This window comes from Mycolicibacter virginiensis (assembly GCF_022374935.2).
Classification (GTDB): Bacteria; Actinomycetota; Actinomycetes; order Mycobacteriales; family Mycobacteriaceae; genus Mycobacterium; species Mycobacterium virginiense.
On record NZ_CP092430.2, the window covers coordinates 4,794,513 to 4,980,142 of the forward strand.

Annotated in this window: 152 protein-coding genes and 1 riboswitch (1 of these 153 only partly in view); of the genes, 75 read left to right on the forward strand and 77 right to left on the reverse strand. The window is 67.2% G+C overall.

Features of this window, described 5'->3' with window-relative positions:
• Window positions 1–345, reverse strand: partial view of a TetR/AcrR family transcriptional regulator gene (locus MJO54_RS22805; protein ID WP_240175445.1) — the 5' portion only. 264 nt of this gene lie to the left of the window's left edge; only the first 345 of its 609 coding nucleotides appear in the window; its start codon is at window positions 343–345; its stop codon lies off the left edge, out of view.
• An 87-nt stretch (window positions 346–432) separates the two neighbouring features.
• Between MJO54_RS22805 and MJO54_RS22810 the strand changes: the two genes are divergently transcribed.
• From MJO54_RS22810 to MJO54_RS22830, 5 genes are read left to right on the forward strand one after another with little or no spacing between them, the layout of a single operon-like run.
• A complete protein-coding gene (locus MJO54_RS22810) occupies window positions 433–966 on the forward strand; it encodes a DUF4242 domain-containing protein (RefSeq protein ID WP_065152915.1) in 534 nt (177 codons plus the stop codon).
• On the forward strand, window positions 963–2,009 hold the full coding sequence (locus MJO54_RS22815) for an acyl-CoA dehydrogenase family protein (protein WP_192830535.1): 1,047 nt from the start codon (window positions 963–965) through the stop codon (window positions 2,007–2,009). The genes MJO54_RS22810 and MJO54_RS22815 overlap by 4 nt, the downstream gene beginning before the upstream one ends.
• On the forward strand, window positions 1,985–2,725 hold the full coding sequence (locus tag MJO54_RS22820; protein WP_065152914.1) for an ABC transporter ATP-binding protein: 741 nt from the start codon (window positions 1,985–1,987) through the stop codon (window positions 2,723–2,725). The genes MJO54_RS22815 and MJO54_RS22820 overlap by 25 nt, the downstream gene beginning before the upstream one ends.
• Window positions 2,722–3,891: an ABC transporter substrate-binding protein gene (locus MJO54_RS22825; protein WP_240175446.1), complete on the forward strand. Its 1,170-nt coding sequence runs from the start codon at window positions 2,722–2,724 to the stop codon at window positions 3,889–3,891. Before MJO54_RS22820 ends, MJO54_RS22825 begins: the two co-directional genes overlap by 4 nt.
• Complete coding sequence (locus MJO54_RS22830; RefSeq protein WP_240175447.1) at window positions 3,888–4,709, forward strand: ABC transporter permease; 822 nt, start codon at window positions 3,888–3,890, stop codon at window positions 4,707–4,709. Before MJO54_RS22825 ends, MJO54_RS22830 begins: the two co-directional genes overlap by 4 nt.
• A gap of 16 nt (window positions 4,710–4,725) precedes the next feature.
• Here the strand turns inward: MJO54_RS22830 and MJO54_RS22835 are convergent, their stop codons facing one another.
• Both MJO54_RS22835 and gltB read right to left on the reverse strand, forming a co-directional pair.
• Window positions 4,726–6,177, reverse strand: a complete 1,452-nt coding sequence (locus MJO54_RS22835; protein ID WP_240175448.1) for a glutamate synthase subunit beta — start codon at window positions 6,175–6,177, stop codon at window positions 4,726–4,728.
• On the reverse strand, window positions 6,170–10,774 hold the full coding sequence (gene gltB, locus MJO54_RS22840; protein ID WP_046282884.1) for a glutamate synthase large subunit: 4,605 nt from the start codon (window positions 10,772–10,774) through the stop codon (window positions 6,170–6,172). The genes MJO54_RS22835 and gltB overlap by 8 nt, the downstream gene beginning before the upstream one ends.
• 273 nt (window positions 10,775–11,047) lie before the next feature.
• On the opposite strand from gltB, the gene glnA reads away from it, so the two are divergent.
• Entirely contained in the window at window positions 11,048–12,472 is a 1,425-nt protein-coding gene (glnA, locus tag MJO54_RS22845) for a type I glutamate--ammonia ligase (protein ID WP_046282848.1), read from the forward strand.
• A gap of 122 nt (window positions 12,473–12,594) precedes the next feature.
• Window positions 12,595–13,632 (forward strand): MinD/ParA family ATP-binding protein, encoded by a 1,038-nt coding sequence (locus MJO54_RS22850; RefSeq protein WP_174549762.1) that lies wholly within the window; start codon window positions 12,595–12,597, stop codon window positions 13,630–13,632.
• Here MJO54_RS22850 and MJO54_RS22855 read toward each other — a convergent pair.
• Both MJO54_RS22855 and MJO54_RS22860 read right to left on the reverse strand, forming a co-directional pair.
• Window positions 13,620–14,075 (reverse strand): MaoC family dehydratase, encoded by a 456-nt coding sequence (locus MJO54_RS22855; RefSeq protein WP_240175449.1) that lies wholly within the window; start codon window positions 14,073–14,075, stop codon window positions 13,620–13,622. The two genes, MJO54_RS22850 and MJO54_RS22855, sit on opposite strands and share 13 nt — an antisense overlap.
• 18 nt (window positions 14,076–14,093) lie before the next feature.
• Entirely contained in the window at window positions 14,094–15,317 is a 1,224-nt protein-coding gene (locus tag MJO54_RS22860; protein ID WP_240175450.1) for a CoA transferase, read from the reverse strand.
• Window positions 15,318–15,518: 201 nt separating this feature from the next.
• On the opposite strand from MJO54_RS22860, the gene MJO54_RS22865 reads away from it, so the two are divergent.
• A complete protein-coding gene (locus tag MJO54_RS22865; RefSeq protein WP_046282852.1) occupies window positions 15,519–16,511 on the forward strand; it encodes an esterase family protein in 993 nt (330 codons plus the stop codon).
• Window positions 16,512–16,621: 110 nt separating this feature from the next.
• Here the strand turns inward: MJO54_RS22865 and MJO54_RS22870 are convergent, their stop codons facing one another.
• Entirely contained in the window at window positions 16,622–17,299 is a 678-nt protein-coding gene (locus MJO54_RS22870) for a YoaK family protein (protein ID WP_046282853.1), read from the reverse strand.
• A 15-nt stretch (window positions 17,300–17,314) separates the two neighbouring features.
• On the reverse strand, window positions 17,315–18,361 hold the full coding sequence (locus MJO54_RS22875) for a S1C family serine protease (RefSeq protein ID WP_046282854.1): 1,047 nt from the start codon (window positions 18,359–18,361) through the stop codon (window positions 17,315–17,317).
• Window positions 18,362–18,579: 218 nt separating this feature from the next.
• On the opposite strand from MJO54_RS22875, the gene MJO54_RS22880 reads away from it, so the two are divergent.
• Genes MJO54_RS22880 through MJO54_RS22890 form a run of 3 tightly spaced genes read left to right on the forward strand, consistent with a single transcriptional unit; the run spans window position 18,580 to window position 21,992 of the window.
• The gene (locus tag MJO54_RS22880; RefSeq protein ID WP_046282855.1) at window positions 18,580–20,685 is read left to right on the forward strand and encodes an elongation factor G-like protein EF-G2; all 2,106 of its coding nucleotides are present in this window, start codon (window positions 18,580–18,582) and stop codon (window positions 20,683–20,685) included.
• A gap of 20 nt (window positions 20,686–20,705) precedes the next feature.
• The gene (locus MJO54_RS22885; RefSeq protein WP_046282856.1) at window positions 20,706–21,188 is read left to right on the forward strand and encodes a hypothetical protein; all 483 of its coding nucleotides are present in this window, start codon (window positions 20,706–20,708) and stop codon (window positions 21,186–21,188) included.
• Window positions 21,189–21,227: 39 nt separating this feature from the next.
• Complete coding sequence (locus MJO54_RS22890; RefSeq protein ID WP_046282885.1) at window positions 21,228–21,992, forward strand: L,D-transpeptidase; 765 nt, start codon at window positions 21,228–21,230, stop codon at window positions 21,990–21,992.
• Window positions 21,993–22,076: 84 nt separating this feature from the next.
• Here the strand turns inward: MJO54_RS22890 and MJO54_RS22895 are convergent, their stop codons facing one another.
• From MJO54_RS22895 to MJO54_RS22910, 4 genes are all read right to left on the reverse strand, one after another.
• A complete protein-coding gene (locus tag MJO54_RS22895; protein WP_165797925.1) occupies window positions 22,077–22,253 on the reverse strand; it encodes a hypothetical protein in 177 nt (58 codons plus the stop codon).
• 355 nt (window positions 22,254–22,608) lie between these two features.
• Window positions 22,609–26,124 (reverse strand): carboxylic acid reductase, encoded by a 3,516-nt coding sequence (gene car / locus MJO54_RS22900; RefSeq protein ID WP_240175451.1) that lies wholly within the window; start codon window positions 26,122–26,124, stop codon window positions 22,609–22,611.
• 154 nt (window positions 26,125–26,278) lie between these two features.
• Window positions 26,279–28,363, reverse strand: coding sequence for an SGNH/GDSL hydrolase family protein (locus tag MJO54_RS22905; protein ID WP_109403053.1), 2,085 nt, complete (start codon window positions 28,361–28,363; stop codon window positions 26,279–26,281).
• Window positions 28,364–28,509: 146 nt separating this feature from the next.
• Entirely contained in the window at window positions 28,510–29,310 is an 801-nt protein-coding gene (locus MJO54_RS22910; protein ID WP_046282858.1) for a rhomboid family intramembrane serine protease, read from the reverse strand.
• 65 nt (window positions 29,311–29,375) lie between these two features.
• On the opposite strand from MJO54_RS22910, the gene MJO54_RS22915 reads away from it, so the two are divergent.
• Window positions 29,376–30,017 (forward strand): class I SAM-dependent methyltransferase, encoded by a 642-nt coding sequence (locus MJO54_RS22915; protein ID WP_046282859.1) that lies wholly within the window; start codon window positions 29,376–29,378, stop codon window positions 30,015–30,017.
• 53 nt (window positions 30,018–30,070) lie between these two features.
• The gene (locus MJO54_RS22920) at window positions 30,071–30,520 is read left to right on the forward strand and encodes an Rv1352/Rv1906c domain-containing protein (RefSeq protein ID WP_046282860.1); all 450 of its coding nucleotides are present in this window, start codon (window positions 30,071–30,073) and stop codon (window positions 30,518–30,520) included.
• A 182-nt stretch (window positions 30,521–30,702) separates the two neighbouring features.
• Here the strand turns inward: MJO54_RS22920 and MJO54_RS22925 are convergent, their stop codons facing one another.
• Complete coding sequence (locus tag MJO54_RS22925; protein WP_233428708.1) at window positions 30,703–31,320, reverse strand: TetR/AcrR family transcriptional regulator; 618 nt, start codon at window positions 31,318–31,320, stop codon at window positions 30,703–30,705.
• A gap of 123 nt (window positions 31,321–31,443) precedes the next feature.
• On the opposite strand from MJO54_RS22925, the gene MJO54_RS22930 reads away from it, so the two are divergent.
• From MJO54_RS22930 to MJO54_RS22950, 5 genes are all read left to right on the forward strand, one after another.
• The gene (locus MJO54_RS22930; RefSeq protein ID WP_233428707.1) at window positions 31,444–31,890 is read left to right on the forward strand and encodes an MmpS family transport accessory protein; all 447 of its coding nucleotides are present in this window, start codon (window positions 31,444–31,446) and stop codon (window positions 31,888–31,890) included.
• On the forward strand, window positions 31,887–34,844 hold the full coding sequence (locus MJO54_RS22935; protein ID WP_064888711.1) for an MMPL/RND family transporter: 2,958 nt from the start codon (window positions 31,887–31,889) through the stop codon (window positions 34,842–34,844). The genes MJO54_RS22930 and MJO54_RS22935 overlap by 4 nt, the downstream gene beginning before the upstream one ends.
• A gap of 85 nt (window positions 34,845–34,929) precedes the next feature.
• The gene (locus tag MJO54_RS22940) at window positions 34,930–36,279 is read left to right on the forward strand and encodes an FAD-dependent monooxygenase family protein (protein ID WP_105295489.1); all 1,350 of its coding nucleotides are present in this window, start codon (window positions 34,930–34,932) and stop codon (window positions 36,277–36,279) included.
• Window positions 36,276–36,725: an SgcJ/EcaC family oxidoreductase gene (locus MJO54_RS22945; RefSeq protein WP_064888709.1), complete on the forward strand. Its 450-nt coding sequence runs from the start codon at window positions 36,276–36,278 to the stop codon at window positions 36,723–36,725. The genes MJO54_RS22940 and MJO54_RS22945 overlap by 4 nt, the downstream gene beginning before the upstream one ends.
• Complete coding sequence (locus tag MJO54_RS22950; protein ID WP_240175452.1) at window positions 36,718–37,389, forward strand: maleylpyruvate isomerase family mycothiol-dependent enzyme; 672 nt, start codon at window positions 36,718–36,720, stop codon at window positions 37,387–37,389. The genes MJO54_RS22945 and MJO54_RS22950 overlap by 8 nt, the downstream gene beginning before the upstream one ends.
• Window position 37,390: 1 nt before the next feature.
• Here the strand turns inward: MJO54_RS22950 and MJO54_RS22955 are convergent, their stop codons facing one another.
• Both MJO54_RS22955 and MJO54_RS22960 read right to left on the reverse strand, forming a co-directional pair.
• A complete protein-coding gene (locus MJO54_RS22955; RefSeq protein ID WP_046282887.1) occupies window positions 37,391–38,008 on the reverse strand; it encodes a hypothetical protein in 618 nt (205 codons plus the stop codon).
• 76 nt (window positions 38,009–38,084) lie between these two features.
• Window positions 38,085–38,711 carry a hypothetical protein gene (locus MJO54_RS22960; RefSeq protein WP_046282866.1) on the reverse strand — a complete coding sequence of 209 codons (627 nt, stop codon included), beginning with the start codon at window positions 38,709–38,711 and terminating at the stop codon, window positions 38,085–38,087.
• A 67-nt stretch (window positions 38,712–38,778) separates the two neighbouring features.
• On the opposite strand from MJO54_RS22960, the gene MJO54_RS22965 reads away from it, so the two are divergent.
• Window positions 38,779–40,827 (forward strand): MMPL family transporter, encoded by a 2,049-nt coding sequence (locus tag MJO54_RS22965; protein WP_046282867.1) that lies wholly within the window; start codon window positions 38,779–38,781, stop codon window positions 40,825–40,827.
• Between the two features lie 3 nt (window positions 40,828–40,830).
• On the opposite strand, the gene MJO54_RS22970 is transcribed toward MJO54_RS22965, so the two are convergent.
• Window positions 40,831–42,288, reverse strand: coding sequence for an aldehyde dehydrogenase family protein (locus tag MJO54_RS22970; protein ID WP_046282868.1), 1,458 nt, complete (start codon window positions 42,286–42,288; stop codon window positions 40,831–40,833).
• 141 nt (window positions 42,289–42,429) lie between these two features.
• On the opposite strand from MJO54_RS22970, the gene MJO54_RS22975 reads away from it, so the two are divergent.
• Entirely contained in the window at window positions 42,430–43,050 is a 621-nt protein-coding gene (locus MJO54_RS22975; protein WP_046282869.1) for a TetR/AcrR family transcriptional regulator, read from the forward strand.
• On the opposite strand, the gene MJO54_RS22980 is transcribed toward MJO54_RS22975, so the two are convergent.
• From MJO54_RS22980 to MJO54_RS22990, 3 genes are read right to left on the reverse strand one after another with little or no spacing between them, the layout of a single operon-like run.
• Entirely contained in the window at window positions 43,019–43,963 is a 945-nt protein-coding gene (locus tag MJO54_RS22980) for an oxidoreductase (protein ID WP_046282870.1), read from the reverse strand. The two genes, MJO54_RS22975 and MJO54_RS22980, sit on opposite strands and share 32 nt — an antisense overlap.
• Window positions 43,964–44,467: an SRPBCC family protein gene (locus MJO54_RS22985; protein ID WP_046282871.1), complete on the reverse strand. Its 504-nt coding sequence runs from the start codon at window positions 44,465–44,467 to the stop codon at window positions 43,964–43,966.
• A 36-nt stretch (window positions 44,468–44,503) separates the two neighbouring features.
• Window positions 44,504–46,267, reverse strand: coding sequence for an N-acyl-D-amino-acid deacylase family protein (locus tag MJO54_RS22990; protein WP_046282872.1), 1,764 nt, complete (start codon window positions 46,265–46,267; stop codon window positions 44,504–44,506).
• An 81-nt stretch (window positions 46,268–46,348) separates the two neighbouring features.
• On the opposite strand from MJO54_RS22990, the gene MJO54_RS22995 reads away from it, so the two are divergent.
• Entirely contained in the window at window positions 46,349–46,951 is a 603-nt protein-coding gene (locus MJO54_RS22995) for a TetR/AcrR family transcriptional regulator (protein WP_240175453.1), read from the forward strand.
• Entirely contained in the window at window positions 46,938–48,077 is a 1,140-nt protein-coding gene (locus MJO54_RS23000) for an epoxide hydrolase family protein (RefSeq protein ID WP_046282874.1), read from the forward strand. Before MJO54_RS22995 ends, MJO54_RS23000 begins: the two co-directional genes overlap by 14 nt.
• Before the next feature lie 4 nt (window positions 48,078–48,081).
• Here the strand turns inward: MJO54_RS23000 and MJO54_RS23005 are convergent, their stop codons facing one another.
• A complete protein-coding gene (locus MJO54_RS23005) occupies window positions 48,082–49,254 on the reverse strand; it encodes an aromatic ring-hydroxylating oxygenase subunit alpha (RefSeq protein ID WP_082108050.1) in 1,173 nt (390 codons plus the stop codon).
• 92 nt (window positions 49,255–49,346) lie between these two features.
• Between MJO54_RS23005 and MJO54_RS23010 the strand changes: the two genes are divergently transcribed.
• Window positions 49,347–49,943 carry a TetR/AcrR family transcriptional regulator gene (locus tag MJO54_RS23010; RefSeq protein WP_046282875.1) on the forward strand — a complete coding sequence of 199 codons (597 nt, stop codon included), beginning with the start codon at window positions 49,347–49,349 and terminating at the stop codon, window positions 49,941–49,943.
• Here the strand turns inward: MJO54_RS23010 and MJO54_RS23015 are convergent.
• Genes MJO54_RS23015 through MJO54_RS23025 form a run of 3 tightly spaced genes read right to left on the reverse strand, consistent with a single transcriptional unit; the run spans window position 49,930 to window position 53,662 of the window.
• A complete protein-coding gene (locus MJO54_RS23015; protein WP_240175454.1) occupies window positions 49,930–52,764 on the reverse strand; it encodes an MMPL/RND family transporter in 2,835 nt (944 codons plus the stop codon). The genes MJO54_RS23010 and MJO54_RS23015 overlap by 14 nt on opposite strands.
• A complete protein-coding gene (locus tag MJO54_RS23020; protein WP_240175455.1) occupies window positions 52,761–53,204 on the reverse strand; it encodes an MmpS family transport accessory protein in 444 nt (147 codons plus the stop codon). The genes MJO54_RS23015 and MJO54_RS23020 overlap by 4 nt, the downstream gene beginning before the upstream one ends.
• Window positions 53,201–53,662 (reverse strand): hypothetical protein, encoded by a 462-nt coding sequence (locus tag MJO54_RS23025; RefSeq protein ID WP_240175456.1) that lies wholly within the window; start codon window positions 53,660–53,662, stop codon window positions 53,201–53,203. The genes MJO54_RS23020 and MJO54_RS23025 overlap by 4 nt, the downstream gene beginning before the upstream one ends.
• Window positions 53,663–53,809: 147 nt before the next feature.
• On the opposite strand from MJO54_RS23025, the gene MJO54_RS23030 reads away from it, so the two are divergent.
• The 10 genes from MJO54_RS23030 (at window position 53,810) to MJO54_RS23075 (ending at window position 66,267) form a co-directional block, all read left to right on the forward strand.
• Window positions 53,810–54,382, forward strand: a complete 573-nt coding sequence (locus MJO54_RS23030; protein WP_082957297.1) for a TetR/AcrR family transcriptional regulator — start codon at window positions 53,810–53,812, stop codon at window positions 54,380–54,382.
• Between the two features lie 116 nt (window positions 54,383–54,498).
• Entirely contained in the window at window positions 54,499–55,968 is a 1,470-nt protein-coding gene (locus MJO54_RS23035) for a cytochrome ubiquinol oxidase subunit I (RefSeq protein WP_125078285.1), read from the forward strand.
• 20 nt (window positions 55,969–55,988) lie between these two features.
• Window positions 55,989–57,029: a cytochrome d ubiquinol oxidase subunit II gene (gene cydB / locus MJO54_RS23040; protein WP_105295483.1), complete on the forward strand. Its 1,041-nt coding sequence runs from the start codon at window positions 55,989–55,991 to the stop codon at window positions 57,027–57,029.
• Window positions 57,030–57,085: 56 nt separating this feature from the next.
• Entirely contained in the window at window positions 57,086–58,699 is a 1,614-nt protein-coding gene (gene cydD / locus MJO54_RS23045) for a thiol reductant ABC exporter subunit CydD (RefSeq protein WP_105295482.1), read from the forward strand.
• Window positions 58,686–60,392: a thiol reductant ABC exporter subunit CydC gene (gene cydC, locus MJO54_RS23050; RefSeq protein ID WP_240175457.1), complete on the forward strand. Its 1,707-nt coding sequence runs from the start codon at window positions 58,686–58,688 to the stop codon at window positions 60,390–60,392. The genes cydD and cydC overlap by 14 nt, the downstream gene beginning before the upstream one ends.
• 108 nt (window positions 60,393–60,500) lie before the next feature.
• Window positions 60,501–61,529 carry a fused (3R)-hydroxyacyl-ACP dehydratase subunits HadA/HadB gene (locus tag MJO54_RS23055; RefSeq protein WP_046284579.1) on the forward strand — a complete coding sequence of 343 codons (1,029 nt, stop codon included), beginning with the start codon at window positions 60,501–60,503 and terminating at the stop codon, window positions 61,527–61,529.
• A 476-nt stretch (window positions 61,530–62,005) separates the two neighbouring features.
• A complete protein-coding gene (locus tag MJO54_RS23060; protein WP_065152897.1) occupies window positions 62,006–63,274 on the forward strand; it encodes a PPE family protein in 1,269 nt (422 codons plus the stop codon).
• A 68-nt stretch (window positions 63,275–63,342) separates the two neighbouring features.
• On the forward strand, window positions 63,343–64,662 hold the full coding sequence (locus tag MJO54_RS23065) for a PPE family protein (RefSeq protein WP_240175458.1): 1,320 nt from the start codon (window positions 63,343–63,345) through the stop codon (window positions 64,660–64,662).
• Window positions 64,663–64,714: 52 nt separating this feature from the next.
• Window positions 64,715–65,890: a sodium-dependent bicarbonate transport family permease gene (locus tag MJO54_RS23070; RefSeq protein WP_046284582.1), complete on the forward strand. Its 1,176-nt coding sequence runs from the start codon at window positions 64,715–64,717 to the stop codon at window positions 65,888–65,890.
• Window positions 65,891–65,946: 56 nt separating this feature from the next.
• Window positions 65,947–66,267: a DUF732 domain-containing protein gene (locus MJO54_RS23075; RefSeq protein WP_065152895.1), complete on the forward strand. Its 321-nt coding sequence runs from the start codon at window positions 65,947–65,949 to the stop codon at window positions 66,265–66,267.
• Between the two features lie 6 nt (window positions 66,268–66,273).
• On the opposite strand, the gene MJO54_RS23080 is transcribed toward MJO54_RS23075, so the two are convergent.
• Together MJO54_RS23080 and MJO54_RS23085 are read right to left on the reverse strand one after the other, a co-directional pair.
• Complete coding sequence (locus MJO54_RS23080) at window positions 66,274–67,398, reverse strand: acyl-CoA dehydrogenase family protein (RefSeq protein WP_065152894.1); 1,125 nt, start codon at window positions 67,396–67,398, stop codon at window positions 66,274–66,276.
• Window positions 67,398–68,630 (reverse strand): acyl-CoA dehydrogenase family protein, encoded by a 1,233-nt coding sequence (locus MJO54_RS23085; protein ID WP_240175459.1) that lies wholly within the window; start codon window positions 68,628–68,630, stop codon window positions 67,398–67,400. Before MJO54_RS23085 ends, MJO54_RS23080 begins: the two co-directional genes overlap by 1 nt.
• A gap of 151 nt (window positions 68,631–68,781) precedes the next feature.
• On the opposite strand from MJO54_RS23085, the gene MJO54_RS23090 reads away from it, so the two are divergent.
• Window positions 68,782–71,040: a molybdopterin-containing oxidoreductase family protein gene (locus MJO54_RS23090; RefSeq protein WP_434085424.1), complete on the forward strand. Its 2,259-nt coding sequence runs from the start codon at window positions 68,782–68,784 to the stop codon at window positions 71,038–71,040.
• A 7-nt stretch (window positions 71,041–71,047) separates the two neighbouring features.
• Here MJO54_RS23090 and MJO54_RS23095 read toward each other — a convergent pair whose 3' ends face one another.
• Both MJO54_RS23095 and MJO54_RS23100 read right to left on the reverse strand, forming a co-directional pair.
• Window positions 71,048–71,542, reverse strand: a complete 495-nt coding sequence (locus MJO54_RS23095; RefSeq protein ID WP_240175460.1) for a nuclear transport factor 2 family protein — start codon at window positions 71,540–71,542, stop codon at window positions 71,048–71,050.
• Window positions 71,539–72,405: an LLM class F420-dependent oxidoreductase gene (locus MJO54_RS23100; protein WP_240175461.1), complete on the reverse strand. Its 867-nt coding sequence runs from the start codon at window positions 72,403–72,405 to the stop codon at window positions 71,539–71,541. Before MJO54_RS23100 ends, MJO54_RS23095 begins: the two co-directional genes overlap by 4 nt.
• Before the next feature lie 121 nt (window positions 72,406–72,526).
• On the opposite strand from MJO54_RS23100, the gene MJO54_RS23105 reads away from it, so the two are divergent.
• Window positions 72,527–73,348, forward strand: a complete 822-nt coding sequence (locus MJO54_RS23105) for an SDR family NAD(P)-dependent oxidoreductase (RefSeq protein WP_240175462.1) — start codon at window positions 72,527–72,529, stop codon at window positions 73,346–73,348.
• Complete coding sequence (locus MJO54_RS23110) at window positions 73,348–73,965, forward strand: TetR/AcrR family transcriptional regulator (RefSeq protein ID WP_240175463.1); 618 nt, start codon at window positions 73,348–73,350, stop codon at window positions 73,963–73,965. The genes MJO54_RS23105 and MJO54_RS23110 overlap by 1 nt, the downstream gene beginning before the upstream one ends.
• On the opposite strand, the gene MJO54_RS23115 is transcribed toward MJO54_RS23110, so the two are convergent.
• Genes MJO54_RS23115 through MJO54_RS23135 form a run of 5 tightly spaced genes read right to left on the reverse strand, consistent with a single transcriptional unit; the run spans window position 73,915 to window position 78,212 of the window.
• A complete protein-coding gene (locus MJO54_RS23115) occupies window positions 73,915–74,646 on the reverse strand; it encodes a hypothetical protein (RefSeq protein WP_174549761.1) in 732 nt (243 codons plus the stop codon). The two genes, MJO54_RS23110 and MJO54_RS23115, sit on opposite strands and share 51 nt — an antisense overlap.
• On the reverse strand, window positions 74,643–75,443 hold the full coding sequence (locus MJO54_RS23120; RefSeq protein WP_434085425.1) for a DUF1906 domain-containing protein: 801 nt from the start codon (window positions 75,441–75,443) through the stop codon (window positions 74,643–74,645). Before MJO54_RS23120 ends, MJO54_RS23115 begins: the two co-directional genes overlap by 4 nt.
• Window positions 75,444–75,471: 28 nt before the next feature.
• Window positions 75,472–76,392, reverse strand: coding sequence for an LLM class F420-dependent oxidoreductase (locus MJO54_RS23125; protein WP_240175464.1), 921 nt, complete (start codon window positions 76,390–76,392; stop codon window positions 75,472–75,474).
• Window positions 76,393–76,416: 24 nt separating this feature from the next.
• Window positions 76,417–77,238, reverse strand: a complete 822-nt coding sequence (locus MJO54_RS23130; RefSeq protein WP_240175465.1) for an SDR family NAD(P)-dependent oxidoreductase — start codon at window positions 77,236–77,238, stop codon at window positions 76,417–76,419.
• Window positions 77,238–78,212, reverse strand: coding sequence for an acyl-CoA thioesterase (locus tag MJO54_RS23135; protein WP_240175466.1), 975 nt, complete (start codon window positions 78,210–78,212; stop codon window positions 77,238–77,240). The genes MJO54_RS23130 and MJO54_RS23135 overlap by 1 nt, the downstream gene beginning before the upstream one ends.
• Before the next feature lie 470 nt (window positions 78,213–78,682).
• Window positions 78,683–78,855: riboswitch (M-box (ykoK) riboswitch) on the forward strand.
• A gap of 288 nt (window positions 78,856–79,143) precedes the next feature.
• On the opposite strand from MJO54_RS23135, the gene MJO54_RS23140 reads away from it, so the two are divergent.
• The 3 genes from MJO54_RS23140 (at window position 79,144) to MJO54_RS23150 (ending at window position 81,604) form a co-directional block, all read left to right on the forward strand.
• Window positions 79,144–79,443 carry a PE family protein gene (locus MJO54_RS23140; protein ID WP_046284595.1) on the forward strand — a complete coding sequence of 100 codons (300 nt, stop codon included), beginning with the start codon at window positions 79,144–79,146 and terminating at the stop codon, window positions 79,441–79,443.
• A 14-nt stretch (window positions 79,444–79,457) separates the two neighbouring features.
• A complete protein-coding gene (locus MJO54_RS23145; protein ID WP_046284596.1) occupies window positions 79,458–80,666 on the forward strand; it encodes a PPE family protein in 1,209 nt (402 codons plus the stop codon).
• 143 nt (window positions 80,667–80,809) lie between these two features.
• Entirely contained in the window at window positions 80,810–81,604 is a 795-nt protein-coding gene (locus MJO54_RS23150; protein ID WP_240175467.1) for a DUF1906 domain-containing protein, read from the forward strand.
• Window positions 81,605–81,857: 253 nt separating this feature from the next.
• Here the strand turns inward: MJO54_RS23150 and MJO54_RS23155 are convergent, their stop codons facing one another.
• The 3 genes from MJO54_RS23155 to MJO54_RS23165 all read right to left on the reverse strand — a co-directional run bounded on the left by MJO54_RS23155 (window position 81,858) and on the right by MJO54_RS23165 (window position 97,910).
• Window positions 81,858–89,192, reverse strand: coding sequence for a beta-ketoacyl synthase N-terminal-like domain-containing protein (locus tag MJO54_RS23155; RefSeq protein ID WP_240175468.1), 7,335 nt, complete (start codon window positions 89,190–89,192; stop codon window positions 81,858–81,860).
• A gap of 21 nt (window positions 89,193–89,213) precedes the next feature.
• Window positions 89,214–96,005, reverse strand: a complete 6,792-nt coding sequence (locus MJO54_RS23160; RefSeq protein WP_240175469.1) for a type I polyketide synthase — start codon at window positions 96,003–96,005, stop codon at window positions 89,214–89,216.
• Window positions 96,006–96,263: 258 nt separating this feature from the next.
• Window positions 96,264–97,910, reverse strand: a complete 1,647-nt coding sequence (locus MJO54_RS23165; RefSeq protein ID WP_234821634.1) for a PfaD family polyunsaturated fatty acid/polyketide biosynthesis protein — start codon at window positions 97,908–97,910, stop codon at window positions 96,264–96,266.
• A 198-nt stretch (window positions 97,911–98,108) separates the two neighbouring features.
• Here MJO54_RS23165 and MJO54_RS23170 point away from each other — a divergent pair, with 198 nt between their 5' ends.
• Window positions 98,109–99,608 (forward strand): bifunctional phosphatase PAP2/diacylglycerol kinase family protein, encoded by a 1,500-nt coding sequence (locus MJO54_RS23170; protein ID WP_105295828.1) that lies wholly within the window; start codon window positions 98,109–98,111, stop codon window positions 99,606–99,608.
• 12 nt (window positions 99,609–99,620) lie between these two features.
• Here the strand turns inward: MJO54_RS23170 and MJO54_RS23175 are convergent, their stop codons facing one another.
• From MJO54_RS23175 to MJO54_RS23205, 7 genes are all read right to left on the reverse strand, one after another.
• Window positions 99,621–101,000 carry an acyl-CoA dehydrogenase family protein gene (locus tag MJO54_RS23175; protein WP_046286299.1) on the reverse strand — a complete coding sequence of 460 codons (1,380 nt, stop codon included), beginning with the start codon at window positions 100,998–101,000 and terminating at the stop codon, window positions 99,621–99,623.
• Window positions 101,001–101,086: 86 nt separating this feature from the next.
• Entirely contained in the window at window positions 101,087–101,248 is a 162-nt protein-coding gene (locus MJO54_RS23180; protein WP_233428634.1) for a hypothetical protein, read from the reverse strand.
• A 79-nt stretch (window positions 101,249–101,327) separates the two neighbouring features.
• A complete protein-coding gene (locus tag MJO54_RS23185; protein WP_046286300.1) occupies window positions 101,328–101,750 on the reverse strand; it encodes a type II toxin-antitoxin system VapC family toxin in 423 nt (140 codons plus the stop codon).
• The gene (locus MJO54_RS23190; protein WP_046286301.1) at window positions 101,734–101,979 is read right to left on the reverse strand and encodes an AbrB/MazE/SpoVT family DNA-binding domain-containing protein; all 246 of its coding nucleotides are present in this window, start codon (window positions 101,977–101,979) and stop codon (window positions 101,734–101,736) included. Before MJO54_RS23190 ends, MJO54_RS23185 begins: the two co-directional genes overlap by 17 nt.
• A gap of 97 nt (window positions 101,980–102,076) precedes the next feature.
• Window positions 102,077–102,562 (reverse strand): SRPBCC family protein, encoded by a 486-nt coding sequence (locus MJO54_RS23195; protein WP_046286302.1) that lies wholly within the window; start codon window positions 102,560–102,562, stop codon window positions 102,077–102,079.
• Window positions 102,563–102,573: 11 nt separating this feature from the next.
• Window positions 102,574–102,906, reverse strand: coding sequence for an ArsR/SmtB family transcription factor (locus MJO54_RS23200; RefSeq protein ID WP_036458234.1), 333 nt, complete (start codon window positions 102,904–102,906; stop codon window positions 102,574–102,576).
• Window positions 102,907–102,970: 64 nt separating this feature from the next.
• The gene (locus MJO54_RS23205; RefSeq protein ID WP_240175470.1) at window positions 102,971–103,954 is read right to left on the reverse strand and encodes a PE-PPE domain-containing protein; all 984 of its coding nucleotides are present in this window, start codon (window positions 103,952–103,954) and stop codon (window positions 102,971–102,973) included.
• A gap of 289 nt (window positions 103,955–104,243) precedes the next feature.
• Between MJO54_RS23205 and MJO54_RS23210 the strand changes: the two genes are divergently transcribed.
• Genes MJO54_RS23210 through MJO54_RS23225 form a run of 4 tightly spaced genes read left to right on the forward strand, consistent with a single transcriptional unit; the run spans window position 104,244 to window position 108,925 of the window.
• Window positions 104,244–105,242: a PE-PPE domain-containing protein gene (locus MJO54_RS23210; protein WP_240175471.1), complete on the forward strand. Its 999-nt coding sequence runs from the start codon at window positions 104,244–104,246 to the stop codon at window positions 105,240–105,242.
• 44 nt (window positions 105,243–105,286) lie between these two features.
• Window positions 105,287–106,285, forward strand: a complete 999-nt coding sequence (locus MJO54_RS23215) for a PE-PPE domain-containing protein (protein WP_240175472.1) — start codon at window positions 105,287–105,289, stop codon at window positions 106,283–106,285.
• 47 nt (window positions 106,286–106,332) lie between these two features.
• Window positions 106,333–107,850, forward strand: a complete 1,518-nt coding sequence (locus MJO54_RS23220; RefSeq protein ID WP_240175473.1) for a serine hydrolase domain-containing protein — start codon at window positions 106,333–106,335, stop codon at window positions 107,848–107,850.
• Window positions 107,851–107,908: 58 nt separating this feature from the next.
• Entirely contained in the window at window positions 107,909–108,925 is a 1,017-nt protein-coding gene (locus MJO54_RS23225) for a CobW family GTP-binding protein (RefSeq protein ID WP_046285270.1), read from the forward strand.
• 25 nt (window positions 108,926–108,950) lie between these two features.
• On the opposite strand, the gene MJO54_RS23230 is transcribed toward MJO54_RS23225, so the two are convergent.
• The 3 genes from MJO54_RS23230 to MJO54_RS23240 form a co-directional block, all read right to left on the reverse strand.
• Window positions 108,951–109,841, reverse strand: coding sequence for an alpha/beta fold hydrolase (locus tag MJO54_RS23230; RefSeq protein WP_240176022.1), 891 nt, complete (start codon window positions 109,839–109,841; stop codon window positions 108,951–108,953).
• A gap of 142 nt (window positions 109,842–109,983) precedes the next feature.
• Window positions 109,984–110,373 carry a type II toxin-antitoxin system VapC family toxin gene (locus tag MJO54_RS23235; RefSeq protein WP_046285271.1) on the reverse strand — a complete coding sequence of 130 codons (390 nt, stop codon included), beginning with the start codon at window positions 110,371–110,373 and terminating at the stop codon, window positions 109,984–109,986.
• Window positions 110,370–110,603, reverse strand: a complete 234-nt coding sequence (locus MJO54_RS23240) for a type II toxin-antitoxin system Phd/YefM family antitoxin (RefSeq protein ID WP_046285285.1) — start codon at window positions 110,601–110,603, stop codon at window positions 110,370–110,372. Before MJO54_RS23240 ends, MJO54_RS23235 begins: the two co-directional genes overlap by 4 nt.
• Before the next feature lie 441 nt (window positions 110,604–111,044).
• Between MJO54_RS23240 and MJO54_RS23245 the strand changes: the two genes are divergently transcribed.
• Complete coding sequence (locus MJO54_RS23245; RefSeq protein ID WP_046285272.1) at window positions 111,045–111,413, forward strand: hypothetical protein; 369 nt, start codon at window positions 111,045–111,047, stop codon at window positions 111,411–111,413.
• 115 nt (window positions 111,414–111,528) lie between these two features.
• Here MJO54_RS23245 and dnaB read toward each other — a convergent pair whose 3' ends face one another.
• The 5 genes from dnaB to rpsF form a co-directional block, all read right to left on the reverse strand.
• Window positions 111,529–112,905 carry a replicative DNA helicase gene (gene dnaB / locus MJO54_RS23250; protein ID WP_240175474.1) on the reverse strand — a complete coding sequence of 459 codons (1,377 nt, stop codon included), beginning with the start codon at window positions 112,903–112,905 and terminating at the stop codon, window positions 111,529–111,531.
• 486 nt (window positions 112,906–113,391) lie between these two features.
• Window positions 113,392–113,850, reverse strand: coding sequence for a 50S ribosomal protein L9 (gene rplI, locus MJO54_RS23255; RefSeq protein WP_064888812.1), 459 nt, complete (start codon window positions 113,848–113,850; stop codon window positions 113,392–113,394).
• Window positions 113,851–113,882: 32 nt separating this feature from the next.
• Window positions 113,883–114,137, reverse strand: coding sequence for a 30S ribosomal protein S18 (gene rpsR / locus MJO54_RS23260; RefSeq protein ID WP_046285275.1), 255 nt, complete (start codon window positions 114,135–114,137; stop codon window positions 113,883–113,885).
• Window positions 114,138–114,170: 33 nt separating this feature from the next.
• A complete protein-coding gene (locus tag MJO54_RS23265; protein ID WP_046285276.1) occupies window positions 114,171–114,680 on the reverse strand; it encodes a single-stranded DNA-binding protein in 510 nt (169 codons plus the stop codon).
• A gap of 77 nt (window positions 114,681–114,757) precedes the next feature.
• The gene (gene rpsF, locus MJO54_RS23270) at window positions 114,758–115,048 is read right to left on the reverse strand and encodes a 30S ribosomal protein S6 (RefSeq protein WP_024442721.1); all 291 of its coding nucleotides are present in this window, start codon (window positions 115,046–115,048) and stop codon (window positions 114,758–114,760) included.
• Between the two features lie 180 nt (window positions 115,049–115,228).
• Here rpsF and MJO54_RS23275 point away from each other — a divergent pair, with 180 nt between their 5' ends.
• Window positions 115,229–115,882 (forward strand): sensor domain-containing protein, encoded by a 654-nt coding sequence (locus MJO54_RS23275; protein WP_165604520.1) that lies wholly within the window; start codon window positions 115,229–115,231, stop codon window positions 115,880–115,882.
• 6 nt (window positions 115,883–115,888) lie between these two features.
• Here MJO54_RS23275 and MJO54_RS23280 read toward each other — a convergent pair whose 3' ends face one another.
• Both MJO54_RS23280 and MJO54_RS23285 read right to left on the reverse strand, forming a co-directional pair.
• Entirely contained in the window at window positions 115,889–116,686 is a 798-nt protein-coding gene (locus MJO54_RS23280) for a sensor domain-containing protein (RefSeq protein ID WP_165797892.1), read from the reverse strand.
• A gap of 33 nt (window positions 116,687–116,719) precedes the next feature.
• Entirely contained in the window at window positions 116,720–117,445 is a 726-nt protein-coding gene (locus MJO54_RS23285) for a sensor domain-containing protein (protein ID WP_046285279.1), read from the reverse strand.
• 218 nt (window positions 117,446–117,663) lie between these two features.
• Here MJO54_RS23285 and MJO54_RS23290 point away from each other — a divergent pair, with 218 nt between their 5' ends.
• From MJO54_RS23290 to MJO54_RS23300, 3 genes are read left to right on the forward strand one after another with little or no spacing between them, the layout of a single operon-like run.
• A complete protein-coding gene (locus MJO54_RS23290) occupies window positions 117,664–119,403 on the forward strand; it encodes an AMP-binding protein (protein ID WP_240175475.1) in 1,740 nt (579 codons plus the stop codon).
• A 34-nt stretch (window positions 119,404–119,437) separates the two neighbouring features.
• Window positions 119,438–120,115, forward strand: coding sequence for a GAP family protein (locus tag MJO54_RS23295; RefSeq protein ID WP_046285281.1), 678 nt, complete (start codon window positions 119,438–119,440; stop codon window positions 120,113–120,115).
• Between the two features lie 52 nt (window positions 120,116–120,167).
• Window positions 120,168–121,265, forward strand: coding sequence for a PE-PPE domain-containing protein (locus MJO54_RS23300; protein ID WP_064888809.1), 1,098 nt, complete (start codon window positions 120,168–120,170; stop codon window positions 121,263–121,265).
• Window positions 121,266–121,274: 9 nt separating this feature from the next.
• Here the strand turns inward: MJO54_RS23300 and MJO54_RS23305 are convergent, their stop codons facing one another.
• From MJO54_RS23305 to MJO54_RS23340, 8 genes are all read right to left on the reverse strand, one after another.
• On the reverse strand, window positions 121,275–124,292 hold the full coding sequence (locus tag MJO54_RS23305; protein ID WP_259602754.1) for an MMPL/RND family transporter: 3,018 nt from the start codon (window positions 124,290–124,292) through the stop codon (window positions 121,275–121,277).
• 84 nt (window positions 124,293–124,376) lie between these two features.
• Window positions 124,377–125,792, reverse strand: a complete 1,416-nt coding sequence (locus MJO54_RS23310; RefSeq protein ID WP_046285287.1) for a condensation domain-containing protein — start codon at window positions 125,790–125,792, stop codon at window positions 124,377–124,379.
• A gap of 69 nt (window positions 125,793–125,861) precedes the next feature.
• On the reverse strand, window positions 125,862–132,194 hold the full coding sequence (gene pks2 / locus MJO54_RS23315) for a sulfolipid-1 biosynthesis phthioceranic/hydroxyphthioceranic acid synthase (protein ID WP_240175476.1): 6,333 nt from the start codon (window positions 132,192–132,194) through the stop codon (window positions 125,862–125,864).
• A 92-nt stretch (window positions 132,195–132,286) separates the two neighbouring features.
• Window positions 132,287–133,585, reverse strand: coding sequence for an MFS transporter (locus MJO54_RS23320; protein ID WP_239652165.1), 1,299 nt, complete (start codon window positions 133,583–133,585; stop codon window positions 132,287–132,289).
• A gap of 97 nt (window positions 133,586–133,682) precedes the next feature.
• Entirely contained in the window at window positions 133,683–135,284 is a 1,602-nt protein-coding gene (locus tag MJO54_RS23325) for a glycosyltransferase family 87 protein (RefSeq protein WP_064888814.1), read from the reverse strand.
• Between the two features lie 23 nt (window positions 135,285–135,307).
• On the reverse strand, window positions 135,308–137,722 hold the full coding sequence (locus MJO54_RS23330; protein ID WP_105295010.1) for a transglycosylase domain-containing protein: 2,415 nt from the start codon (window positions 137,720–137,722) through the stop codon (window positions 135,308–135,310).
• Between the two features lie 191 nt (window positions 137,723–137,913).
• Window positions 137,914–140,466, reverse strand: a complete 2,553-nt coding sequence (locus tag MJO54_RS23335) for a transglycosylase domain-containing protein (RefSeq protein ID WP_434085426.1) — start codon at window positions 140,464–140,466, stop codon at window positions 137,914–137,916.
• On the reverse strand, window positions 140,384–140,809 hold the full coding sequence (locus MJO54_RS23340) for a DUF5318 family protein (protein ID WP_046286212.1): 426 nt from the start codon (window positions 140,807–140,809) through the stop codon (window positions 140,384–140,386). The genes MJO54_RS23335 and MJO54_RS23340 overlap by 83 nt, the downstream gene beginning before the upstream one ends.
• 112 nt (window positions 140,810–140,921) lie before the next feature.
• Between MJO54_RS23340 and MJO54_RS23345 the strand changes: the two genes are divergently transcribed.
• The 9 genes from MJO54_RS23345 to MJO54_RS23385 all read left to right on the forward strand — a co-directional run bounded on the left by MJO54_RS23345 (window position 140,922) and on the right by MJO54_RS23385 (window position 149,232).
• Window positions 140,922–141,773 (forward strand): DUF1707 SHOCT-like domain-containing protein, encoded by an 852-nt coding sequence (locus tag MJO54_RS23345; RefSeq protein ID WP_082108404.1) that lies wholly within the window; start codon window positions 140,922–140,924, stop codon window positions 141,771–141,773.
• 240 nt (window positions 141,774–142,013) lie between these two features.
• The gene (locus tag MJO54_RS23350) at window positions 142,014–142,553 is read left to right on the forward strand and encodes a PadR family transcriptional regulator (RefSeq protein WP_046286214.1); all 540 of its coding nucleotides are present in this window, start codon (window positions 142,014–142,016) and stop codon (window positions 142,551–142,553) included.
• 79 nt (window positions 142,554–142,632) lie between these two features.
• Window positions 142,633–143,724 (forward strand): inositol-3-phosphate synthase, encoded by a 1,092-nt coding sequence (locus tag MJO54_RS23355; RefSeq protein WP_064888380.1) that lies wholly within the window; start codon window positions 142,633–142,635, stop codon window positions 143,722–143,724.
• Between the two features lie 20 nt (window positions 143,725–143,744).
• On the forward strand, window positions 143,745–144,629 hold the full coding sequence (locus MJO54_RS23360; protein WP_046285183.1) for an Rv0045c family esterase: 885 nt from the start codon (window positions 143,745–143,747) through the stop codon (window positions 144,627–144,629).
• A gap of 63 nt (window positions 144,630–144,692) precedes the next feature.
• On the forward strand, window positions 144,693–145,490 hold the full coding sequence (locus tag MJO54_RS23365; protein ID WP_240175477.1) for an LLM class F420-dependent oxidoreductase: 798 nt from the start codon (window positions 144,693–144,695) through the stop codon (window positions 145,488–145,490).
• The gene (locus MJO54_RS23370) at window positions 145,472–147,253 is read left to right on the forward strand and encodes an ABC transporter substrate-binding protein/permease (RefSeq protein ID WP_240175478.1); all 1,782 of its coding nucleotides are present in this window, start codon (window positions 145,472–145,474) and stop codon (window positions 147,251–147,253) included. The genes MJO54_RS23365 and MJO54_RS23370 overlap by 19 nt, the downstream gene beginning before the upstream one ends.
• On the forward strand, window positions 147,250–147,996 hold the full coding sequence (locus MJO54_RS23375; protein WP_109519698.1) for an amino acid ABC transporter ATP-binding protein: 747 nt from the start codon (window positions 147,250–147,252) through the stop codon (window positions 147,994–147,996). Before MJO54_RS23370 ends, MJO54_RS23375 begins: the two co-directional genes overlap by 4 nt.
• A 58-nt stretch (window positions 147,997–148,054) precedes the next feature.
• Complete coding sequence (locus MJO54_RS23380; protein ID WP_240175479.1) at window positions 148,055–148,567, forward strand: MarR family winged helix-turn-helix transcriptional regulator; 513 nt, start codon at window positions 148,055–148,057, stop codon at window positions 148,565–148,567.
• A complete protein-coding gene (locus tag MJO54_RS23385; protein ID WP_240175480.1) occupies window positions 148,567–149,232 on the forward strand; it encodes an SDR family oxidoreductase in 666 nt (221 codons plus the stop codon). Before MJO54_RS23380 ends, MJO54_RS23385 begins: the two co-directional genes overlap by 1 nt.
• Window position 149,233: 1 nt before the next feature.
• Here MJO54_RS23385 and MJO54_RS23390 read toward each other — a convergent pair whose 3' ends face one another.
• The 3 genes from MJO54_RS23390 to MJO54_RS23400 all read right to left on the reverse strand — a co-directional run bounded on the left by MJO54_RS23390 (window position 149,234) and on the right by MJO54_RS23400 (window position 151,833).
• The gene (locus MJO54_RS23390; RefSeq protein ID WP_240175481.1) at window positions 149,234–150,370 is read right to left on the reverse strand and encodes an adenylate/guanylate cyclase domain-containing protein; all 1,137 of its coding nucleotides are present in this window, start codon (window positions 150,368–150,370) and stop codon (window positions 149,234–149,236) included.
• Between the two features lie 107 nt (window positions 150,371–150,477).
• Window positions 150,478–151,149 (reverse strand): sensor domain-containing protein, encoded by a 672-nt coding sequence (locus MJO54_RS23395; protein ID WP_046285189.1) that lies wholly within the window; start codon window positions 151,147–151,149, stop codon window positions 150,478–150,480.
• A gap of 42 nt (window positions 151,150–151,191) precedes the next feature.
• On the reverse strand, window positions 151,192–151,833 hold the full coding sequence (locus MJO54_RS23400; RefSeq protein ID WP_046285190.1) for a sensor domain-containing protein: 642 nt from the start codon (window positions 151,831–151,833) through the stop codon (window positions 151,192–151,194).
• Between the two features lie 176 nt (window positions 151,834–152,009).
• Between MJO54_RS23400 and MJO54_RS23405 the strand changes: the two genes are divergently transcribed.
• Genes MJO54_RS23405 through MJO54_RS23425 form a run of 5 tightly spaced genes read left to right on the forward strand, consistent with a single transcriptional unit; the run spans window position 152,010 to window position 155,491 of the window.
• Window positions 152,010–152,732: a sensor domain-containing protein gene (locus tag MJO54_RS23405; RefSeq protein ID WP_046285191.1), complete on the forward strand. Its 723-nt coding sequence runs from the start codon at window positions 152,010–152,012 to the stop codon at window positions 152,730–152,732.
• Entirely contained in the window at window positions 152,729–153,544 is an 816-nt protein-coding gene (locus MJO54_RS23410) for a sensor domain-containing protein (protein WP_065152024.1), read from the forward strand. The genes MJO54_RS23405 and MJO54_RS23410 overlap by 4 nt, the downstream gene beginning before the upstream one ends.
• Window positions 153,545–153,570: 26 nt before the next feature.
• On the forward strand, window positions 153,571–154,260 hold the full coding sequence (locus MJO54_RS23415) for a sensor domain-containing protein (protein WP_240175482.1): 690 nt from the start codon (window positions 153,571–153,573) through the stop codon (window positions 154,258–154,260).
• Window positions 154,261–154,283: 23 nt separating this feature from the next.
• Window positions 154,284–154,901 (forward strand): hypothetical protein, encoded by a 618-nt coding sequence (locus MJO54_RS23420; protein ID WP_240175483.1) that lies wholly within the window; start codon window positions 154,284–154,286, stop codon window positions 154,899–154,901.
• Window positions 154,898–155,491 (forward strand): hypothetical protein, encoded by a 594-nt coding sequence (locus MJO54_RS23425; protein ID WP_065152023.1) that lies wholly within the window; start codon window positions 154,898–154,900, stop codon window positions 155,489–155,491. Before MJO54_RS23420 ends, MJO54_RS23425 begins: the two co-directional genes overlap by 4 nt.
• A 251-nt stretch (window positions 155,492–155,742) precedes the next feature.
• Here MJO54_RS23425 and MJO54_RS23430 read toward each other — a convergent pair whose 3' ends face one another.
• Together MJO54_RS23430 and leuS are read right to left on the reverse strand one after the other, a co-directional pair.
• On the reverse strand, window positions 155,743–157,230 hold the full coding sequence (locus MJO54_RS23430; RefSeq protein WP_239652142.1) for a hypothetical protein: 1,488 nt from the start codon (window positions 157,228–157,230) through the stop codon (window positions 155,743–155,745).
• 26 nt (window positions 157,231–157,256) lie between these two features.
• Window positions 157,257–160,151 (reverse strand): leucine--tRNA ligase, encoded by a 2,895-nt coding sequence (leuS, locus tag MJO54_RS23435; protein ID WP_046285196.1) that lies wholly within the window; start codon window positions 160,149–160,151, stop codon window positions 157,257–157,259.
• 183 nt (window positions 160,152–160,334) lie between these two features.
• On the opposite strand from leuS, the gene MJO54_RS23440 reads away from it, so the two are divergent.
• On the forward strand, window positions 160,335–161,273 hold the full coding sequence (locus tag MJO54_RS23440; protein WP_082108322.1) for an LpqN/LpqT family lipoprotein: 939 nt from the start codon (window positions 160,335–160,337) through the stop codon (window positions 161,271–161,273).
• Between the two features lie 24 nt (window positions 161,274–161,297).
• On the forward strand, window positions 161,298–161,747 hold the full coding sequence (locus MJO54_RS23445; protein WP_046285197.1) for a hypothetical protein: 450 nt from the start codon (window positions 161,298–161,300) through the stop codon (window positions 161,745–161,747).
• 28 nt (window positions 161,748–161,775) lie between these two features.
• Here MJO54_RS23445 and MJO54_RS23450 read toward each other — a convergent pair whose 3' ends face one another.
• Window positions 161,776–162,381: a YqgE/AlgH family protein gene (locus MJO54_RS23450; protein ID WP_046285198.1), complete on the reverse strand. Its 606-nt coding sequence runs from the start codon at window positions 162,379–162,381 to the stop codon at window positions 161,776–161,778.
• A gap of 123 nt (window positions 162,382–162,504) precedes the next feature.
• Here MJO54_RS23450 and MJO54_RS23455 point away from each other — a divergent pair, with 123 nt between their 5' ends.
• Both MJO54_RS23455 and MJO54_RS23460 read left to right on the forward strand, forming a co-directional pair.
• Window positions 162,505–163,812 (forward strand): MFS transporter, encoded by a 1,308-nt coding sequence (locus MJO54_RS23455; RefSeq protein ID WP_046285199.1) that lies wholly within the window; start codon window positions 162,505–162,507, stop codon window positions 163,810–163,812.
• Window positions 163,799–164,572: a TIGR03084 family metal-binding protein gene (locus MJO54_RS23460; RefSeq protein WP_046285200.1), complete on the forward strand. Its 774-nt coding sequence runs from the start codon at window positions 163,799–163,801 to the stop codon at window positions 164,570–164,572. Before MJO54_RS23455 ends, MJO54_RS23460 begins: the two co-directional genes overlap by 14 nt.
• A gap of 56 nt (window positions 164,573–164,628) precedes the next feature.
• Here the strand turns inward: MJO54_RS23460 and MJO54_RS23465 are convergent, their stop codons facing one another.
• The 3 genes from MJO54_RS23465 to MJO54_RS23475 all read right to left on the reverse strand — a co-directional run bounded on the left by MJO54_RS23465 (window position 164,629) and on the right by MJO54_RS23475 (window position 167,597).
• Window positions 164,629–165,498 (reverse strand): PE-PPE domain-containing protein, encoded by an 870-nt coding sequence (locus MJO54_RS23465; protein WP_046285201.1) that lies wholly within the window; start codon window positions 165,496–165,498, stop codon window positions 164,629–164,631.
• A 100-nt stretch (window positions 165,499–165,598) separates the two neighbouring features.
• Window positions 165,599–166,129 carry a hypothetical protein gene (locus MJO54_RS23470; protein ID WP_046285202.1) on the reverse strand — a complete coding sequence of 177 codons (531 nt, stop codon included), beginning with the start codon at window positions 166,127–166,129 and terminating at the stop codon, window positions 165,599–165,601.
• A gap of 25 nt (window positions 166,130–166,154) precedes the next feature.
• Window positions 166,155–167,597 (reverse strand): CCA tRNA nucleotidyltransferase, encoded by a 1,443-nt coding sequence (locus MJO54_RS23475; protein WP_064888370.1) that lies wholly within the window; start codon window positions 167,595–167,597, stop codon window positions 166,155–166,157.
• A 316-nt stretch (window positions 167,598–167,913) separates the two neighbouring features.
• Here MJO54_RS23475 and MJO54_RS23480 point away from each other — a divergent pair, with 316 nt between their 5' ends.
• The 8 genes from MJO54_RS23480 (at window position 167,914) to MJO54_RS23515 (ending at window position 178,506) form a co-directional block, all read left to right on the forward strand.
• Window positions 167,914–168,678, forward strand: coding sequence for an NUDIX hydrolase (locus tag MJO54_RS23480; RefSeq protein WP_046283912.1), 765 nt, complete (start codon window positions 167,914–167,916; stop codon window positions 168,676–168,678).
• A gap of 77 nt (window positions 168,679–168,755) precedes the next feature.
• Window positions 168,756–171,032 (forward strand): hypothetical protein, encoded by a 2,277-nt coding sequence (locus MJO54_RS23485; RefSeq protein ID WP_240176024.1) that lies wholly within the window; start codon window positions 168,756–168,758, stop codon window positions 171,030–171,032.
• Window positions 171,029–174,409, forward strand: coding sequence for a murein biosynthesis integral membrane protein MurJ (gene murJ, locus MJO54_RS23490; protein ID WP_234821571.1), 3,381 nt, complete (start codon window positions 171,029–171,031; stop codon window positions 174,407–174,409). The genes MJO54_RS23485 and murJ overlap by 4 nt, the downstream gene beginning before the upstream one ends.
• A 105-nt stretch (window positions 174,410–174,514) precedes the next feature.
• Entirely contained in the window at window positions 174,515–175,138 is a 624-nt protein-coding gene (sigM, locus tag MJO54_RS23495; RefSeq protein WP_046283915.1) for an RNA polymerase sigma factor SigM, read from the forward strand.
• Between the two features lie 28 nt (window positions 175,139–175,166).
• On the forward strand, window positions 175,167–175,676 hold the full coding sequence (locus MJO54_RS23500; protein WP_205843443.1) for an RsmA family anti-sigma factor: 510 nt from the start codon (window positions 175,167–175,169) through the stop codon (window positions 175,674–175,676).
• A 99-nt stretch (window positions 175,677–175,775) separates the two neighbouring features.
• On the forward strand, window positions 175,776–176,777 hold the full coding sequence (gene trxB, locus MJO54_RS23505; protein ID WP_105295353.1) for a thioredoxin-disulfide reductase: 1,002 nt from the start codon (window positions 175,776–175,778) through the stop codon (window positions 176,775–176,777).
• Window positions 176,774–177,118 (forward strand): thioredoxin, encoded by a 345-nt coding sequence (gene trxA, locus MJO54_RS23510; RefSeq protein ID WP_046283917.1) that lies wholly within the window; start codon window positions 176,774–176,776, stop codon window positions 177,116–177,118. The genes trxB and trxA overlap by 4 nt, the downstream gene beginning before the upstream one ends.
• A gap of 167 nt (window positions 177,119–177,285) precedes the next feature.
• On the forward strand, window positions 177,286–178,506 hold the full coding sequence (locus MJO54_RS23515) for an N-acetylmuramoyl-L-alanine amidase (protein WP_046283918.1): 1,221 nt from the start codon (window positions 177,286–177,288) through the stop codon (window positions 178,504–178,506).
• A gap of 123 nt (window positions 178,507–178,629) precedes the next feature.
• Here the strand turns inward: MJO54_RS23515 and MJO54_RS23520 are convergent, their stop codons facing one another.
• From MJO54_RS23520 to rpmH, 9 genes are all read right to left on the reverse strand, one after another.
• Window positions 178,630–179,421 (reverse strand): Dyp-type peroxidase, encoded by a 792-nt coding sequence (locus MJO54_RS23520; RefSeq protein ID WP_064888365.1) that lies wholly within the window; start codon window positions 179,419–179,421, stop codon window positions 178,630–178,632.
• A 223-nt stretch (window positions 179,422–179,644) separates the two neighbouring features.
• Entirely contained in the window at window positions 179,645–180,643 is a 999-nt protein-coding gene (locus MJO54_RS23525) for a ParB/RepB/Spo0J family partition protein (protein WP_046283920.1), read from the reverse strand.
• Between the two features lie 43 nt (window positions 180,644–180,686).
• Window positions 180,687–181,685 carry a ParA family protein gene (locus tag MJO54_RS23530; RefSeq protein WP_234821570.1) on the reverse strand — a complete coding sequence of 333 codons (999 nt, stop codon included), beginning with the start codon at window positions 181,683–181,685 and terminating at the stop codon, window positions 180,687–180,689.
• The gene (rsmG, locus tag MJO54_RS23535) at window positions 181,682–182,416 is read right to left on the reverse strand and encodes a 16S rRNA (guanine(527)-N(7))-methyltransferase RsmG (RefSeq protein ID WP_064888364.1); all 735 of its coding nucleotides are present in this window, start codon (window positions 182,414–182,416) and stop codon (window positions 181,682–181,684) included. The genes MJO54_RS23530 and rsmG overlap by 4 nt, the downstream gene beginning before the upstream one ends.
• A 70-nt stretch (window positions 182,417–182,486) precedes the next feature.
• Window positions 182,487–183,020: a Jag family protein gene (locus MJO54_RS23540; protein ID WP_174549728.1), complete on the reverse strand. Its 534-nt coding sequence runs from the start codon at window positions 183,018–183,020 to the stop codon at window positions 182,487–182,489.
• Between the two features lie 72 nt (window positions 183,021–183,092).
• A complete protein-coding gene (gene yidC / locus MJO54_RS23545; RefSeq protein WP_046283944.1) occupies window positions 183,093–184,133 on the reverse strand; it encodes a membrane protein insertase YidC in 1,041 nt (346 codons plus the stop codon).
• Between the two features lie 43 nt (window positions 184,134–184,176).
• Complete coding sequence (gene yidD, locus MJO54_RS23550) at window positions 184,177–184,491, reverse strand: membrane protein insertion efficiency factor YidD (protein WP_046283924.1); 315 nt, start codon at window positions 184,489–184,491, stop codon at window positions 184,177–184,179.
• Complete coding sequence (rnpA, locus tag MJO54_RS23555; RefSeq protein WP_105295352.1) at window positions 184,491–184,889, reverse strand: ribonuclease P protein component; 399 nt, start codon at window positions 184,887–184,889, stop codon at window positions 184,491–184,493. The genes yidD and rnpA overlap by 1 nt, the downstream gene beginning before the upstream one ends.
• 17 nt (window positions 184,890–184,906) lie before the next feature.
• Entirely contained in the window at window positions 184,907–185,050 is a 144-nt protein-coding gene (rpmH, locus tag MJO54_RS23560) for a 50S ribosomal protein L34 (protein WP_046283926.1), read from the reverse strand.
• Between the last annotated feature and the right edge of the window lie 580 nt (window positions 185,051–185,630).

Consider the following 185,630-nt stretch of genomic DNA (forward strand, 5'->3'; position numbering starts at 1 on the left):
TCCGCGGTAGCGGCGCTTCTTGGCGGCCGCCGCGGCGAGGTCGAAGAACAGCAGGATCTGCTCGACGGGATCGTCGAGTCGCGCCGCGGCCCCGTGGTATCGCTTGCGATCAGCCTGATCCAAAGCGGTCAGGTAGGCCAGCACGAGCGCTTCCTTCGAGCCGTAGAGGCTGTAGAGACTCGCCTTCGCAACCCCGGCTTCGGCCAGGATCCGGTCAATACCCACTTCTCGAATGTCCTGTGCTGCAAAGAGTTCCGTTGCCGTTTCCAGCAGCCGTTGGGCGGGCGGCGCGCCACGCCTGGCGTGCGAGGCATGCTCGCGGCCCGGTCCGGTCGTGCGCGTCATGGCAGCAGATTAACCCAGCCGCCTCGATAGACAGGGTTGTCTATCGCTGGCACCGTCGTAGCCATCCGAAGGCGAAAGGCAAACCCAATGACTCTGTACCTCTACGAGATCGCTCCGCTGCGCCTCGACCGCTCCGACGCCGACCGCGCGATCAAGGAACTTGACGCTGTCATCCACCGCGAGGGTGGTGAACTGATCGAGGCCCAGGTGGCCGGTGAGGCACACCGGATCTTCGCGATCGCGGAATTCGGCTCCTGTCAGGCACCTTCGGTGGACGCGGCAACGTTGTCGGTGGCCGAGGCCAGCGGCCCGCACTCGGTACGACTGGTCGGCGCTGAGCTCGCTCAACTCAAGGCCGCCCGCCCCGCCGCCGGCTACCTCGTCGAATGGGACCTACCCGCCGATCTGGACATGGAGACCTACCTGGCTCGTAAGAAGGCCAAGTCCCCGAAGTACGCCGATGTCCCCGAAGTGACCTTCTTGCGCACCTACGTGCGCGAAGACATGGACAAGTGCCTGTGCTTCTACGACGCCCCCGACGAGACCGCGGTCCGCCGGGCTCGGGAAGCCGTCACCACCCCGATCGACCGGCTGCATCGCCTGGAAGGCGAGCAGCGGTGAGCGCTCCGGTGCACCTTGTGCACACCGCGCTGGCCGACCTCACCGCGATCGTCGCGGATCGCGCCGAGGCGCTCGACACCGGTCGCCTCGACGTGCGCGACGACCTGGCGCGGTTCGGGTCGGCGGGACTGTTCGAGGCCGCGCTACGCGACGACGGTCTGCCGGAATTGGTTTCGGTGATCGAACACACCGCGGCGGCCAGCCTGGCGGTCGGATTCTCGCTGTGGGCGCACACCATGGCGGTGACCTATCTGGCCCACGCGCCGGCACCGGCACGTAAGGAACGCTTGGCGGCACTGAGCAGCGGCACCCGCGCGGGCGTGACGGCAATGGCGGCCGGACTCAAGCAGGTCGCCGGCCTGGGCCCGGTTCCACTGGTCGCCGACAGCTCCGGTGACCACCTGCGGATCACCGGACCGATTCACTGGGCGTCCAACGTCTTCGACGATTCCTTGATCGTGTTGCCGGCCCGCCGCCCCGATGGCACAACCCTGGTAGCGGTGATCGATGCGAATCTGCCGGGTATCACCGTCAACCCCGCTCCCGACCTGATGGCCCTGGGGGCCACCGCCTCGACGTCTCTGCGCCTCAACGAGGTCACGGTCTCGCCAGAGCAGATCCTCACTGAGGACCTGGCGTCCTTCGTCAGCACCATTCGACCGACTTTTCTGTTGCTGCAGACCGCTTTCTGTGTCGGCGTGGCCGCTGCCGCGCGCGAGGGCGCCGAGCAAGCTACCGGCCCGCTGGCCGAACAGTTCGGTACCGAGCGCACCGAGCTCGGCCAGCAGCTTCACCGGCTGCGCGACAAGCTGTTCGCTTTGGCCCGTGACCCGCAGGCGGCCGGTCTCGCCGAGATCATTCGGCTACGCCTGGACGCCGCAACGACCGCGGTAGACGCTACCCGGCTGGAATCGACGTTGGCCGGCGGCGCCGGCTACGCCACCCGCAGCGCAGCCAACCGACGCTTTCGGGAGGCGGCTTTTCTCCCTATCCAATCTCCATCGGAAGGACAACTGCGGTGGGAACTGAGTCGGTACGTATAACCGAGGGCAGCAAGCGGTTTGGGTCCGTCGCCGTCTTGCGTGACATCAACCTCGCGGTCGGCGACGGTGAATTCGTCGCGGTCCTGGGCAGCAGTGGCAGCGGCAAGTCGACGCTGCTGCGCGTGCTGGCCGGGCTGGAGTCCCTGGATGGCGGTATCGTCACCTGGAATTCTGACGGCAACCGGCCACGCACCGGCGTGGTGTTCCAGCGTCCGTTGCTGATGCCCTGGCTCAGCGTCGCCGAGAATGTCGCCTACGCGCGACGGTTCGCCGCCCACCGGGCAGACTTCGACCAGGCGCGCGCCGCTAATTTGATGACCCGATTCGGTGTCGACCAGCTGGGGGATCGTTATCCCGATCAGCTGTCCGGAGGTCAGGCCCAACGCGTCGCCATTCTGCGAGCAGTGGCCACCAACCCGCGGCTGTTGCTGCTCGACGAACCGTTCAGCGCACTGGACCCGACCACCCGCACCGACCTACAGGGCTGGCTGGCGCAGTTGGCGGTCGAGCTGGGAGTGACCGTTGTCCTGGTGACGCACGACGTCGACGAGGCGTTGCGGCTGGCCGAGCGAGTCGTGCTCCTCGGCGCGGATGGGCGCCTGCGCAACCAGTGGGCGGTCGGCGCCACCACGCCCGACGGTCTCGCCGACCTGCGCCGGGACATCTTGGCGCACTACGACGCCGACCGCATCGGCGTCGCCGGAGTGCGGTCGTGACCACGCTGACCCGACGCGGTTTGCTGATCGGAGCCGCGGCAGCTGCGGCGGCCGGCGGCGTCTTCGGGATCGGTGACCTGGCCCGCAGCGCCACGGTCAGCCGCGCAGCCGATACCGGTGGCCCACTGCGGATCGGTTACCTACCGATCACTGACGCTGCGCCGCTGTTGCTGGCGCACAGCGCCGCGCTGTATCCGGCGGGGCTGGTCAGTTCGGCCAAACCGGTGCTGTTCCGCAGTTGGGCATCGCTGGGCGAGGCCTTCGTCACGGGCAAGGTCGATGTGGTGCATCTGCTGATGCCGATGGCCGTCCAGCTGCGCTACGCCTTGGGCGGTGGCGTCCGGGTATTGGGCTGGAATCACACCAACGGTTCGGCGCTGACCGTGGCGCCGCACATCAAGGACCTGGCCGATCTGGCCGGTACCCAAGTGGCGATCCCGTTCTGGTGGTCCATTCACAACATCGTGCTGCAGCAGTTGCTGCGCGCTCACGGCCTGCGACCGGTGGTGCGGCGCAGCGCTTCTCGCGCCGCGCGCACGGTGGAGCTGATCGTGATGAGCCCGTCGGACATGGTGCCGGCACTGGCGAACCGCTCGATCGGCGGCTACGTGGTCGCGGACCCGTTCAACGCGGTCGCCCAGATCAAAAAGATCGGCCGCATCCACACCTTCCTCGGCGATGTGTGGCGTGACCACGCCTGCTGTGTGCTCCTTACCCGCGACGACGTGATCGCCCAGCGGCCCAACGCCATCCAACAGGTGACCGACGCCGTGGTCGGCGCACAGCTGCTGCTGAACACCGATCGAATCAAGGCAGCTAAGGCCCTTGGCGGGGGCCACTACCTGCCCCAACCGGTGCCGGCGGTGCAACTGGCGCTGACCTATCCCGATCCCCCGTATCCGCTTGCGCATCCGGACTGGCAGCCGCAACGGCTGGGCTTCACCCCGTTTCCCTTTGCCGGCTTCACGCACCGCCTCGTGGAAGCCATGGGCGAGACGGTCATCGACGGCGATCGCCGCTTCCTGGACCGACTGGATCCCGCCCGGGTGCACGCGGACCTGGTCGACGACCAGTTTGTGCGGTCCGCCCTGGCGCAACACGGCGGGCCCGCAGCGTTCGGCTTGGCCGCATCACTGACCCGAGAAGAACAGGTACATGCCTCATGACGACCATCGCAGTGCAGCCCAATGACCAGCCGCCGCCCGGCGCCGATGCCGGCGCCCGGTCTGCGTGGTGGACGCGGGTCTGGCCCCCGGCCGTCAGCGTCGGCGTGGCCATCGCGCTGTGGTGGGCGGCGACTTCGCTGCTCTGCGCGCCGCAGTCGCTGCTGCGCCAAACGGCGCCGCAGCATGTCGTTGCGGCGCTGGTGGACCTGATCGGTCGGGGCGTGCTGGTGTCTGACACCGCCGTGAGCCTCTACCGTCTGCTGATCGGCCTGCTGATCGCTGCGCTGGTCGGCATCCCGGCCGGCCTGCTCATCGGCTTGAACCGCACCGCGGAGCGGGCGGCCGGACCGGTGGTGGCGTTCCTGCGGATGATCTCTCCGCTGTCGTGGACCCCCATCATCGTGGCGGTGTTCGGCATCGGCAGCCAGCCGGTGATCTTCCTGATCGCCGCCGCAGCGGTCTGGCCGGTTCTGCTCGGCACCGTCGCCGGAGTGCATGCGATCGATCCGGGCTATCTGCATGTCGCGCGGTCGTTGCACGCCAGCCGGTTCGAGCAGTTGACCGCCGTAGTGCTGCCCGCGGTCCGAGTGCCGGTGCAGAACGGTCTGCGCCTGGCGCTGGGCATCGCCTGGGTGGTGCTGGTGCCCGCCGAAATGCTGGGCGTGCGATCGGGTCTGGGGTATCAGATCCTCAACGCCCGCGACCAGCTCGCCTACGACCAGGTGGTCGCGGTGATCGCGGTGATCGGCGTCCTCGGCTACCTGCTCGACCTGGCAGCCCGCATCCTTCTCGCGCCGCGTCGTAGCGCTGCTAGCTGAATGCGGGCTGCTCGGCTCAGCGAAGCGGCGCTGCGGTCGCGGTGATCGGCGAGGGCAACGCGGTGCGGCCCATCAGGTACCGGTCCACGCTCGCCGCGGCACCGCGCCCCTCGGCGATTGCCCACACGATGAGGGATTGACCGCGGCCCATGTCGCCGGCGACATAGACACCCGGCACCGCGGTGGCGTAGTCCGCATCACGCGCCACACTGCCGCGTTCGGTGAACTCCACACCGAGATCGGCCAGCAGCGGCGAACGCTCCGGCCCGACGAATCCCATTGCGAGCAGCACCAGGTCGGCTTCGAGCTCGAAGTCAGTGCCGTCGACCTTCTCGAAACCGCCGTTGCGGCGGCGCACCTCGTGGGCCCGCAGCCCGGTCACCCGACCGTCACGACCGGTGAATTCCTCGGTGTTGACCGAGAACACCCGGTCACCGCCCTCTTCGTGCGCAGACGTGGTCCGCATGATCAACGGGTAGGTCGGCCACGGGGTGGACGGATCACGGATCTCCGGCGGACGCGGCATGATCTCGAACTGGTGCACGCAGGTCCCGCCCTGGCGGTGCACGGTGCCCAGACAGTCGGCGCCGGTGTCACCCCCGCCGATGATGACCACCTTCTTGCCGTGCGCGGTGATCGGCGGCTCGGCCAGGTCACCGGCCTGCACCCGGTTCGCCCACGGCAGGTACTCCATCGCCTGATGAATGCCGTCGAGCTCCCGGCCCGGGATCGGCAGGTCGCGCCACGCGGTGGCGCCACCGGCCAGCACAACAGCGTCGAAGTCTTCGCGCAGCTGCTCGACGGTCAGATCCACCCCGACATTCACGCCCGTCTTGAACGTCGTTCCCTCGCCGACCATCTGCTCCAGCCGCCGGTCCAGAATTCGCTTTTCCATCTTGAATTCCGGTATGCCGTAACGCAGCAGCCCACCGATTCGGTCATCGCGCTCGAAGACCGTCACCGCGTGTCCGCCCCGAGTGAGTTGCTGGGCGGCGGCCAGTCCGGCCGGCCCTGAGCCAACCACCGCGACCGACTTCCCGGTGCGGACCGACGGCGGGATCGGTTGCGCCCAGCCCTCGGCGAAGCCGCGTTCGACGATCTCGTACTCGACCTGCTTGATGGTCACCGGCGGCTGGTTGATGCCCAGCACACAGGCCGGTTCACATGGCGCGGGGCAGAGCCGGCCGGTGAAGTCCGGGAAGTTGTTCGTGGCGTGCAGCCTGTCGAACGCCTCACGCCAGCGCCCGGTACGTACCAAGTCGTTCCATTCCGGGATGAGGTTGCCCAGCGGACAGCCGTGGTGGCAGAACGGGATACCGCAGTCCATGCAGCGTCCCGCCTGCTGGCGCAGGGTGTCTTCGGCAAAATCCTGATACACCTCGTTCCAGTCGCTCACCCGCTCGGCGACCGGGCGGCGCAACGGCAGGATGCGCTGGGTGTTGGTGATGAATCCTCTCGGGTCAGCCATGAGCCGCCGCCATAATTGCCTCCTCAGGGTCTGTGCCACTGGCTTTTGCCTCAGCGACCGCGGCGAGCACCCGCCGGTAGTCGCGCGGCATCACTTTGACGAAGTCCCTTCCGCGGTTGGCCCAATCGGCCAGGATCGCGCGGGCGGGCACCGAATCGGTGGCGGCGGCATGTGCCGCCAGCACGTCACGCAGCCAAGCCACATCGTCGGCGTCGAAATCGTCGAATGTGTCGAGGTCCACCATCTCGGTGTTCAGCCGGTCACCCAGCTGCCGGTCCGGGTCGTAGACGTAGGCCACGCCCCCGGACATGCCGGCGGCGAAGTTGCGCCCGGTCGGGCCCAGCACGACCACTTTGCCCCCGGTCATGTACTCACAGCCGTGGTCGCCAACTCCCTCGACCACTGCTACCGCACCGGAGTTGCGGACCGCGAACCGTTCTCCCACCACCCCGCGCAGGAACACCTCGCCGGACGTGGCGCCGAACAGAATCACGTTGCCGCCGATGATGTTTTCCTCGGCGACGTAGCCGTCGGGCGCATCCAGCGGGGGACGGACCACGATCCGGCCACCGGACAGCCCCTTGGCGACGTAGTCGTTGGCGTCACCAAAGACCCGCAGGTTGATCCCCGGCGGCAGAAAGGCACCGAAGCTGTTGCCGGCCGACCCGGTGAAGGTGATGTCGATGGTTCCGTCCGGCAGCCCTTGGGCACCATAAGCTTTGGTGACCTCATAGCCGAGCATGGTGCCGACGGTCCGGTTCACGTTGGATATCGCACTGGTGAACTTGACCGGGGTGCCCGCATCGAGAGCCTCGCGGCTCATGACGATCAGCTGCTGGTCCAAGGCTTTGTCCAGACCGTGATCTTGACCGGAGGTGCAGTACAGATCCTGGTTCATGAACGCTGACTCCGGTTCATGCAAGACCGGCGTGAGGTCGAGCTTGTGGGCCTTCCAGTGGGCGCGGGCCAGCGTGGTGTCCAGCGCATTCACCTGCCCGACTGCCTCGTTGATGGTGCGGAATCCCAAGGCCGCAAGGTACTCGCGCACCTCTTCGGCGATGAACCAGAAGAAGTTCTCGACGAACTCCGGTTGTCCGCTGAACCGTTCACGCAACTGTGGGTTCTGAGTAGCCACGCCCACCGGGCAGGTGTCCAGGTGACAGACCCGCATCATGATGCAGCCCGACACCACCAACGGCGCGGTGGCGAAGCCGAATTCCTCGGCCCCCAGCAGCGCCGCCATCACCACGTCGCGCCCGGTCTTGAGCTGGCCGTCCACCTGCACCACGATCCGGTCCCGAAGTCCGTTGAGCAGCAAGGTCTGCTGGGTCTCGGCCAATCCGAGTTCCCACGGCGCTCCGGCGTGCTTGAGTGAGGTCAGCGGCGCCGCCCCGGTGCCGCCGTCATGGCCGGAGATCAGCACCACGTCGGCGTGTGCCTTGGACACTCCGGCCGCCACCGTTCCGACACCGTTCTCGGCGACCAGCTTCACATGAATGCGAGCCTCCGGGTTGGCGTTCTTCAGGTCGTGGATCAGCTGTTTCAGGTCCTCGATGGAGTAGATGTCGTGGTGCGGAGGCGGAGAGATCAGCCCGACACCCGGGGTGGCATGCCGAACCTCGGCGATCCAGGGGTACACCTTGTTGCCCGGCAGCTGACCACCCTCTCCGGGCTTGGCCCCCTGCGCGATCTTGATCTGCAGGTCGGTGCAGTTGACCAGGTATTCGCTCGTCACGCCGAAACGCGCCGAGGCGACCTGCTTGATCGCGCTGCGCCGCCAGGCGCCGTCGGCGTCGGGCAGGAAGCGGCCGGAATGCTCGCCGCCCTCACCGCAGTTGGAGCGGCCGCCGATCCGGTTCATGGCGATCGCCAGGGTCTCGTGCGCCTCGGCGGAGATCGAACCGTAGCTCATCGCGCCGGTCGCGAACCGTTTGACGATCTCGGTGGCCGGTTCCACCTCGTCAAGAGGAACCGGTGGCCGTTCCCCGGCCTTGAACCGCAACAGCCCGCGCAGTGTGGCCAGGCGTTCACTCTGGTCGTCGACCAGCTTCGTGTACTCCTTGAAGACCGCGTACTGGCCCGTTCGAGTGGAGTGCTGCAGTTTGAACACCGTCTCCGGGTTGAACAGGTGATGTTCGCCCTCGCGGCGCCACTGGTACTCCCCGCCCACCGGCAGTTCGCGGTGCGCCCGCTCTTCTGGGCGGTCCAGGTAGGCCAGCGCGTGGCGGGCGGCGACATCAGCGGCGATGTCGTCGAGGGTGATACCACCGATCGGGCAGTACAGGCCGGTGAAGTACTCGTCGAGAACGTCCTGCGCGATACCTATCGGCTGGAACAGCTGCGCCCCGGTGTAGGACGCCCGCGTCGAGATCCCCATCTTGGACATGACTTTCAGCACGCCCTTGCCGGCGGCCTTGGCATAGTTGGCCAACGCCTTGTCGCGATCGAGGCCTTCGATCAGGCCACGGTCGAGCATGTCCTCGACGGACTCGAACGCCAGGTACGGGTTGACCGCAGCGGCGCCAAAGCCGATCAGCGCCGCCATGTGGTGCACTTCGCGGGCATCGCCGGACTCCACCACCAGGCCCACCTTGGTGCGGGTCCGCTCCGCGACCAGGTGGTGATGCACCGCCGCGGTGGCCAGCAGCGACGGAATGGGCGCCATCGTCTCGTCGGACTCCCGGTCGGAGATCACCAGGAAGCTGGCACCCTCGGCGATCGCCTCCGAGGCCCGTGCGCACACCTGCTTGAGCGCCGCACGCAACCCGGCACCGCCTGCCGCAGGCGGATACAGGCAGCTGATGACGGCCGTGGACAGGCCGTGCGGGCCCCGGGAACCGATCCGCTGGTCCGGGCTCAACTTCAGCAGCTTCGCGAGCTCGGCGTTGCTCAGAATCGGCTGGGGCAGCACGATCTGCCGCCAGGTGGGTTCGTCGGTGTTGAGCAGGTCGCCTTCCGGTCCGAGCGCACCTTGCAGGCTGGTGATCACCTCTTCGCGGATAGCGTCCAACGGCGGGTTGGTGACCTGGGCGAACAACTGCTGAAAGTAGTCGAACAGCAGCCGGGGCCGCGCCGAGAGCACCGCCACCGGGGTGTCGGTGCCCATGGATCCGATCGGCTCAGCACCGGAGCGCGCCATGGGCGCGAGCACCAGGTTGAGCTCCTCGTAGGTGTAGCCGAACATATGCTGCCGCAACAGAACCCGGTGGTGTTCCATCCGGGGCGCATCGCCCGGGGGCAGCTCGCCGATGCCGATCAGGCACTCATCGATCCACTGCTGGTACGGCCGTTCGCCGGCCAGCGTCGACTTGATCTCGCGATCGGAGATGATCCGCCCGGCGGCGGTGTCCACCAGGAACATCTTGCCCGGCTGCAGCCGCTGTCGGTGCACCACCGTGGCGGGGTCCAGGTCGAGAACACCGGCCTCGGACGCCATCACCACCAGCCCGTCTTCGGTGACCCATATACGCGACGGCCGCAGGCCGTTGCGGTCCAACACCGCGCCCACCACGGTGCCGTCGGTGAAGGTCATCGAGGCCGGGCCATCCCAGGGCTCCATGAGCGAGTCGTGGTACTCATAAAAAGCTCGGGTGGGCCCATCCATGCTTTCGTGCCGTTCCCAGGCCTCCGGGATCATCATCAGCACCGCGTGCGGCAGGCTGCGGCCGCCCAGATGCAGCAGTTCGAGCACCTCGTCGAACCGGGCGGTGTCGGAGGCGCCCGGCGTGCAGATCGGGAACAGTTTGTCCGCGCTACGGTGGCCACCTTCGGCACCGAAGACGTCGGTGCGGATCAGCGCCTCCCGGGCGCGCATCCAGTTCTCGTTGCCGGTGACCGTGTTGATCTCGCCGTTGTGAGCGATACGCCGGAACGGGTGAGCCAGCGGCCATGACGGAAAAGTATTGGTGGAGAACCGAGAATGCACCAGGCCCAGTGCGCTCTGCATCCGCTCGTCGGCCAGGTCGGGGTAAAACGCCTTGAGCTGCGGCGTCGTCAACATACCCTTGTACACCATGGTCCGGCTGGAAAGACTTGGGAAATAGACGGATTCCCGCCCCGGCCCATCCTGGCCAGGCCCCTTGCTGCCCAGCTCATGTTCAGCACGCTTGCGCACCACATAGGCCCGGCGCTCCAGAGCCATGCCGGAGGCCCCGCCGATGAAGAGCTGCCGGAAGGTCGGCATCGCATCTCGCGCCAACGCGCCCAACGACGAATCGTCGATCGGCACCTCACGCCAGCCGAGCACCTGGAGGCCCTCGGCCTCGACGATCTTCTCCAAGCCGACACAAGCGGCCGCTGACTCTTTGGCCGACTGCGGCAGGAATGCGATCCCGGTGGCGTAGCTGCCCTCGGGCGGAAGATCGAAATCGGTTACGGCACGTAGGAAAAGGTCGGGAATCTGGATCAGGATCCCAGCGCCGTCACCGCTGTTCGGTTCGGCTCCGGCGGCGCCACGGTGCTCCAGGTTGAGCAGCGCGGTGATCGACTTGTCGACGATGTCGCGACTGCGCCGGCCATGTATATCGACCACCATGGCCACCCCACACGCGTCATGTTCGAACGCGGGGTTGTAGAGCCCCACCCGACTGGGTGCCATCGCCACCTGAGTCACCTGACCCTTCGCACGTTCTTGCCCGGTGCCCGATATGGACAAGCGGTCAAGGGGGTTGGTCCGTGCGACGTTGAACGGCGTTCCTGCCTGAAAACACTCACAGGCAACGCCACGATATACCCCGACCTAGCAAACGTGCTAGTTCGCTGGACAGCAAGCTTGCGGTGAGGTTTGTGTTACGCCAACGCAATAACTGGATGATGTCCAGGAAATGTGCGCTGCCTATCGTTTGGCTGTCTGCACGCGAAGGAGACCAATATGGCCGCCGACATTTTCAAGCTCGTCGCCGACGAGTCGGTTGAGTACGTCGACATTCGATTCTGCGACCTGCCGGGGGTTATGCAGCATTTTTCGATCCCGGCCGCTGCGCTCGATGAAAGCGTATTCGAGGATGGGCTCGCCTTCGACGGTTCGTCGATCCGCGGCTTCCAGTCCATCCACGAGTCGGACATGCTGCTGCTGCCCGACCCGGAAACCGCCCGCATCGATCCGTTCCGGGCCGCAAAGACGCTGAACCTCAACTTTTTCGTCCACGACCCGTTCACCCGCGAGCCCTACTCGCGCGATCCGCGCAACATCGCCCGCAAAGCCGAGAGCTATCTCACCAGCACCGGCATCGCCGACACCGCTTACTTCGGCGCCGAGGCCGAGTTCTACATCTTCGACTCCGTGAGCTTCGACTCACAGATCAACGGCTCTTTCCACAAAGTGGATTCGGTCGCCGGCTGGTGGAACACCGGGCGGACAACCGAAGCCGACGGCAGCCCCAACCTGGGATACAAGGTTCGCCCCAAGGGGGGCTATTTCCCGGTCGCGCCGACCGATCAATACGTCGATCTGCGCGATGCAATGGCGACCAACCTCACAAACGCCGGTTTCACTGTCGAACGCGGCCACCACGAGGTCGGTACCGGCGGGCAAACGGAGATCAACTACAAGTTCAACACTCTGCTGCACGCCGCCGACGATTTGATGTTGTTCAAATACATCATCAAGAACACCGCCTGGGCGCATGGCAAGACGGTGACGTTCATGCCCAAGCCGCTTTTCGGAGACAACGGTTCAGGTATGCACGTACACCAGTCGGTGTGGCAGGACGGCGAGCCGCTGTTCTACGACGAGATCGGCTATGCCGGACTGTCCGACACCGCCCGCCATTACATCGGCGGCATCTTGCACCACGCACCGTCGCTGCTGGCGTTCACCAACCCCACCATCAACTCCTATAAGCGACTGGTGCCGGGTTACGAGGCGCCGATCAACCTGGTCTACAGCCAGCGCAACCGTTCGGCCTGCGTGCGTATCCCGATCACCGGCACCAACCCCAAGGCCAAGCGGCTGGAGTTCCGCTGCCCGGATTCGTCCGGCAACCCCTACCTGGCGTTCTCGGCCATGTTGATGGCCGGCATCGACGGCATCAAGAACAAGATCGAGCCTGCTGCCCCGGTCGACAAGGACCTCTACGACCTGCCGGCCGACGAGGCGGCATCGATCTCGCAGGCCCCCACCACGCTGGCCGAGGTAATGGACAACCTTGAGGCCGACCATGAGTACCTCACCGAAGGTGGGGTATTCACCCCGGACGTGATCCAGACCTGGATCAACTACAAGCGGGACAACGAGATCACCCCCGTCAACCTGCGTCCGCACCCCTACGAGTTCGCCCTCTATTACGACTGCTGACCGGTGAGCCAGCCCGACTCGCGCTTCTCGGGCTGGCTCACGGTGGTTGGGCGCCTTCGCGACTAAGCTGCGGTGTTGTTGGGCCACCTGGCCGTGCCGCCGCCGTATGCCTCGAGGAGCCGATGAACGCAGACGACGACTTTCTGCGGCAGCGGGTGCCGCCACAGCAGCAACAGCCGAGGCCCTGGACGCCGCCTCCCCAGCAGCAACCGCCGCAGCCCCCGCCGCCGGCCCCTATGCCGCGGCCCCAGCCGGCCCGTGGCTGGCGCCGCGCGGTCTTCTCCGCGACGCTGGGTTTGGTCAACTTGGGCCCGTCACCGGCCGAGCGGGAAGAGATGGCCTACCAGGTGGCCATCCGATCCCTGCCCAACGGCAGCTACAAGGTCGGCGTACTCGGCAAGGGCGGCGTCGGCAAGACGACGGTGGCGGCCAGCGTCGGGTCGGTGTTCGCCGCACTGCGCCGGGCCGACCACGTGGTGGCCGTGGACGCTGACACCGCATTCGGCCGGCTCGGCAGCCGCATCGACCCGCGCGCCACCAGCTCCTATTGGGATCTGGCCGCCGATCAGAGCGTGCAGTCGTTCGCCGACATCAGCAGCCGGGTCGGCGCCAACGCGGCGGGGCTCTACGTTCTGGTGGGCGAGCCCGCCGCGGGAAGCCGCCGGATCCTTGATGCCGCGTTGTACCGGGAGGCCGCGCTGCGCCTGGACCGGCACTTCACCATCTCGATCATCGACTGTGGTTCGACAATGGATTCGCCGGTGACCCAGGAGGCGCTGCGTGACCTGGACGCGCTGATCGTGGTCTCTTCGCCGTGGGCGGACGGTGCCGGCGCGGCCGCCAAGACCATGGAATGGCTGGCCGACCGCGGCCAGGGTGGGTTGCTGCAGCGCACCGTGGTGGTGCTCAACGACTCCGACGGCCACGCCGACCGGCGCACCCGCTCGGCATTGACGGCGCAGTTCCTGCAGCACGGCCAGGCGGTGGTTGAGGTGCCCTTCGACCCGCACCTGCGCCCGGGTGGAGTGATCGACGTGATGAGCGAGATGGCACCGGCAACCCGTCGCCGATTCCTGCAGATCGCCGCGATCGTCTCGCACTACTTCGCGTCCCGACCGCGGGGCCGGGACGCGAAGCCGGGCCGTCCTCAGAGCACGTAGCGCACGACACTCTCGGCGACACAGGCCGGCTTGGCGCTACCGTCGATGGACACCGTGGTCGAGAAGGTCACCTGGTGGGCACCACCGCCCACATCGGCGACCTCGACCAGCGAGGTCTCGGCCCGGATCTTGGAGCCGACCGGCACCGGCGCCGGGAAACGCACCTTGTTCAGTCCGTAGTTGATCGCCAACTTGACCCCGTCAAGGCGGCTGATCTGCGCCATCAACTGCGGCAGCATGGCCAGGGTCATGTATCCGTGAGCGATCGTGGTGCCGAAGGGCCCGCTAGCCGCACGTTCGGGATCGACGTGAATCCATTGATGGTCACCCGTCGCGTCGGCGAACAGGTTGACGGCGTCCTGGGTGATAGTCACCCAGTCACTGTGCCCGATCACCTGGCCCTGGCATGCGGCAAGTTCATCGATTGATCGATAAGTACGCACGTGCTTGACGCTCCTTTACTAATCCGTTGCCACCGCACCGCTTTGGCGCAGCCGGTTGATTTCGTCGGTGCTCATACCCAACCTGGAAGCCAGCACCTGCTCGGTGTCGGCACCCAGCCCAGGTGCCGCGACGGCGGGCGGGTGGACGCCGTCGATCGACGCTGGCAGCCCGGCCGCCAAGTACTCCCCTACCCGGGGCTGATGCAGCGTCGCGAACATCGGGTTGTCGCGTAGGCGCTCATCGGCAGCCACCTCGGCAAAGCTGCGGTACCGGTCCCATAGCAGCGACGTCCCTGCCAGGGCGGCTTCGATCTGCTCGGCCGGCCGCTCAGCAAACCAGCCACTGAACAGTCCGGTCAGCAGGTCGCGGTGACGATAGCGCTGTCCTTCGTCACCGAAGTCGATGTCGCGCGCTTGAGACAGTGCCGCAAGGACTTTCGTCGATCCGGTCAGCTCGGCAAGGTCGCGGAAGTGCCGATCGGTCAGCGTGACGACCATGAACGCCGCCCCGTCACCGCTGGCGAAGCTCTGCCCGTACTGCCCATAGACCGCATTGCCGATGCGTTCCCGCCGGTCCCCGTTCACCATGGCCTCGGTGAGGAAACCCAGGGCGCTGGCGGTGCCCAGCGCCACGTCCTCCAGTGCCAGCCGGATCCGGCAGCCCTCGCCGGTGTGGTCGCGGCGGTGCAGCGCGGCCGACACCGCCAGCGCGGCGTGCAGCCCGCAGGCGATATCCCAGGCCGGCAGCACGTGGTTGATCGGGGCGGCGTGATCGCTGGGCCCGGTAACCAGCGGAAAGCCGACGCCGGCATTGATGGTGTAGTCCACAGCGGTGGAGCCGTCGGCACGTCCGAGCACCTCGAGGTGGATCAGGTCGGGACGCTGGTCCACCAGCGTTTCGTAGGAAAGCCATTGCCGGCCAGCCATATTCGTAATCAGCACGCCACTGTCGGCGATCAGTTGCTGCACCACACGCTGTCCCTCGGGCGCGCGCAGATCGGCGACCACGGAGCGCTTACCCTTGTTGAGTCCCGTCCAGTAGATCGAGGTGCCGTCGTCGGTGACGGGCCAGCGCCGGTAGTCGGCCGCACCGCCGACCGGGTCGATGCGCACCACATCGCAGCCCAGTTGTGCCAGCGTCATTCCGGCGAGGGGGACGGCGACGAAGCTGGCGATCTCGATGACGCGCACCCCGGCCAACGGAGCCCCAGCGGCTCCCAAGTCACGAGCACTGGCCTGCATGACCTGCCCTTCGTCGATGATTACGTCGACTATATGCCTACCAAAACACCCATCCGGTGAGGTGGCGAGTCCGCGCTGAATCTCAATCGTTGCCGAACCGCGATATGAAAACCCGTGGCGGCGAACAGGACACAGCGCCGCCCCGTGTTTGACTCCGTTCAGAAGGGCTAGACCGCACGACATTGGGATGGGACAAGAGCTATGAAGAGCGTTGAGAAGTTGCGTAACGCGGCCAGTCGGCTACCGCGCCGACTGACGGTCGCGGCGGTGGGGGCCGCGCTGCTGAGCGGCCTCGTCGGGGCTGTCGGTGGTGCGGGTGACGCGTCAGCGTTCTCCCGCCCGGGCCTGCCGGTGGAGTACCTGCAGGTGCCGTCGGCGGCGATGGGCCGGGAGATCAAGGTGCAGTTCCAGCCCGGCGGCACCCACGCCGTCTACCTGCTGGACGGCCTACGCGCCCAGGACGACTTCAACGGCTGGGACATCAACACCCCGGCGTTCGAGGAGTACTACCAGTCCGGGTTGTCGGTGATCATGCCGGTGGGAGGGCAGTCCAGCTTCTACTCGGACTGGTACCAGCCGGCGTGCGGCAAGTCCGGCTGCCAGACCTACAAGTGGGAGACCTTCCTGAGCCGGGAGCTGCCGTCCTGGCTGCAGGCCAACAAGAGCGTGTCACCGTTCGGTAACGCCGTCGTCGGCCTTTCGATGGCGGGTAGCTCGTCGCTGACGCTGGCGGCTTACTACCCGCAGCAGTTCCCCTACGCGGCAGCGCTTTCCGGCTTCCTGAACCCGTCCGAAGGTTGGTGGCCGACCTTGATCGGGATGGCCATGAGTGACGCCGGCGGCTACAACGCCTCCAACATGTGGGGTCCGTCGTCCGACCCGGCGTGGAAGCGCAACGACCCGATGGTGCAGATCCCGCGGCTGGTGGCCAACCGCACCCGGATCTGGATCTACTGCGGCAACGGCACGCCCAGCGAGCTCGGCGGCGACAACCTGCCGGCCAAGTTCCTGGAGGGCATGACACTGAGCACCAACAAGACGTTCCAGCAGAACTACACCGCAGCCGGCGGCAACAACGGGGTCTTCAACTTCCCGGCCGACGGCACGCATGACTGGCCGTACTGGAACCAGCAGCTGGTCGCGATGAAGGCCGACATCCAGCGCGCTCTGGGCGTGGGCATCGACCCGACCTGATCGACCCCCCAACACGTCGGCGGCAGTGCAATCCAGCACTGCCGCCGACGTGTTTGCAGGGAAAGACAGGTTGGTGGGAAAACCGGTGTGCGCCTAAAGCGGGCGAGCTGTCAGCGCCACAATCCGCGGCGGTCGACATAGCGATGGCTGTACCAGGTGGCCATCAGGCAGATGGCGGTGGCGGTGGCCAGCATCCAGGTACCGCCGACGAACAGGCTGATCACACCACCGACAGCCGCCCCCGAGATGTATCCGGTCAGCAGCATGAAATTGAAGAACCAGTCATGAATGGATCCGCCGCTGATGTGGCGTTCGATGCCTTGTCCCAGCTTCACCACCGTGCCGGTCACGTAGCTCAGTGGAATCGACACTTCTCCGTCGCGGACGAACGTGGTGTTCAGCGCGCCCACCCCGAACGCGACGAGCAGAATCGGCAGCAGCGGCACCGGCAGCGCGGGCCCGCCCTCGATCCAGTCGGTCACGGTCGCGGCCAGCAGCGACACCGCGGTCAGCCGCAACGCGCCGTGTGGCCGGCTGCGCCACACGTGGCGATGGCACAGCGAGGCGATCACGACTCCGGAGATGAAAGACACCAGCAGGGCTGCGGCCGAAATCGACATCCACTGGCTGTCGGTGAACAAGCCCAGCGCCGCACGACCGGCGTTGCCGGTCATGAAGGTGACGAAGTAGCCCTCGGAATGTGTGTAGGCCGTGGCAGCCAGCACACCGGCCAGCCCAGCAAGTACCCACGACAGTCTGGCTTCACTGCCATAGCGTTTATCTAGCACGCGCGCCTAAGTGCGTCAGCCGACCGGACCCGGAACCAGGGTCACGGTGGCACTGTGTTCGCCGCCGCCCGGGTTACGCCACGTCAGCGTGACGGTGTCGCCCGGGTGGCGCTGGTCAAGTACGTCGGTCAGGTCGGTGGCCGAGTTCACCGGTCGGCCGTTGACCGAGGTGATGATGTCGTCCCGGGCGATACCACTGCCCGCGGCCGGGGTGCCGTCGAGCACCTGGGCGACCCGCGCGCCGCCGTTGCTGTCGACCACGCCGACACCCATGAACGCCGTCTCACCGATGTGCACGGTGTTCGACGAGATGCCGGAGCGGATCTGGCCGGCGATGGCCATCGCCTGGTCGATCGGGATCGCATAGCCTTCTCCGCCGGGCTGGGCGAATTTGTAATTGTCCGACGCCGCGGTGTTCATTCCGATCACCTGGCCGGCGGCGTTCACCATCGGACCGCCCGAGTCACCGGGACGGATCGCGGTGTCGGCCTTGATCATGTTGGTCAGAGTCTCCGTGCTGCCGGTCAGCTCGTCGGCCGCGGAGACGGTCTGGTTCAGCCCGATGACGCGCCCGGGCACCGCACTCGGCGTGCCGCCGTGGCCGCCGGCATTGCCCATCGCGACTACCGGGTCGCCGATGGCGACCCGCGAGGAATTGCCGATGTTGGCAGCGGGCAGCCCGTCGGCGCCGCGCAACTGCAACACCGCAACGTCATGGCTGCGGTCGAAGCCGAGCACGTCGACCTCGTAGGTCTGGCCGTTGGCGACCGAAACCGCCGTGAGCCCGGTGGCGCCGGCGATCACGTGGTTGTTGGTCAGGACCACGCCGCTGGGGTCCAACACGATGCCGGTGCCGGCACCGACTGCGCTCTGGTAGCCCATCTGGGCGTCAATGTTGACCACTGCCGGACTGACCTGGGCAACCATCGCCGATGGGTCAAGCGGAGGAGCGGGCAGGCTGGGCGACGCCTGAGCCGGCACCGCCACCAACCCGGCGGTGGCGACCGCCGTGGTCATCACGCTGAGCAGCCACCACCGGCCGGGGCGATGCGCTCTGCTCATACGTCATACCTCCTGCAGTCAGGGCACGGCCCAGGCGCCTTCGACCCGGCACGTCCCGGGACGTCGCAGACGCTGGACTCGCGAAACAAGAATGCCCAGCTTACCGGAGCCGCGAGTCCGCCTGGCAAACGCTGTACGCCAGCAGCGCAACCGTCGCCGGGAGCAACCCTTGTGCTCAGCGCCCGTTGAGGGAAGGCTGAACTCCGGAGGAGGCTGCTATGGCAGACAAGACCGGGACTTCGCGGGGCGCTGCAGCCCCAATCGCGGCCACGCCGGCCGCCATCCGCAATGTTGTTCTGGTCGGTCCACCCGGCTCCGGAAAGACCACTCTGGTCGAGGCGATGTTGGTGGCCGCCGGGGTGTTGCCTCGAGCGGGTTGCATCGCCGACGGCAGCACGGTCTGCGACTACGACGACGCGGAGCTCCGTCAGCAGCGTTCGGTCGGAGTCGCGTGCGCCTCGCTGGCGCACAACGATGTCAAGGTCAACCTGATCGACACTCCGGGCTACGCCGACTTCGTGGGAGAACTGCGCGCCGGACTGCGGGCCGCCGACTGCGCACTGTTCGTGATCGCGGCCAACGAAGACGTCGACGACGCGACGGCCGCGCTGTGGCAGGAATGCAGCCGGGTCGCTATGCCACGCGCGGTCGTCGTCACGAAGCTGGACCACGCACGGGCCGACTTTCCGGCCCGCTTGGCCGCCTCCCAGGAGGCGTTCGGCGATACCGTGCTGCCGCTGTATCTACCCGCGCCGGCCGAGGGCGCCGGCTTAATCGATCTGTTGGCGGCGGAACCGCTTGAGCCCGACGCCGAGCCGCAGCGTGGCGCGCTGATCGAGGCGATCATCGAGGAATCCGAGGACGAGTCGCTGCTGGACCGCTACCTGGGCGGCGAGCAGGTCGAACCCGAGGTCCTCGCCGCCGATCTGGAGCGGGCGGTGGCACGCGGCTCGTTCTTCCCAGTGATCCCGGCATGCAGCCTCACCGGCATCGGCGTTCCCGAACTGCTTGAGGTCATCGCGACTGGCTTTCCCGCGCCGCCGGAGCATCTGCTTCCGGAGGTGTTCAACCCGAACGGAGTGGCGCGCACCGGGCTCAGTTGCGACCCGGACGGGCCGCTGCTGGCCGAAGTCGTCCGCACGACGTCGGACCCCTACCTGGGCCGAGTCAGCCTGGTGCGGGTGTTCTCCGGAACCATCAAGCCCGACAGCGGAATCCACGTCAGCGGTCATTGCGCGGGTTTCTTCGGCGATGAGACCGGTCGCTGCGACCACGACGAAGACGATCGGATCGGGTCCCTGGCGTTTCCGCTCGGCAGACAACAGCGCCCGGCCACGGTCGTGATGGCCGGGGACATCTGCACCATCGGCCGACTCAGCCACGCCGAGACCGGAGACACCTTGTCAGGCAAGGACGAACCTCTGGTGTGCAAACCGTGGTCGATGCCGGATCCGCTACTGCCCGTGGCGGTTATTCCGCACGCCAAGACCGACGAGGACAAGCTTGCGGTCGGGCTGGCCCGGCTGGCCGCCGAAGACCCCAGCCTGCGCATCGAGCGGAACCCGGAGACCCATCAGACCGTGCTGTGGTGCATGGGTGAAGCTCACTCGGGGATCGTGCTTGACGCACTGGCCCACCGCTATGCGGTATCGGTGGACACCGTCGGGCTGCGGGTGGCGCTGCGAGAGACGTTCGCCACCAAGGCCAAAGGCCACGGCCGTCATGTCAAGCAGTCCGGCGGACACGGCCAATACGCGATCTGCGACATCGAAGTGGAGCCGGTGCCGCAGGGAGCCGGCTTCGAGTTCGTCGACCGCGTGGTCGGCGGGGCCGTGCCCCGCCAGTTCATTCCCAGCGTGGAGAAGGGTGTTCGCGCCCAGATGGAGCGTGGGCTGACCGGCGACGCCGGCGGCGGTTATCCGGTGGTCGACATCCGGGTAACCCTGACCGACGGCAAGGCGCACAGCGTCGACTCCTCCGACTTTGCCTTCCAGATGGCAGGCGCAGCCGCACTTCGTGATGCCGCGACCAATGGGGCGGTGCAACTGCTCGAGCCCATCGACGATGTCACCGTGCTGATACCCGACGAACTGGTCGGCGCGGTGATGGGCGACCTGTCCGCCCGCCGCGCCCGGGTGCTGGGCACCGATAAAGTCGGCGCCGACCGCACCTGCGTGAAGGCCGAAGTGCCGCAGACCGAGCTCATCCGGTACGCGGTCGACCTGCGATCGTTGACCCACGGCGCGGGTTCGTTCACCCGCGGCTTCGCCCGCTACGAGCCGCTGTCGGAGTCGGCGGCCGCACACGCCGCCAGCACCGCCTGATCGCCGCAGAGAGGACGAACATGTCGACAATCGCCGGGCTGCCCGCGCACGTCCTGCTGCTGCACGTGGTGGTCTCGCTGGTCCCGCTGACCGCGGTCCTGCTGATCGTGTGTGCGGTATGGCCGGCGGCCCGACGGCGATTGGTCTGGCTGGTCGTGACGTTTTCCGCCGTCACGTTGCTCGTGACGCCGCTCACGGTCACCGCGGGCGAGTGGCTGGCCGACACCGGCAAGTTCGCCCCGTCGCCCAAGCTGGACGCGCACATGGCCGCCGGCGAGTACGGCCTCTATATGGCGTTGGGCCTTGCGGTCGCCGCGGCATTGCTGGCCGGTTTGCACGTGGCGCTGTCGCGCGGTAGCAACGTCGGTTCGCTGCAGCGGCTGGGAATCGTCACCGTGGTGATCGCACTGGCCGGCGGGTCGATGTTCGCGATCCACACCATCGGCTCGACCGGGACCGAGGCGGCCTGGGGAGACCTGCTCACCGCGTCAGAGGACGGCTAAACCTGCGCTGATGGCGTTGCTGTTGGCACAATGGACGGCATGCGCAACGTGAGGCGGGGAATTGTGGCGATTGCCGGGTCGGTGACCCTGGCTCTCGGGTCTATAGGGGCGTCGGCCGGAATCAGCGAAGCGGCGCAGAGCTCGCCGGCACGGGGCCTGGCGGTCGCGGCGATCGAGCCGCCCGCCGGCTCGGTCGTGGGGGTGGCCTACCCGGTGATCGTGACCTTCAACGGGCCGGTCGCAGACCGGGCCGCCGCCGAACGTGGCATCCACATCAACTCCACGGGCAACAATGCCGGTCATTTCGAGTGGACAAGCAGCGATGTCGTGCAGTGGGTCCCGGACGGCTACTGGTCACCGCACAGCAAGATCAGCGTCGACGCCCACGGGATGTCAACGGGCTTCGAGACCGGCGACGCGGTCGTGGGACTCGCCGACATCTCCGACCACACCTTTACCGTCAGCGTCAACGGTGAGATCCAGCGGATCATGGCCGCGTCCATGGGTAAACCCAAGCGCCCCACGCCAATCGGCTCCTTCACCGCGTTGTCGAAAGAGCGCACCATCAAGTTCGATTCGCGCACGATCGGCATCCCGCTCAATGACCCGGAGGGCTACCTGCTCAACGGCGAGTACGCCGTTCGGGTCACCTGGAGCGGTGTCTACGTGCACTCCGCCCCTTGGTCAGTGGGCTCGCAGGGCTATTCGAACGTCAGCCACGGCTGCATCAACCTGAGCCCCGACGACGCCGCGTGGTACTTCAACTCGGTGCATCTGGGCGACCCAATCATCGTGCAGGCCTAGGACTTAAGACCTAAGGCGATCGTAGGCGCGGCGATTGCTCGCCGCGCCTACGATCGCTTTGGCCTTGGCCTGGGACGCACCGCGTCAGCAGGCGCCGAGCACCGCTGTGGGCATGTGCGCCACGTAGCGCTGAGCGCGCTGGTCACGACGCAGTTCGCGACGAGCCGCCAGTCGGTTGCGCAGCAGGCTCACCATGCGGTTGCCCGCCTGGTGGTCCGTCGCGCCGTCGAGAGCCAGAACACTGATGGTGATGAAAGCCATGATTTTTCTCCTGCCGGGAAACTCACCGGCCGACACAACCCGTACGGGTCGGCGGAACTCGTGGTTCAGGCCTTGGAAAATGCTTCGGAAATTACTTCCGCGGTGGCGCCGGAACCGGTGAGGAACAGATCGATCGTGGAACACGGATACGGATGCGGACCGTCACTAGAACTCACTTCGCCCTCACCTCCTTCCGGCCGGGACACACGGGCATGTCGTGGCAATTTCCACCATGGTGGCATCGAAATACGGGACCGTCAAACGCAAACGGGGTCCGGGCGCGCCGGCCGCCGATCTGGCGGCGACCAACACCGTCCCGAAACCCGTTCGCAGAAGGCGCTATTCAGCGCTTCATTCAGAGCAGCCCGAGCAGTTGCAGATCGGTGACGTACTTGACGATCACCGCCGGGGTGACGTGCGGGATGTCGGGATGTTCGGGGTCAGGCCCGATCCCGGCCGATTGCACCGCAGCCCGGAACCTGTCCGTCGGTGCGATCGACCCGCAGATCGGCGGCTGCGGCTTCTGGTAGTTGTGCAGCAACGGCAGCAGCGACGCCTGGCGCTGGTTTTCCGGCAGCGCCCGCAGCGTGGTCTCGAACCGCTGCAACCAGTCGCCGTAGTCGGCGATCCGCCGGATCGGGTAACCGGCCTCGATCAGCCAGTCAACGAACTCGTCCATCCCCAGACCGTCGTCGTACGGGTTCATCACGTGGTAGGTGGTGTACCCGCCGGTCGCGAAGGACCCCAGCGTGGTGGACGCCTCGGCGATGAACTCCACCGGCAGTCCGTCGTAGTGCGCGCGTTGGCGCTGACCGTCGGCGCCGAGTTCGTAGAACGAACCGGGCGCCACGCCGGTCGCAACCAGGCTGAACATCATCCGGGTGAACATGTCGGGCAGGTTCAGCTGGCCGGCGTAACTGGTGTCGGCCAGGATCATGTCGCAGCGGAAAACCGCGACCGGCAGGCCGCACAGGTCGTTGGCCTCACGCAACAGCACCTCGCCGGCCCACTTGCTGGTGCCGTAGCCGTTGGCATAGCCGTCGTTGATCGCCCGGACCGCACTCATCACCCGGACATCAGCGTCCTCGGTGAACTTGCCCAGCGGAATCTGGTCGCCCACACCAATTGTGGAGAAGTAGGTGAACGGCTTGATCTTGCTGGTGAGCGCGACCCGGATCAACTCGGCGGTACCGAGCGCGTTCGGGCCGAACAGCTCGCTGTAGGGCAACACGTGGTTGACCAGCGCCGCCGGGTCGACGATCACGTCGACGGTGTCCGCCAGACGCTGCCAAACGTCTTGGTTCAGCCCAAGATTCGCCTCGCCCTTGTCGCCGGCGATCACCTCGAGGTGCTTGGCGGCCAGTTCGCGGTAGTGGGCCAACAGTTGCGCGTCTCCACTGTCGAAGACATTGTCCAGCCGTCGGCGCGCATCCTCGTCGGACTTCGCCCGCACCAGGCAGATCAGTTTTCCGTCCACCGGGGCCAGCCGTTGCAGCCATTCCAGCGCCAGGTAGCGCCCCAGGAAGCCGGTCGCGCCGGTCAGCAGCACGGTACGGACCTGCTCGGAGGGGCCGGGCAGCTCTCGCGCCGCAGCCAGGGTCGCCTCGTCGAGGAACTTGTCCAGCGTCAGGTCTGCCGCAGCCACCTCGACCGCGTCGCGGCCGTGCACCGAGGCGAACGTCGGTCGTTTGGACCCGTTGCGCTCGGCGGTGATGTAGTCGGCGATCGCCGCCAGATCGTTTGCCGGGCTGACGATCACACCCACCGGCACGTCGACGTCGAAGATGTCCCGCAGCAGGTTGCCGAACGTCAGCGCCGACAAGGAGTCCCCGCCCAGGTCGGTGAAGTGGGACTCTGGGGCCAGGTCGCCGGCCGAGGCCCCCAGCAGCGCCGCGGCGGCGCGACTGACGGTCTCCAGCGCCGGGCGCTGCGCTCCGTGTTGACGCAGTTCGCTCAACTCACTGGCCTGGCCCTCGGCCAGCTCGGCGTAGCGCCGCTCGAGGCGATCGCCGTAGTGCGCCTTCAGCTTCGGCCAGGCCAGCTTGCGGATGCCGGTCAGCAGTCCGTTCTCCAGCGTGAACGGCTCGGTCTCGACGATGAAGTCACGCGGAACTTCGTACGACTGCAGGTCGGCGTCTTTGGCCACTTGCTGCAGCGACTCAGTGATACCGGCCTTGAGGGCGGCTTCGGATTCGAAGCGCGCCTGAGCTTCCGGGGTCGGGACCACCACGGCCAGCAGGTAGGGCTGAGCGCTGTTGCCGTAGACGTAGATCTGGCGCACCAGCGGGCTGTTGCCGAACACCGCTTCCAGCTTGGCCAGGGTGACGAACTCGCCCTGGGCCAGCTTGAGCACGTTGTTGCGCCGGTCGACGTAGACCAGGTGGTCCGGCGCGATCTCGGCCACCACGTCGCCGGTCCGGTAGTAGCCGTCAGCGTCGAACACCTCGGCGGTCACCTCGGGGCGCTTGTAGTAGCCGGGGAACAGGTTCTCGGTCTTGAGCAGCAGTTCGCCGCGCGGATGGGGGGTGTCGGTGCCGAAGTAGCCCAGGTCCGGCACATCGACCAGCTTGTAGTCGATAACCGGCGGCCGCTGCACTTCGCCGTCGAAGAGCACCATGCCTGCTTCGGTGGACCCGTAGCCGTTGAGCACGTGCTGCTCGGTGAGCTGATCGACCCAAGATCGCAGCTCATCGGAGATCGGCGCCGAGCCGGTCATCGCGAACACGCACCGGCCGCCGAGCAACTCGGCGCGCATCTGAGCCAAGACCTGCGCTTCGGCGGCAGCCCGGTCTCCGCTCACACCGTCGACTTCGCTGCGGAAGTGCTGGTAGAGCATCTCCCAGATCCGGGGCACGAAGTTCAGTTCGGTCGGACGAACCAGGGCGAGGTCTTCGAGGAAGGTGGACAGGTCACTGCGTGCGCTGAAGTAGGCGGTACCCCCGTTGCCGAGGGTGCCGTACAAGATGCCGCGGCCCATGATGTGGCTCATCGGCATGAAGTTCAGCGTGATCGAGACGGCGGTCGGGCCGAACCAGTTCTTGGTCGACCGCACCCACATCCGGGCCACGTTGCTCTCCGGGTACATCGCACCCTTGGGGGCGCCGGTGCTGCCCGAGGTGTAGACCAGCAGTGCCAGCGGGTTGGCGTCGTCGCCCGAGTCGGTCTGGGCCGGCAGTGACAGCGCGCGACCGCGGGCCAGCAGGTCGGCGAGCGGCTCGACAACCACCTCGACGCCGGCCAGTTGCGCCCGAGCATCGGCAAGCGCCTCGCGGTGGTCGTCGACCTGCTCGTGGTAGTCGAAGACCACCAGGCGGGTGGGGGCCGGGCCGGTCCGCACCAACTCGACGGCATCGGTGAGCGAGTCGACACTGGCAGCGATGACCCGGGGCTCGGTCTCGGTCACGATCGGCACCAACGTGCTGATCGCCGCTGAGGTCTGCAGTGGCACTGAAACAGCGCCGATCTGGCCCAGCGCCACGTCGATGACGGTGTAGTCGACGCTGGTGAACCCGAGCACCGCAACCCGGTCGCCGGGTCGCACCGCGCCGGCGGACAGCGCGGCGGCCGCGGCGCGGACTCGCTCCCCCAGCTCGGCGTAGGTGATGGTCTCGTAGTGCGGCAGCAGCGCGGCGGCGGTGCGGCCGGTGGCCGGATCGGTGACGTACTCGACAGCGCGGTGGCCAAGCGCCGGGCGCTCGGCGTAGCCGTCGAAGACGGTCTGGGCGATCTGCGCAAGCCGCGACTGCCCTTCGATAGCGGCGGCGACGGCCGGGTCGGGGCGGGCGGCGGCGAACTGCGGGTCGGTGGCGACCAGGTCGGTGATGCGGCGGGCGAGTTGCTCCTCGTCTGCGGTGGTGGAAACAGTGGACATATTGAAACCTCTAATGGATATCTCGCGAAAGGGATTTTCTGGGCCTTCAAGGGCGCGGTCTGCGCCGATGGAAACTACGTTAGCAAAACTAACTTAATTTAGGATCCCTCAACGGGTGTGACGTTGCACTCACGAAGGTGTTTGCCCGCCAGGGTCAGCTCAGGGATTCCTCCAGCCACGGGAGCAGCCACCTCACCCCTTCGGGCGTCAGGTGAATGCCATCACTGCGGACCTTGATGCCGTCGACTTTGGCGGTATAGGTGCCGGCCGGCCCCAGTTTCTTGTTCAGGTCCATGACCGTGACGGCACCCCGCCCGGCGATCTCCCGGCGCAACAGGGTGTTCCAGCGGTCCACGCGCTCCGGATTGTCCTCAGGCCACAGACTGCCGTCGGGCCGCTCGCCGTAACGGCTATAGGGCACGGTCGTCACCACGACCCGACTGCCGGCGGACTCCAGCACGTCGAGCGCCCGGCGCAGCTCGGCGGTCAGGTAAGCGTCGAAGGTCGGATCGCCGATGTGCGACCACTGGCCTTCGTTAACCCGGTCCACGGTCTCCCAGCGGCCGACGAACAACAGCACAACGTCGGGCTGGTCGGCCTTGACCTGCCGAGTCCAGCGGGCCGGCCACCCGTCGCACTCCTTGCCCTGATCGATGACCTTGCCGGCCCAGCGGTACGGGCCGGCTCGCACGATGCTGCAGCCGACGACGGTGTGATCGATGAAGTCGTAGCCGGGGGTTTCCGGCAGGTAGTGCATCAGGGTCCAGCCGATCGAATCACCGAACACCGACACGGTGCGCGGCCGATTCGGGTCGCGCCGCACGGGCTGCGGGCGTGGCTTCTTGGAATCCGACAGCCGCGACGGAGGCTGCGGGGGTGAGGGGGATACCGCGGCGGCCGCGGCCACATCCGGGGTCACCCCGTTCTCGGCGGTGGGCCGCTCAACGACCGGGACCACCAGCACGGTGACCGCGACGGCGGTGCCGCTGACGGCCGCACCCAGCGGCAGCAACGGAACTCGCGCCGGGCGCCATCGGCGGATCGGTTCTTCGATGGCCCACCACGACACCGCCGCCAGCAATAGGGTGGCGGCGCAGCGCACCCCGAACAACGCCCACCCGGACCAGCCGGTGCGCTCACCGTTGAGGACCAGGAAGACCGGCCAATGCCACAGGTACACGCCGTAGGAGATCGTTCCCAGCCACACCAGCGGCGACCAGGCCAACGACCTGGCGATCAGGCCGCTCTGGTGCAGAGCGACCGGGGCGATCACCGCGATCGCGGCGACGGCCACCAGGGTGAGCAGGCCGCCGCGGAACTCTGCGGCCGTGCCGGTGGCGCGGTGGGCCGTCATCGCCAGCACGGCCAGCCCGGCCAGCGGCAGCAGCCGAGCGACCCACAGGGCGCGGCGAGTTCGCACCACCGACCAGCCGGCGGTCAGCGCCGGCCAATCCCCCACCAGCAGGGCCGCGGCCGCGGCACCGATCAGTAGGGCCTGCGCACGCGTGTCGGTGCCGAAATAGACGCGATCGCGGGTGGCGTCCGAAGCCAGCATCTCCGCGGCCGTCGCCGACGCTGCCGCCCCCGCGCTGGCCAACAGGAAGACCGTCAGCCGCACCCCGCCGACGGTGGCCCACCCGCCGCGACGCCGGGCGCGGGCACCTAACAGCAACGCGATCGCGATCAGCAGCAGCGGCCACAGAAAGTAGTACTGCTCCTCGACGCCCAGCGACCAGGTGTGCTGCAGCGGCGACGGGGTTCCGGCCTCGGTGAAGTAGTCCGTGTGCTCAGCGACGAAGCGCCAGTTGGCCACCCAGAAGAAGGCGGCAATGGCATCCTCGCGCAGGCCGACCACCGCCTCCGACGGCAGCAGTTCGTGGGCGATCGCGACGGTCAGCACCATGAGCACCAGGGCCGGCAGCAGTCGGCGGATGCGCCGGATCCAGAACCCGGTGAGGTCGATGCGGCCGGTGCGGCCCAGCTCGTCGATGAGCAGCGAGGTGATCAGGAACCCGCTGAGCACGAAGAAGAGGTCGACGCCGATGAATCCGCCGGACAGTCCGGGGATGCCGCCGTGGTCGGCCAACACCAACGCGACGGCTATCGCGCGCAGCCCGTCCAGGCCGTGAATGCCTGGGCGTCGTCGCTCCCGCCGAATCCGGTCGGCGGCGCGTGCGGTGGTCAACCGGGCGGCACGCGGGGCCGGCGCAACCCAGCGGGATTTACCCGAAGTGCGCATCGAAGTGGCCTGGCGAGTCCGGTTCCCGGCCGGTCGACTCATGTCATCTTGGTCGCCGTTGGCGCCGATTGGTCGATCCTCTCGCTGGTGGACCACCGAAAGCTTAGGGGGCGAGCGGGCATCTCAGCCGGATGACACGCTCGCGATCAGTAGACCAATTCGGCAGTGCGCCACCAGATCAGCGCGATGAACAGTGCCAACAGCGCGAGACTGGCCACCGCCTGAATCCGGGTCCGGCTCGCCTGCGGCGGATACACGTAGGCGAACGCGACCAGCACCCCGGTGATCAGACCGCCGACGTGTCCCTGCCAGCTGATGTGCGGAATGGTGAAGGTGAAGATCAGGTTGACCACGATCACCACGCCCACCGCGCGGACGTCCATCCGCAGGCGGCGTCCGATGACCAGCGTGGCGCCGAACAAGCCGAAGATAGCGCCCGAAGCGCCGGCGGTCGCGGTGGTGATCGGCGCCAACAGATAGACGGCAACCGAGCCGCCCAGCGCGCTGAGCAGGTACAGCGCGCTGTATCGCACCCGCCCCAACAGACCCTCGAGCTCGGGTCCCACCACGTACAGCGCCCACATGTTGAGCAGCAGGTGCATCGGGCCGTAATGCAAGAACGCCGACGTCAGCAGCCGGTAGATCTGCCCATTGGCCACCGCCGGTGTCCAGAGCACCAGCTCGGACTCGATCTCTCGCGACGCCATCTGCGCGATGAAGGCCAGCACACTCAGCGCGATCAGCCCGTAGGTGACCACCGGTGTTCCCGCGGCGGCGCGGACCAGCGGCCGCGCCGCCCGGCGCACCGGCGTTCCGCCCGCCTGCGCGCACTCCACGCAGTGCTGGCCGACGGCGGCGCCCCGCATGCAGTCGCCGCAGATGTAGCGGTCACACCGGGTGCAGCGCAGCGCAGTGGCCCGGTCGGGGTGCCGGTAGCAGACGTCCATGGCTATACCCTGTCAGAACCCTCTCAGGGCGCTTGTGCCCGAGTGCTGCCGGTAGATTTCAGACCATGTCGTCTCAAGCTCCGCGCCAAGCGTTCAATGACGTCGTCACCCGGTTTTGGAGCTTCGCCGCTCCGGCCTATGACGCCCGCTTCCTGCAACGTTGGGTCTATCGTCCGGCCCAGGACGAGCTGATCGCCGCACTGCGGTCGCACAAGCCGGCCCGGGTTGCCGACATCGCCTGCGGCACCGGCATCCTGGCCGACCGCATCGAACGCGAACTGTCCCCGGCAGCGGTTTACGGGGTGGACATGTCCGACGGCATGCTCAACGAGGCGCGGGAACGCTCGTCGCGCGTGCAGTGGCTGACCGGGCCCGCCGAGCAGCTGCCGTTTGAAGACGGCGCACTCGATGCGGTGGTCACCAGCTCGGCGTTTCACTTCTTCAACCAGCCGGCCGCGCTGCGCGAGTTCTACCGGGTGTTGGCTCCGGGCGGGATGGCGGCGGTCACGGCGATGAGCCCCCGCCTGTCCGACCCGCTCAAGGCGCTGACCGGCGTCCGGTGGAACCCAGCGCGCCAGCCGACGCCCAATGAGATGCGCACGCTGTTTACCGACGCCGGTTTCACCGTTCCCGATCAGCACCGCGTGGCGCGTCCGGCCTGGACACTGGTCGTGTCGGATCTGATCACGGTCGGCGTCAAACCGTAAACGCCAGGCGACGACCCGTCCCCTGCGATTCCTTCCCGGTACCTTCGTTAGGTATGAGATCGATGAAGCTGGCCGGGACGACGGCGATCGCGCTGGCAACCTGGTGCACTGCGGCCGGGATCGCCGGGGCTGATCCGACTCCTCCTCCCCCGCCCGCGCCCAAGCAGGTGATCGACGGCGATGGCACCTTCGCGGTCGGCAAGGACATCGTGCCGGGCACCTATCGCTCCGACGGCCCGCGTGACGGCGAGGCCTGCTACTGGCGCCGCATCGGCGGCGAAAAGACCCTCGACAGCGCGATGACCAAGAAGCCACAGGTCGTTCTGATCGAGCCGAGCGACACCGCGTTCCGGACCGACCGCTGCCAGACCTGGCAGCTGACCGAATGCCCACCCACCTGCGCACCGGTACCGCAGCAATCGGTGGGTCTGCCCGATGTGTTGAAAGGCTTCGTGCCGCAGGCTCGGCCGCCGGCCCCGGCCCCTGCTCCCAGCGGCGGCTAGCGTTCGAGCCGCCGGCGCCCACCCGCGAGTGTGAATCTGACGACGTGACACGCCGTGGACGCGTCGCCGAAATCCCGCTCGGACAGGCGCGTAGGCCGCTTGAGCTGAGCATTCAATGAAAGTTGCCTGTAAGTCACGCGGCATATCACCGCCGCCACGTACAGGTCCCGATGGCCGTCAGCTCAGACGGGTTCCGCCTCAGCGAGCAATAACGTTGCGCCGTCAACCAGTGTTCCGATTACCTCGTCGGTGCTGAAGTCACTGAGCCACAGATTCGGGGCGTCGGTGCGATGCAGCATCGCGACGCCGTGCAACGCCACCGACAACGCCGCGGCAATCCGGTCGGAATCGGGATCCGAGTCCGAATCCGGGACCTCCCCGCGGCAGGCGAGCAATCCTCTGGTCACCACAGCGAGTGCGCGCCGGGCCGCCGGCGGAGCGTGACCGTCCTGGGTCATCAGCGCGTAGCGCAACGGATGGCGCTGCGCGAACGACACATACACCCGACAGCCGATGAGCAGGCGTTCTCGCGGGTCAGTGGCCCGTTGGACGTGCTCGGCGATCTCGTCGGAGACCTGCACCCAGCTCGATTCAGCGACCGCTTCGAGCACCCGGTCCAGGTCGTCGAAGTGCGCATACACCGAGGGTGCGGCGATGCCGGCCTCCCGGGCGATACCGCGCAGCGAAACCTCGGCTTCGCTGTCTGCACCGTCGATGACCCGGACAGCGGCAGCCAGGATCTCGTCGCGCAGCAGCGCGCCGTGACCTCGCAAATTGCGCCGACGAGGGGGAGTGGGCACGCGGTGATCCTAACGGTTTGTTAGTTGTCCTCACTTGCGTTCTGCATAACATCTTCCGCGCAAGTGTGAGCTGGCACCGTTTAACTTTACACTCGTTTCTTTACGCCCGTAAGGTTAACCGGCATGAGCGCAATGAAAAGCCTGCGTGGTCCGCTCGAGCGACTGTGGATCGTGCTGGTGATCGTCCCGGTCGCCGCGATCGGCGGGCTGGTCATCTACCGGTTCCACGGCGTGTTCGGCGCGGACGGGGCGGCGGTTGCCGGCGGCACCGGTGGCGAAATCGTCTCCACCGTGCCGAAATATGTCACCTACGAGCTCTACGGACCCGAGTCGACGTCGGGCATGGTCAGCTATGTCGACGAGCGCGCCCAGTCCCAGGAAGCCCAGTTCCACTCGCTGCCCTGGTCACTGACACTGACCACCACGCAACCGAGCGTGTTCGCCAACGTCATGGCCCAGGGCGACAGTTACGAACTGAGCTGCCGGATCACCGTCAACGGCGAACTGCGTGACGAGCACCGGGCCGATGGCCACAGCGCCGCGACATTCTGCGTGGTGAAAGCGGCATGAGCGGCCACCACAGCCCGACCGTCACCGGAGCACCGCGGTTCCCGCGGCTGATCCGAGCACTCTCCATCCCGATCATCCTGTTCTGGCTTGCCGCGGCTGCCGCGACCAATCTGCTGGTACCGCAACTGGAGGTCGTCGGCGCCCGCAACGCCGTCTCACTCTCCCCGCAAGACGCCCCGTCGGTGATCGCGATGAAGCACATCGGCGAGAAGTTCGGCGAGTTCACCAGCGACAGCGTGCTGATGATCGTGCTGGAGAGCGATGCCGAACTGGGAGAAGACGCCCATCGCTACTACGACCAGCTGGTGACGACCCTGCAGGCCGACACCGCCCACGTCGAACACGTGCAGGACTTCTGGGGGGACCGGGTCACCTCGGCGGGCTCGCAGAGTGAGGACGGCCGGGCCGCCTACGTGCAGGTGCATCTGGCGGGCAACCAGGGCTCGGCGCAGGGCGTGGCATCGGTGGACGCGGTGCGCGAGATCGTCGAGGACTCCGACCCACCGGCCGGACTGCGCTCGTACGTGACGGGCCAGGCGGCCCTGGTCGCCGACACCAACGAGGCCGGCGATGCCTCGATGGTGAAGATGACCGGTATCACCATGGCCGTCATTGCGCTGATGCTGCTGGTGGTCTACCGCTCCATCGCCACCACGCTGATCGGGCTGCTGGTGGTCGTCACCGAGATGAGCGTGGCCCGCGGGCTGATCGCGGTGCTGAGCAACTCCCACGTCTTCGCGATCTCGACATTCGTGGTCAGCATCCTCACCGCATTGGCCATCGCAGCCGGAACCGACTACTGGATCTTTTTGATCGGGCGCTACCACGAGGCACGCAATGCCGGCGAGGAGCGCGAAACCGCCCAGAACACAACGCTGTCCAGCGTCAGCCACGTCATCCTGGGCTCCGGCCTGACCATCGCCGGGGCGATGCTGTGCCTGCACTTCACCCGGCTGAACTACTTCAACACCCTGGCGGTGCCGTGCGCCCTAGGCATGTTCACCATCCTGGCGATGGGGTTGACCTTCGCCCCGGCGGTCCTTGCGGTCAGCAGCCGCTTCGGGCTGCTGGACCCCAAACAGGTCACCAAGACCGGCGGGTGGCGCAAGGTGGGCACCGCTGTGGCGCGCTGGCCGCTGCCGATTCTGGCTGCCGCCAGTGCCGTTGCGGCCGTGGGCGTCCTGGTGCTGCCCGGCTACAAGACCAGCTATGACAACCGGCACTACATCCCCGCCAGCGTGCCGTCCAACATCGGCTACGCCGCCGCCGAGAAGCATTTCAGCTCCGCGCGGATGAACCCCGACATGCTGATGGTCGAGTCCGATCACGACATGCGCAATCCCCGCGACATGCTGGTGCTGGACCGAATCGCGCGCAACATCTTCCGGGTGCCGGGCATCGAACGGGTGCAAAGCATCACGCGTCCGCTGGGCCCGCCCATGGAACACGGATCGGTGCCGTTTCAGATCAGCGCCCAGGGCGTGACTATGCGGGAGAACCTGCAGTTCTTGCACGCCCGCCTCGACGACACCCAGACCATGGCCGACCAGCTCTCGTCGATGATCACGGTGATGGACCGGCTGCACGGCCTGACCGTGCAACTCTCCGATGCCACGCACGGCACCGACGAGGCAACCCACGATATGCAGGGCACGATGGAGGAAGTCCGGGACAGGATCGCCGACTTCGACGACGAGGTCCGGCCGCTGCGCAACTATTTCTATTGGGAGCCGCACTGTTTCAACATCGGTGTGTGCAACGCGTTCCGCTCGATGTTCGACGCCACCGACGGCTTCGACAAGCTGGCGGAGAACACCGCGTCATTGGCCGGTCAGTTGGACCGCGTCGATGAGATCACGCCGGCGATCGCCGATCAGATCCCGCCGATGATCGCCATCACCACCAACATGCGCGACCTGATGCTGACCATGCACAGCAGCTTCAGTCAGGTGGTGACCCAGCTGGAGCAGATGACCGACACCGCTGCAGTGATGGGCCAGGTGTTCGACGACGCCCGCAACGACGACATGTTCTACCTGCCGCCGGAGGCGTTCGACAGTCCCGACTTTCAGCGCGGGATGGAGCTGATGATGTCGCCGGATGGCCAGGCCGCCCGCATCCTGATCACCCACGACACCGACCCGGCGACCGTCGACGGGATCTCGCACGTGGGCGCCGAGCTGCAGGCCGCCAAAGAAGCCGTCAAAGGAACGCCGCTGGCCAAGGCGAAGTTCTATCTGGGCGGCACCGCCGCCACCTACGCCGACATCCAGACCGGGGCGCACTACGACCTGCTGATCGCGGCGATCGCGGCCATCGTGTTGATCTTCGTGGTGATGCTGCTGATCACCCGGGCCCTGGTGGCTTCGATCGTGATCGTGGGCACCGTGGTGCTGTCACTGGCCTCCTCGTTCGGACTGTCGGTGTTGTTGTGGCAGTACGTATTCGGCATCGAGCTGCAGTGGCTGGTGATCGCGATGTCGGTGATCGTGCTGCTGGCGGTGGGGTCGGACTACAACCTGCTGGTGGTCTCGCGGATGAAGGAGGAGCTCTACAGCGGTACTGCGACGGGTCTGCGCACCGGACTGATCCGGGCGATGGGCGCCACCGGCAAGGTGGTGACAGCGGCCGGGATGGTGTTCGCCTTCACCATGATCGCGATGCTCGCCAGCGACCTGCGGTCGGTCGGACAGATCGGCACCACCATCGGGCTGGGTCTGCTGTTCGACACGTTCATCGTCCGCAGCCTGATCACCCCGTCGATCGCGGCGCTGCTGGGCCGGTGGTTCTGGTGGCCGATCAACGTGCACCGGCGCCCGGGCCCGATCCCCGCTGAGCCGCCGGCCCCCGCCGAGCGTGAAGCTGCGCTCACGCTGGGCGCCGAACGTGAAGGCAACGTCACGGTCGCGCCGGCACCGCCCGCCCTAACGCCACCACCCGTCCCAGCCGGCTAAGAATCTTACTGTTACGCCAAGATGCTCTTATTTTTCTTAATTTGCCTGTATCGTGGGTCCCTTGCGTCACGGAGAGGGGCTTGCGATGGTCAGTTCGGGAACGTCGGCGGTGGTGCTGGGAGCCGGGATAGCCGGGTTGCTGGCCGCCCGAGTGGCATCGGAGTCCTACGACTCAGTCACGATCGTGGACCGCGATCGGCTCCCAGATCACCCGGCCCAGCGCAAGGGAGTCCCGCAGGGACGGCACCTGCACAGCTTCCTCACCCGCGGCACGGGCATCCTCGGCGAACTGTTTCCGGGGATTCTCGACGAGCTCGCCACGGCCGGCGCAGTGGTGATCGACAACGGAGATCTGTCGGGGCGCTACGCCCGCATCGGCCGCCACGAGCTCAACCGCACGGGCACGCTCGCCGATCCCCAAGCCTTGGCGATCTACAGCGCAAGCCGGCCGTTCATGGAGTTCCACGTCCGGCGGCGCGTCGACAAGCTCACCAATGTCGCGTTCCTCGACGGCCACGACGCGATCGAGCCGGTGCACGTGCACGGGGTCGTCCGCGGTGTGCGGGTCACGAATCGGGACAACAAGCTCACCCAGGTTCTGCCTGCCGACCTCGTCATCGACGCAACGGGGCGGGCCTCGCGTACCGCCGACTTCCTGGCCGGCCAGGGCTTCGGCTGCGTGCCAGACCACCGCCTGCGGCCCGCTTGGGCCTACTCCAGCCAGCTACTTCGCATCCCACCGGGCAGGCTCGACGACCAGATGGTCTTCGTGAACCAGGGGCGCGCCTATCCCGGCCTGCTGCTGGTGGCCTACGAGCACGACACGTGGATGCTGTCGATCGCCCGCCACGGTGACTATGGCTCTCCCCCACGGAATTTCACTGCCATGCAGGTCGCAGCCAGGCAGCTGCTTCCGGCATCGATCATGACTGGGCTGCGCGACGCCACACCGGTGGGCGACATCGCCGTCTCCCACGACACCGGTGCGCTGTGGCGCCGCTACCACCAGATGACGCGCTTCCCCGACGGGTTGGTGGTGATCGGCGACGGACTCTGCCGACTCAATCCACTGCACGGACAAGGCATGACGGTCGCGGCGCTGCAAGCGCTGGCACTGCGTGACTGTCTCCGAGATGGCGGGCCGGACCTGTCGCAGCGCTTTTTCCGCGCGGCGGCCGACCAGATCGCGCCGATCTGGGCAGCCAACGCGAACCAGGATCGTCCCGCTGCCGACGACCGCCCGCACCCGATCCGCCGCCGACTGGGCGGGTGGTTCACCGAAGCGGTGGGCACCGCCGTGTCTCGCGACATCGCTGTCACCGAGCGCGTCCTGCGGGTACGCAACCTGGTGGATTCCCCCTCGCGGTTGCGCGATCCGGTGCTGCTGGCCCGCATCCTGCTGGCCAACCTGCGGGGCCCGGGGTTCGTGTCGTGAATGATGACGAAGCCGCGATCCGGGAGTTGTTCGCCCGACAGGTCGCCGGCTGGAATGCCGGCGATCCCGCGGCCTATGCGTCGGTCTTCACCTCCGACGCGGACTACGTCACTTTCCTGGGCGACCGCTACCAAGGCCGGGAGGCCATTGCCGCGTCGTATGCCCCGCTGTTCGCCAAACTGCTGCGCGGGACACGGCTGGAACTCCAGGCTTCCACTCTGCGGTTCGTGACACCGGACGTCGCGCTGGTCCACTCCCGCGCCGCAGTGGCCAAGAGTGCGCGGCGCCGCAACCGTGGTGTGCGGATCAACACCAGCGTTGCGGTACGAACAGACACCGGCTGGCTGTTGACCTCATCGCAGAACACCACCCACCGACGCCTGGCCCAAAGACTTATGCGCACACTGGTTTCCCGACATCACAACACAGGAGGCTCCCTTGCTTGATGCCATCTACCGGGCCGCACGCGCCAGGATCAGCACCCTGGCTGCCGGCCTCACCGAGGACCAGCTGAACCTCGCGGTTCCGGCGACACCGGGATGGTCGGTGCACGATGTGTTGGCCCACCTCACCGGTGGTGCGGCAGATGTCTTGGCGCAGCGACTCGATGGCGCGCCGGGCGAGTACTGGACCGCACGACACGTCGCCGAACGTCGCGACCGCCCGGTCGGCGAACTGCTCGACGAGTGGGAGCGCGCCTCACCGGCGGCCGAGGCGAGTCTGCCGGAGCGGTTCGCCGGGCCCAACCTGGCCGCCGACGTGATCTGCCACGAGGGGGATCTGCGCGAGGCGCTGGGTCTGCCGCGGATCGACCGCGAGCACTGGCAGCCGTTTCTGGACGTCCTTGGCCGGCTGCCCGGCCGGCTACTGCCCGACACCGACACCCTGGTGATCAGCGACGAGCTGGGGCAGGAATGGCGTTGCGGTTCAGGTGAATCCGTCACAGTCTTGCGAGCTGATGGTTACGAGCTGATGCGGGGCCTGTTCAGCAGACGCTCCCGCAGCCAGATAGCCGGATGGGACTGGTCCCCCGAGCCGTCTACACAGCTGGTCGACAGCTTCGGCGTCTTCGGCCACCGCGACGACGATCAACCGATCCCGGTCTGCTGATTCACGCGCCGCAGGCGGTCAACCGCGGCGGGGAGAACGACACCGACCCGACCCCGCCGACGATCATGCCGTTCTCGGCCAGCGTCATCGCGGTCACGTACGAGCAGGTTTGAATCTCGGTCAGCCCGTTGAGATACACCACGTCAAAGGTGTACGCGAAGTTGCGAACCAGCTGTCCAGCCGCCCACGGGTGGTCGACGACGAAGCCCAGTGATGACCCGGACCGTGCACCCAGTACCCGCGGGCCCCTCTCCCCGATGTGCGGCTTGATCGAGAAGGGCACCCCGTCACGCTTGGTGCCGTCCAGGCCGATGCTATTGATTCGGTAACCGGTGGCAGCTGGGGGCACGAGCGGCCCCGGCCGGATATTGGTGCTGAACAAGATGGAGTAGTTGGTGCCTCCGACCACGGCGGTGGTGCTGAAACTGGTCGAGGTGAACTCTTCGGGCAGCTGCACGACGCAGTTCTCGATCACCTCGTTCGGATCGGCGCAGTCCTGCGAGCCGGGTGGCACCGCCAGCGCACGCGGCGCAGCGAGTGCAACACCAAGCGCCGGAACCGACCAGAGCGCGCCACGCATGAAGATGCGCCGCGTAATCGTCGTCGACGAGTCGGTCATGGCATCAACAGTACCGACCGAAGCCACTTTCGTTGTTCGGTCGATGATGCGATGCCCCGGTCGCCGTCTGCTGAACTCACCCGCCGCAGGAGGCCAACCGCGGCGGGGAGAAGGCCACCGATCCGACCCCGCCGGTGACGGCTCCGTTGTTGGCGAGTTGCATCGTCGTCACGTAGGTACAGGTTTGAATCTCGGTGGACAAATTCAGGTAGACCACGTTGTAGGTGTAGGCGAAGGTGCGGACCAACTGCTTGGCATCCCAGGGCACATCCAGCTCGAAACCGAGCGATGAGTCGATCGTCCGGATCCAAATTGCCCGCACACCGGTCTCCCCGATCGACGGCACCACCGTGAAGGCGGAACCGTCGGGTTTGGTGCCGGCGATGCTGAGGCTGTCGATGCGGTAGCCGGTGGTTTCCGCAGGTACCGGCGGCCCGGGCTGAATCCTGGTGGTGAACTGGATTGCGTAGCTGGTTCCGCCGCCGATCGCCCTGGTGGTGGAGAAGCTGGTCCAGCTGAATTCCTCCGGCAGCTCCGCAGCGCAGTCGTCGATCACCTCGTTTGGATCTCCGCACCCGGGTGAGCCGGCCGGCGCCGCAAGCGCCCGCGGTCCGGCCAGCGCGGCGCCGAAGACCGGCACCGACCAGGCGGCACCGCGCAAGAAGATGCGGCGCGAGATCGCTGTCCTCACACTGCCGGTCACGAGCCTCACAGTAGGCGATCAGAGCGCATTGGTTGTTCGGCCGATGATTCGGTGCCATGCTCGCCGGATGGTGTGGGAGCGCTTGTCCACAGCCGTCACCGGCCGCCGTTCCTGGCTCGTTGCTCTCGTCCCGATCCTGATCGCCGTCGCACTGATGGCGCTCAGCAACGACAATACGGCGGCGACCCAATCACCCGAGACGCTGCCGGCCGGCGCCGAATCCGCCCGCGCCGCCGCGGCGCAGACCACCTTCGCCGGCGGGGAACAGGCGACCGCACTGCTGGTCGCCACCCGCGACGATGGTGCGCCACTGACGCCGGCCGACATCACCGCGGTGAATGCGGCCCGCGATCGCATGACGCAGCTGCCCCAGGTGCTCACCGGCCCAGTGCCACCGGCCATGCTGTCCACCGATCGCCAAGCGGCCCTGGCCACGGTGCCCTTGGCTACCGACTTGTCCGGTTTCGGCCTCACCGATGCGGTCAAAGCCCTGCGAGCGGCGGCCGCCGACGGCTTGCCACCGACGCTGTCGACCCACGTCACCGGCGGCCCGGCGTTCGGCGCCGACATCGCCGATGCCTTCACCGGCGCCAACGTCACCCTGTTGGTGGTCACCGCGCTGGTGGTGGCACTGCTGTTGATCGTCACCTACCGGTCTCCGGTGTTGTGGCTGGTACCGCTGATGGTGATCGCGTTCGCCGATCGGGTGGCCACCGTGGTGGGCTCTGATGTCGCACCCGCCGCGGGCGTGACCTTTGACGGCTCCACCGCAGGCATTACCAGTGTCTTGGTCTTCGGGGCCGGCACCAACTATGCGCTACTGCTGATTTCGCGCTACCGCGAAGAACTGCGCATCGAGCCCGCGCATCGCATCGCACTGCGCCGTGCGGTGGCCGCCGCCGCCCCGGCGATCCTGGCCAGCAATGCCACCGTGGTGCTGGCCCTGCTGACGTTGATCTTGGCGGTCACCCCGAGCACCCGCAGTCTCGGGATCTGCGCCGGCTGCGGACTGGTCGTGGCCGCCGTATTCGTGCTGTTGGTCTTGCCTCCGCTGCTGGCCTTGGTCGGCCGGAAGGTGTTCTGGCCGTTCATTCCCCGGGCTACAGGCAATGCGGTGATCCAGGTGGGCCCGTGGCACCGCGTCGCCGAGGCCGTCTCACGCCGCCCGGCCGTGGTGTGCACGGCGGCGATCGCCGTCCTGGCGCTGTCGGCTAGTGGCCTGCTGGGCGCCGGGATCGGGTTGTCGCAGACCGAGCAGTTCCGGTTACAGGCCGACTCGGTGACCGGATTCGACACGCTGGCAGCACACTTTCCGGACGGCGAGGCGAGTCCGACCATCGTGATCGGCCCCACCGCCCGGGCGCAGCAACTCAAACAGGCGATCAGCGCCGTCCCCGGCGTCGTCTCCGTGGTCCAGACGGGTGCCTCCGAAACCGGACGAACCATGTGGTCGGTGGTGCTCGACGCCGCACCGGCAACCGATGCCGCTTTCAATACCATTGCCGGAGTGCGCGATTCGGTCGGTGCGATAGACGCACGCGCACTGGTGGGTGGCGCCGACGCACAGGCCCTCGATGTGCGCGACGCAGCCGTGCGCGACCGTGCGGTGCTGATCCCGCTGATCCTCTTGGTGGTGCTCACCGTGCTGTTCGTGCTGCTTCGGGCGGTGTTGGCCCCACCGGTCCTGGTGGCGGCGACGGTGCTCAGCGCGGTCGCCGCGCTCGGCCTGGGTTGCTGGGCCAGCCTGCACCTGTTCGGATTTCCGGCGCTGGACAACAGCACTCCCCTGTTCGCGTTCCTGTTTTTGGTAGCGCTGGGCGTGGACTACACCATCTTCCTGGTGACCCGCGCCCGCGAAGAGACGCCCGCACACGGCACCCGCGACGGCATGGTGCGCGCGGTGTCAGCCACCGGCGGCGTCATCACCAGTGCCGGCATCGTGCTGGCAGCGGTGTTCTGCGTGCTCGGAGTGCTGCCACTGATCGTGCTGACTCAGCTGGGCATCATCGTCGGCTTGGGAATCCTGTTGGACACGTTCGTGGTTCGTACCCTGGTGATTCCAGCACTGTTCGCGCTGATCGGCGATCGGGTCTGGTGGCCCAATCAGCCACGCTGACTTCTACAGTGCCGCCCAGATCGACTTGGTCTTGAGGTAGCCGTCGATGCCCTCGTAGCCGAACTCGTGGCCCATACCGGACTGCTTGTAACCGCCGAACGGGACGTTGTGGTCGAAGACCAGCTGGCAGTTCAACGTCACCGTGCCGGCCTGCAGGCGCTTGCCCAGGTTGTGTGCGCGCGCCAGGTTGGTGGTCCACGCCGTGGCCGCCAGGCCGTAGCTGGTGTCGTTGGCCATCGCCACCGCTTCGTCGTCGTCGTCGAACGGCAAGATGGTGACGACCGGCCCGAAGATCTCTTCCCGATACAGCCGGCTGGTGGCCGGGTCGACGTTGGTCAGCACGGTCGGCTTCACGAAGTAGCCCTTACGATCCACCCGGTAACCACCGGACACCACCTCGACGCCGTCCTTGCGTCCCTGGTCGATGTAGCCCATGACGCGCTCAAGCTGTTTGGCACTGACCAGCGGGCTGATCATGGCGCCCTCGTCCTTGGGACCACCGAGCACCAAGTTCTCGCCGATCATCGCGATACCCGCGACCACTCGCTCATAGACGCTGCGCTGCACGAAGATCCGGGATCCGCAGACACAGCCCTGACCGGAGTGCACGAAGATACCCATCGCGGCCATCATGATCGCCATGTCCAGGTCGGCGTCCTCGTAGATCAGCACCGGGGACTTCCCGCCCAGCTCCAGCGTCACCTTCTTCAGGTTGTCCGCGGAATTGCGCATGATCTCCTTGCCGACATCGGTCGAGCCGGTGAAGGCGACCTTCTCCACATCGGGGTGCGCGGTGATCGCCGCACCCGCGGTGGCGCCGTAGCCGATGACGAAGTTGGTGACACCCTCGGGAACCCCGGCCTGCGCGATCAGCCGTTCCAGCAGCACCGCCGACAGCGGCGTCTCCTCGGCCGGCTTGACGACGCTGCTGCAGCCGGCCGCCAGCGCCGGGGCGACCTTGGCGCAGGCGTTGAACAACGGGCCGTTCCACGGATAGATCAGGCCCACCACGCCGTAGGGCTCCTTCACGGTGTAGGCGTGCATGTTGGCGTAGGTGCTGTTGACGCCGCCCTCCATCTGCACCTGGTAGCTGCTGCCGTTGAGCTTGGTACACCAGCCTGCGTAGTACCGGTAGAACTCCGCACAGGTGGACACGATCATCTCGGCCTGCGCCGGCGGCATGCCGGCGTCCAGGGACTCCAGCTCGGCGAACTCCGCAGCGTGCTCATCGATCAGGTCCGCAAGCCGCCACAGCACCTTGGCGCGCTGGCGAGCCGGAAGATCAGTCCACGCACCGGATTGGTAGGTCGCCTTGGCGCGGGCGACGGCTTCGTTGACCGCTTGGGGACCGGCGTCGCGGAACTCGGTGATCTGCTCTTCGGTGGCCGGGTCGATGACCGGGATGACTTCACCGGTACCGGGCCGCTTCGCAAGATCATCGATTACCGACTGCACGGTCATTGGCGGGTCCTTTGGTTGCGACGGCAGATGCTGTGCACCTGCTTAGCATTGCGGACACGGCGTGGTCAACAGCGGGCACGGAGCGACCGCGGTTACGGTTCCGGCTATGAATCGGCGTCGAACCCGGGCACGGAGGTTCTGATGCGCACCCGCGGTTGGGGCGGGAATGTGCCCGCCAGCGACGAGGAGGCGGTGGCGCGGATTCTGCAGGCCACCCGCCAGACCATCGACGAACGCGGCGAGCAGACCAGCATCGCCGACGTCGCGCGGACGCTGGGCGTCACGCGGCAGACGGTCTACCGCTATTTCCCCAGCACCGAGGAGCTGCTGGCGGCGACCGCGGCCGACGGTGCCGGCACCTTTCTGGACCAGCTGGCTGACGCCCTGGCCGGAATGACCGATCCTGGCGAAGCGGTCGCCGAGGGCGTGGCACTGACCCTGGAGCGCCTCCCCCACGACCCCTACGTCGGTCTCTTGCTGCGCTCCCAACAAGCCAGCGCCTTTGCCGTGACCGTCACCACCGATACCGGCCGAAGTTTCGGGCACTCCCTGCTCGACCGTCTCGACGTCGACTGGACCGTCTTCGACGAGCAGGGCATCGACGACATCATCGAGATGGTGCTGCGCACGTTGCAGTCGTTCATCCTGGCGCCGCTGCCCGCACCGGGCGACGAACTACGGCGCCTGCTGCGCCGGTGGATCGCACCTGCGGTGAGCGCGGCGCGCCGCGCTACGCCGGATCGCGCGTCAGCGAATAGGTGACGCCGGTCAGTGCTTCGGCGACCGTCCACAGCCGCCGCTGCGCATCGGCGTCACCGGCTCGGCCGGCAGCGCGTACCAACACCGGTGGGCCGATCTGCTCGAAACGCCCACCCGGGCCGTAGAACTGACCGCCCGTGGCGGCCGGGTCGGTCGCTGCCCGCAACATCGGCAGGGCGCCCTCGGCAGGCCCCTGGGTGAACCAACCCGTCACATAGCGAGACCGGCTGTTGAACACCCAGCGCACCGCCCTGGACTGCTCGCGCAGGATCGAGGTACGGGTGCCACCGGGGTGTGCCGCCAACGCGATCGCCGGGCTGGCAGCCGATTCCAGCCGCCGCTGCAGTTCGTAGGTGGCCATCAGTTGGGCAAGCTTGGACTGGGTGTAAGCCCTCGACGGAGTGAACGACGTGGTCAACTGCAGATCGTCGAACGCGATCCGGCCACTGCGGTGGGTCTTGCTGCTCACCGCGATGATCCGTCCCGCCGCGGAGGCGAGCACGCGATCCAACAGCAGGCCCGTCAACGCAAACGGCCCAAGGAAGTTCGTGCCGAAGTCACCCTCGAAGCCGTCGACCGTCAGCTGCCGGGTTTGGTGCATGACACCGGCGTTGTTGACCAGGATGTCGATGATCGGGTGGCCGGCCCGCAACTCGTCCGCGCATGCCCGTACCGACGCCAGGTCACTGACGTCCAGATGGACGACGTCGAGGCGGGCGCCCGGAGCGGATCGGAGAATGTCTTGCCGGGCCGCGGCAGCCGCTTCGGTGTTACGGCAAGCCAGCACGACCGTGGCACCGAGGATCGCCAGTCCCCGCGCGACTTCGAGGCCGACCCCGGTGTTCGCACCGGTGACGACGGCTACCCGGCCGGCCTGCGGAGCACCCTGCTGCAGTGACCATCCGGTTGCGCTCATCTAGCCGCGGCTCGCCGTCGCGAAACGCTGGTCGGTGTAGCGGCGCAGGTTGGCCAGGAAGCGGCGAAAACCCAGGTTCATCAGCGGGCCGCTGATCGGCGAGAACCACGCTGCCGGGCCGGTCAACCGATTGGCCAGGGTCCAGGTGAGCCGGCACCCCTGCGGGGTGGGCTCGATGATGTAGTCCTCGACGAACACAGCCAGCGCCGAGGTCGAGCTCGCATTGAAGCGAAAGGCCATGTGCCGTCCGGGTTCCCAGGCCAGGAACTCCTCGTCCCCGACAATGCCACCCCGCATGTCGACCACGCGGGTGGTGCCGACTCCGTGCGGTTCGGGGCTGGTCCAGGTCACGTTGGTGATGACACTGGCCCAGTGCGGCCAAGCTTCGGCGTCGGCCAGCACCTCCCAGATCTCATCGGGCGTCACGGCCAGGTCAACGCTGTTGCTGAACCGCTGCGGCGCCCGCTCGAGGAAGTCGAGGCCGACCTGCTCACACGGATGCATCCGAGACAACTGCTGATTCCTTTCGGTGATAGCCGACTAGCGCGCTCCGCGCACCAGACGCCCGGGCCGTGCACCGGTGTCGACGCCGTTGCGCCGGGTGACGGTACCGCTGACGATCGTCGCAACATACCCGCTCGCCCCCTGCAGCAGGCGGTGTCCGCCGGCCGGCAGGTCATAGGCCATCCGGGCCGGGTGCAGCCTCAGCGCGTCCATGTCGATCACGTTGATGTCGGCTTTCTTGCCGACCTCGATGACGCCGCGATCGCCCAGGCCGAACAGTTGCGCGGTGTCGCGGCACTGTTTGCGCACCAGGTACTCCAGGGGCAGTTTGTCGCCGCGATGCCGGTCCCGGGCCCAGTGGGTGAGCAGGTAGGTGGGATAGGAGGCGTCGCAGATCATTCCGCAGTGCGCTCCACCGTCGGACAGGCCCAGCACGCCGGCGGGGTGGGTGAGCATCTCACGGATCGCGTCGTGGTTGCCGTCGGCGTAGTTGAAGAACGGCAGCATCAGCATCGCGCCGGCGTCGGCCTGCAACATCAGGTCATAGAGCGTTGCCAACGGATCGTCGCCGCGCGCCGCGGCGATCGCCGCCACCGAGCGCTCCGGGGTCGGCTCGTAGTCCGGCGGGTCACCCAGGTCGTAGATACGGTGCAGTGAGTGTTGCACCAACGCGAACATGGCGTCGAACTGCACCGCGGGGTCCACCGGCAGGTCGTCTTCGGACAGGATCGCCGCCTTGACCGCCGGTTCGGCGAGCCGCTGCGCGAGTTCGGCACGGCTGCATTCGGCCTTCAGCCGCCGGTAGGTCGGCCGGTGGGTGAAGGCGTGATGCCCGGGAAAGCCGAGCAGCATGCCGAACGGGCGGGCGGCGATCTGCGGGTACAGCGCGCTGCCCGCTTGGTGGGCAGCCGCGGAGATGTCCAACTGCTCGCGCCACAGATTGGGGTCGGCGTCTACCTGGATCAGCGCGAACGACACCGGACGGTCGATCTCGGCACCGAGGCGCTGCATCCATTCCAGCTCCTTCTTCGGCGCGACGATGTCCTCGCCGGCCGCGCCCTGCGGGGCCAGTTCGAAGACCGCCTGCCCGCCGGCCGCCATGGCCCGACCCAGGCCGAACAGTTCGTCTTCGGCGGCGAACGTCCCCGGTACCGGCTCGCCGTCCATGGCCCGGTGTGCCAGGGTGCGCGACGTCGAGAAGCCCAGCGCCCCGGCCTCGACGGCTTCCCGGACCAGGCGGCTCATGGCCGCGATGTCGTCCGCGGTGGCCGGTTCGTTGCGGGCGCCGCGGTCTCCCATGGCGTAGGCGCGAATCGCGCCGTGCGCGACCTGGCTGCCGACGTCGACGGCGAAGCCCTGCCCGTCGAGCCGGTCGAGGTACTCGGGGTAGCTCTCCCACCCCCAGGTGATGCCTTCGGTCAGGGCGGTGCCGGGGATGTCTTCGACACCCTCCATGAGTTTGATCAGCCACTCCTCGCGGCCCGGCCGGACCGGGGCGAAGCCCACCCCGCAGTTGCCGGTCACCACCGTCGTCACGCCGTGACCGCTGGACGGCTCCAGCAGGTTGTCCCAGCTGACCTGCCCGTCGTAGTGGGTGTGGATATCGACGAACCCCGGCGCGACGACACGGCCGGTGGCGTCGATGTTCTCGGCCGCCTCGCCCGTCAGTCCCGGATCATCGGTTCCGGTGCGGCGCTGCACCGCCACGATGCGTCCGTCCCGGACGCCGACATCGGCGAGGTAGCGCTGTTCTCCCGTCCCGTCCACGACGGTCCCACCGGTGATCGTGAGGTCGTACACAGCCGTCTCCTTCAATAGTGGTGTCGGGCGCACCCAAGAACGGTGTTGATCAATTTGTACACATCTCGATAATGTGTGCAAGTGCCCGGTGAGACGTCGTCGAAACCGCTCCCCACGCCGCTGCTCCTGGCCGCCACCGAGACCCTGCGCCATCTCGGCCCCCGGCGCTTCAGCCTGACCGCGGTTGCCGAAACGGCGGGCGTGTCACGCGGCACCGTGCACAACGCCTTTGGCACCCGCGATGACGCCATCGCCGCCGCACTCGACCATCTGTCCGCGGCATTCATCGCGACCATGGCCGCCGAGGTCAACGAGCTCGACACCCTGGCCGAGCAGGTTGCGGCCGCGGCGGTGCTGATCTCGGCGCATCGCCGCAGATCGGCGGCCGAGCCGCGCACGATCAATCAGAGCGTGCTGGTCCTGCTGCTCGAGCACGGCGGCGACGACCTGATGCAGCGCTCGGTGGCACTCTGGATGCCACTGGTGCGTGCCGCGCAGCGCCGCGGTGAAGTCGACAACACTCTCGACGCCGGCCGCGCCGGGGAATGGATCGTGCGGATGCTGTTCAGCTTCGAGCTGCTGCCGCCGATGCGGGTGAATCTGGACAATGCCCGCGCCGTGCGCCGCTTCGTCAGCGACCACATCATCGACGGACTAACCGGAGGCCACCGTGACTCACCCTGAACCGTTGCCACTACGCGTCCCCGAAGCCGAACTCGATGATCTGCGCCGCCGGCTCGCCAACACCCGCTGGCCGGCGGAGATCGAGGGCGCCGCCTGGGATTACGGCACCGACCAAAGCTTCCTGCGCTCTGTGGTGGAGCACTGGCTGCACGCATACGACTGGCGACGCGTCGAGTCCGAGGTCAACGCGCTCGGGTCGTTCGTCACCGAGGCCGCCGGGCAGCGTGTGCACTTCCTGCACATCCGGTCATCCGAGCCCGACGCCATCCCCCTGCTGATCACCCACGGCTGGCCCGGCTCGATTGTGGAGTTCCTGGATGCAGTGCCGCTGCTACGGAAGCGATTCCACGTCGTGGTCATCTCGATGCCCGGCTACGGGTTCTCCGGGCCCACCCGTCGGACCGGTGTCGACGTTGCGGCCGTGGCAGCCGCAGCAGACGACGTCATGGGGCAGCTGGGCTATCACCGTTATGTCGCCCAAGGCGGCGACTGGGGCGCGCTGGTCACCCGCCACCTCGGCGAGCACTACGCGGGCCGCGTCGCGGCCATTCACACCAACATGTGCTTCGCGCCGCCCGATCACGACAACTCCGAACTGATGGCCGCGGTGACACCGGCAGAGCAGGCGGCGATCATCGACTCGGTACAGCGCACCGCCGACGGCACCGCATACCTGAACCAGCAGGCCACCCGCCCCCATTCGCTGGGCTTTGGCCTCGACGACTCACCGGTGGGCCTGGCCGGCTGGATTCTGGAGAAGTTCCACGCCTGGTGCGACATTCGCGAGGGCATGCCGATCAGCACCGATCGGCTCATCGACAACCTGATGTTCTATTGGCTGACGGTGACCGCGACGTCGTCGGCTCGGCTGTACTGCGAGTCGGCCCGCGCCGGCAACGGCGCGCTCAGCTCGTGGCAGGGGCGCGTCGCCGTGCCGACCGGCTACGCGGTTTACCCCTATGAGCTACTGCAGACGCCGCGGGCGTGGGCCGCCAACCGCTACAACCTCGTTCACTACAGCGTCGCCGACCGCGGGGGGCACTTCGCCGCCTTCGAGCAGCCCGCGATCTTCGCCGCCGACCTGGTGGCATTCGCCGACGTGCTGGCACAGCAGGCGGTGTTCTAGTTCGTCAGCTCAGCGCGATACCCAGTTCGTCGGCGAACGTCCGGATCATGTGCTGGACGCCGATTTCGTTGCGGCCGATGATCATATGGTCGTGCTGGCCGTGGCGGACCCCCTCGCCACATTGCGGCAGCATGGTGAAGTCCTCATCGCGCACCGCCGCGTGGACGGCGGCGAAGATCGTGTCGTAACCGGAGCGGGTGGCGTCGTCGACGGCCGGAACCCGGGCCAGCCAGCTGTGCCGGACCGTGCAGCGGGTCGGGGATCCGGCGGGCAGGATGTCGATGACCTCCACGCCGACGGAGCTGTTCGCCAAGATGATGTTCGGGTAGATCCAATAGATCAGCCCCATGTTGTCGCGCACATCCCACGAAGCGTTCGCGTCGCTTTCCAGGTTCGTGATCCAGTTGAACGGGAAGCCCATTCGATGGTGCCTGCCGAAGCGGTCGTGGATCGACGTGTTCGCCAGGGCGTTCTGACCGATGAGGCTCTCACCGTGCACGAACGGGAAGTGGTAGCTCTCAGCGAACGCCTCCAAGGCGCCCTTCCACGACACCTCGGACTCGAATTCGCGGTAGTCGTGGTAGCCGAAGGAGGTGTAGTTCAACGCTTCCAGGTCGGGGCCGACGTCGCCGAGGTGCGCCTCGACATCGATGTCGGCACCGACCGTCAGCACGGCCCAGATGAATCCGTGGCTCTCGGTGTTGGGCAGTTCGACCAGCCCATAGTCGTCCTTGGCCATTCCGGTGAAGCCGGTGCTGCCTGGGACGCTCAGCAGCTTCCCGTCGTTGCGGTAGGTCCATGCGTGATACGGGCAGGTGAAGCGTGCCGCACTGCCTTCCCCGCAGGCCGGCTTCGCGCCGCGGTGGCGACAGTAGTTGAGGAAGACGTGGCTGCGGCCGTCCTTGTCCCGTGTGACCAGGAGCGAATCTCCCAGCACCGACCGCACGACGTAGTCGTTGGGCTCCGACACCTGCACGCTCGGGACAATCGCCAGCGGGGTGCGGCGAAGGATCTGGGACTCCTCGATCTCGGTGACCTTCGCGTCCCGGTAGTAGTGCAGCGGTACCCGCAGCACGTCGTCCGCCATCTCGGTGGTCTTGTCGAGCACCAACCGCAGTGCCCGCCGAGTGAGTTCGGTGTCCAGCGCACCGGTGCGCTCTTGCGGAGGGATCGTCACCAGAAGCCCCTTTCGGCGTCGTTATTCCAGACCATACACATGACACATATGTATGGTCCATTAAGACGCCGAGCAAGCGGTAACGTTCGCTCATGCGCACCCACGGCTGGTCGGGCGCAAAACCGGCCGACGATGACGAGGCCGTCGCCCGCCTCCTCGATGCCGCCCGGCGGCGAATCGATCAGTCCGGGATGAACTTCGGGATCTCCGATGTGGCCAAGGACGTCGGCGTCACCCGCCAGACGGTGTATCGCTATTTCCCCAGTACCGAGGCGCTGCTGATCGCGACCGCAGTCACTGAGGTCGACCCCTTCCTCGATGGCCTGGCCGACCACGTCCGCGGTATCCACAATCCAGCCGAGGCCGTCGTGGAGGGCATCGCGCACACCTTGGAACTGCTGCCCGACGAGCGCTACATGAGCCTGCTGCTGACGCCCGGCAAAGCCAGCGCGTTCTCCGCCGGAGTCACCTCGGATGCGGCGTGTGCGTTCGGGCGCTCGATCGTCGAACGATTCGACGTCGACTGGGCCGCCGCGGGTTTCACCAGCGACGACCTGGATCAGCTGGTGGAGTTCATGCTGCGCGTGCTGCAGTCGCTGGTCATCGACCCCGGCCGCCCACCACGCCGCGGCGCCCAGCTGCGGGCCTTCTTGCGACGCTGGGTGGCTCCGGCGATCACACCGACGTAGTCACCCGCGGCCGCTGCCGCAGTGGCCGCTTCCGCACGATCGTCGGCCACCAGAACCACGGCCCGTATATCCGCACCAGTGACGGCACGATGAACGACCGCACGATCAGCGTGTCGAGCAGCAGACCGATACACACCGTCGATCCCAGCTGTCCGATGGTCCGCAGATCGCTGGCGAGCATCGCCAGCATGGTGAACGCGAATACCAGGCCCGCCGATGTCACCACGCCACCAGTGCTGCCCAGCGCCCGGATCAGGCCGGTGTTGAGTCCGGCACCGAGTTCCTCTTTGAGCCGGGCGATCAGCAGCAGGTTGTAGTCCGAGCCGACCGCCACCAGGATGATGAACGTCAGCGGCAGAATCAGCCAATGCAGATGCAGCCCGATCAGATGCTGCCAGATCAATACCGACAGTCCGAACGCTCCGGCATAAGAGAACGCGACGGTTCCGGGAATCACCAACGCCGCCACCAGGCTTCGAGTGATCACCAGCATGATCAGGAAGATCAAGACGAAGGCGGCGATCGCGGCGATCAGCAGATCCGACCGTGAGTACTGCTGAATGTCTTTGTTGTTCGAGCCCGAGCCACCGATATAGATCTTCGCGCCGGCCAGCGAGGTCTCCTTCAAGGCGACCTTGATCGCCTCGGGGAACCGCTCCACGTGCTCGACGCCCTCGGGACCCATCGCGTTTCCTTCGTGGGTGACGATGAACCGAGCGGCCTTGCCGTCCGGGGACATCATCAGCTGCATCCCGGTTTTGACGTCCGCGTTGTCGAACGCCGGGCGGGGCATGTAGAAGAAGTCGTCGCTTCCGGAGGCGTCGAAGTCGTTGCCGACATTGATCATGTCGCCGTACGTTTGATCGGTGTTGTCCGCCTGAATGCTCGTGGGGCCGTAAGTGTTCACGATCAGAGCCTGCAACGCGATCTGGTCGTCGGCCATCTTGTTCAGTTGCGCGACCATCTGCGGCAGCAGCGTATCGACGACCTCCAGATGCGATACCGCGTCTTTGATGTTCGCCGCCAGTTTGTCGACGCTGTCCATCATGTCCCACAGTGACCGAAACGCCCAGCAGACCGGGATATCGAAACAGTGTGGTTCCCAATAGAAATAGCTTCGGATGGGCCTCATGAAGTCATCGAGGTTGGAGATCTGCTCGTCCATCTGCTCGGTGACGGCCTGCATCTCCTCCATGGTGAGCACTGTGGAATGCAGTTCGTCGGCCAGTTTCTGCGTCAACGCGATCGTGCTCTGCAGCACCACCACCGAATGCGCCATGATCTGCGCCTGCCGTTCGGTGTTGGCGTTCTGCTCCCGGGTGAACGGCAGTTGCTGGCCATTCCCGCTGCCCTGGGTGGTGAACAGGTAGGGCAGCGACGCGTGCTCCAGTGCGCGCCCCATGGGCCGGGTGATGCTCTGCACCATCGCGACGCCGGGAAGCCGGATGAGCGCCTTGGCCACCCGGTCCAAGGAGATGAAGTCCGCCGAGTTGCGCATGTCGTGATCCGACTCGATCATCAGCATCTCGGAGAATAGTTTGCTTTGCGGGAAATGCCGGTCGGCGGCCGCGAACCCGATGTTGGCCGCCGAGTCGTGCGGCTGGTAGCTGCGGTCGTCGAAGCTGACCACATAGGTCGGCACGAAGATCGCCCCCGCAGCCACCGCGGCGACGCTGGCCGTCAGGATGGGCTTGGGCCACCGGACCACGCTGGTGGCGATTCGGCGGTACAGCCGTGCCTTGACCTGCTGGCGAGGATCGAACAGCCCGATCAGGCTGCCCACACTCAGAATCGCCGGTCCGAGCGTCAACGCGCCGGTGACCGTCAGCACCATGCTGAGCGCCACCGCGGGCCCCATCGTGTTGAAGTAGTTCAAGCGGGCGAAACTCAGGCAGAACGCCGCGCCGGCGATCGTGAGCCCGGAACCCAGGATCACGTGCGACACCCCGCGATACGCCGTGTAGAACGCGTCTTCACGGCTCTCGCCGTTCAGCCGCGCCTCGTGGTAGCGGCCCATCAAGAAGATGCCGTAATCGGTTCCCGCGCCCAGGGTCAGGGCAACGACCAAGTTCACCGCGAACGACGACAGCTGGATGTAGCCGAAGTGGCCGAGGGTCGCGATGACCCCCTTGGCCGCCAGCATCAGGATCAGCACGCCGAACAGCGGCACCAGCATGGTGATGTAGGACCGGTAGACCAGCAGCAGCATGAAGATGATGAGGAAGATCGTCGCGATCGTGATGTTGTTCAGGCTCGAATTCGCGATCGCGACGGTGTCGGCGGCCAGCGGTGCCGCACCGCTGACGTAGACGGTCAGCCCCGGCGGCGGGTCGGAGGCGGCGACCGTGTGCCGCACTGCGGCCACGGAGTCGTTGGCTTGCAACTGCCCGATGTCGCCGGCCAGCCGCAGCAGCACGTAGGCGGCCTTGCCGTCGACGCTCTGGGCCCCGGCCGCGGTGATCGGCTTCCCCCAGGTGTCCATCACGTACTGGACGTGTTCGGTGTCGGCCTGCAGCGTGCGCACCAGAGCGTCGTAGTAGCGGTGGTCCTGCTCCCCCAGTAGACGATCGGCTTCCAGCACCAGCATCGTCATGCTCGTCGAGTCGGACTCCTGGAACTTCTCCCCGATCGCCAGCATCGCGGCCTGGGATGGGGCATAGCTGGGGACCATCGGGCCGGCGAGTTCCTCGGCGACCCTCTCCACCTGCGGCACAAAGGTATTGGTCACCACCGCCAACAATGCCCAGAACACGATGATCGGAATGGACAGCATGCGGACCAGCCGGGCCACCAGTGGGCGGGCCGCGCGATGCTGGCTCATGCGGACTTCACCCGGCAACTGATGTCGGCGTTGGGGTGGGCATTGGTGCGCTCGTCGCGAATCACGTCGTCGACCAGGATCCGGCAACCGACATAGTCGCCGCGCACCTGCGCCGAGATACTGCCGGACACCACCGTGAGCATCGTCGTCTCCTCATGAGTCCACGGCAGGGTGCCCAGCTCGACCGTGTGCGGGTGCCCGTCGATGTCGACGTAGGACAGCAAGGCGCCCGCGCCGACGGAGCCGAACACCTCGTAGGTGAGCTTCTTCGGGTTGAACTTCTCTGCCGCCTGGGGCGGATTGACGGTCAGCACCGGCCCCGGTGCCGACATCTGGTGAACCTTCCACATGCCCAGCACGCCTAAGCCGAGCGCGATGACCGCGACCAACGGCATCCAGGTGCGTGCCAGCAGTGACCGCCGCGGTGCACGGGAGCTCATTCGTCCGCCTCGTCCGGCAGCGCCGGGAGCCGCTTCTTCAGCTTCGCCGTCCGCAGCAGCTGGGCGGTCACATTGAATGCGCCGAGCATCGGAATGAGCCCCAGGAAGGTCCGCTCCGACGGAGTGGCACCGTGTAGCTGCTCCAGGCTGCCGAGGACGTAGAAGCATCCGAGCGAGAAGATCGTGGCGGGAATGCAGAAGGCCAGCGGGCTTCGCTGATCGTCGATCGTGCGGGTGGCGAACTCCAGCTCCTGCGGTGCCAGCGCCTCGCCCTTGCGGACCTTGGCCAGTACGGATTTTCGGGCGCCGATTCCTTCGCTGATCGGAAGGGGCGGCCGGTTGCGCAATCGCCGGATGTAGCGAAACGTCCCGGTCGCGAAGACCAGTAACGCCACGAAAGCGACCACCGCAAGGTCACCGAAGAGGTGCCAATTAGTGCCGAACATGGTCCAGCTCATGGCAACGCCCGCCCCCGATCTGTAGCGCGCACGCAGTGCGCGGCTGCACTCCCGGATGGACAGCTCCACCCGAACGCGGACACTATACGTCCCCTAATGAGACGTCAACGTCCGATATATGGACGCGCGACAAGATATCATCCGGTCATGGACGCCGATGACCGGACGCTGACCGGGTCGCAAGCACGCACACGGGCGGCGATCCTCGAGGCGACGGCGTCGGTGCTCGCCCGCGACCGCACCGCCACGTTGCCCGAGATCGCTGCGGCCGCCCAGGTCGCTCGCTCGACCCTGCACCGCTATTTCGCCGACCGGGAGCGGCTGATCTACGAAACCACTCTGGATTCGGTCCGCATCATCAGCGACATCCTCGCGACGGCAGCGACAGCAGAGGGCCCGGCCGTCGAGGCGATGCGGCGGGTGATCACCACCCTGGTACCCGAAGGCGATCGGATCGTGTTCCTGTTCGCTGACCCCGCGGTACTGCGCGATATCCCCGCCGAGCATCTGCCGAACTCCGCGCCGATCCTTGAACTCATCGCGCGCGGCCAAGAAGAAGGCGTCTTCGACCCCGGCCTCAGCACGGAATGGATCCGGATCGCGTTGTTCGGGATGATGGTCAAAGCCTGCAGCGACGCAGCACACGGCCTCATCTCCCGCCACAGCATCGTCCCGACACTCACGCGAATCTTCGAGCGCGGCGTGACCGCCCCGTTTTAGCAACTCAAGTCACGTCGCGGTGGCATCGTTATCCGCATAACAACGACCTGTTGCCAGCCCGCCAGAGCTACTACGCTCTGTCGTAGTAGTTGCCCTGCAGCTCCGGGAGATCGCCCATGGATGTTGTCGACGTATCGCGGTGGCAGTTCGGGATCACCACCGTCTATCACTTCATATTTGTGCCGCTGACCATCGGTTTGGCCCCGCTGGTCGCGGTCATGCAGACGGTGTGGGTGCTCACCGACAACGTGGCCTGGTATCGGCTGACGAAGTTCTTCGGCAAGCTGTTCTTGATCAACTTCGCCCTGGGAGTTGCCACCGGGATCGTGCAGGAATTCCAGTTCGGAATGAACTGGAGCGAATACTCACGGTTCGTCGGCGACGTGTTCGGTGCACCGCTGGCGATGGAAGGACTGGCCGCCTTCTTCTTCGAGTCCACCTTCATCGGCCTGTGGATCTTCGGCTGGAGCCGACTGCCGCGGGTGGTGCACCTGCTGTGTATCTGGGTGGTCGCGATCGCCACCAACGTGTCGGCGTTCTTCATCATCGCCGCCAACTCGTTCATGCAGCACCCGGTCGGCGCTCACTTCAATCCGGAGACCAAGCGTGCCGAATTGGACAGCATCATGGCGCTGTTCACCAACAACACCGCCCAGGCCGCGCTGTCGCACGCGGTCGCCGGCGCATTCTTGACGGCCGGGACGTTCGTCGCCGCGGTAAGCGCCTGGTGGATGGTCCGGTCCCGTGCCGGCGGCGCCCCGCAGGGCGCCGACAGTGACGCGGCAACCATGTACCGGCCGGCGACCATTCTTGGATGTTGGGTCGCGCTGGTCGCCGCGGTTGGGCTGTTCTTCACCGGCGACATCCAAGGCAAGCTGATGTTCGTCCAGCAACCGATGAAGATGGCGTCAGCGGAATCGTTGTGCGACACCGCCACCGACCCCAGCTTCTCGGTTCTGACCGTCGGGCGGCAGAACAACTGCGACCATCTGACCCGGGTGATCGAAGTGCCCTATGTCTTGCCGTTCCTGGCCGAGGGCCGATTCAACGGCGTTCGGCTCGACGGGGTCCGCGACATCCAGCAGCACTTCGAGCAGAAGTTCGGCCCCGGCGACTACCGGCCAAACCTGTTCGTCACGTACTGGTCGTTCCGCGCGATGATCGGGCTCCTGCTGTTGCCGGTGCTGTTCGCGATGGTCGCGTTGTGGCTGACGCGCCGCGGGCAGATCCCCCAGCAACGCTGGTTCTCCTGGTTGGCGCTGCTGACCATCCCTACCCCGTTCCTGGCCAACAGTGCCGGCTGGGTCTTCACCGAAATGGGCCGTCAGCCTTGGGTTGTCGCCCCCAACCCGACCGGGGACCCGAATGTGCGACTGACCGTCGCCCAAGGTGTGTCGGGGAACAGCGTGGGTGTGGTGGTCACCTCGCTGGTGATGTTCACCCTGGTTTATGCGCTGCTCGCGGTGATCTGGTTCTGGTTGATCAGACGCTATGTGGCCGAGGGACCACTGGAGCACGACGCCGAACCCGCGCCGCCGGCACCGCCCGCCGAGAACGAAGTGGCGCCACTGTCGTTCGCCTACTGACGTAGAAGGGGGTCGTCGCGATGGACCTACAACAGGTGTGGTTCGTACTGGTCGCGGTGCTGTTTCTCGGATTCTTCGTCTTGGAGGGCTTCGACTTCGGGGTGGGGATGCTGATGGCGCCGTTCGGGCGGGTGAGCACCCAGGACCCCGAAGCCCACCGTCGGACCGCGCTGAACACCATCGGCCCGGTCTGGGACGGCAACGAGGTCTGGTTGATCACCGCCGGCGGTGCGATGTTCGCCGCGTTCCCGGGCTGGTATGCCACGGTGTTCTCGACGCTGTACCTGCCGCTGCTGGCAATCCTGTTCGGCATGATCGTGCGCGCCGTCGCGATCGAGTGGCGCGGCAAGGTCGATGACCCGAAGTGGCGCGCCTGGGCCGACCTCGGGATCGCCGCCGGTTCCTGGCTGCCGGCGATTCTGTGGGGCGTGGCGTTCGCGGTCCTGGTCCGTGGCCTGCCGGTGGACGCCGATCACCATGTCCGCCTGGCCTTCAGCGACGTGATCAACGCCTACACCCTGCTGGGGGGTCTGGCCACCGGCGGACTGTTCCTGTTTTATGGCGCGGTCTTCACCGCGTTGAAAACGGCCGGGACGATCCGAGACGATGCGCACCGCTTCGCGACCAGGCTGGCGCTGCCGGTGACCGCGCTGGTCGGCGGCTTCGGGTTGTGGACACAACTCGCCTACGGCACCGGCTGGACGTGGCTGGTGCTGGGCGTCGCGGTGGTCGCGCAGCTGGCCGCGGTGACGCTGGTGTGGCGCCGGGTGTCCGACGGCTGGGCTTTCGCCTGTAGCGCGGTGGTCGTCGCAGCGGTGGTCATCTTGTTGTTCGGCGCCCTGTACCCGGCGCTGCTGCCCTCCACGCTGGATCCGCAGTGGAGCCTGACGATCTACAACGCGTCGTCGACGCCGTACACGTTGAAGATCATGACCTGGGCCGCGGTGATCTTCGCTCCGCTGGCGATGGTGTACCAGGGTTGGACGTATTGGGTGTTCCGGCAACGGATCTCAGCGGATCAGATTCCGCCGTCCATCGGGTTGGCGAGGCAGCAGTCCTGAGTACCCGGGCCTCTCGGGCGCCGCTGGACCCGCGGCTCTGGCTGGCATCGACGGCGGTGCGCCGCTTCCTGCTGGCTATGGTGGGCTGCGGAGTGGTTATTTCGGCCTGTGCAATCGGGTCCGCAATCGTGTTGGCCGACATCGTGTCTGGAGTGATCACCGAACCGTCGACTCGAAGCGTCGCGCATTGGTCACCGCTGCTGGCCACACTTGCGCTGTTGTGGACGGTGCGCACCCTGGCGCATTGGTTGCAGGCTCGCCTTGGCCAGCGCGGAGCCAGCGCGGTGATCGCCGACCTGAGCGGGCAGGTGCTGGCCGCTGTCACCGCACGCTCCCCTCGCCGGCTGGCTGCCGAACGAGACGCCGCCGCAACGGTGGTCACCCGGGGATTGGACGGCCTGCGACCCTATTTCACCGCTTACCTGCCCGCATTGTTGCTGGCGGCGATTCTGACCCCGGTGACCGTGCTGGTGATCGCCCTCTACGACCGACGCGCGGCGGTGCTCGTCATGATCACGCTGCCGCTGATCCCAGTGTTCATGGTGTTGATCGGCCTGGCCACCGCGGATCGCTCGGCGGCGGCGTTGGCAGCCATGACGACATTGCAGGCACGGCTGCTGGATCTGATCGCCGGCATCCCGACCCTGCGCGCCCTCGGGCGGGCGGCCGGGCCGGAGCGGCGCATCGCCGAACTGTCCGACGCGCAGCGGCGGTCGACGATGGCCACCCTGCGGATCGCGTTCCTGTCGGCACTGGTGCTCGAACTGCTGGCCACGCTGAGCGTGGCGGTGGTGGCCGTCAGCATCGGTCTGCGACTGGTGTTCGGCGAGATGAGCCTGACTGCCGGCCTGACGGTGTTGCTGCTGGTTCCCGACGTGTATTGGCCCCTGCGCCGGATCGGGGTGGAGTTTCACGCCGCCGAGGATGGGCGTGCCGCCGTCGAGAGGGCCTTTGCGCTGATCGGCGAATCACCTCGCCCGGCGCCGGGTAGCCGCACGGTATCCGCACGTGGCGCGCGGATTCTCCTCGATTCGCTCTGCGTGGCCGGCCGAGACGGCGATGCGCCGGCCGGCCTGACCGCGCTGATCGAACCCGGCCAAGTCACGGTGCTGACCGGAGCCAACGGGGCCGGCAAAAGCACCGCGCTCACCGCTGTCGCCGGCCTCACCGAACCCAACTCTGGGCGCATCACGGTGGCCGGTGTCGACATCGCCGACCTGGACCTGTCGGCGTGGTGGGCCCAATTGTTTTGGCTGCCACAGCGGCCGGCGCTGATCCCGGGCACGGTGGCGCAGAACCTGGCGTTGTTCGGCGAACTTGCCGACGCCGACGGGGCTTGCGCGGCAGCCGGATTCGACGAGGTGATTGCGGGACTTCCCGACGGGCTGCACACCGTGTTGGGTCGCGGCGGTGTCGGTTTGTCATTGGGGCAGCGGCAGCGGCTGGGGTTGGCGCGAGCGCTGGGGTCCACGGCCCCGGTGCTGTTGCTCGACGAGCCGACGGCCCACCTAGATGCCGCAACCGAGCAACGGGTCCTGGCCGCGCTGGTGCGACGCGCTCGCGGTGGCGCAACCGTAGTGGTGGTGGGCCACCGCGCGCCGGTGCTGGCGATCGGCGATCGAGTCATAACCGTGCACAGTGAGGGGGTCGTCGACCATGCGCCGGCCTGATCCGCTGTGGGAAGCCCTCGAGCTACTGCGGCCGCGCCTGCCCCGGCTGCTGTTGGCCGGCCTGCTCGGGACATTGTCGCTGTGCAGCGCGCTCGCGTTGGCCGCGATCTCCGCCTGGCTGATCACTCGGGCCTGGCAGATGCCGCCGGTACTGGACCTGTCGATCGCCGTGGTGGCGGTACGCACGTTTGCGATCTCGCGCGGCGTGCTGCACTACTGCGAGCGGCTGGTAAGCCACGACGCAGCGCTGCGGGCCGCAGGCAGTGCCCGCGGCGGACTCTACCGGCGACTGGCCCACGGACCGGTGCAGGCCGCAGTGCGGTTGCCCAGTGGTGAGTTGGTGGCGCGGGTGGGCGCCGATGTCGACGAACTGGCCGACGTCCTGGTACGTGCGCTGCTGCCGATCGCGGTCGCCATGGTGCTGGGCGTGGTCGCCACCGCGGTGATCGCGGCGATCTCGCCGGTGGCAGCGGCGGTCCTGGCCGCCTGCCTGCTGGTCGCCGGTGCGGTGGCGCCGTGGCTGGCCGCGCGGGCCGCCGCGGCCCAGGAACACACGGCCCGCGACCACCTCGCCGAGCGTGACGTCGCGGCGATGGAGGCGCTCGACCACGCCCCCGAGCTGCGAATCGCCGGGCTGCTGCCCGCCGTCATCGGTGAGTCCCAACACCGGCAGCGGGCGTGGGCCACGGCCCTGGACGGGGCCGCCAAACCGGCCGCGATCGCCGCCGCGCTGCCTACCGCCGCGATCGGGGTCAGTGTGCTGGGCGCGGTGGTGACAGGGATCGGGCTCGCCGATGCCGTGGCGCCCACCACCCTGGCCGTGCTCATGCTGTTGCCGCTGTCCGCGTTTGAGGCGACCACCGCCCTGCCCGGGGCCGCCGTCGCGTGGACCCGCGCACGGATCGCGGCACGGCGGCTGCTCGACCTGGCACCGGCAGCCCCCGTGGCTGCGAACACGCCGACGGTCCACCCGGCGGATTCAACCCGTACGCCGGCACTGCACGCCGAGGGGCGTTCCGGATATCGAGAAGATCAGTGCGTCCAGGTGCAGCTTGATCTGGCTCCCGGAGACCGGCTGGCGATCACCGGTCCCAGCGGGGCCGGCAAGACCACGCTGCTGATGACCCTGGCCGGTCTGCTGGCACCGCTGGCCGGTCGCGTTTCCCTAGACGGGACCGCACTGCAGGAGCTATCCGAAGCCGACCTGCGATTGGCGATCAGCTTTTTTGCCGAGGACGCGCATATCTTCGCGACCACAGTTCGCGACAACCTGCTGGTGGCTCGGGGCGATTGCGGCGACGACGAACTGTCCGCCACCTTGGGCCGGGTGGGACTCGGGCCCTGGCTGGCCCGCCTGCCCGACGGTCTGGCAACCGTGCTGGCCGGCGGCGCCGAGGCAGTGTCGGCAGGTCAGCGGCGGCGCCTGTTGCTGGCTCGGGCCCTGCTCTCGCCAGCCCGGATCGTGCTCCTCGACGAACCCACCGAGCACCTGCACGCCGCCGACGCGGACGAACTCCTGCGCGACGTCTTGGCCGTGCCCGGGCTGTTCGGAGCCGACCGGACCGTTGTGGTGGCCACCCACCACCTGCCGAATGACGGCGCAGCGCCCGGCTTCGCCGCGCTTGCGATCCCCGCTGACCCGCTGGCGGAGACCCGCAGCGCCCGGCTTCGCCGCGCTTGCGATCCCCGCTGACCCGATGGCGGAGACCCGCAGCGCCCGGCTTCGCCGCGCTTGCGATCCCCGCTAGGGTGCATTAGTCGGCTTTCCGCAAACCCGCCGATAGAACGGTTGAGTCAACTCATGACCACAGCAGAGACGTCGGCGCTGGAATCGCGGGTCGGCCACTACTACCAGATGGACGGCACTTACCTGGTGGGCCGGGAGAAGGTTCGCGAGTACGCGCGCGCCGTGCAGGACTATCACCCCGCACACTGGGACGTCGCCGCCGCTGCGGAAATGGGCTACTCGGGTCTGGTGGCGCCATTGACGTTCACCTCGACTCCGGGCATGGCGTGCAACCGACGCATGTTCGAATCCGTCGTCGTGGGCTACGACACCTACATGCAGACCGAAGAGGTCTTCGAGCAGCACCGCCCGATCGTCGACGGCGACGAACTGACCATCGACGTAGAGCTGACCTCGGTGCGCCGGATCGCCGGCCGCGACCTGATCACCGTCACCAACACCTTCACCGACACGGCGGGCGAAGTGGTGCACACCCTGCACACCACCGTCGTCGGCGTCACCGCCGAGGACATCGGCCCGGAGGTCAAGACGGCGGTGCAGCGCGCGATGATGCACGACGTCAACATCCTTGACGTCGGCGAATCGGCCGCCCGCTACGAAAAGACGGTGCGGCCCGCCGGCGAAATCCGGATCTCCGAGGGTGGCCTGACCCGCACCCCAGCGACACCGTCCTTCGACGACGTGAAGGTCGGCGACGCACTGCCGGTGCATCACACCCGGCTGTCCCGGGGCGACCTGGTGAACTATGCCGGCGTGGCCGGCGACGCCAACCCCATCCACTGGGACGAGGAGATCGCCAAGCTGGCCGGCCTCCCCGATGTGATTGCGCACGGCATGCTCACCATGGGTCTGGGCGCGGGCTTCGCCTCCTCCTGGACCGGTGACCCGGGCGCCGTCACCCGCTACGCCGTTCGACTCTCCGCGCCCGCGATCGTGTCCGCCAAGGAAGGCGCCGACATCGAATTCAGTGGCCGGATCAAGTCGCTGGACGCGGCGACGCGCAGCGGTATCATCTTGGTCGCCGCGAAATCCGAAAACCGGAAGATCTTCGGCCTCGCGACCATGAACGTCCGCTTCCGCTGACCTCAGCCTCAGTACGAGAACCTTCAAGTCTGACAGGCCGCCTGCAGCACAGCGACAGGGAAGATCCAGTTCGCTGACAGCTAGTTTCCAGTAAACACTGCGTACTATCAGTCCGACTGAGATGACGCTTGTGAAGAGAATTCCGCCCGAACGTAGAGGCGTAGACCGGACTCGACAAACCGGCTGATGACGCAGCCGGATAACTCGAACCGGCTGCGATTTCTCTTGTTTGGAATTAACGGCATTAGGGCCGTCAAAAAGCTTGATGTAAGCGGGGAATCGCTGCAGCTAGCTTGATGACAGCTGCCTCACAACAGTTTTCAAAGATGTACTGGTACCACTATCAACTGAAGAAGTCGCACGCTGTTTACATCGCGGGAACCTTGAATAGACAACGGCCGTCTAGGGTTTGGGTTTCGACGGCGAGTTTCGAGCGTCGGCGATCAGAAAACGCGTGACGTAAGGAGTCACCCGAGATGGATTTTGCTGCATTGCCACCGGAGATCAACTCCGGCCGGATGTACGCGGGTGCGGGCTCCGGCCCCCTGCTGGCGGCCGCTTCGGCTTGGGACGCACTCGCGGCGGAATTGGGTTCTGCGGCTTCGTCCTACGAGTCGGTCGTGTCGAGCCTTACCGGAGAATGGTCCGGTCCGTCGTCCACTTCGATGGCCGCCGCGGCCGAACCCTACGTGACGTGGATGAGCACGACCGCCGCACAAGCCGAGCTCTCTGCCAACCAGGCTCGCGCCGCCGCGGCAGCCTACGAGGCGGCCTTCGCGGCCACCGTGCCACCGCCCGTGGTCGCGGCAAACCGGACGCAGCTGGCAACCCTGATCGCGACGAACTTCCTCGGGCAGAACACGCCGGCGATCGCGGCCACCGAAATTCACTACGCGGAGATGTGGGCGCAGGACGCCGGGGCGATGTACGGCTACGCCGGATCAGCAGCGGCCGCAACGCAGCTCGCCCCGTTCAACCAGCCCCCGGAGACCACAAACCCGACCGGCACGGCCAATCAAGCGGCGGCATTGGCTGAAGCCACCGGAAACTCGGCTACTTCCAACATCTCGCAGCAGGTCTCCCAGCTACTCAATGCGATGCCCCAGGCGCTGCAGTCGTTGGCCTCCAACCCGGTTGGGACCGCGGCGGCGACAACATCGGGTTCAATGCTGGACAACTGGAACTTGATCTTCTCCACACTGACCGGGCCCACGACCCCGCTCGGCTGGTCGACAATCCCCGGTGGCTATTGGCTGGCGTTCGGACAGCTGTACTCGTGGATCATGAACGGAATGGCTGCGCAGTCCTTCTTCGCCGGACCGAAAGCCATTACCGGAGCTCTGCTGCCGCTGGCGCCGTTGGCGCACTCGGCGCTACCGATGGCAAGTCTGAGCAGTGCAACCGGCGCGCTGGGCAACGCGGCATCGGTAGGCAAGCTCTCGGTGCCGGCCTCTTGGGCCGTTGCGGCACCCGCGACCAAACTGGTCAGCATGGCTTCGTCACTGCCTGCGACCCTCGAGGCCGCCCCGATGGCGGCGGTCGCCGGTCAAGACGCCATGTTCGGTGAGATGGCACTGTCCAGTCTGTTGGGCCGCGGCATCGGCGGCACCGCAACCCAAACCGTGGGTGCGGCGACCCGATCCCTGCGTAACAGCGGCGGGTCCGATGCCTTCGGCCCCATTCCGCCCGGTGAAGCCGATCCCGCGGCGGCCACCATCATCGTGATCCCGGCATTGGATGAGTGATCCAGCGATGACGAAACGTGGCCTCCCCCAGCTGACTCAGTCGCACTCGACCAGATAAGGGTGTCGAAATGTACTTCTCTTTGCTCCCGCCAGAAATCAACTCGGCCAACATGTACGCCGGTCCCGGATCCGGGCCGCTCATCGCCGCCGCCACGGCGTGGGGGCGTCTTGCCAGCGAATTAGGCACCGCCGCATCCGAATACAACGCGGTGCTCGCCTCGCTCACCGGTGAATCGTGGACCGGTCCGTCGGCAACGGCGATGACGGCCGCCGCCGAGCCCTTCACCGCCTGGATGTCGACCACCGCGGCCACCGCCGCTCAGGCGGCCGCCCAGGCACAGGCCGCGGCCACCGCCTACGAAGCGGCGCACGCGGCGGTCGTTCCGCCGGAGGTCGTTACGGCCAACCGCACCCAGAACCAGATGCTGTACGCCACGAATTTCCTCGGCCAGAATCTCGCGGCCATCGCGGCCAACGAAGCCCAGTACCTGGAGATGTGGGCGCAAGACGCCGCCGCCATGCAGACTTACGCCGCATCGGCTACCGCGGCCACCAAGATCACCGCGTTCACCGAGCCACCGCAGACCACCACCGGGACCGCCGAAGCGACGTCGGCGGCCAACGCCGGGTCGGCGGCAGCTACCTCGGGCAGCAACTCGATCCTGGATTTCCTGGGCGATTTAGCGACCCAGTACAACACCTTCGTCAACAACCTGCTCACCCAGCTAACCGGCAATCCGAGTGCTCCGGCCAACTTCGCGTCGGTGTTCGCGGCCCTCAAGGGTCCGGCGGGGCTGACCACGCCGTTCAACGACATTTCGTTGCTGACCAACTTCCCCATCCAGAATGCCCTCAAGTTCGGAACCCCGGTGGGCCGGGTTTTCGAAGGCTTGCCGCTCAGCGGCCTCGGCGCCGGGCTGCGGGTGGGCGGCATGGCCGGCCTGACCTCATCAGTGTCGGCCACCATGTCGGAGGCGAACCTGGTAGGAAACCTGTCCGTCCCGCCGAGCTGGGCCTCGGCCAGCCCAGCGATCCGGCTGGCGGCCACCGGTGCCCCCACCGCGGCGCTGGCCGCCGCCCCCGCGTCGGGGATGGCCGGCGGTCTGCTCAACCAGGCGGCGCTGGGCAGCATGGCGGGCGGCGCCCTGGGAAGTGCCACCCCACGCACCGTGCCCAGTGGTCGGATCCGGATTCAGGGTGGCAAGGCGAAGACTCCGGTCAAGCTCGACGCGGTGATCGCCAAGCTGCAGAGCCAGCCCGAGGCGGTCCAACACTGGAATGTCGACCAGGCCGGACTCGACGAACTGCTTGAGGAGCTGTCCCGCAAGCCCGGCGTTCACGCCGTGCATCTCAAGGGCGCCAAGAAGGCCGCAACCCCCCTCAGCTGACGCCCACCAGTGGCGCCAAAACCTTTCCCCGCCTTCCCTGAAAGAGAGAGTCATGCTTCTCGAGTTCTGGCAGAACTTCACGCACAACCTGTTCAAGCCACTGCTGTTGTTCTTCTACTTCGGCTTTCTTCTCGCACTGGCCAAGGTGCCGTTCGAGTTTCCGAACGCGGTGTATCAGGGCCTGACCATGTATCTGCTGCTGGCCATCGGTTGGCACGGGGGCGAGGAACTCGCCGGCATCGATCTCTCCCAGGTCGGCGGAATCCTGGGATTCATGCTTACCGGCTTCGTGCTGAACTTCGTGATCGGCACGATCGCCTACCTGTTGCTGAAGTACCTGACGAAGATGCGCGAAGTCGACCGGGCAACCGTCGCCGGCTACTACGGCTCCGATTCGGCCGGAACCTTCGCCACCTGTATGGGCGTGCTGGCCACCATCGGCATGGCCTTCGACGCCTACATGCCCGTGATGCTGGCCATCATGGAGATCCCCGGCTGCTTGGTAGCGCTGTTCCTGGTCGCCCGGTTGCGCCACCGGGGTATGGATGCCGCTGGCAATATGCCCCACGAGCCGGGGTACACGGTGCCGGCCGGTTCGGTCCCGGCAGCCGTGGGCGCCACGCAGGCCGGTGACCCAACCGGCGGCCTGGCCATCGAGATGAGCCCCGAGCGTCTGGTGGACACCGGAGCAACCTCGAACGGGCGCCTGATCAGCCGGGAGCTGGTGCGAGAGGTCTTCCTGAACCCGGGCATCTGCCTGCTGCTCGGCGGTATCGCGATCGGTTTCATCAGTGGCCTGCAGGGCTCGAAGGTCACCGGCGTCGACGACCCCGTCTTCGTCACCGCGTTCCAGGGTGTGCTGTGCCTCTTCCTGCTCGAGATGGGGCTGACCGCGGCGCGCAAGCTGAAGGACCTGAAGTCCGCCGGCCGTGGTTTCATCCTCTTCGGTCTGCTGGCTCCCAACCTCTTTGCAACGCTGGGCCTGTTTGTCGCACACACCTACTCGCAGCTGACCGGCGTCCACTTCCAGCTGGGCACCTACGTTCTGTTCGCCGTGCTGTGCGGCGCGGCGTCGTACATCGCGGTGCCGGCTATCCAGCGACTGGCGATCCCGGAAGCCAGTCCCAGCCTGCCGTTGGCCGCATCGCTGGGGCTGACTTTCGCCTACAACGTCACGATCGGCATCCCGCTCTACATCGAGATCGCCCGTCTCATCACCTCGCAGTAGGAGGATTGCGCAGATGCAAGCTCCCAGCCAGCCGAGTGAAGAGTAGGAGGAAAGACATGCGTAGCGTGTTATCGGTATTGGGCATTGCCGCCGTCATCGGATGTGCCGCACCGGCATACGCGGATCCCGATGCCGGCGATGGCGGCGGCGACGCCGCCTTCCTAACTGCCTTAAGGGCAGCGGGGCTCACCTTCGCCAGCAACGATCAGGCCATTGTGGCCGGCCATGCCGTCTGCAGTATGGCTAACAACGGTGAGACGGGGTTGCAGGTCGTCAAACAACTCACGGCCGACAACCCCGGGCTACCCATGGACGCCGCCGCGCAGTTCGCGGCTGTCTCCGCCAATGCGTACTGCCCGCAGCACCTGCGGAAGTAGTTTGGCCTACGCCTTCGTTAGCTCTGCGTAGCGGGCGATGTGGGAGTCGGTGGTTCCGAACTCGTATTGAATTGCGGTGAGTCGCTTGAAGTAGTGGCCGATCGCCAACTCTTCGGTCATGCCCATCCCGCCGTGCAATTGCACCGCCTCCTGGCCGACGAATCGGGCTGCCCGGCCGATGGTGGCCTTGCCGGCCGACACCGCGCGGGCACGGGTGGCCTCGTCGGCCTCGAGGTTGAGGATCGCCAGGTAGACCGCCGCGGCCGACTGCTCAACCTCCATGAACATGTCGACCATCCGGTGCTGCAGAGCCTGGAAGCTGCCGATGGGCTGCCCGAACTGCTGACGCTGCTTGCAGTATTCGACGGTGTCCGCCAAGACTTTCCGCATGCAGCCGACGGCCTCGGAGCAGATCGCCGCAGCGCCCTCGTCTCGGGCCTGCGCCAATGACGGCCACGCCCCGCCGCGCTCACCCAGTAGGGCGTCGGCGCCGAGTCGCAGATCGGTGAAGGTGACGTCAGCCGCGCTCCGGTCATCAATGGTGCGATACGAATGCAGGGTGATTCCCGCAGCGTCAGCCTCGGTGAGGAACAACGAGATTCCGTCTTCACCCTCGATGCGGGCGGTGACCAGCAGGTGCGTGGCCAGAGGTGCCGCGACGACCATGATCTTCGAGCCGTTCAGCACCCAGCCGTCCCCATCGGGGCGCGCCAGGGTCTCCGCATCCTGCCACCGCTCGGCCGAACCCGGTTCCGCGGCAGCCAATGCGGCAACCGCGGTACCGGCCACGAGTTCCTTGAGCACGCCGGCTGCCACCGGGCTGCCGGAACGGCGCAGCAGACCTCCGGCAACGACGACGGTGTCGACAAACGGTTCGATCACCAGCGCATGCCCGAGCGCCTCGGTGATGACCATGAGTTCGACTGCGCCGCCGCCTATTCCGTCGAATTCTTCGGGAAGCGTGGCGCCCAGAATGCCCAGTTCGCCGGCGAAGGCACGCCAGATCTCGGGCTGCCAACCGGCGCCAGTCTTGGCTGCGGCGCGGCTCGTCTCGAGGTCGTAGCGCGCAGCGAGGAACTTGGTGATGCCGTCACGCAGCATCTGCTGCTCATTGTTCACGTTGAAGTCCATTAGAGCCCCAATGCCGCTTTGGCCAGAATATTCCGCTGAATTTCGTTGCTACCGGCGTAGATCGAGCCGGCCCGGTCGTTGAAGTAGCGCAGTGGAGCTACCGCCTGCCACGGTTCGCCAGAGGCATATCCGTCGGCGGGCGGCTGGTAGTCGGCGATCGGTCCCCCAGGCGCGGTGACATGCGGCTGATAGATGCGTCCGCGAGGGCCGGCCGCCTCCAACGCCAGGGCGGTCAGCTCCTGGCTCAGCTCGGTGCCCAAGATCTTGAGCATCGACGACGAGGCACCGGGGTTGCGTCCCTCGGCGACGGCGGTGAGCACCTGGTATTCCAGGATCTCCAATACCTCGGCGCGAATCCGTGCGTCCGCCAGCTTGCGCATGAAGGCGTCGTCGTCGGCGAGCTTGCCACCGCCCGGTCCCGGCTGGTTCTTGGCCGCCGTGGCGATCTCCTCGGCCACCACCTGCAGGCCCGGCGCCACCGCGCCGCCCCCGCGCTCGAATTCGAGCAGATACTTCGCGACTGTCCAACCGCTGTCGATCTCGCCGATGACGTTGGCCTTGGGGACCCGCACCTCGTCGAAGAACACCTGATTCTGGATCTCTTCGCCGGAGGTCATCACCAGCGGCCGGATCTCGATACCGGGCGAGGTCATGTCGATCAGCACGAACGTGATGCCTTGCTGCTTCTTGGCGGTCCGGGAGGTGCGCACCAGGGCGAACATCCAGTTCGCCTCGCCGGCGTGGGTGGTCCAGATCTTGCTGCCGGTGCAGACCAAGTCGTCGCCGTCGGCCGTGGCGGCCATCGACAAGGCGGCCAAGTCCGATCCGGCCTCCGGCTCGGAGTACCCCTGACAGAAGAACACCTCACCGGTGAGAATCCGGGGCAAGAAGTAGTCCTTCTGTGCGTCGGTTCCGTACCGGACGATCGCGTGCGCGACCATCCGGATTCCCATCGGCGACAACGACGGTGCGCCGGCAAGCGTCGACTCGCGACTGGAGATGTAGTGCTGAGTCAGGCTCCAATCACAGCCGCCGTGCTCCACCGGCCATGCCGGCGCCGCCCAACCCCGCTCGTGCAGAATCGCCTGCCACGCCATGCTGGCCTCGTGATCGGCGTAGACACTGGTCATCAGCCGACCCGCGCGACGCAGCTCCGGGGTCAGCTTCTGGTCGAGAAAATCCCGCACCTCTGCTTGAAAAGCCCGGTCTTCCTCCGACCACCGCAGATCCATTAATCTCCCCTGCCGTACCGGCGGATAGACGCTTTTCCGCGAAGTCTAGCGCGCAGGTTGTTAGCGCCAATTCCGGCCGCGTTAGGCGATCAAGCGGTCTGCTCATTTCCGTTCGAAGGACGCCCGATCCGAGGTCGGGGATCATGGCGGAGTGACCAAGTCGCGGTCGGAGTTCCCGTCGGAGTCGCAGGCGCCGACGCCGTCGGCTTCGAAGACGGTGCACACCTTCTGTCGGTATTGCATGTCATCGTGCGGACTGGAAGTGACAGTCCAGGACAACCGAGTCCGCAAGATCTCGGCCGACAAGCTCAACCCCCATAGTTGGAACGACTTCTGCGCCAAGGGCCGTACCGCCAATCAACTGGTCGAACATCCGCGCCGGATCGTGCGGCCGATGCGGCGGGTCGGTGAGTCCTATGTCGAAGAGGATTGGGACGTGGCGATCCGAGACATCGCGTCGCGGATGAATGCGCTGATCAACGCCGGTGGCCCGGATTCGATCGGGACCTACTACGGCAACCCGTCGGGGCACTCGTCATCGAACGTGATGTTCATGAATGCCTGGATGGACGCCATCGGCACCAACAGTCGCTTCGCTGTGGGCTCCGTCGACCAGAACGCACTGCACGTCGTGGCCGAGGCGATGTACGGATCGGCACTGATGGTTCCGGTCTCCGACATCGACAACTGCGACTACTTCGTGCTGGTCGGCACCAATCCCGCGGTGAGCGGCTGGAACTGGCTGGAGACGGCGCCTGGTGGTTGGCGCCGCGCGCTGACCCGCCAGCAGAACGGGGCCACCATCGTGGTGGTCGACCCCGTGTGTACCGAATCCGCGGAGAAGGCCGACGTCCACCTGGCGGTGCGGTCGGGCCAGGACTGGGCGTTGCTGCTGGCGATGGTGAAGGTGATCCTCGACGAGGGCCGCCAGCACCGGGGCGACTGCGCGGAGCTGGCAACCGGCGTCCCGGAGTTGGAGCGGCTGGTCGCCGAGGCGGATCTCGACGATCTGTCGGGCCGGTGCGGCATCGACCGGGACCTGATCGAGCGCGTCGCACGGGATTTCGCTGCGGCCGACGGCGCAATGGTGGTGACGCGCACCGGGGTCTCCCAGCACGCGACGGGAACCGTGGGCGAGTGGCTCGGCCACATACTCAACGTGATCACCGGCCGGATGGACCGCCCGGGTGGTCGCCGCTTCGAGCCGGGTTACTTCGACGCGCTGAAACTGGCCGCGTTGGCCAAAACCAAGCCGCACGTCAGCCGGGTGGCCGGACGCGAAATGGTGGCCGGGGCACACGCGCTGGCGGAGCTTCCCGACGAGATCACCACTGTGGGCCACGGTCAGGTCAGGGCCATGCTGATCAACTGCGGCAACCCGGTGGTATCCGGCCCGGATGGGGCCAAACTGGACAAGGCCCTCGCGCAGCTCGACCTGTTGGTGGTGATCGATCTGGTGCAACGCGAAAGTCACCGTCACGCCCATTGGCTGCTGCCCGCCAGGCACTGGCTCGAACGTGACGACCTGCTGGCGTTCACCAGCAACATGCACGACGAACCGTTCGTCCAGTACGGCGCCAAGGTCGTCGAACCCCCACCGGAGGCCCGGCAGGAATGGGAGATCTTCGTCGACCTCGCGCTCGCCATGCGCAGACCCCTCTTCGGCGTCAAGGGCTTCAACACGTTCGTCCGGACAACCCGGCGGGTCGCGGCACTGACCCGCCGCCCGGCCCTGGCGTTCGGCCCGCACTGGCTCGACCGTCTGTTCATTCGCATGTCGCGAAAGATCAATGGCCGCAGACTAACCTGGCGCGAGATGATGGCGCATCCACACGGGATGGTGTTGGGACCGCCGGAGTTTGGTCATTTCAAGTCCGCGCTGCGTACCGATGACAAGCGGGTTCACGCGGCCCCGCCGGAGTTTCTGGCACGTACTCGGGAACTGCTGTCCGCCCCGGCCCCGGCCGCGCCGGAGGACTATCCGTTCCAGCTTGGCAATCGGCGGAACCGGCATTCGATGAACTCCTGGCTCAATGAGCTGCCTGGGCTACACCGCTCGGGTAAGCGCAACGATGTGCTGATCAACACCCACGACGCCGCGGATCTCGGCATTGTCGAAGGCGATCTGGTGCGAGTGTTCTCGCCGACCGGCGAGGTTGTCCTGGCCGCATCTGTTTCGGCGCGGCCACGGCGCGGAATGGTGATCATCGACCACGGTTGGGGTTCAAGGATATTCGACCCCCGCGGCGGCGGGCAGCCCGAGTCGTTCGGCGTCAACCGCAATCTGCTGGTTGACGGCCAATCCCTGGACCCGCTGTCCCAGACATCGCCACTGAGTTCGAGCTACGTCGGCGTGCAGCGACTCGAAGCCCTGAGCTCCGGTCGCGCGAAGCCCTCACCCGACCGTTGAACCGCGCCTACCGGATTCGCCCGGCAATGCCATCTATCAGCAACGCCCGGGTCTCCTCGTCGCCGTCGAGCATCCGGGTGATCCGCCTGACTATCTGCCACTGGCTGGGCGAGCCGGCCACCCGCGTGAGGTGAAAGTAGTTGGCACCGCTGCGCGCCACGCGAAACTGGTTGCCCTGTTTGACCAGCAGCGTCGACTCACACACGGCGACCGCCTCGTCACCGTTCACGGTGACCACCGCCGGGCCCAGAAAATGCGTACATCCCCGAGCGATCAGATCCTGGTGACCACGAGAGCGCACCATCGCCGCAATCTCCTCGCGGCCGTTCATCAGCCAGTTCTCGACGTCGTAGATGCCCTCGTCGTGCCACAACGCGGCGGTGGATTCGGGGTCGCCGGCGTCCACCAGCGGGCCGTAGGACGCGATCATCCGCTCGATGGCACGCTCGTCCTCGATCTGCTGTAGGCGCCGCTCCAATTCGGCCAGCCGTTGCTCGATCATCGCCCCTCCCGGCGCGACAGGTCGGAAAGCTCGGCCAGTGCGATCAGTTGGTCATGGAAGTGCGCCGCAGAGCGCGCCGCGATCACGCAGCTGACGTCGGTGGCACCGATGTCAGCGAGCCTGCTGATCCGATCGAGAGTCTGCTGCGGGGCGTCGATCGGGTCCAGCGGCGGCGTCGACAAGACGACTGTGAAGCTGTCCGGAAGATCCACGGAGCCAAGATATTTCGTCACCTCTTCACTGGTGAGCCCGAACGGTGTCCAACCGTCGCCCAGGTCCACCGCCCTCCTAAGGGAGCGACGGGTGCGTCCCCCCACCCAGATCGGCACCCGCTGCTGCACCGCGCACGGCTGCACGATCATCGAGTCGAATCGGTAGAAGTCGCCGTGATAGGCGGGGTGGGTGGTCGACAGCGACGCCCGCAGCGCCTTCATCGCATCGTCAGCGCGGGCACCGCGGTCGTCCCACGCGCAGCCGAGCAGGTCGAACTCCTCACGCAGCGATCCGACCCCGACGCCCAGGGTCAGCCGACCACCGCTGAGCCGGTCGAGGGTCCCGTAGCGTTTGGCGAGCTCCAGCGGATGGTGATAGCCCAGCACCACAACCGATGTGACCAATCGAATCGCATGGGTGCGGGCGGCGAGAAACGCCAGTGTGGCCAACGGATCCCAATAGGTCGTCCCACGACCGGCCGCGGCCTCGGCGGGAACCGCGACATGCTCCGAGCAGGTGAGGTAGGCGAATCCGAGTTCATCGGCGGTCGAGGCGATCTGGCCGATGTCCTCGACACTGCCCTCGGCCTCCCAACTCGACGCCGTACCCGGGACCTGGATGACGATCGGCGTCGCCAAGCCAAGCCGCATCAGCGAGACCGAATCCGGGGACCGTTGTACGGCAAGGGCTCTACGCCTTTCGTTGCGTCGCGAGAGTGAGGTAGCCTCGTCAGAGTGAAACTAGAATGAATTTTAGTTATGGAGGCAGCTCTTGTCTAGCGGTGATCGACCCGAGTGGGCGCAGCAGTACGGCCCCTGGGCTGTGGTCGCCGGCGGCTCGGAAGGCGTCGGCGCCGAGTTCGCGGTCCAGCTGGCCGAAGCCGGTATCAACCTGGTCCTGATCGCGCGCAAGCCAGACCCGCTGCGTGAGACCGCCGACCGGTGCAGGACACGCGGCGTGCGCGTCCGTGAACTGACGGTCGACCTGACTGCCGCAGATGCGGTCCCCCGGATCGACGAGGCGACGTCGGACCTCGAAGTCGGGTTGCTGATCTACAACGCGGGAGCCAACACGCACAGCGCGGAGTTCCTCGACGGCGACCCGGCTGCCTTCGAGCGAGTGCTCGACCTCAACGTACGGACGCCGCTGGCGCTGGTCCACCATTTCGGGAGGCCGATGCGCGATCGGCGGCGCGGCGGTCTGCTGCTGGTCGGGTCGCTGACCGGGTATCTCGGTTCGGCGCGGCAGACCGTTTACGGAGGCACGAAGGCGTTCACCCGGATCTACGCCGAGGGCCTCTGGCTGGAGTTGCGCGACTACAACGTGCACGTCTTGGAGCTGGTGCTCGGCGTGACCAGGACGCCTGCCATGGCACGGGCGGGCCTCAACTTCGACGTACCGGGGCTGCGAGTATCCGATCCGGCCGAGGTCGCCCGCGAAGGCCTCGACCAGCTGTCCCGGGGACCGGTGCACGTCATCTCGGCCCACGCCGACAGTCCTGCCCTGCACGCCACCGCAGATCGTGCCGAAGCCGTGCTCGCCTCACATCGGCTGATGCAGAAGCTGCTCTCAGGCGGCCCCCCGAGCCGCTGATGCCCCGCCCGCCGGTTGAGCGCGACGCCGCCACCCCCAGCACGCCCGCACAACGGCAACGCTGCGAACGCATCCTTGCCACCGCGGCCCGACTCGGCGCCCGCGACGGGCTGGAGGCCGTCCGGATGCAGGATGTGGCCGACCAATCGGCGGTATCGATCGCGACCCTCTACCGCTACTACCCCACCAAGCATCACTTGTTCAGCGCCCTGTTGTTGCACTACACCCAGACCGCCGGTCCGGCGCACCCGCCGACGGGCTGTCCGGCAGCCGACGTCACCGATCTCATGGTCGGCATCTGCCGTTCGATGCTCGCGCGACCTCGGCTGGCTCGCGCCATGATCACCTCGGTCAATGCCCGGCGGTCCGAGTCGACGGCAACCGGGGACTTCGACCTGCGAACCAACATCCTGTCCGTCGCCGGCATCGCCCGGCCCGCACCGCGAGACATCCAGTTGGCGCTACTGGTGGAACAGTGCGCCTACGGCATCTTGTCCTGGGCGGTGATGGGTGAGACGACGCCCGCCCAGGCCGAACGCGACATGCGGCGGGCCTGCGAGCTGCTGCTAGCGCCCTGGCGAGGTGCTACGCACGGCCGACCCACGACGCTGCGCTGACGCCGTGCCCGGGGGTGGGCTATCGCTGGAGCGAGGCATCGCCAGCGCCGTCCCCAGGATCCAGGCGAACAAGAACGCCGGCATTGCGGTGATCGAGTAGCTCTCCAGCGACAGCGGGCCACTGCGGAAGACGAACGTCAGGAGCAGCACCGGATGGACCACCGCGGCAGCAAGTGCCAGGTGACCCGCGTACGCCGGCAACGTCCGGCGGGCATAGACCGCGATCACGAACGCGCCCAGCGCCACCACCAGGGGCATCCCCGACATGGCCAGCAACCCGAACGTCAGGTCGTAGAGCAGTGACGCCGCGTCGGCACTGCGGCGCCGGTACAGCAGGAGGTCAAAGGCAGTGAACCCGCTGAGCAGCAGGGTCAGGCATCCGATGAAGCCCGCGGCGAAGCAGGTCGGCAGGATCGATTTCATCGGAACGCGATCCCGCATGTACGCCCACACCGCGGCACCGAAGACGAACCAGAGCGTGACACCGACGGTGTTGAGCGCCATTGTCACGACCAGGCGGTCGTGGTGGGCTGCCGCCCACCGCGCCACGTCAATCGACTGCGTCCGGGTCCCCGGGAAAGACCAGATCGGGTAAGCCAGCAATGTGGTCGCGGGCAGGACGACGCCCAGGATGCCGGACCACCGGGCCACACGTGGCGCGTCCCAGGATGTGCCGATCACGAAAGTTCCCCCTGTTGTCGGGCGAGGTCCCACTGACCGAAGTCCGCGGCAAGAACGTCGTTGACGTCCACATGCACGTCGTCGATGACGAAACCCGGCTCGGTCGCGGTGACGATTTCTCGTTGGAAGAGTACGGCTGCCGGTTCGCGGTCTCCGCGCGACCATGCGCGGGTCTGCCATGCCCACCGGTGACCCGGGCTGGTCGACCTTCCGATCACACCGTCGTTGATCGCCCAGGTGCACTGGCGGGCGCCGCCGTAGATTCCGGTGCGGTCAACGCCCAGTACGGAGTTGATCCCGCGAAACCATTGGACCGCGACGTTCTTCCAGGTTGTGGCGTCGATGTCCTCGTCGACACTGAAGTAGATCGGCGCTGACGGCGGTCCCCCGGCCGCGATATGCAGCCGCAGCGCAGTCTGCGCATCGGCCACGCCGCCGTCGTAGCCCCGGGTGAAGTCCGACGGCGACTGCGTCCAACCCGGTTTGCCGAACTGGTAGCAGCTGGCGACCTGCAGACCGGCGGCGCGTAGCCCGTCGGCATAGTCGCGGGTGACGGGCTTGAAGTCGAAGGTGGCACCCGGCCGGAGCTCGGAGACGTAGACCAACGCTCCGTCGAATCCGGCGGCCTTGATCTGGTCCGGCGAGACCAACCGGTGGGCGAAATCGATGACCTGCAGCCCGTTCGCACCAGCCCGCGGTGCGCCGGCCGTCGCCCCGAGAACGCCGGGCAGGGCCAGCGCCGGGCCGAGTACCGCGGCATACCTCAGCACGTCGCGCCGCGAAGCGGAACGCGTCACAACTGGCAAGGGTACCGGCCGCACGTTCCTACAACGTGCTGATCACCGATTCGCCGAAGTGGCCCAGGGCCTCCACCGTGTGGCTGAGGCTGTCGCCCGGAACGGCGACCTGTACCCAGGTCACGCCGGCTTCGGCGAGCCGGCCCAGGCCGTCGAGGTAGGCGCCGGGCTCGAAGTCGTCGTAGCCGGGACGGCCGCCTAGGAGGTTCGAGAAGCAGATGTCGATGGCGGCCCAGTCACGGCCGGCCTCGTCGCAGCGCCGTTTCAGGTCGTCGATGCCCGCTGCCAGGACTTCGACCGAATTCATCTCGGCGGTGCGGGCGGTGCTGGCCAGGCCGGGCGACGCCGGGAACGGTGCCCAGCCATCACCCCGCTCCGCGACCCGCTTACGTGCTCTGCCCGTGTTTCCACCGATCCAGATCGGCGGATGGGGGCTGCTGACCGGTCGCGGATGGGCGGTGATTCCGCGAGCACGAAAATGCCGGCCTTCGAAGGAGACGTCGTCACCGGTCCAGATGGCGCGGATGACGTCCAGGCTCTCCTCGACCAGTGCGGCGCGCTCATCGAAGTCCACCCCCAAAGCGGCAAATTCACCCTTGAGGTAGCCCACACCGACGGCCAAGGTGAACCTTCCCCCCGACAACAGATCCAGCGTCGCGCCCGATTTCGCCACCACAAACGGGTTGCGGTAGGGCAAGACAACGACGTTCGGTATGAACCGGATCTTTTCGGTGTGCGCCGCGGCGAATCCCATCGCCACGAAGGGATCGAGACTGTCGTGGCCGCCGGCGTCGAGCCAACGCTGAGTAGGTGCCGGGTGGTCCGTGAAACCCATGGCGCCAAACCCGGCGGCTTCTGCGGCCTGCGCGACGGTGGTCACCGCTTGCGCCGAGACCAGCTCTGGATCGCATGGATGGGTGATGATCGGGTAGGTGAACGCGAACCGCATACGGTTCTCCTTCGCGTGGAGTTGCTAAGTGGTTGTCGGCCGTGACGGACCGAGGATGTAATCGCCACTGTCGGGATGGTGATACCAGCCGCCCGCAGCGTGCGTTCCGCCGTCGACGTGCAACGTCTGCCCTGTCACGTAGGAACCCAGGTCGCTGGCCAGAAAGACTGCAGCACCTGCCATTTCGTCGACATGCCCGGTCCGTCCCATCGGGATCATCTGGTTGGCGTTGGCCAGCATCTCGGCCGAGCCGACTCGTTCGATACCTTCGGTGAGCGTGAGGTCCGGGGCCAGGCAGTTGACCCGGATGCGGTGCAGCGCCAACTCCAGAGCCGCCGTTTTGGTCAGGTTGATGACGCCTGCTTTCGCCGCCGCGTAGGCCGCGTAGCCAGGTGCGGCACGGGAGCCCTCGATGCTGGCGACATTGATGATGCTGCCGGCCGCGCTGTGACGGACCAGTGCCTGCGCGACGCGCTGCGTGCAGAGCAGGACGTGGGTGAGGTTGGAACGGATCAGGGTGTCCCACCCCTTGGGTGCGGTGTCCAGCAACGGGGAAGCGAACACTCCCCCGGCATTGTTGACCAACACCGTCGGCAGGCCCACCGTGGCAAGGGTTTCCGCCAGTGCGGCATCGACCTGATCGGGGTCGCGGACATCAATTATGCATGCGTGACCACCGACCAGCTTCGCGGTCGCTCGGGCCGCTTCGGTGTCGCGTTCCCAGATCACCACCCTGGCGCCGAATTCCGCGAAGCCCTCGGCGATGCCTCGGCCGATCCCCGAACCACCTCCGGTGATGACAGCTACCCGTCCATCGAGGCTCGCCGCCACCCTGCGCAAGACCACTACTGTCCCTCGGGTTTCTGTGGCACTGGCAGCTCGGCTATCGGCCGGACGAGGACTTCTTGCGCGGTGCTGGCCACATGCCTCCCTGCGGCATCCACCATGGTGCCGTGCACCAGGGCACGATGTCCGGCCGTGGCGACGGTCTGCTGGGTGTAGAGATGCCATCGCTCGAAGTGGACTGGGCGGTGTAGCCACACGCTGTGGTCCAGGGTCAGGCCGGTGTGCGTGGCATGATCGACCGGCTGCGGGTGGGCACGAAACGCGGTGTCCACCAGGAGGTAGTCGCTGGCGTAGGCAAGGAGCACCGCGTGCAGTTGCGGGTCGCCGTCGATTCCGCGCGGCAACCGCATCCAGTGGGCACGCGGACCCGGCGCTTGCGCACCGCCGAGGAATACCGGGGCTTCGGCGGTGCGGACTTCCAGCGGTGGGGGCCGTTCTATCCAGGTGTTCCCTTGCCCTGCCAGATAGGGCGGGGCGTGTTGCACCCAGTGCTGTAGCAGCGGAAGAGCCGCCGGTTCGGGTCCAGGCAGCGGCACGGGGGCGGCATCTATGCCGTCCGGGCTGGTGTCGAAGGACACCGTCGCCACCACGAGGGTGCGGCCGCCCTGCTGGATGGTGACCTGCCGCGCCGACATGGTGCGACCGTCGCGGGTGCGGTCGACCGCGATCTCCAGCGGTACACCTGAGTCGCCGGGCCGCAGAAACGATGCGTGGATGGAGTGGGCGGAGAGCTCGGGGACCGTGGCCGCGGCTGCTGTCATCGCCTGGGCAATCAGCTGGCCGCCGAAGATCCGGCCGAACCGGCCGGCCTCGTTTCCCGCCCGGTATCGGTCATCGCCGAGTGGGCGCAGCGTCAACACCTGCTGCAGCCGGTCCAGCGCGTCGAGCGTGGCGCGTTCCAGTTGGCTTCCGGACCCGAGCAAGGGGCCGCCGTAGTCGGGGTGAGCGGAGACTTCGGACGCCGACGTCTGCACAAGTTCCTCCTCACCCGCCGTGGCCCGTCCGCGGCGGACTGCCGACACGGGTAGCCGGTGATGTGACTGCTAGCCCATTTAAGTAAATCTGAGCGACATCGGTCAAGGGTCGAACCCGAACCGTGCTCAGGCGACCACGCGCACTCAGATCGACCGAGGGCACTTTCGAAGGTAGCAGGAGCTCTATCCGGATCGGTCTACCGAATCGCCTTGCTACGAGGCATTCCGGAGTTCGGGTCGAGTACTTGGCGTCGGGATGCATTGGTAATTCTGGCCGTTCACCCTGTCACCGCTTTGACATTCTCAGCAAGAGCACATCGACCGCTGCTGGGCAAACTTTTCGCACCAACGAAACATGTGGAACGCCAGTATCATTCGCGATGCTCGTTACATTTTGGGCAACTCATCTGGCAGCGCAGAGGTTCTCATTCGAGTTGACTATCCCCCACGGTGATGCCACCATGGCCGCGAACGCACCTCGCTAGGTGAGGCGTCTGTACGGATACAGGCCACTGACCTCAAACGTCGAGAGACGCCCAGGGTCAGGACAGCTCTTCCCGGCTTAAGGGTTGAGCCCAAGTGGCTTTCGGCATACGACTGGATACGCCGTGCAGTGCCAAAACTCTGTCGAGAGGGGTGCCGTCCGGCCGACTCTGCGCTGGTTCGGTAGTCCCGCTGTGCCCACTGCAACGGCATCCCCGTGTGCCCTGGCCGTGAGGAGGTGAGAGCGACATTGAGTACGAGCGATAGTCCCTATCCGAGATCGACGACCATTTCGTTCGAACCCTGCCCCGGCGCCGCCTTCACCCCCTGAATCGGTTCGCCCGCACCGCATCAGCGCTGTCCGAAACGTGGACCTGCGCCGCTTCGGCACGCGACCGTTCTTGTAGGACGGCGTAATTCGTCATGCCCTCTCAAAGGAGAGTCCCCTATGTCTTTCGTGTACGCACTGCCCGAAGATCTCATCGCGACAGCGGCCGATCTGCGCGGTGTCGGCGATACCGTCGCCGCGCAGAGTGCCGCTGCCGCAGCGCCGACCACAGGCGTGATTCCCGCCGCCGCCGACGAGGTCTCCGCCCTGACCGCGGCGCAGTTCGCGCGGCACGCACAGATGTACCAAGCGATCAGTAAGCGCGCCGCGGTGGTGCACGAGATGTTCGTCAAAACCCTGCAGCACAGCGCACAGTCATACGCAGCGACCGATACCGCAAACGTTATCTCGGTCTACTGAAAGGGTTTTGGATAATGGACTACGGATCGATGCCACCAGAGATCAATTCGGCGCGCATGTACGCCGGAGCAGGATCAGGGCCGATGCTGGCCGCTGCGGCGTCCTGGAATTTACTGGCCGCGGAATTGCGTTCGGCGGCAACATCGTTCGAGTGGCTGGTCGCGAGCCTGGCCAGTCAGGGCTGGTGGGGGCCATCCGCATCGGCGATGGCGGCGGCTTCCGAGCCCTACTTTGTATGGCTGAGTGTGACCGCCGAGCAGGCTGAGCAGACCGCGGCACAGGCCTACGCCGCGGCCGAAGCGTATGCCGCGGCCCACGCTATGACGGTGCCGCCGGCGGCGATCGAGACCAACCGCGTGCTGCTGGCATCATTGGTCAAGACCAACGCACTGGGACAGAACACACCGGCGATCGCAGCGACCGAAGCGCGCTACGGACAGATGTGGGCCCAAGACGCGGTGGCGATGTATGGCTACGCCGCGGCTTCCGCCACCGCCACCCAACTGATCCCCTTTGCCGATGCGCCGGAGACCACCAATCAAGACGACGGCACGCAGGCCACCGGCGGTGTGGACCCCACCGACGCCCACGCCCAACTGCCCGATGCGTTACGGAGCCTGGCGTCGCCGGCGGAGGGCTCGCGTCCCACGGATCCGGACTGGCACTGGACGAAGTTCTTCGACGGCCTCTTCGACGGAACGTGGGGCCACGATGACGGGTCGGGTTTGAACATCAATGCCCAGCTGTGGAACACGATCGCCGCAACCGGCATTTTCGACCCCGGTGGCAACATCGAGGGGTTTTCCGGGCTGGCCACGCTCGGGTTTCTCGCGCGCGGGATGGATGGCGGCACAGCCGCCCTGGCCCGCGGCGGGCTCGGGCCCATGCCGGGCATGACCCTGGCATCGACGGCCACTAGTGGGTTGGAGACCGCGGGCCGCGCTGCCGGTGGCAGCGGCTCCCCGGTGGCCGCGGGAGTGGGCCGGGCCACCCTGGTCGGTTCGCTGTCGACGCCACCCAGCTGGGCGGCGGCAACCCCGGCGGGTGCTCCTGCCGCCGGGACGGGGAGCGGCTGGACCGTCGCCCCGGAGAGCCGGTCGATGACCGCCCTGCCTCCCCCGATTCCTCCGGGCGGCGCCGGGCGCAACGGCAGCTACGGTTTGGGCACGCCGCGCTATGGCGTCAAGCTGACCGTGATGCCGCGGCCCGTCGGGGTCGGTTAGCCGGCCCGGTTGTCGCGCCCAGCCAATCGGACCACGCTGAGGGACCACCACCAGGCCGCACGGCCGGCATCAACGACAAAGCATCTGGGCGCTCTCGGCGCGGGCGGCACCGTTAACAGCAGTCACATTGTTAACATCGGCCCGTGCCTGACTCTCCGCGGACTTCCCGCCCTGCCAACCACGTTTCCCGACGTGACGCGCTGCGGTACGCATCCGCTGCTGCCCTCACCGGGCTGGGCGCAGCGTCCGTCGCCACGCCGGCGGCTTCGGCTGCGGCGCCCACGTTGATCGACTACGCCATGCGCCAGATTCCGGCGCACGACATCCGGGCCGCGGGCCACGCCGGCGTCATCAACTACGTGTCGACGTCGCGGCCCGGCTCCAATTTCGGCGCCAAGCCGATCACCCGGCCCTATGCCGAGTCGCTGACTGCAGCGGGGCTGGTGATCGTCAGCAACTTCCAGTACGGCAAGCCCGGCGGGACGGCCCCGTCGGACTTCACCCGGGGATACCCCGGCGGAGTCGCTGACGCGCGCACCGCCTGGCAACTGCACAGCGCAGCCGGCGGCGGCCAAAGTGCGCCGATCTTCTTCAGCGTCGACGACGACATCGACCGCAACACCTGGAACGCCGTGGCACTGCAGTGGTTTCGCGGAATCAATTCGGTACTGGGAGTGCAGCGCACCGGCGTCTACGGGGGCGTGAACGTGTGCCAGTGGGCGGCTGCCGACGGGGTCATCGGGGTCTCCCGCACACCCGGTAAGCGGTGGGCCTGGCAGACCCGATCCTGGTCACGTGGTCAGGTCGACCCCGGGGCGGTGCTCTACCAACGGATTGTGAGTACCGCCTCGAACCCGGGCCCGATCGTCGGCGGGATCGAAGTCGACGTCAACGACGTCCTGGCCCAGGACTGCGGCCAGTGGAATCTACATCCGTGAGGTCGTGCGACCGATCAGGATTTGCTGGACAAGAAGAGTGCCAGGGTAAGCATCACGACACACGCGAGGCACGTGTAGACGCCCAGAGATGCTGACGCCATAAGTGGGCTCCTGTCTGCAAAGACTTGGTTGGTCTTGATTCGTTGAGGCCGATCTACGCCCAGCTGCGTAGCTGGACGGCCGTGCCGCGATCGCCACTAAGCTAGCCGCCCACCTGCGCCGTCGTCAACAAGACCGGCGCTGCGCCGCCCGATCAGGACCGACTGAGCTCAGCCGCCTTGACCGTCTCCCATTCCTCGTCGGCGATCAGGTTTCGCCAGTCGACCGGCAGGGAGTCCAGCGCGTCCTCGATGCAGAACCACACCGATTCCAGCGGCGAGGCGCCCGGGGCAGCGGCGGTGATCCGGCTCTCCACGTCGTAGTTCGGGGCGTGCGGTGCATCGCTGAACGGTGCGAGCGCATTGATCGCGTCCATGACGTAACGCCGCAACTCGGCGTAGGGCCGGCCACGCAGCTCCTCGGGCAGGATGGGCCTGCCGAAGATGTAGTCCTGGGCGGCATGGCCGTAGGGCACTTCGAGCTTGTGCGGCAACGGCTCCTCGGGCAACCCGCCCGCGAAGTACACCGGCACGATCGGCATGGACATCTCGATCGCCATGTCCAGCAGTGTCGACGTCAGTCGCTCGACCCGCTGGCCCGAACTCACGCTGCGAGTCCCGTCGGCGTGCACCATGACCGACACTCCGAAGGCTGCACTCTCCCGCTTGAGCGCGTCGACCAACCCGAAGAACTCTTGGGGCTGCTGCTGGTCGAAATAGCGGAGATGGCCCAGCTCCTTGCCCGCCGCCGCGTCAATCATTCGCAGCAGGTTGCCGACCCAGCCGGTCTCGTGCTTGGCGTGGCCGATGGTGACGACTTTCGTGCCGGTCAGCCACGATCCGATAGTGGTGCCCAACAGCGATTCGACCTGCACCTGGTGATTGGCCAGCAGCAACACCGGCCGACCGCGCACGGCCGCCATCGCGGCCGGATCGGTGACCACAACGTGGCGCACGTAGCGCGACAACACCGCCCCCAGGGCCAGCTCGCCGAACCAGCCGTCCGGCATCCCCGCGCTCTCGGTCCACCAAGCTCGGACCGGCTCCCAGTCCGTTACCGATGACGCGCTCGCGCGGCACGCTCCCGGCCCGAGCTTCTCGACGTCGACCGTGATGCGCTCCAGCGGCAGCGCGGGGCAGCTCACCTGACCGCCGATGATCTGAACCCGGTCGGGGTGGACCGCGTTGTGGACTGCATCCGCGACCGCTTCCTTGGTGACGATGTCGAACATCAGCGAATCGCCTTGACTGTCGGTGCCGTACACGGCCTGCAACGTGCCCTTGAACCAGTCGAGGGTCGCCATTCGGGCAGTGTTGAGCTCAAGGACGCCGCGCCCGAGACGCTCGCTCAGCGATAGGCCCGGGACCGCCTGCCGGTCACCCATGAAGGCGCGCCGTTCAGGGCCGCCGACTTCGGCCAGCGGCCCCTTGCTCAGCAGAAATTCGGCCATCCGGATACGCGCCCAAGGTTTTCCGGCGACGCTGAGCCACAGGTCAAAGGTCGGCATGCGGCCTTCGGCGTCGTCGAAGCCCACGAATCGCACTTCGACATCCACGGTTCCCGCCACAGGCGTGTCGGAGTAGAACCGGGCCGAGAGGATGCGGCGCGGGAACCCGACATCGGGATCGCCGGCGTCGGCATACGACGCGGGGTCGGCGGTGTCGGTGGTCCACACACTCATCGCGGTGTGCGGTACGACGTGCAACGCGCCGTCCAACAGTCCCGGCTGCAGTTCGCCGGCCGGCACGGCACAACGGTCGATCGCCAGGGTTCCGGTTGAGCCGTTGCGGCCGATCCGGGCACCATCGGTCAGGGTCGCGAATGCCGGACCGTGAAACACCGTTCCGTCATAGGGGTCGGCGTAGGGCACCGCCCCTTCCAGGGGGGCGGGCGGCTCCGGTTCACCGGTGTACTGCGCGGCGGTGACGACAACGGCGTGTGCGTGAATCTCCCAGCGGGACAACTCGGCTCGCGGCGCATCACGCCAGACCTCGAGGCGTCCCTGGAAGCGCCCGGTCTCCTGCGTCTGCTCCAGCACGACCCGCAGCTGCTTCGGCGAGTCGACCACGACCCACCGAACCATCTGGACGTCGGTGATCTCGACGACCTTGGCTCCGCCGGAGGCCCGGGCCGCCGCCTGCGCGAACAGGTCCATGACCGACATCATCGGCAGCGACGGGATGACGTAGGTCGGGCAGTGATCGACGATCCAGGAGTCGTTGATCGGATCGAGCGCGACGTCCATCGTGGTCGTCGCACCCACGGTGTTCTGCACTGCGGCAGCGGTATCCGCGGGTGCCGCCGACGCCGCGGGGGGTGCGACTGCGGCGGGCAGGGAAGTCGATGTGGATGTAGTGATGGCGCCGGCATCGGCCGGGGACTGCCGTTCCCCCGTGCCGGCGACGATGCGCATGCCCAGGTTGCTCGCGGTGTAGATGCGCTTGCCGTCCACCCACAGCGATGCCTCGGCCACCGCGAGGATGCCGGCGTCCTCGCGGACGATCCGGGTGATCTCTACCTGTGCGGCGATCTGCTTGTTGGTGGGGATGATCTGGCCGCGATACCGCCAGGTCATGGCGTCGTGCAGGGCAGCCGGCTCGAAGCGGGCCGCCGGGCCGGCTTCCTTACCGAGTCCGAGGTCGAGCATCCCGAATTGCAGGAGCTGCAAAAGCATTTCGATGCCCAGCGATCCCGGTTGGACGGGGTCGCCGAAGAAGTGCGCCTTGAAGTACCACTCGCCGGGGTTGACGTCTTTGACGCCGCGCCACTGGCCCAATCCGGCGGCGCCGCCGGTGGGCCAGCGTCCGGTGACCCGGTCGACCATCAGCAGCATCGGGTCCGCCAACCGCGCTCCGGCGCCGAAGAATTCGGCAGGCTGCGTGGTCAAATCGACCAGGGGCGCCTCGCACGGCTGCGCGAGCGAGGCACGTTGAGAGTCGCTGACCGGGAGACCTACCTGGTTCTGCAGCGCTTCGCGTTTGAAGTAGCCGAACACGGTGTCGAAGGTGTAGACCGGTCCGTCGTCGGCAATGATCTCCCCGTCGAAGCCGACGATGATGGTTCCCGCGGCCTTGGCGAGGCTCTTGAGCTTCACCTTGATTCGTAGCGTTCCGGTCGCCGGGGTCACCTCACGGTGTTGGGTTCCCGTCCCGTCCAGGTTGCGGAAGAACAGGTCCGCCTCACCATCCAGCGGGCAGCCCACGTAGCTGGCCAGCCAGCCGCAGGGCTGCAGCGCGACCTCCATCAGCACCGCGTTGGGCATCGTCTCGTGGCCGTTGGCCGCGCCGTTCTCGGCGAAGTACCAGGCGTCGGCCGGGACGTCGTACTCCACGACGACTTCAGCGCCGGCCTTCATCACGCCGGTCTCACCGACCAGCTCGGTGACCCGAGACATGAAGTGATACGGCGGACCGGGCAGCCGGGCCGCCTTGCGGGGCGAATCGAACTTCTCGAACAGCGGCCCAAAGGCCATGGACGGCTTGGCGATCGCACTGGCGAGCATCGCCTGGTAGTCGTAGCGGAATCCGTTGGCCTCGGCGACCTGCTTGGGCTCGACGTAGCCTTCGAGCTCTTTGGCGCCGGAGTCCATCGGCCATCCCGGTGACAGCTTCAGGCCCATCCGCTCGCAGTGGAAGGCGGGCAATCCGTCGACGGTGCAGAGCAGGTCGGCGAAGAGCGTCGGCTCGGGTCCGGCGATCACCTCGCGAACGAACACTTCGTAGACCACCTCACGCGACTGCGGTGTGACCTGACCCCGGCAACGCAGCTTGTAGGTCTCGAAGGGAACCGGTTCGAAGCGCCAGCCGTCGCAGTCGATCGTCATGCCCAGGGCGGTCATGTAGATCGCCATGGTCTGCATGGTCGCCTCGTACATCAGGGTGCCCGGCATGCAGGGGTCGTTCTTGAAATGGCCGGCGAAGAAGCAGTTCTCCGGCGTGACGGGCGCGACGGCTCGCAGGTAGCCGCGGCCCCACGGCCCACCGGTGAAGTCCAGATCCGTCACTTCGTCGACGAAGAGCATGTCGCCGGCGTGGATGCTGGGGGTGCGGGTGTGGCTGCCGGCGCGCTCGAAGCCCTCGCCGAACGTCTGCCAGATCTCACCGGCGGCCATCGCCTCCAGGTCGGCACGCTGCAGTGAGGTGCGCGACGTCTGGGCCGGCGTCTGCTCCATCGGCCCGCTGACGGTCTGTTCCTCGGGGCGCCACAAGATCCCGCCGGATGCGGCCAACTCCTCGTCGGTGAAGAACCCGGCCTGGCCGTTACGCATCGACATCCGCTCGACGCCGTCGATCGTGCAGTCGTAGTGAAAGAAGAACAGCCGCACATCGCCTTGGCGGGCGTGGCCGTCCACATGGATGTCGAAGCGCAGGGTGTCGCCGATCTCGGGCAGGCCACCGAGGTAGGTGACCTCGCAGCCGAGCAACCGGTAGACCCGCTCGCTCTTGTTGAGCAGATCCGCGCCCATCCAGGAGATGAGCATCAGATCGGCCTGCCCACTTTCGATCATGATGCCGGCGGGCATCCGATCCTGCTGGAGCCACCAGGAGTCGGCGGTGACATCGGTTTCGGTCCACAACGTTCCGGTGCCGTGGCGGGCCGGCTCGGCGTCGATGCCCAGCAGTCGATCCGCCAGCAGCAGTGGCGGTTCGGGCATCCGGACCTGCCGCAGGTACTGGTCCTGCTCGGCGAACGCCGGGCCGAAGATCTCGGAGATGTTGCCCGACGAGTGCACCCGCAGCCCGTCCTTGTCGAGCTTGAGGCCCACCGGTTCACGCTTGACCGTCGGCGCCGGGACCACCTTGTCGGCCGGCTTGACGGGCTGGATCGCCCGGCTTGCGCCCGCGGGCATGGCGGCGGCGGGCATGACGACGGCGGGTGCCGCGGCGGCTGCGGCCTGCGGCTCCGGTCGCGACGGCATCGCCGCGGCCACACCCAACGGCAGCCGGGCCAGCGACTCGGCGACCGGTGCCAGAACCGGAGGCATCGGGAGTTGTGTTGGCATGAATTGCTCCAGTTGATGAGGGGGGTTCGTTCCTGGGGCCGTGACGCGTGGTGGCAGATGGACCGCGGGCAGGTGCGCGGGGAAGTTGAGCCGGATAGGTTTCGCGGCGCCGTTGGCCGCTGGCGGCGCCGTCAGGGCCGCGGCCTGGAGCCCGGTCGCTGACGACACCAAGGTCACCTGCTGTCGCTGGTCGGCCATTCCGGTGAGTTCCACGGCGACGCGCCGTTGCTCGGACGTCCAGGGCTCGCCGTCGGGCCACACTCCGAGCGCTCCGTAGAGCACGCCGGCGGCCACATGCAGCAGTCCCGAAGCGGCGTGCGCGTGACCCAACAGGGCGGAAAGGTTCACCGCACCCGGAACGGTGCCCAGGTGCAGGCATTCGGCGTCCACCTGCTGATCGGGCAGCAGCGTCGCATACACCGGGTTACCGTCACGGCGCGCATCGGCGACGCGCTTGAGCACGAGAACGACGGCGGCGTCCGCGGGTATCTGCTCGTCGGCGTGCAGTAATGCCCGCGCCGCTGCCTGATGCACGGGTTCGCAGCTCAGGTCCACCGCCCCGACCACGGCGGCGTCGATCTCTCCGCGCCGCAATGCCCGCGCGGCCAGCTCAAGGGCGGTGGTGCCCGAGAGCTGTTCCCGCGACACCGTGAAACTGGGTCCCCGTAGATCGAATTGGCTATTGAGACGGTTCGCCACGATGTTGGGCATGGCTCCCACGACGCCCGCGGCGGTCCACCCCGCAACGACGTCGTCGCGAGCCGCGGCGAGCCGGTCGGGCTCGTCGAATTCGTCTGCCAACCGCCAGCGCTGCCCGAACCGGGCGACTTCGGCGTCGCAGCCCATTCCGACGACGACGCTGGTGGTCTCCGGCGGCAAGCTCTTGATCAACTCGCCGATGCCCAGGGCCGCACCGAGCAACGCCAGTTGTTGGGGTTGGGTCTGTTTGAGGTCCGCAGGCGGGAAGCGGGTTTGGGTCAGGTCCAGGCTGACCTCATCCATGCGTGCCCCGCGGGCTCCGTCGGCCATGCCGGTGGGAATCGGCTGGCACGACTTCAAGTGCTCGGCGACTGAGGCCGTTTCGTGTCCGTCGCCGAGCAGGAGGCTCAGGCCGACGATCGCGATCTCCTGCTCGGTCCGGGGTGCGGTGACCGGTGGAGCCGGCGCTGGACCCCGTCCGCCGACCCATTCTTCGAGCAGCAGGTGGGCATTGTTGCCGCCGAAGCCGAAGTTGTTGACCGCGGCCCGACGGGGTCCGTCGCTGTCCCACGGCTCAGCCTCGGTGAGCAGCCGGAATGGCGAGTCGGCGATGAAGGGCAGCGGCTCCTCGGCGTGCAGCGTCGGCGGACGTACCCCGGCACGCATCGCTGCCAGTACTTTGATGGCTCCCGCTGCACCGGACGCCGTGATCGAGTGCCCCAGATTGGATTTCAGCGATCCGATGGGCACGTCTGTCATGCCGGCGAAGATCCGCGCCATGCTCATCAGTTCGGTCAGGTCGCCGCGCGATGTTCCGGTGGCATGGCATTCGATGAGGGAGATGTCACGCGGCTCGAGTCCGGCCATCTCGTAGGCCAAGCGCATCGCGCGTTCTTGGCCGTCCTGGGAGGGCACCAGAAATCCATGTCCCCGACCGTCGTTGCTCAAGCCGACGCCCCGAATGACGCCCAGGATGGTGTCGCCGTCGGCCATCGCATCGTCAAGGCGCCGCAACACCAGGATGGCCGCGCCCTCGGCCGGCACCAGCCCGTCGGCGCCGCTGTGGAACGGTCGTGACCGCCCCGTTCGACTCAGTGCCTGCAGGGCGGTGAAGCCGATGTGCAGCAGCAGATCACTGGCACCGTTGATGCCGCCGGCGAACATGACGTCGGCGGTGCGGTCATGCAAGCGGTCGCAGGCCAGCTTGATGGCATACAGCGACGAAGCGCAGGCGGCGTCGAGCGCTGCGGCGCCGCCGCTCAGACCCAGGGCCTGCGCGATGAGATGCGCCGGCAGCCCGGACATGAAGCGGTTGCGCCAGTCCACCCCGGGTTCGAGGCTGGATCCTTGCCCCCGCCAGACGGTTTCGGCGAGATCCGTCATCTTCTTTGTTGGGTAACTCAGGTTTCCCAGGACGATCCCAGCGGAACCGGGGACCTCACCTGCCCGCCATCCCGCACTGTCCAGGGCTTGTCTGGCCGCCTCGATTCCCCACCGGTAGAGCGGGTCCAGGCCGGCGAGGTCGTCAGCGTCGAGGAACAATCCGCGGGGATCGAATACGTCATCGAAGCCGCGGACGTAGCCGCCGCGGTCCGACCAGGTGTGGTCGAGTTCGGGTACGTCCGCCGGGGAACACAGGACGCGTGCCGGGGATACACCCCAGTAATCCGGGCCGGGCGAGCCCAGTGCGTCGCAGCCGTCGTGCACCGTTGTCCAGAGTTCACCCGCGTTCAGTCCCCCGGGTAGGACACAGCCCTGCCCGACGATCGCGATGGGATCAAACTTCACTTCGAATCAGCCGCCGTCGAGTCAGCCGCCGTAGGGATACAACTCGAGTCGTTTGAGACTGATTACCAGCTGGTTGTCGGCGTCTACCAGATCAAGGTCGCAGACGGCACGGCTGGTCTTGGCGTCCCCGCCGGTGAGCACGCACCGCAGGCCCGCACCCAGCGCTCCGGATCGGTAGCGGACGATCTCGCCCACCCGCAGCGGAAGGACATTGCGGCCGAGCAGCTCGTAGCTCCAGACCAGTGCCGCCTGCAGGCATCCGTCGACGGCGGCCGGGTCAGTCGCCCAGCCCTCCCCCGCCCAGCCCACGGTCGTCAATCCGGACAGGTAGGCCGTCGCGGCGGTCTCGGCGCAGTCCACGCCGTCGAGCACCCGGAATGCGGAGCCGTGGAACAGTGCCCCACCGGTGTAGCAGGCGTCGCGGTCAATCCTGCGATTGCCCGGCGCCGGCACCGGGGCGCTGGCGACCGCGGCTGCGCCCGAACGCATCTCGAGTTTGGCCGAGTAGTAGACGGTCGAGTCTTCGATGTCGGAGAGCGTTACCGTCAGCAGTTCGGGCCGATCGTCGACGGGCACGCACCGCACCAGCAGGGGGTTGCCGTGCTTCTCGAACTCGTAGAGCGTCACACCGCGCAGCACCTTGAGGTCGAGCACCCGATCCACGTGGTGGCCGGGCCGGCATGCCTCGGCCATCCGGATGAACCATTCGAGTGCCTGCACGACGGGCAACACGACATTGCCCTGGACCCGGTGGTCCAGCAGGTAGGGCTGCTGGGTCACATGTGCGAGCACCCGGGCGACCCGGCCTTCAGGCGGGATCGGGTGCGTAGGCAGTCCGGCCAGTACGCCGTCGCCGAGGGTCACCTCGGAGGTTCCGGCGTCACCGTCCAGTACCTCGGCGGTGAACGCGCGCGCGCCGTCGGCCAGCGGGATCAAGGAGATGCCACGGGACTCGAACATCGCCTTGAGACCGGGTGTCACCATTCCGGAATCCCAAGGGCCCCAACCCAGCGCCCGCACCAAGCAGGATGGCCCGCGGCGTGCCTGCTCCGCCAGGGCCACCTTGTTGAGGATCTCATTGGCCATGGCGTAGTCGCTCTGCCCGACGTTTCCGCTGCGCGCGGCCACCGACGAAAACAGGCAGATCACCTTGAGCGCGTCGTTGGCCGTGGCATCCAGCAGCGCGCAGGCGCCGCCGACCTTGGTCTCGAAGACCCGGTCGAACCCGTCGAGGGTCTTCTTGTGCAGCGGCGCATCGGCCAGCACGCCGGCGCCGTGCACCAGGCCGGTGATGGGGCCGAACTCGTTTCGCACGCTGTCCAGCAACGCACCCAGCTGCGCGGTGTCCCGGACGTCGGCGGCGGCGTAGCGGACGCGGGAGCCGGCCGCGGTCAGCGCGGCCAAGGTGGCTCGCACCTCGCGGTCGGCCAGGATCCGCTGCGCCTGCTGCTCCAGCTGCTTCGGTGTGACCTTGAGGCCTTGCGCCGCAGCGCTGGCGAGCAGCGCCCGCTTGAGTTCCGCATCGGTGGTCAGGCCCTGGGCTTCCGGCGGTTCGTCGCTGAGTTCGGTGCGCCCGATCAACACGAACGCCGCCTGCGTCTGCTGTGCCAGAGCGATCACCGAACCGGCGGTCACTCCGCGGGCACCCCCGGAGACCACGATGACGTCTTGCTGGCCGATGCGTTGCGTGCGGGTGCTCACCTGCTGTGCACCCGCGACGACTGTGGTTCGCCCGTGCGAACTACCGAGGCCCACTTCGAGTTCCACTCCGCCCGCCAGAACTTCGTCGGCGATCTGCTCGGCGACGACTTGCGGGGAACGGTGGCCGACGGCGACGTCGATTGCCTTGACCTGTGCGCTGGTCCATTCCTGCGCAGCCGTCTTGGCCAGCGCGCCGATACCACCCGACCAAGCCCGCAGGCCGGGATCGGTGAGCAGACCGAACGTGCCACCGGTGTCTTGAACCGTGACGAAGACGCCGCCCTGTTCCGCGAATTGCGCGGCGACGCGCTGTGCGTCGGCGAACAGCACCCGGTTGACGGCAAGCGCCTCAGCACGAGTGGTGATTGGCCGCAGTCCGCCCAGGTGAATGACCGCCTCGGCGTCGGCACTGGGCTGGGCCACGATCGCCGCGCGAATGCCGTGGGTGCGCAGAACTGCGGCCAGGGCCTCGGCCGTCGCAGTCAGCCCGTCCTGTGCTGCCTCGGCCGTCACGATCTCGACGGTCCTGGCGGCATACAGGCCGGGCATGCCCATTCCGCTCACCGGAGCGGCGGTGGCGCGTACCGCGTAACGCGCCACCTCCGCTCCGGTTAACTCAAAAGGGGCGCGATCACCTGCCGACAATCCGTTGGGCACCACCAGATCCGGTGGTGATGAACCCATCAGTGATTGCAGGTAGTCGACGATCTCCTGCAGCGTCACCAACGCCGCCATCGTCGCGGTCTCCACCTCAGGCAACGACGGAACCCGGTCCTGCACCGCCGACAAGATCTCAACCCGCTTAATCGAGTCGATCCCCAGATCCGCCTCAAGCGCCATCGACAGATCCAGCATCTCCACCGGATAACCAGTCTTGTCAGCAACCACCGCCAACATGTCCCCGACCAAATCCACACCCGCAACCGCGGCCGGCGCGGGCGCAACAGCCACCGGAGCAACCGGAGCGGCCGGCGCGGGCGCAGCAGCCGGCGCAGGCGCGGCCGCAACAGGCGCAGCCGCCGGACCCATCAACGACTGCAGGTAGTCAACGATCTCCTGCAGCGTCACCAACGCCGCCATCGTCGCGGTCTCCACCTCAGGCAACGACGGAACCCGGTCCTGCACCGCCGACAAGATCTCAACCCGCTTAATCGAGTCGATCCCCAGATCCGCCTCAAGCGCCATCGACAGATCCAGCATCTCCACCGGATAACCAGTCTTGTCAGCAACCACCGCCAACATGTCCCCGACCAAATCCACACCCGCAACCGCGGCCGGCGCGGGCGCAACAGCCACCGGAGCAACCGGAGCGGCCGGCGCCGGCGCCGGCGCAACAACCGACGCCGGCGCGGCCGCAACAGGCGCAGCCGCCGGACCCATCAACGACTGCAGGTAGTCAACGATCTCCTGCAGCGTCACCAACGCCGCCATCGTCGCGGTCTCCACCTCAGGCAACGACGGAACCCGGTCCTGCACCGCCGACAAGATCTCAACCCGCTTAATCGAGTCGATCCCCAGATCCGCCTCAAGCGCCATCGACAGATCCAGCATCTCCACCGGATAACCAGTCTTGTCAGCAACCACCGCCAACATGTCCCCGACCAAATCCACACCCGCAGCCGCGGCCGGCGCGGGCGCAACAGCCACCGGAGCAACCGGAGCGACAGCAACAGGGGCCGGAGCAGGCGGCGCCGGCATCGTCGCGACCGCAGCAGCAGCGGCCACCGGCGCCGGTGCTACCGGTACCGGTGCCGGTGCCGGGGGTGCGCTGACGGGGGCCGGCGGAACCGCAGGCGGCGCAGGCATGGCCGGCGCCGGCGGCGGCGGCGGCGCGACCACCGGCGGTGCCGGAGTGGCCGCCACGCCATAGGGGGCTACCGGCTGAGCCGGCACCACTGTGGTGCCGGCCGGGAAAGCCAACTGGTTGACCGGCATCGGCGCCATCCCGGTGCTGGAGACCAGGGTCTGCAGCAGGCCCTGCAGGTGGGCGATGGTCTGCTGCATGCTGCCCAGCGCACCGACCATGTGCGTCACCATCTCGGCTCCGGGACCGGACATCAGCGGCGAGGTCACCATCGGAACGGCGGCGGCCTGGACCGGCACCGGGACGTGCGTCGGGACGTGTGCTGGCAACCCGTTCGCCGCGGGAACGGTTGGATGAGCTGCTGTCATGGGGGGCTCCGATACGGTCGCGTGGCCGTTGTGGTCACTGCGGGGGGTGGATTTCTCAGATCTTTCGGATATCTCAAATTCTTCCGATACCTCAGCGGACCGCTGCACCGGCTCGTCGTTGATGTCAGGTCGGCCGAAGTTGGTGCCGTTGAGCTTCATCGTCAGCTTGGGGGCAGGACGGGTTCGCGGATCGTCACCGTGGCGGTAGTCGGCCCACAGGGCTTCGAAGTTCATCGGAACGCCGGCGGCCACCAGCTGGGCCAAGCCCATCCACAGCGATCGAATCCCATTCCTGCCCTTGGCATCCAGGGAGACTGCGACGTGGTCCTGGCCGGTCAGGCACTTGCCGACGAGGTTGGTGAGCACGCTGCCGGGGCCGACCTCGACAAAGGTTCGGGCGCCAGCGGACCACATCGCCTGAACCTGCTCGACGAACCGCACGGGCTGCGCGATCTGGTTGGCCAGCGTGGCCTGCATCTGCTCGGCGCTGCCGACGTACGGCTGGGCTGTTGCGTTGGCGTAAACGGGCACCTGCGGCACCCCGAACGGAATGCCCGCCAGGTACGAGCCGAACGGGGCCGCTGCCGAACTGACGATCTCGGAGTGGAACGCCGTGGCGACGTCGAGGAGGCGCGCATTCATGCCCGCTGCGCTGAACCGCTGTGCGGCATCGGCGATCGCCGCACTGTCGCCCGAGAGCACGACTTGGTTGGGGGCGTTGTGGTTGGCGATGACCACCGACAGGCCCCACTCACCGAGAAGCCTGCTGACCTGCTCGGCCGGCGCGGTCACGGCGCACATCGCGCCGTCGCTGCTGGCGGCGGCCTGGGCCATCAGCGCACCGCGCGCGCGTGCGATGAGCAGCGCGACGTCGTCACTGATCACTCCCGCCGCGCACAGCGCGCTGACCTCGCCGAAGCTGTGGCCGCCGACGGCGACCGGCGCGATGCCCAGCGAGCGCACTATCGACAGCAGGCTGAGGCTGTGTGCACCGATGCCCGGCTGCGCCCATTCCGTCTTGGTCAGCTCGGCGGCCTGAGCCGCGCGGTCTTCCTCGCTGAACGCCGTTTTAGGCCAGACGACATCGTGCAGGTCGCGGTCTGCGTTGAGCAGGCCGGCACGCGCGAGTTCCCAAGGCGCCAAGGCGGGTTCGTAGAGTTGCGGGATGTCGGCACCCATGCCGACGTACTGGCTGCCCTGTCCGGGAAACAGCAGCGCGACCGGGCCGGCTTGTTGGCAGGAGTAGTAGTAGCCCTTGGGCGAGCTGAATGACGTCTCCCCGCTGGCGGTTTGCAGCTTGGCGGCGGCTTCGGTGAGCATCGTGCGCAGGCCCTCGACGCTGTTGGCGACGACTGCGAGGCGGTGCGGGGGGGTGGCGTCATATGCCGATTGCGTGCTGCGCGCGAGGTAGCCGAGCAGGTCCGGGGAGTCGACCAGCGAGGCGGCCAGCTCCCCAGCCTGCGCGGCCAGCGCTGCCGCGGATTCCGCGCCGAGAACCACGAGCTCGGAGTCCCACGAGCGGTAGCGTGGCGCGTGCTTCCCGGCGCCGGCGTACTCCTCGAGCGTGATGTGGAAGTTCGTACCGCCGAAGCCGAACGCGCTGACCGAGGCGCGGCGCGGCACATTCTGGTCGGCGATCCACGGCTTGGTCTGCGTCGACAGGTAGAACGGCGACGATTCGATCTCGAGCCCGGGGTTGGGACGGTCGATCTTGATGGTCGGCGGGAGGGTCTTGTGGTGCAGTGCCATCACGGTCTTGAACAGCCCGCAAGCCCCGGCAGCTCCCTTGGTGTGCCCGACCTGAGACTTGACCGAACCGACGGCGCACCATTGCCGGTCGGTCCGGCCGGACTCGTCGAACACCCGGCGCAGGGCGGTGAACTCGGCGACGTCGCCGGCTTTGGTGCCGGTGCCGTGGGCTTCGACGAGGCCGACCGTCTCCGGTCCGTAGCCGGCGGCTTCGTAGGCGCGGCGCAGGGCCTTGGCCTGCCCATCGGGACTGGGGGCGTAGATGCTCTTGGCCCGGCCATCCGAGGAGGTGCCGATGCCGCGGATCACGGCGTAGATCCGGTCGCCGTCGCGCTCCGCGTCGTCGAGGCGCTTGAGCGCCAGCATGGACAAACCCTCGCCGAGCATGGTGCCGTCCGACTGGTCGGAGAACGGACGGCAGTCGCCGGTGCGCGACAGCGCGGTGACCTTGGCGAAGCACATGAACATGAAGATGTCGTTGAAGGCGTCGACGCCGCCGGCGATCACCATGTCGGCCTCGCGCAGGTACAGCTCGTGCAGTGCGATCTCGATAGCGGCCAGCGAACTGGCGCATGCGGCGTCGACAACGCAGTTCGTTCCGCCGAGGTCAAACCGGTTGGCGATGCGCCCGGCGATGACGTTGCCAAGCAGGCCGGGGAAGGTGTTCTCCTGCCACGGGGTGTAGCCCGACGCGACGCGCTCGCTGAACGCGGTGAGCTCGTGGTCGGAGAGGCCTGCGGCGCGCAGGCCGCGTTCCCAGATCGGCCGATGCAGCCGACCGCTCATGTAGCCGGACATCTCGGTTCCGCCGGACGAACCCAGCACGACGCTGACACGTTCGCGGTCGATACCGGAGATGTCGCCGCCGGCGTAGTCCTCCAGCACTTGCTGCGCGACCCGCAGCGCCAGCAGCTGGGCGGTGTCGGTCGCGGGCACGACGTTCGGCGGAATGCCGAAGTCCATCGGCGAGAAGTCGACGGTGGGCAAGAACCCCCCGCGACGGGCGTATACCTTGTCGGGCGTGCGAGGATCTGCGTCGAAATAGTCGTCGATCCGCCAGTGCGACTCCGGTATGTCGGAGAACAGGTCCGCGCCCTCGACGATGTTGCGCCAGAATCGCTCGGCTTCTTCGGACCCGGGAAACAGCGCGCTGACGCCGACCACTGCGACAGGTGGATGTTTGGCTACCACAGGTCTCCTTAAGAACAGCCTTGACGCAAAGCATCGAAAGCCTAAGTTTCGCCATCAGAGACGGTGAATTGCAGCTGGGGGTCCGCTGATCATCCCGATGGCCAGACGCTGCCGGGACAATATCAGAGTGTTGCCGCCATCACACATCGAAGACGTCCGCCCTGAGCTGGGCGTACATTACAGTCGTCCGCCCAAATGTCACGACAGTGGGCCGGTGAACTGCTAGAAATCGCGCAACCGGCGCGTGGCGCCGAGCGGTCAGACTGCCAGCGGTCGGGGCCTGTAGGCGAATGCGTCGGACGGGACGGGCACCCCGCAGGAGCGCGCCGCACTGGCGCGGGTCACGTGGGCGGCACCTTCAAGCAAGTTAAGGGCGACCTGGACGGCCTGGCGATTCTCGCACGCCTCCAGGTGGCTGCCCGCAACCCAGCTGTTGAACGCGCCCATGGCCGGGCCGCACCAGATCTGGTAATCCAGCACTCGCTCGGGAATCCCGCTGATGGCCCACCGGCTCGACTGCCCCAGATACCAGCGGAAGACCAGTGCCATCTGGTATTTCGGGTCCCTGGAGGCGAGTTCGAGGACCGCCGGGTCACGCAGTTGCCAGTACCGCTGAGTGTCCGCCCATACCTCGGCGACGGAGGTGCCCAGGATCTTCTCCAGCTCGGGGCCGTGCTTGGCGACCACGCTGGCCAGGTCAGGGTTGCCCGCGTACCACTCGTAGAGCTTCTTGCCGCGCGGGGCGAACATCGTTCCCCGTTTGAGTACCTGCAGGTTGACGCCCATTTCGAACATGTCCGAGGCGGGGGCCATCATGACGTCCGCGATGCCGGCCTTGGCGAGCATGGCGCGCCCGGGCGCTGAAAGGCCCGACTCCACGCAGGCCTGGTTGACGGTCCCGGTCAGCACGTAGGCCGCGCCCATCGCGAAGGCGCCGGCGACGGCCTGCGGTGCGCCCAGGCCGCCCGCAGCACCCACCCGCACCCGGCAGTTCAGCTGGTGCTGCTGGGCCAGCGAGTCGCGCAGCATGACGATCTCGGAGAAAAGCGCCGGCAGCGGGCGGTTGTCGGTATGCCCGCCGCTGTCGGATTCGACGGTGATGTCCTCGGCCACCGGAACATACCGAGACAGGTCGGCTTCGCGCTGGGTCAGCTTTCCGGCCGCTACCAATGCGGACACCAGCGCCGCCGGCGCCGGCTCCATGAACATGCGCGCCACCTCGGGCCGCGACACCTTGGCCATCACGTGGTTGCGGCGCACGATGTTGCCGGCCGGATCGGTGTCCAGTCCCGACAGTGCGTAGTGCACCACCGCGGGGGTCAGCTTCATGAATGCCGACGCCTCGACGACGGGAACGCCGCGCGCGATGAAGAGTTCGGCGACGCGTGTCTCCAGGGAGGCCTCGTTGGGCGAGTGGATCAGGTTGGCTCCCCAGGCGAGACCGGGCCGGCCGGCCAAAGCCGCCTGAATCTCGGCCAGCCCCCGCTCCACCGCCTCGTAGGAGAGCCCGCCCGCACCGAAGAAGCCCATCATTCCGGCCTCGGCCATCGCGATGACCAGCGCCGGCGTCGCGATGCCGTTGGCCATCGCACCGGTGACATAGGGGAAGCGGACGCCGTGCGCCTCACAGAATTCGCGGTCTCCCAGCCACTCGGGGTAGATCGCGGGCAGGGTTCCTTCCAGGGCGAACTCCGATTCCCCGGCCCCGACCAACTCACCGCCCCGGGCCAGGCCAAGCATCCCGGTGGCCGTTTCGCGCACCACGTGCAGGGGGGTGCGTACGTCGCCGATGATATCGGCGATGTCCTGCGGGGCGAACGCGGCGGACGCGGCGATGGGGCGCCAACCCAGGCCCAAGCTCGCGCCGGTCTGCTGATCCAGTACTACGCCAGGTCGCTCGTTCACAGTCGGTTCCTCTCGATCACCGGTGCTGTGAGCGCTCGCGCCGAGGGGCCCTGCGCACGAACCGGAGAAAACGATGAGAGTTTCTCATGGACCGCGATGGCGGGGAGTCTCCCCACCGTCAAACGGGTATACGGCTGCCATGCGGCGCCAGCGGCGGCGCCCGTGGACGGAGGAATCGTTGCCGTGGGTCAACTACCGATGGCGCCCCTGCCGCGCCGACGTTCCGGGCTGCGGCAGATCACCGACGGTCTCGGCAAGCTCGACGCCGAAGTCTTCGAGGCAATCGCCCACTCGCCCAGCCGACTACTCGACACCACCATGCCAGTCCTTACCCGCGCCGCCGACCACTCCAAGCTGTGGCTGGCTCTGGCAGCCGCCATGGCCGCGACCGGGGGCCCGGCAACTCAGCGGGGCGCCGCGCGCGGAGTGGCCAGCCTGGCACTGACCAGCTTGGTGACCAACCAAGTGATCAAACGGATCCGACCACGCGCACGCCCCAACATCCTGCTGGTGCCCCTGCTGCGCCGCGCCCACCGGCTACCGCTGTCGAACTCGCTGCCATCCGGACACTCCGCGAGCGCGGCGGCGTTCGCCACCGGAGTGGGCCTGGAGAACCCGCTGCTGGGACTGCCCGTCGCGGGTCTGGCCGGCCTGGTCGGTCTGTCCCGCGTCGCCACCGGCGTCCACTATCCCGGGGACGTACTCGCCGGATTGGGCATCGGTGCGTCGATCGCGGTGGCCGGGGCAAGGCTAGTGCCGCCGATAGCCTCCCCGCCCACGCCCCACACCACGGCCCTGCGTGTCCCCGCCCCCGCACGTCCCGACGGCAAGCGCGTGACGTTGGTGGTCAATCCCGAGTCCGGCGACGGGCGCTCGGCAGTGGTCGCGGCGCAGGTGCGCGAAGCACTACCGGCCATCACCATCGTCGAGGTCGGGCCCGAGGACGATCTGGCCGAATCGTTGCGCCGCGCCGCCCGTTCCGCCGAGGTGCTCGCGATCGTCGGCGGCGACGGCTCGGTCGCAACAGCCGCGCACGTGGCGGTGGAACACGACCTGCCGCTGGCGGTGTTTCCCGGCGGCACGTTGAACCACTTCGCCAAGGACATCGGCTGCGACACCACCGCAAAGACCATCCGGGCCATCGCCGACGGCAGCTTGTCGCGGGTGGACGTGGTGCGGTTCAACGACGAGACAACCATCATCAATACGGCAAGCATCGGCGCCTATCCGACGTTCGTGCGCCGCCGGGAACGGTTGCAGGGCAAGCTCGGAAAGCCCGTAGCCAGCGCGTACGCCATGCTGATGACGTTGCGTCGTGAACGGCCGGTGCGCATCTCCTACGACAACAAGATCCTGCAGACGTCGCTGTTCTTCCTCGGCAACTCGGCCTATCAGCCCGACGGCTTCGCGCCGGCCGTACGGCACCGGATGGACGACGGGTTGTTGGATGTGCGGATCCTGGAGACCGGCCGGCCGTGGTCCACGTTGCGCATCCTGGCGGCACTGCTGACCGGACGGCTGCAACGCAGTCGGCTCTACCACGAGTTGCGGGTTCCGCAGTTCCGCTTTACCGCAGTCGACGGACCGGTGCCGATCGCCCACGACGGAGAGGTCGATACCCCTTGTGCGGAGGCCGAATTCACTGCGTGCTACCGCGCATTACAGGTGTTCAGGCCCCTGCCCTCGGGCTCACGGTAGCGACGTGGCCGGTCATCTCGGCGGACGCAGAACTTTCATCGCGGCCCGTAGCACCGGCGCGGGGATGCGGTCTTGCATCGCAAGCGCGCCGGCGGCGGCCCTGGTACGCAGCGGTGTGCCACGACCGAACATCCGGTTCAGCGGTCCACCGGACGGCTCGATCTCGACGTGCAGCGGCGGGGTACCGACCGCGGCGCCCAGAGCCTGCGCGATCACCATCCGCTGAATCTCGCTGGTGCCTTCGAAGATGGTGTACAGCTTGGCGTCTCGATACCACTTCTCCACCGGATGGTCGGTGATGTATCCCCAGCCGCCCAGGGTCTGCACGGCCCGCTCGGTGACCCGCACTGCGACTTCGCTGGCGGCCAGCTTGGCCATCGATCCCTCGCCGCGACTGAATCCGATCCCGTTGGCCGCCATCCAGGAGGCCCGCCAGGTCAGCAGCCGCGCTGCGTCGATCGCGGTGGCCAGCTCCGCCAACGGGAACGCAATGCCCTGGTTGTCGATGATCGGACCGCCGAATGCCTCCCGCCGGGTGGCGTAATCGGTCGCATATTCCAGTGCGGCACGGGCGATGCCGATTGCCTGCGCGGCGACCATCGGCCGGGTCTGCTCGAAGGTCCCCAAGGTCGCGGAGCCGGATATTGGTGCACCGGCGAGCATTTCGCGGGCCTTGGCGAGTTTGTGCTCGAGTTTGTCCGGCCCACCAAGCAGGTTCTCGGACGGGATGCGGACGCGCTCGAATCGCAGTTCGGCGGTGTGGGAAGCCCGGCAACCGAGCTTGTCGAGTTTGCGGACCATGTCCAGCCCGGGCGTGCCACCCGGCACGATGAACAAGGCCTGGCCGCGGTGGCCCAGTTCCGGGTCGACGACGGCGTTGACCACATGCACATTCGCGATACCGCCGTTGCCGATCCACATCTTGTGGCCGTCGATGATCCAGTCGTCGCCGTCGCGTCGGGCGGTGGTGCGTAAGTTGCGAACATCGCTACCGCCTTCGGGCTCCGATATCGCCAGTGCTGCGAGTTTGAGATCACCTGGCGTGCCGAAGCATTCAGGCGCCCATTGCAGCATCTGTTCGGCGGTGGCGGCCTGGCCGATCGCCGAGAGGGCCAATGCCGGCATCACGATCGCCAGTCCGATTCCGGCACAGCCCCAGAACAACTCTTCCATGAACATCGGCAACGACAACCCCGTCGAATCGCCGATCAGATCGCGGTAGAACAGTGGGCTGTAGAAGCCCTGCGCGGCAGCCTCTTCGAGCACCGGCCACGGGAAGTCTTGCCGCTGGTCATAGTCGAGTGCGACCGGCCGAATGACCGATTCGGCGAACTGATGAGCCCGGCGGGCCAGGTCATGCTGTGCCGTGGTCGGCGTGAGGTCGAAGGCCATCGCAGGGTCCTTGCCGTCCTTGCGGCCCGCTGTAGCCGCCCGAACACCTGGAATTGCCGCTCCATCGCCGGGTCAAACGCCGGTGATCAGCCCGCTATCGAATCGCGGGCATCGAGCACCGCCAGGTTCGCCGCCGCGCGGCCAGCGCCCCATCCGGCGCCGTAGGAGACCGCCACCGAGCGGGGCACCGTCGCCGGGAAGAGCCGTTGGGTGAGTTCTTCAGCGGCCCGATTGTTGGCCGCCAACACGGGGAGCAGTCGGCCGTCACGCTTGGCCCCGCAGTCTGCCGAAGGCGTCCGACACATTCCCTCAGGTGCGCTGCGGTGGTCAGTCGACGAACTGGTAGTGCACCCCGAGTGCGCGATAGGTGCGCTCCGCCCGACGATCCCGGGTGAGCAGCATGCGCCGGTTCGTCTGGGCGGCCTGACCGACAAGCGCGTCGTAGACCGACCCGCCGACGATGCCGAGCCCGGCGAGCCGCCGGAAAAGTCCACCGGTCGCAGGGGTGTCGAGCCAACACTCGACCGGGAAGGCGGTCGCCAGTACCTCGGCTGCTTGGGTTGCGCTCAAGCGCAGCGGGATGGGGAGGCGGGTGAGCACCGAGAACGTCTCGAACGCCGCGTGGCCCGCGAGCGCAGGGCGATGTTGCAGCAGGGCTCGGCGGCAGACGGAGTGTGCTTCGTGGGTCGAATCAAGAGCCGCGACGGCAACGCTGGTGTCGCATGCCCACAGGTCAGCGCTGGACGTCATCGCGAAGCCGGCGCACATCGGCGTCGGTGAGTACCGCACCCTCTACCGGGCCGAGGAGCGGGAGTCCGTCGCGGGTCTCGATCGAGCGGGCACTCTGCTGGACCGGCTCGATGCGGAGACCGGTCCCGTCCGGGATCAGTTCAAGCGGTGTGTCGGGCGTGATGCCGAGCGCCTTGCGCAGCGCCTTCGGGATGACCAACCTTCCCAGTCGGTCCACCGACACATTCATGGCATCAATTTACCATCTAATTGGCAAACTCCTGGCGGTCTGCGCCTCAACTGGTGAACCAGTACTCCGGCGGCGCGGCCGGCTCCGTCCCCGTGATTCAGGAGGCGATCAGGGTGTCGATCTGGTTCAGCGCCGAGGTGGAACCTTCGACGACACCCATGTCCAACACCTTCTGCAGGTCTGCGGCGGAAGTGAACGTGCTCGTGTACGTCGCGCGGGTTCCACCGTCGTGCTCGATGAAGGTGTAGACGTTCCTGGAGGTCGGCATGCCGGGATCGGGGTTGAAGTCCAGATCGGCGAAGCCGTCGTCGAAGGTGAAGCTCCGCGGCTCGTCGACGGCGATGATCTGCCAGTATCCTGCGTACTTCTCACCGTCGGGACCGGTCATGAAGTAGTTCGTGCGTCCGCCGGGGGTGAGGTCGTGGTCGACCACGGTCGCGGGGAATGTCGGTGGCCCCCAGACCTTTTCCAGCTGGCGTGGGTCAGCGTAGATCTGCCAGATTCGTTGCACCGGAGCAGCGAAGTCGGCGGTGATGGTCAAGGTCAAGGCGTCGATGTCGTGTTGTACGTCGATCACAGGCATGGTGCGGCCTCCTAGGTCTCCTCGGACGAGATGAGTTCGTCGATACGGGCGATGCGACCACGCCAAACCTGTTCCAACTCGGTGAGCATGGCCGCCACCGACCGCACCGCGGCGACGTCACCGCGGGCCAACTGCTCGCGGCCGCTGCGGCGCTTGGTGAGCAGGCCGGACTTCTCCAAGACGGCGACGTGCTTCTGCACCGCGGCGAAGCTCATCTGGTACTTCACCGCAAGGTCGGAGACCGAGTGCTCGCCGGCCAGCACCCGGCGCATGATGTCGCGTCGTGTGCGGTCGGCAAGTGCGTGGAACAGGGCGTCCACCCGGTCGTCGTCGAGCGTGATCACCCGATAATCGTACAACCGATTGGTTGTACATTGTCAAGGGGAGAGCCGGCGAAGCCGGCTTGGATCAGACCGCCGGGAACCAGTAGTCGAGGGTGTCCTCGACGCCGCCCCAGTCGATGCCCATCCAATCGGTGAAGAACTCCTCGATCTTGCCGAAAGCGTTGTAGATCATCTCCACGATCGAGTTGACCAGTCCCACGAACACCCCACTCTCGATCAACCCGCCGCTAGTCAGCGCACTGATCCAGGTGCTGAACTGGTCGATGTCACCGGAGAGGTCGATGTTGGTGATCAACCCGTCGGTACTGAAGGTGTGGTTGGCGACCTCTTCCGGCGTGAGGCCCATGTACATGACGTGCTCCCAGAGCAATCCGAGCATGGAGTTCGACGTGTAGTCGGCAACGGGGTCACCGGGGAACTCGTAGATGGTGGTGGTGAAGGCGTCGTTGGGGGTATGGAAGCCGTTCAGCAGTGGGTAAAGGTCGGAGGTGTTGGTGGCACCGGAGGGATCCGACCACACGCCGGTCGTACTGGACGGATCACCGATGAAAACGAAGTGCAACGCCCCCGACGGGATGACACCCTCATGGGCCAATTGGGCCATCGCGATCGAGCCGGCGGTGGCGCCCTGCGAGTAGCCGAAGACCCACAGTGGGTGCTCTTCGTCGTAGGCGCCGGGGTTGGCGGCAAATTCGGCCTCCACAGCCTGGACGATCAGTGCCGCCCCGGCGAAACTGCTGTGCCCCTGCAGGATGAGTTGCGGGGTGGTCAGCACCTGCAGCGCAGAATCGCAGCCGGCGGAGCCGATCACGCACACGCTCGCGTCGTCGCCGGCGTCGAAGCCCAGCGGCTGCAGGAACAGATCGGCCGCGGTGTGCGCGAAGGCCGCCGACGGCGTGGTCAACATGGTCCCGCCCACGAAGATCGCGGTGTCCGCCAGCAGGGCTACTTGGCGCGCGTGCGCCGTTTGGACGACCGGGGTTCCGGCGACGCCGGCCGCGATCACGCTTGCGGCAGCAAGCGGCGCGAAAACCTTGGTTGCGTTCATGCCCGAGTCTCCTAAGGCTTATGTATGAGGTAGGGAAGAAATCCTGAAGATCCTATAGTGGCACCCTCGCCGCAGACACGTCAATTGGCATACCGCTCCGGGAGAACGCCGTTGCCCAGCACGTTCGATCTGATCCGAGAGCCGTTGACTTGCTCCGATTAACCCTGCCATGATCGCCCTCAGGTTTAGCTTTCGATTTACTCGTGTGATTTTTAGCTATGACCATCGGAGTAGGTCTGGCACGAATGATTCGGAAAGGCGGCATGCCCGTGGTGAAGGACGCCCCGCGATGCTGACCAAGCTCTGCGCACCGATCGCGATCGCCGGCATCACGGCAGGCGGTGTGCTCGCCGCCCCGGTAGTCCATGCCGCGCATACCGATGTCAACCTGCAGGTCGACGTCGACCTGTTGGCCGACACCGCGATCTTTGTCGGTCCGACGATCTTGTCGACGCCGTCTGCGACATTCGCCCGAACCGCGGCCGACCTGTTCCTGCGGCCGCTGGGCTTCGACGGTGGCGACGACCCCGCGTCGTGTCTCATCGGGTCTGCCGCTTGTGACGCGCCGCTGCAGCTGCTGGCCACCCCGGGCCTTATCCAGGTCGGACACAGCAGTTTTGCCGGTGCGGCCGAGATCGTGCGGACGGTACAGGCCGAACTCGCCGCCAATCCGGGCGCCTACGACGCCGAGCATCCGCTGTGGATTTTCGGCTACTCCCAGGGCGCCACCGCCGGCTCGATCGCGATGGCCCAACTGGCCCACGACGGCGTCGACCCGCAGGTACTGCACTTCGTGTTCATCGGCGACCCGACCGCTCCCGACGGCAAATATCCACATATGGAGGACGACGGCTCGGCGCACAGCAACTTCTCCGACACCTGGATGCTGTACGGCAAAGAGACGCCCAACGACGCATTCACGACCACGATCTACACGATCCCCGGCGACCCCAACGCCGACCACACGTCCACCTCGCCGTACGGCGATTTCTACGAGCACATGATGTATCTGGGGCTCACCCCCGATCAGGTGGCCAACCACACCGCCACCACCGACGACCTGCTCACCACCATCAACATCTCTACTGACTTCGACCAGTTCGGCGCATGGCTCAACGCGTGGGGCCACGGACTGGCCGACAGCAGCTGGTGGGATGGCCTGTTCTACTCCGCCGTGGCGTTCGTCTACAGCGCCTTCGGCAAGCTCGAGGACTTCTTCGGCGATTGGATGGGCCTGGACTGGGGCGGGGTCGAAGAAACGCTGGACTACTGGTTCCCGACGGTCTGAAACATCGCGCTTCGCAAATGATTTGGAAAGGCGGCAAGCCAGTGGTGAACGGACGTCCCACGATGCTGACCAAGACCTTGGCGCCGATCGCGGTGGCCGGCACGGTGGCGGGCGGTGTGCTGTCGACTCCGGTAGTGCACGCCACGCATGTCGACGTGAACCTGCTGGCCGACACCGCGATCTTCGTCGGTCCGACGATCCTGTCGACGCCGTCTGCGACATTCGCTCAGACCGCGGCCGATCTCTTCCTGCGCCCGTTGGGCTTCGACCTCGACGACGACGCGAGCGCATGCGTGGTCGGCTCCGCGGGATGTGACGCGCCGCTGCTGCTGCTGTCCACTCCCGCCCTGGTTCAGCAGGGCCACAGCAGCTTCGTCGGGGCGGCGGAGATCGTGCGGGAGGTGCACGCCCAATTGGCCGCCAACCCGGACGCCTACGACGCCGAGCACCCACTGTGGGTGTTCGGCTGGTCGCAGGGTGCAACCGCCGGTTCGATCGCGATGGCCCAGTTGGCCCACGAGGGCATCGACCCGTCGCTGCTGCACTTCGTGTTCATCGGCAACCCGGTGGGCTCCGGCGCCGCGATACCGGATCTCGGCGGAGGTTCCTCATCCGGCGACTTCTTCGACACCGGCCTGTTGTCCGGCGTCCACACCCCGACCGACGCGTTCACCACGACGGTGTACACGATCCCCGGCGACCCGGTCGCCGACCCCAACTCCACCTCGGCGTTGGGGATCCTCTACGAGCACATGATGTACCTGGGGCTCACCCCCGATCAGGTGGCCAATCACGCGGCGACCATCGACGGCATGCTCACCGACATCAACATCTCCGGCGACTTCGACCAGTTCGGCGCCTGGCTCAACGCGTGGCCCCACGGCCTGATCGACAGCGGCTGGTGGGAGGGCCTGTTCTACTCGCTGGTGGCGTCCTTCTACAGCGTCTTCGGCAACATCGAGGACTTCTTCGGTGACTGGCTGGGCATCGACTGGGGCGGCGTCGAGGACACTCTCGACTTCTGGTTCCCGGCGGAGGTTTAACGCGGCCGTCGCGACGCTGCTCGCAGCTGGCTACCGTCGATGCTGTGATGGTGTCGAGATCGCGCATCACCCGCGCCTGCGCCGTGGGAAGCGTCGCGCTCGTACTTGGGACGGTCCCGTCGTGCAGCCAGCCGGGGCAGCAGCCGCCGCCGCCGGCCAGCACCCCGTTCGCCACGGTGCCCGTCATACCTCGCGCGGATGCGCCCTACCTACCTCGTGGGGAGCTGGTCGCGCCGATCTCTGCGCTGATGAACGACGCGATCGCGGTTCCCCGGCTACCGGGTGCGGTAGTCCGGGTCGGGCACGCCGGCACGATCGCCTTCAGCCAGGCTTTCGGCGCGCGCAGGCTCGCAGACGAACCCGCTCTTGACGGCTCGCCTTCGCCGGCCGAGCCGATGACCGAGGACACGATCTTCGACATCGCGTCGTTGACGAAATGTCTCGCGACGACCGTCGCGGTCCTGCAACTGTATGAACAGGGCCGGGTGACAATCGACGAACCCGTCCAGACCTATCTGCCGGAGTTCAACGAGACCAACGACCCGCGGCGCGCCCAGGTGACGTTACGCATGCTGCTTACCCACACCTCGGGCATCGGGGGCGATCCGAGCCACCAGGGGCCGTGGGGCCTGACCGAGGCGGACAAGGCGAGTGGGGTTCATCGGGCACTGACCGCACCGCTGGAGTTCGGTCCCGGCGAGATCTTTCACTACTCGGACATCGGCTTCATCATCCTGGGCGTGCTGGTCGAGACGATGACCGGCCAACCGTTGGACACCTACGTGCAGGACAACGTCTTTGCACCGTTGGGCATGACCGACACCCGCTACCTGCCCGCCACCAAAGCCTGTGGCCCACACCAGGTCCGCGGCACTGCCATCGCCTTGGACGCGGGGGCATCCCAGGACGGGCAGTGCCCGGTAGGGAGCTGGAACACCGACCTGCTGGCCCGGATCGCGCCGACGTCGCATGACGAAGACACCCCCGAGATCAACCCGGACTTCGATCAGCTGCTGCGCGGCACGGTCAACGACCCGACTGCGCGCCGCATGGGCGGGGTGGCCGGCAGCGCCGGGGTGTTCTCGACCGCCGGCGACATCGGCAGGTACGCCCAGGCCCTACTCGATCGGCTGGCCGGGCGACCGAGCCCGTTTCCGTTGCGGCAATCGACCCTGGAACTGATGACGACACCCCAGCAACCCGGGCACGATGCCGCCCAGCTGGTGGCTGCGAACGCCGCTGCGCAACAGGCGAATGCGACGTCACCCAATCGGCCCGATCCCCTGCTCGCCGCGCACTATCCGGCGATCGCCGGACAGGATCTCCGCGGTTTCGGCTGGGACATCGATACGCCGCACTCCCGGCCGCGCGGGATGATCTTTCCGATCGGCAGCTTCGGGCATACCGGGTTCACGGGAGTGACGCTGTGGATCGACCCGGGGTCGGACACCTACGTGATCGTGCTGGCCAACGTGATCCATCAGCGCGGCGGCCCGCCCATCGCAGGGCTCAGCGGCGACGTGGCCACCGTGACGGGCCGGGGGCTGCACCTGTACGGCAGCTGACGGGTCAACTTCCACCCGTGGTCACAGCCGGCCGCGCGCACCTGGCGATAATGGCCGGGTGGCCGATCGCAACGCTCCTGCTATCCCCGTCATCGCGCTGACGGGGTATCTCGGGGCGGGAAAGACCACGCTGCTCAACCACGTGCTGCGCGCCCCAGGCGCTCGAATCGGGGTCATTATCAACGACTTCGGCGAACTCAATGTCGACGCCGGCCTGGTCACGGGCCAAGTCGACGAGCCGGTGTCCATCGCCGGTGGGTGCATCTGCCACCTGCCGGATGAGGGCGGACTAGACGAGGCGCTGGAGAAGCTGGCCGACCCGAAGCTAGCGCTGGACGCGATCATCATCGAGGCAAGCGGGGTGGCCGAACCCGCCGATGTCTCGCGAGTGATTCGGTTCAGCGGGGTGGAGCGAATACGCCACGGCGGTGTCGTCGACGTCATCGACGTAGCGGAACACTTCGACACGGTCGATACCGAGTCGGCCCCGCCGCAGCGCTACGGCGTGGCCTCCCTGGTCGTAGTCAACAAACTGGATCGGATCGCCGAAGACGCCCGCGAACAGGCCCTTGCTCGGGTGGAAGCCCGTGTGCGCGAACTCAATCCCCACGCTCACGTGGTGGGTGCGATGGCCGGACGCGTGGATCCCCGGCTGCTGTACGACATCAGCGACGGCGGGGAGTCCGGACAGATGTCGTTTCGGGAGCTGCTCCTCGACGACGCCGGCGAGCACCACGATCACGTGCATGCAGACTCGGTAACCGTCGTCGGCGACGGCGCCGTTGACCCGGGACCGCTCATCGACCTGCTCGAACAGCCGCCGCAGGGCGTCTACCGGATCAAGGGCACGGTCGCGATCGGCAAGCGTCACTACCTGGTCAACGTCGTCGGCACGTCGGTGCACGTGGTGACCGCGGCTGCGAGTTCAGGGGCCAGCCACCTCGTCGCGATCGGCACGCACCTGGACACCGCGGACGTTCGCGCCCGGATCGAAGAGGCACTGCGGCCCGCCGGGGAGAAGGTGTCCGCCGCGGGCATGCGGCGGTTGCAGCGATTGCGGCAATACAGCATCTAGGCCGCAGCCGTACAACCAGGGTTCTTCACTCCGTTGCGGGTCCGATGAATTCGATGCCCGCGCGAATCGCGGGGCGGTGCCTCAAGATGCGGAAGTGTGCTAGCCGGCCCAGGCCCGCCGTCGTCATCAAACGTGCTCCCGGCCATGCGGCGACCACCTTCTCGCTCGTCACATAGGGAGTGTCGGGGTCATCGGGGTCGTGGATGAGCAGCAGCGGCGGGAAGTCGGTTTTCTCGGCGATCCGGACCATATTGGTGTCCTCGAGCGGCATGCCGATCCGGCGTTCCAGGCGTCGATGCAGGCCGGCGCGAATCCGTCGGCCGAAGTTGTGGCGGGCGGCGAACAGATCCAGATAGATCGGGAACTCGCCCATCGGTGCCAGGAACACCAACCGCCCGACCGTCGCGCCCCACGACGCCGCGAACGCGGTCGCGTTACACCCGAGGGAGTGGGCGACGACCGCGCGGGCGGGCCCGTGTGTCCGGATCATGGCCGCCACCGCTTCGGCGCATTCGATGGCGGTGGTGCGACCGGGTGCCAGTACGCCCCGCTCGGACTCGTTGTGGCTGGGCAGGTCGAACGCGATTACGCGGTGCCCGGATTCGACGAGGGGTTTGATGAACATGCCCAGGTGGGGGCGGCGTCCGCCCCAGCCGTGCACGAGGTAGACCGGCGGCCCTTCACCCCAGGACTCGCCGACGATCCGGTGCCCGTCCCAGTGCGCCTCTAGGGGCTGGCCGGGTGGGACGCCGGGCGGCATGCGCAGGCTGGACTCGAGGACCGGCGGGGTGCACCATAGCTCAACTGCCCAGCGCGACCCGATGGCGGGCGCGACTCGCTCCAGTAGCCAGAACAGCCGACGCACCCGCGGGGTGACCGGCGGTTGGACGCCGGAGCCCTCCACATCGAGAACGATCGGGCTTGGAGAATCGCCGCCCTCGGCACTGGCTTGATCTCGGCGAAGGCCCTGTCGAGCGGCCGAGGGGTTCGTTGACTCCGGCACATGTCGAGGTTAGCGAGGTGATGCGGTCGGCAGCCAACGTCGCGCTGGTACGGGTTCAGGCCTTGAGGGTTGGTGTGATTGCCGCATCGATGATCTTGGTATCGCGCGTGGCGACGGTCAGATTGCGGCGCAACGCCTGGGCGACGATGATGCGGTCGAACGGGTCGCGGTGCTCCCACGGAAGTCGCCCGGCGAGGATCGCGTCAGCGGAGTCAATCGCCAGTTCCGTGCTGCTCATGTCGGCGATGACGTCGGTCCAGGTCGACAGCAGCGCTCCCCCGTCGAGGCGGCCCAGCCTGGTCTTGGTCGCGATCTCCCATGCCGAGGCCGCGCTAACCCATACCGAGGTTCCCGGATCGCTCAAGATCGCGAGCGTGTCGGCGTCGACGTTCGAGGGCTTACTGACCAGCCACAGCAGGGTGTGGGTATCGAGCAGGACGTTCACGCCTCGGCGTCTTCCCAGGCCGCGAGTTCTGCTGCCGGTAGTGCGTCATCGAAGTCGCTCGGTACGACGAGGCTTGGTAATTGGCCGAACCTGCGCGGTACAGCGCTGATCGGTACGAGCTGCGCGACGGGCTGACCGTGGCTGGTGATGGTGAATGACGCGCCGGCCTTGACGTCATTCAAAAGCCGGTTGAGCTGGTTCTTAGCGTCCGTGCTGCTGATCGTCTCCATCGGTTGCATCGTAGCGAGATTACGCCCATCGCGCTAGCGTTACTAGCGCGATCGCCTGCCCGTAGGACATCGGTTCAGACACATGACAAGGAGAGGCCGCCGCCGCTGCGAAAATGCGATTAGCGGCGAGGACCTTACAAGGCACCTGTAGGTCTCACGCTGCATGTCATACGACGAGGTTGTGCGCTGGCGGATACCGGGTGTCTCACGTGGTGTCACCCGAACTTTGTCTCAAAGTCGTGTCATTTCTTCAGGACTCCGAGGAACGACCGCTACCAGCGCATCGACGGAGCACAACGCCTCGTCGGATGCGGACTGTTCGGCGATGGAAGCCTCTTGGCCGCATCTGCTGTTCGCGGTCAAGTCTTGAGGGGTCGCGCAATTGAAGCCGGCGCTTCGCGTGAGGCTGCGTGAAATTCTGCGAGGTCTAGCGTAGGCGGAATGGGTTTGTTCAGTCATGAGGAGTTCCGGGATCCGGCCGACGGCATTGGTGGCGGCGATCGTGGTGGGGTTGTCGAGCGAGCTCGGCGTGCTGAGGTGGGCCAATACGGGGTTGACGAACCTATGGTGGTGGGTCCGGGGTTGCCGCCTGAGGATGGTTCATGCGGTCAGTTCGCTGTTCAGTTCCATGTGTCTACGTCAATGCTGTTCGGGTTGAAACGTATTGCGGATATACGTGGGGTGAGCGTGCCGGAGGTATGCCGGCAGGTGATCGGTGTGTTTGTCGCCCAGCAGGAGGGTGAGCTGGGTGCGTTGCTTGCTGCCGAGTCTGAGGCGACTGATTACCGGCCGAGTTTGGGTCAGGCGTAATCGTCATCGTCCTATGCGCATGTCTGTATGACACCTTGGTGAGACATATGACAAGGGCATGACACCGCCACTGAGAAAGTGACACGCAGCGTGAGACCCTACGACTCCCGTTCCGTCAGTGCGCCATATTCGTAAAACGCGACAAGTGCAGCTGGTGCGCCACCGTCACCGTCTTCGTCGGCCCATTCCGGTGCTTGGCCAAGATCAGGTCCGCCTCGCCACCGCGCGGGTCGTCGCGCTCGAACGCGTCCGGGCGGTGTAAAAGTATAACCATGTCCGCATCTTGCTCCAAAGATCCACTTTCACGGAGATCTGCGAGCATCGGCTTCTTGTCGGTGCGCTGCTCGGGACCACGGTTGAGCTGGCTCAACGCGATCACCGGCACTTCGAGCTCCTTGGCCAGTAGCTTGAGGTTTCGGGAGAACTCCGACACCTCCTGCTGGCGCGACTCGACCTTCTTGCCGGAGGTCATCAGCTGCATGTAGTCGACTGCCACCAGTCGCAGGTCAGCCTTCTGCTTGAGCCGACGGGCTTTGGCGCGGATCTCCATCATGGTCAGGTTCGGTGAGTCATCGATGTAGAGCGGCGCCTCGCTGATCTCACTCATCCGCCGTGCCAGCCGGGTCCAGTCGTCGTCTGTCATCCGTCCCGAGCGCATGTCGCCGAGCTTGATCTTGGCTTCAGCGGAGAGCAATCGCATGACGATCTCGGACTTGCTCATTTCCAGCGAAAAGATGACGCTGGCCATCCGGTTCTTGATCGAGCACGACCGCATAAAGTCAAGTGCCAGTGTGGATTTCCCCATACCGGGCCGCGCCGCGATGATGATCATCTGCCCCGGGTGCAGGCCGTTGGTCACCTCGTCGAGGTCGGTGAAGCCCGTCGGCACCCCGCGCGCGATACCGCCGTGCGAGGCGATCGCGTCGATCTCGTCCATGGTGGGCTGCAGCAGGTCTTCGAGCGGGACGAAGTCCTCGGAGCTCCGCCGCTCGGCGACCTCATAGATCTCGGCCTGGGCCCTGTCGACGATCTCGGCGACGTCGGCGCCCTCGGCACCGGCATAGCCATACTGGACCACCCGGGTGCCGGCCTCCACCAGCCGGCGCAGCAGCGCCTTCTCCGCGACGATCGTGGCGTAGTAGCCGGCGTTGGCCGCGGTAGGCACCGTGGAGATCAGCGTGTGCAGGTATGGGGCGCCGCCCACCCGGCGCAACAGGCCGCGGCGGTCGAGCTCGGCGGCCACGGTCACCGCGTCGGCCGGCTCTCCACGCCCATAAAGGTCCAGGATCGCGTCGTAGATGTTCTGGTGCACCGGGCGGTAGAAGTCACTGGGCCGCAGCCGCTCCAGCACGTCGGCGATGGCGTCCTTGCTCAGCAGCATGCCCCCGAGCACCGACTGCTCTGCGGCGAGATCCTGGGGCGGTTGGCGGCCGACGTCTTCGCGTGGTGGCTCTTCAAGCCCAGAGCGCCCACGGTCGTCGACTACTGCCATGCGCCCCTCCTCCTCCACTGGCACGATCGAACGTTTATTCGACGCTGCCGCCCCAACATATCCCTGGCCACCGACGCCCCCGTTGTGCCGTGCCGCGTTGACGGTAGGCGTTGCTGGCGGCCGGACAAAACGAGCTTGTGAACAAAGGTGTGGATTAAGTGTGCACACCGGTCCCCCATTTGTTTGGGACGGTGGGGAAGACTTGTGGATTGCGCTTCCCAGCAACGTCATCCCCGCAGGTGAGGGCGGTAGCTAGGGGTGTTTTGATTGTGGAAGACAATCCCTTCGGCGTGTCGCCATAGGTTGCCGTCTTGGGCGTGTTGCTTTGCAGACAGGTAGACGCGATTCCACATCAAGGTAAACACCCACACCCCGACAGACGGGTCCAAAAGTTAGCCAGCACTAACCCGGGCTGGCTGCTATCCGAACACAGCAAAGCCCCGGCAGCGCCAATGAGGGCGCTGCCGGGGCTGCTGAGATACGTGCTTAGTTTGCCGCAGCGACGTCGAGCGTGACGTCGACGTTCACCTCGGGGTGCAGGTGTACCGACACCGGGTGGCTGCCGACGGCCTTGATGTGGGCCTTGGGCAGCCGGACGATCCGCCGGTCCAGGTTCGGCCCGCCGGCCTTCTTGATGGCGGCGACCACGTCAGCGGCGGTCACCGAGCCGAACAGCTTGCCCGAGTCGCCCGAGGTCTTCACCGGCAACGTGACCGTGCCCAGCGCCTGCAGAGCTTCCTTGAGCTCCTTGGCGTGGTCCAGGTCGCGCACCTGCTTGGTCTCGCGGGCACGACGGATGTCGTCGGCCTGCTTCTGCGCGCCGCGCGTGGCGACGATGGCCAGCCCCCGCGGGAGCAGGAAGTTGCGGCCGTATCCGTCCTTGACCTCGACGGTGTCTCCGGCCGCTCCGAGGTGGTCCACCTCAGCGGTCAAAATGAGCTTCATCGTTTCGAACTTTCTCTGACTTGAGGGGTCGGCTAGCGCGCCGACGAGGTGAAGGGCAGCAACGCGACCTCGCGAGCGTTCTTCACCGCGAGCGCGACGTCGCGCTGGTGCTGAACGCAGTTACCGGTCACACGACGGGCGCGGATCTTGCCCCGCTCACTGATGTAGGTGCGCAGCAGCGAGGTGTCCTTGTAGTCGATCACCTGCTTCTTGTTCGAGCAGAATGCGCACTTGCGAGTCTTGATCGGCTTCTCAGGAGCCGGACGCCGCTTGTTGGATTTGGCCATCTACCTATCTCTTTCGTGCTGTGGTTCGTTTGTCTAGAAGGGCGGCTCGTCGTCGGCGCCACCGAAGGAGCCGGACGCCGGAGCACTGCCCCACGGGTCCTCCGCGGGCGGGCCGGACGGAGCGGAGGGGGCTGACATACCGCCGCCCCCGCCGAAGCCGCCTCCGCCGCCGCCGCGGCTGACCTTGTTGATCTTGGCGGTGGCATACCGCAACGAGGGGCCGACCTCATCGACCTCCACCTCGTAGACGGTGCGCTTCTCGCCCTCGCGGGTCTCGAAGGACCGCTGCCGCAGCCGCCCGGTGACGATCACCCGCGATCCGCGGGTGAGGCTCTCGGCCACATTCTCGGCGGCCTCGCGCCAGATGTTGCACCGAAGGAACAGCGCGTCGCCGTCCTTCCACTCATTGCTCTGCCGGTCAAAGACCCGCGGAGTGGACGCCACCGTGAAGTTGGCGACCGCCGCCCCCGAGGGGGTAAACCGCAGATCGGGGTCCGCAGTCAGGTTTCCAACGACGGTGATCGTGGTGTCACCTACAGCCACGGGGCCCTCCTAGGATCGGTGGCAGCGCTTGGTGCTGCATTCGCAGCATGAGCCTACGCAACGGCTGCGACAGTCGGCTACGACTTGTCGGTGCGCATCACCTTGGTGCGAAGCACCGACTCGTTCAGGCTGAGCTGACGGTCGAGCTCGGACACGGTGGCCGGTTCAGCCTTGACGTCGATGACCGCGTAGATGCCCTCGGCATGCTTGGCGATCTCGTAAGCCAGGCGGCGCTTGCCCCAGATGTCGACCTTGTCGACCGAACCGCCGTCTTTACGGATGACGTTCAGGAACGTCTCCAGGGACGGGGCAACGGTGCGCTCGTCGAGAGTGGGGTCAAGGATGACCATGATTTCGTATGGACGCATGGGAACCTCATCACCTCCTATGGTCGTAGTGCGGCCGTGGAGGTATCCACGGCAGGAGGGTCGCCTGCGTCGGCAACCGGGCTAGGCTACCGGAGGCGGACGGCCGGAGCGAAATCGGCGGGTTGCTCATCGAGTCCGATTAGGCTCACCGCCATGGTGAGTCACGGCAGGTGGTTCGTGATGTCGGCAATCGTCCTGGTCGCACTGGGCGGGCTGTCGAGACCGGCGCCGGCGGTCGCCGACGACAACTGGGTGCAGCCGGGCCAAGTCGCGAAGTTGATCCCCTCCGACGAAGAGGTCAGCACCTTCGCCGGGATGCCTATGGCCAGCACGGGTCCGGTGGGCATGGTGCCGTCGCAGCCGGAACGTCTCCGACAGCGCGATGACTGCCGGGCGTTCTACGAGGTGGGCACTACCGAGGTGGTCGGGAGCAACTACGCGTCTCACCGAGCGCAGAGGTGGGAGAACCGCGCACATGAAGCAGCCGCGATCGTGGCTGTGACGACCTTTCCTTCGGTGGCTGAAGCGAACGCGGCGTTCACCAACACCTACAACCGGCCTGCGGTCGACCGCTGCCTCAATGCTCGGTTGGCTGGGACCGACGTCGATGCGGGCGTCACCATGGACCTGGTGCACGTCGAATTAAGCCCGGACGCGACCGTGGCCTCCTGGCTGCTCTCGGCCCGCTACAACGGCGCGAATATGGGGTTCACCTCGGCGTTCCTCGTCGCCGTGGGGGCCAACTTCATGGTCGAGGTGCTGTCCAGCCAGTGGGGCAACGCCGCCGTGACGATGGACCGGCTCAGCCAGCACGTCTTGGACCGGGTGCACTGACCCCGGTCAGGTTGCCGGAATCCAGACCATCAGCCGCTCGGCGAGCTTCGCCGCCGCCTCAGCCCCGCCGGCGCCGCGCCGGCACACCGAGGTGTACAGCAGAACGTTGCTCTTGACGTCGGCCTCGTAGGCGCAGCTCCAGTCGAGCGGCTTGCCGTCGGCCAGTTGCACCCGGCTCCACTGTGCTCGGGTCCCGTCGACGGTGGGGACGTGGAACTGCCAGGTGACTTTCGCATCGGTGTCACGCGGATTGTGCACCGCGACCCCCTCGCACTTGCGCAGCTCGGCGGGGAACGCCGCGCTGAACGCCGCGCGTGCCTTGTCGGTGTCGGGGTAAGAAGCCACGCCCTGGCCGACGACGACGTCGGCGTTCTCTTCCCGATCCTTCTGCTGGGCGCCCTTGTAGGCCGTCCACTCGAAGCCGAAAGCGGGCATGGCCGGGCCGAGCAACACCGTGCACTCGGCGTGCTCGTCCAGCGCCACCGGCGGCGCCGGCTGGTCGAAGCGCTTCTCAAAACCCAAGGGCGAGCCGACGATGGGACCGGACACGTCCGCGGGCACCGGCAGTGTGCGCAACCGATCCGGCAGGACCAGCGGCGGCGGAACCGTTGACATCGAGGACCGGCGAGCGGGTTCCCCGGCGGGAGCCACCGCCTCTGAGGTCTCGGCCTTGGTGGTGTCACCGGGCGATGGCAGCCTGACGGCCTGGGCGGATCCGCCATCCTGGTCGTCGCTGCGCGAACACCCCAGCATCGCCATCGCCACGAGGCCCGCGACGCCCACTGCGGCCAATACCCGTTTCATCACGTCGCTCCTCGCCGGTCCGTCGTCCATGCGTCAGCCCCCGATCCGGTTCGACGTTATATCCGCTATCTGCTGCGTGGTTGTCGAGGGGTTTCCGGTCTGGCATGCCCCGTCACGGTGTATCACATTGCGCTGCAGGCGAATCTGTGTTGCGCAGCGCCATCCGGTGCTCTGCTGGTCACGTTGTTCCGACAAGACGACGGACAGCTTCGAGTCGGTGACTGTGAGGGAATCGACGTGCCAGGCCGCATGCTCATCGTTCTCGGCGGGAATCATCGCCGTCCGGCAGCGCGCCTGCAGATCGGCATTGATCGTCCGGCGGAATACCCGCGACGCGGTTCGTCCGTTCTCGTAGGCGGCCACGCCCTGCCAGGTAAAGAAGTTCATGTCGTCACTGTCCTGCTGCGAGACCTGGCGATACGCGGTGTAGTCCGTGGTCCAGAAATCTTTGCCGGAAAGCGTCAGAGCCTTGCACTCGTTGCGATCGCGCAACGTGACCTCGGCGCTGGGTACCTGCCAACTGCCCTTTCCGTGCATCGGCAGCCCGACGACGGCACTGACATCGTCGTCGGAGAGCAGCAGCGCGCCGACCCGTCCGGGCGGCAACCCATCCGTGGACGCCAGACCGGGCGTCTTGGGAGCCGAAGACACGTTGGCCATCATCGCGTCGACGGGCATTTCACCCGTGGTCGCACTGCAGCCAACGGTCGCCAGCAGGGCCAGCGAGCAGCACGCCGCGGCTTGAACTGAACGGTTCATCGGATGTCCCGCATCTCTCGGTGGCAGCTCGAGCCAAGATCGTCACGATCGTAGCCGCTGGCCGGGTCGCTGTCCGGCGGTAACGGGCATGCCGTCCGGCTGCTGCCGGGGCGAGGGCCAGCGGGGGGTGGAGGTCGCGGCGGCGAAATTGAGGTACAAGGTCCTCACCGCACAACGTTGCGCGGCACATCTCGCGCTGTGACGGTAGCCTCACCGGAATGTCTGATGTTTCCTTGTTAACTTTGTTGCGCGAACGCGCCTCCCTCGCGCCCGACGAGCCGGCGTTCACCTACACCGATTACGACCAGAACTGGGACGGTGTCGCCGAGACGCTGTCGTGGTCACAGATGTATCGGCGCGCCCTCAATGTCGCCAAGGAACTCCAGCAGCACGGGTCTGCCGGGGACCGCGCGGTAATCCTGGCCCCGCAGGGCCTCGGTTACATCGCAGGCTTCCTGGGCGCCATCCAAGCGGGATTCATCGCCGTGCCGCTGCCGGTGCCGCATCCCGGCGCGCACGACGAGCGGGTCAGCGCCGTTCTCACCGACACCGCTCCCACCGTCGTCTTGACCACGACCGGGGCGGCGGATCTTGTCGCTGAGTACGTCCGGGAATCCGGGGCCGACGCCACGGCAACCGTCGTCGAAGTCGACGCCTTGGATTTGGACGCCAGCGTCGCCATGGGTGAGCAACCTGTCGACTCCGGTGGGGTGGCTTATCTGCAGTACACCTCGGGCTCGACTCGGCTTCCGGCTGGCGTGATGGTTTCGCACCGCAACCTTCAGGTGAACTTCCGGCAGTTCATGGCGGGCTACTTCCCGGAGTTCAACGGGGTGGCACCGCCGGACACCACGATCGTGTCGTGGCTGCCCTTCTACCATGATCTGGGCTTGATCCTGGGCATCATCGCACCCATCCTGGGTGGCTACCGTTGCGAGCTGACGAGTCCGGTGGCGTTTTTGCAGCGTCCGGCGCGCTGGGTCCAAGCGATGGCCAGCCACACCCGAACGTTTACGGCGGCACCGAACTTCGCCTTCGAACTGGCGGTGCGAAAGACCACCGAAGAAGACATGGCCGGACTTGATCTGGGCGACGTGCTGGGCATCGTCAGCGGCAGTGAACGCGTCCATCCCGCGACTTTGGAGCGCTTTCTCAACCGGTTCGCCCCCTATAACTTCCGCGCTCGGGCCCTGCACCCTGCCTACGGGTTGGCCGAGGCGACTCTGTATGTCGCCACCCTGGACGTGGAATGCCCGCCCCAGACCGTCTACTTCGAATCGGAGAAGTTGACACGCGGCAGCGCCCAGCGGTGCGAGGCTCCGGACGGCACGCCCCTGCTCACCTACGGTGTGCCGAAGTCGCCTGCGGTGCGGATCGTGGACCCCGAAACGTGCGCCGAGTGCTCCGTGGGAACCGTCGGCGAGATCTGGACAGCCGGCGCCAACGTCGCTGCCGGCTATTGGAACAAGCCAGAACAGACCCAGGAAGTGTTCGAGGCGACCCTTGTCAGGGCGTCCGAGGGCACCCCGAGCGGCCCGTGGCTGCGGACCGGTGACCTCGGATTCATCTCCGAGGGTGAGTTGTTCATCGTGGGCCGCATGAAGGATCTGCTGATCATCCGCGGGCGCAACCACTACCCCGAGGACATCGAAGCCACCCTTCAAGAGATCAGCGGCGGTCGGGTCGCGGCCATCTCGGTTCCGGTCAACGAGGACGAGACGCTGGTCACCATCATCGAAGTTCGGGATCGTGGCGAATCCGCCGAGGACGCGGCGCAGCGCCTGGCCGTCCTGAAGAACGATGTGCAGGCAGCGATCTCTCAGGCCCACGGGGTGACCGTCGCTGATGTGGTGCTGGTTGGTCCGGGATCGATTCCCATCACCACCAGCGGCAAGGTGCGCCGGGCGGCCTGCGTCGAGCAGTACCAGAGCCAGCAGTTCACCCGTATGGACCGCTGAGCCGGGCCGCGTCCCCGCGCTACGAAGTCGCCGCATGTGGATAGCCCTGCTCGTGATGGCTGCTGCCACCAGCGTTGAGCCGGTCCGCATCGGTTTGACGCTGCTGATGCTGAACCGGCCCAAGCCGGTACTGCAACTGATGGCGTTCCTGTGCGGCGGTTTCGTCATGGGGACAACGGGCGGCCTGGTGGTGTTGTTCGTTCTTCCGTCCACCTTGACCGAGTCTTCTGGACTGACATTGCCCAGGGTCCAGATCCTCATCGGCGCGCTGGCGCTGCTGACGGCCACCGTTCTCGCGGTCAGACTCGTCACGGCGCGGCCGGGCGCGATGCGCCCGGCCCGCGCCGATTCTGTCCCGGTCAGATTCTCTGCTCGGGCACAGCGACTGCTCAAGGGCCGGTCGCTGTGGGTGGCGGGAACTGCCGGTTTGGGTATCGCGCTGCCGTCGGTGGACTACCTGGCCGCATTGGCGATCATCGTCGCATCCGGCGCCGCCACCAGCACGAAGATCGCCGCGCTGCTGACATTCAATGCGTTGGCGTTTGCACTGGTCGAGATTCCGCTGCTGGCCTACCTGGTGGCTCCGGACGCCACCCGCGGGTTCATGGCCGCGTTGCACCAGTGGGGTCGGCAACGTCGTCCGGGCCAGGTCGCCGCGTTGCTGGCCGCCGTAGGCGGTGTCTTATGCACTGCCGGTGTTCTAGGTCTATGAGAAGGTGGACGTCGGGCCCGACAGCGGGCCTGCACGGCTGAAGGGGTTAGCGATGAAACGACTGGTCGCCGGAGCTCTCGCGGTGTGGCTCGCCGGTTCGGCTAGCGGGCTAAGTGCCAGTACCGCGACCGCAGCCCCGGCACGTCCGACCGATACCCCCTGGGTTGCGCCCGCGCCGGCTCCGACGCCGGCACCGGTGGGCGATGCTTCGAACGTCGATGTCGTCTACGCAGTCGGCGGCGCCCGGCCGCCCGGCATCCCGTGGGCGGACTACACCCGGCGTGCCGGTTCGGGCTATTTCCCGAACAAGAAGCGGGAAATCATCGACTACCCGGCCGGTGCCATGTTCCGGTGGGTGCCCACCATGTTCGCTCCCGACGCCAAGCGCGACAACGTGACCGTGTCCGCAGCGGTCGACGCGGCCGCCGACAACCTCGACGCGGTGATTCGCCGCGGCACCCAGCCAGCCAGCGTCGTCGGTTTGTCGCAGGGCACCATGGCGCTCGACAAGGAGCAGGTCCGGCTCGCCAACGACCCCGCCGCACCGCCGGCAGACATGTTGCAGTTCACGACAATCGGCTCACCCATGGGCAAGCACGCTTTCGGGAAGAGCTTTCTTTCCGGACTCTTTGCGCCGGGCAGCCGGCTGCCGCTCGAGGACTACGTCATGCCCCCCGAGGTGGAGAGCCAATACGACACCAATCGGATCGTCGCCGCCTATGACGGCATGGCCGACTTCCCCGACCGGCCCGACAATCTGTGGTCCGTCGCCAACGCCCTGCTCGGTGCCGCGATCGTGCATACGCCGTCCGCATTCACCACTCCTGCCGACGTGCCCGCGCAGAACGTCCGATCCACCATTAATTCCCGCAACGCCACCACAACGACGTATCTGATTCCCATCAATCACCTGCCGTTGACTATGCCGCTGCGGTTCCTGGGTATGCCAGACGACGTGGTCGATCAGCTCGACGGCTTCCTCCAACCGCAGGTCGACGCCGGCTACTCCCGCAACGATGACCCCGCCACCCGGCCGATCTCAGTCCACCCGGCCGGCATGAATGTGGTGGAGGTTCTGGGACCGGAGACCAGCAGCGCCGTCGATGACACCGTCGGCAAGCTTCGCAGCTTCTTCAATTTCACCGGCTGACGCACGGCGTCAGGCGTCGGCCACCGTCTCGACCACTTCGCCTTTGGCGGTGCCCCGTTTCGGGTCATCGGGCCGGGGCTGTAGCCACGGACGCGCGGGCCACCAATTGGCCCGTCCCAGCAGCGCCGCCGCGGCGGGCACGGTGATACTGCGCACCACGAACGTGTCGACAAGGATGCCGGCGCCGATCACAAAGCCGCCCTGCACGACGGCACCCACACTGGCGAACAACAGTCCGAACATGGCCGAGGCGAAAATAAGGCCCGCAGCGGTGATCACCGCGCCGGTAGACCCAACGGTGCGGATAACGCTGGTGCGCACGCCCAGCGGTGACTCGTCGCGCAATCGGGACGCAAGCAGCATGTTGTAGTCGGCTCCCACGGCCACCAGCACCACAAACGCCAAACCTGGCACGCTCCAATGCAGTTGCTGCCCCAATATGACCTGGAAGACCAGGGCACCGAGCCCGATCGCCGACAGGTACGAGATGATCACCGAGCCCACCAGGTAGATCGGGGCGATGACCGAGCGCAGCAGGGCGGTCAAAATCAGCAGCACCACCAGCGTCGTCAGGACGACGATCAGCCGGATGTCCCGGTCGTAGTAATCGCGAATATCGCGCAGAGTGACCGGGTAGCCGGAGATCGAGATCGAGGCGTCCGCCAGCACGGTATTGGGTTGCGCCGCTTGGGCGGTCGCGAGGATCGTGTTGACCTGGTCCATGGCTTTGGTGCTGAACGGATCTTCATCGGTTTGGATGAAATACCGCACCGAATGCCCGTCGGCCGAAACGAAGGTGTGGGCCAGTTCCTTGAATTCCTCCGTGGCCAGCACCTGTCGGGGCACATTGAATCCCGCCATCGACGGTTCGGAAGCGTCGTGGCCCATCGTCATGAGAAACGCCGACGCGGTGTCGAGGCCCAATCCCAACTCCTTGGTCTGGTCGACCAGGAGTTGCACCCCGTCGGCCACCTGACGGCTGGCGCTGGCGAGCTCGTTGGTGCCGTTCTGCATCTCAATGATCTTCCGCTGCACCCGACGAGGACTGTCGAATCCCAGCGCATGCAGAGACTGCGATGCTGACTGTAAAGAGCGGCTGAGCCCGTTGACCGCCGACGACAGCGTCTGCGAGGGCTGCGCCGACTGCAGCTGACGAAACAGACTGGAGATTTCATCGAGAGTGCCTGCGGCACGGGCGTTTTGTAGCTTGTGGAACTCGGCTCGCGCCGTCCCGCAAATCGGATTGGCGTCGCATGTCGGGCTGGCATCGAGGGACTCGGTGACGGGATCGACCCAGTCGAAGCTGGATGCGAGTCCGGCGAAGGTCACCTGGAGGGCATCGCCGAGCGCCCGGATACTGTTGACCAGCTTGGTGGCCTGGTCGATTTCACCGAACGTCTTGGTGCCCCCGAACTGCGTCTGCAGATACGCCAACGCGTCGACCAGGCTGCGCACGCTGCCGAGCGACTGGCTGACCTGGGCGTTCAGATCTCCGAGGCCGTTTGCCAACTTCCTGGAGCCCGTGGTCAGCCGGTTGAGGTCGCTATCGCGCTCAGCGATCAAGCCCGCGGCCTCACCCAGCTGGCCCCCGACCTCACCGGCTTGATAAGTGGCCCTGGCCTCTTCGAGGGACTGACCACCCGGCCGAGTAACACCGCGGACAGCGGCCACACCCGGGATCTGGCTGATCCGTTGCGCCATCTGCTCCATGTCGGCAAGAGCCCGCGGCGTGCGCAGATCGTTGGGAGATTGGACCAGCAGGTACTCGGGGATCGTCTGGTTCACCGGGAAGTGCCGGTCCAGCGCCGCATATCCCACTGAGCTGTCAACGGAATCCGGTAGTTGTTTGCGGTCGTCGTAGTTGAACCGGATCAGCCCGGCGGCACTGCCTAACGCCAGCAACAACGCCAGGCTGCCGACCAGATACGTCCTGGGGCGCCGAACGATTCGCACACCGGTACGGCGCCAGAACCGCGCAGCGCGTTCGGGGCGTGGTGCCACCCATCCGCGCGGCCCGGCCAGCGCCAGGATGGCCGGAAGCAACGTGACCGCCGCCAAGAACGCCACCGCGATCCCGATCGCCAGCACCGGGCCCACCGTGGCGAACACCCCCAGCTTGGCAAAGCCCATCCCCAGCAGGGTGATGGCAACGGTGGCCGCAGATGCGGCAATCACCTTGCCGATCGATGCCAGGGCCCGCTGCACAGCGCGCTGGCAGTCCTCGGCAGTACCGGATCCCATCCGGATGTAGTCGTGGTAGCGGCTGACCAGGAAGACGACGTAATCGGTTCCCACGCCGGCGATCAAGGCGCTGAGCATCACGATGGCCTGGTTGGAAACGGCCATTCCAGTCACCAGTGACGCGGTCGCGACTGCCGCCTGCGCGGCCACCATCGATACGCCGATGGTGATCAGGGGCAGCAACATGGTCAGCGGATTGCGGTAGATGACGCCCAGAATGAACAGCAGCAGGACACCGATCGCGAGCTCGATCGCGAACCGGTCGCGCGCTCCGGCATCGGTCAGGTCGGCGACCGTGGCCGCTGGGCCGGTGACGTCGGCGGTCAGCGTCGACCCGGCAACGGTCTCCTTGACGATCTCGGCGACTCGGACGTAGGCCGCGTAGGCCTCCGGCGTGCCCAAGTCCCCCGCCAGCCCGACCGGCAGGATCCAGGCTTTGCCGTCACCGCTGACGAGCACCTCCCGCAGCGCCGGGGTGGTGTGAAAGTCCTGCAGCATCACCACGTCTTCGGTATCGAGACGCAGCCGGTCCACCAACGCGCGGTAGACCTTCTCATCGGCTCGATCCAAGCCCGCCTCATCGGTGAGCAGAACGGTCAGCACGTTCTCCGAGCCGTCCTCGTCAAAGGCGGCGGACACCTTGGCGGCGGCCTCGACCGACGGGGCATCGGCGGGCAGCACCGCGACGGGATGTCGCTGCGCCATATCGGTGAGCGACGGCGCGAACAGCGGCAGCAGCACGACCAGCAGCGCCCAGAAGCCGATCACCGGCCACGGGCGCCGCACGACGAAGTCGCCTAGCCGGCTGAAGATGGGTTCACCTCCGGCGGCAGCTACTGGGCGTGCGTGTCGCAGCGAATGGAGTTGGGCTCATGCGACCTTTTCCCCGCGGCCCTGCTCGGCAATTCGCTCAAACACGGACTTCAACAACGTCAGGTAGCGCGCCACCGATTCGTGGGCCTCCGGGTTGTCCGGGAACACCGCGGTGACCGCGGTCTCCTCTTGCACCCGAATCACGTAGAGCGACATCTGATACGAGTAGCGGCCGTCGCTGAACACGCCGATGTTCAGGTCGTCCAGGCCCGCGGCGATCAACGCCGACAACGGCGCGGCCCCGGCGTCCATGAAATTGACGACGGGAAAATTCGGCGGCGGTTTGCCCAAGCTGGGGACCAACTCCCGCACCCGCTGGTAGGGCACGTCCGCCAGGCTTCTGCCGGAATCGAAGGAAACCTGCGCGGCCTTGGCGGCGTCCGCAAACGAAGACTCACCGATGGGAACGGTGATCGGAATCAGACCGGTGAACCAGCCCAGGGTGAGGTCATCGTCCGGGGATCTGCGGGTGTCCCGCGGGGTGAGTCCGTAATAGGTCGCATCGCCGGTCAACTCCTGCTGCGCCAAGCCGCAGCACGCCAACACGCCACCGATGAAACGGGCGCTCGCGTCGGTGCAGGCCGACTCGAAATCGACGGTCTGCCTTTCATCCAGCATGGTGGCGGTGACCATGGCCGCCGGGCACGGCTGCGTCGGGTCGCCGAGCGGCAGCGGGAAACCCGGCAGGCTGTCGTGGTTGCTTTCGGCGAAGCTTCGCCATGCCTGAATCTCGGGCGACTCTTGGGTGAGCGCAGAGGTGAACTCGTGCTGACGGACGCAGAACTCGCTGTAGTTTCCCGCCGGGGGCAACTCCAGCGGCGCCCCGCCGGCCACCAGCGCGTTGTACATGAAATAGAGCTCCATCAACGTCACCCCGGCGACCGCCGCGTCCACATGCACATGGTCGATGCTGGCGAAGAACGTGAAGTGGCTCTTGCCCTGAATGATCCCGAACCGGAAGCAGTCCCACTGCAACGGATCGGGCGTCTCAGTCAGCAGCTCACGTACCTGCGGCAGCGTCAGTTCGCCGTGATCGACCGGGACGAACGCGATATCGGCCGCGTCATCAATGACGTGGCGAATGAGGCTTCCGTCGTCGGCGTGCTCGAACCAGCTGCGGTAGGTCTCGTGCCGGCGTACATGCGCATTGATGATGTAGTCGATGGCACGCCGATCGCAGCGGCCCGCCATGTCGCAACTGAGCACCATCAGGCGCGAGTAGTCCAGTCCGACGGCGGTCTGGTCGATGTAGCCACGAATGTGTTGTTCCTGCATGTAGCTGGCCGGCACGGCGTTGACCGGCGCCCGTCGCGCCGCGGCCAGCGCAGCATCCGACGGCTGCCACACCACAGTGGGACCGGCCTCGGGCTCCCAGTCCGCCAACGTCCCCAACGCCAATGGCCCTACACGCACCGTCTGCTCCTCTGCTCGGGCGAAAAACACTTCAGCTGGCGGCTCGGGACAGCGGCCGGCCGACTCAAACTACCTACCACCGGGAGAGTCCGCATTTTCTACACGGGCGGCCAACTGGTCGCACACGTGCTGGGACAGTCCGCGCACCGTGGTGAGCTGGGCAGGGCCGACCCGGACCCCGGTCTCCGTTTCGATCCGGGTACGAAACTCCAAGCTAGCCAACGAATCCAGGCCGTATTCGGGGAGCGGCCGGTCCGGGTCAACGGTACGTCGCAACAGCAGGCTGATCTGGTCGGAGACCAGGCGCAGTATCGAGCCCAACCACTCGTCGCGCGGGAGTTCCTTCAGCTCAGCAAGGAACCTCTGCGCGTCGGGACTGCTTTGGCGTACCGGCCGGAACGCTTCGGCAAACGGGCTGCGGTGTGCCAACGCCGTCAACCACGGTGCACGGGTGATCGGCGCGTATCCGGCCCAGGCGCGTCCGTAGCTCAACATCGCGCGGAAGGCGCGGGCGGCTTCGGCGGATGTGATGGCAGCGTGCGCTCCGTCGGCGGAGACAGCGGAGCTGCCGGTGTCGGCCCACGGCCCCCAACCGATCACGGTGGCCGGCAAGCCCTGGGCCTGGCGCCAGCGCCCGAACGCGTCCAACCAACTGTCAGCTGCCGCGGCGGCGCCCTGGCCCGGCGACCCGATCAGCGCCGCCGTCGAGGAGAACGCGCAGAACCAGTCCAACGATTGTGCGGCGGCCTCTTCTTGCAACGACTGGTGCAGGTTCCACGCGCCGTAGACCTTCGGCGCCCAGCAACGGTCGACGAGGTGTCCGGTGATCTCGGTCAACGGTGCTTCGCCTGCCGCGGCAACCGCATGCAGCACACCGCGCACCGGCAGCCCGGACGCCGTCGCCGCTGCCACCAGCCGACCGGCCGTCTCCGGCTCCGCGATATCGCCGCATTCCACCTGAATATCGGTGCCCAGTGCACGCAACCGCTCGATAGTCCGTTGCGCTTGGCTGTCCGGTGCCGAATCGCCGCTCAGCACGATGCGGCCACAACCCGCTGCGGCCATCTCAGCAGCCAGGTAAAACCCGGCTCCACCGGTGCCACCGGTGACGATGTAGGCGCCATCGTCCCGGAACAGCTGGGCCTGGGCCGGTGGCACCACCGCGACCGTGCTGCCGGTCTGCGGCAGGTCCAGCAAAACCGTTGCCGCGCAGTCATCGCCGTCAGCCAGGCCCAGCGCGATGGAAGCGTCCAGCAAGGGGTAATGCGTGGTCGGCGGTTGCGGAAGTCTGCCGTCAGCTGCGTTTCGGTAAACGGTGCACAGCAGTCGCTGGACCGTTTCTGGATGGCTGTGCGCCAGCAACGCCAAGTCGACGACGTGCAGCGACAGATTGCGACGGAAGGGGAAAAGCCCAAGCCGGCTGTCACCGTAGACGTCCTGCTTGCCCAGCTCGATGAACCGGCCGCCGAAGCTCAACAGTTCGATTCCGACGCGTTGCGCCACCCCGGACAGCGAGTTGAGCACTACGTCGACACCGTAGCCGTCCGTGTCGTGGCGGATCCGATCGGCGAACTCAAGGTTGCTGGAATCGTAGACGTGCTCAATACCCAGGTCGTGCAACAGTTGTCGCTGCCGCGGACTGTCTGCCGTGGCGAAGATCTGACATCCGGCCGCCCGTGCGATCGCGATCGCGGCCTGACCGACGCCGCCGGTTGCGCAATGGATCAGCACCTTGTCGTCTGAGGTGACGTGCGCAAGGTCATGCAGCCCATACCAGGCGGTGACGTATGCGGTCGGCCACGCGGCGGCTTCGGTCAAAGGCAGTTCCGCCGGCAGGGTGGCCACCAGCCGGGCATCGCAGGTGATGAACGTGCTCCAACAGCCGTCGGGCGAGATCCCGCCGACCCGGTCGCCCACCCGGTGGCCGGTGACATCCGGGCCCACAGCAGTCACCACGCCCGCGAAATCGACGCCCAGCTGCTGCAGATGTGGCTCAACGGCGGAGTACTCGACGGGAGTCGCCGCGGCCCAATTGACTCCGGCGACCGTCACCGCAACTTCGATCTGACCGCTGCCGGGCGCAATCCGGGGGTGGGCGACTGCTTCCCATGATTCGGGCTCAGTCGGGTCATTGCGCTGCAGGCGCAGGCAGTCTTGGCCGTGCTCAACTACGGTGGTCCGCCGATCGGCTGGGCCGAGCGGGCCGGGGCGCAGCCGCGCGGTGTACCAATCACCGTCACGCCAAGCGGTCTCGTCCTCGTCAGACCCGCCCTGGAGTTGCGCCGCAAGGTGGGCGACCAAGGCCTCGTCGTGTTCGGCGGCGTCGCCATCGACATCAATCTGGGTGACCTTCAAGTGCGGATACTCCGAGTCGATGACCCGTATCAGTCCACGCAGGCCGGCCTGTTCCAGGTTGGGCCGGTCCCCCGCTCGCACAGTGGCGGCGTCCCTGGTCACCACATACAACCGCGGTGACTCCCCGGGTAGCGCCACCATCTGCCTCACGACGTCCAACAGATAGGCCACGAAGTCGCGGCCACGCTGAGCGGGGTTGGCAGCCTCGAGCGCCGGCGGGGTGACCACAACAATCCCGGCGCGGCCATCGAGCGCTCCGTTCAGGCCCGCGGCCACATCGCCGCGCCTCATCGGCACCGAAACCGTGTCGGATTGTGTCCCTTCACCATTGAGCGCCCCACCGAGGCGGCCGGTCAGGGTGTCTGTGGCGTCGGCCATGCTCAACAACAGCCAGCTTCCGGCATCGGTCGACGCCGCCGCCGGTTGATCGCGCCGCTCCCACTCGATGGTCAGCAGGCGCTCATCAAGAGTGCGCACATCGGACTCGATCTCCGACCGGCCGGCCGCGAAGTGCAGACCTTCGACGGTGAGCAACACATTGCCCGATTCGTCCATCAATTCCAGATCGGCCTCGCAGGCGTCGGCTCGCGCCGCTGTCACTGTGCTCAGGCAGTACCGCACTTCTCGGATCAGATGATGGCGGCGCAGGCTGCGCACGCCAACCGGCCGCAGCAGTCCGCCGTCGCCGGCGCGCGGAACGTCGGGCCGCATGACAGCAGACATGATGCACGCTTCGAGGAGGGCCGGATGGATTTCATAGAGCCCCTGCTCAGGGCGGACCCGCCCTGGCAGCGCGACTTCGGCCAATGCCGTGGCACCGATGGTGTGCCGGCCGTCGCCGACACGAACCGCTACCAAACCCGCGAAGGCCGGTCCGTATTGAATTCCGTTACGTTCGGCCGTTTTTCGCAGTTCGGCCCCGTCCACGCGGTCCTGGTGAGCCGCGAGCAACGCGGCGATGTCGCGGACCGCCGGTTGGCGTACATCCGACCGAGCCTGCAACACCGCGGTTGCGCAATCAACGCGGTCGCGGCCCTGATGGGTGTGCACCGAGAAGTCCAGGACACCGGGTGCCACCACGGCGGCCCCTGAGGACACCGACGTCCAGTCGTCGAGGGGCAGCATCTGTTCGAATCGGACGTCACGAATCTCGCTGGATCCGCCCAGGCTGGCACGAGCGGCGGCTAAAGCCATCTCGCAGTAGGCGGCCCCGGGCAGGATGGCCATGTTGTGGACCCGGTGATCGTCGAGCCACGGGTGCGACATAATTCCGACTTCGCCTTGCCAGACGTGACGTTCGGGCTCCTCCAGTAGGTGGACGTGCGCTCCCAACAACGGGTGCACGGCCCGGACCGCCGCCCCGCGCGGAGTGGCGTCCATGTCCTCCCTGCTGAATATCAGCTCGCGGTGGTTCCAGCTCGGCAGCGGCGCCTCTACCAGATTCCCGGACGGGTATTGCGCAGCGAAGTCCACCGCCGTTCCTGCGCTGTGCAGGTCGGCGACGAATCCGCGCAATCCGTTCCGGGACTGGCGCTCTCGGGAGATGGCCGCCAGTGCAGCAATCCCGATATCGAGACTGCTGGCATTCTGCTGTAGAACCGCAGCCAACCGCGAGTCCGACGCCAGGTCGCCGAACACCCGGTAGCCGTCCTTGATCGCCGCCTGCACAGCCGCTGCGAACCGCGCCATGTAACGCAGGTTGTCCGCCCAGTACTGGCCGTCGAATGCCGGCCGGTCACGTGGCGACCACAATGTTGCGGAGTAGTACTGGATCTCGAGCTCAGTCGGCTTCAGGTCGGCGAGGACTTGAGCCAGTTCATTGACGACCGGTTCGACTTGTGGCGAGTGCGCGGCAACCGCGACCGCCACCTCGCGGGCGGGCACTCCCTGTTGCTGCCAGTTGGCCACCAGGTCGCGAACGGCCTCTTGGTCGCCGGCAATGGTTGTCGACATCGGCGACTCAACCACGGCGAGCACCGCGTCGGATACGTCACGAATGGAGAGCTCCGACAGTACTTGCTGTGCAGGCAGTTCCACGGTGGCCATGGCACCGCTGCCGGCGATTCGCGATATCAACCGTGACCGGCGACAGGCGACGCGGACCCCGTCCTCCAGGGTCAGCCCGCCGGCTACGACGGCCGCCGCCGCCTCCCCGAGCGAATGCCCGATGACGGCGCCCGGCCGAACCCCATGGGCCTTCATCGCTTCGGCCAGTGCGACCTGGATGGCGAAGTTCGTCGGCTGCGCTCGTTCGACGTCGGTCGGCGGCAGCTCGGCAGCGATGGTTTCGGCGAGTGAAAAGCCGGACTCTTCGGCGACGACCGGTTCCATCTGCGCGATCGCGGCCGCGAACGCCGGTTCTTCGGCGAGCAATGCCGCCATCTTGGTCCACTCGGGAGTCTGTTCGGAGAACACCCACACCGGCCCGCGGCCGTCGGATTCGATGGCCGGCTGATAGGCCAGGTCATTGCCGGCGATTTCGCGCAGCGCCTCTCCGAGTTCACCGAAGTTGCTCGCCACCACGGCCGTTCGTATCGGCCGATGTGACCGACGCCGCGCCAGGGTGTAGCCGAGATCGGCGAGACCGGTGTCAGTCATCGCGGGGCCGCGTTCGTCGACCCAGTCCGCCAACCGGGCCGACGTCACCCGCAGCTGGTCGGCGGAGGTGGCCGATATCGGGAAAAGCCGGCCGCCTTCTGTCGCCGATTCGGTGGCCGCGTCCGGTACCTCCGACACGGGTGGTTGCTCGACGATGATGTGCACGTTGGTGCCAGACAGACCATGCGACGAGACCGCGGCCCGACGCGGATGGCCCGCCCTGGCCGGCCAGGTCGTGTTATCCAGCGGCACAACCAGATTGGTCTCGATCCCGGCCAGCTGGTCCGGCAGCCGGGTGAAATTCAAATGCTGTGGCACCGTGCCGTCCTGCAGTGCCAGGATCGCCTTCATCAGGCCCAGCGGTCCGGATGCCGACTGGCAGTGCCCGAAGTTGGTCTTGACCGACCCCAGGAAGCAGCGGTCGTCGGTGCCGTAGACCGCGGCCAGTCCGGCATACTCCGACAGATCCGCGGCCGGGGCACCCAGACCGTGTGCTTCAACCAACTCCACCGTCGCGGCCTCGACGCCGGCAGCGGCCAAGGCGGCCTGATACAGCGCGACCTGCGCCGGCGTCGACGGCGCCTCGGCCGTTCCGGTGCCGCCGGCCTGATTGGCGGCACTGCCGCGCAGCACCGCCAGGATGCGGTCGTGATCGCGTACGGCCTCGGGCAATCGCTTGAGAAGCAACACCACGCAGCCTTCACCCGCGACGAATCCGTCGGCGTCGGCATCGAACGCCCGGCATCGGCCGGTCGGGGACAACATGCCCTGCTGCGAGTCGGCAACCGACCTGCGGGGTTCGAGCATCACCGACACACCGCCCGCCAGGGCCAGCTCGCTTTCGCCGACCTGCAGGCTGCGGCAGGCCTGGTGGATCGCCATCAGTCCCGAGGAACACGCCGTGTCCACCGTGACTGCCGGCCCGTGAAGTCCCAGGGCCTGCGACACGCGGGCCGAAGCGAAGCTGGTGTTAGTGGCGGTGAATCCGTAGGGTCCCTCAGCGGCGCCGTGCTCTGCGGACAGCAATTCGTAGTCGCTGTGCGTCAGGCCGACGAAGACACCGGTCTGCGATCGAGCCAAGGCCGCCGGGTCGATTCCGGCGTGCTCAACGGCCTCCCACGCGGTCTCCAGCAAGAGGCGGTGTTGCGGATCGACCGCGATGGCCTCCGGCTCGGTCATGCCGAAGAAGTCGGCATCAAACGCGCCGATGGTGTCCAGGAAGCCGCCCCAGCGGGAGACCGAACGTCCCGGCGTGCCCGGTTCGGAGCCGTAGTAGCTGTCGACGTCCCACCGTTCGGCGGGGACTTCGTCGATGAAATCCGCGCCGCGCAGCAATGCATCCCAGAACCGTTGCGGCGAATCGATGCCGCCGGGAAGTCGGCAAGCCATCCCAATAACGGCGACCGGTGAAGCGGATGGGCTGGAGGGGGGTGTGGGAGCGGTACTCATCGCGCTGGCGAGGTTACAGCAAGGTCACGACTGATTTGCGGCTGAGTAAACCACGGTTCTGATAACAGGCCACTAAACCACTATTTGAGTCCTCAACGACGGTCCAGTAGTTCACTTTGCCGCGACGGTGCCCGAATGGGCAGCATCGCCATCAATCCGGCGGCCAACACTACCAACAGGCCTCCGAGGCCGGCCCGGTCGGCGCCGAACATATCTACGAAGGTGAAGAACAGCGTCGGCGCCAGGAACGTCGCCGCCCGCCCGGTGGTGGTGTAGAGGCCGAACGCCAGGCCTTCCTTTCCGGCGGCACTCAGCCGCAGCAGCAAGGTACGCGCCGACGACTGGGCTGGGCCGATGAACAGGCAGAGCAACAGGCCGCAGACCCAGAACGTCAGGGGTCCCGACAGCGTCAGCAACACCAGCCCGACCACGATCATCGACGCCAACGCACCGAGGATCACGGCCTTGGAACCGATGCGCTCGTCGAGCAGTCCGCCGAGCGCCGCCCCGACCGCCGCCACGGTGCTGGCCGTAACGCCGAACAACAGCACATCGGCCGCGGAGATGCCGTAGACATTGACCCCCAACACCGCCCCGAACGCGACCACCCCGGTAAGCCCGTCCCGGAACACCGCGCTGGCCAACAGGTAATAGACGATGTTGCGGTCGCGGCGCCATTCGGCGACCAGATCGGCCCGCAGCTGGCGGAAGCCCTTCGTGGCGGCGTCCGGCGGGACAGTGGCCACGGAGCTTTCGGAGCACGATTTCGGCGCTCTGCCCAACAACGGCAGGGCAAAGACCACAAACCAGGCCGCGGTCAGCAGCATCGCCGCTCGCACGTTCACCCCGTCGGCGGTCGGCAGGTGCAGCAGACCCACGGTGGGTCCTTCCCCGGCGACAAAGCCCACGTAGACCACGAGCAGCAGCGCCACACTGCCGAGGTAACCGGCGGCCAGACCGAAGCCGGAAACCCTGCCGGAATTCTCCGGGGTGGTGACCGACCGCAACATCGCGTTGTAAGGCACGGTCGCCAGATCACTGCAGGCGGCCGTCACCGCCAACAGTGCCAAACCCGGCAATAGGTAGCGCGGGTCATTGCGGATCAGGCTCATCGACGCGGTCAACGCGGCAACCGTGCCGCTCAACACGATCAGCGCCAGGCGCCGCCGCCGTGGATCGGTGATCGAGTTGCCGGTCAGTGGAGCCATGAGGGCCACCACGATCCCGGCAATGGCCATCGCCCGGCCCAGCCAGCTGGCCGGCGACGCGCTGGCGCCCTCGCCGACCGAAGCGGTCAGGTACACCGAGAAGACGAACGTGATGGTGATGGCATTGAGGCCGGTGGCTCCGCAGTCCCAGAGCGCCCACGCCAACCACGGGGGTTTCCGCACGGGCACAAACCCTATAGCTGTTGTGCACCCACCTGCGCCCCGGTTCCCGTTAAGCCCAGGTCCGCCGGATCTGTACGGCCTGGGGCGCAACCGGGATTCATGCGGCGGTCCCAGCTTCGCCTCTCCTCCGTCGAGCCTCGCTGAACCGCCGGGCCGGCAGCCAGGCCGGAGGGGCGTCGGGTGCGTAGTCGAACACCCCGCCGGCCGGGTCGTCGGCCCATCCGTGGGCACGCACAAGGTCCGATTCCGGGCGGTAGATCTGCCGAATCACCAATGCGCACAGCACCATTACCGCCAGGTCGCGCAACAAGACCGTGGTGGTGAACCACTGCTCGGGGAGGCTGCGATCCGCAACGCTGTAGAGGTAGTACATCCGCGGTACCCAGACCAGCGCATCGACGGTCATCCAGACCAGCAGTAGCCGACGGTGCGGCAGGGCCAGCACCGCCAGCGGCACCAGCCACAGCGAGAACTGCGGACTCCAGACTTTGTTGGTCAACAGGAACGCCGCGACCACCAGAAACGCCAACTGCGCCACCCGCGGGCGCCGTGGTGCGGTCAGCGCGATGTAGCCGATTCCGAGGCAGCACAGCGCGAACAGTGCGGCGACGACACCGTTGAGCATCGTCGGGGGCTGCCACATCCCCAGATCGCCGTCGAAGCCCTGCCAGCCGGTCAACGACCTCACCACGTTGTAGAGCGAATCCATGTCGTCGCCGCGGCGGGAGTTGAGCCGGAAGAATTCACTCCAGCCCCGCGGCGCATACAGCAGGACCGGCAGGTTCACCACCAGCCAGCTGACCGCGGTGGCCACCACGGTGCGTTTGACCTCTCGCAGCCGACCGGTACGCAGACCCAGCACGAGCAGCGGGAACAGCAGCAGTACCGGGTACAGCTTGGCGGCAGTGCCCAACCCGAGCAGCACCCCGGCCGCGGTCGGGCGCCGGCGCGCCCAAGCCAACAGACCGGCCCCGGCGAACGCAGTCGCCAACGCGTCGAAATTGGTGAAGATCTGGAAGATGACCAGCGGCGAAGCCGCCACCAACGCGGCGTCCCAGACGCGCCGACCGGCCAGCCCGGCGGTGGACCACACCGTCGCCAGCCAGGCCAGTGCGAGACCCAACGCGACGATGTCGAAGAACACCACCACCTCGGCGACCCCGCTCAACGCCGGGATCTTCAACACCTTGGTGATCGCCGTGTACGTCTTTGCCAGGGCCATCGCCGAGTACTGGTACAGCCCGGTCAGCACCGGATATTCCATGTAGCGGACGGCGGGCAAGCCGTCGTAGCGGGTCTGTTCCTTGCCCGACGAGTCCTTCTCCACCCAGCTGGACTTGTACGGGAACTTGCCCTGATCCAGAAGCTCCGCAGTGTAGAGCGGCACCACGTCGGAGTAACACAGCTGAAAGTAGGCGCGCTCGTTGTCCCAGTTGGCCACCCGCTGGTCGGGGCTGCCGCTGCCGGTGCTCTGCAGACACGCCGACTTGGTGGTCCAGCCCAGAGCCAAGAACAGCACGGCGATCAAAAACATCACCCGCAGCGGCGTCATGAACCTGGTCCGCCCGATCAGCGCATGGCGCCCGACCGGCCCACCGATGGTGTTCGACAGTGCCCGGCCGACGACATCGGTGCGGCTGGGCAGGTCGCGGTCGTCGGCACTGCGCAGGTCCGCCGCCAGCCGGCGCGGTGAGCGCATCGCTCGTTCGGTCGTCTCCTGGCTCACGGGAGAGCCTCCGGCGCCGGGGGCGGCGGTGGCGGCTCCGGCGGCGGGGGTGGTGGAGGCGGCGGCGGGGGTGGTGGCGGCGGGAAGGGCTCCGGCATCGGGAAGCCCGGCGGCGGAGGCGGCGGCTCGTCAAAGTCTTGTGGAGGCGGCGGCGGCGAATACCAGTCGTACTGCACCGGGATGGGCGCGCTGGTCGGTACGCCGGCGGAGCCGCCGATCTCGGTGGGCTTGGGGAACTGCACGATCGGGTCACCCCACAGCGCGCCATCCATGCTGGCTTTCCAGATGTCGGCCGGCAGGCCCGCGCCGTATACCGGCCCGCCCCACTTGTTCGTCAGCGGTTCGTCGCCGCCGGTGGTGCCCACCCAGACCGCGGTCGACAGGGTCGGCGTGTAGCCGACCATCCAGGCGTCCCGGTTAGCCCCGGTGGTGCCGAGCTGGGTGGTGCCGGTCTTGGCCGCGGCCGGGCGCCCACCAGCCAGGTCGTGCCCGCCCGACCAGCTCGGAATCGCCTTCATGGCGTCGGTGACGTTGTCGGCGACCGCTTTGGGGACTCGCTGCTCCCCGGAGTCCTTGGCGGCCGCTACGTCGAAGAGCACCCGGTCGTCGGGGCCCACGACCTTCTGGATGAAGTGCGGGCGGTGGTACATGCCGGAGTCGGCCAGGGTCGCGTACGCCGACGCCATGTCGATCACCCGAGTTTGGTACTGGCCAAGCACGATGCCGTTCTCCGGGGGCCCGCCAAGGCCGTCCTGCGACAGGGTGTGCGCGACACCCGGGAAGCTCTTAGCGACCCCGAGCTGGTGTGCGGCGTCGGCGACGTCCTGCGGTCCGTGCTTGAGCTTGAGCATCAGCCGGTAGTAGGCCGTGTTCAGCGACCGTTTGAGCGCCTCGGCGATGTTGCAGACTCCGCAGCTGGCACCACCCACGTTGCTGATCTTGGTCTTGCCGACCGTCAGTGGACCGCTGTCGATCTGCTCGCCCAGGCCGATGCCCTGTTTCAGCGCCGCCACCAAGGCGAACACCTTGAACGAGGAACCGGTCTGCAAGCCGGCCTGCGCGAAGTCGAAGCCGCCGACCTCGTCGCCGCCGTAGTAGGCCCGCACCGCGCCGTTGCGTGGATCGATGGAGACCACCGCGGTACGCATACTCGGTTTTTGCCCAGCCATGGTCGCTCTGACGGCTTTCTCCACCGCCCGCTGCGCCTTCATGTCGATCGTGGTGGTGATGCGCAGGCCTTCCATGTTCAGGGTCTGCTCGTCGATGTGGAACATGTCGAGCAACTCTTCGGTGACCTGACGCTGAATCAGCCCGGAGGGCCCGGAGGCCTGGTCGGCATTGCGGGCCTGGTCGGGCGGGATCGTCGTCGGGAAGAACTGCTTGGCCCGCTCGCTGAGCGTCAGGGCGCCAGTTTGCACCATGCCGTCGAGTACCCAATTCCACCGGTCGACGGCGCGGTCGCGGTTGATCGCCGGATCCAACGCGGACGGCCGCTGAATCACCGCCGCCAGCAAGGCGCCCTCGGACACGGTGAGGTCCTCGACCTTCTTGTCGAAGTACGCCCGGGCGGCCGCGTTGATCCCGTAGGTGGTGCGGCCGAAGTAGATGATGTTGAGGTAGGCCTCCAACACTTCGTCCTTGGACCACGCCTCGGACATCTTGGTGGCGATGACGAGCTCTTTGCCCTTGCGGACCAGTCCGCCCATTCCGGCCCGCTCCGACCCGACCAGCGCGTTCTTGACGTACTGCTGGGTGATGGTCGAACCGCCCTGGGTGTCTCCGCCGGTCAGGTTGTTCTTGACCGCCCGAAACAGCCCCGAAACCGAGAAACCGGAGTTGGTGTAGAAGTCTCGGTCCTCGGCGGCCAATACCGCGTCACGTACGTGAACCGGTACCCGGTCCAGCTTGATGTCAATCCGATTCCCGTCCGGCGGAACGATTTTCGCCAGCTCGGTGCCATCGGAAGCGAGGATTGTCGACACCTGCGTGGTGTGGATGTCGCCGGGTTCGGGGACCTCCACAGTGCGGTAGGCCATCCCGAAGGTGACGACCGGCACCGCCAGGAGCGCCGCGGCGGCGGCGTACAGGCCGCGTCTGGCCCAAAGCCACTTCCGTCGCCGCGATTCGTGCTGGTCGGGCTCGGCTGCCAGATCTTCCGGGAGAGCTGCCGGCGAATCGGCTGGGACACCGGGCCTTTCGCTGTCCGGGCGCGGACGCTCCATGGCGGCCTTAACCGCTTCGAGGCGCTCGTGGCGGTCCGACTCGTCATCGGTGCAGTCGGCGGACTCGCCTGCGGGGGTATCGGCATCCGTCCCGCCCGCTTCATCGGTGGGCTTGACGTTGGTGGTCGTCAAGAAGTGGTCTTCTTCAGCGCTGTCGGCACCCGGCGCTGTCGGGCCCCGCGTTTTCATGTGCGCCCAGGGCGTCCTTGCAGGTAGGAGTCGGGCTTCCGGCCCTTCGCCATCCCGATTCGGCCGCAACCCTTTTCGACGATCGGCGAAGTGCTCAGCAGCCAGTCGTCCCCCACGCGTCGCTGCAGTCGCATGGTCAACAGATTACTTCCGTGGACTCACCATCGGGTTGAAACGAGGTCACAAACGCACTACGGCGCAGGGGGCAGCGGCTCGGCCGCAGGCGGGCCGCCCGGCTCGGGCGCCTGCTGCACAGGGGGCGCCGGCGGCGCCGGCGGGGCGGCCGTGATCGTGGTGGGCGGACCGATCGGGATGGTGATGCCCGGCGCGATCTCGATCGTCGGCTGGATGACGGTCTCCTCCGGAGGCGCCGGCGGGCCGGCGTCCATCGGCGGAGGCGGTGGCGGCGCGGCCGGGACGCCGGCATAACCGCCGATCTCGGTGGGCGTGGGGAAGGTTTCGTTGGGGGTGCCCTTGAGGGCGCCGTCCATGGTGGCCTTCCAGATGTCGGCTGGGATGCCCGCGCCGTAGACCGGACCACCCCACTGATTCACCAGCGGTTCGTCTCCCCCGGTGGTGCCCACCCAGACCGCGGTCGACAGCGACGGCGTGTAGCCGACCATCCAGCCGTCCCGGTTAGCCCCGGTGTCGCCCAGCTGGGTGGTGCCGGTCTTGGCCGCCGACGCCCGTCCACCGGCCAGGTTGTGCCCGCGCGACCAGCCGGCGATGGGCTGCATGGCGGCGGTGACGTTGTCGGCAACCGCCTTGGGGATGCGCTGCTCGCCAGTGTCCTCGGAGGTCTGGGCATCGAACAGCACGCGGCCGTCGGCGCTGACCACCTTCTCCACGAAGTGCGGCGGGTGGTAGATGCCGGAGTCCGCCAGCGTCGCGTACGCCGAGGCCATGTCGATCACCCGGGTCTGGTACTGGCCCAGCACCACTCCGCCTTCGGGCGGACCGCCGTCCTGCGACAGGGTGTGCGGCACGCCGGGGAAGCTCTTGGCGACCCCTGCCTGATGTGCGGCGTCGGCGACGTCCTGCGCCCCGTTCTTGAGTTTGAGCATCAGCCGGTAGTAAGCGGTGTTCAGCGAACGCTTGAGCGCCTCGGCGATGTTGCAGACACCGCAGCCCTCGCCCTCAGCATTGGTGATCTTGGTCCGGCCGTTGTCGAGGGTCAGCGGTGAACTGTCGATCTGATAGCCCAAGCCGATGCCCTGCTCCAACGCGGCCACCAGGGCGAACACCTTGAACGACGACCCGGTCTGCAGTCCGGCCTGGGCGAAGTCGAAGCCGTTGGCATCCGATCCGCCGTAGTAGGCGCGCACCGCGCCGTTGCGCGGGTCGATGGACACGACCGCGGTTCGCATGTTGGGGATCTGGTCTTTGAGATAGGTGGCCACCGCGTCTTCGGCGGCATCCTGCGCCGCCGGGTCGATGGTGGTGGTGATCTGCAGGCCCTGGGTGTTGAGCGTCTGTTCGTCGATGTTGAACAGCTCGAGCAGCTCACTGGTGACCTGCCGCTGGATCAACCCGTTGGGCCCGGTGGTGATGTTCTGGCTGCGGGCCAGTTCGGGCGACACCGTGGACGGAAACTCTTGGGCGGCGCGCTCACTGGCGGAAAGGGCTCCGGTCTCCACCATGCCGTCGAGCACCCAGCTCCACCGGTCGAGGGCACCCTCTGGATCGACCGCGGGGTCCAACGTGGACGGCCGCTGGATCAGGGCGGCCAGCAGCGCGCCCTCGGCGATGTCGAGCTCCTCGACGGGCTTGTCGAAGTAGGCCCGTGACGCCGCGGCGATCCCATAGGCACCGCGGCCGAAGTAGATGATGTTCAGATAGGCCTGCAGCACATCGTCTTTGCGCCAGGCACTCGACATCTTGGTGGCGATCACCAGCTCTTTGGCCTTGCGGACCAATCCGCCCATGCCCGCCCGCTCGGAACCGACCAGGGCGTTCTTGACGTATTGCTGGGTGATCGTCGAACCGCCCTGGGTGTCCCCACCGAACAGGTTGTTCTTGATCGCACGGGCGAAACCCGACACCGAGAAGCCCGGGTTGGAGTAGAAGTCGCGGTCCTCAGCCGCCAACACCGCGTTGCGCACGTAGACCGGCACCTGGTTGATGTCGATATCGACGCGGTTGCCTTCCGGCGGAATGATTTTGGCCAGCTCGGAGCCGTCGCTGGCCAGGATCGTCGACACCTGGTTGGTTCGGATGTCGCCGGGCGAAGGCACATCGGTGATGGAGTAGGCCATCGCGAAGGTGATGACCGGCAACAGCAGCATCACCACGACGGCGGTGTAGAGCCCGCGCCGGATCCACCGCCAATTCGGTGGATGCGCGCGCAGCCAATCCAGCGGATTCGGCGGGCCCGGTGCGTCGGTGGGAGCGGAGCGCTCCGCCCGCCGCGGCGGTACGGACGGCTGCTCCGGCGGTGGCTCGCGCCGCGGGATCCGGCCACTCAACGTCTGCTCGCGTTGTGGGGGCGTCCCGTCGAGGGCCGCCCGTACCGCATCGATCGGGTCCCGCAGATCGGCAGTCACGGCATCGTCAACTGCCGGAATGATCGTGGTCTGTCGGTCATCGGGCCCCGCCGGTGGGCGGCGTCCGGCAGCGTCGGAGGGCCGGGCCGAGCCAGCGTCGGACCCGTCGTCGTGATGTTTACTCACTGGCGGTACGGGCTCCGCTGCGTGCCGGCCGTCGACCGCGGGATCCCTTGGGCGGGCTCGCGAGGCCCAACACATATGACTTCACCAGGTGATTCCAGCTGCAGGTCCGGCACACCTCGACGACATACACCGAGAATTCCGAGAAGCGGGTGGCCAACAGGACCAGTTCCTCGGCGGAACGCGCCGAGCCCGAGACCGCACCCAGCTGGTCGCCGTATACCCACGACACTAGGGTGAGTGGCTCCTTGCGGCAGATGGGGCAGACCACCGCGCTGGCCTTGCCGTGGAACTTCGCGGCGCGCAGCAGATACGGGTTGGCGTCACACACCTCGGTGACCCCGGTACGCCCGGAGTAGACCTCGGCCAGCAGGGAACGGCGCCGGAGCGCGTAGTCCACTACCTGTCGCTGCAATCGCACGGTGACCAGAGTACGTCGGGTCCTCACCGGCGCTCGCGATCAACGCCCCCAACCGGCGCCAACCGGCGGATTCGCCGTCACCACCGGGCAGCATTCTTTTACGATCGTCGCCGTGGCGACACGGCAGACCGCAGGCACGCGGGCCAAGGACAGCGACCGGGACGACGTCTGCCGGATCCTGGACAGCGCACTGGGCGAGGGGCAGGTGTCCAGCGCGGAGCACCAGGAGCGAATCAGCGCGGCCACCCGAGCCGTGACGCTGGGCGACCTGCATTCCCTGGTCGGCGACCTGCAGACCGAGACCGCGCCGGTCAAGCTGCCGACGTTGGGCAATCCCACGAAATTCGGCGTGCGCAGTGTCGCCCTCAAGGCACTGGGTGCACTGAGCACCGCGTTGGTGGCGGGCATGCTGCTCGGCTGGGCGATGTACGGAAACACCAGCTCCCCGCTGAGTTTCACCTCTGATCCCGGGGCGAAGCCGGACGGCGTCGCGCCGGTGGTGCTCACCCCACCACGACAGCTGCAGTCCCTGGGCGGTCTCACCGGCCTGCTCGAGCAGGCCCGCCAGAAGTTCGGCGACACCATGGGCTACCGGCTGGTGGTCTATCCCGACTACGCATCACTGGATCGGCCCGACCCCGGCGAAGAGCGCCGCAAGCTGGACTACTCCTACCGTGGCGGCTGGGATGACCCGTCCACTTCGTCCAAGAGCAGTGACGATGTGCTGGTCGATCTGGGCGCATTCGACGTGAAGGCTGCGGTCGGGATCCTGCGGGGAGCTCCCGAGACGCTCGGGATCAAACCAGCCGACGTGAAAAGCACCTACCTGATCGTCGATCCGGCGCGGGATCCCACGACGCCGGGGGCTTTATCGCTGTCGGTGTATGTTTCCAGCGACTACGGCAGCGGCTACATCGCCTTCGCGGGCGACGGCACCGTCAAACGCATCAACTACCCGTCCTGAACTGCGGGATTAATGCGGCGGTCCCAGCTTCACCTCTCCTGCGTCGAGCCTCGCTGAACTGCGGGATTAATGCGGCGGTCCCAGCTTCGCCTCGCCTGCGTCGAGCCTCGCTGAACCGCGGGGTTAGTGCGACTGAACACCTGGCGAACAATAGCCACTTGGGCGCAGTTATATCGGCGCGATACTATGGCGCGAACCGTCGACCGGTCGTAGCTACACCATCTTGAGGAGGTGACTGGAGTGCTTGAGCTCGCCATTTTGGGCTTGTTGCTCGAGTCGCCGATGCACGGCTACGAGCTCCGGAAGCGGTTGACCGGTCTGCTGGGTGCGTTCCGGGCGTTCTCCTACGGTTCGCTGTATCCCGCACTGCGGCGCATGCAGCTGGCCGGCGTGATCGCCGAGGACGCCGCGCCGACGGGGACCCCGGTGCGCCGGGCCCGCCGGGTGTACCGGCTGACCGACGCCGGCCGTCAGCGATTCAACGAGCTGGTGTCCGACACCGGCCCGCAGAACTACACCGACGACGGCTTCGGAGTCCACCTGGCGTTCTTCAACCGCACCCCGGCCGAGGCTCGGATGCGGATCCTCGAAGGCCGCCGCCGGCAGGTGGAAGAACGCCGGGAAGGCCTGCGCAACGCGGTGGCACGGGCCAGCAACTCGTTGGACCGCTATACCCGCCAGCTGCACCAGCTCGGACTGGAGTCCAGCGAGCGGGAGGTCAATTGGCTCAACGAGCTGATCGCGGCCGAGCGCGCATCGAACCGGGCCGAACAACCCTGATCCTGCATACGGACGCGGGCATCGGGGAACCACAACACAGCACGTCAGCAGTGAAAGCAGAAAAAGGAGAGCGTCGAAAATGACTGAGCAAACGACGGATGTGCGGGTCGCCATTGTCGGCGTCGGCAACTGCGCGTCCTCGCTGGTCCAAGGCGTCCAGTACTACCAGAACGCCGATGACACCTCCACGGTCCCCGGCCTGATGCACGTGCGCTTCGGCCCGTACCACGTCCGCGACGTCAAGTTCGTCGCCGCGTTCGACGTGGACGCCAAGAAGGTCGGCTTCGACCTGTCCGAGGCCATCTTCGCCTCGGAGAACAACACCATCAAGATCGCTGACGTGCCGCCGACCAACGTCATCGTGCAGCGCGGCCCGACCCTGGACGGCATCGGCAAGTACTACGCCGAGACCATCGAGGTTTCCGACGCCGAGGCCGTGGACGTGGTCGCCGCGCTGCGCGAGGCCAAGGTCGACGTGCTGGTCTCCTACCTGCCGGTGGGTTCGGAAGAGGCCGACAAGTTCTACGCCCAGTGCGCCATCGACGCAGGCGTCGCATTCGTCAACGCGCTGCCGGTGTTCATCGCCTCCGACCCGGTGTGGGCCAAGAAGTTCGCCGACGCCGGCGTGCCGATCGTCGGCGACGACATCAAGAGCCAGGTGGGCGCCACCATCACCCACCGTGTGATGGCCAAGCTGTTCGAGGACCGCGGGGTCACCCTCGACCGCACCTACCAGCTCAACGTCGGCGGCAACATGGACTTCAAGAACATGCTCGAGCGTGAGCGGCTGGAGTCCAAGAAGGTCTCCAAGACCCAGGCCGTCACCTCTAACCTGACCGGCTCGCTGGCCGGCAAGGTCGAGGACAAGAACGTCCACATCGGACCAAGCGACCACGTCGCCTGGCTCGACGACCGCAAGTGGGCCTACGTGCGGCTGGAAGGCCGCGCCTTCGGTGACGCACCGCTGAACCTGGAGTACAAGCTCGAGGTGTGGGACTCGCCGAACTCGGCCGGCATCATCATCGACGCGGTGCGTGCCGCCAAGATCGCCAAGGACCGCGGCATCGGCGGACCGATCCTGCCGGCATCGGCGTACCTGATGAAGAGCCCGCCCAAGCAGCTCGCTGACGACGTCGCGCGCGCCCAGCTCGAGGAATTCATCGTCGGCTAGACGCCGACTCTGCGCCGGAAATGACTGACGACGAGCTGGCCGGCCTCTCGGAGTTCGCCCTCTTGGGGGGCAACGCCGAGCAGGCCGGTCTGGCCGGTCCATTGCCCGATGTGGAGCGGATCGAGACCGGCGAAGTCAGTGCACTGCGCTGGGGTTCGGCACCGCCGCGGGTGGTGTTCCTGCATGGCGGCGCGCAGAACGCTCACACCTGGGACACCGTCATCCTCGGGCTCGGCGAGCCCGCGCTGGCGGTGGACCTGCCCGGCCATGGCCGTTCGGCGTGGCGCGAGGACGGCGACTACTCACCGCAGCGCAATGCCGCCACCCTGGCGCCCGTGCTGCAGGAGCTGGCACCGGATGCCGAGTTGGTAGTCGGCATGTCCCTGGGCGGGCTGACCGCGATCCGCCTGGCGGCCACCGCCGGCGAGCTGGTGCGCCGATTGGCGATTGTGGATGTGACGCCATCGGCGTTGCAGCGCCATGCCGAGATGAGTGCCGCCGACCGCGGGACCGTGTCATTGGCCCAAGGCGACCGGACCTTCCCCGATTTCGAGTCGCTGTTGGCCGTCACCGCCGCCGCCGCACCGCACCGGGATCAGGAGTCGCTGCGACGCGGGCTGCTCCACAACACCCGCCGGTTGCCGGACGGCAGCTGGACCTGGCGCTACGACACCATCCGCTCCGTCGGCGACTTCACCGAACTGTGGACCGATGTCTCGGCGATCACCGCGCCCACCACCTTGATCCGCGGCGGCGATTCGTTCTTCGTGACCGCCGACGACGTCGCCGAGTACACGCAACGCTCGCCGGGGCTGACCACCCACGTGGTGGACGGCGCCGGACACTCCGTGCAAAGTGATCGGCCTCGCGTGCTGGTCGAGCTGCTTCGCATGACCCTCGCCTGAAACCCCATCAACCCGTCGGTCCACTCGCCTGATACCCGGCAATTCCGGGGATAAGGTGGCGAGATGGCCCGGCCCATCCGCATCGCCGTCCAACTGCAGCCCCAACACGCGGCGCACTACGGCGCCATCCGCGACGCGGTCCGGCGTTGCGAAGACACCGGTGTCGACATCGCCTTCAACTGGGACCACTTCTTCCCGCTCTACGGCGACCGCGACGGACCGCACTTCGAATGCTGGACCATGCTGGCCGCCTGGGCCGAGCAGACCTCGCGCATCCAGATCGGCGCGCTGGTGTCGTGTAACTCCTATCGCAACCCGGAGCTGCTCGCCGACATGGCCCGCACCGTCGACCACATTGGCGACGGCCGGCTGATCCTGGGCATCGGTTCGGGCTGGAAGCACCGGGACTACCGAGAATACGGCTACGAGTTCGGGACCGCAGGCAGCCGCCTCGACGACCTGGCCGGCGCACTGCCGCGCATCAAAAGCCGCCTGGCCCAGCTCAATCCGCCACCCACCCGGGCGATGCCGCTGTTGATCGGCGGCGGCGGGGAGCGCAAGACCCTGCGCCTGGTCGCCGAACACGCCGACATGTGGCACAGCTTCGCCGACGCCGACAGCTACCCGCACAAGGCCGCCGTGCTCGCCGAGCACTGCGCCGCCGTCGGGCGAGACCCCGCCACGATCGAACACTCCGCGGCGCTGGGCGGCGACCAGACGCGCGGCAGCGTGGCCGAGTTACTCGCCGAGGCGGATGCGTTGACGCGCCTGGGGGTGAGCCTGCTGACCATCGGCAGCAGCGGACCCGACTACGACCTGTCCGCCGCCGAGGCGCTGTGCCGATGGCGCGACCAGCAATAAGGCTCGCGGCGTTCATCGCCACCTGCCTGATCGTGTGCGGTCTGGCGGCGGTGCCGCCGGCCGGGGCCGCCCCGGACCTGTGCACCCCGCCCGGGGAGCAGGCCGCCGTCGCGCTGCCGGTCAAACTGGCCAACGCCAAGCGGCCACGCGAGGACAAATACACCACGGCCGGCGTCGAACCGCTCAGTTCGATTGATGTGACCAAGCTCGGGCTGGGCACCCCGGGTGTGCTGACGGTCGGCACGCTGACCGAAAGCCCCCCGACGAACTGCATCAACGCCAAAGGCCGCTACAGCGGGTTCGACAATGAACTGCTGCGGGCCATCGCCAAGAAACTGGGCCTACGAGTCCACTTCGTCGGCACCGACTTCTTCGGCCTGCTGGCCCAAGTGGAATCGGGACGTTTCGACGTCGGGTCGGCATCGATCAACGCCACCGACGAGCGGCGCCGCACCGTCGGCTTCACCAACGGCTACGACTTCGGCTACATGGCCCTGGTGGTCCCGGCCGGATCCGGGATCACCGGATACGACTCCCTGACCAGCGGGCAGCGCATCGCGGTGGTCCAGGGCACCGTCGAAGACGCCTACGTCGTCGACACCCTGGAAGTCGAACCGGTGCGGTTCCCCGACTCGATCACGCTGTACGCCAGCCTGAAAAGCCGCCAGGTGGACGCGTGGGTGGCGCCGTCGCTCACCGCACTGAACCTGCTGAAGCCCGGCGATCCGGCGCAGATCGTGAGCTATACCTTCAGCCCGGCCGGCTTCGAGGCCTACGCGGTGGCCAAGGGCAACCAGGCGCTGATCTCGGCGCTGAACTCCGGCCTGGACGCGGTCATCGAAGACGGCACCTGGCCGCAGCTGTTCACCGACTGGGTGCCGCGGCCGTTGCCGCCGGACTGGCAGCCGGGTTCCAAGTCGGCGGCCACCCCGCATCTGCCGGACTTCGCCGCGATCGCGGCGCGGCATCACCGGCTCGAGTCAGAGCCGTACACGCCCAAATCCACGCTGGCGCAGCTCCGCGACTCCTTCTTCGACTGGCACTTGTACCGGCGCGCGCTGCCGGACCTGCTCAAGACCGGTCTGCCCAACACGCTGCTGCTGACGGTGAGCGGTGGCGCCATCGGCTTGGTGGCGGGGCTGGGTCTGGCCGTGGCCGGACTCTCGCGCACCCGATGGCTGCGCTGGCCGGCGCGGATCTACACCGACATCTTCCGGGGACTGCCCGAGGTGCTGATCATCCTGCTGATCGGCCTGGCGGTCGGGCCGCTGGTGGGCGGGCTGACACACAACAACCCGTACCCGTTGGGGATCGCGGCGCTGGGGCTGACCGCGGCGGCCTATATCGGGGAGATCTTGCGCTCGGGCATCCAGAGCGTGGAGTCCGGCCAGCTGGAGGCCTCGCGCGCACTGGGTTTCGGCTACCCGGCGGCGATGCGCCTGGTGGTGATCCCGCAGGGCATCCGGCGAGTACTGCCGGCGCTGGTCAACCAGTTCATCGCTCTGCTGAAGGCATCGGCGCTGCTGTACTTCCTCGGTCTGGTCGCCGGTCAGCGGGAGCTTTTCCAGGTGGGCCGCGACTTCAACGCCCAGACCGGCAGCCTCTCCCCCCTGGTGGCCGCCGGCGTCCTCTATCTGGCCCTGACCATTCCGCTGACACACCTGGTCAACTTCGTCGATCATCGGTTGCGGCGCGGCCGGCCCGCCGAAGCCGACGATTTCGTCGAGCTGAGCCCGGCGATCTCCAGTCAGGAGATGACGTGACAGCGCCGTCGGACCGCGAGCCGGTGTCGTTGGCGGCCAAGGGGATTCAGTTGTCCTTCGGCAAACATCAGGTGCTGCGCGGGGTCGACCTCGACGTGCCGGCGGGCGCCACCGCCGCGGTGATCGGTCCCTCCGGCTCGGGTAAGTCGACGATGCTGCGCACCTTGAACCGGCTCCACGAACCCGACGCAGGCGATGTCCTGCTGGGTGGCCGATCGGTGCTGGCCGACGACCCCGACGAGCTGCGCCAGCGGATCGGGATGGTGTTCCAGCATTTCAATCTGTTCCCGCACCGCAGCGTGCTGGACAACATCACGCTGGCTCCGCGCAAGCTGCGCGGGATGTCCGACGACGCGGCCCGCGAGCTCGCGCTGGGCCTGCTGGACCGCGTCGGGCTGAAGAACAAGGCCGCCTCGCGCCCGTCGGCGCTCTCCGGCGGCCAGCAACAACGGGTGGCGATCGCCCGGGCGCTGGCGATGCAGCCGCAGGTGATGCTTTTCGACGAGGCCACCTCGGCGCTGGACCCGGAGTTGGTCAAGGGGATCCTGGCGTTGATCGCCGAACTCGGCGCCGACGGCATGACGATGGTCGTGGTCACCCATGAGATGGGCTTCGCCCGCTCCGCGTCGGACACGGTGGTCTTCATGGACCGGGGCAGGGTCGTGGAGTCCGGCCCGCCGGATCAGCTGTTCGACAACGCAGCGACGGAGCGGCTGCAGAAGTTCCTGTCCCAAGTGTTGTGACAGCAACCTTCGCAGACCTATCACCCCTCGTGGGGACCGCCGGTTAGACTGGCGAACTATGACGGAGAGCACTGCCGATACGCCGCAGGTGACGGCGATCGCGGAAGGCTTGCACCGCTCGCTGTCCAAACTCTTTTCGATACTGCGGCGCGGCGACATCAGCAGAGGCACGCCGACCGGCGAGTTGACCCTGGCTCAGCTGTCGATCCTGATCACGCTGCTGAATCGCGGCCCCATCCGCATGACCGAGCTGGCCGCTCACGAACGGGTCCGCACCCCCACCACCACGGTGGCGATCCGCCGCCTGGAGAAGATCGGCCTGGTCAAGCGCAGCCGGGATCCGTCCGATCTGCGGGCGGTGCTGGTTGACATCACCCCCGAAGGCCTGGCCAGCCACCGCGAGTCGCTGGCAAACCGGCACGCCGCGCTGGCGGCGATGCTGAGCAAGCTCAGCCAGGAAGACCTGGACACCCTGACCCGGGCGCTCGAGCCCCTGGAGCGCCTGGCCACCTGTGACGGTGTCGAACCGGCAGCCGCCGGCGATGCGGGCTGCCCCATGGATTGCGGTTGATGCCGACTGCTCTGATCACCGGAGCCGGCGGCGGTATCGGTTCGGCGATAGCGGCGGCATTGGCGCCCACCCACACCCTATTGCTCGCCGGTCGGCCATCAGCGCGTCTCGACGCGGTGGCCGAAAGGCTCGGTGCCACCACCTGGCCGCTCGACCTGGCCGACATCGACGGGATCGACGCAGCCACCGAGATCGTCGACGAACTCGACGTCTTGGTGCACAACGCCGGGGTGATGCTGCCGGGTGCTGCCGGCGAGTCCTATATCGAGGAGTGGCGGGCCACGTTCGAGGTGAACGTATTCGGTGCGGTGGCCCTGACCCTGGCTCTGTTACCCGCGTTGCGGGCGGCCCGCGGGCAGGTGGTCTTCATCAACTCCGGTGCCGGACACCGGGTTTCCCCGGGAATGGCGTCGTATTCGGCGAGCAAGTTCGCGCTGCGGGCGTTCGCGGATTCACTGCGCAGTGACGAGCCGGCACTACGGGTCACCACCGTGTACCCGGGCCGGGTCGACACCGACATGCAGCAAGACCTGGTCGCCTATGAGGGCGGCGAGTACGACCCGGCCCGCTTCCTGCGTCCCGACACCGTGGCCGAAGTGGTGGCCGCCGCGATACGCACACCCGCCGAGGCACAGCTGCAAGAAGTGGTGATCCGGCCGCGCTGAGCTATCGGGTTTCCTGCCGCCGCACCCGGAACAATTTGGTCTCGCCCTCCACACCCTTCAGTGCACGGGTTCCAACAAACGACCAGGCGTACCCCGGGGCCTCCCCGATGGCCTCGCGGGCCGCGCCCTCCGTCATGACCTCGCCGGGCTCGGCGACGCTGGTGACCCGGCTCGCGACATTGACCGGGCTGCCGAACCAATCCCGGGCGCGGCTCACCGCCCATCCCGACGCGATACCGGCCCGCAGTTGCGGCAGGTCGGGGTCGTCGGCGGCGCGGTCCAGCAGCTGCAGCGTGGCGCCGAGCAGCTTCGCGGCGTCGGACGACACCAGCATCACCGCATCGCCGATCGTCTTGACCAGCCGCACCGGAGGGTTGACCACCTCGTGCGCCAGATCGGCAAGGCGTTCAACGAGTCCCACCAGTTCCTCGGGCGGTATCGCCTCGCCCAGCCGGGTGAACCCGACCATGTCGGCGAAGGCCACCGCGAGCTGCCGCGCCCCGGGCAGCGCAACCCCGGCCGCCCGCTCGGTGGCGTTGACCTCCTCACCTTCCAGCACCCGCCGCAGCTGGACAAACAGAATGTCGCGAATCATGTCCCCCAACAAGGGGATAACGGTTCGCACGATCTCCTCGTGGGCTTTGGCGACCTCAAGCTCGGTGAGGCCCGGCCGCATGATCGCCGATATGGTGCTGTACCGGAACGCCGGAACCGCCCGGGATATGCCCTCGGAAAGCCGGCGGATCATCAGCAGCACCTGGCCCGGGTCCAGACCGGCCCCGACAAGTCGCTGCAATCGCACGGCGGCCTCGCCGTCGGCCCGCAAAAGCAGGGCGGCATCGGGATCATCCAACCGCGGCAGCCCCAGCGCACGTTCGATGCCCTGCAACAGGGCCAGATCAATGCCGTGGTCGGCGCTGACCGCACGTTCTGACACGTATTTGCCGTCGTCGCCCAGCGCACGATGCGCCGGCATCAGCATCGGCGCCACCTTGGCGCGGATCTGGTCCAGCCCGAAGCCCTCCTCCAGCAACCAGACCACCAGCTCGGCACGCTCCTCGCGGGCACTGGCATCCAGACCGTCGAACAGCCCCAGCTCCGCCAGCGTCTCGTGGAATGCTCCGCTCTCGGCCCACATCCTGTCGCCTCAAATCGTTGCCACACCGCCAGGTTGGCCGGCCATCCGTACCCCGGGTGCACCCGCAGGACGTGGTGGTCCGGCCGCCCCGGCCCGGTTGATTCGGGTCAGCCGATGATGCCCGCCCGGACCTGGTCGGCTACCTTGAGCGCCTGATCGGACACGATCCCGCTGCTGCACACCAGAACCTCGATGGCCGCGTTGGACTTTCCGGTGATCACGTGCGAGCACGTCGAGTGGTCCGAGACCCGGTTGGTGCGTACCGCGAAGCCGTCGCCGGCCTCCGACGGGGTCTGCACGTACCACTGCTCGTCGTCTTGGCCGGGCAGCGTCAGGTTGACCTGGTCACCGGCGCAGTTCTGCCAGGACTGCGCGGTCTCGCTCACGAAGTCCGACGCGGCCTCTTCGGTGGGGAACGCGGCGATCACCGTCGTAACCCGCACCCGAACCGGACCGGTCACATCGCTGGTGAGGGTCTGCAGATCGATCCCGCGGAATGAAGTGCCGCCATAAGTCGATTCGGTTGCCGGATAGACCGCCCCGACACACCCCTTCTCAATGGACTTGTAGTTCCGCAGCCCGTTGGCGTGGTCGGTGACGGTCAGCGAGGGGTTCCGCAGTCCGGGACCGGCGAAGATGCTGTTGAGCGATGCGGGGTCGGGCTGCAGCGCCGCGAGGTCACCGGCCTCGACCGGGGCGGCGACGGCCGGCGCCGCAAGCACCCACCCGGCCGCAGCGATGGCGGCGGTGAACATGCCCAGAGTGTGCGAATCGCGCATGGCGAGCTGACCTTTCGTCGACGTAGTTCGGGAGGGCTGGAGCTAGGCGAGGTTGCGGACAATCTGCGAACGCAGGCTGCGTCCCTTGCCGCCCGGATTGGCGTCGGTGCACAGCCGGACGTCGACGACGTAGTTGTTCTTGGCCTGCAGCACCCGCTCGCAGCCCGCCGTGCCCTTCATGGGATTCGCGAACAGCGTGGCGAACAGTTCCAGTCCTCCCGCGGTGACCACACCGGCCTTGAGATCTGCGCTCATCCCATTGGTGTACTCGGCGGTCAACGGTGTGCCCTTGCAGCTCTTCCAGATGGCAGCCTGGTCATTGAGGTAGGTCTGCGCGGCTTTGGCGTCGGGGAACTCAGCGACGGCCTGGACCACGTTCGGGTTCAGCTCGCCACCGGGCTGCCGAAGGGTCTGCACGACGAAGTCGGTGTAACCCGAGCCGTCGTAGGCCGCCGCTGAGCCGGGCGCGTACACCGCCGTACAGTTCGCCGGCGTAGTGGTCGGCGTACTCAGCGGCTGAGTGCCGGACTCGGAGCTGATCACCTGCATCGTGGTGTCCATCCGCTCGCTGACCTCATCGGCGGGAACCAGCACGTCAGCCAGGTCCACGGCACTCGGCGCGGCCTGCGCGATCGAGCCGTCCGCGAGCACCCCGATTAACGCCGCGGCCGAGACTGCCACCACTGAGGCTAGGTGAATTCGCATCGAAATCCATTCCGTTTCGCCGTGTTGAGATCCCCTACCGGCGGCTGGGGCTGACCGAATGTTATCCGGTGTTCCCCGCCGAGACCCCTCCGTTGGAGTCCGCAATGTGGTTCCATCGATAACCGAACCGACGGACCCAACGTTAAGGACGTGCAATGCAACGGGACGACACCGACCGGAGAATCGGTTACCTGGCGCTCGCGATCGCGACCTGCGCCGCCGGGGCGCTGGCGGTACTGCCCGGCCTGGCCTCGGCCACCCCGGGCGTGCCCGGCATCGACGACACCACGCCCTCCGCGGACGTCGACCTGGCCGCTCTCCAGCTGACCTCGGCGGAGGCGTCGCCCATCGTCAAGTGGCCGTCGGATCCGCCCCTCGAGTTGACGGTGTACAAGACCGCGACCTCGCCGGTGGCCGGCGCGGCCAGCACCTCCGACGCGCAATGCGCCAGCGCGGTCTACGCCGGCCTGGACAAGACCTATGACGGCAGTGGCTACACCGGCCTGAACTATCAGGAGCTCACCGGATTCGGTTCCAAGAACAGCTATTCGGTGATCTCGGTGGCCTCCAGCTACGACGACGAACACGCCGCGGCCAACATGGTGGCCAACACCATCCAGAACTGGACCGACTGCGGCCGTAAGAAGGTGACCGGCGACCTCAGCGGCTCCACGCAGACCCGGACCGTCAACAACGTGGTCTCCACCACCGACGACATCTACCTGGTCAACAACATCACCGATGACGGCGGCGCCTGCTCGCACGCCATGACGTCGCAGGGCAACGTCGTGGTCGAGGTGTCGGCCTGCCGATCCAACATCGGTCTGGTCAAGCAGAGCCTTCAGCTGGCCAACAAGATGCTGGTCAAGCTGCCGTGACGCGCCGACTTATCGCCGGCTGCTGTGTCGGGCTGGCCGCGCTGACCCTCGCCGGCTGTGCCGGTGACGACCCCGACCAGGACAGCGCCGCCACGGTTGCGCCGGCGGCGGCCGCGGCGCCGCCCAGCGTCCAATCGGATCCGACGGCACCCGCCGCCCCGGCCGGTGAGCCAAGCGGGCAGCCCGCAGCAACTCCGACTCCGGCGCCGTCCGCCGGGCCGCGCTTGGTGACACCGGGCAAGCTTGGCGCACTGTTGGTTCCGATCGAGGAGCTCAACAACGTCGTCGGCGCGAAGCTGGGATTCGAGACGGTCTTCACCAGGCCCGGTGCGCCGGCCGGCGGCCTGGGTGACAAAGCGGGTTGCGCGGTGTTGTTCGGCTCCAACACCGACAGCTACGCCAACGAATACACCGCCTTCCGGCGCCAGAGTGTGCGAGACGGCGAGGACAGCTCACAGCATTTCGTCGCGCAGGAAGTAGCCGCCTTCGCCGATGTCGCCACCGCGGCCGCGAACTTCGGCAAAACGTTCGATAAGAAAGCCCTGGCCGGCTGTGACGGTGCCGTGGTGCATCGCCAGGGTGACGACGATCGCATCACGTGGCGGCTCAACCTGTCCGGCATCACCGCCGACACCGCCCGATGGACGCTGGACCAGTACGCCGACGGCAAGCCCAACGACTGGACTTGTGCGCATGAGGCCCGGACCCGCAGCAACGTCGAGTTCACGGTGACCGTATGCCAATTCGGCAACGCGGCATCGGCAGCGACAGCGATCGGCAATCAGATCAACGACTGGATTCCCCACCCGTGACCGGCATGCGAGGAAAGGCGGCAGCGATGAAGGCACCGCAGGGACTGCTTTTCGGAATGGGCGTCATGTGCCTGGGCACGCTGGTCGCCGGTCTCCTTCCGGTCGCGGCGGCCGACTCGGGCGACGCCACGGTGCCTGCGGGCAAAGTCGAGTCACTGTTGCTGTCGCCGGCCGCGGTCGGCGACATCGTCGGGGTCACGTTCGACTGGGAGAAGGCCAACCGGCGGCCCTATAAATCCGACGACCTCGGCGAGCACTCGGCGTGCGCCATGCTGACCGGCCCCGACGTCGAAACTTTCGGCCGCGACTACACCGGTTACCGGTTCCGCGCCGACCGCGACGACGCCGAGAACTGGGAGTTCACCGTCCAGCAGCGGGTGGCGACCTACGCCGACGCCGCCACGGCTACGCAGACCTTCCAGAAGGTGTTCAGCAAGGCCGCGATGGCCAAGTGCAACGGGGTCATCGCCTCCATCAAGGACAACACGGACGCCCAGTGGCGGTTCAGGATTCAGACGGTGGCCCCGACCTCGGCACGGTGGGTGGAGGACCAGCTGTCCGACCAGCAACCGATCGGCTACAGCTGCTCGGACGTCGCCGGGGTGACCCGCAATGTGCTTTACAGCATCAAGGTGTGTCAGTACGGCAACGGCGGACCCGCCGCGGCCACCATCGCCGAACGCATCACCAGTCAGGTCGCCGGCGTACGCGCCTGATCCGCGCGGCTGCTGAAGGATCCATGGCCCCGAACAAAGTCACGCAACGTATCTCAGCGCTGGTCCCCTGGCTGCGCGGAGAGCTCAAGCGGCGCAAGTTGCGTCAACTGCGGACATTCACCGCCGGGGTGATCCTGGCCGTTGCCGGCCTGTTCGGCGGGCTGGACACGGTGGATGCCGGCCCCAGCGTGTTTGCGGTCGACGAAGCGCACAGCGATGGTAAGTTCACCTTGACCATCGCCCGCGCTTCAGTGGTCAACGAGCTGCGCGCCGGTCGGCGGATCGTCGCACCGGCCCAACCCGGCCATCGCTATCTGGGTGTGGTGAGCACGGTCCGCAACGACGGTACCATTCCCGGCCGGCTGATCGGCGAACTGCAGCTGCGTGAGCAGCCGCAAAGCACCTCGGTCGGGGTGTTTCGGATGGTCGACGGCTCCCCCATCACCCAGTTGGGGCCGGGCCTCGAAGAGCAGCTCGTGTTCGTGTGGCGCATTCCCGACAGTGCGATTCATCCGGACCTCTCCGTGACGTTGCGGGTCACGCAGAAACGCTTCACCGAGTTGCTGGTCACCTACGGCCGGGACTGGGTGGACAGCGGAGGCGACTACGCCGAGATCACCCTGCCGGTGACCGTGAAATGAGCGCACCGATCCGGCGATCCCGCCCGGGACTGACCGCTGCCCTGGCCGCCGCGCCGATCCTGGTGGCTGCGGCGCTGCTTTGGCAACACCTGCCCGACAGCACTCGCGTCTACGGACCGTTCGACGTCCCCGGCCGGTTCGGCGTTGAGACCACTGGGCGTTCGCTGACGGTCACCGTCGACGGCGTACAGCTGACGAGGGAGGTACAGGGTTCGGCGCGGTGGGCGAACCCGCCACCGGTGACCGCCGCTGGGGCGTGGGTGGTGGTGCGCGCCAGAGTGTCGGCGACAGAACGGACGGCGATGCCCAGCGTCGAACTTCGAGTGGGCCCCAACACCTACCGGCCGTCCGATCGGTTCCCCAGCTACACGCTGGGCTATCGAGCCGATCCGGGGATCACCCAGCGCGGCGCCTGGGTCTTCGACGTGCCACCCGAGCTGTTCGACCCGCCCGGCGCCGACCCGTTCGAGCTGCACGTGTGGCCCGGCCTCGACGACCGCCTGGATGACCGGTTGGTGATCAACCTGCGCGGTCACCTGGAATCCATCTCCGGCACAGTTCTGGTGGTGGCGCCGGAGGTGGCCGGATGAGCGACCGCACGCTTCGCCTCTGGCAGCGCAACGTGATCGGACTCGCGGTGGCCGCGGTCGCCGCGGCCGTCCTCGGGATCACCGAGTTGTACCCCGATTGGTCGGCTTACCGCGCCCGCGTCACTCCGGCCGTGCTGGTCACCAAGGCCGACAGTGTGACCGCCTACGGGCAGACCTGGCGGTTGGGCTCGATCCGCCACCTCAACGCGGTGCCGCACGCGCCCACGACTACCCTGCCGGCCCACACGGCGCTAACCGTGGTCACCGTCGAGCGGACCGGAACGCCCCTCGCCGGGGAATGCACCGCGGTCATCACCGACGGGCGGCGTCGCTGGCAGACCGCCGCCATCGGAAACGCGGCGCCATTGGTCGGCGACGCCACCGACCGGTGCACCAAACCGGGGCCGCTGCAACTGAGTTTCCTGCTGCCGTCGGACGCCGTGCCCACCGCGGTCGACCTGATCAACACCGACGGCGGCATCATGCTGCGAATCACCTTGTGAGCCCGGGCCTCCCGTGACGGTGGTGACGGTGGCCAGGTTGGCCCGGCGCACGCAGTAAGCGAACATCGCCGCGACCAGGGCGATCCGCAACGGCTGAACGATCAGCTGCGAGGCCAGGCTCATAGTGCCGCCGAACGCCGACCAGAACTCCGGGCCGTGCGGTCCGAGAACCTTGGCCATCCCCCGGTACAGGTAGCCCTCGGTCAGCTGAGTGCGGTAGAAGCTGCCCCGCATGTCCAGCCACGCCAACACCAGATACGCCAATACGTAAGCAGACAGGCCCACCACACCGCCGTGCAGGATCAGCCGGGCCGCATCGACAATCGGGCCGAACCGGCCGGTCTTGGACTTGGCGTACTCCGTGGCCCGCGACCGTAGCTGTTCGGGTGTCTGTTGCCAGCGCTCGGTGACCCCGGCCGCCGTCTCTCCCCGCGAGCCGGCCCGCCGCAGGATGGTCGGCCAATCGATCTGGGCGGACACCCCATAGACGATTCCGGCCGCGGCCAGCCACATCAGCGGTACGGCCGCACCCCCGAACACCGTCCGCACCAGCCACATGAACCCCTGCCACGCTGTCTGCAGGGGCTGAACGTGCGAGAAAGCGTCCGCACGAACCGTGTTGAACCACACCACAAGCCGACGATGGCTGATCCAATCGCCGGGTTTGATCAACACGGTGATGCCCGCCGCCAGCGAGAAGGTCAGCACCAGGAACACCCACAGCGCGTCGATATAGACCCGCAGCGCGATCAGCGCTGTCGGCAGCCGACTACTGAAGTGCCCTAACACGTAACGGGCCACCAGGGCACCAGCAACCACCACCCAGGTGGTTCGGGAGATGGGCAGCATCTCGGTGTTGATCCCGCTCATCGCGTCGGCCACCCGGTAATTGAGCGCCAGACGTTGATAGGCCAGCCAGTCTTCCTTGAACATCTGCCAGGCCAGATAGATGGCGAAGAACGGCACGATCACGGTGGTGAACAGGTCGATGCTGCGCAGCGACCGGCGCGGCAGTGCGGCCACCTCGGGGAGCCCGTGGCGCAGCACCAGGAACATCGCCACGTAGGAACCCAGCTGCGCCAGGCCGGCGCCGGGCATGATCAGTGCCGCCCACAACGGATTGCTGTGGCCAGCCCAGGCGGCCGCGGCGATAACCACCCGGCGGACCACCAGTCCGGCGAGGTAACACGCTGCCAGCTGCGGCCAGTACCGCCACCACAGGACGAATGGCGTCATTAAGTTCCGCAGCACCGGCATCGTTGTCACACCACCAGATTCACCAATCGGCCGGGCACCACGATCACCTTCTTCGGGGTGGCACCGGACAGGAATGCCTGCACCTTCTCGTCGGCCAGGGCAGCGGCCTTGATCGCGTCGCCATCGGCATCGGTGGGCACCGTGACCAGTCCGCGCTTCTTTCCGTTGACCTGTACCGGATAGTCGACGGTGTCGGTCACCAGGTAGGCCGGGTCCGCCACCGGGAACGGTCCGTGCGCCAGCGAGGAATCGTGGCCGAGTCGCCGCCACAGTTCCTCGGCCAGGTGCGGAGCCAGCGGTGCGAGCAACAGCGCCAGCGGCTCGACGGCCGAGCGCGGAACCCCTTCGCGATGCTCCTTGGTCAGGTGGTTGGTGTACTCGATCAGCTTGGCAGCCGCGGTGTTGTTGCGCAGTGCCGCATAGTCTTCCGACACCCCCACGATGGTGCGGTGCAGCAGTCGCAGGGTCTCGGTGTCCGGTTCGCCGTCGAGCACCCGGGTCTCGCCCGTCTCCTCGTCGACAACCAGCCGCCATACCCGCTGCAGGAAGCGATGTGCGCCGACCACGTCCTTGGTGGCCCACGGCCGCGACATGTCCAGCGGACCCATCGACATCTCGTAGACCCGCAGCGTGTCGGCGCCGTAGCTGTCGCAGATCTCGTCGGGAGATACCGAATTCTTCAGGCTCTTACCCATTTTGCCGTACTCGGCGAAGACTTCCGTGTCTCCGTCGGCGCCCGGGAGGTAGAACTTTCCGTCGCGTTCGGTGACTTCGGCGGCCGGCACGTAAGACCCGCGGGCATCGGTGTAGGCGGCAGCCTGGATGTAGCCCTGGTTGACCAACCGGCGGTAGGGCTCGCGCGAGCTGACGTGCCCGAGGTCGTAGAGCACCTTGTGCCAGAAACGGCAGTACAGCAGGTGCAGCACCGCGTGCTCGGCGCCGCCGACGTAGAGGTCCACGCCGCCCGGGTCATTGGGCCCGTGCTCGGCGGGCCGGGGCCCCATCCAGTAGGCCTCATTCTCCGGCGCGCAGAAGCGTTCGGCGTTGTGCGGGTCGGTGTAACGCAACTCGTACCAGGAACTTCCGGCCCATTGCGGCATGACATTGGTGTCACGGGTGTAGGACCGCAGTCCGTCGCCGAGGTCCAGCTCGACATGCACCCATTCGGTCGCCTTGGCCAGTGGCGGCGAGGGTTCGCTCGACGCGTCGTCCGGGTCGAACAGCACCGGTGAGTAGTCGGCGACGTCGGGCAGCTCGACCGGCAGTGCCGCCGCGTCCAGCGGGTGCGCACGACCGTCGGCATCGAAGACGATCGGGAACGGTTCGCCCCAGTACCGCTGCCGGGCGAAAAGCCAGTCCCGCAACTTGTATTCGATGCGCGCCCAGCCGCGGCCTTGGGCCTCCAGCTGTTGCGTCATCGCCTTCTTGGCGTCACCGACCGCCATGCCGTCCAGCGGACCGGAATTGACCAGGGTGCCGTCGCCGGCGTATGCGGATTCTGAGATATCGCCGCCGGAAATGACTTCGATTACCGGTAGGCCGAACTCGGCGGCGAACTCCCAGTCGCGCTGGTCGTGCCCGGGAACCGCCATGATGGCACCGGTGCCGTAGCCGGCCAGCACGTAGTCGGCGATGAAGATCGGCACCTGCTGGCCATTGGCGGGATTGGTGGCGTAACTGCCCAGGAACACACCGGTTTTGGTCTTGTTCTCCTGGCGCTCCAGGTCCGACTTCGCCGCGATCGCCTTGCGATAGTCGGCGACGGCAGCTGTCGGGGTGGCTGCTCCGAATGTCCAGCGCCCGTCCACCCCGTCCGGCCACGCGTCGACGGTCAGTCGGTCGACCAGCTCGTGCTCGGGGGCGAGCACCAGGTAGGTGGCACCGAAGAGCGTGTCCGGGCGCGTGGTGAATACCTCGATGTCCACTGCTGAACCGTCGGTGGTGGCCGCGCCGAACAACGCCGCCGCACCGGTGGAGCGCCCGATCCAGTTGCGCTGCATGGTCTTGACCTTCTCCGGCCAGTCCAGCAGTTCGAGATCGTCGAGCAGCCGATCGGAGTACGCGGTGATCCGCATCATCCACTGCCGCAACCGCTTCCGGAACACCGGGAAATTGCCGCGGTCGCTTCGCCCATCAGCGGTGACCTCTTCGTTGGCCAACACGGTGCCCAGCCCCGGACACCAGTTGACCATCGAGTCCGTGCGGTAGACCAGTCGGTGGCCGTCGATGACGTCGGCACGCTCACCGGCCGACAGTTGCGCCCAGTCCCGGCCGTCGTCGAGAGTGCGTGCGCGCGCGTCGAATTCGGCGACCAGCTCGGAGATCGGGCGCGCCTTGTTCGCAGTCGGGTCGAACCAGGCGTTGTAGATCTGCAGGAAGATCCATTGCGTCCACTTGTAGAAGTCGACGTCGGTGGTGGAGAAGCTACGCCGGCTGTCGTGACCCAGGCCGAGGCGCCGTAGCTGCCGGCGGAAGTTCTCGACATTTGCCTCGGTACGGATCCGCGGGTGGGTGCCGGTCTGCACGGCGTACTGCTCGGCGGGCAGACCGAACGCGTCGAAGCCCAGGGCGTGCAGCACATTGTGGCCGGTCATCCGGAAGTAGCGGGCGTAGACGTCGGTGGCGATATAGCCGAGCGGGTGCCCGACGTGCAGGCCGTCCCCGGACGGGTAGGGGAACATGTCCTGGACGAACATCTTGTCGTCGGGAACGGTCGAACCGTCGGTCGGCGCGAGCGAACCGACCGGGTTGGCGACGTTGAAGGTGCCCGCCTGCTCCCAGTAGTGCTGCCAGGTGTCTTCGATACGCCCGGCCAGCGTCGCGTTGTAGCGGTGCCGGGGCGCCTGGTCGCTGGGTTCAAGCGGGTCGCCGGGTACCTGAGTGGTCGGGGCTTCGTTCACCTCAACAGGGTAAACGGCGGCGCTTTTCGGTCTGATCGCCACAGCTTGGTATCAGTTGGATTGCGACCCGGTGAGGGGTTCGTTCCAGGTCGGTTGCAGCCCTGGCGACGCTGTCGGCGCGTGGCTACCGTCATTTCACGGCCAGGGCATCACTACCCGGCCCGCCCCGGAAGGACCCTGGAGATGACGAACACCGCGCACCGTTGGCGACTCCTCTTCGGCTGCGCCGCTGTCATGGCGGCGGGCTTGGCCGGTATCCCCGCCGTGGCGGCCGAGCCGCTGGTCCCGGCACAGCCGAACCCCTACGGCCCCGCCGCCCAGCCGGCAGCGGTGCCGGTAACCGGGCCGCTCGCGTCGGCCCCGCGCCCGGCGGCTCCGGTGCCCGCGCTCCCGCCACCGGCGGGCGTACCCGGGGCCCCGGCGGCGGTAGCGCCGCCGAGTGGTCTCGTGCCGGCGACCTCGGGCACCCTGCGTGACTACTTCGCGGCCAAGAAGGTGCAGTTGCAACCGCAACAGCCCGCCGGGTTCAACGCGTTCAACATCACCTTGCCGATGCCGGCGGGCTGGTCCCACGTGCCCGACCCCAACGTCCCTGACGCGTTCGCCGTGATCGCCGACCGCCGCAGCGGGTCGCTTTACACCCCCAACGCCCAGGTCGTGGTCTACCGGCTGGACGGCCAGTTCGACCCGAAGGAAGCGATCACACACGGGTTCGTCGACAGCCAGACACTGATGGCCTGGCAGACCACCAACGCCTCGCTGAACGACTTCAACGGGTTCCCCTCGTCGATCATCGAGGGGACCTACCGCGACGCCGACATGACGCTGAACACGTCGCGGCGCCACGTGATCGTGCCGACCGACGACACGTCCTACCTGGTGTCGCTGACCGTGACCACCGGTGCCGGTCGCGCGATCGGCACGGCTCCGGCGACCGACGGGATCATCAACGGGTTCCGGGTCGAGCGGCCCGGTACCAACCCGCCGCCGCCCGCCCCCAGCGGTCCGGTGCAATCAGGCACGGTGCGCCACCAGGTGGGCACCGCGCCGCCGCCGCTCGATGCCCCCCACCCTCCGGTGGAGTCCGGCGTCATCCGCCACCAGGTGGGCACCACGGGTTAACCGCCCGGCTCGTATGGTGGACCCATGCTGATCATGGGTGTCTTGTGCCTGGTTGCGGCGTTGGTGTCGCTGGTCTTCGGTGTGCGGACCCTGGTGCGCCCACTCACCGGTGACCCCGAACAGTTGGTGCTGCGGGCTGTCGCGCCCGCCCAGATCGCCGTCGGGGTGATCCTGGGCGCGGGTGGCGTGCTGGTGCTGGCCGGCCCGTCGTCGATGGCACTGCTGGCGCTGATCATCTCGATCACCGGGGCACTCGCCACGCTGGCCGCCGGAGCCTGGCAGGGCGCCCGCTACGCGGCACGCCTGTCGGCTCAGGCCAACGCGGCAGCCGACGCCGGCTGTTGCGCCTCGGGCTGCGGCTGCGGCGACAGTGCGCCCGTCGAGGAGGCGGGTTGCGGAGCGGGCTGCGGTTGCGGAGAACCCGCGCCGCCGGAGCCGGCCTCCGGGTGCGGCAGCGGCTGCGGCTGCGGGTAAGACGCCTCGGGCGGAGCTGGCCGCCGGCTCAGTTGCGGCTGATGTCGATCGGGTGGGTGGCCAACAGCGCGGTGGGCCAGGGCTGTCGACGCAGCGCTCGTCCCCACAGGTCGACTCGCGGCGGCACCATCACATCCGACGGCAGCGCAGAGAGCACGATCCAATCATCGCGCTCGATCTCGCCCTCGAGCTGGCCGATGGTCCAACCGGCATAGCCGGCGAAGATCCGTACACCCTCCACATGCGGCGCAATGGTCTCGGGATCGGCATCGAGATCGACCATCACCAGCCGACCGTCGATGTGCCGCAGTCCGGGCACACCGTGGGGTTCGGCGCCGACCCGCAACAGCCCGACGCACAGGGCGGCATCGCGTTTGACCGGGCCGCCGATGAACATCGTTTTGGGCTTGGCGGCCAGCTCGGACCACTGCGGCAGCACGTTGTAGACAGCGGTTTCACTGGGGCGGTTGAGCACCACGCCCAAGGTTCCACCGTCGTTGTGCTCGACCACGTAGATCACCGTGCGGCGAAACGTGGGTTCGAGCAGATCGGTGTTGGCCAACAGCAGCGTGCCAGCCCGTACCCGATGCGCAGCGGGCGCGACATAGTCCTCGGGATCTTCGGGTTGGGCCATTTTTCCATCATGACACCCGCCGCCGTCATCCGTGTTGAGCTGTGCCGAACATCGGCCGACCCGCAATATTTGTAGGCTGGTTTGGGGCCGGCCGCGCCGCCGCCCGACTCTGGAAGAGGTTCTGTGGTGGATAACCGCGCACCCGCGACACTATGGCGGTCGGCGCGCGGGCTGCCGGAGTTCCGCAGACTGCTGGAACTGCGGGCCGCCAGCCAATTCGGCGACGGCCTGTTCCAAGCCGGGCTGGCCGGAGCGCTGCTGTTCAACCCGGACCGGGCCGCCTCCCCTTGGGCGATCGCGGGCGCGTTCGCCGTGCTGTTCCTGCCGTATTCGGTGCTGGGGCCGTTCGCCGGCGCGCTGCTGGACCGCTGGGATCGACGCCTGGTGATGGTGGTGGCCAACCTCGCCCGGCTGGTGCTGGTGCTCGGGATCGCCGCGCTGCTGGCTGTCGGCGCCGGTGATCTGCCGGTGCTGTGCGCGGCGCTGATCGCCAACGGGTTCACCCGGTTCATCGCCTCCGGGCTGTCGGCGGCGCTGCCCCACGTGGTGCCGCGCGAGCAGGTCGTGACGATGAACGCCGTGGCGATCGCCGTCGGTGCGGTGGCCGCCTTTTTGGGCGCCAACTTCATGCTGCTGCCGCGCTGGCTGATCGGTGCCGACGACCGCGGTGCGGCGTCGATCATCGCGGCCGTAGCCATCCCGGTCGCGATCGCCCTGGTGCTCTCGCTGCGCTTCGAAGCCCACGTGCTCGGTCCGGACGACACCAAGCGGGCGATCCACGGCTCGGTGCTCTATGCGGTGACGACAGGCTGGATGCACGGCATCCGGACGGTGCGCGACCGGCCTACGGTGGCCGCCACCCTGTCCGGACTGGCCGCGCACCGAATGGCCTTCGGCATCAACACGCTGGTGGTGCTGGTACTGGTGCGGCACGTCGGCGAGCACACGGTGTCCGGCCTGGGCACCACGGCGTTGTTCGTCGCCTCGGCCGGCGCCGGGTCATTTCTGGCCACGGTGCTGACCCCGCCCGCGGTGCACCGCTGGGGCCGCTACGCCACCACCAACGGCGCCCTGGGGGCGGCCGCGGTCATCCAACTGGCTGCCGTCGGGCTGTACCTACCGGTGCTGGTGTTGTGCGGATTCCTGCTTGGAGTCGCCGGGCAGGTGGTCAAGCTCTGCGCCGACACGGCCATGCAGATCGACGTCGACGACGCCCTGCGCGGACACGTCTTTGCGGTACAGGATTCGCTGTTCTGGGTGTCATTCATCGCCGCTGTGGCCGGCGCCGCAGCACTGATTCCCCCCGACGGGCAGGCGCCGTCGCTGATTGTGGCCGGCACCCTGCTGTATCTGGTCGGTTTGGCCGGTCACGCGTTCATCGGGCGGCGGCGCGAACCGGTGAGCTTAAAGTACGAGCATGGCCGAAACTGAATCGATCGTCGCGGACCTGAGCGCCGAAAGCGACGAGCTCGACGCCCTGGTATCCCCGCTCGCCGACAGTCAGTGGGGCACGCCCACGCCGGCGGCGGGCTGGTCGATCGCCCATCAGATCGGGCATCTGCTGTGGACCGATCGGGTGTCGCTGACCGCCATCACCGACGAGGCGGGTTTTGCTGCCGCACTCACCGACGCGATGAAAGATCCGGCCGGATTCGTCGACGCCGCCGCCGCCGAACTGGCCCAGCTGCCGCCGGCCGAGCTGTTGGCCGACTGGCGCTCTACCCGCGCGAAACTGCACCAAGAGTTGCTCGGTGTGGCTGACGGCCGCAAGCTGCCGTGGTTCGGCCCGCCGATGAGCGCCGCCTCGATGGCCACAGCTCGGCTGATGGAGACCTGGGCGCACGGCCTGGACGTGGCCGACGCGCTCGGGGTGCGGCGGCGTCCCACGGCGCGGTTGCGGTCGATCGCCCACCTGGGGGTGCGGACCCGGGACTTCGCCTTCACCGTGCACAATCTGACCCCGCCGGCCGAACCGTTTCACGTGGAACTTCACGCGCCCGAGGGCGGAGTGTGGGCATGGGGCCCGGTGAACGCCGCACAGCGGGTGACCGGATCCGCCGAGGACTTCTGCTTTTTGGTGACGCAGCGGCGTGCGCTGGCCGACCTGGACGTCACCGCCCACGGCGACGACGCGCAGCGTTGGTTGGAGATCGCCCAAGCCTTCGCGGGGCCTCCCGGCCGGGGGCGCTGAGCGCTTGCGCGAAGAGAGCCGGAGCCGAATAACCCGAGCCGGGGGCGCTGAGCGCCTCAGAACCAGGCCAGGACCCCGCCGATGATCATGTCGAGCGAATTCAGCAACGCCTGGAACATGTTCACGTTGGCGGAGTCGATCATGTGGTACGTCGCGTTTCCGATCACCTCATCGGTCGCGCTGGCGATCTCCGCTGGAGTCAGCCCCAGGTATGCCAGGTGGTCGCTGAACATGCCGGCCATCTGCTGGCCGTTATCCCAGTTCGCGAAGCCGTCGCTGGAGAGGGAGTAGATGTCTGTCGTGTACAGATCACTCGGGGTCACCAGGCCGATCACCGAATCAATGTGCATCATCTCGGCGAACTGATAGACCATGTTGATCACGTCGTCATGCCACGACTCCGGTAGCCCTTGCAGCAATGTCGCCATGAATCCGCTCAGGAATCCGCCGTCCGCGGCACTGTCACCGACCATCACGAAATGCAGTGCGTCCAAAGGTATGTCGGGATACTGCTGATGGAGTTGTTCCGCCGCCAGCCCCGCCGCGACATTGGACTGCGAGTAACCGAAGACGTACAGCGGGTCTTCGGAACTGAACGCGCCGTCGCTCCATCGCTGTGCGATCGCGTCAGTCAGAATCTGGGTGGCCCCGCTGATGCTGGCGTTCAGATCGTTGGTCTCCGGCACTTGTAGAAACGTCGCCGTTCCGTCGGGGTCGAACCCGTTCGGCACCAGGTAGAGGTCTTTGCTCAGGTCGAGCCAAGCCTGGTTCATCGCCGGGATCATGACCAGGGCTTCTGCGGCCAGGCCGTACTCCAGGATCCGGTGATCACCAGCGGCGAGGCCCGCGCCACTGGCCGCTCCGATCATCGTCGGGGCGGCCACCAGCGGTGCCCCCAGCAGGGCGCCCACCCACATCTTCATCATTGGTGCCTCCCCCGTGGGGTGTCCTACCCGAGGCAAAGATGTCGCCGGGTTCAGTATTTCCGGCTTCGCCGTTCTTCGATACCCCTAGATGCCCGGCAGTTCACAAAACGGTGGCGCCGTCGGCGGCGCCGTCACCATCGGCGTCGGTGAGCTTGACGTTCCACCGCCCGTCGCCGTCGGTGTCGACGTAGGCCGCGCCGTAGCGGCCCGGCTCACTGCCGATCAGCACCCGATCAGCCCGCCCGTCGCCGTCGGAGTCCAGCAGCCGGTCATTGACCCGCCCGTCGCCGTCGAAATCCACCAGCGGACCGCCGGTGTGCTCGACGTCGTCGAGACCCAGCCAGCGCAGCCCGCCCGATCGATCCGCCGAGCCCGCCATGGCGCCGTGTCCCCAGCTGCCGGAGCCGTCGTCGATGAAGGAGGCCTCCGGGGTGCCGTCGTCGTCGAGGTCCAGCAGAAGGTGGTCGGCTACGCCGTCGCCGTCGAGATCCACTAGCGCGTCGTCGCGCAGTCCGTCGCCGTCGAAATCGAGGCTGATGGCGTCGGCCACCCCGTCCCCGTCAAGATCCAAGTCCGCAGCGCCGGTCCACATCGTGGCCGCGCCGTCACCGTCGCCCAGGCAGTAGTCCATACCCTGCTCAGACGCGCAGATCCCGCTAGCGGTTCCCCTGGTTCTGCCACCACGACAGCAACTCGGCCGTCGCCTCCTCGCGCGTCAGCGGCCCGCGCTCCAACCGCAGCTCCTTGAGATAGCTCCACGCGCGGCCTACCTGCGGTCCCGCCGGGATGTCGAGCAGCGCCATGATCTCGTTGCCGTCGAGGTCCGGCCGCACCCGCTGCAGGTCTTCCTGCTCGGCCAGAACTGCGATCCGCTCTTCGAGCTGGTCGTAGCTGGCCTGCAGGCGCGCCGCACGCCGCTTGTTGCGGGTGGTGCAATCGGCCCGGACCAGCTTGTGCAGCCGTCCCAGCAGCGGCCCCGCATCGGTGACGTAGCGCCGCACCGCCGAGTCGGTCCACTTGCCGTCGCCGTAGCCGTGGAACCGCAGGTGCAGGTAGACCAGCTGGGACACGTCGTCGACCATCTGCTTGGAGTAGCGCAGCGCGCGCATCCGTTTCCGGGCCATCTTCGCGCCCACCACCTCGTGGTGGTGGAAGCTCACGCCTCCGTCAGTTTCGTGCCGGCGGGTGGCGGGCTTGCCGATGTCGTGCAGCAACGCCGCCCAGCGCAGAACCAGGTCGGGGCCGTCATCCTCCAGGTCGATCGCCTGCCGCAGCACGGTCAGCGAATGCTGGTAGACGTCCTTGTGCTGGTGATGCTCGTCGATCGCCATCCGCATGCCGCCCACCTCGGGCAGCACCACATCGCCCATCCCGGTGGCCACCATCAGATCCAGGCCGGCTACCGGGTCGGCGCCCACCAGCAGCTTGTCCAATTCGGCGGCCACGCGTTCCGCGGTGATGCGAGCGAGCTCTGGCGCCATGTCCTCGATCGCGGCGCGCACCCGCGGCGCCACCGTGAAGCCGAGCTGCGAAACAAACCGGGCGGCGCGCAACATCCGGAGCGGGTCGTCGCCGAAAGAAACCTGCGGTGCGGTCGGCGTATCGAGCACACCCTCCCGCAACGCCGCCAGCCCGCCCAGCGGGTCGAGGAACTCCCCCGGCCCGGCCGCGGTGATGCGGACCGCCATCGCGTTGGCGGTGAAGTCGCGGCGCACCAGATCCTCGTCGAGCGAATCCCCGAAGCGCACTTCGGGATTGCGGGACACCTGGTCATACTTGTCGGCCCGGAAGGTGGTGATCTCCACGCGTTGCCCGACCAGCGTTGCGCCCACCGTGCCGAACTCGATGCCGGTGTCCCACATCGCTTCGGTGCGGCCCCGCAGAATGCGCTGCACCTGCTCGGGGCGCGCGTCGGTGGTGAAATCCAGATCCGGGCTCGGCCGGCCCAACAGCGCGTCGCGGACCGATCCGCCGACCAGGTAGATCTCCTGACCGGCTTCGGTGAACATCGCGCCGAGGCTGCGCAGCAACTCGCCGTGCCGATTCAGCGCGACGGCCGCCGTGGTCAGCAGGTCAGCGTCTTGATGGGCTTCGGGCACGTTCGATGAGCTTAGCGGTGGTCGCGAGGACGGCGAAGCCGGGCGAAGCGGGCCACCGCCACCAGCACCGCGGTGGTCGCGAGGACGGCGAAGCCGGGCGAAGCGGGCCACCGCCACCAGCACCGCGGTGGTCGCGAGGACGGCGAAGCCGGGCGAAGCGGGCTGTCCCGCGGCCGAGTGGGCGGTTTCGTAGGTTTTCCGCGGGCCGCGCCGACTATTCCGCACACTCGGCGGACTCAACACGGCGAAACCGGGCCCCGCGGGTCACCGGCGAGGGAGGCCGGTCGGCCCGAGCGTGCCAGCTACTATCGCATGGGTGTCGGCCGACGGCGGAGAAGCCAATTCGGGACGGCGCCGCAGGCGGCGTCGTGGTCGACGCACGTCTGGTCCGAAAATCAACCATGCCGAATCCCCTGCTACCGAAGCCGGCCCCAGCCCGACCGCGACCCCTTCGCGGGCGGCCCAGCGGCGGCCCCGCACCGCGCGGCACGGACCGGATCGGTTGCGCACCGTGCACGAGACCTCCGCGGGCGGGCTGGTCGTCGACGGCATCGACGGCCCGCGCGAAGAGCAGGTCGCGGCGCTGATCGGCCGGGTCGACCGACGCGGCAGGATGTTGTGGTCACTGCCCAAGGGACATATCGAAGTCGGTGAGACCGCCGAGCAGACCGCGATCCGCGAGGTCGCCGAAGAAACCGGCGTACAGGGCAGCGTGCTGGCCGCGCTGGGCAGCATCGACTACTGGTTCGTCACCGACGGTCGCCGGGTGCACAAGACCGTGCACCACTATCTGATGCGGTTCTCCAGTGGAGAGCTGTGCGACGACGATGTCGAGGTCGCCGAAGTGGCGTGGGTGCCGATCCGGGAACTGCCGTCCCGCTTGGCGTACGCCGACGAGCGACGGTTGGCACTGGTCGCCGACGAGTTGATCGACCGGTTGCAGGCCGACGGACCGGCCGCCCTGCCGCCCCTGCCGGTGACCGCACCCTGGCGGCGCCAGCAGACGCATTCCCGCGCCCGCCGTACTCGCGCAGGCGAGAACTCGCCGGACCCGAAGAACGGTCGCAGGCTGGACCCGTGACCCGCACGCGACGAAGCGGTGGGGGTCGCTCGCCGAGGCGATTGGCGGCCCTCCCGGCGGTGGTGGCCGCCCTCCTGATGACCCTCGGCACGGCGCTCGGCGGCGCCGCGCCGCATGTTCCCGCCGGTGAACCCGATGTGGCGCCGTTCGTCCAGATCCGCATCGACCGCGTCACCCCTGAGGTCGTCACCACCTCCAGCGTCCCGCTCGTCACGGTCGCCGGCACGGTGAGCAATGTGGGCGACCGCCCGGTCCGCGATGTGATGGTGCGCCTCGAACAGGCCGGCGCGGTCGCCTCCTCTGCCGGGCTGCGCACCAACCTCAGCGGAGCCAACGACCAGTACCGCGCGGTAGGCACGTTCAGCACGGTGGCGGCCGAGCTGCAGCGCGGTCAGGAAGCCCGCTTCACGCTGTCGGCGCCGCTGCGCTCGGCGAGCCAGCCGGCCTTGAACATTGACCACCCCGGCATCTATCCGGTGCTGGTCAACGTGAACGGCACACCCGACTACGGCGAGCCGACCCGGCTCGACGACGCCCGCTTCCTGCTCCCGGTGACCGGCCTGCCCAAGCCCGACGCGGACTCCGAACTTTCGGCCAGCGCCATCGCACCCGACATCTCCCAACCGGTGCGGCTCACCATGTTCTGGCCGCTGGCCGATCGGCCCCGGCTGACCCCCGGCGCACCCGGCGGCACCCTGCCGGTACGGCTCACCGACGACGACCTGGCCACATCGCTGGCCCCCGGGGGGCGCCTCGATGCGCTGCTGTCCGCCGCCGAGTTCGCCACCAGCCCCGCGGTCGACGCCAACGGAGTGGTCAACCAAGCTCTGTGCCTGGCCGTCGACCCCGACCTGGTGGTCACCGTCAACGCGATGACCAACGGCTACGTCGTCGCCGACTCCCCCGAGAGTGCTACCTCGCATCCGGGCACCGGGCGCGACGCAGCCCGGACCTGGCTGGAACGACTGCGGCGGTTGGCACACCACACCTGCGTCACGGCGACCCCCTACGCGCAGACCGACCTGGACGCACTCGCGCGGGTGGGCGACGGGCGGCTCGACGAGATCGCGCTGCACAAACCCGCCGACATCGTCGACCGCATCCTTGAGGTGAGCTCGACCCGTGGTGTGATCCTGCTCGGCGATGGCCGGCTCACGGCTGGCGCCGCGGACCTGATCAGTGCCCAGGGCGGCGCGGTGGTGATCACCGCCGGCGACTGTGCGGCGCAGGATTCCGCGTCCGGCGCCTCGGCCACCGCCGACGTCACCCCGCGGCGGGTGTCCCCACAGCTGGTGGCCGTGCCGTATGACCCCGCCGTCGGCGCCGCGCTTGCGGCGATGGGCACCGATCCGGTCGCGCCCAGCTACCAGGACTCCTCATTGGCCGTCCGGCTTCGTCACGATTCGGCGCTGGCCCGTCGCCAGGACGCCCTGGGCTCCATGTTGTGGCGCGGACTGGAATCCCCGGAGAGCCCCGGCGCGCTACGCGACGAGATTCTGATGCCGCCGGCCTACTGGAAGCCCCGCGCCGACGACGCCCAGTCCGTGCTGACCACCTTGGCCACCGCGCTGCGCTCCGGGCTGGCCGTGGCCCGGCCACTGACCGCGGTGATCGCCGACGCGCGCAACGTGACGGCCCTTCCCGAGCATCCGCTGCCGACCCAACAGCCGGCAGGTGGTTTCAGTCCGGACGTGATCGGCGCGGTAGCCAACGACATCAGCCGGCTGTCGGGCTTGACCTCGGCGTTGACCACCGACGCCCGCACCGGCCTGACCGGTGACCAGTACACCGCGCCGCTCGCCGAAGGGATGCTGCGCGCATTGACCCAGTCCGAGCCGATCGATGTCCGCAACGGCCTGGCGGCGCAGCATCTGGCCATCATCGGCGACACCGTCACCGACCTGATCGGCGCGGTCACCATCGTCAACCCCGCCGACTCCTACACGCTGGCCACCGAGCACAGCCCGCTGCCACTGGCGCTGCGCAACGACCTAGCGGTACCGATCCGGGTGCGGCTGCACGTCGACGCCCCACCCGGAATGACGGTGACCGATGTCGGGGAGTTGGAGTTGCCGCCGGGGTTTCTGCCGCTGCGGGTTCCGGTCGAGGTACGCGTCAACCAGCACTTCGTCGTCGACGCCGCGCTGCAAACCCCCGACGGTCTGCCACTGGGTGAATCCGTCCGATTGTCGGTGCATTCCAACGCCTACGGCATGGTGCTGTTCTTGATCACCATGACTGCAGCGGCGGCACTGACGGTGCTGACCGGGCGCCGGCTCTGGCACCGATTCCGCGGCCAGCCCGACCGGGCCGACCTGCCCGCGCCCCCGTCCAGCCCGGGTGGAGACCGGTGAGCACGCCGGCCCAGCAACCCGCACGCCCCGAGCTGACCGACGCCGCCGTGGTGTCGCGCTCCTGGGGGATGGCTTTGGCGACCCTGGTCAGCCGCATCACCGGGTTCGTCCGGGTGGTCCTGTTGGCGGCGATCCTGGGGGCCGCACTGTCGAGCGCCTTCTCGGTGGCCAACCAGCTGCCGAACCAGATCGCCGCCCTGGTGCTGGAGGCGACGTTCACCGCGATCTTCGTACCGGTGCTGGCCCGAGCCGAACGCGACGACGCCGACGGCGGCGCCGCATTTGTGCGTCGGCTGGTCACGCTGGCCACCGCCCTGCTGCTGGCCACCACCGTCATCTCGGTGGCGGCGGCACCGCTGCTGGTGCGGTTGATGCTGGGCGGCGACCCTCAGGTCAACGAGCCGCTGACCATCGCGTTCGCCTATCTGCTGCTGCCCCAGGTGATCTGCTACGGGTTGTCCTCGGTGTTCATGGCAATCCTGAACACCCGCAACATCTTCGGGGCCCCTGCCTGGGCGCCGGTGGTCAACAACGTCGTCGCGATCGCCACCCTGGTGGTCTACCTGCTGGTGCCGGGGGAACTGTCGGTCGACCCGGTGCGGATGGGCAACGCCAAGCTGCTGGTACTTGGCCTCGGCACCACGGCCGGCGTCGTCGCCCAGACCGCCGTTCTGCTGGTGGCGATCCGGCGGGAGCGGATCAGCCTGCGCCCGCTGTGGGGAATCGATGACCGGCTCAAGCGTTTCGGCACGATGGCCTCGGCGATGGTGCTCTACGTCTTGATCAGCCAGGTCGGCCTGGTGGTGACCAATCAGATCGCCAGCACCGCCGCCGCGTCCGGCCCGGCCATCTACTACTACGCCTGGCTGTTACTGCAGCTGCCGTTCGGCATGATCGGCGTGACGGTGCTGACCGTGGTGATGCCCCGGCTGAGCCGCAACGCTGCCGCCGGCGACGATCCCGCGGTGCTGGCCGACCTGTCCCTGGCCACGCGGCTGATGATGATCACCCTCATTCCGATCGTGGCGCTGATGACCGTGGGCGGCCCGGCGATCGGCAGCGCGCTGTTCGCCTACGGCAACTTCGGCAACGTCGACGCGGGGTTCCTCGGCGCCGCGGTGGCGATGTCGGCCTTCACGTTGATCCCCTACGCCATGGTGCTGTTGCAGCTGCGGGTGTTCTACGCCCGGGAGCAACCGTGGACTCCCATCGCCATCATCGTGGTGATCACCGCGGTGAAGATCGCCGCGTCGGTGGCAGCCCCGCACCTGACCGATAACCCCGATCTGGTGGCGGCCTACCTCGGACTGGCCAATGGTCTGGGCTTTCTGGCGGGCGCGATCGTCGGGCACGTGCTGCTGCGGCGCTCGCTGCGTCCAATCAGTGGCCGACTGCTGGGACCGGACGTGATCCGCACCGTGCTGGTGACGCTGACGGCGTCGCTGCTGGCCGGGCTGGTCGCCGAGGTGCTGGATCGAGTGCTGGGCCTGCGACTGCTGACCGACCACGGCGCAGCGGGATCGATGCTGCGCCTACTGGTGATGACGCTGGTGATGTTGCCCATCATCGGGGCGGTCATGGTTCGCGCCGAGGTGCCCGAGGCGGTCGCCGCCCTGGCCGCGGTGCGCCGAAAAATCGGTGCCGGCGTAGCCCAGATCGGCCTGCCGAACCCGGCATCTCCCGATACGAGCGTCCCGTACGCTGAGCACAACCGTTTGCCCACAGCCAGCGGGGACGTCCCGAACGATCCCGCTGCGCACACGCCGCCGGCGCACATCGCCGGTGGCCGGACACCGAAAGGCGCGGAGGTGGCCGACATTCCTTCCGAGGGCGCCGGGTCTCGGGCCGCGTCGCGGACCGTTGCTCCGCAGCAGTCTCAGCGGGCCGCCGAGACCCCCGAGTCAGCCGGCAACGACAGCTTGCTGACACCGGGGCTGAGCATTGCCGGCGGCCGCTACCGGCTGCTGGTACGCCACGGCGGCACCTCGGTGCTGCAGTTCTGGCAGGCCCTGGACACGGCGCTGGATCGGCAAGTCGCGCTGACGTTCGTCGACCCGAATCAGACGATGGACGATGACCAGCTCACCGGCGTGCTGTCGCGTACCCAGCGGCTCAGCCAGATCACCCTGCCCGGTATCGCCCGGGTGCTTGACGTGGTGCGCGTGGGTGCGGGCGGGCTGGTGGTCTCCGAATGGGTGCGCGGCGCCTCGCTGCAGGAGGTGGCCGGTACCGCGCCGTCACCGATCGGTGCCGCCCGCGCGATCCGGTCGTTGGCCACCGCGGCCGAATCCGCCCACCAGAATGGCGTGGCCCTGTCGATCGACCACCCGGCCCGGGTCCGGGTCAGCATCGACGGCGACGTCACCCTGGCCTTCCCCGCCACGTTGCCGGACACCAAGCCCGAGGACGACATCCGCGGGATCGGCGCCACTTTGTATGCGCTGCTGGTCAACCGGTGGCCGTTGGCCGACGCCGGCGCCGACGTGGGACTGGAGCCCGCCGACCGCGACGAGACCGGGAACCCGGTCAAACCCGACGCGATCAACCCGGACATCCCGTTCCAGATCGCTGCGGCAGCCAGCCATGCGATCCAGCCCGACGGCGGGATCCGCGGCGCGTCGACGCTGTCGAACCTGCTGCAGCAGGCCACCGCCCTGCACGAGCAGACCGAGTTGTTGGGTGCGGTCGGTGACGAGGCACCCGCGCCCCGTCCGGCACCGGCACCACCGGACGCCGAGACGCGCGCCGAGCGGCGCCGCCGGGTGCTGATCGGTCTGGGCATCGGCGGGGCCGTCATCCTGGTCGCCCTGCTGGTGCTAGCCTCGGTGCTCAACCGGATCTTCGGCGACGTCAACGGGTTGGACAAGACCGAACTGGGCTTGAGCAGTCCGTCGGCGTCGTCACAGACGGGCACCTCCGGACCCAGCGGCATCGTGAAGCCGGTGCAGGTGACGGTGTTCTCCCCCGGCGGCGAGGCAGACCGGCCCCAGGATGCCGGTCTGGCTATCGACGGCAATCCGGCCACGGCTTGGTCGACGGACACCTACTCCGACCCGGTGCCCTTCCCGAACTTCAAGAACGGGGTCGGGCTGATGCTGCAACTGCCCAAGCCCACCGTGATCGGCACGGTCACGCTGAACGTGTCCAGCACCGGGACCCGAGTGGAGCTGCGCTCCTCTTCGACGCCCAAGCCCTCTCGCCTCGAGGACACCACCCTGTTGGCCCCGGCGAAGGCGCTGCAGCCCGGTTCCAACAAGATCACGGCCGACTCGGCGTCGCCGACGTCGAACCTGCTGGTGTGGATCTCCACGATGGGCAACACCGGGGGCGAAAGCCGCACCCAGATCTCTGAGATCACCGTGCAGGGCGCGTCCTAGGCGATCGATCAGGGCGAAGCGGGTCGCCGTGATGGCGCCGCTAGCCTGTGCACAGCTCGGTTGAGGTGAAGTGCCCACGGGGTCGCCGCTGGTTACTGTCCGCCCATGGGGCACCCGGACCGCAGCGACGCCGAGCTGTTGGCCGCGCATGTCGCCGGTGACCGCTACGCGTTCGGCGAGCTCTATGGCCGCCACCACCGCCGGCTGCGCCGGTTGGCCCGGCTCACCACCGGGTGTCCGGAAGACGCGGAGGATGCGCTGCAGGAGGCGATGTTGTCGGCACATCGGGCGGCGGGAACGTTTCGCAACAACGCCGCCGTCGGCAGTTGGCTGCACCGGATCGTGATCAACGCCTGCCTGGATCGCTTGCGCCGCAACAAGATCCCTTACACCGAACTGCTCGTCACCCACGCCACTGTCGGAGATCACACCGCCGCGGTAGAGACGGCGCTGGAAGTGCGCGCGGCGCTGTCCCGGTTGCCCGTCGACCAGCGGGCCGCGGTGGTCGCCGTCGACATGCAGGGCTATTCGATCGCTGATGCCGCCCACGCATTCGGCGTGGCACCGGGCACCGTCAAGAGTCGCTGCGCCCGCGGTCGCGCGCGGCTGGCCGTCCTGCTCGGGCGAACCCACCACCCCGGGCCCGGCGCTGCGGTCCGGCCGGTCGGCGGCCCGATAGCCTTGGCGCCGGAGGGCGGGTTACCAGGTCGGATCGACGACTGCGCGTGACGACACCAGAGCGAGCGGAAGCGGCAATATGCCAAGCGATGAGGGCGACGAACAGTCCCGGGCCCGCACCGGGCCACCGGCGCACTCGAGCCGGCCACTGCCCCCGTTACGGCGGATCGCCGCCTGGGCCGGAGGCGCCGCGGCACTGATCGCCATCGGGGTCGGCACCGCCGCGCTGATCCGGTTCCCCGGCGACACCCCCAGCGGCCACCGCTCCCTGGACGCCATCACGGTGGCCTCCGCGCCCACGGCGGTGCTGCCGCTGTCCGATCCGGAGATCCTTGAGCTCTTGGACCGTCGCCCCGACTACGGCCCGCTGACAGACCCGGCACGCCGGGCCGGCTGCCTGGCCGGACTGGGTTACCCCGCCTCAACACACGTGCTGGGAGCCCGTGAGGTCACCATCAACGGTCACCCCGGCGTGGTGCTGCTGTTGCCGGGCACGCCAGAGGGCACGATCATCGCTTTGGCGGTGGCTCCGCACTGCAGTTCCGCGGACACCGGACTGCTGGCCGACACCACCGTCCGGCGCCCCTAGACGCCGGCAGGACCCGGCAGTAGCGACCTGGGGAACATCGCCGCCTACGCTGACGTTGCTAGCCCCAGTAACCAGATCCCCCGCGCGGAAAGGCCCTCGATGTCTGAGACACCATCCACCCACGATGTGATCATCATCGGTTCCGGCCCGGCCGGGTACACCGCCGCGATCTACGCCGCCCGGGCGCAACTGGCCCCGCTGGTCTTCGAGGGGACCGCCTTCGGCGGTGCGCTGATGACCACCACCGAGGTAGAGAACTTCCCCGGCTTCCGCAACGGCATCATGGGCCCGGAGCTGATGGACGAGATGCGCGAGCAGGCGCTGCGCTTCGGCGCTGACCTGCGCATGGAGGACATCGAATCGGTGGATCTGGATGGGCAAGTCAAGACCGTGGTCACCGCCGACGGCGAGACACACCGGGCCCGCGCGGTCATCTTGGCCATGGGCGCAGCCGCCCGCTACCTGAACATCCCCGGTGAGCAGGAACTGCTCGGCCGCGGGGTGAGCTCGTGTGCCACCTGCGACGGGTTCTTCTTCCGCGACCAGGACATCGCCGTGATCGGCGGCGGCGACTCCGCGATGGAGGAGGCCACCTTCTTGACCCGCTTCGCCCGCAGCGTGACGTTGGTGCACCGCCGTGACGAGTTCCGCGCCTCGAAGATCATGCTCAACCGGGCCCGCGAGAACGACAAGATCCGTTTCCTCACCAACAGCGTCCCGGTGGCCGTGGAGGGTGAGGCGACCGTGACCGGGCTGCGGGTGCGCGACACCGAGACCGGCGCGGAAACCACGCTGCCGGTGACCGGCGTGTTCGTCGCGATCGGCCACGACCCCCGCTCGGCGCTGGTACGGGGCGCCGTCGACCTGGACCCGGACGGCTACGTACGAGTCCAGCAGCCGAGTTCCCGCACCTCCTTGGAGGGGGTCTTCGCGGCCGGCGACCTGGTGGACCGCACCTACCGGCAGGCGATCACCGCGGCCGGAACCGGCTGCGCGGCCGCCATCGACGCCGAACGCTGGCTGGCAGAATCCGAAGACTCGGCCGATACAGCCGAAGCCCACGACAGCGGTACTGAAACCTTGATGGGAGCACCACAGTGACCGACAACCGCACGAACGACCACGCCACGGTGAACGTCTCCGACGCCACCTTCGCCGCCGACGTACTGGCCAGCAGTAAGCCCGTGCTGGTGGACTTCTGGGCGACCTGGTGCGGGCCCTGCAAGATGGTGGCCCCGGTACTGGAGGAGATCGCCGCCGAGCAGGCTGATCAGCTCACCGTCGCCAAGCTCGACGTGGACGCCAACCCGGACACCGCGCGGGACTTCAACGTGGTCTCGATCCCCACCTTGATCCTGTTCAAGGACGGTCAGCCGGTGAAGCGGATCGTCGGGGCCAAGGGCAAAGCCGCACTGCTGCGGGAGCTCGCAGACGCGACCTAGCGGTTCCGGGCACTGCCCGACACGCTTGTGAGCCTCGGCTCTCAGGTGACTTTTGTTGCCTTGCCGTTTTCGAAAATTGGCCGGGGATCTGAGACAATTCTGGCTAATCTGCTGGCAACCACCAGCACGGTTCCACTGCCAACAGCGACAACCGGAGGGGCTCAGTAATGTCGGGTCGGCATCGCGGCACCGAGCAGGGCCTGCGTCGTGGCGACCGCAGCGGTGCCGTAGTGGAGATCCGAGCAGCGCTGGCCGCGCTCGGGCTGGTGGACAGCCCCGACGCGGATCTGAGCACCGGCAAACACGTCGCCCTGGACGTCTTCGACGAAGCCCTGGATCAGGCCGTGCGGGCCTTTCAGCAGCAGCGTGGCCTGCTCGTCGACGGCGTGATCGGCGAGGCGACCTACCGTGCGCTCAAGGAGGCGTCCTACCGACTGGGCGCCCGCATTCTCAACCACCAGTTCGGGGCGCCGATGTACGGCGACGACGTCGCCACGCTGCAGGCGCGCCTGCAGGATCTGGGCTTCTACACCGGTCTGGTCGACGGCTACTTCGGTATCCAGACGCACAACGCGTTGATGTCCTATCAGCGTGAGTACGGTTTGTACGCCGACGGTATCTGCGGGCCGGAAACGTTGCGCTCCTTGAACTTTCTGGCCTCGCGGGTGACCGGCGGTTCGCCGCACGCGATCCGCGAGGAGGAACTGGTGCGGCGGTCCGGACCCCGGCTGTCCGGCAAACGGATCGTCATCGACCCAGGCCGTGGCGGTCGTGACCACGGGCTGATCATCCAGACTCCGTCAGGACCGATCAGTGAAGCAGATATCTTGTGGGACTTGGCAAGTCGTTTGGAGGGCCGGATGACGGCCATCGGGATGGACACCTTCCTGTCCCGTCCCAGCGGCCGCAACCCCTCGGACGCCGAACGCGCTGCGACCGCCAACGCGGTGGGCGCCGACCTGATGATCAGCCTGCGCTGCGCCACCCACGTCAGCCCGGCGGCCAACGGCGTGGCGTCCTTTCACTTCGGCAACTCGCATGGCTCGGTGTCCACCATCGGCCGCAACCTCGCCGACTTCATTCAGCGAGAGATCGTGGCCCGCACCGGATTACAGGACTGCCGGGCGCACGGTCGGACCTGGGACCTGCTGCGCCTGACCCGCATGCCGACCGTCGAGGTCGACGTCGGTTACATCACCAGCCCGCGTGATCGCGGGATGCTGGCCTCCCCCGCTAATCGCGATGCCATCGCCGAAGGAATGCTCGCCGCGGTCAAACGCCTCTATCTGCTGGGCAAGAACGACCGGCCCACCGGAACCTTCACCTTCGCCGAATTGCTGGCCCACGAACTGTCGGTCGAGCGGACCGGTCAGCTCGGCGGTTCCTGACCCGGCGGTTTAGTGAGGCTCGACGCAGGAGAGCCGAAACTGAAACCGCCGCATCAACACCGCGGTTTAGTGAGGCTCGACGCAGGAGAGCCGAAACTGGAACCGCCGCATCAACACCGCGGTTTAGTGAGGCTCGACGCAGGAGAGCCGAAGCCGGAACTGCCGCATGGATCCAGTCGCCGACCCGGACGCCGCCGGGGCGCCCACCCCGATCGGTTGCTCTAATCGCGAGCTTTCCAACAGGCGCTCCAGCGCAGCCTCCACCTCGGCCTTCCACCCCAGGCCCTTGTCGAGTTCCAAGCGCAGCCGCGGGAAGTACCGATGCGGCGCCACCACGGTGAACCCCACGTCGGTTAAGAAGTCTGCCGCGATGATGCAGTGCTCGACCGAGCAGTCGCCGACCGCCTCCAACACCGGCGCAACGTCGGGCGGGGCGGTGTCGCCCATACCGAGTAGTTCAGAAACCTCCGCCGTGCGGCCGAAGGCCTCAAGGGCGCGGACGCCGCGTCGCATCAATTCCTCGACCACGTGGGCGATCAGTTCGCGTGGCAGACCGTCGGCCATCGGAGCCGGATCGACGCCGATCGAAGTCAGCAGCACAGCGTCGGCCGAGACCGGCCCGGTGGGAAACCGGTGTGCCCGCGGCACGGCGCGCGGGGGCGCGTAGAGCACGTAGCCGAGGCACTGCGGATCCCCGACTCCTCGCGCGGCGGCCGACGGTGTGGCGACCTGGCCGCAGGTCCCCCACTCCAGCATCACCATCGACAGCCAGGCTTCCTTCTCGAACTCCGGATCCGAGAGGTGATCGTCGCGGCCGAGGGTGGCTGGATCGACTTCCCAGAAGACACAGCGGCGTGCGTGCTTGGGAAGCTGCTCGAAACCCTCGAGCTTCAGGGGTGCGATTCGGACAGACACTGGACTCCCGGTCTCAACCCGTGCTGCCGCCGACGACAGCCCCTTAAGAATAGGAGTGTCGAGCCGCCGGATGCCACTCTCGGCGCCATCCGGTGGGTCGACTCCTCCAAAAAATGAAAGCTGCTGTTAATCAACATGTTTCACTACCCTCGACGGACCCGGGTCACTGTACCGTCACAGTGACGTAACGGCCGTGTGGCCCTGGACCTGGCCGCACAACGGCTCAGGAGGTTGTCGAGTCCATCATCGCGACAATGCGTTGCAAATCGTCGACCGAGCCGAACTCGACCACGATCTTGCCCTTGCGCTTGCCGAGGCTGACCGTCACACGGGTGTCGAATGTGGTCGACAACCGCTCTGCGACGTCCTGCAGTCCGGGCATCTGGATCGGCTTGCGCCGCGGCGCGACCGGTGTCGGGGTGCCCCCTCGGTTGGCCAGGGTAACCGCTTCCTCGGTAGCGCGCACCGACAGTCCCTCGGCCACGATCCGAGCAGCAAGTTCTTCCTGAGCCTCGGATCCGGCCTCCAGCGATAGCAGGGCGCGGGCGTGGCCGGCCGACAACACACCGGCGGCGACCCTGCGCTGCACGGCAATCGGCAGGCGCAACAGCCGGATCATGTTGGTCACCAACGGGCGGGAGCGACCGATCCGCGTGGCCAGTTCGTCGTGGGTCACCCCGAACTCGTCAAGCAATTGCTGATAGGCGGCCGCCTCTTCCAACGGGTTCAGCTGTACCCGGTGGATGTTCTCCAGCAGCGCATCGCGCAACAGGTTGTCGTCCTCGGTCTCCCGAACGATCGCCGGGATGGTCTCCAGACCGGCTTGCTGGGAGGCCCGCCAACGCCGCTCCCCCATGACCAACTGGTATCGCGAGGATCCGGGTACAGCCCGCACCACGATGGGCTGCATGAGCCCGAACTCCCGGATCGAATGCACCAGCTCGGCCAGTGCCTCGTCGTCGAAAACCTGCCGGGGCTGTCGCGGGTTGGGGTCGATGTCGGCCGGCCGGATCTCCCGGTATACCGCGCCCACGTCCGGGGTGGCCGCCGGGGCTGAGGCACCCAAGCCGCCGAGAACGACATCGGCAGCGGCATCGCCCATGCGCGGTCCCAGGCCGGCGCCACGGTCGCCCTGACCGTCGTTCCCCTCCCCGGGTCCCGTCGGGATCAGCGACGCCAGGCCGCGGCCCAAGCCGCCCTTCTTACGCGACGGTCCGGTCATCTGTGGCGCTCCTGTTCTTCTCCGGGTCGTCGTACACCGGCGGTCACTGCTGTTTCCCGCCGTCTGCCAGGTCCCGCTCGACGAGCTCCCGGCTGGCATCCAGGTAGCTCATCGCCCCGCGCGAGCCCGGGTCGTAATCAATGATCGTCATGCTGTAGCCCGGCGCTTCCGACACCTTGACGCTGCGCGGGATCACCGTGCGCAGCACTCGGTCTCCGAAGTAGCGCCGGACCTCGTCGGCGACTTGGTCCGCGAGCTTGGTTCGCCCGTCATACATCGTCAGCAGCACGGTGGTCACATCAAGCCGCGGGTTGAGATGCGCCTTGACCATCTCGATGTTGCGCATCAACTGGGACACGCCCTCCAGGGCGTAGTACTCGCACTGGATCGGGATCAGCACCTCGGGCGCCGCAACCAACGCATTGACCGTCAGGAGTCCGAGCGATGGCGGGCAGTCTATGAAGACGTAGTCGAAGTCGAAGCTGTCCAAATCGGCCAGCGCATTGCGCAGCCGGTTCTCCCGCGCCACCATGCTCACCAATTCGATCTCTGCGCCGGCCAGATCGATGGTGGCGGGAATGCAATACAGCCGTTCGTTGTGCGGGCTCTGCTGCAGGGCTTCGGTCACCGGCATCGCCCCGATCAACACTTCGTACGACGACGGGGTCCCCGACTTCCGATCGGCGATACCCAACGCGGTGCTCGCGTTGCCCTGCGGGTCGAGATCGATCACCAAGGTCTTGATCCCCTGCACCGCGAGGGCCGCGGCGAGGTTGACCGCCGTGGTGGTCTTGCCGACGCCGCCTTTCTGGTTGGCCACGGTGAACACCCGCCGGCGCTTTGGGCGGGGCAGTCGATTGTTCGTGTGCAGAACTTGCATGGCGCGTTCGGCCGCCGCTCCGATCGGGGTGTCGACAAAGTCCGGCGATGTTTCACGTGAAACCGAGCCGGACGATGTTTCACGTGAAACAGCTTCGGCGGAGCCTGCGGACTTCGCGGCCGACGGCCGTGGCGTGATGCCCGGGGGGACTGCTCTACTCATGCCTGCCTCCTGCTCGACCGTTGCGCCGGGCTGCCGGACATCCGACCGCGGGCGCGCTTCGCTTGGGCGTCTCCCCGCAGTGCCAGCACTACGGTCGCGGGCGGGGTTAAATAGTTCACGCCACATCTCACCACCCTTACGTCGTTGGCGCCTAGTCTGGCCATCACGCCGCGGTGCTCATCAACCTCGGCCTGTGCCCGCTCCCCCTTCATCGCCAGCATCCGGCCGCCCTTTCGTAGCAGCGGCAGGCTCCACCGGCCAATCTTGTCCAGGCTTGCGACCGCACGTGACGTGACGACATCGCAGTCGCCGGCCGCATCGCGCACCGCGGGATCCTCGGCACGACCGCGCAGCACTTCTACGCCGGCGAGGCCCAGTTCCGCGACCGCCTCGTGCAAGAACTCGCTACGGCGCAACAGCGGCTCTACAAGGATCATCGACACGTCTGGGCGCACGATCGCCACCGGTATCCCCGGCAGCCCGGCGCCACTTCCGATGTCTGCCACCCGCTCCCCGGGCTCCAGCAGCTCGCCCACTGCCGCGCAGTTGAGCAGGTGGCGTTCCCAGAGTCTTTCGACTTCGCGGGGGCCGATCAGCCCACGCTCTACACCGGGTCCGGCTAACAGGGCCGCATAACGACAGGCGATGGGGAGTCGGTCGCCGAAGACTTCCGCCGCCTCCGGGGGCGGCTCGGGTGCCGGTGCTCCCTCGACATGTTTCACGTGAAACATTCCTCCGGCTTCCCGGGAACGGACCGCGGGCGGGGAATCACATTGCTGTGATTCCCCACGCTCAGTCTGGTCAGTCCCGCCGTACCACTACGCGGCGCGACGGCTCGACGCCCTGACTCTCGCTGTGCACGCCATCGACGGCGGCCACCGCATCGTGGACGATCTTACGTTCGAACGGGCTCATCGGGGCCAGTTCCTCGTCGGCACCGCTCTCCAGCACGCGCCGGGCCACCTCGTCGCCGAGCGCGGTCAAGTCGTCGCGGCGCCGACGGCGCCACCCGGCGATGTCCAGCATCAACCGGCTGCGTTCACCCGTCTTCTGGTGCACCGCCAAGCGAGTCAGCTCCTGCAGCGCATCGAGCACCTCTCCCTTGCGGCCGACCAGCTTGGTCAGGTCCGCACCGCCGTCGATGCTCACCACGGCACGGCGGCCCTCGACGTCAAGGTCGATGTCGCCGTCGAAGTCCAGCAGGTCGAGCAACTCCTCCAAGTAGTCGCCAGCGATCTCGCCCTCGGCAACCAGTCGGTCTTCCAGGTCGACCGCGGGCGCGGCTTGGCCCTCCTGGGCCTCCCCCGTCACCTCGGTGGTCCCAGCGTCGTTCATGTCAGTCGTGTCGGTCATGTCGTCTCCCTCCGTGCCCGGCGGCTAGCGCGCCGGTTGGCTTGTCGCGGTACGTCACCGCTTACGTTTCTTCGGCTTCGCCCCGGCGCCCGGCCGTCCACCACGGGCAGCGGGTCGATTCGGGCTGCGCTTGGCAGCCTCGGAGTTCCCGGTCTCGCCGGTCTCTGCCTCGGTCGGGCCCGACTCCTCGACAGCAGCATCGGCTTCGACGGCTGCGTCGGTCGTGGCCGCCCGGCTACCCCGCTTGGGCTTCGCCCCAGGAGCCGGCGCGTTGGCCGCGCGACGCCGCAGCGCCTCCTCCTTCTTGGCCTCTTCCTCCTTGGCGATCAGGCCGAACACGTAGTGCTGCTGGCCGAACGTCCAGATGTTGTTGGAGAACCAGTACAGGATGATCGCCAACGGCAGGAACGGCCCACCGACGACCACGCCCAGCGGGAACACGTAGAGCGCCAGCTTGTTCATCATCGCGGTCTGCGGGTTGGCCGCGGCTTCTGGGCTTTGCCGCGCTACCGAAGCCCGGCTGTTGAAGTAGGTCGCGATACCGGCCGCGATCATGATCGGTACCCCAACCGCAATCACCGACAGCCGGTTGAACTCGGTGAAGGCGTCCAACCCGGTGCGTTGGATCATGGTCGCGCCCAGCGGGGCACCGAACAGATTCGCGTCCAGGAAGTTCCCGACGTCGGCCGCACTGAAGAAGTAGTTGCCCAGCTGCCGGTTCAGATCGGGCGACAGGCCAAGCTGACCGATACCGGTACTGGTCCGGTTGAAGGACCGAAGCACATGGAACAGGCCCAGGAAGACCGGAACCTGCGCGAGCATCGGCAGACATCCCAAGATCGGGTTGAAGCCGTGCTCACGCTGGAGCTTCTGCATCTCCAGCGCCATCTTCTGGCGGTCCTTGCCGTACTTCTTCTGCAACGCCTTGATCTGCGGCTGCAGCTCCTGCATCTGCCGGGTGGTCCGGATCTGCTTGACGAACGGCTTGTACAGCAGCGCCCGCAGCGTGAACACCAGGAACACCACCGACAGCGCCCAGGTGAAGAAGCTCGCGGGCCCCAGTAGAAGGCCAAAAGCCTTGTACCACAACCACATAATGCCCGACACCGGGTAGTACACGTAGTCCAGGCTGCCCGGATCAAAGGACACGGTATTCACCCTCCGCTCGATTGTCCGAGTTGTTCTCGGACGGGCAGCCGCTGTCAGCAGCCCCCTGGGTCCGTTCGGGAATCGGGTCCCATCCGCCTTGATGCCACGGCCCGCACTTAGCTAGCCGTACGGCTGCCAGCCAGCTGCCCCGAATCAACCCGTATTCCGTCAATGCGTCAACCGCGTACTGGCTGCAGGTCGGCATGAAGCGACAGCTGGGCAGCCGCAGTGGCGAGATCAGATGACGATAGAGCTCAATGACGAAGATCAATCCACGTACCGGTACTGCCGCGACCGCGTGCATCAGCGCACCGCCCCCGCGGCCCGGCGGATCGACCGCAAGCCTGTCCGCAACTGGGTGCCGAGTTCATCCGAGGTCGCACCGTTGCTGCTGGGCAGAGCCCGGATCACCAGCTGCTCTCGCGGCTCCAGGTCGGTCAACACCTCGCGGGCCACATGGCGCAATCGCCGGGCCACACGATGCCGGTCAACCGCATTACCGACCGACTTGGCGATGATCAGACCGACGCGCGGCGAAGTCGCCGCCGCGTCCCGCAGCGCCGACTCCTCGGACGGGTCCGTCCGTCGGTCGTGTATGACGCGGTCGTACAGGATGAGGTCCGGCTGCACTGCCCTTCGGCCATGCTTGACCGTTGCACCGAAGTCGGCCGATCGTCTCATCCGGTATTGAACCGGGAGCACCGCCGAGCTGCCTGTGCTCAGGCGGTCAGCGAGCGACGGCCCTTGTTGCGCCGGGCGGTGACGATGGCACGACCGGCACGGGTACGCATCCGCAGCCGGAACCCGTGCACGCGGGCCCGACGACGGTTGTTGGGCTGGAAGGTCCGCTTGCCCTTGGCCACGGCACACTCTCCTTATTGCATCTTGCGTCGCGTTAGCCCGACACACCGGAAGCCCGTTGTGCCTGTCGCACGCGACGCACTCGGTAAGCTCAGTGAACTTCTGCGTCTTGCTCGTAACCGGCGCGGGCTCCGGCTTTTAGGCCGGTCGCAGCCGTATCGCCAGCGTTCGGGCGACTGTTCGAGGGTACTGATGCACGTTCGCCGGGTCAAACCCCGGCGTCGTCGCCGTACCGCACCATGCCCGCCGGCCTAGGAAATCGACCCAGTATTCACACTGGTCACACCCGTATCGACAGCTTTAACGACCTTCGTTTTCATTCGATTCATCTCGGTGAAATGAGTAGTCGTCCACGCGGAAACCTGTTAACTTGCTTGCCAGCGCCGTTTCGGAACCGGAGCGGTTCTCGACCACGAACCGAAGATCACGAAGCGGCTGGCGCTTCAGATATAGCGTCTTTTGTCTGGAGTATCCGTTGCTGAGCAACCGGCCCAGAGGGCCTCACCGCGGAATGCGCACCTCATCCACACCTGTGGATAAGTGTGTGGATAGCATGTCCCTGTACGGCATCCTGGCACCGCG

What these genes read in the sequence shown, in the direction of transcription:
- MJO54_RS23465 (WP_046285201.1), bottom strand. Translation starts at nt 165,498, where the DNA reads ATGATGAAGATGTGGGTGGGCGCCCTGCTGGGGGCACCGCTGGTGGCC.
- MJO54_RS23325 (WP_064888814.1), bottom strand. Translation starts at nt 135,284, where the DNA reads ATGCGCTCACCGCGCCGGCTGGCGGCGGACCTGCGCAGTGCCGACGAC.
- MJO54_RS23195 (WP_046286302.1), bottom strand. Translation starts at nt 102,562, where the DNA reads ATGCCTGTGATCGACGTACAACACGACATCGACGCCTTGACCTTGACC.
- MJO54_RS23080 (WP_065152894.1), bottom strand. Translation starts at nt 67,398, where the DNA reads ATGGACTTCAACGTGAACAATGAGCAGCAGATGCTGCGTGACGGCATC.
- MJO54_RS23470 (WP_046285202.1), bottom strand. Translation starts at nt 166,129, where the DNA reads ATGGACTACTGCCTGGGCGACGGTGACGGCGCGGCCACGATGTGGACC.
- MJO54_RS22985 (WP_046282871.1), bottom strand. Translation starts at nt 44,467, where the DNA reads ATGCATCCGTGTGAGCAGGTCGGCCTCGACTTCCTCGAGCGGGCGCCG.
- MJO54_RS23015 (WP_240175454.1), bottom strand. Translation starts at nt 52,764, where the DNA reads ATGAGCCAGCATCGCGCGGCCCGCCCACTGGTGGCCCGGCTGGTCCGC.
- MJO54_RS22835 (WP_240175448.1), bottom strand. Translation starts at nt 6,177, where the DNA reads ATGGCTGACCCGAGAGGATTCATCACCAACACCCAGCGCATCCTGCCG.
- MJO54_RS23060 (WP_065152897.1), top strand. Translation starts at nt 62,006, where the DNA reads ATGGATTTTGCTGCATTGCCACCGGAGATCAACTCCGGCCGGATGTAC.
- MJO54_RS23075 (WP_065152895.1), top strand. Translation starts at nt 65,947, where the DNA reads ATGCGTAGCGTGTTATCGGTATTGGGCATTGCCGCCGTCATCGGATGT.
- MJO54_RS22885 (WP_046282856.1), top strand. Translation starts at nt 20,706, where the DNA reads ATGTCGACAATCGCCGGGCTGCCCGCGCACGTCCTGCTGCTGCACGTG.
- MJO54_RS23540 (WP_174549728.1), bottom strand. Translation starts at nt 183,020, where the DNA reads ATGAACGACGCTGGGACCACCGAGGTGACGGGGGAGGCCCAGGAGGGC.
- car (WP_240175451.1), bottom strand. Translation starts at nt 26,124, where the DNA reads ATGTCCACTGTTTCCACCACCGCAGACGAGGAGCAACTCGCCCGCCGC.
- MJO54_RS23420 (WP_240175483.1), top strand. Translation starts at nt 154,284, where the DNA reads ATGGCCCCGAACAAAGTCACGCAACGTATCTCAGCGCTGGTCCCCTGG.
- MJO54_RS23365 (WP_240175477.1), top strand. Translation starts at nt 144,693, where the DNA reads ATGGCCCGGCCCATCCGCATCGCCGTCCAACTGCAGCCCCAACACGCG.
- MJO54_RS23525 (WP_046283920.1), bottom strand. Translation starts at nt 180,643, where the DNA reads ATGACCGGACCGTCGCGTAAGAAGGGCGGCTTGGGCCGCGGCCTGGCG.
- MJO54_RS23220 (WP_240175473.1), top strand. Translation starts at nt 106,333, where the DNA reads ATGGTGTCGAGATCGCGCATCACCCGCGCCTGCGCCGTGGGAAGCGTC.
- MJO54_RS23380 (WP_240175479.1), top strand. Translation starts at nt 148,055, where the DNA reads ATGACGGAGAGCACTGCCGATACGCCGCAGGTGACGGCGATCGCGGAA.
- MJO54_RS23450 (WP_046285198.1), bottom strand. Translation starts at nt 162,381, where the DNA reads ATGGCCCAACCCGAAGATCCCGAGGACTATGTCGCGCCCGCTGCGCAT.
- MJO54_RS22875 (WP_046282854.1), bottom strand. Translation starts at nt 18,361, where the DNA reads ATGAGCAGAGCGCATCGCCCCGGCCGGTGGTGGCTGCTCAGCGTGATG.
- MJO54_RS22865 (WP_046282852.1), top strand. Translation starts at nt 15,519, where the DNA reads ATGAAGAGCGTTGAGAAGTTGCGTAACGCGGCCAGTCGGCTACCGCGC.
- sigM (WP_046283915.1), top strand. Translation starts at nt 174,515, where the DNA reads ATGGGGCACCCGGACCGCAGCGACGCCGAGCTGTTGGCCGCGCATGTC.
- MJO54_RS23515 (WP_046283918.1), top strand. Translation starts at nt 177,286, where the DNA reads ATGTCGGGTCGGCATCGCGGCACCGAGCAGGGCCTGCGTCGTGGCGAC.
- MJO54_RS23385 (WP_240175480.1), top strand. Translation starts at nt 148,567, where the DNA reads ATGCCGACTGCTCTGATCACCGGAGCCGGCGGCGGTATCGGTTCGGCG.
- trxB (WP_105295353.1), top strand. Translation starts at nt 175,776, where the DNA reads ATGTCTGAGACACCATCCACCCACGATGTGATCATCATCGGTTCCGGC.
- MJO54_RS22920 (WP_046282860.1), top strand. Translation starts at nt 30,071, where the DNA reads ATGAGATCGATGAAGCTGGCCGGGACGACGGCGATCGCGCTGGCAACC.
- MJO54_RS23430 (WP_239652142.1), bottom strand. Translation starts at nt 157,230, where the DNA reads ATGACGCCATTCGTCCTGTGGTGGCGGTACTGGCCGCAGCTGGCAGCG.
- dnaB (WP_240175474.1), bottom strand. Translation starts at nt 112,905, where the DNA reads ATGGCAGTAGTCGACGACCGTGGGCGCTCTGGGCTTGAAGAGCCACCA.
- MJO54_RS23355 (WP_064888380.1), top strand. Translation starts at nt 142,633, where the DNA reads ATGACTGAGCAAACGACGGATGTGCGGGTCGCCATTGTCGGCGTCGGC.
- MJO54_RS22880 (WP_046282855.1), top strand. Translation starts at nt 18,580, where the DNA reads ATGGCAGACAAGACCGGGACTTCGCGGGGCGCTGCAGCCCCAATCGCG.
- MJO54_RS23110 (WP_240175463.1), top strand. Translation starts at nt 73,348, where the DNA reads ATGCCCCGCCCGCCGGTTGAGCGCGACGCCGCCACCCCCAGCACGCCC.
- rsmG (WP_064888364.1), bottom strand. Translation starts at nt 182,416, where the DNA reads ATGTTTCACGTGAAACATGTCGAGGGAGCACCGGCACCCGAGCCGCCC.
- MJO54_RS22975 (WP_046282869.1), top strand. Translation starts at nt 42,430, where the DNA reads ATGCGCACCCGCGGTTGGGGCGGGAATGTGCCCGCCAGCGACGAGGAG.
- MJO54_RS23175 (WP_046286299.1), bottom strand. Translation starts at nt 101,000, where the DNA reads ATGGCCTTCGACCTCACGCCGACCACGGCACAGCATGACCTGGCCCGC.
- MJO54_RS23240 (WP_046285285.1), bottom strand. Translation starts at nt 110,603, where the DNA reads ATGGAGACGATCAGCAGCACGGACGCTAAGAACCAGCTCAACCGGCTT.
- MJO54_RS23275 (WP_165604520.1), top strand. Translation starts at nt 115,229, where the DNA reads ATGTCGGCAATCGTCCTGGTCGCACTGGGCGGGCTGTCGAGACCGGCG.
- MJO54_RS23460 (WP_046285200.1), top strand. Translation starts at nt 163,799, where the DNA reads ATGGCCGAAACTGAATCGATCGTCGCGGACCTGAGCGCCGAAAGCGAC.
- MJO54_RS22930 (WP_233428707.1), top strand. Translation starts at nt 31,444, where the DNA reads ATGAGCGCAATGAAAAGCCTGCGTGGTCCGCTCGAGCGACTGTGGATC.
- MJO54_RS22860 (WP_240175450.1), bottom strand. Translation starts at nt 15,317, where the DNA reads ATGCAGGCCAGTGCTCGTGACTTGGGAGCCGCTGGGGCTCCGTTGGCC.
- MJO54_RS22850 (WP_174549762.1), top strand. Translation starts at nt 12,595, where the DNA reads ATGAACGCAGACGACGACTTTCTGCGGCAGCGGGTGCCGCCACAGCAG.
- MJO54_RS23285 (WP_046285279.1), bottom strand. Translation starts at nt 117,445, where the DNA reads ATGAACCGTTCAGTTCAAGCCGCGGCGTGCTGCTCGCTGGCCCTGCTG.
- MJO54_RS23020 (WP_240175455.1), bottom strand. Translation starts at nt 53,204, where the DNA reads ATGAGCTCCCGTGCACCGCGGCGGTCACTGCTGGCACGCACCTGGATG.
- MJO54_RS23280 (WP_165797892.1), bottom strand. Translation starts at nt 116,686, where the DNA reads ATGAAACGGGTATTGGCCGCAGTGGGCGTCGCGGGCCTCGTGGCGATG.
- MJO54_RS23185 (WP_046286300.1), bottom strand. Translation starts at nt 101,750, where the DNA reads ATGACGTCCAGCGCTGACCTGTGGGCATGCGACACCAGCGTTGCCGTC.
- MJO54_RS23030 (WP_082957297.1), top strand. Translation starts at nt 53,810, where the DNA reads ATGGACGCCGATGACCGGACGCTGACCGGGTCGCAAGCACGCACACGG.
- MJO54_RS23205 (WP_240175470.1), bottom strand. Translation starts at nt 103,954, where the DNA reads ATGAACGCAACCAAGGTTTTCGCGCCGCTTGCTGCCGCAAGCGTGATC.
- MJO54_RS22980 (WP_046282870.1), bottom strand. Translation starts at nt 43,963, where the DNA reads ATGAGCGCAACCGGATGGTCACTGCAGCAGGGTGCTCCGCAGGCCGGC.
- rplI (WP_064888812.1), bottom strand. Translation starts at nt 113,850, where the DNA reads ATGAAGCTCATTTTGACCGCTGAGGTGGACCACCTCGGAGCGGCCGGA.
- MJO54_RS23335 (WP_434085426.1), bottom strand. Translation starts at nt 140,466, where the DNA reads ATGTGTTGGGCCTCGCGAGCCCGCCCAAGGGATCCCGCGGTCGACGGC.
- MJO54_RS23085 (WP_240175459.1), bottom strand. Translation starts at nt 68,630, where the DNA reads ATGGATCTGCGGTGGTCGGAGGAAGACCGGGCTTTTCAAGCAGAGGTG.
- MJO54_RS22955 (WP_046282887.1), bottom strand. Translation starts at nt 38,008, where the DNA reads ATGACCGACTCGTCGACGACGATTACGCGGCGCATCTTCATGCGTGGC.
- MJO54_RS23065 (WP_240175458.1), top strand. Translation starts at nt 63,343, where the DNA reads ATGTACTTCTCTTTGCTCCCGCCAGAAATCAACTCGGCCAACATGTAC.
- MJO54_RS23500 (WP_205843443.1), top strand. Translation starts at nt 175,167, where the DNA reads ATGCCAAGCGATGAGGGCGACGAACAGTCCCGGGCCCGCACCGGGCCA.
- MJO54_RS23100 (WP_240175461.1), bottom strand. Translation starts at nt 72,405, where the DNA reads ATGCGGCTTGGCTTGGCGACGCCGATCGTCATCCAGGTCCCGGGTACG.
- cydC (WP_240175457.1), top strand. Translation starts at nt 58,686, where the DNA reads ATGCGCCGGCCTGATCCGCTGTGGGAAGCCCTCGAGCTACTGCGGCCG.
- MJO54_RS23210 (WP_240175471.1), top strand. Translation starts at nt 104,244, where the DNA reads ATGCTGACCAAGCTCTGCGCACCGATCGCGATCGCCGGCATCACGGCA.
- MJO54_RS23370 (WP_240175478.1), top strand. Translation starts at nt 145,472, where the DNA reads ATGGCGCGACCAGCAATAAGGCTCGCGGCGTTCATCGCCACCTGCCTG.
- MJO54_RS22910 (WP_046282858.1), bottom strand. Translation starts at nt 29,310, where the DNA reads ATGGACGTCTGCTACCGGCACCCCGACCGGGCCACTGCGCTGCGCTGC.
- MJO54_RS23330 (WP_105295010.1), bottom strand. Translation starts at nt 137,722, where the DNA reads ATGAAAACGCGGGGCCCGACAGCGCCGGGTGCCGACAGCGCTGAAGAA.
- MJO54_RS22810 (WP_065152915.1), top strand. Translation starts at nt 433, where the DNA reads ATGACTCTGTACCTCTACGAGATCGCTCCGCTGCGCCTCGACCGCTCC.
- MJO54_RS23440 (WP_082108322.1), top strand. Translation starts at nt 160,335, where the DNA reads ATGACGAACACCGCGCACCGTTGGCGACTCCTCTTCGGCTGCGCCGCT.
- MJO54_RS22890 (WP_046282885.1), top strand. Translation starts at nt 21,228, where the DNA reads ATGCGCAACGTGAGGCGGGGAATTGTGGCGATTGCCGGGTCGGTGACC.
- MJO54_RS23390 (WP_240175481.1), bottom strand. Translation starts at nt 150,370, where the DNA reads ATGTGGGCCGAGAGCGGAGCATTCCACGAGACGCTGGCGGAGCTGGGG.
- glnA (WP_046282848.1), top strand. Translation starts at nt 11,048, where the DNA reads ATGGCCGCCGACATTTTCAAGCTCGTCGCCGACGAGTCGGTTGAGTAC.
- MJO54_RS23415 (WP_240175482.1), top strand. Translation starts at nt 153,571, where the DNA reads ATGAAGGCACCGCAGGGACTGCTTTTCGGAATGGGCGTCATGTGCCTG.
- MJO54_RS23025 (WP_240175456.1), bottom strand. Translation starts at nt 53,662, where the DNA reads ATGAGCTGGACCATGTTCGGCACTAATTGGCACCTCTTCGGTGACCTT.
- MJO54_RS23170 (WP_105295828.1), top strand. Translation starts at nt 98,109, where the DNA reads ATGGCGCCCCTGCCGCGCCGACGTTCCGGGCTGCGGCAGATCACCGAC.
- MJO54_RS22940 (WP_105295489.1), top strand. Translation starts at nt 34,930, where the DNA reads ATGGTCAGTTCGGGAACGTCGGCGGTGGTGCTGGGAGCCGGGATAGCC.
- cydB (WP_105295483.1), top strand. Translation starts at nt 55,989, where the DNA reads ATGGACCTACAACAGGTGTGGTTCGTACTGGTCGCGGTGCTGTTTCTC.
- rpsF (WP_024442721.1), bottom strand. Translation starts at nt 115,048, where the DNA reads ATGCGTCCATACGAAATCATGGTCATCCTTGACCCCACTCTCGACGAG.
- MJO54_RS23300 (WP_064888809.1), top strand. Translation starts at nt 120,168, where the DNA reads ATGAAACGACTGGTCGCCGGAGCTCTCGCGGTGTGGCTCGCCGGTTCG.
- MJO54_RS23405 (WP_046285191.1), top strand. Translation starts at nt 152,010, where the DNA reads ATGCAACGGGACGACACCGACCGGAGAATCGGTTACCTGGCGCTCGCG.
- MJO54_RS22935 (WP_064888711.1), top strand. Translation starts at nt 31,887, where the DNA reads ATGAGCGGCCACCACAGCCCGACCGTCACCGGAGCACCGCGGTTCCCG.
- MJO54_RS23485 (WP_240176024.1), top strand. Translation starts at nt 168,756, where the DNA reads ATGACCCTCGGCACGGCGCTCGGCGGCGCCGCGCCGCATGTTCCCGCC.
- MJO54_RS22895 (WP_165797925.1), bottom strand. Translation starts at nt 22,253, where the DNA reads ATGGCTTTCATCACCATCAGTGTTCTGGCTCTCGACGGCGCGACGGAC.
- MJO54_RS23055 (WP_046284579.1), top strand. Translation starts at nt 60,501, where the DNA reads ATGACCACAGCAGAGACGTCGGCGCTGGAATCGCGGGTCGGCCACTAC.
- MJO54_RS23145 (WP_046284596.1), top strand. Translation starts at nt 79,458, where the DNA reads ATGGACTACGGATCGATGCCACCAGAGATCAATTCGGCGCGCATGTAC.
- MJO54_RS22970 (WP_046282868.1), bottom strand. Translation starts at nt 42,288, where the DNA reads ATGACCGTGCAGTCGGTAATCGATGATCTTGCGAAGCGGCCCGGTACC.
- MJO54_RS23010 (WP_046282875.1), top strand. Translation starts at nt 49,347, where the DNA reads ATGCGCACCCACGGCTGGTCGGGCGCAAAACCGGCCGACGATGACGAG.
- gltB (WP_046282884.1), bottom strand. Translation starts at nt 10,774, where the DNA reads ATGGCACCCAGTCGGGTGGGGCTCTACAACCCCGCGTTCGAACATGAC.
- MJO54_RS23070 (WP_046284582.1), top strand. Translation starts at nt 64,715, where the DNA reads ATGCTTCTCGAGTTCTGGCAGAACTTCACGCACAACCTGTTCAAGCCA.
- pks2 (WP_240175476.1), bottom strand. Translation starts at nt 132,194, where the DNA reads ATGAGTACCGCTCCCACACCCCCCTCCAGCCCATCCGCTTCACCGGTC.
- MJO54_RS23530 (WP_234821570.1), bottom strand. Translation starts at nt 181,685, where the DNA reads ATGAGTAGAGCAGTCCCCCCGGGCATCACGCCACGGCCGTCGGCCGCG.
- MJO54_RS23295 (WP_046285281.1), top strand. Translation starts at nt 119,438, where the DNA reads ATGTGGATAGCCCTGCTCGTGATGGCTGCTGCCACCAGCGTTGAGCCG.
- yidC (WP_046283944.1), bottom strand. Translation starts at nt 184,133, where the DNA reads ATGTGGTTGTGGTACAAGGCTTTTGGCCTTCTACTGGGGCCCGCGAGC.
- MJO54_RS23140 (WP_046284595.1), top strand. Translation starts at nt 79,144, where the DNA reads ATGTCTTTCGTGTACGCACTGCCCGAAGATCTCATCGCGACAGCGGCC.
- MJO54_RS23190 (WP_046286301.1), bottom strand. Translation starts at nt 101,979, where the DNA reads ATGAATGTGTCGGTGGACCGACTGGGAAGGTTGGTCATCCCGAAGGCG.
- MJO54_RS23425 (WP_065152023.1), top strand. Translation starts at nt 154,898, where the DNA reads ATGAGCGCACCGATCCGGCGATCCCGCCCGGGACTGACCGCTGCCCTG.
- MJO54_RS23035 (WP_125078285.1), top strand. Translation starts at nt 54,499, where the DNA reads ATGGATGTTGTCGACGTATCGCGGTGGCAGTTCGGGATCACCACCGTC.
- MJO54_RS22830 (WP_240175447.1), top strand. Translation starts at nt 3,888, where the DNA reads ATGACGACCATCGCAGTGCAGCCCAATGACCAGCCGCCGCCCGGCGCC.
- MJO54_RS23290 (WP_240175475.1), top strand. Translation starts at nt 117,664, where the DNA reads ATGTCTGATGTTTCCTTGTTAACTTTGTTGCGCGAACGCGCCTCCCTC.
- MJO54_RS23445 (WP_046285197.1), top strand. Translation starts at nt 161,298, where the DNA reads ATGCTGATCATGGGTGTCTTGTGCCTGGTTGCGGCGTTGGTGTCGCTG.
- MJO54_RS22965 (WP_046282867.1), top strand. Translation starts at nt 38,779, where the DNA reads ATGGTGTGGGAGCGCTTGTCCACAGCCGTCACCGGCCGCCGTTCCTGG.
- MJO54_RS23245 (WP_046285272.1), top strand. Translation starts at nt 111,045, where the DNA reads ATGGGTTTGTTCAGTCATGAGGAGTTCCGGGATCCGGCCGACGGCATT.
- MJO54_RS23395 (WP_046285189.1), bottom strand. Translation starts at nt 151,149, where the DNA reads ATGCGCGATTCGCACACTCTGGGCATGTTCACCGCCGCCATCGCTGCG.
- MJO54_RS23125 (WP_240175464.1), bottom strand. Translation starts at nt 76,392, where the DNA reads ATGCGGTTCGCGTTCACCTACCCGATCATCACCCATCCATGCGATCCA.
- rpsR (WP_046285275.1), bottom strand. Translation starts at nt 114,137, where the DNA reads ATGGCCAAATCCAACAAGCGGCGTCCGGCTCCTGAGAAGCCGATCAAG.
- MJO54_RS22915 (WP_046282859.1), top strand. Translation starts at nt 29,376, where the DNA reads ATGTCGTCTCAAGCTCCGCGCCAAGCGTTCAATGACGTCGTCACCCGG.
- MJO54_RS23095 (WP_240175460.1), bottom strand. Translation starts at nt 71,542, where the DNA reads ATGATCGAGCAACGGCTGGCCGAATTGGAGCGGCGCCTACAGCAGATC.
- MJO54_RS22905 (WP_109403053.1), bottom strand. Translation starts at nt 28,363, where the DNA reads ATGCGCACTTCGGGTAAATCCCGCTGGGTTGCGCCGGCCCCGCGTGCC.
- yidD (WP_046283924.1), bottom strand. Translation starts at nt 184,491, where the DNA reads ATGCACGCGGTCGCGGCAGTACCGGTACGTGGATTGATCTTCGTCATT.
- MJO54_RS23360 (WP_046285183.1), top strand. Translation starts at nt 143,745, where the DNA reads ATGACTGACGACGAGCTGGCCGGCCTCTCGGAGTTCGCCCTCTTGGGG.